Below are 222,590 nucleotides of genomic sequence, written 5' to 3'. Positions count from 1 at the left end.
AGGCTTCACCCTGGCTGCGCTACTCGAAGCGTGTGGCGGCGATCTTCAGGGGTTACGGGACGCGGCGTTGCTTTCGCTCGGCTATGACGCAGGGCTCCGGGTCAGCGAGCTCACTAGGGTTGAAGCCACGCATATCGATGCGCAGGACGACGGCTCGGCGACCTTGTTCATCCCCTTCTCCAAAACCGACCAGGAGCAGGAAGGCGCGTGGGCGTGGCTGTCGGCCGAGACGATGCGCAGGGTCGCCTTGTGGCAGGCCGAAAGCGCGATCGAGGACGGGCTGCTGTTTCGCAGGGTTGGTGTCTATCGCCGGCGCGCGCGCGGCTCCGATCCGGAAACGGCACTGGCCCGAACGACCTACACCATCGGCAAGGAGGCCCTCAGTCGGCAGGGGGTCAATGGGATCTACAGGCGCGTGGCGAGTGCCGCCTACGAAATGGGGCTGGTCAACCTGAGCGCCAGCAAGCTGGCCGATGCGGTTCAGGCGCTGTCCACACATTCGCTGCGCGTTGGCCTGACCCAGGACCTCTTCGCCGCCGGAGAGGACGGAGCCGGCATTGCGCAGGCGCTGCGATGGAGTTCACCGACAACCGCGCTACGTTACGGTAGAAAGCTCGCGGTGCGAAGCAATGTCGCCGCACGGGTTCTTTCAAGAGTACGTAGCTGACCTTGACGCCTCGCCGCTCGTGGTTCGGCAGCAGAAGGAGGCATGATCTCTCCCAAATATGGAAGATAGCCTAAATATGGACTGCGCGCCCGAAGGCAGCAAGCACGCTTTCATGCATCGTTTCGGAAATGGTCGGATGCGGAAAAACCGTTTCCATCAGCTCCGCCTCGGTTGTTTCCAGTGTACGACCGATGGTGAAGCCGTGGATCATTTCGGTCACCTCCGGGCCGACCATGTGTGCGCCCAGCAGCTCGCCAGTTTGGGCATCAAATACCGTCTTGACGAAGCCTTCTGGCTCGCCGAGCGCGATAGCCTTGCCATTGCCGATGAAGGGAAAGGTGCCAATCCTCACTTCGTGACCTGCTTCCCTCGCATTTGTTTCGGTGAGGCCGACACTAGCGATCTGCGGGTGGCAATAGGTGCAGCCGGGAATGTTCCTGGGGTCCATTGCGTGCGGATGCTGACCCGCTATGGTTTCTGCCGCGATAACACCTTCATGGCTGGCCTTGTGCGCTAGCCAAGGCGGCGCCGTGGCGTCTCCGATCGCCCAGATTCCCTCGACATTGGTGCGGCATGCGCCATCGGTAACAATGTGGCCACGCTCCGTTTTCACACCCAGTGCCTCAAGCCCAACGGTTTCGGTGTTTGGGACGATCCCGATTGCCACGATGACATGGCTGTATTCGTCCGAAACAAGTTTGCCATCCCGGGCTTTGATCGCGACTGTTACGCCGGTGGCACCGATATCGAGCTTTTGGACACCTGCACCCGTCAAGATCTTCATGCCCTGCTTCACCAACGCTTTTTCCAGGAAGGTCGAGACATCTGCATCCTCGACCGGAACGATCCTGTCCAGCATCTCGACGACTGTCACTTCCGCGCCCATGTCGTTGTAAAAGCTGGCGAACTCGATGCCGATCGCGCCCGAGCCGATAACAAGCAGCTTGTTCGGCATTTCCGGCGGGTTCATCGCGTGGCGATAGGTCCAGACGCGCTTTCCATCGGCTTTCGGGAACGGCAGATCGCGAGCACGCGCGCCCGTGGCGATGATAATATTCTTCGCGGTCAACTCACTGGTCTTACCATCCGGCGCTGTGACAGAAAGCCTCCCTTTGCCGGTGAGCTTCCCCTCACCCATATAAACGGCGATCCCGTTCTTCTTCATCAGGTGCGAGACACCCTGATTAAGCTGCCTGGCAACGCCGCGTGAGCGCTTCACCACTGCATCCAGATCGGCGGTTATCTTCTCCGCGACCAGGCCATAATCCTTGGCATGCCGCATGTAGCGAAAAACCTCCGCCGAGCGCAGCAACGCCTTGGTGGGTATGCAACCCCAGTTGAGGCAGACACCGCCTAGATTCTCGCGCTCGACAATCGCCGTGTTCAACTTGAGCTGAGCGGCGCGGATCGCGGCGACATAGCCGCCGGGGCCTGAGCCAAGGACAATCACGTCGTAACTATCAGCCATGTTCGGAAATTCCTTGAGATTCAGGCCAACAGTGTCAGCGGCTTCTCAACGATGCGCTTGAAAGCGGCCATCAGTTGCGCACCGTCCGCCCCATCGATCGCGCGGTGATCGAAGCTGCCGGTTACCGACATCACCGTGGCAACGGTCAGCGCATTGTTCACTACATAAGGCCGCTTTTCGCCCGCGCCGATCGCCATGATCATGGCCTGGGGCGGGTTAATGACAGCCTCGAACTGCTTGATGCCGAACATGCCCATGTTCGACAGGCTGGCGGTGCCGCCCTGATATTCATGCGGCTGCAATTTACCGTTGCGCGCGCGCTCCGCCCTATCCTTCATCTCGCTGGAGATTGCGGCAACGCCCTTGGCGTTCGCGCCCGCGATGATCGGCGTGATCAGGCCGCCGGGGATCGATACCGCCACCGAAATATCGACGCGGCTGAACCGCAGCAGATTGTCGCCGGCAAACTGCACATTGCAGCTGGGCACTTCGATAAGGGCGGCCGCCAAGGCCTTGACCAGCAGATCGTTGACCGAGAGCTTGACACCGCGTTCGGCAAGCCCGTCGTTGAGATCGGCCCGAAGCTTCAGCAATGGATCGAGGTGGATATCGGCCGTGAGGTAGATGTGCGGAACCTGCTGCTTCGATTCGGTGAGCCGTCGGGCAATGACTTTCCGCATGTTTGACAGCTTGACGACTTCGTGTGGAATGTCGGGTTCGATCGACGGTACTGCGGCGGCAAACGCCGCGGGGACCCCCGGAGCGACGGCCGGCATCGAGGCAGGCGTCGCGCCATCAATGTCAACCTTGACGATGCGGCCATTAGGCCCGGAGCCTCTTATCGTAGAAAGATCGATGGCGCTTGCCTCCGCCAGACGACGGGCAAGCGGGCTGGCCTTGATACGGCTGGCACCAATTGCGGGTGCGGCTGACGACGCGACAGGAACAGCGGCGGGAATGGATGTAGCGACCTTGTCGGCAATCTCGGGGGCCGGCAGAAGCGCGGGAACAGCCCCTTCCCCGATAGCGGTGATATCCTCGCCTTCGGCGGCAAGCATGGCGACGACGGTCCCGACCTTCACGCCTTCTGTACCTTCGGGGATGAGGATTTTCGCGATAATGCCTTCGTCCACCGCCTCGAATTCCATCGTCGCCTTGTCGGTTTCGATTTCGGCCAGCAGGTCGCCAGACTTCACCACATCGCCCTCCTTCACCAGCCATTTGGCGAGCGAACCCTCCTCCATCGTGGGAGACAACGCGGGCATCTTGAGTTCAATCGGCATTTTCGAAACTCCGCAGGCGTCAGCGATAACGGACGCGCTTGACCGCCGCGACCACGTCATCCGCCTTGATGAGCGCGGCCTTTTCCAGATTCGCGGCATACGGCAGCGGCACGTCCTTGTTGGTGACGCGGAGCACCGGGGCGTCGAGGTCGTCGAAGCCTTCCTGCATGGCGATGGCGATGATCTCCGAGGAGATGGAGCAGACCGGCCAGCCTTCCTCCACCACCACCATCCTGTTGGTCTTGGCGAGCGACTTCAGCACGGTTTCCTTATCGAGCGGGCGGAGCGTGCGCAGGTCGATCACCTCCGCGTCAACACCTTCATCTGCCAGCTTGTCGGCGGCTTCCAGCGCGACACCGACACCAATGGAGTAGCTCACCAGGGTCACGTCACGCCCCGCGCGGGCGATGCGGGCCTTGCCAATCGGCAGGACATGATCGTCCAGCTTCGGCACGTCGAAGCTCTGGCCGTAGAGCAACTCGTTTTCCAGGAACACGACCGGATCGGGCGAGCGGATCGCGGCCTTCAGCAGCCCCTTGGCGTCGGCGGCCGAGTAAGGCGCGATCACGATCAGGCCAGGAACGGCAGCATACCAGGGCCCGTAATTCTGGCTGTGCTGGGCGCCGACGCGGCTGGCGGCGCCGTTGGGGCCGCGGAACACCACCGGGCAGCGCATCTGGCCGCCGGACATATAGTTGGTCTTGGCCGCCGAGTTGATGATGTGGTCGATCGCCTGCATGGCGAAGTTGAAGGTCATAAACTCGACGATCGGCTTCAAGCCGCCCATCGCCGCGCCTGTGCCTATGCCGGCAAAACCATACTCGGTGATCGGGGTGTCGATGACGCGGCGATCGCCGAACTCTTCCAGCAGGCCCTGCGTCACCTTGTAGGCGCCCTGATATTGCGCCACTTCCTCGCCCATCACGAAGACGCGGTCGTCGGCGCGCATCTCCTCGGCCATGGCGTCGCGCAACGCCTCGCGCACCGTGGTCTTCACGATCTCGGTGCCGGCGGGAATATCGGGATCGGCAACCGCCGCGCGGGGCGCAGGCGCCGCAACCGGCTGCGGGGCCGGCTCCGCCGCCTTGGGCGCGGGTGCCTCGACCTTGGGAGCGGGGGCGGCGGCTTGGACCGTCACGGCGCTTTCACCCTCGCCAGCGATCAGCGCGATCACCGCGCCCACTTTCACGCCGTCGGTGCCTTCAGGAATGACGATCTTGGCGATGATGCCCTCGTCCACTGCCTCGAATTCCATCGTCGCCTTGTCGGTCTCGATCTCCGCGAGGATGTCGCCGGATTTCACCGCATCGCCTTCCTTGACGAGCCACTTTGCGAGCGTACCCTCCTCCATGGTGGGAGAAAGCGCCGGCATCTTCAGTTCAATCGCCATCAATATTGCCCCACCAGCACATCGGTATAGAGTTCGGCAAGCTCGGGCTCCGGGGCCTGCTCGGCGAAGTCGGCGGCTTCCTGAACGATCTGGCGGATCTCCTTCTCCAGCGCCTTCAACTCATCCTCGGTGACGCCGGCCGCCTCCAACTCCTGCTTGAGATGCTCGATGGCATCGGACTTGTCGCGGACCGCCTGCACTTCCTCGCGCGAGCGGTACTTGGCCGGATCGGACATGGAATGGCCCCGATAGCGGTAGGTCTTCAATTCCAGGAGGATCGGCCCCTTGCCGGACAGCACCCACTGCCGGGCTTCCTCAGCAGCGCCACGGACAGCGAGCACGTCCATGCCGTCCACCTGGATGCCGGGGATGCGGAAGCTCTCGCCGCGCCGATAGAGTTGGTCCTCGGCCGACGCGCGGTTGACGCTGGTTCCCATGGCGTACTGGTTGTTCTCGATCACGAAAATCACCGGCAGCTTCCACAGCTCCGCCATGTTGAAGCTTTCGTAGACCTGTCCCTGATTGGCCGCGCCGTCGCCGAAATAGGTGAGGCAGACGCCGCCATCATCCGCATATTTATGCTTGAAGGCTAGGCCCGTGCCCAGCCCCACCTGCGCGCCGACGATGCCGTGGCCGCCATAGAAGCCATGATCGACCGAGAACATGTGCATCGACCCGCCCTTGCCGCGTGAAATGCCCGCAGCGCGGCCGGTCAGCTCTGCCATGATGACCTTGGGATCGATCCCGTAGGCCAGCATGTGGCCGTGGTCGCGATAGCCGGTGATGACGCTGTCCTTGCCCACCCTCATAGCCGATTGCAGGCCGACGGCGACGGCCTCCTGCCCGATATAAAGATGGCAGAAGCCGCCGATCATGCCGAAGCCGTAAAGCTGGCCGGCCTTTTCCTCGAAACGGCGGATCAGCAGCATCTGGCGGTAGAGTTCCAGCATCTCCGCATTGGTCGCCTGATAGCGGACGGGCTCGGCCGGACGTTCGCGATTGGAGGCGGATCCAGATGAAACCGAAGCCCGCCTTGCCGGCCCGGCTCGGCTCTCTGCCTTCACATGCTGCTCTTTGGCCACGAACCCTTCCCTTCCCCTGCCTGCTGCGCTTTCGGGGTCTGGCCATGAGATAAATGTCACATCAGTTCAAATCATAGTTCATTCGATGTATGTATAACCAATGGTGATGAATCGGATCGCGCTCTACCATCTGGAAACCCTGCTTTGGATCAACCGCCTTGGCTCGTTCAGCGCGGCAGCGAATCGCCTCAACACCACGCAACCGGGCATTTCCGCGCGAATACGCGAACTTGAGAATCACCTGGGAATTCCGTTGTTCGCGCGACAAGGGCGTAACATGATCCTGTCTGTCCAGGGCCGTGAACTGGTGCGCCGATGCGAGCAGGTGTGGCCGTCGCTTCAACAGGCCCTGCTCAATCCGGTGGACCTCAGCAGCGTGGCCGGCATCGTCCGTATCGGATCGGGTGAAATTGCGGCCGCCAGTTGCCTGTCCGCTTTCGTGAATGCGATCCGTCAGGAGATGCCAGGGCTTTCACTGGAGATCGAAATCGACCTGACATCGAAACTGATCGATGGACTTCTAAGTGGCGCGGCCGATCTGGTTTTCGCGATCGGTCCCGTTGAAATGCCCGGCATCAAGACGCGGCGGATCGGCGAGGTCGAGTTGATATGGCTCGCGTCTCCCAGCCTCGCGAACATGCTGGAGCAGCGACTCGTGCCCCCAAAAGACCTGCTGTTCTGGTCATTGGCACGAAGCTCCCCCATGCATGCGATCATGCATGATGCCTTGGGTGGACTGGGATATCATGACGGGAAGATAAACACCTGCAACGACCTGCATTCTCTGATCGATATCATCGTGTCCAGCGGCGGCGTAAGCTTGTTTCCTCTCAACATGGTGGGAGAGAAGATATCTAGTGGCGAGATCGTTCGCGTTTTCGATCAGTCACCGCCTCCTATTCTGTTGCAGGCAGCGATCCGATCTGCTGAGAAGGACCCGATCATTCTTCATATCTTCGAAATTGCCCATGCGCTGAAAACCGAAGAGGTATCGGCGCCCGCCGCTCGATAGGACCGGGTCTTCGGCCGCGCTTCCGCATGATCGTTCGTTACAGGGGCGCTGGACCGCGCCAGTTGGGCCGTGTCGGCAATGTGCCGTTCGGACGCCTGTGCAGGTCGATGCCATTGCCCCGTTGTCTGGTGAACACCATCAGCGGCACGACGGCGTCATAGGTCGTTGACGAACCGAAAAAGTCCACCGGGCCGTGCCAACGCTGCCCTTCCGCCACTTTCATCCGATAGGTTCCAGGTGGAACCGCGATTATCGCCCGATCGTTCTTGCGGACATAGACCGAGATCACATGCCGCCCGCTTTGAGGGTCGAAGAGCTGAACGACGGCGTTCGCATCGGAGGTCGTGACTGCCATCCGCGATGTCGCCCCGGCCGGATCCAATGCGGGGTTGACCGTCACGCTGCCCGTTTCGGGGAAGGGTAATCCGGGTTCACTATCCGCCAGCCAGCCTTCCCGCTTCAGCGAATGCCACACCGGGATAGCGATGAGAAACAGGCTCAACGCGAGCGACATCCAGCGCAGCATCCCGCCGGCATTACCGCGCGATCCCCTCAACCGGCCGCGCTGATAATCGAAACCGCGGTTGACGGGATCGAACCAGGCGCCCTCGACGCGCCCGGCCCGATCGTTCCATCGGGTTCCCTTCGCGCGCGCGCGATAGCGCTCGCGCATATAGTCGCGATCTTTGAGCCCCATGCCGGTTATCCCTGATATGCGGCGCTCGCCGCACCGTCGCGAAGGTCACCCACGAAACCGAGCACCGTCTGTACCGTGGGGCTTGCACCAGCGGGGATCCGCAATGTGTGATAGCCGGCCCGGGCGGTCATCGCGTCACGCTCCCGATCCTTGCCGGGATCGTGCGAACGATCGTCGATCTCGATCAAGGCGACCACCCTTCCCGTCGTGGGATCCTCGACCACAAAGTCGATGATCTTTCGCTGGAAGCGATTCCAGTCCGCTGGGGTCGGCCGCCGGCCCGGCACCGATGGAACCTTGAGGAGGGCTCCCATCGAGACCTGGGCATGGAGGCGGTACATGGGCAGGATGTGCTCGAGCGCGGCCAGCATGGCTTGCTCGCGCTGCGTCATGAATGGCCGCGCCACTGGGTCGAGCGGTTTCTGTGGAGTGAAGCCTCGGGACATTTTCGACCAGCCAAGCGCGACGATGACGCCCACCAGCAGAAGCGAGGCGAGAAATTCAAATGTGCTCATTGTAGCCCTCCGTTCAGCCCCAGCCGTCCCGGCGACCTTCGCCATTGTCGCGCAGCTTACGGCCATCGAGGGCCGACCGGCGGATGTTGAGTTCGACCTCCTCACCCTTGCGGGTCAGCTGGACATCACGCGGATCGATGTTGTTGCGCTTCGCATAGTCTTCGGCTGCCCGTTCGCTCCCGAACTTGCCAGCCTCATCGAATTCCCAACCCATCGTTCGTCTCCTTCTCTTCGCCGCAGGCACCACGCCGGCGACTTCTCCATTCACAAGTCGAGCCCGAGGCTGCGCTCGGGCAGCGGTGGCAGCGGATCGCCGCGATCGGGTTTCAGATCGGGCGGCGCTTGTGGGGCCTTCGCGGCCGGCGCAGATGCCGCGCCATCGGGCAGAGGCGGCAGATCGCTTGGAACGGGAGCAAGATCGGACAGGTTGACGCCGTCGATCGGACCGGGATCGAACTTCTCGCGGGGTTGCGCGCCCGGCCCCTTCCTGCCGTCGATATCGAGGCGGCCGAGCGTCTCGAGCGAGGAGGTCTTGTTGCCGGGATTCATGTCGAGCTGCCGCGCGAGCTTCTCCTTGTCGTCCACGACCATTGTCAGCTCGTCGCGCACGCGCGTGACCCCGACGTTGAAGAGGCGCTGGTTCGAGAGGTTGCGCTCATGCGACGACATGACGGTGATCGCCTTGTCGGTGGTGATCCCCTGGGCCATGTGCATATTAAGGCTATAAGCAAGGTCGAGCCGAGATAGCATCGGGTCACCGAGGCTGAGCGTGAGGAGCACCTTGTCCGCAGTCTCAACCTTCACGCCATCGGCATCGACGCCCACAACGCGCGCAAGCGCGGCATTGTGCAGGCCGCGCTGCTTGTCGTTGGCCGTCCAGCGGATGCGGTCCCCTTCGCGCAGCTGAAGGTCCTTCTTTTCAGAAAGCTGCAGGCGATCGCGCTGCTCGGTCGGCGACAGCTTCTGGGGATCGAAGCGTATCCTGCGCCGACCGTCCGACAGTTCGACCTTCCCGTTGGCGTGGACCTTGAGGACGTCGTAGCGTCCCGCCTTGATCCCGACGTCCTGCGCGCCGCCGCGGCCGACCTCGAGCGTCTGGCCCTGACGGTAGGTCGAGGCATAGCGCAGCTCCTCGCGCGTGGTGTTGACCCGCTCAAAGACAGTGAGATGGATCGCCTGGCCCTTGACGCTCCCTTCCGCGATCAGGCCATCTTGGATGCGCTGGTTGATGACGGCGCGCGCGTCGCGGCCCGAAGCGAAGACAGCGGTCGCCTCCCGTTCGCCAGGGGAGAGCTCGAGCCACATGTCGGCCGCAGCGGCGGCCGGCTCCCCCGCCTCGACGACACGGTCCCCCAGCACTTTCAGCGCCGCGCCGGCCTTGCCGATATTGGCGAGCGCCGCGACGGTGCGCAGTTGGTCGGTGCGTTGGCGGATATTCTGATCCATCCGCGCCATCGTGCCGCCGCCCGCCTGGATCATGGCGAAGGCCTTGCCCGCGTCGATCGAAGAGAGCTGCTGCCGGTCACCGACCAGAACGAGCTTGTCGACGCCCAAGGCTGCTGTGATCTGGTGGAGCTTGAGCATTTCGTTCGACGACACCATCGAGGTTTCGTCGACGAGAAGCATGGTACCGGCGAGCTTCTCGCGCGCAGCCTCATATCCCAGCGTGTCACGCTCGGTCACGAACCGCTCGTTGGCGAGCACGAAGGAAGCGATCGTCTGGGCCTTGATGCCCGCCCCTTCGGCGAGGTCCGCGACCATCTTGTTCTGGAAGGCAAGTCCGGTGATCCGGGCGCCCTCCTCCTCGGCGACCCGCGCGACCGCCTGGAGCATGGTGGACTTGCCCGTGCCGGCGGCGCCCTGCACCGAGACGGTACGATCGGCGGATGACAGGATCATCGTCGCGGCGGCGAGCTGCCCAGGATTGAGCGGCCGTTCGGCGGCATCCTGCAATCGCTGCGGCGCATCGGCGGCCGCCACAATTGGCTCGGACTTCCCTTTCCCCTCCTCGACGGCGGCAAGAATCTTCTCTTCGGTCCGCAGCGCCTCCTGCGTGGTCACCATGCGGCCAGTCCGGTCCGCGGCTGTCGCGACGCCCGGGATGAGCTGACGGTTCTGCACGAGCCGGTCGATCCGCCTCTCGATCAGGTCGACGGTGACGCCCTTGAGACCGAGATCGAGCGCGGTCTTGCCGAGCAGATTGACGGGCCATGCGGCCTCACGTTCGGAGAGGATCCGGACGGCGGACGCGACCGCGAGCTGCGCGCGCGCTTCCGCTGGCGACTTGACCGCGCGGGCGAGCGCATTGTCCACTAAAGGGTCCTGGGGGCGGAGCAGCGCACCCAGCGTCTGGCGGGCACCAGTTACGGCATCGACAATGGCGCGGTAGCCGCGCTCGAGAGCATTTTCCGAAGACGCCATCCCGGCGCGCGCCTCGGCTGCTGCCCGCAGGTCCTTGCCGTCGAAGCCGTGGGCAGCGGCCTGGTCGATCCAGCCCTGCTTCAGCGCGGCGCGGTCCTCGACGTCGAGCTTGGGATCGCGCGAGCGTTTGGTGATTTCGCGCAGGCCCTCCGGCGACTTGATGCCGAGCCGCGTTGCGTGATCGAGGATCTCCTCGCGGCGCTGGCTGAATTCGCCGATGACCGCCTTGGGAACGCCGGCAATCTCAAAGGTGCCATGCTTGCCCTTGAGGTCCACCTGATAGCCGATCCGCTCGAGCCCGGCGCGCAGGAAAGCATGGTAGATCGAGCCGATGATGCTGTTGTGGCTCCAGAGTTTGTCGGCGTGGAGTGCCTGCCATTTGCCATCGGGCATGCGGGTGAGGTTGGCGATGACGGCGTGGATGTGGGCCTGCGGATCGAGCGCCCGGCTCGTGTCGTGCTGGAAGAGCGCGTAGACGAGATTGCCCGTCTGGACCGGGACCTTGCGCCCCTCGATGTCGCGACGCCCTTCCGCGAGGTTCTTCTCGACCCAGGCCATGGTCGCCTTGACCGCGGCCATATTGGCGTCAAGCACGCGCTTGTCGCCGGCGACATAGGCCATGACCGAAGCCGACTTCGGCATGGAGAAGGTGAGGTCGTAGCCGGCGCGCCGGTTCTCGACCTGGGCGACCGCTTCGCCGCTTGGGAGGATACCGTTCAGCACGCCCTCGAAGGCGTCCTTCGAGACTTCTCCGGACAGGCCGATCGCCTCGGCGCCCTCCCCTCCCCAGGCGCTGATCTCGGACGAGCCCTCGACCGTGTAATAGTCGTCCTTCGCGAAATAGTTCGCGGCACCGGAAGCGGAGCGGACGCCGGCGACCGAGAGCATCAGATGCCCATGTCCATGCCGTCATCCTCGCGGCCGGTGGAGAAGTCGTGGCGCAGCTCGATCAGGGTCTGGTCCTCGACCTGTGGGCTCGTCTCCCCGTGCCGGTGGCCATCACGACGATCGTCCCGGTCGCGCGCGGAAACCGGCTGTTCCTCGCCGCTGGCGCGCGCCGCCTGCGCCCTGTCCGCGCTATGCGTGCCAGGCGTCGCCTGTTCGTCCCGGTCGTCCGCCCGCTGCGCCGCGCGGCGGGCGGCATCGTCCTCCTCCTCGACCTCGGCCGACAGGATCCGTGCGGCGAGATCGCGGGCGAGATTGGTGATCTCGGCCACTTCCTCCACGACCTGCAACGAGCCGTCGCGCCCGCCCGCCTCCCCTGCCCCGTCTTCCTCGAACACCTCCTCTCCGCGCCTTGAGCGTACCGGCCCGACATCGGGCCGTTGGACGAAGCCCTGGGCGACCTGGGGATAGTCCTTCCACTCGAGCAGGATGCGCGCGGCGGGGAAGCCGTCGGGGAATTTCACGAAGCCGTGCATCGAGGGCAGGTTGGTGATGTCATCGGCGATGACGAGTGGTTCGACCTGCTTGCGCGGGGTCAGGGTCGAAGCGTCGCGGGTGTTATTGTAGCCGTAGCTATAGGCCTCATCCATCTGGCGAACCTCGCGGTTGCCGATGTAGCGCGCGCACTGCTCGGCCGTGTCGAGATCGGCCGTCGCGAGGATGAGCTTGGAGCGGGCGAGCGAGGCGAGATTGCGTGCCCCTTGCTCGCCATAGACTTCGACCAGCTTCTCGAAGCTGTGGATGCCCAGGATCATCGCGCCGCCAAACGCGCGCGCCGTCTGGAGACCATTCTCGATCGCCGGAAGGCGATGCAGTGCGCCAAGCTCGTCGAACATGAACCAGGTGCGCAAGCTGCGGGTGCGCGGCAGCGTCATCAGCCGGTTGATCGCGAGATCCATCCACAGCGTGAGCAGCGCCCGGTTCATCGGCAGATCGACATAGTTCGACGTCACGAACAGGATCGATCCGGGCTTCTTGTCCCGCGTGATCCAGTCGCGGATCGAGAAGGATTCGCCCTCGTCGGGAAGGAAGCGAAGGACCTGCGCATTGGTGTTGAAGACGGCGCGGATCGATTCCGCCATGCGGGCCGCTTCGGGGGCAGTGAGCGGGTCGGCGATGGTGTTGGCGAGGAAGCGGTGGACGCGCTTCAGGTCGGCCGTCATCAGGTTCTCGGACAGCGCCAGATTGCTGGTCTGCCCCCGCTCCATCAGGCGAATGCACATCTCGATGAAGAGGGTGCGCGCTGCGAGCGCCCAGAAGGGTTCGGACGAACCGCCATCCGAAGGGATTAGCGCCGCCGCGGCGGCCGTGAATTCGCTGTGGGTGCGGCAATCGTTGAAGATCGACCAGGCCGGGCAGCGCGCGTCCATGGGATTGAGGATCGTGTCGCGTGTGGGATCGTAGAAGGCTTCGACATAGGCGCCGGTGAGATCGAAGATGACGGCCGTGTCCTGGCGCTCGCGCATCTGGGTGACGAGGCTTCTGAGCTCGGTCGTCTTGCCTGATCCGGTGGTGCCGATGAGCATCGCATGGGATTGTTCGGTGCGGTGCGGAAAGGGGATGCCCGCGAGCGTGTAGGGATGATGGATGCCGGCTTCCTTGCGCGCTCGGAACGGGAGCGCGAGAACCTGCCGCGAGGACAGGCCGGGGAAGAGGTCGGCCGCCTCCTCTTCGAACTTCACCCGGTTATGCTCGTTGATCTCCACCAGAAGCACGCTGCGATCAACCAGCATGGCGCCGCGTTCATGCCGTTCCTGAAGGATCGAACGGCCGCGCCGATGCGAGATGTCGACGAACCAGATGGCGGCCGGAATGGTGATGAAGACCGAGATCAGGAAAGCGCCGATGAGGCCCCGCATCGCGACGGCCCAGGCTGTGATGACCTCGGGAATATAGGGCACCGCTTTCATCACGGTGCGCATGAGGTCGCCGTTCGGCAGCGTGACGTTGACGCGCTTGTTCGGATTGAGGTCGATCCAGTTCCAGAGGGTCGCATAGACCTTCATGCAGACGAGCTGGAAACCATGCTCGTCGAGCTTGAGCGACATGATGATGAACCAGGCGGCGAGAAAGGCGAAGAACCAGAGGATGAAGGGCAGCTTGGCGCCCGAGAACCACATCAGCATCTCATGGGTGAGTAGCTGGCTGCCGCGGGTGAAATTGCCGGCATTGCGCTGCACGCGGCCGCGCGCCGAATGATGGGTGAGCGGGACGGGACGCCCGTCCGTGCGGATGTCCTCACGCGCCATGATATTGCTCCAGACGTTTGTCGGTTTCCGCGATGATGCGGTCGCGATATTCGGGGAATTGTTCGCGGATGATGATGTCGAGCGCGAGATGCTGGAACTCGCTGATGCGGGCGATCCGACGGTGGCTTGAGGTCAAGAGCTGGCCGGATCCCAGGAAGGCATCGACGGCCGCGCGCAGCAGGTCGGACGGCGTGCATCCGCGCTCCGCGGCGAGCGCTACGAGGCGATCATATTTGCTCCGGTCGAGCCGGACCGAGCAATGCTTGTAGGGAATGGTCAAACCGAGCCTCCTAGCAGGGAGGCTGGTGGGGTCTCAGAAACCGATCCGACTTATAGCGCAATCGTGTCGGTGGAGCAAGAAAATCGCATGCGCGGCGCGGAGCGTGTTCTCGTGTAACACGCTGAAATGGCCGATTTTCGTGTGTTTTGTGGGCAGCGAAATCCTGTCCCACAGCCGCACACGCACCAAGACCGCCATAAGTCGCTGGAATTGTTCCAGAACCCAATGCACCGAGGTGCGTTCGGTGTGCTTCTCTGCACCAGGGCTGATCCACTCCCCGGGGCGTCTTGTGACGCGATCAAATGGCATGGGGAAGCGCCTCCGGCGGGACGCCAGGCCGTCCGGTGGACGGAAGGAAAGCCATGGTTGCGGCAGTTGACCAACCGCTTGGCGGGCGCGCATTCCGTGCTTCCGGCATGGCCGGTGAGCGCTTATAGTGGGCCTGTTCATAGCCCGATCAGCGTGAACCGAGAGGCCCTTCATGGCACGCACATTGGAACAGGAAAGAGCAGCGATAGAAGAGGAAGGCCGCAAGCTCGAGGAGCGACGGCAACGGCTGGAAGAGAAGGAACGCGAGGCCGCGATCCAGGCTCTTGAGAAGACCGGCCTGCTGAAGCTCGACGGCAAGCGATTGGGTGGGCTCGTTGCCCGTATCCGGTCGCTCGGCATCGACGAAGTGGAAAAGCGCCTCACGGCCTGAACAGCCCCCGCCGCGACCCTTGTCGCGGCACGGGCATGGGGGGTTCGATGCCCCCCATGCCCGTAACATCGCCACACAAAAAAAGGGAGAGGCGCGTGCGCGCCCCTCCCCGTCTTGCCTCAATATTCGTCGAGCAGTCCGCCCGGCACGCTGTGGACGATCCGGTCGATGATCGTCATCGGCAGCGCGCCGTAATCGCCCTCGTCGATGGTGATGTAGCCCGCCTCGTCGTCCGCCACGACGTGCTGGTCGAAGTAGCTGTGAAGCGCGCGGCGTTCGGCGTTCGCGATGGCTGCGAAGAAGGCGGCGTTGTCGGCGGCGGCGCTGGTCGAGATCATCTGCATGGATTCGCTCCTGTCTGTCTTGAATGACAGGAGCGGCGCGTCAGGCGGCCGAGGCCGGGTCAAGGACCCGCGAAGCGGGCCGCGAAGCGGCGGTGGGGGTCACGATTTTCTTCGGCGGCCACCACGCCGAAGGACGAGCGCCTCCCCTCGATCCGCCGAAGAAAATCGTGGGGCCCCGCCGTCCTTGAGGCGGCCTCGGACGTCTGACAGAATGGGAAGACTGTGAGAGATGTTCCCTCTCGTCGGGAGACCTCGGCCGAGGCGTAGCGACGTGCGGACCGAAGGGTCCGCATGGCACGCGAGCGAGCCGGGGCATCGAGCCATCTCGTCGAAAGAACGGGACCGAGCGCGTGGCCCGGTCCCGGCTGCCGTCAGGGGTGACGGCCGCAATGGCAATAGTGTTCGTCGATGCCGGTCAGGGAGCATAGGCCGGGTCCGAAGTCGGCATATCGCTCGTCCTCGCCCGCGATGTAGCCGTGGTCATTGGCGATCTTGACGGCGTAGCGGCGCAGGTCCGGATCAAGCTTGTTGATGGCGCGTGCACAGGCCGTGGAGAACTGGCGGGCGTAGAGTTCGTACGTCGCGCCGGCGGTGGCCCGCATCTCCGCTTCGGCGAGCCGTTCCGCGTCGGCACGCAACTGTTCGAGGGTCAGAAACTGCGGCGTCTCCTTGATGCACGAACCCCCGGATAGAGCGATAGGCTGGTTCTGGATCACCACGCGATAGGCCGGGCTATCGTCCGAGAGTGCTCGAAGGATCGCGTAGCCGTTCGATCGGGCGACCTGGCGTGCGATGCGGCAAGTTAGGCGGTAGAGCCGGTCATGCTCGGCCCTGAAGAAATCCCGTTCGGTGGAGGTTTGGGCAACGCTGACTAAGCGCCCGCAGGTCTGGGTAAGTGCGAGATATCTTTCGAGCAGGCGAATGAGCCGGAAGCCAGTCGCTTGCGCTGGCCAGTAGCCCGGCTCGTGCGGTTGGACAATATGGGCGGTATCCGGCCGGACGTCGTCGATGTCGTCATCCGGATTGTCCGGCACATGGTCGTCGGGGATCCGATAGACGGTTCCGCAGTGCGAGCAGCGCGCGCGTTCGTCGACATGATCATATTGCTCGGCGTCGAAGAGGGTCGTGCAGTTTGGACAGAATGGGGTGCTGAACAGCGTGCGCAGGGAGTGGTGAAGATTGTCCATCGAAGCCTCCGTTGATGATGGTGCGCTCCCCATCTCGCATCGATGAGGATGGGCTCATCTGGACGCGGTGTTGAGGCGGTCAGGGACGGCATGGCCGCCGCGTGAGCGGGCAGCGGGGGGAGCCGATTTTGTCGCCGGGAAGCGCAGCGCGCCGGCCGGCAAAATTGGGGGGACCGCTGATCCTTGACGGCCGATCGACACCCAGCGTCATGCTTTGGCGATGAAGCCTCGTCTGATGCCGAGATGTGAGAGAGCTTGGGTCCCGTCTCCCATCTTAGGCACGTGTCCGTGCCTGCCGGCAAGGCACTGTGGCTCGCTGTTCAGACGACCCACCTTGGTGTCTTCCCATGTCTGTGATAGGTGGCTGTTTGCGCCGCGAAGGCCGTGGCGCCGGGACTGGTAATCCCGTCGAGAAAGGCAGCTCGGTGTGATCTCACGCCGGGGTGCCTGCGCATATGTCCAGGTGCCTTGGTGCTAAAAGCGTAGGCGCATGTCTCGACGTGTTACCAGCCCCGGCTCCCGCGCCTCGTGCGCGGGAGTTTTGAGCAAGGGTTCGACCTTTGCGCATTGCGGGGAGCCTGGGGATGACCAATTCGGGACGAGAGATTGTTCCCCGCCGCGCGAAAGCCGCACCGCGCACGCCGGAATCAATCGACATATATGATCCGCAGGGAATCGATTCAAACGTCCGCCGGGCCCTCGCAGTCGTGCTGATGCGTGAGGCGATGGCGGCGCTCGAGCAAGCTGGCGAGCAGATGGCGACCTGTCATTTACAGGCGGCGATCGACAGCCTCATGCGTCGAAGGACCGACAGGATCCCGCCGGAGAAGAATTGCCGGGACTAACGCATGTCAGGCCCATGCGAAGCGGGCAGCCTCGCGCTCCTGCGCGCTCGCGACGAGACGCTCTAGTCGGGGCAGGTAATGACCGACACCGCGCAGCGCCGCGCGGCTCGGCGTGGCCGGATCGGACAGCCGGGCGCGTAGGAGATCGATGGGGATGTCACCGACGCTGTCAGGCTCGATCGCGAGCGCTTCGAGCAGCGCGTAGGCATTGCCGTAGGCGAGATCGAGTTCGACGCCCTGATCGGACGTGAGGGCGACGCGCAGGATGATCTCGGCGCTGCTCGGGCAGTGATGGATCGCGATGCGCTTGCCTCTGAACTGGGCCTCCTCGACGACTGCGATGACAGTGGCCTCGTGGTCGAAAATGCCCGTGATCGCGGCGAGCGCGAGTGGACAGACGCGCGCCTCGAAGCTGTCGCCAAGATATTCGTCGGGTTCGAGCAGCGCGATGCCGATACGATCTCCTTCGGAACGGAGGAACCGGCGGAAAGCCGCAAGCTTGCGGGCTGTGATGATGGCGCTGGGCGAGGCTGTATCGTCGGCCGGCTCGGTGATGCGGAACAGGATGGACACGGGCTTGGTCTCCTCGGCTGAAAGCGCCTCGCCTCTCCCCTCTTTCCTTGGCCCTTTCGGGTATTGTCCGTGCGGCGCGCGCCAGCGCCCGGCGGTGCGCGGGGGTTCGATGCCCCCGCGCACCGCATCCTCGCAGCGAAAAAGCAGGAGAGGCCCCGGCGATTGCCGGAGCCTCTCCCGGACGCGTCACCGACGACGGCGACCACCGCCGTTCACCATGGCGGCGTAATAGTCGTCCTGGGTCCAGGGATCGAATTCGTCCCGCGACTTTGCGGTTCTGCCGGTGGGCTGGGCGGGCTGCGGCTTGGCTGACGGTTCGAGCTTCACGATGTGGAGGGGAACGCCTGCCTGCCGCAGCTTCTGGGCGAGGTTCATCTGGATGCCGGAGCCTTCGCAGACGACAGCTTCGACCGGCTTGAGGGCGAGCAGCCGATCGTTGCGGACGAAGGCGGCCTTGGCCCCCAGCCGGCGGTCGAGGCGGAACATGATGACCTTCACGCCGCGTGCTGCTGCCCATGCCTGCGCGATGGCATCGCAGCCCTTGGTCTGTGCTGTCGTGGCGAGGATCATCTCCGGGATGCGGGCCAGGATCGAGTCCAGACCCTTCCAGAGCATGTCATGATCCTCCCAGACCTGACCGCCCGAGAAGGCAACGACCGGACCTTCCGGAGCGAACTGCTCACGGCGTTCCCGCATCCGGGCGGCGAGATAGTCTCGGGCGTCGATCATCGAGGCGGTGACGCCCTTCGAGACCCGGCTGCCGCGCGTCGGCGAATAGGGCCGTCCGGTCTCGACCCGGTAGACGTCGGCGGCGTGGTCGCGCATGCATTCCATGGCATCCCGGCACCCCTGCAGCGTCTGGCAGAGCAGCTGCGCCTCCTCGATCTGCGATGCGTAGATTTCGCTGGGATCGAAGCTGCGCGCGAGTTCGCCAAGCTCCTTGGCCGCATCGTCCTCGCGGTCGCTGATGCGCTTCGCCACCACATGGAAGCTGTTGACGAAGCCCCAGGCGAGATCGCTCGCGAAGGGTTCGAGGCGGGTGTCGCGGAACACATCGAAGAGCGTCGCCATCACCATTTCGACGGCGGCTCGGCTCTGTTCCGGATCGGGCATTTCCAGTTGCTCGCTCTCGTCGACAGGCGAAAGCTTGGCGCGCTCGTCATGCTCGATGAAGGCGGCTTCGTAGAGCGGGCTACGCTGGTCGGTTCCCGTCTCGCTGGCGATGAAGCTGGCGAAATCGGCGAAGTTCGAGAAGGACTTGGACATGTTGGCCTCCGTGGCTTTTGGATGTCTCATCCACGCGATGAGGCCTTGTTCAGGACATGCGGCGGTCAGGGAGGTCGGGGACGTTAACCGGGAAGCCGGCCGCGGCCGGACCCCGGTTGACGCCGCACCAGCGGGGAGCGGGGGAACCGATTTTTTTCGGGTGGGCGCGGCAGCGGCCGCACGAAAAAATTGGGGGGACCGCTCATCCTCGACGGACTGCCAACCCCGCATGCCAAACTAGGCAGACACAAGAGAGGAATAGGGATTTCAAACCTCACCGGGGGAATCCCGCAAGCGGGTTCGTCACCCGAATGGGCGGAGACGGGCCGAAGGCCTGGCTCCGTGAGCTTGGCCGGGGCACGTGCGGTACGCGCGGGCGGCGGCTTAGCGAATAGAGCCCCGGTCCCGCCCGGCGCGAAGCGTTGGGCGGGATGCGCCGAAACCCTCTTCTCTTCTTCTTGTCCGGGCAAAACCTCGCCGGCCCGCCCGGCACTGGATGGTCACCGCAAACCTCCCCGGTGCCTGACGTCCTGGGGCGTCACGGTATCGATCACCTGGATTGAGGAGCTGGCTGCGAGGCAGTTCGATCGCCGGCTGACACGCTCGCGCCCGCATGTCCGAACGGGGCTGAGCGATAGGGCCCGGGCGCAGTGAACGCGGCTCGCGGCAGGGCGATGAACCTCACGCGGCACAAGGCGCGGCACAACCTGCGGCACGCATGAGAGCCGGGTCACGACAGGAGCCGCCGGCGTCCGGATTTCACCGGGAGGTGGGCACGGCAAGTGGAAAACGCCACCAGCGGTGGTGGCGCCCGGCTGTGCGCTCGCGCGGGCAGATGATAGTCAGGCTCGAGCGAAAGGCAGGGCGAAGCCAACGACACTCGCCGGCTTCGCCGCACGGATCAGATAGGCCTGATCCAGTCGGCCGCCGGCTGCCAGCCGATGATGTCGCTGCCGCTATCGCTGACCGCATCGGCCGAGATGTCGCGCCAGGGCGACCGCGGCCGATAGGTCGGCATATGCCGGGCGGTGAGCAGTTCGAAGGTCGAACAGGTGTAGCCGCTCAACCTGATCGCGAGCACGGGCTGGTTCTCCGGCGGTAGGCCCGTGAAGACTGAGATGAAGCCCGCGGGAACCGGATGCAGTGTCGCATCGATCATCGTGCGCGCGAGCCGGGTCTCGAGTTCACCGGCTTCGCTGCCCCAGGGATGGGCATCGATGTCGATCTGGTCGGCGGCGCCGGCCGCGGGGAGGTAGGAGAATTCGCCGGACCAGCACCGGCTCTGGGGATGGAGCGCAGCGACGTCGGCCGCGAGACCGGCATCGCCGGTCTCGGAGCGGAGCCAGTCGGCCATGCCCGGCGTGAGCTTGCCCGAAAGCTTGCGCGCGGCGGTCGGCGCCGCGTCGAGTTCGGGAAATTCGACCAGCCACCAGGCGAGCCGATGGTGAAGGACGATGCCGTAGCAATGGGCGGCGGCGGTGTTCGAAGGGGCAGGTTTGATCATGACGGTACTCCGTTCGAAAGGCGTGTGACGGGTCAGTGGACCGACCCGTCGTGCGCGAAGATGGAATGGGGAATGGTCAGCTGATGCTCGCTGGCGATCAGCGACCAGGCTGCGGCGAGATCTTCGTAATATTCGCAATCGACGATCGCATCGGCGCTCGCCTCGCCGAACTGCACTTCCTCGAAGTCGCGGACATGCGCGGCGTCGGTCGCCTCGGTGATCGCCTGGCCGAGGTGCGCGGCGATCTCGTGGCGGTTAAGGCTGTCTGCCGCGCGGCGGATGCGCTCGACCATGTTGGGGTTGGTGATCTCGACGCCCTGGGCGATTCCGGCGATGTCGTCGAAGCTGGTGAGAGTGAACATCTTGCTCTCCATCTGAAGGAAGGTGGAGGGCGGCCGCGAGCGACCGCCCGGGAGACGGTCAGAGGAACTCGATTTCCTCGGCGACGATGTCGGTGTTGTAGTAGGTGCGCCCGTCGCGCTCGTTGCGGCTGTAGCGGATCTCGCCGACCACCAGGAGCTTGTCGCCCTTCTTCTTGTTGTTGGCGACCGACTTGCCGAGGCCGTTGAAGGCCTTGACCTGATGGAACTCGTCGTAGGTTTCGGTGTAGCCGTTGTCGTCCTTCTGGACCTGGCCGTCCTTGATCACCGGCTTCGAGGTGACGAGGCTGAAGCTGACGCCGCCCTTGCTGTCCGTGCCGAAGCGGGTGATGTCCGAGGTGATGCGGCCCGAGAGAAAAACCTTGTTCATGGCCTGATGCCTTTCGCGTTTCACGCCAGCGGGCCGATCCCGCTGGGATGAACAATCGCGAAGGCCCGTGATCGAGGGGGCACCGCACCTGCGCTTCAGCGCGGGGAAACCCCCATTTTTCGAGTGGTGCGGGCAGAGGCCGTCAGGCCTCAACACGGTCGGAAAATGGCGGGTTGCGGGGATCCCGCACGGGCGTAGCGTTCATCCAGACAAGCGGATGGCCCCGCGGTGATATCGGCAAGGCGCGCGGCATGGACGGTCTTCACACGGACCCGCCACGGCGAGACACGCCGGCAGCACGACTGCAGCGCGCGTCAGACATTCATCGGTGCCCAAATGGTCGGGGACGGCCTGCGTCGCAGCTTGACATCGGCGCGCCTTCCACGGCGGCGTTACGCCGTCAGGTCATGCCGGGCGGCGCTCGGCTAGCGCCAGACACGAGAAGGGCGCGGCGCCAAGTGGTCGGGCATGATCACCGGCCGCGTGGACGGCGATGGGCGCAGGTTCTGACGCCGTCCACGCAACTCGGTCAGGCTCCATGACCATCGGGCCGCGGGGCACCGGCCTGCTTCGTCCTTGGAGCGGTCGGCGAAGCCTCGCCAGCCATGTCAGTGCTTGCGGACGAATTCCGCGCGCAGGACCAAGCCCTTGATGCCTTCGTAGCGGCAGTCGATTTCCTGAGCGTCGCCGGTCAGCCTTATCGCCTTGATCACGGTACCCTTGCGCAGGGTCTGCCCCGCCCCCTTCACTTTGAGGTCCTTGATCGTGATGATGCTGTCGCCATCGGCGAGGACGTTGCCAACGGCATCGCGGACCTCGATCGTCTCGGCGGTCCGGGCATTCACGGCTGCCTCGGCAGCGGTGATCCAGTCGCCAGAGGCTTCGTCATAGACATAGTCGTCGTTTGCGTCGGTCACGATCGATGGCGCCCTTCACGCCAGACGGGCTTCGAGCGCGCCGAGTTCGGCGGTCAAGGCGGCGGGCAGGCGGTCGCCGAAGCGCGCATAGTCACGGCGGATGCGCTCGGCCTCGGCGCGCCATTCATCGTCATCGACGGCGAGCAAGGCGGTGACCGCGTCATCCGACAGATCGAGCCCCTGCAGATCGAGGTCGTGCCTATTGGGAAGGCGGCCGATGGCCTTGTCTTCCGCCTCGACGCACCCGTCGAGCCGGTCCGCGATCCATTTGAGGACGCGGGCGTTGTCGCCGAAGCCGGGCCAGAGAAAGCGGCCATGGGCATCCTTGCGGAACCAGTTGACGTAGAAGATGCGTGGCAGCTTGGCTGGATCCGCTGCTTCTGCTCCCAGCTTGAGCCAATGCGCGAAGTAGTCGCCCATATTGTAGCCGCAGAAGGGCAGCATCGCGAAGGGGTCGCGGCGGACATCCCCGATCTTGGTCTCGGCCGCAGCCGTACCTTCGGAGGCGACATTCGAGGCCAGGAACACACCGTGCTGCCAGTCGAAGGCCTCGGTGACGAGCGGAGCGGTCGTCGCGCGCCGGCCGCCGAACAGGATCGCCGAGATCGGGACGCCCTTGGGATCCTCCCATTCGGGTGCGATGGCCGGGCACTGGCCGGCGGGACAGGCGAAGCGCGCGTTGGGATGGGCGGCCGGCGTCCCGAGATCGGGAGACCAGGCCTGGCCGCGCCAGTCCGTAAGCCCGTCGGGCGGCTCCTTCGTCAGGCCCTCCCACCAGACATCACCGTCGGCGGTGAGCGCGGTGTTGGTGAAGATCGTGTTGGCGTTGAGGCTGGCCAGGGCATTGGCGTTGGTCGTTGCGCTTGTCCCGGGTGCGACGCCGAAGAATCCGGCCTCGGGATTGATGGCATAGAGCCGGCCATCGTCGCCAAAGCGCATCCAGGCGATGTCGTCGCCGATCGTTTCGGCCTTCCAGCCTGGAATGGTTGGCTGCAGCATGGCGAGGTTGGTCTTGCCGCAGGCCGAGGGAAAAGCGGCGGCGACATAATGCACGCCGCCTTCGGGCGAGGTCAGCTTGAGGATCAGCATATGCTCAGCAAGCCAGCCGTCGTCGCGGGCCATGACCGAGGCGATGCGCAGCGCATAGCATTTCTTGCCTAGCAGGGCGTTGCCGCCATAGCCCGATCCATAGGACCAGATCTCGCGCGTTTCAGGGAAATGGACGATATATTTGGTCTCGTTGCAGGGCCAGGCGACGTCGGCCTGGCCGGGCGCCAGCGGAGCGCCGACCGAGTGGACCGCGGGAACGAATTCGCCGTCATCGCCCAGGGCTGCCAGCGCCGGTGCGCCCATCCTCGTCATCACGCGCATCGAGAGCACCACATAGGTACTGTCGGTGATCTCCACGCCGAGCGCGCTGATGGGCGAGCCGATCGGCCCCATGGAGAAGGGCACGACATACATGGTGCGTCCGCGCATGCAGCCGTCGAATAGGCCGTGGAGCGTATCGCGCATCTCATGCGGTGCGCGCCAATTGTTGGTAGGGCCGGCGTCGGCCTCGTCCTCGGCGCAGATGAAGGTGCGGCTTTCGACGCGCGCGACGTCGCGTGGATCGGATGCGGCCCAGAAGGAGTTGGGACGCTTCGCGGGATCGAGGCGGCGCAGGGTTCCGGCGGCGACGAGCTGCGCGGTAAGCGCGTCCCACTCGGCCTCGGAGCCATCGCACCAGTGGACCCGGTCCGGTTTGGTAAGGGCGGCGATCTCGTCCACCCAGGCGGCGAGGCGACGATGGCGAGTCGGGGCGGCCAGCGTTTCAGCGATAAGGGCGTCCGACATCGAAACTCTCCGAATACCTGGGCGTCGCGTCGAGCGCGCGCGGTTAAAAAGGTGGTTTGGGTGCCTGAGCGTTAGCAGTTTGATGGCGCTGAAAGCAAGTTTAGGATAGCATGATAGATACTCTACAACGCTTTTAAGCGATCCTTGACGTCATTTCTGATGTATTTTACATCATGCCGATGCTCACTCCGGCCCAGCTTCGCGCGGCGCGCGCGCTTCTCGGAATCGACCAGCGCACGCTCGCCGAGCGCGCCGGCGTATCGCTTCCCACGATCCAGCGGATGGAAGCGGCGAGCGATGGCTATGTCCGGGGCGTCGTCGACACCTTGACCAAGGTGGTCGACGCGCTCGAACGCGAGGGCATCGAACTCATCCGGGAAAACAGCGTTAGCACGAGTGGCGGGCGTGGCGTCCGGCTGCGCGATCCCACCAGCCCGACCCTGCGCGAGCCCGTGCGGCGCACGCCGGACAATGCGTCGGCGTCATAGCGATGCCTGACGGAACGGCGACATCGCATCTCTTCCGGCCGAAGCTGCTCACGGTCCTGAGCGAGGGCTACTCCTTCTCGTCGTTTCGCAAGGACGTGCTGGCCGCCGTGACGGTCGCGATCGTCGCTCTGCCGCTGTCGATGGCGATCGCCGTGGCTTCGGGGGTGTCGCCCGAGCGAGGGCTCTATACCGCGATCATCGGCGGATTCCTCGTTTCGGCCTTGGGCGGTAGCCGCTATCAGATTGGGGGTCCCGCCGGGGCTTTCATTGTTCTGGTCGCGGCGACCACGACGAAATTCGGTCTGAACGGCCTCCTCGTCACCGTGATGCTGTCCGGGGCCCTGCTGACGCTGATTGGACTTTCGCGGCTGGGCTCATTGATCCGCCATATTCCCCATCCGGTGACGGTGGGCTTCACCTGCGGCATTGCGGTGACGATCTTCTCCGGAGAAATCCGGGACCTCTTCGGTCTTCATCTCGACGGAGCGGAACCTGGCCCCCTCATCCCCAAGCTGGTGGGGCTGGGCAACGCGGCTTCGACGGTGACGCCCGCGGCCGCGGTGCTCGGCCTGGGATGCGCCGCGCTGATTTTCGTGGTGCGCCGGTTCCGGCCGAACTGGCCCGGTATGCTGATCGCGGTCGTCCTGGCCTCGATAGCTGCCGCCTGGCTGCAGCTTCCGGCAGAGACGATCGGCAGCCGTTTCGGAGAGATCCCGCGTGGGCTTCCGACGCCGCAGGCGCCGCAGCTGTCGTGGGCGCTGGTTCTCCAGCTGCTGCCGTCGGCCCTGTCGTTTACGCTGCTCGGCGGCGTCGAAAGTCTGCTGTCAGCGAAGGTCGCCGACAGCATGTCCGGGCGCAAGCATCGCTCCAACATGGAGCTTGTTGCGCAGGGGCTTGCCAATATCGTGTCCGCCTTGTTCGGAGGGATCAGCGTCACCGGCACGATCGCACGCACAGCAACCAACATTCGGGCCGGCGCGATCAGTCCGCTGTCGGGCATGATGCACGCGCTGTTCGTCCTGCTCTTCATGCTCGTCGCGGCACCGCTCGCACGGTACGTTCCGCTCTCCGCGCTCGCCGGCGTCCTTCTGGTGGTGTGCTGGAACATGGCCGAGAAGGCGGAGTTTCTGCGCCTGATCCGCAGCTGGCCCACGGCCTTGGTGCTCCTGGCGACCTTTGGGCTGACCCTGGTCAAGGACCTGACCTTCGGGATCGTCGCGGGATGCGTCGTCGCTGCGCTGCTGGCCATGGCACGACGACGGGTTCCGCAAGAGGGAGACTGAAGCCGGAATGCAGACGTGCGGGCTGCCGGGTAAATGAAAACAGGGCCCGCTTCGCGAGAAGCGAAGCGAGCCCAGCGGGAGGGTGTGCCCGGCCTGGAGGTGTGGGACCGGGCACGGGGAGGTTCAGACGGTTTCGGGCTCCTCCGCCTGCTCCGGCGCGCGCTGACGACGCTGCCGGCGTCCGCCTTCCTGCTGCTGTTCCTGCTGCGGCTCGCAGCCGAAGGCATGGCTTGCGGAGGACTGTCCGAGGCCGGCTTCGGTGCCCTGTGTGGCGGGGCCGGCGGTCTCGTCGGCGCCGGGCAGCGGCGGCAGGCCCTCGTCGGCCTTGGGCGCCATCTCCGAGGCGAGGTCGCGGCGGCGCGTCGGGCGCGACCACACGACGTTGTAGCTGCCGTCCTCCTGACGGAACGCCGACACGTAGAGCGGCGCGGCCAGGCTCGGATCCTCGATCTTGCCGTTGAGGAACGCCTCGCCCGTGCCGTTAGAGAAAAGCTCGAACAGCGCACCCACCTGCACCCACGCCCGCGATGCCGACAGCGCCAGCACCTCGTACTTCGGCGCCTTCGGATTGGCCGAGTGCACCTCGCGCAGCGCGATCGTCATGGCAATCGTCAGCGTCGCGATCTTGCCGACGAAAATGCCGGCGTCATTCTGCTTGATCGAACCGATATTCATGGGAAAGTCTCCTGAAAGCCGGTCTCGAACACTGTGTCCGAGCCAACTTCCTCCTTCCCCACTCCCCTCCTCGGCCGTTCGGCCGAGCAGGCGCGCAAGCGCCACATCCGAGGCCCGCTTCCGCGGCCTCGGGGCGAAAATGGATCTGTGAGGGGATGCCGCTGATCGCCTTAAAGCGGTCAGGCCGCCCCGGGCCGCCGGTACTGGCTGGGCGATGACAGCTACAAGGAAGCAGGCCGCTCGCTCGCGGTCCTGCTGCGGTCGAAGGCCTCGACATGGCGACGGGCGAGGTCGCGCTTTGCGATGCCGTGCCAGTAATGGTCGTCATGGCCGTCATAGTCGCCGCGACCATTGAGCCGGATCGTGTCGCCATATTGCTCGATCCGCTGGCCGTTATAGGTCAGCAGCACTTCGCCTTGGGTGACGCTGAAACGCTTGCGCTCGATGACCAGCTTGTCGGAATCATAAGGCGGCGGCTGACGCAGATAGTCGGCGCGCTGCCTGTTGGCCGCGATCGCCGTGCAGAGCCGGTCGACATGATCCGGATCGTTCGAGACGATGCTGAAGATATGAGAGCGATCGAAGAAGTTGCCGAAGAAGCTGACGGCATTCTCGACGCCTTCCAGCCATTCGCCGCGCAGATTGCGGGCGTCGCGTTCGACAAAGTCGCCATATTTTTCGAACAGACGGTTGAGCGGATGATCGCGCAGGATCTCGATCAGCGCGTCGATCGCCGCGTCGGCGGTCTCTGTGCGCAAATGGCCGTTGCTCAGGACGATGGTGGTCATGGTCGTTCCCCTTGGGACTGAACGTGGTCGGACGAGGGAGAGCCGACCGGCTTGGCCAGCTCGGCCGCGCGGCGCTCGAAGATGTCGGCGAGCTGCGCGGGATCGCTGCCGGGCCGGGCTTCGATGATGTTGTCGCGGAAGCTGACGTCGATGCCGACCCTCAAGGCGTTGCAGTGTTCGACGGCCTCGCGGCATACATCTGCCGGGTCGCAGCAGGCTGGGGCGCTGGCTGCCAGGACCTTCCATCGCAGGCCTGAAATTACGATCATGTGATCCTCCATGTCGGAAGCGGTAGGTCAGCGGGCCGCGACCGATGGCATGCGGTCACAGCAACGATCGCGGTAGCGCGTGGGCGAGTGCTACGTGCGTGACCCCGGTCAGACTTCAAGATAGCAATCATGGGCGAGGCAGAAGGCCTCGGCGACGGATTCGCCCTCGCACAGCAGCCGCGGTTTCCGCGAACCGCCCCAGACAGGGCGCGGTAGGTCGTCGCCCATGGCGAAGCGCCAGCGGGTCGGACCGTTGGCGGCCTCGAGGATGAAGCCGGTCTCGCTCGCGTCGAACCGCAGGATTGTGGGCCTTTCGGCTCCGAAGTCAGGCATGTCGAGGATCTGATGTTGACCGGCATAGCGATGCTCCCAGGGCGGGAAGTCCGCGAGCTGATCGGGATGCACACCGAGGATTCGCTGATCGACAGCGATCGCAAGTGACCGATGGTCCGGCGCTGGCCGTATCTCCTCGCGCGTGAGCCAGATCCATCCGTCGGAGTAGGTCAGCGGCAGCACCATCCATGATCCCCCGTTGCATTGCCAGCCCGCGAGGCCGACCCCGCCTTGTCCATAGCTCCCCAGATGGCTCGAAAAGGCGGTCAGCGTCCGGTCGATGGGCCACTGCGGCGGCATCGGTCCAATCAGCGAACTGCCGCGCACGGCGCGAAACGAGCCGCGGTCCAGAACGTCCCAGCGGTCGGCCTTGCGGCACAGCGAGTCACGGCGGCGGGACAGATCGAGCACGCGGCGCGCTTTGTGGATCGGATCCTCGCCATGGCGAACGCCTACCTTGACGGTGAACGCGAACGAGGCGGCGCTGGGCCTGTCGGTTTCGGGACAATCGAGATCGAGAATGACCTCATGGCGTATCGGGGAGTGGGCCTTGTCCGGTTCCACCGTAAGCGTGGCGTTCCATTCGAGCCTGCGGCGCTCATACCAGCCTTGCAAGAGGATCCAGCTGCGCGCACGGTCCGTGTTCCCGGCCTCGGCGTGCTCGAGAATCCAGTGAGGGACACGCGCCGTGAAGGCGACATGATAGGTCGACATGGAGAATCCTCCTTGGGATGGTCGGTCTGGGGGGTCAGGAGGGAGCAGGCGCGGACCGGTTGCCTGCGCGTGCGTGGTCAGGCGTATTGCGGCCGGACTTCGGGAAATGCCGGCGGCGCCGTCCATTCGAAGACGATGGCGGCATAGCGCCCACCGTCGTAGAGGACGGAATCGACGCGGCGGCGGTGGCGCTGTAACCGCTCGAGCAGGCGATTGGCGCGATCGGCAAGCTGGACGGCGCGGGTCTCGGTGGGCGCGAGCGCCAGCAATCGAGCCAGTTCGCCGGTATCGTACCACCAGGCACCTTCTTCAGGCCCACCATAGGCGCGGTCGATCTCGTAGAGAGCGATGATGAAGCGCATGGGCGGGCTCCTTCAGGAGATCGGCGCCGGCATGGCCAGCCATTCCGGCTGATCATGGGCGATGGGAACGTCGAAACGGCCGGCCTCGGCTTCGGAGAACACGGTTGCGGTGCTTAGCTCGCCAAAGCCCGTGTCATTGTTCCAGAACAGCAGACCCTCTTCAGCATCTCGCGTGGTGAGGACGTAGCCGTCGGCGCCTTCACGGTGCTCGCGCGAAAGCGCCCGCTCGAGGAGCTGGGCCGATGAGGCGAATTCGAAGCGATCCTCGCGGATCACGACATAGCCGCCGCCGAATTCGCCAGGGCGCAGGCGGTCGCAATCGAGGCAATATTCGAAGCCGGCCGGCAGCGCGGATTTCGCGACCTTCTGGATCAGTTGCGCGGCGGTTTCTACGTCGAACTGATCGCCATGGAGCCAGACCTTGCACCGCCCTGTCCCATCCGACGGATCGACCTGGACGGAGAAGCCGAGCCGTGGATAATCGGGATCGCTCAAGATCGCGAGGAAGCCGCCGAAGGGATCGGAGTCGATCGGGGGAAAACAGGCGGCGAAGCCCGCGCCAAGGTCGGCATAGGCTGCAGCGCGCTGATCGGGTGCGAGGCGGGAATCGCCAACGATCTCGGCAGCCTCGCCGACATGCCGGAAGATTTCGGCCTCGGCATCGGTGACAGCGAAGGTGAAGCTCGCCTTGGTAAAATGGTTGGCCATAATGGCTCCTCAGGAAGGGCGTGCGGCGCAAGGCCGGTCCCCGGCCTCGGAGACAGGCCCGGCCGCCATCCTCTTCCCCCCTTCCCTCCCCGTGCGCGGAGCGCGGACGGCAGAAGACGTGCGGAGAAGCTTCTCGGCCTCGGTCAGCGATGGTCGGAAGGCCCGGCCGGCGTCACCGCCGGGTTGGCGCGTTCAGCTCGTACGCTTGCGCCGGCGGGGAGGCCCGACATGGTCGGCCGACACTTCGAGATCCACCGCGAGCTGGGTGAGCGTACGGTGCGCACCCAACCGCTGGAGCCCGTCCATGCGCCCGTCGAGCTTTATGGTCTCGATCCGCGAGCGAACGAGCGAAGCGGCGACGCGCAGCGTGTGGGGATCAAGCTCGGCCATGGGACTCGACAATAGCGCCGATAGCGTCCCGATGCGAGCGCTCAGCCATCCTCGTCGGCGAAGTCGCGCCAGCGCCCGACCAGTTCGATCATCTCGGCCTTGCGACCGAAGGCATCGGGGTAGATCGCACCTTCATGCTGGCCAAGAAATCCAATGATGGTCGTGATATGGGTCGCGATCGTCGCATCGACACCGAAGAGATCGGCGATGGGAAAATGACCGCAATCCTCGCCATTCCACCAGGCGAGCAGGAAGTTGGCGGCGCGGCGCGCCTGGCCCGTGTCGGACCGGGCAAGATCGATCAGGCGATCGAGAGCTTTTCCCGCAGCGGCCTTGCCGAAGGGTGCCGCGGTCACGCCGGCCGCGTTTCTTCATTGAAAGCGTCCGCTGCTACCGGAGGACGAGCAGCTGCAACATTTTTGCGATCATCTGCATTGAAGTCGGGGAGGCGCAGCACTTCCCGCCTGGATGTGTCGCCTGCTTTCGGATCTTTGTGCCGAGACTTCATGGTCTGTCACCTCAAATCAACTTCGGCTCAGCGCCAGTTCAATGCCAGGGATTTAGGAGGTTGGCCGGCGTGCGCTCGAAATCCGCAACGTTGCGGGTAACAAGCGTCATCGAATGCACAACCGCCGTCGCGGCGATCAGACCATCCCGCTCCGGTTGGGGATCCGGCACATGCAATGCGGCGCACCGCATCGCGACTTCGGTGTCGATCGGGATGATGCGATCATCGAACGCCGCCAGCACGTCGGTTTGAAACCATGTCCGCAAAATGCGGCCGGTAGAAGCATCGACGCGCTCCTTGGCTAAAATGCCTAGTTCAATTTCGAGGACCGATATGACCGAAATGTAGCACTGGTCGACATCGGCTTCGTCCGCCCAGGATGTCACCTCGGGAGGCAGCCGTTCAGGTCTGCGAAGCGCGGAGATGACGTTCGTATCTAGGAGAAACATCAATCCAGATCCGCCGGTCGGACGATATGATCCAGCTTGCTGGGTTCGAAGTCAAAGTCAGCATCGTCGCCGGCTTGCGCCAAGGTCGCGAGCAAGCTGCGGGGCTTCTTGCCCTGCCGTCGATGATAATCCTCGATCGTCATGAGCACATGGGTGGGCCTGCCCCGTTCGGTGATATAGACAGGGCCCTTGCGGGCAGCTTTCTTTGCCCGGCTCGCACCTTGGTTGAAGTCACGACTTGAAATGGTTGTCATGTTCATAAGAGCCTCGCACTTGGGCATGTAGCCATGTTACTACAATTGCGTCGCTGGAGCAACCCGGCACATGTTTTCAACATCTGGATCCAATCCCGGTGACCCGGCCGGGTTGCCCCGAAGAATCCACGGCATCGGCTGGATGAGCCGCGCCCAGTCAGCGAAGGAGGGAATACGGCCAAGATCCTCTTGGACGTGCTGTTCCCCGATCAACCGCACCGGGATATCCCGTCCATCAGCGTTTCGGATCGTCACGCCGAAGACCGTCTCGAGCATGAATATGCCCTCTGCATGGTGGCGCAAGGAACGGTGGCGGGGGTCCGCGACGATCTTCTTCGACTCGTCGAACCATTGGTGGAGGGGCAGATAGTCCTCGGCCTCGCCGCCCCAGCGCTTCACGGAGCTGAGCGCGTGATAATAGCAGTGCGACATCGCCTATAGCTCCGCCTCGGTCGTGTCATAGTCGATGAACCGGCTGTTGTGCGTGAGGGTCACCGCGCCGCTGGCGACGTCTATGGCGATGGTGCCATAAGCGCCCTCCCCGTCCTCCCAGCCGGCGTGCCGCGCGCAGATGGCGTTGTCGACGAAGGCGCTCAGAGCATCCTCGAGGTCGATCGTGCGGGTCGACACTTCGCCGCTATAGGCGAGGCTATGGTGATCGCAGAGGATGCGCGGCAGCGCGATCTCGCCTTCCAGCGTGTAGGCATTGACATCACCGACGCTGCCTTGGTCGCCGCCGCCATCGTAGTGGATTTCGACACGGACAATGCCATGATCGAGCAGATGCGGGAGGAAGGCATCCTTGCAGCGCGCCTCGACTGTCCGCACGGCGGACAGGGCCGCCTGCAACTCGGCCTCGATCGGATCGGTGATGGCGGCATCGGCAGATTGATCTGTCGCGGTCATGGTCAAATCTCCTCGGGGAGGCGCTGTGCGGCCTCGGCGCTGCGGGGATAGCCTGCAGCCAGATTGCGGTGGAGTATCGCGAAGTCGGCGACCGGGAAGTGTCCGTCGGGGCCGGGCCGCGTGGCGAGGAGCGCCCCCATGACGATGTCGTCGATCGAGCTTCGCTCGACCTTGGGGGCCTCCCCGTCCTCATAGCAGACCGGCGCGGCGAAGCCGGCCTCGATCCAGCTGCCAAGGCCGTTCTCGACGGTCTCCGCATAGGTGGCGACGGTGGAATCGCGCCGCGTGGCGCTTGCATCGACCTTGAGACCGAGCGTGTAATAGACGCCGAAATCGTGCCGGTTGGTCAATGTGAGCAGCGCGCAGCCGTCAGGCGGCGGACCGAAACGGGCGATGATTGCCGCGCGGTAGGTGGCGACCTCAAGGCGGTTCAATCGCTCGAAGTCGGATGTGTGCCCGAGCTGGGCGCAATCCTCGTTCGCTGGCGCGCCGCCCAGATCGATGATGTCGGACATGGCCTTCTCCAATTCGGTGAGCAACCAGCCCAAGCCCCCTCTCCTCTGCGGCCGCACGGCCGGGGAAATTGCGAAAAGCCCCCGCTCCGCGAAGAGCGAGGGCCTTTCGTGACTTGGCGTGTGCGATCAGCCAGCGAAGGCATGGCTTGCGGAGGACTGTCCGAGGCCGGCTTCGGTGCCCTGTGTGGCGGGGCCGGCGGTCTCGTCGGCACCGGGCAGCGGCGGCAGGCCCTCGTCGGCCTTGGGCGCCATCTCCGAGGCGAGGTCGCGGCGGCGCGTCGGGCGCGACCACACGACGTTGTAGCTGCCGTCCTCCTGACGGAACGCCGACACGTAGAGCGGCGCGGCCAGGCTCGGATCCTCGATCTTGCCGTTGAGGAACGCCTCGCCGGTGCTGTTGGAGGCAAGCTCGAACAGAGCACCCACCTGCACCCACGCCCGCGATGCCGACAGCGCCAGCACCTCGTACTTCGGCGCCTTCGGATTGGCCGAGTGCACCTCGCGCAGCGCAATCGTCATCGCGATCGCCAGCGTCGCGATCTTGCCGACGAAAATGCCGGCGTCATTCTGCTTGATCGAACCGATATTCATGGGAAAGTCTCCTGAAAGCCGGTCTCGAACACTGTGTCCGAGCCAACTTCCTCCTTCCCCACTCCCCTCCTCGGCCGTTCGGCCGAGCAGGCGCGCAAGCGCCATTTCCGAGGCCCGCTTCAGCGGCCTCGGGGGGTTTAGGAGCGAGTGCCGAAGAGACTCAATTTGGCTCGCGTCTGGTGGACGCCGTCCACCATCCCGATGGTCGCGTGCCGGTCGGCGGCGAGGGACGCCGCCAGCGTTTCGGGAATGTCCGCATAGGCTTCGACGACGCGGATCGCGGCCTCGGGGGTCGGCAGTTCCCCCGGCTCCGTGCCGAGCCAGATCGTTGCTTCGCCCTCGTCGGGCTCGTCTTCGGTGGGCGTGAAGACTTGCGCGAAGAAGCTCTGCAGCGGGCGATCCCATCCGATCACCGCCTTGATGACACCGTTTCCGGGCCTCGGCTTCAGTTCGTAGCGGCTCATGTCTGGCTCCTGCGGATACGATGGTTGACGTGCCGGGCCGCGCCTTCGGCGCTGCGCAGTGCCTTGCGAACGGCCCTGGCGGCACGCGGGGCGCCGCTCCTGGCGAGAAGGTTACGCGCGGCGCGCAGATGGTCAATCGCCTCCGCCACGGCGGCGCGATCGGCCGGCGCCGCTCGTTTGATGGATCGCATGGCTTGGTCCTCCAATTATGCCGTCAGGATGCCGCCACCTGGTTGGTGGGCTGGAGCTCGATGGCGATCGCGTCGCGGCCGATCACCGCCGAGAACTGCCGGCCTTCGGGCACGAACCATTGGGCGCGATAAGCGATGATCGCCCGCAGGCGCTCGACGAGCGCGGCATCGTCGCCGAGCAGAAGGCGGGTAGCCATTTCCCTGGCGTCGAGAAGGAAGCGGTCGTTTTGGGTCTCCCAGCTATCAGCGTCGCGATCGTCGCTCGCGCAGAAGCAAGCGGCTTCCAGCAGATCAACCAGCTCCTCGGGCGAGACGGCGTCGCGAGAGCCCAGCAGGATATTCGCATCTTCGAAGGTCCAGAACAGGCCATCGTCATATTCGATGACGACAGGTGCCGGGACGGTAATCGTTTCGGGCTGCGGACCTGTGATTTCAAGCACGAGGTCGAGCCGTTCGACCGGGCCGCTTTCGAGACCGGGTAGCTCGGTGCAGTCGAAGACATGGGCGCGGCCATCGCGCTCGATCTCGAAGCGGAGCGCGGCGATGCGCTGCAGTGCGTCGTACCAGCTATATCCGGCCATGGCAGTGTCGGGGTCAGCCAAGCGTCCTCTCAGACGGCCATCGCGGGCAAGCGCGAACGCCGCGCATTGTTCGAGTGGCGGACCGAAGTCATCGACGAGCATCAGGTTATCGGCGGGGATGAGCCCCTGACTCTCGCGCCCGCTGTTCTGGTCGGCAGTCGCCGGGATCCATGCCCGCAAGAGCGGCGTCGCCTCGGGCAGATCGACGCCAAGCTGGGCGGCCTCGGTCCACTGCGCATGAGACAGTCGATGGCTGCCGAGCGAGGCGATGTGCCGGTAGATCGTCTTGAGCACCCTATTGCGAAGCGCTTCGAGGGCGGCGTTTTCGACCATCTCCTTGCGGGCCGGCAGGACGAGCTGCAGGGCCGGCGCATCGACGATATCGACCCGGGCCCACCAATGGCGATCCTTCTCGTCGACTGACGGCAGGACGCAAGGAACCGTGAGGCCGTGAAAATTGATGCGCGGTTGATGGGGCGTCGTGCGCCCGTCGGTGAACAGGCCGATCCGCACGCCATCGACCTCCTCGACCACATCGGCCCCGGCGAGCCAGTCGGCTTGCGTAAGGGGTACGCCGTTGAAACGGATCGGTGTGGGACAATAGCGCGCCGCGCCGCTGGCCACTGCTTCGAGATTCCTAGTGCAATCGTCGTCGAGCAGAAGACGGATTGCAGTTCCGAAGCCATGATCGCAGGGGGCGACAGCTATCGGTGCGCCCGATTCCCAATGGTCTGGTCCGATGGTGATAGCCCAGCCCTCGCCCGGACCGCGCGGGCAGGAGCGGATTTCGACATGGCGACCGGCAAGGCTGAAGACGCCCATGCCGGCAGGGTCTTCGCGCCGCGCGATGTTGTCGTCCCAGCCCGAGCGCCCGAGCGCCAGGATCACGGCGGGATCGGCGATACCCGCGCCGTCATCCGCGATGACAAGCCAGCTCTGCCCGTCGGCCTCGGCAACATCGAGATCGATGACCGTCGCGCCGGCTCTGCGCGAATTCTGGATGAGCTCAGCCAGGGTGTCGACCAGCGTGTTGTTGAAGAGGCGCGTCACCTTGGTGATCGCGGCGGGATCGACCTGGCTGTGGATGACGGTGGGAAGGGGCATCGGGGTCTCCTGGACAAGAGCGGACCTGCTCCCCCGGCCCTCCCCTTCTCCCCTTTCGCAACCGATCAGGCACAGCGGCGCTGGTCTCGGCCTCGGTCTCGATGTGGACGTAGCGCTCGCCGTTCGGACGCCGCTTGCGGATATGGAGTTTCCTCGGGACGGCGATTTCGGATGGGAGGACCAGAGCGCGCGGTCAGGTGCCGGACGCGATCTGGTTATCGTACAGTGGCCGGTCGTCCGGACGCCACTCGCCTGGAAGCCAGATACGGCCGTTGTAGCTGATGCGGCCGACAGGCATGTGTTCGAGGAGCAGGGTGGCTTCAGGGAACATACTTGCGCCCAGGCCGTTCATGTCCCGCCGATCGCAGTAAAGGCGCGAGGCGTCAGCCCAGTCAGCCGCCCAGATGTCGGGATAGCCCTTCTGCACGATACGGAATGGTCGGCGCCGACGCGGAGGGCTCTGGCAGACGGCGCCGCCCTTGACGATGAGGGCCATGTCTCACGCGGCCTTTTGCACTATCCACTCGTACAGCAGATGGGCGTCCGGCTCATATTCCGATCCGATCGAGATGCGAACGAACTTGCCATCGCACGCGAAAGCCGACGCCCGCGGGAAACCGAGATAGGATTTGCCTTCGAGGATCAGATCGCCCGAGCGCACCTTGGTGATCGTCCGCGTGGTCCCAATTGCGCGATGCCCTGCCGGCGCATCGACCAGTTTGAGGGCGTCGCCCGCTTTTACGCGCTTCTTGAAGGCGGCCAGCGATACGATCGCGTCGACCGGATTCTTCAGTCCGTTGCGTTTCGCGAGCGCCGACCAATAAACCTGTCCAATGCGCGCTTCGCAGTAGAAGGAGCAGGACCAGAAGTCCTGTAGAGGGTTGGTGCGGGTAGTTCCGAACCGCTCCATCTGGTCGCGGATCGCGACCTGCGCGGCCTCCTGAGCGTCACGCCCGGTCAGATCCTCGGGCCAGTCGAGGATCTCAGCGGTGATCTTGCGTCCTCCCGCGAATTTCTGGGTCTGGATCGCAAAGGACGCGTTCGGAAAGCACCGCGCCAGATGCGGTTCGATGCGGCCAGCGAGGGTCGCAAGATTATCACTGGGACGATAGAGATCGCCCTGATAATGGAAGTTGCCTCGATCGTCATATGGGGTCTGGCTATAGAGGCGCGCGGGCGCGCCCGACGAAGTGGTGTCGGTCATTACATATTTCCTCGGATGATTGGTTTTCCGCCGTTCGCGGGCGGAGAATGTCAGGCGCCCGGAAGAGACGCCTCGATTTCGTTGGTGAGAGGCTCTTCACTCAATGCAGCTTCATTTGCTTGAGCAGGTGAAGGAGAAAGAGCCCCTCAACGAAGCTGTCCGCCATAAATTTTCTCGATGAGACAGTTGCGCGGCCCAATCGCCACGCCATCCATGAGTTTCTTTCTCCCTCCCTTTGACTTGCACGCCGAATGACGGCACGTATCTGTTTACGCTTGCGCAATCACGCATGGGTCAAGACCAGTCTATCCAAACAAAAGAAGGAACCTGCATGGCCGAGGCCGAACAGTCGGACGTGATGTCTCTGACCGTGGCGCTGCTCAGCGCCTATTTTGCGAACAACACCGTGCCGAGCAGCGAACTGCCCGCGCTGGTCGAGGGAACTCGAAAAGCCTTGTTGGGCGATGCACCAGTGGTGTCGCCAGCCCCTGAAGAGACAGTGTCCGCGCCGGTGTCAGTTGAACCAGCGGCTGTGCCGCCGACACCAGCCCCCGAGTTCAAGCCAGCGGTGACGGTAGATGCAAGCCTTGCGTCGCCCGATCAGATACTGAGCCTGATCGACGGCAAGCCTTATAAGTCCCTGAAACGCCATCTCTCGACTCACGGCCTGACGCCCGCAGAATATCGCGCGCGCTATGATCTGCCCGCGGACTATCCCATGGTCGCACCCGGTTATTCCGCCGCGCGCCGGGAGGCCGCCCTGAAACTTGGTCTTGGCGGCAAGCGGAAGGACGTCGCCGCTAATCCGGCGCTAGCCGAGGCGGGCAGCGAAGCCCCGGCAGCCGAAGTGGCGCCTGCGGAAGTGGTCGCGGAAGTGCCCGCGCCGGTGCGCAAGGCTCGAGTGAATGCCTCTGCCCCGGCAACTAAGGCGAAGCCCAATGCCGTAGCCGGGAAGGGCAAGCCCAGCGCTGTCGCCGAGACCGTTGCGGCGCCGGCAGGCGAGCCGGCCCCAACGCCCGAAGCGACTGCCAGCGAAGCTGCGCAAGTGAAGGCGACGCCCGCTCGCGGGCCGCGCGCGAAGGCAGCCCCTGCAAAGGCCTCGCCAAAAACGTCGAACGCCAAGGCCGCCATCGGCAAAGGGAAACCGGCAGCGGCTGTCGAGCCTGCAAAGCCAAAGCGCAGCCGTGCGACGAAAGCTGACACCCCGCCGACAGCACCGGTCGAAATCGCTCCTGCTGAAACGGCCTCGGCAGAATAATGCTATGGTCCGAGCGCGGTGACGCAACCGGACCATCACCGTTCACAGGGGTGGCGAGCCACCTGCTTTAGCACAGGGAAACGACCTTCATAGGTAGCGGGATCGGAACGCTGTACCCGGTGGCAAGATTCACGAAGGCGCCGGCGTGGCCAATCGACCCGCGTCCGAGCAGATCGAACAGGAGCGCCAGCGCGTGGCTCGCAAGCACCCGGTTGACGAAGAGCGACTGGCGCTCGAGCGCCTCGGCGACCGAACAGGAGGGCGCATCGTCTTCGGCCAGGCCCTCGTCGGCGAGTTCGGGAAAAGCCTCGAGCACCGTTGGAAGGCGATTATCGTCGCGGCCGGTTCCACGGCCCGGGCATCCGATCAGATATTGGCCGTCGCTGGCGCGGTTGCCGAGGTCCAACCAATAGATGGGCGGGTTCCGCGCATCCTGCAGCGCCGCGCCCAGCGCGCGGCGGGCCGAGGCCGTGTCGACGCAGCTGATGAGCACATGGCTGTTGTCGACGCCGATCGCTCCGGGTGCGCGGCCGTGGACCGCCTTCCAGGCCAGACCATGGGCAAGGTTGATCCGTTCGGTCAGCGTCCTCGCCTTCGAATTGCCGAGATCGCAGCGGTAGAAGGGCTGGCGGCCGAGATTCGCCTCGGTGACGATGTCTTCGTCGACCACGGTGACCTCGAGCGAGCGTGAGGAAATTGCGCGCAATGCGGTATCGAGCGAGGCGAGCCCCATCAGCATTTGCGCTCCGTTTCCACCGCATCCCACGAGCAGGATTCGGACAGCGCTGTTGTCGAAGGCGGCGGGAAGATAGTGGCGCTTGGGGCTCTCAGGCTGCATGGATTGTCTCCGGAAAATGGACTGCGCGGTACGGCCAGGAACATGCCGCCCGCGCAGAGCCGCGCTGCCATGACCGGGCCAGCGGGATCGTGGAGCCGGCCGATGACGAGCGAAATTTTCGTAGCGTGGGCGTCGTCCGCATCGTCGGTCGCGCTGAAATAGGCGGGCCCCCGCCCGTGGCTGTGGATGTCGCAGACCATGTGCCAGCCCGGCTCGCAGACCGGGGGGCGATAGACGAGGCGTGTCGGCGTGGCGTCGTCGATTGCCGGAAAATCGACCGCGAACGTGTTGGTCGTCTCGTTCCAGAGGATGAAGGCCGCAGCCTCGTTGGGCAGAGCCGCCCGGAAGTGATCGAGGATCGCAGCCAGATGCTCGCCAGGGATCAGTCCGCAGCGCAGGTCGGCCTTGGGTGACCCGATGCTGCCATAAGGAAGATAGGCGGCGATCGGCGGCGTCACCGGCGCATCGAGAGCAAGCCATGGCCGGCGCAGGATGAGCATTACGCCATCCTTGCCCACCGCAAGGCCGTGGCCGGCACGGCTGCCGCGAAGCGCGTCGAGTGCCGGCGAGCCACCGCTCGATGGCACCGGATAGCAGGGCACGACAGCGAGCAGTGCCGCCGCGGTCGGATCTTCGGCGATCATGATCATCTCCCTGCCGCTGCGGCAACGAGCATACCGACCGTGACCGCATCAGCGGCGGGACGGACTTGCCGCTGGCCGGCGGCAGGATGGAAGGATCGGAGCCGCTTCACCGGAAAACGACGCGCGCCGCGCGCGGCAAGATCGTCCCAGAGCCTGACCAGGCCGCCCTTCCCCGTGACCGTCCGCTCCTGGCCGGGGTTGGGGTGAGTTGACCAGCTGTCGAACACCGCGCGCTCGAATTCCGAGATGGCGGCAACGCCCAGTGTTTTCGGCCTCGGGATGTTGCCCCAGCACAGCCGGCCTTGGATGAAGACGTTGAGGATCGGCGAATGGAGCACCGGCGTGTCGGCGGCAGGGCGCTCGCTTGCGGCAAGCGCGTAAACGCCGAGGCCGGAGCGCGTGGCGACGAACAGATGGGCCGGGTATGGCACCGCGACGGTAGTGCGCCGTGCGAGCGCCCGAAGGCCATCGGGGGGCGACGACAGCGCAAAATAGGCTTGGCGCACCTGCTCCGGCACCCACCAGGCGAGGACGTCCGGGTGGGAGACAAGCACATTGGCCGGCAGGATCTCTGGAACCGCGGTCCGGCCCAGCGCCTCTGTCCATTGGCGCAGCTGTGCCCGCGACAGGGGCACGCCGGCGGCGATCGTCGGACGCCCGTCCGCATCGTGCTCGACGGCATGCATGCTGGCGAAGGCCGCCGCATCCGGCCTTGGAGCGCCATAAGGGCTGGGCGTGCGGGGCGTTCCCGCCTGATAGAGCAGAACGGCGTTGGTCAGGACGAGACCGCCGCCAGTGGTTTCGAAGTGGCTGCTGTGATCGGACATGACGGCCTCACGGATTGGGTGGGTCGAAGCGGACGAGGTCCTGGGCGGCGAGCAGGAACTGGACGCCGAGGCGCAGGCTTGCGAACCAGTCGTCGATCCGGCTGACATCGGGCAGCGGGCAGATGCCGCAGACGTCCATGAAGCCCATTTCCATGCCGTGGCGGGCGACATCGTCGAGCTCGCGCGCGAACTCATCGAAAGGCACGAGCGTCAACGGCGGCAGGGACGAGCATTCCTCGATCCCCGGCACATATTCGTAGAGAATGTCGGTATCGAAGTGCCAGGCGTTGCGGTCCGATGGCAGCCGCTTGAGCGCCTTGTGCGCGTCGCGAAGCTGGCAGAGCGCCTCGCGCAGGCCCTTCGGAAGGGCGGCCGGTTTCGCCGCGTTCGCGCCGATCATCCAGTCAGGCCGGCGCGCGTTCATCTCCGAAGGCATGGTCTGCTCTTCGAGTTCCTCGGCGCTGAGGCCGTGATAGGCGATCAGGCTCTGGCGCGCGCCCTCGTCGTCGATCTCCCCGTCCCAGTAATACATGGAGATTTCGTCGAAGAGGTCCTGGTAGCCGAAGATCGGGAGCGCGGTGCCGAGGGTTTCGCCGAGCGCCGCATAGGCCGCGGCACGCCAGGGGGTGGGCGCCTCGCCGGTTTCGATCCAGCCGAGATCCAGCTGTCCGAGGCTGTCACACGCGACCGCGATCGCCGGCGGGTTGGCGTCTTCGCCGGTGAGGACCGCGATCCGCAGGTCGACGATTTCGATCGGGTCCAGGATCTCGAGCACGGCAGCGTTGAAAACCTGCTCGATGCGGCGGCGGGCACTCACACGGGTGTATTGCTTGGCGCTCGGCTCTCGCCCCGCGACCCAGCGGCCGATCAGCTTGTGGTGATTGCTGAGGGGCTGGTCGAAGGTCGCGGGAATGTCGGCCGATAACGCGACCGTTCGCCCCGCGAGGTCAACCGAGGGGCGCGAGCCTGAGACCGGGAGGAGGCTGGAGCGGCTCCGGCGCTTCGCCTTTGCCGTTGTCGGGATCGGGGAGGATCCGCGCGTGAAGCGCCTTGGCCTGGGCGCTGCAGGAAGGCTGGGGGAACTCGCTCGTGTTGCCATCGTCGTGCTCGATCCATTCGAGGAGCGTCTTGCGCGGTGCGGCGGGGATCGGCGCGTCGTTGCCGCAGGGCACGATCAGCCCTTGGTGCCGACGGCGCGGCGATATTCGGTGACGTGGGCGGTGCCCGACACGCCGGCGTCCACCGCCTCGGCAGTGAGAATCGCCGGGTAGAGGGTAGCATGATAGGCGCGCAGAGCTTGGCGGTCGTCCGCAAGGTGCGGCGGCACGGGCAGGTCGATGCCGTCGTAGCGATAGGCGCGGGTGAGCTGGTTGATCTGCATGGCTGGCCTTCCGGGCTGGTGGTGATCGGGAAGTTCAAGGGCGGCGCGTCACCAGAGGCTGGCGGGCTCCTCGGCCTTGGCATCGACCGGCGGGCTGCTGGGAGCCGGCGTCTTCGGTGAGGCTGCAGGCGCGGGCGTCTTGGGCGCAGCCGCCTTGGCTTTGGCTGCCTCGGCGGCGGCCGCCCGTGCGGCTTCGGCAGCCTGTCGCTGCTCCGCGATCTGATCGGCAAGGGTGCGGCGCGAGGCGATGAGCTGGCCGAGCGCGCCGTCAGGGCCCCGGGCGAGCTCCGCATCGATTTCTGCGGCGGTCGCCGTGATCGAGATCGGCCGGGTTTCGCTGGCCTCGAGATTGTCCTTTGCGCCTTCGGCCTTGCGCGGAAGGATGGTCAGGGTGACCGTGTCGTTGGCGCCGGCGACAAGATCGAAGCCGAGCGAGTAGCGGGCGAGCATAGGAAGAAGGCTGGAGATCAGCATGGCGTTCGGTCCTTGTGTGAGATTGGAGAAGCGGGTCAGGCGGCTTGTCGGGAGAGCGGCTCTTCGGCTTGGGCCGGCACGGGGGGCGGGCCATATTGGCCGTCGAGCGTCATCGAGCTCGGCAGGCGGCCGGCCCAGTCGAAGCCGGTGGCGTTGAGCATGCCAGCGATCAGGTCGGCCTTCTTCGCACTGAGCAGCTTGGCGAACGCTTTTTCGCTTACATGCGCGACGAGGCCGCACTCCTGGGCGATGAACCTGAGTTCGTCCTTGGTGTAGCGCTCGAGGAATGTCTTATCGACCTGCCAGACATCGCGCAGGTCGACGTCGAAGGTCCGGGCGAGGTCGGCGACATGGCCGAAGGTGAGCACATCCTTGGCATAAGCGGCGCCGATCGCGGAAAGCACCTTCTCGGCCTGAGCCTCGGGCAACGCGCGGATCTCCGCGATCTTGGCGCTGTAGGCGAGCTCCGGGAACGAGGCGCCCACCAGCAGGCCGGCGCGGGCCTTCAGCGTCTCCGGTTTGATCTGCGAGAGCGTGCCCGACATCGCGGCGACCAGGATCGCGGTCTGGGCGTGCGCGGCATTGCCGGCGAGCGCACGGGCGAGCGCGGTGCGCCACGTCGCCTCGCGCAGGTCGCTGGTGCGGCCGGCGATCGACTTGACGGTGACCGTTGGCTTGTGCGCCTGGACTATACTGCCCTTGGATTGAACGACAGTGGGCGGCGTGGATGCGGGCGTGGCTGCCGTGCCCGAAGGCGAGGCGCGGTCGCCTGCCTCTTCCTGATCGTCCGCTTCCGGCGGGCTCTGGTCGATGGCGTCGTCTTCGTCGTCATCCTGTTCCTCGTCCTCGATGTCGTCTGCGGGCGGCGGCGCCGCTGCCTTGGCCGCGGCAGCGGCGCGCTCCTGCTCCTCGCGTTGGGCGGTTTCCCACGCCTCGGTCTTGAGCTGGAAGCAGCCCGGATTGGTGCAATGGCCGTCATCGACATGGGTTTCGAACAGGGTTCGCTGTGCGGCCGAGTTGAACGGACAGGTGGTGCAGTCGGTCTTGTCGAAGCACGCCGCGCCGAGATTCTGGGTGACGCGCATGAGGAGGTCGCGGGTCTTGCTGACATCGAGACCGGAGCCCAGGATGGTCTCGAGGGCCTTGTCCTGCTTGTCGGCGGGGATCGCGGCGAGGAGTTCAGCATGGCCGACCTTGATCCGCCGTTCGTCGAGCGCAAGTTTGACCGCCTCGGAGAGTTCGGCGAGCGCCAGGCGGCGATCGAGCTTGGCCCGCGACCAGCCCAGACGCCGCGCGGCCTCGGCGCGATCGTTACGGCATGCGGCGAGCACGCGAACGGCCGCGTCCGCTTGTTCCGTCTCCGAGGCGTCGTCGCGATTGTCGTTCTCGTCGATTGCCGCCTCGAGGGCCTCCTGGTCGGTCATCTCGCGGATGATCGCGGGCACCTCGCCGTCGGAACCGAACGCTTCCAGCGCCGCCCTGTACCGGCGCTCGCCGGCGACGATGGCGTAGCTATCGTCCGAGCTGGGTGCCGGACGAACCAGGATCGGCTGCAGGATGCCACGAATGCGGATCGAAGCGACGAGATCGTCGTGCTTTTTCCGGTCGAAATAGCGACGCGGATTGTCGCCCTTGACGATGCGCGAGAGCGGCAGCGTGGCGCAGCTCGGTTCTGGAGTGCTCAAGACGGATCTCCTCGTGGAATGGGAAGGCCGGGTCGGCCGGGGTCGCGTGCCTTCGGTTCTGCGAGCCTCACGCTCGCCTTCCCCCTCCCCTCGCGCGGCCCGGAGGGCTGGAAGAGCGCGCAGTCGATTTCGAAAGGTTGGATTTGCCCGCGGACGCGGTCAGTAATCGTCGGCGAGCATGACGGTGAGGACGCGCCGAGTGATCGAGGCATCTGCCGGGTCTTCGGAGCCGCACTCGAGCGCCATGTCGTAATAATCGATCTTGAAGAGGACTCGCTGCCCCTGCAGGTCGAAGGCGCCGAAGTCGCGTTCGGGGCCATCACCCGGCTGGAACGCGTAACGGCGCACGGCCGCAAGCAACGCGGCCTGGGCGAGTACCTCAGCGATCCCCTCGCCGTCGCCTGAAAGCCGGGCGAGACAGTTGCGCGTGACCATGATCCGCGCGTTGGGGTCGAGGCCGTGCCGGCAGCGATCGTTGAGCTGGGTGATGCGTTCGGTGACGGGGACTGTCATGCTGCCTCCAACAGGCCGGCGTTGAACATGTCGAGCCACTCCGCCATTGTCGGTCGTTCGGGGAGCGGGACGTGCCCTGCCACGTCCTGGAAGCGGATGAGATCGGCCGGCGCATCGCGGATGATCGCGTCGATGTCGGCCGCAGGGAGCAGTTCTTCGGCGCGGATGAAGTCGGTCATTCGGCCCGGGCGGGTCGCAGTCGAACGGCGCCAGAGGCCTTCGACCGTGCGCAGGCGTGGAGCTGCGCGCGCTTCGACAAGGACGATGAGCCTGAGGCACCAGGAAGGCAGCGCTCGGACCTCGTCGGGCTTCATCGCCCCGCAGATGAAACAGCTCGATTTTGGTGGCACCGGCAGACCTGCGGCCTCTATGCGCGCGATGCAGGCGGCGCGGTTCCAGCCCCATTCGCGCAAGGGGTAGCGGCATTCGAACAGATCGTTCGCGATGGCGGACGCATGGTTATAGCGGCGCGTGTCGGCGGGCGAGGCATCATACCCGATGAGGCGTATGACCTTCTGGCCTCTGGCCCAGGCGGCCTTTGCCGGCTCCCATTGCTTCAGGAAAGCGTCCTGCGGAGCCACTTTCCACTTAAGACTGCAGCTGTGGCGCCCGAGGCTGATGCTGGGGAGTGTGGCATTGGTGAGGACATTGGCCAGCAGGTCGTAATAGGGCGGCCAGTGCTTGAAGCGCTTTGGCGTGTAGCGGACGGTCTCGTAGCGGATGCCGCGCGCGGCCATCCACGCCGCCATCATCTCCTGATAGACATAGGTCTCCGGCTTCTCGATGCCCGGGTCACCGGTGATCACGAGATCAGGCGGCGTGCCGCGGCTTTCGAGCTCGACGAGGAGCGCCGTGCTGTCGACGCCGATGCCATAGGCAAGCACGACGGGAGCCGGCTCGGCGACGCGGATATAGTCGATGTCACGGGGCCGCGCGGACGGCGCGGGGCGATCGCTGGCCAGCATGGGAGTCGCTCCGGTCTCGCGCAGCCATTCTGCGCGCCCGGCTCCCTTCCCCTCACCTCTCTGCCGTAGTCGCCGCCCGCTTTAGTCGCTGTCCTGCAGGCAAGATGTGCGATCGTAGAGGTCGAGATGACCCCCGAACTCGGCCGTTTGCGCCGTTGTCAGGTCGCGGTGGTCGTCGGCCTCTGCGGTGCTGGCCATCTCGATCATTGGATGGACGGACACGGGCGATGGCTCGTTTCGGGACGGCAATTTTACGTCGGGCTGCCCTAAGATAATGCATGTATCAAATGATGCCGGAATCGATGGATGACCGGCCTTCGCTGTCCTATAGAACTTTGTGCGAAGCGCCGAGTGCGTAGTTTGTGTGTCGGTTTGAACAAGTCCGCCGAGATGAGCATAGATGGCTGAACGTAGAATGAGCTAAGCGGCTCGATAGCGTTGCGTCAACCTGGGGCGCTTGACGTCTCGATTGTCGCAGAAGCGGTCGTTCAAGGGCTAGGATAGACCGGTAGAGAGGACCCGGCTCTTTGGACAACTCTATTATTGCAGTCCGAACCTCTAACCACGACTTGTCTGGCTAACTCGCCTGTGCCCATCAACCGGAAGTCGAAATCGAGGAGATGCTCATTGCCGCTTTTGAGCCTTTCAGGCTGCGTTGTCTCGAAAATCAGCGTTTCCGAGACCAAGCGATATATCAACGATTTTCGCCCTCGCCCGTAAACTGATCTGCTCGTCCAACCGGCATCAGGTTTTGATAGGATGAGGCATGGCTAACGAACATGAGTTGGTTGCCGATTCAAGAGTTGTGGCGACTTGGATCGAAGGATGGACCATTGCCCGCGAAACGCCGCCTCCGGTCGAAGATCACGGTGGTTTCAGAGTCGATGTGGGATGGCCGCAACAACGGACGCGCTATGTCTTTACCGATATCTCGCCGGCCCTGCACGAATTGGCCACCACGATCGAGGAGCCGTGGGTTTTTTTGAAAGCTTGTGTCTCGGCGACAGCAATGCGCGTCGCCTTACCAGAACACTGGGTAATACAGCCACCGGGCTTCATGATGAAATATCGGCGCATCATGCCCGGCGATTCCGCGCCTCCTGACGGCTATCTGCTCGATGCGGCTGAACCTCGCCCCATTGTAATCGTGCGGGCGCTTACTCCGAGCGGCGCGCTGGTCGCAATCGGACGTGTCGTTCGCGTCGGTGAGTTTGCCATATACGATCGGATCGAAACCAACGCCGCTCATAGACGGCGCGGCCTCGCGCGAACCGTCATGAAGAAACTTGAATCCATCGCGCGCATCATGGTGCGACGCGGGAGGTGTTGGTCGCCACTGCAGAGGGTCGCGGTCTCTATGCATCCTTAGGATGGGAATTGCATTCCCTCTACACCACAGCAGTCATTTTACGGGCTGACTGATATCCACAAATCGGCACGTAGGTGTTAGTCAAACGCTCTGTTCGTTCGCCTTTGCAGTAGAGGCGGGTACTTCCGGTATGGGCCGAAGCCATTGCAGCGCGACAAACGCCGTCAGCAGCAGCGCGCCAGCGGCAAATACCACATCGCCGGGGGTGCGCATCCACACGAGGAAATGGATCAGCGGCCGATCCATAAACGCGGCCGACCGCGCATAGGCGTAGCCATGATCGAGCGCCGCCTGAAGTTGCAGCACGCCCATCGGCAGCAGCGTGAGCAGGGCCATCAGGGCAAGCCCGATGTTGAAGCACCAGAAGCTCGCGCGTAGCCAGCCTTCGTTCCAATGGATATGATCGCGCAGGCCGCGCAGGCAGAAGAGCATCAGGCCGATGCCGAGCATCCCATAGACGCCGAAGAGCGCGGTATGGCCGTGCAGCGGGGTCAGGTTGAGTCCCTGGACGTAATAGAGCGCGATCGGCGTGTTGATGAGGAAGCCGAACAGGCCGGCGCCGACCAGATTCCAGAAGCTCACCGCGAGGAAAAACATGATCGGCCATTTGTAGCGCGCCATCCACGGCGTCGCGCGACTGTGCGACCAGGTGTCCATCGCCTCGAGGCCGATTAACGCGAGCGGGACCACCTCAAGCGCGGAGAAACTGGCGCCGAGCGCCACGCCCGCCATCGACGTGCCGACGAAATAGAGATGGTGGAACATGCCAAGCACGCCGCCCGACAGGAAGACGATCGTCGCGAACAGCACATTGACCGTGGCCGTGCGGCCGCGCACCAGCCCCAGCTTTACGAACAGGAAGCTGATGACGGCGACCGCGAAAATCTCGAAGAAGCCCTCGACCCAGAGATGGACCACCCACCAACGCCAATACTCAACCTCGGACAGGTGGCTGCGCGCGCCATACATGAGCCCCGCGCCATAGAAGAGACCGATCGCCACCGTGGAGAGGAACAGCAGGCCGACGATCGAGGACATCTCATCCCGGCGCCGGATCGCGGGCCAGAGCGCGCGACCCACGAGGAAGAGCCACAGCAGCAGGCCGATGAAGAGGTATATCTGCCAGAACCGGCCAAGATCGACATATTCCCAGCCTTGATGCCCGAACCAGAAGTTTTCGGTGAGGCCCATCTTCTGCATCACCGCCAGCCATTGTCCGGCGAACGCGCCGACGACGATGACGATCAGGCTGACGAACAGGAAGTTGACACCGGCGCGCTGCCACGGCGGCTCATGGCCGGAGATGGCGGGCGCGATATAGAGGCCGGTGCCGAGCCAGGCCGTCGCGATCCACAGCACCGCGAGCTGGGTGTGCCAGCTTCGAGTCAGGCTGTAGGGTAGCCAGTCGGCGAGGTTGATGCCGTAGAAATGCTGGCCCTCGACCTGATAATGCGCGGTCGCCGCCCCCAGGCCGATCTGCGCGAGCAGGAGCGCGATGACGATCCAGAAATATTTGGCGCTGGCACGCATCGAGGGTGTCAGAACGATCCCCTTGAGCGGATCGGCCGCGGGCGGGGTGAGCGGCGGTTCCTTGCCGTGCCAGACCGCATAGTGCCACGCGAGAAGGCCGATGCCGGCGAGCATGAAGAGGATGCTGAAAAGCGACCACATGAAGGTGCCGGACGTGGGCACGTTGCCGACCAGCGGTTCGGAGGGCCAGTTGTTGGTAAAGCTCACCATATCGCCGGGCCGATCGGTCACGGTCGCCCAGGCTGTCCAGAAGAAGAAGGCCGCGAGTTCCCTGCGCCGCGCCGGATCGGGAAGTGTGTTCTCCTTCATGGCGTAGGCGACGCGCAAATCGCGCGTTGCCGGGTCAGCGGAGAACAGGCTGTCATAATGCCTTGCCACGCCGGCGATCGCTGCAGCGCGCGCGTCGCTGATCGTCAGCGTGCCGGTCGCAGCGTCATAGGTGTTGGCACGGAAGCCGGGACGTAGCTCGGCCTGCAAAGCCGCCTTATCTGCCAGCGACAGCATGTCGAAGCTGGCCGCGCCCTTCGTGCGGGCAACGGCGTCGAGCTGGGCCAGCGCCTCCCGGTGCAGCCAGTCGGCGGACCAGTCGGGCGCGATCAATGCGCCGTGACCCCACACGCTGCCGAGCTGCTGGCCGCCCATCGACTGCCAAACCTGTTGGCCGGTCTCGATATCGTCGCGTGTGAAGACGGTGCGCCCGGAAGCGGTCACGACCCGTTCGGGGATCGGCGGCGCGGTACGCATAAGGTCCGACCCGAGCCACAGCATCACCGCGAATCCTGCGAAGATGACGGCAGCCAGGCCGATCCACAGCCGTTTCGTCGTCGACATCGTTCCCCGTCCCTCTTCCTTTAGAAAAGCCCGTGACTGCCGCCGACGGCGCCGATCAGCGCGATGACCGATGCCGCCAGCAGCAGACGGTGCATACGCTCCATGCGTGCGAAGTCGGCCGCCGGATCGGGGGAAGCGGCCATGCGGCGGTGCAGATAAAGCGGCTCGATGACGAACAGCATGGCGACGAACACCAGCCAGATCGCCACCATCGCTTGCATCCACCAGAGGCGGGGATCGGCGAAACGCTCCCACAGGTCCGCCCGCCAGGTCATCCAGAAGCCGCTAGCGCCGGCAAGGAGAACCCACAGCCGAGCCTGCGGCGCGAAGCGGCCTTCGATCCGGTGAAATGCCGCCAGCCTCTCAGCGGGCGGATTGCCGGCACGCACGGCCGGCATCAGCACCAGCGTCACGAAGGCGACGCCGCCGATCCAGAACAGGACGGCGACGACATGGATCACGCGCGCAAGAGTGAAATCGTCCGCGATCATCAGCTCTTCGGGGGCGGCTCATGGTAAAATTCGACCTGCATCCGCATCGGACCCAGCGGGGTCACGAAATGCGGCTGCTGCGGTTCGATCAGACCGGGATGACCGGGCTTCAGGATGACTTCCGACGCCGGCTCGAGATAGGTGAGCTTCAGTTCACCTTCGAGGACGCGGATCAGTCCCCACACCCCCGCCTTGGTGTCATGGCGCGCGCGCAGCGCCGCCGGCAATGTGTCCTGATCGAACACCGGCGACGAGCTGTAGGGCGCCGGCCCCGTCATGCGGCCTGGGCCTCGTCATAAAGCTCGGCCTCGCGCGCGATCAGAATGTCGGCGAGGAACCAATAGGCTTCGCCCCATGCCGCCAGGATTTCGTCCGTCGCGGCCTCGCCCAGGATGTCGCGAATGGCCGGCAGCAAGGCATTGGCGACCGCAGGATAATGCTCTGGTTTGATATGGGTATCGACGTGCCGCCCGGCGATCCGCTCGATCGCCGGTTTCAGGACGTCGAGCTTGTCCACATTCTGGGCGAACGCCAGGATCGCCGCCGCAAGGCGCTTGGGTTGCGCGCCCGACTCCTGCGCGGCCATGTCGAACAGCGCCTTGATCTCGGGATCGACAAATAGCCGCTGATACATGCGCGTGGTGATGTCCACGCCATGCTGTTGAAGGGCTGGCGCCGTCGCTTTGACCAACGTCATGGTTTGGGGAGACAATGCTTTGGTCACGACGATCCTCTTCATGATAACAGTTTGCTTGTAGAGGCTGTCGGTGCGAGCCGGTTTGCGCTGGCGCAAACTCGGCTCTGTTATTTCGACTAGATCGACCCGAACGAGAGAAGGCAGGAGGCAAATCATCGTTCAGACCCGAGGCCTTGCTTCACACCTGAAGATTATCGGCGCGGTGGAGCTATTTCGCGATCTGCCTCACGAAGCGCTGGTGCATGCCCATGCCTGCGCACGCATCGAACGATTGCCAAAACATGCGAGGATTTTCGAGCAAGGAGCCCGTGCCGAGCGGGCCTATGCGGTGGCGAAGGGCAGCGTGAGAATCATCCAGACCGGCAGTGATGGCGGGCAGGCGATCATTCGCTTTATCGGCTCCGGCGAAATGTTCGGAACAGTGCCTCTCTTCACTGACCACCTTCTTCCGGCGGACGCGATCACAGCGGAGGCGTCGGTCGTCCTCAGTTGGAGCGAGGCGGATATAGTAGTGCTGATCGGCATATATCCGCAGGTGTCGCTGAACGTCATTCGAGTGATCGGGACGCGGCTTATCGAACTTCAGGATCGGGTCCGCGAGTTGGCCACCCAGCGCGCCGATCAGCGTCTCGCCCGTGCGCTCCTGCGCCTGATCCGTAACGATGGTGGCGACGAGGTAGCGTTCCCGCTACGTCGTAAGGACCTGGCGGAGTTCTCGGGAACGACCCTTCACACTGCGAGCCGAATGCTCTCCGCCTGGGCCAGGGCCGGCCTGCTCACAAGTATCGGACGACGCATCCTAATCCATGATCGTACTGCTCTGGACTCCCTCGCAGAGGGCAGGCCACTCCTCTAGCAATTGGGGCGTTAACTTGATGAAAACCGCACCCCGGCCAATTTGCCTCACTGTGGCCCGCATAGAATTATTGGCTTTGGCGGCGACAGCCGCGCTCACGATCGGCGCGACTGCGCCGATAGCCGCGCAGTCCTCTGACCAGAAGCCGGCAGCCCCGCAACCGCGCATGTTATATCTGCCAGGCCGCGGCACTGTTCTTGTTCAGCCCGCGCCGACAGACGATCCTCGCGCGGTTGCGCGCACGGTCATCGTGCCGGGCTACGGCGAGGTCTATACCGTGCCTGTGCGGCCGAAAGACACTCGAAGCCCGAGGCAGCGTTGCGTTGACGAGGAGATAGCGCGCGAGGGAGGTTCTCCCTCCGCGTTGGCGATGGGCGCAATCGACCTGAAATACAGCCAGCGGTAACGGCCTAACCTGGGGAGCGGATAGCTCATGTAGGCCGCATGCGTCTCGAAATTCGAGCGTTTTAGAGACGGGTTGGTTTAATTGTGCAGCCTCAGAGTCACCCCGATCAGCCGGGGTTCGCTCGGAGTGCCGACGATCAGGCCGCTATTGCCCGCCTGAACTGTCAGGTTCTGCATGTAGACCTTGTGGAACAGGTTGCGCGCAGAGCACGAGCCCGCTCCGCGGGAGGGTCGCTTGGGGTGACGTAGCCATCGGGTCAGCGATTTCGTGGCGCATCAGTTTGGCGCCGACCGCGAGAAAGTAATGCCCAACGCCCATTTCATTGATGATCTCGGGGCAGACAGCCTGGATGTCGTCGAGCTGGTCATGGCGATCGAGGAAGAAATTCGGAATCGCGATCCCCGATGCCGACGCGGAGAAGAACCAGACGGTCGGTGAGGCGATCACCTATGTCGAAGGCGTCAAGGCCTGAGAGCGATCACGGCCCCGGCAATAGTTTAGGATAGGGCAACCGCGGGAGTGCGCGGCCCTGTCGGCGCGCGTTGCGGGTGAGCTCGAAGCAGTAGGTGAAGAGTCCGGATTGGCGGTGGCGGGTCAGGAGCTGCTCGGCCTGAAGGCGGGCGAGCCATGCGGCTGGGCTCTCGCGCAGGCCGGGCGCCGGTAGACCGAGGCGGACGATCTGGTCGATGGCGCCATCCATCCCGCGTTCGCGGAGCCGGATCTTCGAAAGCGTCCGATCGGAGATCGTCTGGCCTGCGGCGCGAAGGACTGTACGCGGGCGCGTGGTGCCCCGGTGCGCCCCGGAAAGAGCGGCGTAAACCCGGCCGGTATGCCCGAATTCGGGGTCGCTGTAGGAAACGACGGCTTCGATCGCTGGCCGCGCCTGGCGAAGCAGTCGGAAGGCCCGTGCGCAAAAGAAGCTTTCCCCGTTCTGCGGGACCCGGTCGAGAAGAATCAGGCGTGCGAGAACGCATCCCTTTGCCGGATCGGTGAAGCCCGTGTGCCGGGTGATGACGGCGTCGGTCGCGGGAACCGCGAAGACGGCCACGCCTGCCAGGACCGCGCGGAGTCCAAAGAGGCCGACTGCGACCTGGGCTGCCGGATAGCTCGGCAGATAATGATGCTCGGCGATGAACGTACGCGCTACGGCGTGATCGATGATGTCGACCGAATAGGCCTTCGGATTGATGATGAGAGAGTCCGTCGCCCATAAGGCGCGGCGTTCCCGCCATCGCTGGCTTCGTGAGGTCTCCATGTCCTGGCTCCCGGGTGGAAGGGGTCGAAGGCGCTTGGCCTCCGACCGGTCTCCCCGGCCCATTCCCCTCTTCTTTGGACATGAATCGACATGAAGGGATTTACGGAATGTTCGGGTTTGGACGCGATCAGATATCGTACGTCCCTGTTTGGCGCGGGTGAATAGGTGCTCCTGTGAGCCTTTGGGAACTTCACAGGGCGCCATGTTCCCGGTAGCGAATAGTCTTCCGGGTTCTTCAACCAGAGAAGGCAAGATCATCATGAGCGACGTATCGGAAAACGATAGCACGCTGATTACCCTGACCGCTGATATCGTCGCGGCGCATGTGACGAACAACAGCGTGGCGGTGGCGGATTTGCCGTCCCTGATCCAGAATGTTCACGGAGCGTTGAGCAATCTCGGCAAAAGTGAAACGGCGCCCGAGACAAAGCAGGAGCCGGCGGTATCCGTGCGTGCCTCGGTGAAACCTGACTACATCGTCTGCCTGGAAGACGGCAAAAAGCTCAAGATGCTCAAGCGTCATCTCATGACGCACTATCAGATGACGCCGGCGGACTATCGTTCGAAGTGGAATCTTCCGGCCGACTATCCGATGGTCGCGCCCAATTACGCCGAGCAGCGTCGCACGCTCGCCAAGAGCATCGGACTTGGCCGCAAGCCCAAGGGGTCCAGCGCTGCCGCATCGGCAAAGGCGACGAAATCTGCGCCGGTTCGTCGCGGAAGTCCGAAATCCACCGAAGGGCAGCCCGCCTAATAGGACTTCCTCTGGGGAGACGGCCGGTTTGGAAAAGGGACCATCGGATCAAGATATTTCGACGCGGCGCTCGACAACACCTCCGGGGCTGATCGAGACTCGCACCCCGTCCTATCCCGGCACGGAGGCGTCGGTTGGTACGGTCATGACCTTGGCCGACGCCTACTGGGATGCCGCGCACAGGCTGCTGCCGCAGATCGAGAAAGGCCGGAGTGTCTCGTCCACCCCGGCTAGGCTGTGCGCCATTCAGTCGATCGAGACTTACCTCAATGCGTTTCTGCTCTTTCATTCGGTCGATCGAAAGCAGGTCCGGGGATTGCAGCATGATCTCGCCGAACGGACGCGGTTGGCTGTCGAGAAGGGATTGTCTCTCCGGCGCCGTACCGCGGAGCATCTGGTCCGATTGAGCGATCAGCGCGATTATCTCATGGTGAGATATGGGCCGGAACAGCTCAGCGATCTGTCCGAAATCAATCGGATGTTCGCCACGCTCAAAGAGATCGCGGAGAAGGTGCGGGCAGCGATTTTCGAACAGCCCTATGATCGCTCTGACCGGAGGTTCCGGGTATATTGGTGATCCAGAGCCCGCCTCAGAGTGTGATGTCCAGAGCCGAGGCGCGCTGGCGGGATTGCAATTCAGAATAGGGTCAACTGCTCGCCGACCGTTCTGGTCCTTGGCTCTTGGGCTTGCTTATCGTGGGTTGTGCGTTCCGGTGTCGTTTCAGTAAAAAATCGCGGGGGTTGTTCGACCAAGCGTTCCTGGCTGGCAAGCCTGGCGCCCCAGCCGCCGAGGATGTGGGCCGGCGTGAACCAGTGTTCGCGGACCTCGTTGCTGAGAGAGTTACCAACGATCACGTGGGCCGGAATGTGGAGCAGCGAGAACTGGATATAGCCCATGTGTACGGCGCGTTGGTCGATATCGATCGCCGTCACGTGGAGATGGCGCTGATAGTTGATCCCGGCGGCGCGCATCGCTTCGGCGAGAGCAATGACCATGGCGCCGGCACCGCAGGCGGGTTCCATCGCGCTGACGAAACCCTTGTCGTCGATCAGCGCCAGGGCGTCCTTGGCATCGCCAAGCGTGACCTGTGCCATCATCTGGCAAACCGGATAGGGCGTGAAGAATTGCCCACGGTTCTTGTTGTGGATCTCGAGCGCGGTGAAGATGCTCCCGAGGACGTCCCCTGGCGCTTCCTCCAGTGCCATTGTGATCTCTCCGAAGACGCGAGGGAACATCTCGATGGTGTGCTGCTCATATCGTCCCACGATCTCGAGATAGCGCGCCTCGCGCGTTTCCCGGGATCGGCTGTCGACGCTGTTCGAGATGCTGATCGCTATGAGCTCCATGCAGTCGGAGAAGAGCGTGTAGCGGTCGTGACGATAGCAATGCGCATCGAAGAGTTTCAGGACGTTCCTGATGTGTCGATCCTGCGGCGGCATGAGAGATCCCCGGTCACGGGGCCGCTTCGCGCGGCATCGCGACGTTCTGATTGGCGGGCGTGGAAGGGCTCGGGCGAATGGCTCGGCGCCCGAGCCCGGGTCAGTTCGTGGCCAAGAGCGCTTCGAGCGTCACGGCGCGGCGCGGCCGGCGGCCGAACTGATAGCCATGGTTGGTCGCGTATTTGCTGAGCGACATGGCCTTGCGGTTGAGCGCCACCGCGAGATCGGCGAGCGACACACCGGTGTTGAAGGCGACGTCGAGCGCGCGCGTTTCATCGTCGCTGAAAGGCCGAATGTAGCCGTGGACAAGGCCGAGGCTATTCGCGCGCGAGGTGAGCGCAGCTTTGGTCCGTCCCAGGCTTGCCGCCAGGACCTTGGTCGGGACACGGCCATAGTCCGCACGAAGGCGCGCCTCGTCGGCCTCGGTCCAGTCCGGACCAAGCCGCCAGCCATTGCGGTTGGCATGAAGCCCGCGCAGGCCCAGATATTCGGCGCGGTGGCGCAGCGATCCAGCGGTGCGGCCAAGCTGGCGGCGCAGCGGGGTGAGACTCGTACCGTCGATGTAGGCCTTGCGCAGCAGGGCGTCTTCTTCCGGCGTCCAGGCCCTGCCCCAGCCGCGGCCATAGCCCAGCTTGCGGATGGCGAGGCCGAAGCCGCGGACCGTGCGTTGGGGAAAGCCTTCCTGGCCGAGCATCCCGACGATCGCCGTGTAGCGATGACCCGCTTCGGCCAGGTCGAGAGCCCTCGCCGTTTCCGCCTCCGACCAGTCCGGCGGATGGTTCGCATGCACGATGCCGAGAGCTCCGGCCCGGCTGGATAGGCCGCCGAACGGCCGGCCGATAAGGGTGGCGATCTGCGCCAACGGCACGCCGCGGCGATAGCCTTCGACGAGCTGGGCGTCCTCCCAGGGCGTCCATTCCGCCGGATTACCCTCGGTTAGGTCGAGGATCCTGGCGCGGGCATAGACCGCCGAGCAGGATCGACCGAGGTCGGAAGCTATGGCCGCCGTGGGTTCGCCGCCGTAGCGCCGCGACAGTTCCGCATCATCGAGTTCGGTCCATGTCCGCGTGGAATTGCGGCGGAGCCCGAGCAGCGCAATACGTTCGGCGACCGCTGCCCTGCCCCGGCCGATTGCCAGCGCGATGTCGGCGATCGCGGTGTCCTCGAGGAAGAGCGCGCGCAGCCGTTCGCTCTCCTGCGGTGTCCATGCATCGGCCCGATAGGCCATCTCGCGCAGCGGCGTGGCAGGCAATACCAGCCTTGGCGCGGGTACCAGCTCGACGATGTCGGCATCCAGATCGAGCGGTTTCATGCCAGCGCCACCACGGGGATGTCGCTGATCTTGGCGCGGAGGCGGGCATGAAGCCGGGCGATGCGATCCTCGCCTCGAGGCATCGTGTCCACCGCGGAGATGGCGGCGAGCATGTCGAGGGCGTTGTCGACGGCTTCGCGCGGGGCACCGATATGGCCCGCAAGATCGTTGGCGGTCGTGGCGTTCGGCGCGATGCTCTTGAGCGCGCCGATGATCGAGGCCGCGTGCGGCGCGGAAGGATCGAGGAGGAAGGCATCGAGCGCCCGGGTGCCCTTGAGCGTCAGAGCCGCATCGCGCGAGCCGTTCGAGACCTCGCGGAGAGCCGACAGGTCGAGCAGCTTCTCCGCTTCTTCACTGTCGACCGCAGCGGCCGCGGTGAGCCTTGGCGTCGCGCCGAGATGCTCGGTGATCGTCTCTTCCATATGGGCGAGGACAGGCAGCGGCGACATCGCTGGGCCCATCGCGAAGAACTCACCGGGCGCGAGCTTTCGCAGGGCATCGGCCTCCTTCGCCGAGAAACCGAGGAGATCGGCCGCGCGCGCGATGTCGCGATCGAACACGTTGAGGCCAACGAGGAAGTTCTGCAGCTCCGAGATCACCGAGGATGAGAGCTTGGCGAGGCGCTGCGTGGCGATGACCGGGGCGATGCCGCGCTTGCGGCCGCGGGCACAGAGGTCGGTCAGCGTGGCAACGCCAAGGCGCCGGGTCTCGGCATCGCGGGCCGATCCGGCATGATGTGGCGCGAGCAGATGGCCCTCGTCGATGCAGACCAGGACGGTATGCGCCCAGTACTCGCGCGGCGCGCCGATCAGTCCGGCGAAGAGCGCCGCCGCCTTGATGATCCGCTGGTCGGGATCGAGATCGGTGAGGTCGACGTGAAGCGACAGGCGGTGCTGCCTGGCGCGGGCCGCGGCTGCCGTCAGGCCATCGGAGGTCAGCTCGCAGCCCTTTAGGGAGGTTGCGCCGATGTGGGCGGCGAGATTGCCGAATTCGCCTTCGGGATCGACGAGCACGATTGTCGTGAAATCGAAGGCCTCCTCGATAATCTTGCGCAGGGTTCTGCTCTTGCCCGCGCCGCTGCTGCCCTGGATGAGCAGCCGCCCGGCGAGCAGGCGTTCGAGGTTCAGCATGAGCGAGCCACGGCTGTGCCTGCCGATCGGCACGGACCATTGGTCGGCGGAGGGGTCGATCTGTACGACTGTTGCCATGGTGGGATCTCCTGGGGCTTGGCCTGTCTGGCCACCACCCAATCGCTCCCCCTTCCCTTTGCCTGCTGGTGCTACGAGCTGGCAATCGGCGCAGCGTTGTCGCCGCGGCCGCGCAGGCCCCAGTCAGGCTCGTAGTCCGGTCCGTAGTTAGCGCTCCGCATGAATTCCGGGTCACCCGCTTCATCGACGAGATAGCCGGTCACTTCCCCGGCATAGTCCGCATCGAGCGCGCCTTCTGCGGTCGGGATAAGCCGCACACCGAAGCCCCTGGCGAAGAGTGCGGCATCTGCTGCGAGCATCGCTTCGTGATGATCGTCGGCGGAAACGGCCATCTTGACCCTGACGGTCGCATAGACGTGGACGAAGTGGGTCGGCTCGGACATCATCTGTCTCCGGTCTTGGAATGTGGGGGGCCGCCGCCGCGATCAGGCAAGCGGCACGTCGTATCCGGGCTCGCAGCCCGGCTCGCCGGGATAGGTGCCGCCCGGATCGCAGAGCAGGATCTGCAGCACGTCGTATTCCTCGTGGCGGAAGTAACGTCCTGCCTGGAGCGTATAGGCCTGCCGGGCCCCTGCGGAGGCTCGGCGCACGCGAACCGGGAAGCGGCCGCCCACGTCGATGTCCCCTTCGAGCGGCCTGCCTGCCTCGCGCATGCGCTGGCCGAGCTCGTTCACGATGCCGCCGGCAACGCGCGGGGGGAAATTGCCAATGAGAAGCAGCTCCGGCGGTCCCCGCAGCGCGTTGCCGATGGTGTAGGCGAACGCCGGCGTTTCCCCATCGGCGAAGATCAGGAAGAGATGCTGGCCGCTTTGCGCGATATTGCGCTCGATCGCAGCGTAGAACTCTCGGTTGTCGGGGATATTGGGTTGATGAGTGCGTCGCACTGATACCTCCTCACGACAGGATATCGGGTTGATTTTGCTCGAGGCATGCCCTGATCAGCGGGAGGTGGACCCAGTAACGCTGGGCGCCAGCCAGGCTGTCGACCTTAGGATCATTCGTGCCTCGCGCCTGGTAGCCCCACTTCGTGCGGTAAGCCGCGCTCTCACGATCATAGCGCTTGTAGGCGGCGTCGCTGCGCTTGGCCCATTCGGGCCATCTCCGGGCGATCTGCTCGGTAGTCATGGAGGAGCCGGACGCAATGAATGCCAAAAGGTCGAGAGGGTCGATCTTGGCCATTACAGGTCTTCCGGCTTGAACCCGTGGTGCTCGACGAGCGAATGCATCACCGCATCCCACAGCAGCTCCTTGAAGGCTGCGCGGTTTTCCAGGTCGGTGTCGTAGACGTAGAGGTCGGCCAGCTCCTGGGCCGCCTTGCCGATTCCCTGATAAAACCGGCTCCGCATCGTGTACGTTTTTGGCGAAGGTTTTAGGCATGTACGCCTCCATATCGGTTGGAGCGGTTCAAATGGCAGAGGCCGGAGCCAGAACTTCGAGATAGGCCGCTTCGACCAGTTCGGTCTTCTGACTGCGTTCGCGGGGCGTCATGTCGAGCTTCACATAAAAGCCCGCGAAATGCGTCTTCACGATCACGCCCTCGCGGCCCGCAAATCGGTCCCCGCCAACGCGCGGACGTACCCGGATGCGCACGCGGTCGCGGATCCCCGGTTCACGCACCGCGTCAATCGGCGTGGATCGCTCGGCGAGGAACAGCGCGAGCCGCGCTGTGTCGTCCAATCGGTCGGATGCGGGAGCACAGGCCCGGGCAAGGATCCGCCAGGCCCGCAGGCTCATCGCGTCGCCGGCGAGGTGACGGTCACGTGGCTCGCCTTGGCCATGATCGAGGTGCCCGGCGGAGACGTGAGCGTCGGGATCGAAGGCGAGGATCGTCGCGGCGTGATATTCGGTCTCGGTCAGTGCCACGGTTAGCCGGTCGAGCTGATCAATGAGATCGGAATCGGCGGCAACGGGGACGCGAGAGGGGGCAAGCGTATCGGACATGGTGAGTTCCCGTGTTTGAGGGGGCGAAGATCCGGTCTGTCAGCCTGCCGGCTCTTCTCTCGCGCTCCCCCTTCCCTCACCCCAGCGCCGGCTCAGGCGGCGAGCGCATCGAGAAGATCGGAAATTGGAGCGGCGGACAGGCGCGTGGCGCCGCCGAAGGCCCGCAACCGCGCGGCCATTTCCTTGCGGAGATGCGATCGATTGCCGATCACGGTTTCGGGTGAGAGCGGTTCGCCCTGCGGCGTCACATAGCGATGGGCGGGCTCGCCATCCTCAGTCTCGACCACGATACGATGGCCGCCGGCGGGCGACTTGCCGGCATAGCGGGCGGTGAATTCGCCGAGCTTGCCGGTCAGACCCTTGGCCGCCTTGCCCCACCGAATGTGACCGGCGCCGACGCTCTCGCCCGCCGACAGGCCGCGATCGAGCCATATCCGGAAATGGGCGCGCTGCTGGAGGACGGTGTTGCGCGTGCGTTCCATGGTCCGGCAGAGCGGCAGCGCACTCGCATGGGCGTCAAGGAGCGCGAGATAGCCTTCCTGGGCGGCAATCAGGACATCATCGAAGTCGCGGCCGGCAAGCAGTGCGCGGAGCTGGCGATCCAGTCGCGGATCGGATCCCGACACAACGCCGGAAGCGGCTTCCAACGGTCGAGCGTCCGGCGGCTGATTGCCGAACGCATGGAAACCGGCGCCGGAAATGATGATGACGAAGAGTTCGCCATAGCCCTGACAGGCCTGCAATGTCGGGAGGAGCACGGCGACGTCGGGCTTCGCGTCACCGCTCGGCGGGACCAGGCCTGCCTCGGGCGCGCCGAGCAGGAGCAGCCGCCGGCTCCAGCGGGCGGGCAAAGGCTCGTCGGTCGGTTTCGGCCACTCACTCGGGCGCGGCCGGCCGGTGGCAAGCAAGGGCGGCTCGATCTGGGGCGCGGCCGCTTCGAAGGCGCGCCGGGCGGTATCGAAAAGATCGTCGCGGTTGCCGCCGCCCTCAGCAAAGCCCTGATCGTAGGCGATCGTCGCGGCCGTCGAACATCCCGGCCGGCGCACCCGCGGTTCCCATCCAGCGATCGCAGCATACCAGCCATAAGCGTACTGCACCGCCCGATCCCAATCGTAGCCGTGGAGGCTGCGCGCAGACAGGATCGCGCGATCGCGATCGTCGCCCTCCCCTTTGGCGATGCGGGCTTCGGTGAAGGCGAAGTTCCGCGCCTGGCGCTCTTCCTCGGCGGCGCGCGACATAGATTCCATCACGGGCCGCAGCGCCAACGCGCGCTGTCGCATGCGCGCGAGGCGATCTTCCGGTGCCGCCGCCGCTGGCAGATCCGGAAAGTGGCGCCAGGCCTCGGCGATGACGGCGGCATGCTCCGGCCTGCGTCCTCGGGCGATCCAGGTGCCAGCATCGGCCGGGTCGAACGGCTCCGAGATCATCGGTCGGTCTCCAACCGGAAGCCGAGGCTCGCGGCGGTGAGGCTATCGCGCGCCTGGACGAGCATCTCGTAGCGTCCTGCGAGGTTTTCGCTTCGCCCGAACCGCCGCGCGTTGGGCGGCACGGACGCGACATCCAGGCGGAACGGAAGGATCCGTTCCGTCATCTCGGGAAAGGCTGCACCGAGGAGGACGGCAGCGAGACGATCGGCAACGCCATCGATGGCCTTCGCGACGTTGTGCTTGTCGAGACCGGACGCGGCCTCGAGGTGCGCCATTGGCGCGATAACATCGGGCAGACGAGCGAGGAGCCCGGCGCCGTGGCCATAGTCCGAGTGCATCGAGATCAAGGCCTGACGTTCGAGCGAGATCTCGGTGAAGGGGACATAGGTGCGGTAAGAATAGCTCGGCACGTCCACGCCGATCCTGATGCGGGTGAGAAGGATGCGCATGATTTGCCCCCTTCAGGCGACGAGCCGCGGCGCGGTGGGCGCCGCCGCGGGGAGCTTGAGTTCGCGGCGAACACGCGCGGCGAAACGATCCGGCTCGACCAGCTCGCGAACCGATGCCCAGTGGTTGCGCTCGCCGATATGATCCTGCCGGCCCTGCACCTTGCGAAAGCAGACCTCGCGGTCGGGTCCGAACGGCCCGATCGAGAGCTGCACCCACAGCGTTTCGCCGTGCAGGGTGATCTCGCCGGATACGGCCGGCCCGGCCTTGTTGGAGCGGATATCGAAGCTGCCCTCTTCAAGGCCGAGCGCCTCGGCGAGTCGTCGCAGCGCGGCGCGGCCCTCGGAGTGGAAGAGACGCTTTGCCGGTTCGTCATAGGCGACACCGCGCAAGGCGAGGGTCTTGAGCATGGGACGGTTCCGCAAATCGGCGATACGCGCCATGCAGTCCCGGCGGAGATCGGCGTCTGTGCCGCGATCGGCGCAGACCTGCGACAGATGCCGCACCAGCAGGATGACGGCGGGGTCGGTTTCGACATCGATGCCGGCGTTGCGGCAATCCGTGATCGCCGCCTGCACGGCGTGCAAGGTGGTACCGATGGTGATCAGCGCGCTGGGGTCGAGCGCTTGGCTATAGCGAAACGCCACGTCGTAGCTCATGGGGTCCTCCGGAAATCTCGAGCGGTCTTTCCACTCGCGACCCCGGCCCCCCTTCCCTTTTCAGCCTTGCCGCATGGCTTCGCGATTGGTCCGTCGCCGGAGCGCACAGATCAAGCTTGTGATGACGATAGCGACGCGCACTGCGGCAAAGCCCAGTCCCTCGCCGCCATGATCACGGCAATGATTACTGCAGCAAATCTCGGCGCGAAGGCAAAGAGATCGGGTCAAACATGCTGCACTTCATAGCGAGGGTCACAGTTCTCCTCGCCAGGGTAGCGGCCGAGCGGATCGGCAAACAGGAGCTGCACAACCGCATAGTCGGCGTGACCAAGATATTTACCCGCGCTGTCGGTATAAAACGTCATTGCCGCCGGCCCTGCGATACGTGTTTTGATCGGATAGGTACGACCCAGATCGATGTACATTCCCGGCGGCTTTCCCGCCTTGCGCATTTCGTGACCGATCTGGGCAAGGATTGTGAAAATGCGCTGTGGCATGAAGGCGCCAAGCCCGAGAAGCTCGGGGAGGCCGCGATTGGCGTTGCCGATAGTGTGGGCCTGAGAAGGTGTTCCTTCACCGTTTACGACCGCGACGACGCCTTGGCCGCAACGATCGACGCTCTCTCTGACCGCGCGGAGCAACGGTGTATCATGATGATCAATCATACGATTTTCTCCGGGAAATAGTGCTAGAAGCTGCTGCAATCAGGTGAGCGGAAGGTCACAGCGGGCGTCACAGTCGGTCTTGCCTGGACAGCTACCACGCGCTTCATGAGGAATAACCGGACAGCTCCTAAGGGGCTTTGGACAACTTACGCTCGCTTTCCGCGCCGGCGGCCGACGCCCGCCCCGATGGCGCGAGCGATGTGGCCTGCATAGACGCCGCAGGCTGCCCAATATGCTGCGACCGGCGGCTTGCGCCGCCGCCAGCTCGTCTCCGCGCGCGCCCTAGCGTCCTGCTGCAGATCCAGCAGCAGTTCCTGCAGGGCGACACGGACTTCAGGATCGAGTTCCCGTAGTCGCGCAATGGCGGGGAGCGCGAGGATGGGGTTGCGGATTTCTGCGCGGTTCGAGCGTTCGGTTGCCCGGTGCGTGACGATCGTTCCGAAGTGCATGAGGGTTCCCCAAGGCTGCAGGAGCCTTCAGGCCCCAGTTTCGTCGTCCCCGCCTTCCCGCTCTCCTTTCATGCGCGCTTCCAGGTTCTGGCGATTGAGGATGACGGGACCATTCAGCGCGTCATGCGTTCGCGATAAATGTCAGCCGCCCATTGCTCGATCCAAGGAGCGGTGGTTTCGTCATGATCGAGATCACCAAATTCGATCAGTTCGCGGATTTGCTGCCGCGCTTCCGCGATGGCCGCCTCCCATGGGTCGTCGGGTCGCGCGGGTTCAGCTACAGGCACCTGCATCGGAAGCTGGCGCTGCGCTTGGCGCATGCGCGCATGCTGGGAGCAGACCCAGAGTTCCATATGGTCCGCCACGATGGCGTCGCTCTTCGCAATGCCGCCGCGTCGCGCCGCATTCCTGGCCGCTACGCCGTAGGCTTGGCTGTCGATCGAGGCGATCCGATGCGCGAAGACCGTAAGATAAGGGATGGCCTCGCCCTTCACGCCGAAGAGGTGGAGCCGGATGCCCGGCGGTAGCACGCGATCGAGATGATCGACGACCGCCATCAGGCCTTCGGGCCCGTGGATCGGGCGCCGGCACATCGACCCGACACCGACCAGTCCGGCCCGTTCGATCGTGCCTGAAAGCGCGTCGGCGCAGCGCTCGTAGTCGAACGGCAGTCGTCCCTGGATCACCGGCATGAAATTGGTCAGGATGCCTTGATCTTCAGCGCGCAGGCGACACTCGACATTGGCGCGAATGGTGCGCGAGATCCGGTCGAGCACCTCGTCGCGGTCGCCCGCGACCTGATGCTCGACGCAGTAGTCCAGACTCGCCCACCACTGGAAGGGAAAGGCCGCGGCGAGGCGAATGTAATCGTCGATTGTCCACGGATAGCCGCCATAGGTCACCATGGCGCTGAAGCCGGCGCTGTCGAGGCTAAGGCTCTTGAGGCCGGTGGCGTTGGCGAGCGCGCTGATCCGCCAACCCGCCCACTTGCGCCAGCCGCGCTCCTTCGTCCAGCGCGAGAGCGCGTTCGCCGAGATGAGGACCGGCTGCTGCAACCGCCTGGCACGCTCGAGCAGCTTGCCGTCGGCGAGGTGTGGCAGACCCACCATGACCGTGATTGATCTTTTCTTTGGGAGCGGATCGTTCATATAATGTTCCTCATGAAGGAGAATCACCGTGTCCGCTTCGACCGCCCGCTATCTTGACCATTTCGATCTGGACGTGACGCTGCGCGATGCGGCGATCGACGAGCAGAACCGCCCGACGCGCCGGATGATCGCCAATGCGGCCATCGGCATGCATATCGAGGACGCTTTCTATTCGGTCCGCGAGCTCCGCGAGGCGGTGAGCTGGATTCACGAGGGCGAGCCGGGCGGCAAGCGCAAGCTGGCCTCGATCCTCAGCAATCCGGTGGGCGACGACTTCCAGCGCTGCATTTATTATTGCCTCGCGGGCCGCGGTGTCGTCGAGATGATCGACGATCTCATGTGGCTCGAGGAGCTGCTGGAGGCGCGCGGCCGGATCGCCGGCGACATCCATCGGCGCCGCATTAAGGCGCGGCCGCTCGTCTCGCCCTATGTCGCGGACGAGCCCGATGGGCCGATGGTGTCGGCAGCGGACGATTTCCGGCAGGGGCGTTCGTGGTGGGCGGATCCGGAGCTCGGTGTCTGAACCCGGGCTTGCCTCGCTAGATCGAGGCTTGGCTTGACCCATCGGACCGGGTCGGGTGGATAATGAGCTACGTCAGTCGAATCGAGGTTGGCCCATGGCCGGTGATTGCTGCGGAGGCGGATGCGGCGAGGAGCGTTCGCGGGACGAGAGGTGAGAACGCGTCCTGCTGATCGCCCTCGGGCTCAATGCCGGCATGTTCGCGGTCGAGATGATCGCGGGCGTCTCGGCGCAGGCGGCTTCCCTGATGGCCGACGCGCTCGATTTCCTCGTCGCTATCGCTCGCAGGTGAGACGACGCCCACGTCGCCACTGGGTGGGTTCGATCCATTCGCCCCCGAAGGCTCCGGCGCCGCGGCGCTTGGCATCCGCGAAGACTGCCGCATAGCGCGCGGCACGATCGGGATCGGCCTTGAGGAACTGGGGCTGGGGAATGGCGAGTCCCGAGCCGATCATGACTTCGCCGAGATCGCGACCGTTGACCGTGACGACGGCCACCGGCCGTCCGTAGCTTGATGGCGAGGACAGGCGGATATTGGCATCGCCGCCATGCAAGGTGCGGGCGGCAAGATCCTGCGCCGCCTTCCCGCACTCCCAGCACGCGCCCGCCTTCTGGCAAAGTTGCCGTCGCTCGAAGGCGTCAACGCCGAGAAGCCGGAAATCGGCCGCGACCGTATCGCCATCAAGCGCCCGCGCGGTAGCATTGAAGGAGGTGTCCTCGGCGGCATCGCTCGGCGTGCAGGCGGCGATAAGCAGGAGAGCCAGGGTCGGAACGCGCGTCATGCGACCATTTCAAGGACGACGAAACCCGGCGCCGACGGATCGGTGGATACGCGAAAGGGCTGGAGCGGGTCCGCCGTGCGCAAAATGCTCACTTTCCTTGGGTAATGATCGAAGATGCGCCCAGCGACGCGCATGGCGTTCTCGCGGCTGCAGAGCAGCGCGCGTTTGGGAGAGAGGCCGTCCCTGTCGATGCTGATGGTCATAAAATGATCCCCTTCGTCACGAGGATATATCGATTGAGGTTCAGGCGAACACCGTCTTGTGGACCTTGGTGACGGGCACGACCGACCAGGCGCGCTCCATGAGGCGGCTGATCCGGTAGAAACTACCGTTGGTGGGATCGCGAAGGAGGAGCTTTCGCCTGCGCTTGGACACCACGAACTCCTGCCCGACGTGACCGTCCGAGAAAGTCACCGGCGCCTCGAGCCGGATGCGATCACCGTCCGACAGTTTGCGTCCACGCCTCGCGAGATTGGCCCGGCAACGCTCCCGCCAGTCGAGAGCGTATTTGTTGTCGGTCGCCGTCAGGAGATCCAGGATATGCGCGGGACATCCATCCTCACAGGGACCCATGGATTCCTCCATATCCTTGTATCCGAGGATCATTCCCTCCTTGTCGCGAGGGTTCCATCGGACGAGGCAGACGATCGCGAAGATTTCGCCGCCGACACCGTTCGTCATCACCTGGGTCGCGGCGTAATAGACCCGGTTTCCGGGGCAGGCCGAAGCCAGGACCTTGAGCCCGCGCGAGCCGCCCTCCTCCTGCGGGCGTTCATGGGTGAACTGAGCGTCGAGATAGGATTTCGCGGATGCGTGTCCGCCGAGCGATTGGCGAGGCATGTAGAGCCAGCCCATGGTGGTGCTCCTTCGCGATATGAGTGGAATGGAAAATCGATCGGACGTGGCGATCAGGCGGCGAGAGCTGCCGCCGCCGTTGGCTCGTCCCGAACGCTGTCGTCGGCTGCGCCACCAAAGCTCTTCAGGTAAGCAAAGGCCTGCTCGGCCTTGGCGGCCGCGTGGATGATGGCGGTCTTGTCCCCGCGAAGGATGCCGAGCCAGTGTCCGACATAGCTTGCGTGGCTGTCGTGTAGGATATTCGGGAGATCCAGATCGGCGCAGCACAGCCCTGCCCCGATTTCAGCGCAATATCCTGACAGTCCAGCGAAAAACGGCGGTTGGGGGATCAAAATCATCGGTAGCCTCCAGCCCCACCCAAAACCCCAAGGCTCCCCCGAGGCGGGGGTGGGCGGCGAGAACGACCGGAGAGGCCCGCTGAAGCGGCGGGCCGCACCCGGAGGGGCGAAATGCAATGGAGCAGCGCGGCGCAGCCGGGCTTGCGGCGCGTCGTGGCGGGCCTAGTAGGGAGCGCCGACCAGACCCGCATCGAGGGAGGCCCCACAACAGCGTCGCCGCGTCAGCGGCGTCCGCTGTGCGCGGGCGTCAGCCCGCGCCTGTCGCAAGGGCGCAAATGATGGTTTGTCGGCTAATCTGGGGCGATCAGTCGCGGTGTCGCGCGCCAATGCCGCTCAGTCGTTGGCCAGTCTCAAAGCACTTCGCATCGCTTCGAAGAGCGCGCGGCCTACCTCGAGCGCCTCCGAGAGGTTGAGGGGCACGCCTTCGTCATCCTGGCGGGATTTGTCCGCACGCCAACGTTCCATGTGTTCGGAAGTACAGAAGAAGCCTTGCTGGGTGCAGAGCGAGGTGGCTGCGCAGTCGTCGGCATAAAGCTGACCCGACCATATGACGATGCCGGCGGGTTTAGCGAAGTCGAGGGTCTGGCCATTGTCGCGCGTACGAATAGAAAGTGTCTGTCCGCACGAGCGGCAGACCGAACGAATGACGCTAGCCTGGCCGAGCATTGCGCCGATCCCGAGCGCATCGATGGCGCACATGGCGCTCACCGTGATGCCGGCGACGGTCACGTGATGCTCGCTCGGACGTTCGGTGAATGGATATGCGCCGACTATACGACCGGCATCATCGAGTACGACCAGATCGCGCCCGGCAAGACGCCGTAGCGCAGCGGTGACCTCGTCGAATGAAGGGCCGACCGCACCAGCAATCTGTGCCCCTGCCGGCGCGCGGCCCGTGGCTGCATAGCCCTGCAGCACGTAGCGATGGACGCGGTTCTCGGCTTCATCCATCCCGCGCCATCTGGTGCCGATGAACGATCCGCACAGCCCACGCAGGGCCGCTTGCGCCATAGGCGTCGTGACCACGGTCCAGTCCGCAACGATATCAACGCCGGAGCGGACGCTCATACGCCGTGCTTAGCCGCAGCACGCGCCGTCCTTGCCGTCGACCTGGATCGGCGGACACGGCACGGTTCCATAAGAGCAGAAGACGCAACAGTCGCCGGACCTGGGCCTGAGCACCGTCCCGCACCCGATACAATCATAGAAGAACTGGCAGGCATTGGTTGGCATGGTCTCGGTCGCCTGATGGCCGCAATGCGGGCAAGTCAGCGTGGAGCGCAGCTCGATGACGGGATCAGACATAGCGATAGCCGAGATAGAGCAGAACGAGGCCGATGAGCAGCCCGACGAGCGTGACGATCCGCACCGCCGGGGGTGTGCAGACGCCGTCCGGTCCGCAGCGGGAGGCGGTGATCTGCTGGCGCGCCAGCGACACCGCCCCGGCGGCGAGGCACAATGCGCCGATGAGGAGTAGCGGCGTGCGATAGGGCGCTGCCGCAAGACCGATGCCGCCAAGCCATGCGCTGCCGATACCGATCGACGCCAGCAGGAATGGGAGAGCGCAGCATGAAGCGACACCGAATGCCGCGGCGATGCCTCCCAGCGTCAGCGACGCGGCGCCAACCCCCTTCGATGGGCGCGATTGCTGCGTCACGGGCGAATCCTTGTTCTGGTCATGCGCTCGTCCTAGCGTCTGTAGTTGCTACAGACTCAAGAGGTATTTTTACGATGGCTGGAACCGGCGCGATCCAGATCGGTGAGCTCTCCCGCCGCACCGGCTGCAATATCGAGACGATCCGCTATTACGAGCGGATCGGGCTGCTGCCGATCCCGCCGCGGCGTGGCCGCTATCGCAATTACGGCGCTGAGGATGTGGCGCGTCTCGGCTTCGTGCGCCGCGCCCGGGAACTGGGGTTCACGCTCGACGAGGTGCGCGCGCTGTTGGGGCTGGCGGCGGGTGGACAGGCCTCCTGTGCCGACGTGCGTGAACTGGCGGCCTCGCACCTTGAGGACGTGCGCACGCGGATCGCCGACCTCAGACGAATGGAACGGGTTCTGGCTGCGTCGGTGCGCGCCTGCGATGCGGGCCAGGATCCGGGCTGTCCGCTGTTGCAGGCGCTCCACGCAGAGATATCAGATGCCTGATCATGGCTGCTGGGCGTGCATCCAGTCGGCCGCTGCCTGCGCCTTGCTCGCCGCGGTGAAGATCGCCCGGGGCTCGTCCTTGAGCAGTTGCAGCCAGGAGGCGATATAGGCCGCGTGATCGGGTCGCGGTTCGTGCGCGATCCCGAGATCGGCGAGCAGGAACGATGCGGTCAGTTCGGCGGTCGCTTCCTCCATGGCAAGCGCGTGCCTGGTCCACTTGGCGCTGAAATCCCGGTCGAGCCGGTGGGCTGCGCCACTGGCATGAGCCGCCTCGTGAATATGGGTGGCGTAGAAGCCGTGGGCATCGTGGAAGGCTCTGAAATCCGGCATGTGAATGCGGTCTTCGGCGATATGATAATAGGCGCTGGCCGAGCCGTAGACAGTCTCGATGCCGAGCGCGGCGATAAAGGCTTCGGCGGCGGCGAGGCGTTCGCTCTCGGGCAGGTCCGGCCCCGGTTCGGGCGCGTAGCCATCGACCTGATCGGCGTTGAACAGGCTGAACGCCTTGGCGAAAAGCCGGCGGTGGTCGTCATCGTCGCCGGCGTCGTCATCCTTCGCGCGAAACTCCTTCCAGAGGATGCCGAGGCTGGAGTGCTCACCCTTGCGGACCTGCGCGCCGAGCGCCTGCCACTGGCGATAGGTGCCCCAGACCCCGCTCGTATAGCCGCTGCCATAGGCGGCCGCCCAGAGCGAGACCGTATTTATGCCGCGATAGGGCCTGCCGCTGGCGACGTTGGTCGGGCGGGTGACGTCGGCGCCGGAATGATGCCATGGCATGCGCCAGGTGGCGGTGCCGGCTTCGATGGCGTCGACGATCGCTTGCGTGACGCGAGCATAGACGTCTGAGCGTTGTGAGGCTGACATGATCTGTTCTTTCGTTCTCGCGCCGGGGACCATCCCCGACGGCGGAGGCCCGTTCGCGCCGGGCACAGGGGGGCTCGCGCACCCGTCAGGGCCGCAGCGAAGCGAAGGACGGCAGAGCCGTTGCGCGGGCGCGCCGACCGGCGCAGGACTCCGCCAACAGCCGGGGTGGTCTACGGCGCGGGAGGATCGATCCCGGCAATCACCGCGGTCAGGCGATCAAGCTCGCGCTGGAGAGCCTGACGCTGAAGATCGGAGATGCGCCGTTCGCGTAAATGCGCCCTGGCATCGGCCGCCGCGCGTTCCCAGGCCGGCCTATGGCGAGCGGTGATGCAGGCGTTGGGACAGCGGGTCGGCTCGCACAGGGCGGTGAGCGGCTGTGCCGGATCGGGGGTCGTCACGCGCTTGAGGCAGAGCGCGGTCGCGGGATCGAAGAAGCAATCCGCGAGCGGGCCGACATGGAAGGTGCGCGCGACGCTGGCGAGCATGACGCGCAGGCGGGCGCGATCGGCGATCATGGCGGGCAATGGCCCGAGCTTGACGGCGGCATCGTCGAGCGTCCGTGCGATACGCGGTCCCGCCGGACCGCCGAGCGATGCGCCGCCCTGACGCCGGTCGAAATAGTCCAGCAGGTCGTCAATCTGACCGAGCCGGCGCTGCGCCTCGACCTCAGCGCGAAACCCCGATGCGCTGGTCCCGGCATAGCCTTCGAACGCGGCGACCGAGGCGTGCTTGTACTGGATCATGCCGGCGATGGTGCCGAACGGACGGTTGGCGATGTGCCACGCGATGGTGCGCCGGAACTGCCTCGTCGTGATGCGCCATGGGTTGCCATCGGGACCGGGCGGGATGACCGGCTCATCGGGGCTGCCGAAGGCGGTGTTGAGGTGATCGCGGAAGGTGTTGAGCTGGCGCACCACCTCACTCGACAGATGCGTCTTGCTGACAGCGCGGGGACGAAGCACCGGCCAGAGCGTATCGCTGCCGCTGGCGCGTGCCGCGCCTGCCGACAGACGTTCGAGCACCGCGATCGCGTCTGCGACCGGTTCGATCGTCACCCAGCTCGCCGCCTCGCCCGCGGCGGCGCGGCGCTTGTAGATGGTCGATCGGATGCGATGCCGTTCGATCAGGCCGTCCTCGCTGCGCGCGATCGAGAGACACCCGCGCCGCATCGCCTGCACCTCGCAGTCGCGCATGCCGGTCAGGTAGGCGCACACGATATAGGCGGCGGCCTGGAGCATCCGTTCCTCGTGTGCGAGAGTCTTCGCGTCGAAGCGCTCGCGCCATGGCCGACCGCTCTCGGGATCGATGGTGATCGGCGTGTCCATGCCGCCGACCTCGACCCCCAGCTCGGCCGCCACTGCGTCGATCAACCTCGCTTCACCGCCAGTCAGCATGAAATGCGCGCCAGGCTCGGCCTGCACGTCTATCCCGGCATGGAGATGCAGGAGATGGGCGTTGATCGGTGGGGTCACGGCGCCGGTGCCCGGATCGATGCGCAGCTTGCCGTTATGAGCGGTGCCCCAGATCGGTACGCCGCGCCCCTCGCGGCGGCGGCGATCGAAATAGGCGTTCAGGCGGGCGCGGCGACGCTGCCGGCGATCCGCGTCCGGAAGGCCCGCGTCGTCGGCGGCAAGGCGATCCCGGCGCGCTTCGAGCCGATCAAGCTCGTGGCGGGCGGCGAGAATATCGTCAGCGAACATGGTGACGTAGCGCAACGACCAGGCGAGCAGCGCGGCGATAACCACTTCCGGGAAGCGCGGCGTGCAGTTCTCCCGGACATGGCGGTAGCCCGCAACGCGGGCGGGCGCCTGTCCGGCCCAGGGCTCGAATGCAAGGCCTCCGCCAGCGAGGTGGTCACGATAGTAATAGAGATCGGAGACCACTTCGAGGAGGTGACCGACGATGACGGGTCGTCGGGCAGGATCGTCGCGGAGATGACGGACATAGGCATCGACCAACGGCGGATCGATACGGGAAACGTCGAGCCGTCCGAGCCGCTCACGGGCGAAGGCGAAGAACCGGCGAGCACGGTTGAATACCTGGCGTATGCAGGCGGGTGGTAACTTCGTTCGATAGCCGGGAAGATCGACGTTGAGGCGCGCGTAGAGATAGGCACGCATCGCTGCCTGGACATCGGCATGTTCGAGCACGTCGAAATGCACGGTAACGTGGCAGCGCCGGGCGTTCTCGCGGAAGACGGCGGGACCGAGATCCCAACTCGGGTCGCCGACGCGCGATAGCTCCTCACGGATATGGCCTTCCTTGAGCGGCGCACTCGCCAGCACGGGGCGATCGTCGAAGGCGGGCGCCTGGGCATGGGCGGGCATGGTCATGTGCGGACCTCTGGCGGCAGATAAAGCCGCTCGCTCTCCATCTGCCGGCGCGCATCGGCGATGACGGCATCGGAGAAGGCCGGCAGGACCTGGGCGGTGATGCGGGCATGGACGCGGCCGAAATTGGCCGCCCAGTCGGTCGCGGGCAGGCTCAGCCTCTGCTCTTCGACGAATGCGAGGAAAGCGAGGATCGCGGGGAGCTTGCGCGCGGTGATGACGGCGTTGGGACAATCGAGACAGCCCCAGAAGGGCTGCGCGCAGGGTGATCCGGCCTCGGCGAAGGGGCTGCTATGGAAGCCCGCGCAGGCGGCGAGCCAGACATCCAGTTCGCCGTCGAGCAACGGCCCCACGTTAGCCAGCGGGATCAGCGGCGCAGCTTGATCGGGCGCTTCGCGCAACGTCTGTTCGGCGGTGGGCGGAAGCACGGTCGGCATCGCGGCAGCGACCGCCGCGCGGAAGGCGTCGGCGATGGCCGTCTCGTGCAGGGGCCGGAGCGACGGCAGATCGGCATAGTGGCGCGCCGCCACCTCGCGCGAGTGGCCGACCGCGAAGCGGGTCATGTGCCCCTCGGTCTTGGTGTACCATAGCGCCTTGTGGGTCTTGCGTAGCCGGGAGAGCAGCAGGTGGAGCGGCTTGCCGTCATCATCGCTGATGCCATGGCGCAGAGCCCAGGCTGCAAGTTGGTGCTTGAGATCGAAAATGCCACCGCGAAGGCCGCCGACGTTGTGATAGGCCCAGAGGCAATCGTCAGGCAGGTGCTCGCGGGCGGCGGCGGTGACGTCGATCAGGCGACGGATCAGGCCGCCCGGTGTGCCGCCACCGCCATCGCGCACCCGCATGCTCTTGTGCTCGGCGCCGCGGGCGCGGCGCTTCAGATAGCGCAGCTCCACCGTGCCGGCATGGGGGTTGGTGAGACAATCTGTGGTCAGCGCCTTCAGGCACTCGGGCTCGAGGCCGGTATCGAGCGTGAGCAGCACGAGCAGCGCCGGCAGATCGCGCGCAAGCAGGTGATGGCGGCCATGCAGATCGTCGATGAGCGTGCTGATCGGCAATCCGCGCCGCATGCGCATGAAATAGAGGCTCTTCAGCGCCGGATGGTCTGCAACGATAAAGCCCTGCCGCGCGATGATGGCTTCGACGTCGGCCCGCGCTCTGGCGATGACCGGGTCGCCCTCATCGATGCGGTCGTCGGCACCGAGACGGCGGAACATCGCTTCGACGTCGGTCCTCGCGGCGTCGCGCAACACGCGGGCGACGAAGGGGCTATAAGCATCGCGCGGGGTCGAGCGGCCCGCCGACGTGGCCAGTGTGTAGCGCAGCCGCTCATGCAGGTCAGGCGCAATCCGATCGGGCCAGTCTGCCTCGATCGCGCGCAATGTGTTGACGATCTTGCCGACCGTTATGTGCCGGTGGATCGCGCCCATCCCGCGGCGGTCGAGCGCGGAGGCGAACCCATCGATATGGGCTGCGCGCAGGTCGCCGACGCCAGCCACGTTCAGCGCTTCGTCGCCACGCCAGGCGAAGAACAGGCGGTAGGCATTTAAATACTGCTTGATGACGCTCGCCGCACCGATCGGTCCTCCGAGTGCGGCCGACCGACGCAGCGCGCCGGCGAAGGCGATGGCGAGCGGACGAGGATCGAGTGCGGCCATATCGATCAGGACCGTCCCGCCATGCCGCGCCTCGATGGTGAACTTGAGGCCGAGCACGGGATCAGGCTGCACGGGCTCGGGCGTGATCGGCGAGAAGACGACGGGCCGACCCTTGCGGGCACGCCCGCTCATGCGCCCTGCGGTCCCGGCAGCAGCGCGAGCAGCTCCTCGACCGCCGCATCCACCGTATCGGCGCGGGTCGCAATATGGTCGAGGTAGATATAGGTGGTGGTGAGGCTCGCGTGGCCGAGCAGGCGTTGCACCTGTTGCAGCGGGTCGCCCAGGATCAAACGATAGCTCTCCACCGGCCCCGCCGGCAATGCCGCTTCGCGCAGCCGCTGCTGGATCAGCAAGGCGAGCATATGGACCGCGAATGTGTGGCGAAGCTGGTGCGGGCTGATCGACAGCGGGAAGCCGTTCTCCGCGCACCTCTTGCAGGCGCGGGTGAAGATCACCTCCCACGAGTTGGGGCGGACAGGCTGCCCGACCTCGGTCAGCCATAGCGCCGCCGGCTCGCGGGGCGATCCATCCTCGTCGCACAGGATCAGGCGGCATCGTTCCTCCGGGGTGCAGACATCGCGCATGCGGTCGAGACCGGCGCGGGTGACAGGGATCGGTCGCTCGAAGCGGGCCGCGCCATCGCGTGCGGCGAACTTGGCCACGCCCGCTGCGCGCTCGACGGCAACATAGGCGGCGATCTGACGAAGCAGCCGGCGTGGGACCAGAACGCTGCGTCCCCGGTCGCCCTTGGTGAGCGGCGGCGGGAGAGGCAGCCAAAGTTGCCCAGCATCGCCGTCCGCGCGGTCGATCGCCGCGAGCTCGGTGGTGAGCAAGCCCGACGCCTCTTCGAGGCGCAGGCCAGTGGTGACGAGAAGATCGGCGAACAGCGCGTTGCGTAGCCCATTACGGTCGCGAGCGCCGGGGCGCTCCGTGCCGTCAGGGGTGAGCCCGCGCAGGCCGACCTCGCCGAAAATGCGGTAGTCGTCCATCGTGACGAACCGGACATCCGATCGCCTGGCGACACGTTCATAGGCGTCGTTGCGCGCCGCGATCATGCCGCGACGGCCACCATGCGCCGGTCGCCACACGGCGCGGCGGCTGAACGGCGCGTCGGTGATCAGCCCTTGCTGTTCACCCCAACGGTAAAGGCGATCGAGACTGGCGACGGCGCGGTTCCAGCTTGCGGCCGTTATCCGGTGATCGGCCTCGTCGCGGCGTCGCTCACGATGATAGGCATCGACGTCGTCGCGGGTCGCAGCCCACACGGTCTTGCCGCAGGCATCGAGAAAGCGAAGCCAGACAACGACATCATAGGCATAGGCGCGAAGCGAGTGCCGCGAGCGGACGTCCGACAGCGGCAGGTCGAGAAAGAAGCGATCCAGATCGGGATCATAAAGCGCGTCGCCGCGCTGGATCAGCGGCACATGCGCATCGAGGCCCTTGGCCTCGCGGCGCTCGTAAACAGAAATGATCGACACCGGCGCGAAGCCCTCCCCCCGGACCCCCCACCCGGAAGCTGACCTTCACACCGATGCGCGCTATGGCCCGGCAGCAATCAGGCTGGCCTCCGCCAGCTCTTGGGTCAGCGCTACGGCCAGCCTGATTACTGCCTACCGTGGGCGTCCATCGCCGACCTTACTGCAATGTTGCGGGCGGCGCAGACTGTCCAGATAAGGCGACAAGCTCTTCAAATGCATAGGCTTTGTCGCCGAAGCGCTTGCCGAAGGTGCGAGCGAGTCTGTCGGCATGGCCCGACCAGTGGACTGTCTCATGGCACCTTGTCGATGCGTACAGATCCATGCTGCGGAACGATGTCCGATTTGGCATCTGGATATAATCAAAGGTCGGCGTGAAGTAGGCTTGGTTGCCGCCATGGCGCACATCGGCGGGGATGCCGGCGAAGAAAGCATCGATTGCCGCCTGGCGGAGGGAGGGCGCCACCGGCATCTGCGGCTCGTCTGGCGCATAGAAATAGGCGGGCAGCGCATCGATCTGGTCGGCGTTGAAGACGATGTAATGGCGAAGGAAGCGGATGTTGCGCTCCACCTCCTTGCCCGTTTCGGGATGCTCCTCCAGCTTCTTGAACGAGGAATAGTAGACCGAGATTGCGCCGGTTTCGCCGCGCCGAACATTGGCCCCGAGCGCCTCGGCCTGGCGATAGGTCATCCAGAACCGGGAACGATATCCCATCGCGTCTCCGAGCGCCCATAAATAGAGCGTGTTGATCCCCGTGTACGGAGTCCCGCAATGACGGAGCGGCCGACCGCCGCCGCCGCTTATGCGCCACGGCCTCGACCACGGTGGGACGCCTTCCTCGAGCTTGCGGATGATGAGGTCCGTGATTTCCGCGGCAACATCGCGGCTGGATCGCCGAGAGACTGGCATGGCGGGGACTCCCGAGTGGAGAGGAAAAGGAACCGCCGACGCGGGAAAGCACGCCGGCGGTCAGGACATCCAGAAGGCGAGGCTTCAGGCCGCGAGCGCGCCTTGTTCGTCAGCGTGCGGTTCGAGCCCCGTTTCGCTCGCTTCAACCGCGTCGACGGTCTCGGCATCGTCCGGCTGTTCGCCGGCACCCTCCTCGAGGTCGAGATCGTCGACGTCCACCTGGTCGCGGAACCTCATCGCGTTCGGTACCCAAGCGAGCGCCGTATCCCGAACTTCCGGCTCGACGATCGCCTCACCTGCGAAGAGCTTCGCGCAGGACTGCGAGATCTCCGTCTTCTTCATGGTGGCGTGACGGGCGGTCAGCGCGGCGCCGCCGACTTCGGCGAGCAAGGTCAGGATCGAGCCCTTGCTGACGCGGTCGAAGAAGTTCTCCGAGGTCGGCCGCCACCAGCTTGCGACGTCGACTCCCATGATCGTCGCGAGACGGTTCTGAAGCGGGCACTGATCGGCACGGTAGCTCGGCGCTTCGAGCGACATCGCGACGATATAGGCGAGCCAAGCCGCCTTGCCGTCGTCGTCAAGCGCCCGGAACGCCTCGAACCGCTCGACTTCGCTGCTGTGCTCCGTCCAGACCGCGTCGAGCCCGTCATGGGCTTCGGCCAAATAGGCTCGGGCCCGCGTCGACGGCAGCTCGCCCGATACCGGATCCTGAGGGGAGCGGGCGCGAATGGTCGAGCCGTAGGCGGCGGAGCTGCTCATGCGGTCGTCGATCATGACGAACAGCGCATAGTCGAGCGCGAGCGCCGGATGGCTGAGCAGCGTCGCGGCCAAGACGTCGCGGCGCTGCATGGCGAGCTCATCGTAGAGGCGCGCGCTGAGCGGCTTGCCTCCGGGGGCCACGGCCTCGGGACGAGGGACTGGAGCGGCGCCTTCCCGGCCTCCCCCGGTGGGACGACCGATCGTGACGCTATCCTCGCCTTCCTTCGCCTCGTCCTCGGTGCCGCCGACCCGCACCGGCTCCTCGCTATAATATTCCGTGTCGAGTACCATTGCGCCCTTGGGCGTGAGCTTGAGGAAAGCGCCGACTTGCGGCCGCAGCTCATCGGGCAACGTGGGCGCCACGTTCCGGATCGCATAATCCTCGTCGGTGAGCGCGTCATATTCCTGGTCGAGGGCCTTGCAGGCATCCTCACCGATGGAATCGTCGGCCATCTCCTCGGAAATGGCCTGTTGCCGCGCCGAGATTTCTTCGAGCCGGGTCTCCTGCTCCTCGGTGAGTTCGGGTGCAGGCAGGATGACGCGATAAAGACCAGCGGCGGCGCTGTGCGTGAAGTTGGACGCGATCGGGCGGATCCATCCAAGGCCGAGTTCCTCGCCGACGCGCTTGGCTTCCGCCTCCATGATGTCCGCGGCGAGCCGCTGCGCGATCTCGGGATTGACCCACTTGTCGCCGCTGTCGCTGAAGAGATCGCGATCGACCTTGCCGCCGGCTTCCGCGTAGCGGTCTTCGCCCACCAGGATGGCGACGGGATCGGTCGAATTCATCGTCTCGTTGGCGATGACGCGGCGGATGGTGTCCGCGTTCGAATAGCTGCTGCCGTAGCTGCTCCAGACGAGGAGCTGTTTCTCCTGGTTCTCGGTCGATGCATAGGCCTTGGCGACGTCGAGCGTGATTGAGCCCTCGCTCAGCGCTTCGAAGATCGGCTCGGCCAGGGTCGCGAGGCGCAGGCGACCTTCGACGAACCGGCGGGTCAGGCCGAAGCGCTTGGCAACGCCGTCGATGTCGCCCTTGAGGCCGATGAAATACTGGAACGCGCGGCATTCCTCGGCCGGCGTCATCTTCAGCTGATGAAAGTTCGCCGCGGTCGAGGTCTCCGACAGCGTGGCTTCGTCGCCGACCAGGACCTTGACGGGAACATCGTAAGTCTCGGGGTCGATGACGCCGCGCTCGACGAGCATCCGCAGACCGCGCAAGCGGCGCCCGCCGTCGAACACCTCGAAGGTACCGCGCGGCTTCTTCAGCGGCGTGACCAGCAGGTTCTGCAGGACACCCCGCGCCTCGATATCGGCCGCCATCTGGGGGATTTCGAGCAGGTCGTCGGGCCGCTTGCGGACATTGATGGGCGAGAGCGTGAGCTTCGCGAGCTTAACGGAAGTGGTCATGGGAAGAGCTCCATCTGGCGTCCGGATCAGCCCGAACACCAGCTTCGCTTCCCCCTTCCCTCTCTCGAGCTTCAGGACTCCAACGACCCGGACACGGCCGGGAGCCGAGCGTCCGTTTGACGCTGATGCCAGGTACGACCAGACAAGGGCATCCCCCTAGCCAACTCGGATCGGCTCGACACCGTTCGTCGAGGATTCAAAGGGCGCGTAGTAGTCATCCGGGCTCGGCGAAAATCTGGGCCAGAAGCGTCTCAGCCGAGGCCATCGGCACGAAGATGCGGGTGCGGTACTGGATCACTTCGGTGAAGCAACCGATGGATTTGAGCCAGGCCAAGCGGTCATATGGGCAACCGACGAGCTCAATTCGCGGTGAACCGTTGACGACCGACCGCTTGATCGTGAGCGGAAACGGATGGGAGACGTCGATGCTGCGCCCGGCCGTCACCGCCCTGACCACGGCATCGGCCGGCAGTGTTTCGGACCGATCGATGCCCAGCTTGGTGAAAAGCTGGGGCACATGATCGTCGAACACCAGGCGCCCGAGCCAGGACCGCCCTTCCCCGTCGACGATGCGGTTGACTGCCATGTGATCGCTCGGCAGCGCCGACCAGATCGGCAGGAGCAGGCCCGTTGCGAGGCGGATGGTCTCACTGTCGACGGTCTCGCGTGCGATCTCGACTTCCGCTGACCATTCGGTGCAAAAGGCTTCGCGGTCGACCTCCTCCCAGGAGGATTCGTAGAGATCATCCTCGCGCATATATTCGTTGCGCGTCGGCCGCATCATCTCGACGCGCGGGATCGGCGTGCCCTCCTTCTCCTCCATGAGCGATCGCGCCCGCATCCGCAGCGCCGCCTTGCCCGACTTGCGGTTGATCATGAAGCCGGCGCTTCCGTCGCCATCGGCGATCCGCAGGATGCGCTCGAGCGAGACGGGATTTCGGCGCCGCGCGATCTCGATGGTGAGCAGATGCGAGGTGGCGCCGGTGCGCGCGTCTGTGCGCAACACCACGTCATCGATCAGCGTCGCCTTGTCGACCAGGATCGTTTCGACGCCGACATCGAGGCGCCCCGCTTCGCGCGCGGCAGACACGCGCGTTTCAATCAGGGAAAGGAACTCGTCGAAGATGCTGTTCTGGAGCGCGATCGGCAGCGCGAGGATGCGATTGAGCCAGCGCTGGATCGGTGGCATCTCGTCCTTGAGGACACCGTCCTCGTTGGCCAGTTCAAGGCCGGTGCGATGCTGGAAATCGTCGAGTGTGGTGCTGGAGAGCTTGCCCGCAGCCAGCAGGTCGAACCAGGAGAGAAGCGCGGCGCAGGCATATTCGCTTTCGAGGTTGTCGGCGGGATCGAACAGGCCCTGCCCGCCGGTCTGGCGCTGGCCGCGCGTGAGCGCCCCGAGGCTGTCGAGACGCCGTGCGATCGTACTGGTGAAGCGCAGCTCGCCCTTGCAGTCGGTGGTCACCGGGCGAAACAGCGGCGTGGTGGCCTGATGCGTGCGATGGGTCCGGCCTAGCCCCTGGATCGCGCGGTCGGCGCGCCAGCCCGGCTCCAGCAGCAGATGCACGCGCTGCTCCTGGTTCGCCACGTCGAGCGAGGCATGGTAGCTGCGCCCGGTGCCGCCGGCGTCGGAAAAGACGAGCATCCGCTTCTTGCCCGCCATGAACGCCGCGGCTTCGGCTTGGCTCGTGCGGGCCGACCGGTTCTCCAGTTTCTGCCGTCCATCGCTCGCGGTGATGAGCCTTTTGGTTCGGCCAGTGACCTCCGCGACATTGTCGTGCCCGAAATGCTCGAGCAGCGCGTCGAGCGCCGACTTGATTGGCGGCATCGCGCAGAGCTTCTCGATAAGCGCGTCGCGCGCTGCCTGCGCCTCGGGATTGTAGACCGGATGGCCGTCCTCACTCACCATCGGCAGCGATCGCGGCGTGCCGGTGTCGTCCTTGAAAACGCGCATCTGGCGGGTCGGAAAGGCGCGTTCGAGGTAGTCGATTATGTATTCTTTGCAGTCGAGATTTATGTCGAGCGGTTCGCGCGCAGGCGCGGATTTGCGGGATGAGGGCATCGATTCTACTCCAGATAATTAAAATGACCCCAGCCCCAACAAGCTGGAGGAACTGCTATGTTGCTTGGAGCGATCATTCGACGGGATGACAAATGCGCTCCTTGTTTTGTGACCCGACATGGGCTAGATATGCCTGAGCGCTTGCTGGCACAGCGCGGCTACGGCAGGCTCAGTGATGGGCTTCGAAGGGGTGATCCCAGCCAGAATTCATCGCAACGATCGATCCGTCGATATGCGGGAGTGAAGAGCCGTACGTGACTCCTGCATTGTACGACTGGAGGATTGTACGATGTCGCGTTCCAAGCGCCCCAAAACGTATGCCCAGGGAATTTTTTCGGAGCGTGCAGCGCAACTGGAGAAGGCTGTCTCCGAAGTTTTATCCCGTCCCGAATACCAAGACCTGTCGGCCCCTAAGTACACGTGGTATCGGAAGGCTATCGCGCAGGCTGCCGGTTATCGCAGCCTAGCGGCGGCAGAACGATCATTGAAAGAATCCACCGATAATGCGGGTGTTTTCTCGGGATTAAAGTGCGGGGATTTAAATTACGAGTCTCGTTTGAGCACTGTACTCTATGAATTGTACGGCGCGTCCTTTTCGGCGGCTGTTGCTACAGTACTCGACATGGGCAGCAGACTCGAAAGTGGTGGAAGGATATTGCCGACGATCACTGTGACAAGCCGCAACCCTAAAGGACTTTTCGGACCGGTGAGTTCAGCCAACTTTTCGCCATTTTCCCGGAACGAGAAAGCGACCACGGCGGGAGAGAGCCCGGAAGTGAGAGCGGACTTGGACGACTTCTTCATCAGGGTCGAAGGTAATCTCGAACCGAGAGAAACGGATTTATCAGCCAGTTGGACACCTCGAAAAACTCTGGCGTTTGATCGGCGGATTTGATTCACTTCGTCGGCGATGCGTAGGAGGCGATGATGGCAAGTCAGCCTGGTTTCTTCGATCTTTCGGACCGGTACGATGCGCTGAGCGCGGCGGGCGATCCGCTGGAGCGATTAGCGGCAGTTGTGGATTTCGAGGTTTTCCGTGGTCCGCTGGTGGCAGCGCTTCGTCGCTGCGTTCGCGGCAAGGGTGGGCGACCGCCCTTTGATCCGGTGCTGATGTTCAAGATTCTGGTTCTACAGGCGCTCTATTCGCTGTCGGACGAGGCCGCCGAGTTTCAGATCAAAGACCGGTTGTCATTCCAACGGTTCCTGGGCCTTGGGCTCGATGGCACCGTGCCGGATGCGACCACGGTGTGGCTGTTTCGGGAACGCCTGGTAAATGCCAAGGCCATAGACAAACTTTTCGCTCGCTTCGACGCTGCCCTCAAGGATCGGGGCTATCTCGCCATGGGCGGGCAAATCATCGACGCTACGGTCGTGCAGGCACCCAAACAGCGCAATACCGAAGCGGAGAAAGCAGCGATCAAGGAAGGCGGCGTGCCCGAGGGCTGGAAGCCGGCCAAGACCCGGCAAAAGGACCGTGATGCGCGCTGGTCGATCAAGTACAGCAAGGCCAAGATCAAAGAGGGCGCCGATCCCAAGGCGGCTAGGCCGGTCGATCTGGCCATCCCGATGTTCGGGTACAAGAATCATATCGGCATCGACAAAACCCATGGGCTGATCCGCACCTGGGATGCCAGCGCCGCCAATGCCCATGACGGCGCACGGCTGCCGGTTCTGATCAGTAAGGACAACACTGCCTCCGGCGTCTGGGCTGATACCGCCTATCGATCCAAGAAGAACGAGGCGTTCCTGGCCAGTGGCATGTTCACCAGCCACATTCACCAGCGGCGTAAACCGCGGCGAGCGTTGCCTGAGCGGATCGCCAAGGCCAATACCCGGCGTTCCAAGATCCGCGCCCAGGTCGAGCATGTGTTCGCCGGGCAAAAGAACCGCATGGGGCTGGTCGTGCGCACCATCGGCATCGCCCGCGCTACCATCAAGATCGGCATGGCCAACTTGGCCTATAACTTCCAGCGCTTGGCCTGGCTCGAAGGGCGAACTGCGCCTGCTTGATATGAACCAAGCGCCACCGACGGTAAATCCGGCCACTGCGGCACCGGCAATATCGAAATCACCGACAAATACGCTGCAACATCACTCCTTCCACGCCGCCTCAATCCGCACCGTCGACCCTACACGCAAATCCAGCGGTTCTTCGAGGTGTCCAGTTGGCGAGCGCCGTTTATGAAATCAAAGAAATATTAGGCAAGTTTTCTGCCTCATCAATGAATTGATAGATCGCCGAGTAGATGTGACAAATACAACTACTCGGCGATGGGTTTCTTGCTGAAATCGGAGTGCGATCATCAGCACCGTTTCCTGATATCGTTTAGCATCATGATCAGCGGATCAGCTGGGGGCCTGAACCGGCCTGGCTTGACCATCGGCGACCCGTGCGCGGCGAGAATCTGCAGCTTCTCTTCAGGATCGGCACGCAGATAGGCTTCCGTGCTCTGGATGCTGGCGTGGCCGAGCCAGAGCGCGACTTTGCGGATGTCGCCAGTCGCGGCGAGCGTGTGCATTGCGCAGGAATGCCTCAGCACATGGGGCGTGACCCGCTTGCGTAACAGCGATGGCTGCTTCTTCGCCGCCGTGGCGACATGCGTGGCCAGCCTGAACGCAAATCCATCGCGCGTCATTGGTTTACCCCCGGCGTTGAGGAATATCTCCATCGCTTGACATGCCGGCCTGACGGCGAGCCAAGCCCGCAATACTGCCTGCGTCTCGCGCCACAGGGGCAGGACACGCTCGCGTCGGCCCTTGCCAATGATGTGGACCGTTGCGAGCGAGCGTTCCGGAAAGTCCTGCATCTGTAGCGACAGCAACTCGGCGACCCGCAGACCGCCGGCGTAGGCGAGGTGCAACATGGCGCGATCCCGGGTGCCCAGGCGAGACCGGGGATCGGGTGCATCGAGCACCGCGGTGATCTCGTCCCGTGTCAGATAATCGATCAGGGTCGTGTCGGTTCGCTTTGTCGGCACGGCGCGAACACGCAGCGCGAGATCAAGGCAGGCTGGGACGCGATACTCGATGTAACGGAAGAACGCCCGGATCGCCGCAAGCCGAGCGTTGCGGGTTCTGGGGCTGTTTTTACGTGCATCCTCTGCGTGGTCGAGGAACGCCATGATAAGCTCGGGATCGAAATCCTCGATCGCCAGGTCGGTAGGTCGCCGCTTAAGGTGGTCGGCTGCGAACCGGACCAGAAGCGCGAAGCAGTTGGCATAGGTCGTAACCGTATGCCGGCTGACATTGCGCTCCTTGGGAAGATGATCACGCAGGAACGCGGCGAGATGGGGGGCGAGCGCGGTCATGCTGCATCTCCCAGGAAAAGCTGCTCACCTGCGACGGCGATGTCGCGAAGGAGGACAGGCGTTGCTTCGAGATACCAGTATGTGTTGGCCACATCGGTATGGCCCAAGTAGGTGCTGAGCGCCGCCATATGATGCCGGATCGCCTCCCGATCGCGCGGGCAGGACTCCAGTGACCTAACGGCGAAGGTGTGCCTCAGGTCGTGGACGCGAATGCCCGGCGTTCCGGTCGGCCCGCGGAAACCCAGCTCGCGAGCCAATCTGACGAAGACGATGTGAACGACGGTCTGGCGCGGCGCGCAGCCTCTCGTGGTAACGAACAGATCATCGCCACGGGCGTTCAGCCTTCCGCGGATGTCCAGATACGTGTCCAGAGCCTCCCGGGTCGATGACTGGATCGGCAAGAGGCGTTGCTTGCCGAACTTGCCGTTGCGGATGATGAGGCCATCGCTGACCACATCGTCGCGTTGGAGTGCGAGCGCCTCGGATATCCGCAGACCCGTCGTCGCCAGCAGGCCGAACAGGTAGTGGTAGGTATGCGGGCTGATCTTGCCTTTGGGCGGAAGATCAAGGGCAGCCTGCATGATCGCTCTGAGTTGCTCGGCCTCGATGATATGTGGCGTCGGACGGCGTCGCTTCCCTCTCCCGAAGACGCCTGCTGGCGGCACTTGGTGCTGCCGATCCTCGGCATGGGCATAGAGACAGAAGCGGCGCAGATGATCGAACCTGTCCCTCGCCACGTTCTGGGAGCTGGCTGACCGGCACCAATCGTAGAGCCGCTCGACTGTGACGTGCCGATCGCCAAAACCGTGAGCATAGTTGGCGAAGAGTCGGAGGAACCGCTCCTGGACGTCAAACTTGCGGCCGAAACTGCGATGCAATGCGACATACCGCTCGATCTGCGTGTTCATCATGCCGCGTCTCCCGGCCAATCCTGGGCGACCTTGAGCAGCATCGGGACGTCGACCTTGGCGTAGATGGCGGTGGTCGCCGGGGAACGGTGGCGCAGGATCGTGCCGACCGACTCAAGGCCGGCGCCGGCGCGCAGCATCCGTGTTGCCAGCGAATGCCGGAAGGCGTGGGCGCCCGTCGGCACGCCCTCGATGGCGCCCCGATCGAATACACGCGATACGATGCCGGCGATCTCGGCCGACGAACTGAACGGCCGGAAAGGAGGTTGCACCCGAATGAACAACCGCTCCTCGTCGATCGGCGGACGAGCCCGCTCAAGATAGTCGAGGATCGCATCCCCGGCATCCTGTGGCAGCGGTAGGCGGTCGGGCCGTCTGCTCTTCCCACTCACCCGAAGATATCCGTCGTTCCAGTCGATATCGGTCAAGCGCAACTGGCAGATATCGCCAGCCCGCAATCCGAGCCTGGCCAGCAGCAAGATGATGGCCTTGTCGCGGATCTCCACCGCGGTATCGGTCTGGCAGGACGCAATGATCTTCTCGACCGTCGCATCATCCATGTAGCGTGGCAGGGTGCCGAGCCGATAGCGCCTGATGGGCGGAAAGGCATGCTGGAGCGCCGGCTCGCACTCGCCGCGCGAAATGAGGAAACGCACGTAGCTCCGCATGATGCCTGCAATGGTCGAGGCGGAACCCGGCGCCTCGGCAATGCGATGGCTGACGATCCGTCTGATGATGCCCGCGTCCAGTTCCGAAGGCCTGGTCAGTTCCGGAAGCCAGTGCTTCACCTCTCCGCAGTAGCGCCGGATCGTCTCGGCAGAGCTGCCGCAATGGGCCTTCAGCCATGTCTTGTAGGCGGCCAGATTATCATCCTGGTGATCCCGGTAATCGAGTTGCGAGAGAATGTTCCGATCGCGAAGAAACCCAAGGAAGCGCCGGGCTCCTTTGCTGCGGCGAAGCGGCCCATGGTGACCGACGAGCGTCCCGCGCTTGCGGTAAACCGGGCATCGACAATCGTGGCCGGCATACTGGGCAACATGTTCGTCTCTGACATCTTCCCAGCGCAGGCGGATGACCCGGACCCAGGCGGCAAAGTGCGCCGCCTCCGATCGATAACTCTTGATGCTCGCAGCGCTGTAATGCTCCTGCACGAGGAATGTCGCGAAATCCGCCAACAACGTGTCCAGATGATCGATATCATCGGGCACGGCGACGATGCCCTGATCCTCCAGGAAGCGAACGAAGCGGCGGACCTTGCTGGTGAAGGTCGGCCGGTTGGGCTTGTGACGGGAAAACCCCTGACAGCGACAGCGATGCTTCTCGAAACGTCGGACGACAGCGTCATCGACCGTGGTCACCGCGATGCCCTGCTGCTCGATCCAGAACAGGAAATGGCGAGCGGCCGCTTTGTAAAGCGCTGCTGATCCCGCCGCACTCCCCAGAAGAGAAGAGTGGAAGGCGGTGGATAGAGCATCTGAGGTGGGAGCGTCCCCCGTCCAGGGTTTGGGCCGTCCGTATGAAACGACCGTCTTTGGCAACGTCATAGTTCCTCCAGCTTGTTGGGGCTGGGGTCATTTTAATTATCTGGAGTAGAATCGATGCCCTCATCCCGCAAATCCGCGCCTGCGCGCGAACCGCTCGACATAAATCTCGACTGCAAAGAATTCCTCTTATCTGGATCTCCGGATAACACGATCTCCCGAGGACTCAGATCAATTTCCAAGTTCGCGCGCTCATCCGGCGAGAGCTCGCCCAGCCGCCGGTCGAGGATCGATTCCGCGGTCGTCACCAGCTGGAGAACGACCGATTGTCCACCGGCCAGGTGCGCCTTCACCGCAGCGATCACGGTCGGAAGCTTCATGCTGAGGAGAAGCTGGCCGAAGAAGCGCTGCTTGGTGGATTCGAAGCGAGATCGCGCCGACGCCTTGGCCCCGCTGTTGAGGGTCGCATTTTCGATCCCGTCGACCACGGCCGTCAGTTCGAGCGCATGTTCCATGTTGCGGTGAATGATGCCCCAGGCGTCGGCATAGGCATCGTAGATCGCGATCTGCTCGGAACTGAGCTCGTGGCGCAGAATCTCATATTCGACGCCGGCGAAGCTGAGCGCCCTCGCCGTGTAGAGTCCGAGCGCCTTGAGGTCGCGCGCGACCAGCTCCATCGCCGCAATGCCACCCTTGCGGATGCCCGAGATGAACTGCTCGCGATTGCTGAAGGCCGTTTCCGGGCCCCAGAGGCCCAGCCGCACCGCATAGGCGAGATTGTTGACGTCGGACGCCCCCGTCGCCGACGCATAGAGGACGCGCGCGCCGGGAAGATGGTTCTGGAGCAGCACGCCGCAGATTCCCTGCTGCGAGCCTTCCTTCTTGCCCAGCGCGCCCTCGCCACCGGCGACCCCGCCCATCTCATGGGCTTCGTCGAAGCCGATCACGCCCTCGAAGTCCTCTCCCGCCCAGTCGATGATCTGCTGCAGCCGGCTATGATCGCCACGCGCCGAGCGGAGCGTCGGGTAGGTGACGAAGAGCACGCCCTGTTCGAGCGGGATCGCCTGATCGATCTTCCAGTTGGCGAGAGGCTGGATGTCGGCGGCGAGGCCGCCCAGCGCGGTCCAGTCGCGGCGCGCGTCTTCGAGCAGCGCCTCGTTCTTCGAGATCCAGATGTTGCGCCGGCGTCCGGCGAGCCAGCTGTCGAGAATACAGGCCGCGACCTGCCGCCCCTTCCCCGCCCCGGTGCCATCACCCAGGAAATAACCTTTGCGATAGGCGCGGCCGTCCTCGGCATCTTCGAGCCCGACGCCCTCTTTGGCGGGCCTGAACTTGCCCGGCAGGAACTGATCCCAGGCGTGGCCGGCATAGACCACGGTCTCAAGCTGCGAGGCTGAGAGCAGGCGCTCCGATACGGTTCGTTCGGGAAGATTGGGGACATAGGCCGGGATAGGTGCCGCGATCGAGCCCATCGCGACGGATTCGACCAGCGCGGTCGGATGCTCGCCGGCGGCATCGAAAGCGATGCGGCTCGGACGATAGGGAAGATAGACGCCCACCTGTTCGAGCAGCGGCGCAGGCGTGTCGAGCGGCATATAGTCGACCGGCAGCACGTTGTTGCGCACGGGAGCATGATACGGACGGGGCTGAGCGCGGCCGCTTTTCATCGCTCGGAACAGCGAAGGACTGCTCGACCGCTTTGGTGCCGGTGCCGAGGGTGCGCCAAGGGGCCCGCGTTCGTGGATGGTGAGAGCGCTGATGAGCTCGCGGATGGAGCTGCGCTGGATCGTTGCGGGGATGGCTGTGCCGGGCATCTTGTCGATGACAAAGAGCCTGACGGCGATCGACGTGCCATGCTTGAGATAGCATTTCTCGAGACGCACGGATGTCCGGACGCTGACGTCGCGCAATGTCGTCTCGAAGAGATCGCGCATCCGCGCATTGGGCCCGAACCAGTCGGGCATGATCGCGACCAGCCGTCCGCCGATCTGCAGCCGCCGCAGCGCCGCCTGGAGATGGCGCACCGCGGCGTGGGCGTCCGCGCCCAGTCCTACCGAGCGGGAAAAGGGCGGGTTCATCAGGATGAGGTTGGGGCGCGGCGCATCGGCGAGGGTCGAGTTGATCGTGGCGCCGTCATGTCCGGTGACGACCGCGTCGGGAAAGACGTCGGCGAGCCGCGCGCGGCGGGCGGGCGCATATTCGTTGAGCTGGAGCGCGGAGAAGTCGCGGCAGTGTGCTACGAGGAGACCGTTGCCGGCGCTGGGTTCGAGAATGACATCGCCGGTCTGGACATTGGCGAGCAGGACCGCGACCGCGGCGAGATCGACGGGCGTCGAGAATTGCTGCCATTCGATCTGGTCCTCGCTGCGCACGGTCTGGGTGGGCAACCGGTCGAGCAGGTCGCACGCCGCCGCGACATCGCTCAGCGAGCCGAGCGGATAGGGCCTGAATTGGAGGTAATGCGCGAGAACGTGCTCCAGGATTTCGAAGCTGTCGCGCTGGGTCCAGAGGCCATCGGCATCCGTTCCGCCATAGCCCTCGACCATCGCGGCGTTGAGGTCGGCGCGGGTGATCGGCTCGGTCGAACGCAGACGATCGACGAGAATCGTGGCCGCGCGGCGCTCGGCCGCGGTGGTGGTATCGAAGAGATCGGACATGGTGGGGTCTCCGGACTGGCTGCCCCATCGGCAGCATCAATCCTTCGCTCCCCCTTCCCTTTGACTTCTCCGCCGCGGTGCCCGACCGCGCCGGCTGCACCCATAGGGTGGCAGACGCCCTGCCGAACAGCGCGCCGCGTCAAGGTTATTGATGTTTCAAACATCAAAACTCGCATCTTAACGATGCAGGCAAGCGTTTCGTATAAGGATAGGGCCAAACGATGGATCATGCCGATCGGACGGCAGTCCTGTGGGAGTTCGCCTTGCCTGGCCGGTTCGCGTCACCGTTCGATCCCCAATCTCTCGATAAAGAGGAGCGGAGCAGCGATGACACCGACACGCGCGCTCCGCGTGCTGGTGTCGGGATCCTACGCCGGCTGCGCTGGCCACGTCGATCGGGCGGGCGCCGCGCGGCCTGATGAGCACACCATCACACGCCTGCATTCCCACGCGTTCCGCAAGAAGGTAATCATGGTCATTTTCGCGATCATCGTCGTCTCGATCCTGCTGCTGATCCTGTGTTTCGCGGTCACTGTCGCTGGGGGACGCGCGCATGACCGGCAAAACGCGCGCCGGAAAAACGATGACAGATAGCGGCAGCCTGCTTGCCAACCGGGCATTCGTTCAGAGCGCGTTAGAGGGATGTGCTCAGCTCGAGTACGCGTGCCCAATCCTTGATGCGGGGCGGCGGCGGCATCCGCTCGATCACGAGACCGGCCCTTGCATAGGCGTCTTCGGCAAGATCGGCGGCTCGGCGACCCTCAGCATCATTGTCCTGCGCAAGAACGAGCGTGGTGACGTGCTCCGGTAGCAGGATCTGGTTGAGGCGCCGCGCGCCAAGGCTCGCCCAGCAGGGAATCGCATTGAGCAGCGTGAATGCGCGTGCGGTCTCGAACCCTTCGGCGAGCGCAAGCCTGCCCTCCTGGGTCCCGCCGCATTGCCATGCCCCCCGCAGCGGCCTGCCGAGCATCAACTTCATGCGGTAGCGCGCCGTTTCCGGAACGAGGAAGATCCGCTGCACCGCCGTAAGCGTCCGACCTTCCCGCACGGCCACGAGTAGGGCTGGATGATAGGTGGTCCAGGGACGCGGTCGATAAGGGCAGCGCGGATGGAAACGCAGGTCGCCAGGGATCGGCAGCAAGATACGGCCGCTCAGATAGCGCTCGGCCAGGGTTCCTTCGACCGGCAAGGCTTCGTCCCAGAGACGTAGCGCATTGCCCGCGACCGTGGTCGGCGTGTCGGTGTAGGCGAAACGGCGGCTGATCGGTATCCGGCGCAGCTCGCGAAGCACGTCCTCCCGGCTGCAGCCAGCAAAGCAGGTCACCAGGATTCCCCGATCCCCCTGCCTGATCGACAGGCTTGGTTCCCGGTCGGCATGGGCGGGGCAAAGGCACATGGCAGTACGACCGTGCCAGCTGCCTCCGAGGCTGCCGACGAGATCGATGAGGTCTTGGGTTGGTCGTATCGCGGTGAGAGCCATTGATCAGCTCCTTTCACCAGCGGGTCTCCCCCTCCCCTTTTTCAGAGCGCCAAAGATCGCACATGGGCAGCATTGAGGATGGTGGAATGTCGGAACGCCAGGCTCTTGGGCGAAAAAGGCGCTCAACCATCGAACCACGCTCCTCAATTCATGTCGTGCGTGCAAGGATCAGGCGTTTCCCCACGGTGAGTCGCAAGACATCGATTTGCGCGTCTTGGGCCTGCGCGATTCGGACGAGGTTCGTGATTGGGATCGCTGGTGGCTGCGGTCTTCTTTGGATAGGGGCTCGCGGAAATCTATACGCCGCGCCGCATGGCATTTGTGAGTATTGCCTGCCGTGTGTAGATTTTTGGGGTTATTTCGGCTGCTGGACGCGTCCTGAAAGACTCAGCCGTTCTCGGGTCTGTACCGGCTCGTTGACCCGCAATGGCACCAATTTGACTAACCACCCTCAATTTGGCATAGTTGTCCCGAATTATGGTCATTTCAGGGTCCGTTTTCACGAACCCCTGCCAAATATTGCTGAGAAGGGGGACATCACGATGCTTTCGGGTCAGATTCTCGACGCGATGATCACCTCGTGCGAGAATGCCAAAAGCGTGCTTCGCCAGGCGGCGATCGACCCCTCCGACCGGAAGACCTTGAACATCTCCATGGGCGCTACGGTCGCCGCGGAATTTCTCGGCCGCACGCCTGAGGCGTTGTCCAAAGCGGAAGCGCGCGGGCGGCTTCCCGCGCCCAAGACGGCGGCCAATGGACGCCGTTTCTATACCGTTGAGGACCTGATCGCGATTCGCGAGGCCCTGGGTATCAAAATGGGCAAATTGCCCGAGGAACGGGCGGTCGTGCTCGCCACGCAGAACTTCAAGGGCGGGGTCAGCAAGACCACGACCGCCAAGCATCTTGCGGATTATCTCGGTCTGCGCGGATACCGCGTCCTAGTGGTCGACTGCGATCCGCAGGCCTCCATGAGCGTGATGTTCGACGTCAATCTCGAAGCGCTGGTCGACGAAACGCACACGCTATCAAACTTCCTGTCGCCGCGCATCGACGAGGCCGATTCGCTCCGCAAGACGATCCAGAGGACCTGCTGGCCGAATATCGACATCTGCCCGGCGAACCTCGGATTGCAGGATACCGAGTGGGAGTTGACGGCGACGATCGAGGAGGGTCCGACGGCCATCGCCGGGGCTTTCCGGATGCTGCGGATCGGGCTGGAAGAGGTTCGCTACGACTATGACGTCGTCATTCTCGATCCGCCCCCGGCAATGGGGTTCCTCGGCGTCAACACGCTGACCGCGGCTGATGGCTTGTTGATTCCCGTTCCCGCGAGGCAGCTCGACTATCTGTCGACCATTCATTTCATGCAGACCTGCCGTGAGGCCATGGAACTGGTGTCGAAGTTCGATTCTTCGATCGACTACGGGTTCATCCGGATCGTCTGCACCATGTTCCAGCCCAGTCGCACCAATGAAGCGCAGATGTTGCAGGTCATGGAAAAGACCTATGCCGGGCAGATGCTCTCGACACCGATCCTCCTCTCCGAAGAGGTCAAGAACGCCGGGCTCTCAATGTCGTCGATCTACGAGATAAACAAGCCCTATGGCTCGCACCAGACCTACACGCGTTGTCGGGACAACCTGAACATGGTGTTCCGGGAGATTGAGAAGGATATCTGCAAGCAGTGGCCGTCCCGGATGGCGCAGCTTGGCACCGATCGGCTGACGGAGGCGGCATGAGCAGCGCGGGCGGCAAGCGACGGAGTCTCCTGACAAACGCCATCGAGAGCATCGGCACGACGCCGGTGCCAACCCCGATTGCGAAAGACGATGGCCAGGACCTCGCGGTCCAGGAATTGCCGGGCGAGGAGCCCGCTGCCCCGTCCTTCTTGGAGCGGCGCGGCATCGCGTTCGATGAGATCGCCCGCACCGTCAAACGGCCCACGATTCGCCTGAAGCCCTCGGAATGCTCGATCTGGCGCGGCAACGCGCGCGATTACGCGGCGCTCAGCTACGATCGTTGTTCCTCGTTGATCGAATCCATTCGGGAAGAAGGCACGAACCGCGAGCCGGTGGTCGTTCGCCGGACTCCCAATAGCGATCGGCCCTACGAGCTCATCGTCGGAACGAGGCGCCATTTCTGCGTGTCCTGGCTCCACGCCAACAACCACTCGGAAATCGAGTTGGTGGCGCGGATCGAAACGCTCGACGACGAAGGTGCCTTCCGGCTAGCGGACCTTGAAAACCGCGAACGGGAGGATGTCACCGATCTCGAACGCGCGCGCAACTACCGTCATGCCGTCGATGCCTATTATGGCGGTGTCCGGACGCAGATGGCTGACCGGCTCGCGATCCCCAAGCAGAACCTTCACAACCTCCTGCAGCTCTCGGAGCTCCCGGACGAAGTCGTTTCCGCCTTTGCTGATCCAGGCGATATCAAGGTTCGTCACGGCATGCGCCTGGCGCCTCTGCTGAAGGACGAGCGGCATCGCGATGGCATCGTTGCAGCGGCGATCGAGATCGCGGCTGAGCAGGCCGCCTTGCGTAATGCCGGTGCCGACCGGATCGAAGGCAGCAAAGTGTGCGAACGCCTTGCCGGCGCAGCGCAGCCGACCAAGGCGCAACCGGCTCGCAGGGCAAAGGCGGCTCTGACGATGGCCGGCGGTGCGCAGATCGGGCAGATCCTCGTCGACACCAGGGCCAAGGGGATTACGGTCAATATCAATCCGCGCGGCGCGGCCTCGATCGATGAGATCCTCGAGACCCTGCGGCCGGTTTTGGAAGCTGCGAAATTCACTCGGTGACGACGGACGGATTTAGGGATTATATTTGTAAAACAATCAGTTAGATGAGAGTAAAACGTGTTTTACTCCGCCCAGGACATGCGATGCCAAAGAACGCCCGCGAAGACGGTCAGGTCGACCTCTTTCTTCCTCAGCTCACGACGCTGCCCCTCCGGGACCAGCGCGAGACGATGGAGCGGCCGTTCTTCTCTCTGTCCAAGCGCAAGCGCCTGAAGCCGATCGATTATGTAAGCCCCGACCGGAAGATCACCGTGCATGTCACGGCGAACTCGGAGTATGGGCTGGCGACGATCTACGATCTCGACATTCTCATCTACTGCGCGTCGGTGCTCATCGAACACAAGCGCCGCGGAACGAACGACATTCCCCAGACCCTGCATGTCGTGCCCTATGACATGCTCCGGACGCTTAAGCGCGAAGTTGGCGGGCGCGCCTATGATCTCCTCGGCAATGCGCTCGACAGGCTGCAGTCGACGACCGTCAAGACGAACATCCGCTCGGGAGACTCGGTCGAAACGACATTCTCCTGGATCGATAGCTATAGCCAGCTGAAGGATCGCACGGGCAATATCCGCGGCATGCGGATCACCCTCGCCAAATGGTTCTATGACGGCGTGCTCATGGAGGGCGGCGTCCTCGCGATCGATCCTGCGTATTTCTCGCTAACGGGCGGACGCGAGCGGTGGCTCTATCGGGTTGCCAGGAAGCATGCCGGCGGCGCTGGTTCCGATGGATTTGCCATTTCCATGCCCACCTTGTTCGAGAAATCCGGCGCTGAAGGCGACTACCGTCGGTTCAAGTTCGAGATGACCAAGATCGTGAAAGAGGATTCCCTACCCGGTTATTCGCTCGAGCTGGAATCGCGGGATGACGCTGAACCCTTCCTGCGCATGGTCCGCCGAGACCTGTCCCAGGAGGCAGTAGGAACCCCCTCCCCTGCCCCGGTCCCCGCGCCAGCTTCCAAAACCGTGTTGAGCAAAGCTTCGGCCGACGAACGGGAGATCGTCTTCCCTGACGGTCATATTGCGCACACACCGTTCGGCGCGATCGCTCGCGCCAACCTACCGAGCCCGCAGCGAGACTACGGCCTGGTGGCCAGCGACTTTCGTGCGTTCCTGCGTCAACGCGAGATCGCCTACAACGCCAAGAACATCACCCAGATATTCGCGACGTTCTGCTCCAAGCAGCGCCCTGCCCTCTAGGTCAACAGCCGCAGACCGTGGAACTGCCCGACCGACCGTTCCTGTAGTACCGCGTCAAACCCGCCGGCATCGCGGCTGACCAATCACCCTGCCCGGCGGCCCACCCTCACCTGCGGATTCTCCGCCCGATCCGTACGCCGTGATCGCAATAGGGTCCTCGCAATGGCGACGGTCAGTGAGACGTCCAGCGCCCGGCACTCAGAAATCTGAAAGCAGAACAGCACAACAGAGCGCGACCGCAAGATATCGGTATATTGGGAACGCGCGCCAGACGCCTGCAAGACGCGCCGAGGCCGGATCAGGCTGCACGACGTCAATGTTCAGGCTCGCCCGACGGTCACGGGAGCCACGCCGAGCGGGCGGGTAGGGGGCCTCTCCATGTTGACCAACAGATGCGCAAGGCCCTGAGCGCAAGGCCGTTCCTGAAATACCGTGAGAATGCCCCACACTGGCGGAGCCGGCGCCCAACTCCGTTGCGGGGCCACTGGAATAGCCGTTCCCCAAGTACCGTGTACGGCCCGATGAATTCGGTCCAAAGGCCAGGAGGGCGCCCGAACGGCCGGACGAAGTCGCTGCCGGCACGCACCTATGAGCCAGTCTCGCGCCATCGATTTAACCAAACGGCGATGTCCTACAGCGGCGAAGCACCCCAGAGGGCACCTCGGCGTTCCTGAAATACCGTGGCGAGTCGCTATTGCGAATCTGGGGTCGCCGAATCGATCCGTAAGCCGCTAACCCGCGGACGCAACCGCCCGCCAAATGAGGCAATCTGAAATAGCCTGAACGCTGGAAAAGACCCTGTTTTCCGGTATATAGGTCCCGGTAAAACGCATTTTACTCACAGGACAGCACGAGCCGAGGCACGGTATTTCAGGAACGCAGCACGGTACTTTGGGAACCGAATCACGGTTCAATGGGAACGGATAGCTAGGTACTTCGGGAACGGCCGAACGGTATTTTAGGAACGGGGCAATGCGCGCGACTCGTGATGAATCCGTGAGTCGCAGGCAAGCCGTCCACAGGCTAACTTTTGAACCTTAGAGTCTAAACGAAGTAACGCCGCCTGCGGCGCTTCCTCTCTTTGAAAGAGATTCAAGAGGGAAGGGGAAACGAACTCGGAAGGCTGCAACACAAGCGAGAGCATCATAGCAAGGCCGGTGGTGACGAATTCCAACGATGGTAGCGCCAGCCTGAAGAGTGTTTCGATTCGTGGCTTGACCGGATCGCGCGGCGCCACGACACCTCGCGCAGAACCTTGTTCCGCTATTTCGATTTCGATACCGATCCGGAAGATTATGATCCGGCGCGCGGCAAGCTCGACCTGCCGACGTGGCATCATGCGGCCATCGACGAACTCGTTACCGGGCTGGGATGGGCAGTGAATATCGGCAGCGCTGCGGTGATGGACGGTTTTTCCGCGTGGCCCGCGCATTGGTTGTTGCCACCCGCCCTGCGCCACTATGGGTGCGCATGCTGCTGGTCCGGCATGCTAGCCGAAGGGCGGTCGCTTCATATCGCAAGGAATGAATATCGAGCGCCAACTTGTGGTGTCACGAGCATCAATTGCCCTTGTCGGTGATGCCGGCATCCGATGGGTCTCGCCGCGATGACAGGCTTGCGACGTCGCTGGCACGCCTCGATAAGGCCGCGCGCGACTTGGCGCGTGCGGTGCGCCCGACGGGGCGGTCCGATCGGTCGCCATGCGGCGCGCGATTACGGACATGGCTTGTTCGGCTTCATAGGCAGCTCATTGGTGCAAAATTGGGTGGATGACGGTCGGCGTGGCGCGCTCGGCATGTAAATTTGCCCTGAGAAGCCCGTACAGCGCGATTTGAGGCCCTTGCTATAGTCGTGCCTGGCTCAGTGTCGTTTTGGCGCTGTAAGGGGCATTTGCGGGGACGCGATTTTCGCCGGATTTCAGCTTTCGCCGTCCGATCGATCGTCTCGATCGTCGTAGCGCGCCAGCAGGGCGTCGATCTGCGCGAGCGCGGCATCATAGTCCTCGAGCGCCTCACTCGAAAAGTGGCCCGGTTCATCGGTCAGCGCGGATGGCGCAAGGGGCGCCCGAGTGTGCGTAACCGAATAGAGCTTGACCCCCGACAGGGTTTCGATGGTCAGGTCGCCTGCCTGCGACAGGGCGGCAAGCATGGTCCGCACCCCGAGGCGGGTGGCGCCCAGCACGGCTTCGATCTGGGACGAACGCAGCGGGCCAAAGCCGGAGAGGAGGCCGTAGAGTTGCGGGGCACGTGAACTCGCGCGCTTCCCGCTATAACGATCGGCGAGGTCTCTGCATATGTCGCGGGCCTCAACCAGAAGGCTGTTGAGGTGATTCAGGGCATCGCGCAGCGCTTCGGACTGAACGATGGCGGCATGTGCCGGTTTTTCGTCGACGTCGGCCGCGCGCACCGTATCGAGCCGGATCAGGCCGTTCAGCGGCAGTACCGCACTCAATGCGCCGGTGGCTCGCAGATGGGCGGCAAAGGCGTATTCGACCGCCCAGCGCGGCGAGGGCGGCCGCGCCCGCTCAATCGCCACTTGTCGCCCACCGAGCGTGATCGGCTCGATTGCACGCTCGGCGGGGGCAAAGCGCGGACTTTGGCCGATGGCGCGGTGGAGGGCGGCCAGGGCCGCAAAGGGGAGGGGGGCCGGCTCCAGATCTGCCACCAGCGTCGCGGCCTCGTCGATGGCGGCCAGCGCGGCTTCGACGGCCGGATGGTTGTCGAGGTCCCGCAGGGCCAGACAGGCTTTTTCAAATCCACGTGCCGCGTCCGCCAGCGGCGCCCAGCTGCTGCGGGTCATCTCGGCGAGCAGGGTGGTCACCAGAGCGCGGGGGGCGAGGGCGAACTGGAGCGGTTCGTCGGAAAGTGGTACAAGCCCCGCGAACCAGGCATGGAAGCGAGCGTCGGTGAACGCATGCCCTTCCTGCCGCAGCGCCGAGATCAGCGTCTCGCGAATGAGACGCGCAGCGAGGATGGGATATATGTCGGGCGGACACCACGTGAGGGCGGCATCAAGCTGACCGAGGGCGCGGGCCGCGTGCACCTGGGTTGCGCACAGCGCCTCGATATCCGCGGGGGAGGGCGGTTCATCGGGTCCGTAACACGGAAAGGCCAGCGGTGAGGTCATAAAACCCCGTCAAATCAATGCGCTCTCAGATATGTATAGCAAGCAAGCAATAACTATACAACCAGTCGGATGCTTTCGGATATTAACCCTTGATAATTGCAGTTATCACATAAGCAGATTTGACCGTTCTTTATAAGGTGGGCTACAAGCGCGGCTGAGGAGCGAGGCGCGTCGTGAGCACCGAAACCGCCCGGGAAGGGCCAGAAATCCCCGTAGCGCCGCCTGAGGCTGTCCTGCCGGCCGTCAGGGCGCCGGCCGACCTTGCGTGGACGATCGTGCAGATGCGCGCCGGCGAGCGCATCACCGTCAACGAGGGCCTGATCGCCGCCTATCAGGCCGCTTCATCGCCCCATAGCATCCGTGCGCTCAAGTCCGACGTCGAGGCGTTCGATGCGTGGTGTAGGCGCAACAACCGGATCGCGCTGCCGGCCACGCCCGAGACCGTGGCCGATTATCTCGACGCGCGGGCCGGGAAGGGGAGCCGGCCGGCCTCGCTATCCCGCTACAAGGCGTCGATCGCCAAGATCCACCAGCTGCTCGAGCTCAAGGATCCGACGCCGGCGCCGCTGGTGAAGCTGCGGCTCCAGACGGTGCGCCGCGAGAAGGGGGCTGCGCAGAAGCAGGCGCGGCCGCTGCGGTTCAAGGGCCCGGTGCGCGACGTCGAGCGCGACAAGGCGCGGGGGCTCAACATCCGCGCGCTGCTCGAGAGTTGTGGCGAGGATCTGCCGGGGCTGCGTGATCGGGCGCTGCTATCGGCCGCTTATGACACCGGGCTGCGCGCCTCCGAACTGGTGGCGGTCGCCATTGAGCATATTGAGGAGGCGATCGATCCCGAAGCGCGGCTGCTGCAGATTCTGCGTCATAAGGGCGATCAAGACGGGGAGGGGGCGACCGCCTACCTCAGCCCGCGCACCGTCGCGGCGATCGCGGCGTGGACCGAAGCGGCGGGGATCACGACAGGGCCGCTGTTCCGGCGGGTGCAGGTGCGGCGCTACAAGGCGCGGGCAGCCGTGCGCGGTCGGCCGATCGACAGCATCTCGGGCCGGGAGACGTGGGATCTGCGCAAGACGCTGTCCAAGCCGGCGGTGAAGGCGCGCGTCGAATATGACATCGGCACCGTGGCGCTGCACCCGGGCTCGATCGGACCAATCTTTCGGTCGATCATCGGCCGCGCGTTCGACCGTGGCGCGCTGCCCGATTTGACGGCGGACGATCTGGCGCGGTTGCTGAAGGGGATCAGTGCGCACTCGACGCGGATCGGGCTCAATCAGGACCTGTTCGCCAGCGGGGAGGATTTGGCCGGCATCATGGACGCGCTGCGGTGGAAGTCGCCGCGGATGCCGCTCGCTTATAATCGCAATCTCGCGGCAGAGCAGGGGGCGGCGGGGCGCCTTATGGCGAAGATTGGCTAGTCATGACGGCCTAAATAGGTCTTTGGATGATGCCGTGCGACCACACGACGGCGGCAGGTAGATCGAGGGATTTGCGCAGCGGCAAGAACCGGAGAAGGGAGGCTGAGCCCCCGGGGTCTTGAGCTACAACGTTAAGCCTAAGAAACGGGCAGGGGCCTGGTAGCGCGTAGTGTATGAGCGAAGCCACCATCGCTCAAACTCATCAGCACAGTCCAATTTCGAAGAGGAAACAAGAAAGTGGTTCCGGAAACGGTATGGATCTTATCCTGTGTAAACGCTCGCGCTAAATGGCGGCGTTCTGATCGCGCTATTTGTCAGTTGCCGGGTCCGATGACGAGGCAATCGCGCGCGGCCTGAACGATGTCAGCGGTGACCTCCTCGACGCGGTTGAGGGTCATGATCCGCCGCATCTGCGCGAACAGGCGCTCCATGAGCCGGAAGTTGCCGCGCGTGATGCGGATCACGGCTGCCTGCGCTTCGATCGCGTCGAGTTGGGCCGGGTCGAAGCTGATCCCGAAATCGCCGGCGTGGGTCGCGAGCAGCAGCCGCATTTCGGTCTCGGTAAGCGGTTTGAACTCGTGGACGAAGCCGATCCGCGAGTAGAGCTGGGCATAGCGGGCGAGGCGCTTCTCCAAGCCCGGCATACCCATCAGGATCAGCCCGAAGCCGTGGCGATCGGCCATGTCGCGGAGATGTTCGAGCGACTTTATGGTCAGGCGGTCGGCCTCGTCGACGATGACGAGGGGGCAGGCGATGCGGGCGGCGTCATGGGTGATTTCGTCCTGCGAGCCGCCCGCGACCGTCAGCCGGGCATAGCCCAGCTTAATGAGGTTGAGGCCCAACACCGCGTCGATCGTCTTGGGCGTGTTGCTGACCGACACGGTGTAGAAGACGGCGCGGCAGCGAGCGACCTTTTCGCCAAGGAGCGCGGCAATGGGACGGAGCGCGGCATATTCCCCCAGGTCGGGGAAGCTGGAAAACTCGCGCGCCGATCGCGTCTTTCCGACGCCCGGCCGGCCATGACACACGCCGATATAGCGGTAGTGCGCGCAGGCTTCGGCAAACTCGACGAACCGGGCATGTTCGCGGGTCGCCAGGAACGGCTGCTCGACCAGGAACTCAATCGTCAGCGGCGTAGAGCCGGAGCCCTCGGTAGGTGGTGGGCCGGGAAGCCGTATCCTCTTGGTCGCCATCGAAGGTCTCTGTGGGGGCAGGCACCTGCTTGTCGCGCTCCTTCGCGCCGCGCCGGGCGCGCTGGATCGCGCGCAACGACGGGTGCCCAGCGTGCTCGGAGCTGAGCGCACGGCAGACGAACCGGCCCTGGTGGTAGACGTGGATCTCGGTCAGGTCGCGGGGGTCATAGACCGCCTCGACCTGCTCGCCGACGAAGGCCGCGAGCGTGGGTTCGACATAGCGCCTGCCCATCAGACGGATGCCGTCGCGCAGCACTTTACGGGGCTTGGGCACGTGCACGAGCAGCATGTCGAGCTGTTCAAGGCTGTCGGGCATTGCGGGCAGGAACCCGCCCTTCTGCCAGCGCGTGATCGGCGGTTCGCCGGTGCTGCCATGCGGGCGACGATGATAGACGCCGCACACGAACGCCTCGAAGCGGGCGCGCAGCTCGTCGAGCGTGAGCACTGGCGCCGACAGCGGCTTGCCCGCGATCAGGTGGCCGGGCAGGTCGGGCAGGAACATGTCGTTGATGGTGCGGAACAGCCGCTCGATCTTGCCGCGCCCGCGAGGACGCCCCGGCAGCGAATGGATGAGGCGGATTTTGAGGGCGATGCACGCCTGCTCGATATGCTCGGAGATGAAATCCGAGCCGTTGTCGACGTAAAGCTGTTCGGGAATGCCGCTGACGATCCATTCGGGATTGGGCTTGCGCCAGATCGCCTGCCGCAAGGCGAGCGCCGTGTTGAGGGCACTGGGGGCATCGAGGCTGAGGAAGTAACCGGCGATGGCTCGGCTGTGATCGTCAACGATGACGGTCAGCCAAGGACGCACCGGGGTTCCGGCATCATCGAGCACGAGAATGTCGAGAACGGTATGATCGGCCTGCCACATCTCGTTCGAGGTCGCGGCTTCGCGCCGATGCACTAGCTCGTGCTGGTCGCGGTAGACGGCCGGATCGGAGGCTGCGGCGATCTGGCTTGCCGGTATCGCCCTGACGACACGCGCGACGGCCGCATAGCTGGGGGTTCGGTGTCCATGCGCGATGGCGAGTTCCTGCACCTTTCGGTGAATGGCGGCGACCGGGGGTCGCGGGCGCTTGGTGGCGAGAGTGCGGGTCAGTTCGACCAGATGTTCCGGCAGGTGCAGCCTGCCCCGATCGTTGCGCGGCAGACGCGCGAGACCGGCAAGTCCTTCGGCACGGTAGCGCCCGAGCCAGCGCTGCAACGTCCGCTCGCTCAGCGTGCCGGTGCGGGCGAGGTCCGCGAGCGGGATGCCATCGGCGAGGTGCGGTTCAAGGACGCGGTAGCGCTCGATCGCCAGCGGCGGGACAAGCGCCGGATGCGTCACCGCCGACGGTCCGTGTCGCAGGTAAGGAAAACGGAGATTTGCCTGCCCATCGCCATGCGAGTCCGCTCGCGTTGCCAAACCGGCCTGTTCGACGTAAATCTACCCGGTAAAGAAAACTAGGGCAACATAGACCTGCCGATGACGACTTTCTTCCCAAACCGCGCCCGATCGGGGCGCCACCGGCCCTACGCATGAAAATCGGTTACGCCCGCGTATCGACCGCCGAGCAGAACCTGGACCTCCAGCGTGATGCGCTGAAGGCTGCCGGCTGCGAGAAGGTCATCACCGACAAGGCCTCCGGGGCGACTGCCGCTCGCCCTGGATTGGAAAAGGTGAAGGAGCTGCTTCGCGCCGGCGACACACTGGTGGTCTGGCGCCTCGACAGGCTCGGCCGCTCGCTCCGTGATCTGATCGGATGGATGACCTACCTCGACGAGGAAAAGGTCGGGCTGCTGAGCCTGCACGAGGCGATCGACACGACCACCACGTCGGGCAAGCTTACCTTCCACCTGTTCGGGGCATTGGCGGAGTTCGAGCGCAACCTGATCCGCGAGCGGACCCAGGCCGGTCTCACCGCAGCCCGCGCTCGCGGCAAGAAGGGTGGCCGGCCGGCCGCACTCGGCAAGGACAAGCGCGACCTGCCCGTCAGGCTCTACCACGAGAACACGATGCCGATCGCCAAGATTTGCTCGATGCTCGGCATCTCCAAGCCAAAACTCTACGCCTATGTGCGATCGGCCGAGACCAAGCCGGTAGCCGCGTAGCGACGCTCGCCGACAAATAGCGCGATCAGAATGCCGCCACTTAGCGCGAGCGTTTACACCGTTCGCGGTCCCGATCGGCCCAGCGTCCCCCGGAACCGTTCGTTATCGGGAAGGCATCTAAGCGGTCTGCACCATCCTTCATCTAAAGTTCTCCAAGCGCTTCTGAGGATTTTCGGGCGCACCAAAAGCACTTGCTCCTCCAGTGGCTGGAGCATGTAACCGCAATTTGCTCTCCTGCGGACGGGGGGCTGGAGGTGGCTTTTTGACGGCCCGTGTTGAAGCAATCGGTATGTCTCGACGCTCATTAGTGGCGCGGCTGGTGGCCTGTGGAACCGGCTTGGTGCTCGGTTCTCCAACGCTCGCGCGACAGACTTCCCGGTCTGCGGGCTCGTGGAACTTCGGTGCGGCTCACCTCGAATGGGAGCCGCTGGAAGTCGGCACGGGTGATACCCTCCTTGTTTCGGCACAAGTGCGCGGAGTGCCGGTGCGGGCGGTGCTCGACAGTGGCAGCGGCGCGTCGATCATGAGCACGGCGCTCGCGGCGAAGCTCGGCTTGAACGATGGTGAGCGGCGCATGATTAGCGGGCTGAGCGCCAAGGCCCCGGTGCTGCTGGTCCGCGACATCGACGTACAGCTCGCCCGCGAAACCCGTCGCTTACCCTTTGCCGTCGTTGGTGATCTGAGTTCAGTGTCGGCGGCCTTCGGACGACCGATCGATATCCTCCTCGGTGCCGATATGTTCACGGGTAGCTGCATCGCGCTCGATTTCGCGAAAAGGCGTATGGCGGTCGTCAAGTCAGGCACGTTTCTCGCCGGTCCCGACTGGCGCGCTGTCGCGCTCGGGCGCGGTGCCAAGCAGGAGCTGTTCATTCGAGCTTCCGTCTCGGGTTTGCCTCCCGTGCCCTTGATGATCGATCTTGGCAGCTCGGCCGCGCTGATGCTCTCGTCGGCCTATGCCCGCGATCAAGGGCTGTTGAACGGGAAGCTCGTCTCGACCGCGGCGATCGGCGGCGTCGATGGTGTGCGTATCAACGATGCTTTCACGATCCAGAACATCAACATCGAAGGGCTTGGCGTCTCGAACGTCCCCACACTCGGGATGAGAGCTTGGCTCTCCACCAGCACGGTTGGCAATGTCGGCCTACCGCTGATCGCTCAATTCGACGTGGTGTTCGACGTGACCGCCGGATTCGTGTGGCTCCGGCCACTCGGTCCTCGTCGTCGCCTGCCGATGCTGAAGGACCGTAGCGGCCTTGGCCTCGCAGCCTCACCAACGGCGCTCACCGTTGTTCATGTGGCGGCGAACAGTCCCGCGGAAAAGGCTGGCTGGGCGGTCGGCGACCGGATCGTGGCGGTGAACGGCCATTCGATCGATGCGAACTATACGCGTGGGGAGCTCTGGCAAGTGCGCTCCCGGCCTGCTGGCACCCTCGTAAAGCTGACGATGGCCTCGGGTGATGTGCGCGAGCTCAGGCTGGCCGATTATTATTGATCGGCTTGAGGGTGGCCTTTGCCGATCGCCTTCATGATCCGACAATCGGCCATGCGCGCCTTGGTGCAGCTCTGGCTGAGCATTGCCAACTCATCCCGCAACACCGCGAGTTGCGCCAGTCTCTCCTCCACATCCTTGAGGTGCTGAGCAGCGATAGCTGAGGCGGCACCACAATCCTGGTCCGGGTTCTGCGCCAGCCCCATCAACGAACGGATCTCGTCGACGGAGAAGCCAAGCCGGCGACCGTTGCGGATGAAGTGCAAACGCTCAATGTCACTGGCATCGTAGGTTCTGCGACCCGACGCCGTGCGAGGGGCGGATCGGAGCAACCCGATCGACTCATAAAAGCGGATCGTCGTCACCTTCGTCGAGGTCTCGCTGGCGAGCTGCCCAATCATCACCGGCTTCATCATGCCATCCTTGCTTATGCGAACGTGTCGCACATTTCGCTTGCTTCTACAGCGACTGGAGGTGGTAAGGAAGGCCGCATGAATGCTTCTACCGAAAGCTGCGGGTGCCACGGGGAGCCCGCGCGCGCGCAAACCGATCCGGCCTATCGCCGTGCGCTGCTGACCGTCGTGGTGCTCAACCTCGGCTTCGGAGTCGCCGAGCTGTTCGGCGGGTTCATCGCCGATAGCCAAGCGCTGAAAGCGGATTCCCTCGATTTTCTCGGGGACGGGTCGATCAGCCTTATCGGTCTTCTCGCGCTTGCCTGGTCCGCACGGGCGAGGGCAAAGGTCGCGCTGACGCAGGGGTTGTTTCTCGGTGCGCTTGGCGTGGGCGTAATCGGTTTCGCGATTTGGCGCGCCCTGAACGCAACCGCGCCCGATGCCGAACTGATGGGCACAATCGGCGTTGTCGCGCTCGCGATCAATGTCGTGTCCGCCTTGGTGCTTGCGCGTTTCCGGGAAGGGGACGCCAATGTTCGCGCGATCTGGCTGTTCAGCCGCAACGACGCGCTCGCCAACGTGGCGGTGATCGCCGCGGCCGGTCTGGTGGCGTGGACAGGAAGCGCCTGGCCGGACCTCGCCGTCGCCGGCCTCATCGCCCTCCTGTTCCTCCACTCCGCTTATGAAATCGTCACTGGCGCTCGGCGCGAATTGGGAGAGCGGTAGTGCGTCTGCTCGCGTTGATCCGGGCAATGCTCTCGTTGCGGCTGCTCTCCGCGCTCGCGGCGCTGCTGATCCCTGCTGCGGCAATCGCCGAACCCGGCGACGTGCAAACCGCATGGCGGCTGCTCGACTATATGGCCGTCGATTATGGCGGCGCGGTCGCCAACGGTCGGATCAAGAGCACGTCGGAATATGCCGAGATGACGGAGTTCGCCGCGTCGGTCTCGACACGGCTTCAGGGCCTGCCAGCGAAGCCGGAGCGTCAAGCCCTCATCCAGCGGGCTGCCAACCTCCAGGCGGTGATCGCGGAAAAGGGACCGACTGAACCGGTGGCAACATTGGCGCACGGGCTCGCGGCCGATCTGTTGCGCGCCTACCCGGTGCCGCTCGCGCCCGATAAGGCTCCGAACCTCGTCTCCAGCGATGCACTGTTCCGACAATCCTGCGCGTCCTGCCACGGGATGACGGGCAACGGCCGTGGCCCTGACGCCGCCAAGCTCGCTACGCCCCCGATTGCTTTCACCGATGCCGAGCGCGCGCGCCAGCGCAGCGTGTTCGCGCTCTATCAGGTGGTGACGCAAGGCATCGACGGGACCGCGATGCAGAGCTTCGCCGATCTGCCCAACGATCAGCGCTGGGCGTTAGCATTCCGAGCCGGGAGCTTCGCCTTCACGGATGCGCAGGCGCGCGAAGGCGAGCGGCTTTGGAAATCCGACCCGACCCTTCGCCGGCGCATTCCGGACCTGAAAACCCTGGTCGCGCTCACCCCGGCCGCGCTCGGCGCGGCGATCGGCGACGCCAAGGCTGACCCAGTGCTCGCGTTCCTGCGTCGTCATCCCGAACAGGTGATACAACAGGCTCCCGGCTCGCTCGCGGTCGCCCGCGCCAAACTCGCCGAAAGCGTGGCGGCTGCGCGGCGCGGCGATGCGCGCATGGCGAAAGAGCTGGCGCTGTCGGCCTATCTCGATGGGTTCGAGCCGATCGAGCCAACACTCACCGCGCGCGACGCGACGCTGATGGGTCGAATCGAGGGCGCGATGGGGGAGTTCCGCGCCTCGATCGACCGGGGCGCGTCGCCCGATGATCTCGCGGAGAAGGTCGCAGTACTGGGCGGCCTTTTCGACGATGCGGAAGCGGCGCTCGCGCCTGATGCCGCCACCGAAGCGTCCACGTTCCTGGGCGCGTTCACGATCCTGCTGCGTGAAGGGCTCGAAGCCCTGCTCATCGTTGTCGCCATGATCGCGTTCCTGCGTAAAGCCGAGCGCGGCGAGGCGCTGCGGTACGTGCATGGCGGCTGGGTCAGCGCGATCATCGCGGGCGGGATCACCTGGGCGGTCGCCACCTATGCGATCGGGATCAGCGGTGCGAGCCGGGAGCTGACGGAAGGGTTTGGCTCGCTGTTCGCCGCGGTCGTGCTGCTCTCGGTCGGGATTTGGATGCACGGCAAGGCGCAGGCCGATCAGTGGCAGCGCTATATTCGCGAGAAGATGTCGCGGGCGCTCTCGGGCGGGTCGGGCTGGTTCCTGTTCGGGCTGGCGTTCGTCGTAGTTTATCGCGAGGTCTTCGAGACGATCCTGTTCTATGCCGCGCTTTCGGCGCAAGGTGACAACGGGATGCTTCTCGCGGGGGCCGGGTCGGCGATTGGACTGCTCAGCCTGATCGCTTGGGCCATGCTTCGCTACAGTCGCAAGCTGCCGATCGCGCAGTTCTTCCGCTATAGCTCCTGGCTCATGGCGGTCCTGACCGTCGTGCTGGCGGGTAAAGGCGTCGCCGCGCTCCAGGAAGCCGGCCTTATCAACATCGCACCGCTCGCGGACGTGCCACGGCTGTCGATGCTCGGCGTGTTTCCCACTTGGCAATCGGTGCTGGCGCAACTCCTGATGGCGGTCGCCATTGCGGTCGGGTTCGCCTGGAACGGGCGCGACCGATCCCGCTCGGGTTCCGGCTCAGTGACCCTTGGTTCGAATTAGTGCAATGACATGAAAACCCTTCCGTGATAGAGGCAAGCTAGTGCGAGCCTTTTTGCCTTTCCTGACATGCCTGATGCTGGTCCTGACCAGCTTCTCCGGCATGGCCCATGCCGCCGATCTGGCGGGGGGAAGCATCGCGGGCGTTGAGTTCACGGTCCATACCGCCGGTGACATCGATCAGGTGCCATCGGACTCGGACAAGAATGTCCCGCATCATCACAATTATTGTCACGGACACGACGTCGGCGCGCCTGCGCGCACGACGATGGAATATACCCCCGTCCTCACAGTGCCCAAGCCGACAATCTCCGCCTCTGCGTCGCTCGACGGCCGCACCGGCATGGTCCATTTGAGGCCCCCCCAAGCCTGACGTCCGATTTGGGCGTGCGTTGGCGCGCCCCTGTCGATCATCGTCAGGAGTCCTATTTTCATGAATCGTATCCTCGCGGCCATGCTGGCCGCAGCGTCTTGCGCCACGATGGCGCAGGCGCAGGTCGGACCGTCCGCGCCTGTTGCGCAGGATGCGCCGGTCTACACGCTTGACCAAGCGGTCAGTGCAGCGGGCGGTTCGGCCCCTGCTGCGGAAGCGGCGACAGCTGGAATCGACGCGGCCCGTGCAGGTCGCACAGTCGCCGGCTTGCGGCCCAATCCGGTGGTTCAAGGCCAAGTCGAGAATGTCATCGGCTCCGGGCCGTATCGGGGGGTCCGCAGCGCGGAAACCACGGTCGGCTTTGCGATCCCGATCGAGCTAGGCGGCAAGCGCGGCGCCCGCGTCGCGGTCGCCAATGCGCAATTGTCCCGGGCCGAGATCCAGGCCGCGATCATCGCGGCGGATGTCCGGCTTCAGGTAACGCAGCTCTATGTCGAAGCGGTCGCGGCCGATCGCCGGGTAATGACAGCCCGCGATCAGGCCCGGATCGCCAGCGATGCGCTGCGGGCCGCGAGCGTTCGCGTGCAGGCAGGGCGGGCATCGCCACTCGAGCAACAGCGCGCGGATGTCGCGCGTATCAATGCCGACGCCAATGTGGAGCGGCAGCTTCGCTTGGCCGAGGCGGCCCGCGCCAATCTGGCGCGTCGGATCGGACGGCCGATCGACGGCCTGCTCGATGACACGCTGCTCGATCGCCTTCCCGATGTGAACGTCTATGGGCCGTTGGCACCGGTCAACACGACCGGCACACTCGCGCTGGCGGCAGCCAACGCGGATTTCTCCATTGCCGAAGCCGGCGTGCGGCTCGCGCGCGCCAATCGCGTGCCTGACCTGAACGTCGGGCCGTCGATCCGCCGCCTGGAAGCGACCAACGACATGGCGGCGGTGTTCAGCGTGTCGATCCCGATCCCGGTGTTCAACAATGGTCGCGCCGCGATTGCGCAGGCGACCGCGCAGCGGACCCAGGCGGATGCGCAGCGCCGCGTGACCGCGCTCGACATCGAACAGGCGATCACGGACGCGCAGGCGCAGGCGGCCAATGCCGCAACGACGGCTCGTGCGGCGTCGGGGCCGGCGCTGGCGGCTGCACAGGAGGCCGCCCGCATCGCGCGGATCGGCTATCGCGAGGGCAAGTTCGGCCAGCTCGAATTGCTCGATGCTGAACGCACGCTCGCCGAAACGCGGGTCGCCGCGATCGACGCGCTTGCCAATTACCAGAATGCCCGCGCGCAAGTGGAGCGACTGACCGCTCGTGCGCCCAATGGGGGGAATCAGTGATGAAGAGCTTTTATCTCGCGGGCGCGGCGTCGCTCGCCCTGCTCTTGGCTGCCTGCGGCGGCAAGGATGGCGGAAACGAGGCAACTGCCGAAGGCGCAGCTGCCAATGAGACGGCAGCGGGCACGGAAAAGGGCGGTGCTGAAGGCGGTCATGCCGGTGAAGGCGTCGTCACATTGGGTGCCGACCAGATCGCCACAGCGGGCGTCCAGGTCGGACGGCCGATCATCGGCGGGGCCGGGACGATCGAGCTGCCCGCGATCATCGAGGGCGACCCACAGGGAACGCAGGTCGTCTCGGCCGCAATTGCGGGACGCGTGGTCGCGCTCACCCGTAACCTCGGCCAATCGGTCGGACGCGGCCAGACCATTGCGGTCATCGAAAGCCGCGAGGCGGCGCAGATCAAGGGCGAGGTCGAGGCGGCGCGGGCGCGGCTTCAGCTCGCTAATTCGAACCTCGCGCGCGAACAGCGGCTGTTCGCGCAGAGAGTCTCCCCTGAACAGGATCTGATCGCCGCCCGCACAGCGGCGACGGAGGCGCGGATCGCCCTGACGCAGGCGCAGAGCATGGTTTCGGCGGCGGGTGTCGGCGGCGGCGGGCTCAACCGGCTCGGCATTGCCGCGCCGATCTCGGGCCAGATCATTGCGCGCCCCGTGACGCTGGGACAAACGGTCGCGGCGGATGCCGAACTCTATCGCATCGCCAACCTGAGCCAGGTGTCGATCGCGCTTAATCTCAAGCCCGAGGATGCGGGCCGGGTGCGTCCCGGCAATACGGTGCTGGTGAAGGCGGCAGGCCGTCAGGCGACCGCCCGCGTGACCTTCGTGTCGCCGGCGCTTGATCCGCAGACGCGGCTCGTGCCTGCGCTCGCCACCCTCGACAATCGCGGTGGCGAATGGCGGGTCGGCGAGCCTGTGACGGCAGCCGTGCAGCTCACGGGCAGCGGCGGGAGCGGGGCGGTCCGCGTGCCGACGACGGCGGTCCAGAGTTTCGAGGGCAAGTCGGTCGTGTTCGTGCGCACGCCCACCGGCTTCAAGGCGACCCCGGTCCAGCTCGGCGATGCGTCGGGCGACACGGTGATCGTCCGGTCGGGCCTGACCGGCAACGAACAGATCGCCACCACCGGAAGTTTCACGCTCAAGGCCGAGATCGGCAAGGGCGAAGCGAGCCACGAGGATTAAGCCATGATCGCCCGTATCGTAACCTGGGCGGTCGAGAAGCGCTGGCTAGTCCTGCTCCTCACCGTCATCGTCGCCGCCATCGGCGCCTTTTCCCTCTACCGGCTACCGATCGACGCGGTGCCGGACATCACCAACAATCAGGTCCAGATCAACGTCCGCGCGCCTGCCCTCTCGCCCGAGCTGGTCGAGAAGCAGGTGTCGTTTCCAATCGAAACCGCGCTCGCCGGCACCCCCGGCCTGGAATATACGCGCTCGTTGAGCCGCAACGGCTTCGCGCAGATCACGGCGGTCTTTTCGGACGCGACGGACATCTATTTCGCCCGCCAGCAGGTGGGCGAGCGTCTGCGGGGCGTGCAAGAGAATCTGCCCGACGGCGTGAACCCTGAAATGGGTCCGATCGCGACAGGCCTGGGCGAGGTGTACATGTACACCGTTCGTCTCGATCATCGCGAGGACGACAAGCACAAGCCCGGTGAACCGGGCCAACAGCCCGATGGCAGCTACATCACGCCAGAGGGCGAGCGACTGACGACCGAAGAGGACAAGGCGACCTACCTGCGCACCGCGCAGGACTGGATCGTGACGCCGCTTCTGAAGACCACACCGGGCCTCGCCGGTGTCGACTCGATTGGCGGTTACGCCAAGCAGTTCCTCGTCGTGCCCGACGTGCAGAAGCTGGCCTCGCTCGGCATCACGCTGACGGACCTGGGAAATGCGCTGGAGCGCAATAACACCAGCGTCGGCGGTGGCTTCGTCAATCGCAATGGCGAAGGTCTGGCTGTTCGCTCGGATGCGCTCGTTCGCAATGCCAGCGAGTTGGCCAGGACCGTGATCGCGACACGTAACGGCGTGCCGATCACGGTCGAACAAGTTGCGACTGTGAAGACGGGTCAGGCGATCCGCATGGGTTCGGCATCGGAGAACGGTACCGAAGTCGTCGTCGGCACGGCGATCATGCGGATCGGCGAGAACAGCCGCATCGTGTCGACCGCGGTCGCTGAGAAACTGAAGACGATCAACGCTTCGCTGCCTCCTGACGTCGTAATTCAGCCGGTGCTGAACCGCACCGAGCTGGTCAATTCGACGATCAAGACGGTCGCGAAAAACCTGTCCGAAGGCGCGGTGCTGGTCATCGTCGTGCTCTTCCTGCTGCTCGGCAACTTCCGTGCGGCCCTGATCGCGGCGTTGGTCATCCCGATCACCATGATGCTGACAGGCTTTGGTATGCTGCGCGCTGGGGTCTCGGCCAATCTGATGAGCCTTGGGGCTTTGGACTTCGGTCTGATCGTCGACGGCGCCGTCATCATTGTCGAAAACGCGCTGCGCCGGCTTGCCGAGCAACAGCATCATGAAGGCCGATTGCTCAGCGTCAAGGAACGGCTCGCGACCGTGGCAGCCGCTGCGCGTGAGATGATCCGTCCCTCTGTGTACGGGCAGGCAATCATCATCCTCGTCTATGTACCGCTGCTCACGCTGACCGGCGTGGAGGGTAAAACGTTCGGACCGATGGCGCTGACCGTCATCATCGCGCTCGCCTTCGCCTTCATCCTCTCTCTCACCTTCGTGCCGGCGATGATTGCGATCTGGCTGTCGAAGAAGGTCGAGGAGAAGGACGGCCGCATCATCACGTGGCTGAAGAAGCGCTACGAACCCGGTCTCGACCGGGCCATGAAGCGCCCGACGCTGACGATCGGTGCGGGTGTGGGAAGCCTTGTGGTGGCGGCGCTTGCTTTCACTACGCTCGGCTCGGTGTTCCTGCCGCAGCTCGACGAAGGCGATTTGCTGATCCAGTCGCTCCGCATTCCGGCAACGTCGGTCCAGCAGAGCCAGGCGATGCAGGTGCCGATCGAGCGGATGATGTCGAAGCAGCCGGAGGTGCAATTCGTCTATTCCAAGACGGGCACCGCCGAGCTGGCGGCCGACCCGATGCCGCCGAACGCGACCGACATGTTCGTCATCCTGAAGCCGCGCAAGGATTGGCCGGATCCTGAGCTTCCCAAGGAGGAGCTGGTCAGCCGGATCGAGGGTAATCTCGCGAAGATTCCGGGAAATGCCTACGAGATCACCCAGCCCATCCAGATGCGCTTCAACGAGCTGATCGCCGGCGTGCGCGGCGACATCGCGGTGAAGGTGTTCGGGGACGACTTCAACCAGATGAACCGGACGGCCGAGCAAATCGCGGCGGTGCTGCGCAGAACGCAAGGCGCAGCGGACGTGAAGGTGGAGCAGACGACCGGTCTTCCCATGCTCGACATTCGCGTCAACCGCGACGCGATGGCGCGGTTGGGCGTTACGGCTCAGGATGTGCAGGACACCGTGACTGCGACGATCGGCGGGCGAACATCGGGCCAGATCTTCGAGGGCGACCGTCGCTTCCCCGTGGTGATCCGCCTGTCGGAGGCGCAGCGTGCCGACATCGGCCTGCTCCAACAGGTGCAGGTGCCGGTGGCAGGCGGCGGCTATGTACCGCTGTCCAGCGTCGCCGAGATCAAGGTGGTCGATGGTCCGAACCAGATCAGCCGCGAGAACGGCAAGCGGCGCGTGGTGGTGCAAGCCAACGTGCGTGGCCGCGACGTCGGATCCGTCGTGGCGGATGCGCAGGCGGCGATCGGCAGCCAACTCCGGCTGCCTGCCGGCACCTATCTCGAATGGGGCGGCCAGTTCGAGAACCTCCAATCGGCAAGCGAACGGCTGAAGCTGGTCATTCCGGCTTGCTTCATCTTGATCCTGCTGCTCCTCTACGGGGCGTTGGGATCGGTCCGCGACGCCGCGATCGTGTTCACCGGCGTGCCTTTCGCGCTGGTGGGCGGCGTCCTGTTGCTGTTCCTGCGGGGCATGGACTTCTCGATCTCGGCGGCAGTGGGCTTCATCGCCCTCTCGGGCATCGCGGTCCTCAACGGCCTCGTCATGGTCAGCTCGATCCAAGATCTGATCCGATCAGGGATGAGCCGCGAGGAAGCCGCGCATGTTGGCGCGATGCAGCGTCTGCGACCCGTCATCATGACCGCGCTAGTCGCCAGCCTCGGCTTCGTGCCGATGGCGCTGGGCGAAGGCGCCGGCGCAGAGGTTCAAAAGCCTTTGGCGACGGTCGTCATCGGCGGTCTGATCTCGGCGACGCTTCTTACGCTGTTCGTGCTGCCGACACTCTATGCCCGGTTCGGGCAGAAAGTGATCGAGAAACCCGAGCACTACAATGAGGAGCATGAAGGGGACGACCACGGTCAGACCTTCGTGAACAACTTGGCCTGATGGATGGGCGGGGCGATCCGCGATCGCCCCGCCCATCTCTGGGAGATGGGGATATGCCTCGCACCATAACCAGCTCGATGCTTCACGGCGGGCCACTGCGCATCTGGTCGGCACTCACCGATCCGGATCATCGCCGGGCGTGGAGTCCGCTCGTATTTCTCGATGATCCGTCCCGGCTCGGCGACACAGAATGCACCTTTGCGATCCAGGGCATCACCCGGCCAATTCGGACGCCAGCACGGATTGATCGATTCGATAAACCGCACGCCTTCGCTTGGTCCTGCGGCATCCCCTATCTGTTCACGCTCGAAGAGCGGTACGAGCTGGCGGGGGACGATGGCGGCACCAGGCTAACGCATAGCTGCACGCTGCGCGGGGCGCTCTCCCTGCCGTTCGCGGCGATGATGTTGCGCCGCCTGCGATCCCTGATGGTCGAATCTGACGATCGCCTCGCAACCTATCTCCGCTGGCGGGTAGGTCAGCCTGCCCGGGCTATCAATCGTCAGCGCGTCCCCTTCCGCTACAGGAGGAAGGCGCGATGATGATGCACTGTAAGCGGGTGCTGCCCGCCGTCATCCTCGTTGTCGGGCTCGCGGCGTGCTCGGAAAGAAAGCCGCCAGCCCCGCCAACGGAGCAGCAGATCCATTCGTCCGACAGCGCCGTGGCGACCGGGGAAATGGGGCGGCATAGATATCGCTGTTCCGACGGGGAACCGCTGTTCGTCGATTACAAGGACAACGGCCTGCAGATCGATTTGCGGCGCTCCAACGGGGGACCGCCGATGATGCTGACCGCGCCAGCGCAGGGCCTGCAATATGTCGGCGAAACAGCCACCGCGACCTTCAAGGGGTCGCAGCTCACCATCGTGGAAGGCGATGGCCGTACCCGGATCTGCGAGCAGGAAGGCACGCGATGAACTGCCCTGCCTTCGAACGCCACAGGGCGCTTCGTCGGAAGAGACCGATGTCTGACACGTCGATTTCAAATGTGACAACCTTGTGCGGCCTGAATCGGGCCGGTCTGGCGATCGCGCGCCTCGGCGTCGTTCTCGTCTCCGGGGCGGTTATAGGGGCGTGTAATCCAGCGCCGACCCAGCCTACCGAGCCGGCGCATGAAAAGCATCTGACGTCGAAACTAATCGCGCAGCGCATCATGTACTGCGACGACGGCACACGCGCCGATGTCGACTTCATCGATGACGGCTTGAAAATGGCCGTCACCTGGCTGCCGAAGGGCAGGACCGAGATCCTGCGCGCGCAGCGAACCGGTGACGAGTTTCGCGGCGACCATTCGCGGGCTGTCGTGGCGGGCGGATCGATCGCGTTCACGCGACGCGGGAAGATCCGCGTCTGCCACCGAACCCCGGAGGAGTCCTAGGAAATGCAGGCACTGCTCTATACGCTTGCGCCTGTGCTGGCGGTCGTGCTCGGCGCGATTGTCGCGAGCCGCACCAAGTTGAAACCTGGCCTCGTGGCGGGCCTACAGCATCTCGCTGCCGGCGTCGTGTTCGCGGCGGCAGCGACCGAAATCCTGCCGCAGGTCAAGCATGAGGCATCGCCCAGCGCGACGTTGATCGGCGGGGCGGCGGGCGTCGCGACCATGCTGGGGCTCAAGGCTCTTGAGGCCCGCTTCAAGGGGCCGATGGCGCTACTCGCCGCGATCGGCATCGACATTCTGGTCGACGGCCTGGTGCTCGGCCTCGCTTTCGTGGCGGGCGAGAAGGCAGGTCTCCTGCTGACGATCGCGCTCACTCTGGAAGTGTTATTTCTGGGACTGACGCTGACCGACGAGCTGGCGGAAACCTATCGCTCGCGCTTGCGCATCATCGTGATCGTCTCGGCATTGGCCCTGCTGCTGCCGATCGGCGCGCTCGCTGCCGTGCCGGTCGCCGCGCTGTCGCCGGTGATGATCGCCGGCTTCCTCAGCTTCGGGCTGATGGCGCTGCTCTACCTCGTCACGGAGGAGTTGCTGGTCGAGGCGCACGAGAAACCCGACACCCCGCTCATCAGCTCGATGTTTTTCGTCGGCTTCCTGGCCCTGCTGACACTTGAGGAGATGATGGGATGATCCCGGGCAACGACAACAATGGCGGGCAGGAGCGCCGCACACTGTGGATCGTCCTGCTGCTGAACGCGGCGATCGCTGCGGGCTTCTTCGTTTCCGGCTTCTTCGCGGACTCGAGCGCGCTGATCGCCAACGGCGTCGACAACCTGTCCGATACGGCTGTGTATGCGCTGAGCCTTGTGGCGCTCACCCGGGGCCAGACATGGAAGACACGCGCCGCGGTCGCTTCGGGCGTCATGCTGCTGATCTTCGCGGGCGGCATCTTGATCGATGTCGGACGGCGCTACGTGCAGGGCAGCGAGCCCATCGGACCTACCATGATGGTCATGTCCGCGATCGCCGGCGTCGTGAATTACCTCTGCCTGCGGCTGCTCCAGCGCCTCAAGGATCCGGACGTCAATCTCCGGGCCGCAACCACCTTCAGCTTCAACGACTTCATTTCCAACGGCGGCATCCTGATCGCCGGCGTGCTGGTGCTGTGGTTGGGTACCAATTGGCCGGACCTGCTGGTCGGCTTCGCCACCGCCATCATCGCCATCAAGGGCGGTGTCGAAATCCTGCGCGACGCGCGCGCCGAAACCAAGAAAAGCGAAAGGAGGTCGTCATGAACGACAAGCTCGAACTCGACATTCCAGTGTTGTTGCCGGACCTTCCTGACGCGGCCGATGCCTGCCTGGACCGTCTCGTATCAACCCTGTCAAAGCGCGAAGGTGTCGAGCGGGCGCATGTGATCTGTCTCGACGGCAACACGCCAGCGGCGCTGTGCATCCATTTCGATGCCGCCAAGCTGCCGCTGCCACGGTTGCGCGAAATGGTGCGCGCCGCAGGTGCCGAAATCACCGAGCGCTACGGCCATGCGATCTGGCAGGTGACGGGGATCAACCACGAACGTCGGGCGCGCACGGTCAGCGATGCGCTGTGCGCCTTGCCCGGCGTGGTCCAGGCAAGCGCCAGCACCAGCGGGTCTGTCCGGGTCGAATATGATCGCCGCGAAACCACCGAAGAGGAGGTGCGCGCTGCGCTTCGCAAGCTGAAGGTGAGGGTGGGCAAGCGGGTCGCTGCCGATGAACATGCCGGCCACGACCACGGCCCCGGGGGCCACGGCGCGGGCGAAGAGAAGCACGGCCCCGGCGATGGCCACGACCATAGCCACGCCGAATTTCTCGGCCCCAATACCGAGCTGATCTTCGCGCTCGCCTGTGGCGCGCTGCTGGGGATCGGCTACGCGATCGAGAGGCTGGTCGCTGGCGCGCCCGAATGGCTGCCGACCGCCTGCTATATCGCAGCCTATTTCTTCGGCGGATTCTTCACGCTGCGCGAGGCGATCGACAACCTCCGGATGAAGAAGTTCGAGATCGACACGCTGATGTTGGTCGCTGCGGCCGGCGCCGCTGCGCTGGGCGCATGGGCCGAAGGTGCGCTGCTGCTGTTCCTGTTCAGCCTCGGCCATGCGCTTGAGCATTATGCAATGGGCCGCGCCAAGAAGGCGATCGAGGCGCTGGCGAAGCTCGCGCCCGAAACCGCGACCGTGCGACGCGGCGGGCAGACCAGCGAAATCCCGGTCGAGCAGATGGTCGTCGGGGACATTGCCATCGTCCGCCCGAACGAGCGCCTGCCTGCCGACGGCTTCGTCATCAAGGGCACCAGCGCGATCAACCAGGCCCCGGTCACGGGTGAAAGCATCCCGGTCGACAAGGTGCCGGTCGCAGATGCCGCAGCGGCACGCGCCAAGCCCGATGCAGTCGACGCGGAAAGCCGGGTTTTTGCTGGTACGATCAACGGCGGCGGCGCGATCGAGATCGAGGTGACACGCCGTTCCAATGAAAGCGCGCTTGCCAAGGTCGTGAAGATGGTGAGCGAAGCGGAGACGCAGAAGTCGCCGACGCAGCGCTTCACCGACCGGTTCGAACGGATCTTCGTGCCCGCCGTCCTGGTCCTGTCAGTGCTCCTGCTGTTCGCATGGGTGGTCGTCGACGAGCCGTTCCGCGACAGCTTCTATCGCGCGATGGCGGTGCTGGTGGCGGCAAGCCCGTGCGCGCTCGCGATCGCAACGCCGAGCGCGGTCCTGTCGGGCGTTGCCCGTGCAGCGCGGGGCGGCGTGCTCGTGAAGGGCGGTGCACCGCTCGAAAACCTCGGGTCGCTCAAAGCGATCGCTTTCGACAAGACGGGCACGCTGACCGAAGGTCGTCCGCGCATCACTGATGTCGTGCCCGTCGATGGCGCCGATGAAGGCGAGTTGCTGGCGCTGGCTGTCGCCGTCGAAGTGTTGAGCGACCATCCCCTGGCCCAAGCGATCGTCAAGGACGGCCGCGAACGTCTGAACGATCGTGCCGTGCCGACTGCCGGCGACCTCAAGAGCCTGACCGGTCGGGGCGTCACCGCGAGCGTGGATGGCGAGACGGTGTGGATCGGCAAGGCCGAGATGTTCGGAAGTGAGGGCATTCCGGCGCTGGGGCAGGGCGCGCAGGACGCAATCGCGAAGCTGCGCGAGAACGGCCGCACGACAATGGTGGTCCGCAAGGGGGACCGCGACCTGGGCGCGATCGGCCTGATGGACACGCCTCGCGAAGCTGCCAAGACCGCGTTGCGTCGGCTGCACGAGATGGGCGTGTCGCGGATGATAATGATCTCCGGCGATCACCAGAAAGTCGCCGAAGCGATCGCCGACGAAGTCGGGATCGACGAAGCATGGGGCGACCTCATGCCCGAAGACAAGGTTGCCGCGATCAAGAAGCTCGCCGGCGAAGACAAGGTCGCGATGGTGGGCGACGGCGTGAACGATGCGCCGGCGATGGCAAGCGCCACGGTCGGCATCGCGATGGGCGCGGCGGGGTCGGACGTTGCGCTGGAGACAGCCGACGTGGCGCTGATGGCCGACGATCTGGCGCACCTGCCATTCGCAGTCGGTCTTAGCCGCCATACCCGTGGAATCATCCGGCAGAACGTCTTCGTCAGCCTGGGTGTCGTCGCCTTCCTGGTGCCTGCTACCATCCTCGGCCTCGGCATTGGGCCAGCGGTGGCGGTTCATGAGGGATCGACGCTGCTCGTCGTCATCAATGCGCTCAGGCTGCTCGCCTACCGCGATCCGGCAGGGAAGGCGGCATGAAGTGGCTGATCGCCTTCGACCTCGACGGCACGCTTGCCGAGAGCAAGCGGCCGTTATCGGAGGATATGGCCGCAATCCTCGCCCGATTGCTCGCCATCACGGATGTGGCGGTGATCTCGGGCGGGGACTGGCCGCAGTTCGAAAAGCAGATCGCCTCGCGCCTTCCTGCCGGCGTCGCGCTCGACCGTCTCTGGTTGATGCCGACCACAGGCACGAAACTCTATCGGTTCATCAATGGCGCTTGGCGCGCGGTCTATGCCGAACTGTTCGACGACGCGGAGAAGGCGAAGATCCGCACGGCCTTCGATCAGGCGCTGACCGATGCCGGTCTCGCCGACGAACGTATCTGGGGCGAACGGATCGAGGACCGGGGCAGCCAGATCACCTTTTCGGGCCTGGGGCAGGCAGCGCCGCTGAAGGAAAAGGAAGCGTGGGATCCTGACCGAAAGAAGAGGACCGCGTTGCAGGCCACGTTGCGCGCGAAGCTGCCGGAGCTCTCGATCAATCTCGGTGGCACGACATCGATCGACGTGACCAGAGCAGGGATCGACAAGGGCTATGGCCTGAAGCGCCTGAGTGCCGAGAGCGGTGTCCCGCTCGACGGGATGCTGTTCATTGGGGATGCGATATTCCCCGGTGGGAATGACTATCCCGCTGCTGAAATCGGCCTCGACACAGTGAGGGTGCGCGACGTCGCGGAAACCACCGCCGTCGTGACCGCCATCATCGCGTGTCTGCACCGATAGGATCAAGATACATGGTCGGCTCCATCGCGGAATGCCGCATTGTCAAAGCTCTGGCTTCTGTCGCTTAGGGCAGCGCTTCCTAAAACGAAAAGAAGGCAATGTGCGCGTCTCCGCGAACAAAGCCTCCAGCGATCAATCTAAGAGATTCCGCCGCGCTTCTCAATCGTAGGGGGCGTTTGCGGGAGGGGGCGGAATCCTACGCTAAGGATTTGGGCCAGCGATATTCCCCGGTTAGATTGATGTGTTCCCATCCCAACGGCGAGACGTGGGCGAGTAGATCAGGCGCGATATGGGTACCGCTGGCGGCCCGGGTATTGACGACCTCGCCGAGCTTCATGGTGTTCCAGAATATGATGATGGCGGCGAGCAGGTTCATTCCGGCGATGCGATAGTGCTGGCCTTCGCCGGATCGATCCCGGATTTCACCTCGGCGGTGGAAGCTGATGGCGCGCTTTAGGGCGTGGTGGGCCTCACCCTTGTTGAGGCCGATCTGAGCCTGGCGCTGGAGGCCGGCATCAAGAATCCAGTCGATCATGAACAGGGTTCGCTCGATGCGGCCCACCTCTCGCAATGCGAGGGCCAGCTCATTCTGGCGCGGGTAAGAGGCGAGCTTGCGAAGAATCTGGCTGGGGGCGACGATCCCCGCTGCGATCGTCGCCATGATGCGCAGGATGTCGGGCCAGTTGCGCTCGATGAGCGGTTCATTGATCTTACCTCCGACCAGCGCTCGCACATTGGCCGGCGTCGCGTTGGGCGTGAAGGCATAGAGTCTTTTCTGAGGGAGATCGCGGATACGGGGGGCGAACCTGTAGCCGAGCAAGGCGCAGGCGGCGAACACATGATCGGTGAAGCCGCCCGTGTCGGCAAAATGCTGGCGAACGCGGCGGCCCGCGTCATTCATGAGCAGCCCGTCCAGGATATAGGGAGCCTCGCTGACCGTTGCCGGGATCACCTGGGTTGCGAACGGCGCATATTGATCGGACACATGGCTGTATCCCTTGAGGCCCGGGACGTTGCCATATTTCGCGTTGATCAGATTCATCGCCTCGCCCTGCTCGTTAGCAAGGAAGAACTGCCCGTCGCTGGATGCCGATTGCCCTTGTCCCCAGAAGGCGGCCATGGGCAGGGCGGCGTGGGCCTCCACGATCATGGCGAGCGCCCGATCATAGGCGCTGCCTTCGACATGCCAGCGCGCGATCCGCAGCAATTCCCAGAAGCTGTGCGTGTTGGTCGCCGCCGCCATTTGCGCAAACCGAGATTGACGCCTTCCGCCAGCAACACGTTCATCAGGCCGATCCGGTCGCTGCAGGGCGCGCCGGTGCGCAGATGCGTGAACGCCTCGGAAAATCCGGTTCGCTCATCGACTTCCAGCAACAGATCGGTGATCCTCGCGGGCGGGAGCTGTTGATAGAGATCGAGCACGAGATCCTCGGCCCCTTCGGGCGTGTCGGCCCTCAGCTTGTCGATGTGCAGCTTGCCGTTCTCGATGATGCCGCCTGGGATCGTGCCGGTTCGCGCCGCGCGGCCAAACTCCTTCAGCCGTGTATCCAGTCGAGCCCTGCGCTCGGCCAGCCATTCGCCGGGTCGCAGCGGCACGGCGAGCCGCGCGGTCTGCTCTATCGCCTGTGGCGGGACCAGAAGCTGCTTGAGGTCGCCATAGCGGCGCGATCCCGCCAACCATATGTCACCGGACCGGAAGGCGTCGCGGATGTGGAACAGCACCGCGATTTCCCAAAGCCGGTGGTCGCCGCTGGGCTCAGCGCGAAGATGACGATGCCATTTCGAGTTGGGACGTAGAAAATCCACCGGCGGATCGACCTTGATCCCGTTACGCAGCATCGCAACGGCCGCCAGAAGAGGCGTGGCGATCGGCGCCGCCTGCATGTCGAGCAGGCGCAGCATCCTGGGCGCGTAGAGGCGGAAACGGTGATAGCCGTCCAGCACACGGCTGAGCGGGTCGGCCGCGAGCACGTTGGTCAGCGCGGAGGCCGTGGCGACAAGGGTTCTGAACCGTTCCCAGCCAGGCCCGGTGGCGATTATCCCGTCCAGGGCCGTGCCATCGTCCTGCGCTCCAAGCAAAGCACCACCGATTTCGGCAAAGGACTTCAGCGTGTCCCGAACGGCCGCCTTTTCGTCGGCGATCCTGGTGTTGCAAAGGCGTTCGGAGGCCCGATAGAGACGGCCTACGATGCGATCGTGGGTCTCCACGATGACATCGGCCAGCGATGACCGCCATTCCAGGGTGCAGACAGCGAGGATCGCAAGCCGCCTGTCTTCGGGCAGATCACGCATGCCGTCGGCGTAATAGCGCTCGCCCTGCCGGCGAAGCCGGGTCACACGATGCGCCGGCACGCCGTCCAGCAAATCCGCCGGAAGATCGAACCTTTGAAGATATTCCAGTCGATCCATCAGCCGGTTAGCGGCTGCTGAATTTGCGCCAACCTCGAACTGTCGCAGCCATACGAAGCGCGTGACGCGACCATCCACCGTATCCTCCAACAGGTGAGCCAAATTCTCGCTCAGGGTTGGCGTGATGCGATGGGCGATAAGATCCTCGATCCGGCGCTCGGCCTCAACCAGCGCATCGGCGCAAAGGCGCTCGATCGTCGAGGAGCCGGGAAGGATCGTGCGGGTGCGGCGACACTCCGCAACGAAGCGACGGGCAAGATCCTCATTCGATGTCGCCGCCTCGGCTTCCCGAGCGATCCATTCGCGCAAATCCCGTGCGCCCCGCCCCGAAAAGGAGCGATAGCCGTAGATTCGGCGAAGGTCCGCCAGATGCTCGTGCCGGGTCTCCTCGCGCGCGGCATAGAGGAGTAGATCGTCGCTGGTCAGGCCGAGCTGGGCCGCGACGAAATCCGATACCTGCGCCGGGATCAACTCGCCAGGAGCGAGCACCCGGCCCGGGTAGCGCAGGACGCACAGTTGCAGCGCGAAGCCAAAACGATTGTGGGCGCGCCGGCGCTGGCGGATATGCCCGAGATCCTCATCGCTGAGGGTATAGTGCCGCAGCAGCTCACCTTGATCGACCGGCAAGTGAAGCAGCGCCTCGCGCTGTCGATCGGTCAGGGTCACGCGACGCGGCATACATGCTCCTTATTCTTTCCGAGCTACGGTTTGAGATAGCTTGATTGAGATGCTGGTTAAGATACACAATAGCCCAATCTTATGTGCTCATGTTCGTCACCGCCTCAAACCTTCGTTTGTGATCCATGCTGATCGGCTACGCCCGCGTGTCCAAAGCCGACGGCTCGCAGTCGCTCGACCTGCAGCACGATGCCCTTCGCGCTGCAGGTGTCGAGCCAGGCAATATCTATGATGATCGTGCATCCGGTAGCCGTGATGATCGCCCCGGTCTTGCCGCCTGCCTGAAATCGTTGCGCGACGGCGATGTCCTCATCGTTTGGAAGCTCGACCGGCTCGGCCGAACGCTCACCCACCTGGTCAGCACGGTGCAGAATCTGTCGGATCGCGGTATCGGTCTGCGGGTGCTCACCGGCAAGGGCGCGCAGATCGACACCACGACGCCATCGGGCCGGATGGTGTTCGGCATTTTTGCCACACTGGCGGAGTTTGAGCGGGATATGATCCGCGAGCGCACCATGGCTGGCCTGGCCGCTGCCCGCGCGCGGGGACGCAAGGGTGGCCGCAAGTTCGCCCTCTCCAAGGCCCAGGTGCGGCTCGCTCAGGCTGCTATGGCCCAACGCGACACGTCCGTTTCCGACCTCTGCAAGGAACTCGGGATCGAGCGCGTCACTCTCTACCGCTATGTCGGTCCCAACGGGGAACTCCGGGATTACGGTCAGCGCGTGCTTGCTGCCAAAACGCGATGATGATGACGGGAGCCCCGATCAAACTTACCCAAGCGGACGCCGCAGACGTTGCAGACCTGTACAACCGTTGCAGCGACTATTTCCTGTTGCAGGACGGGGCCGCGCCCACGCTGGACGATGCTCGCGAGCTTTTCTCCGATGTGCCGCCCGAAAAGAGCGCCCACAATCAAGCTGTCCTGGGATGGAAGGGGCCTGGCGGCCTATATGCAATCGCGGCCATCCTCCGCGATTATCCGCGTGATGGCACATGGTATCTCGGCTTCATGATCGTAGATGCCGCACAGCGTGGTCGTGGCGTCGGACGCTCAATTTACTCGACGGTCGAAAGCTGGGCCGCTGCGAGAGGTGCCACAGAGATTCGGTTGGCCGTGCTGGAAGCGAATGAAGCGGCAGAGCGATTTTGGCGTTCTCTCGGCTTCATTGAGTATCGGCGCGTTGGGCCAGACACCTTCAAAATGCGTAGCCATCGCCGGATAGAACTGAGCCGTCGCCTTTCTGGCGCGACCGTAGAAGGCAGCAACAAGTAAGATCTCGCGCCGGCTATCTGGGCGAGCTTGGCGTAGGATTCCGCCCCCTCCCGCAAACGCCCCCTTTCAGGGAAGGGGGCTTGAGATCGCCTTGATGGCCTTCAATCCCGTTCCAAAACGAGCGATCGCGTCCCTGTTTCTCTCCAGCTCGCCATAGGGCAGATAGGCGAAGTCGAGATCGGCAATACGGCTGAAAGCCGGGCGACGGAGTTGCGCGCGAACGTCCTGCTCGCGCGCATTCGGTGCGACCAGGAATAGCCCGGCGGCAGCGTGCAGATCGCTCCCCGACAGCGCCAGATCGAGCATGCGCACGATCCCCGAGTAGATCGAGGTCGAATGTTCAACCTCGAACGCGGCGGCGACGCCGTCGCCACCCTTCGCCAGCCACAACACGTCGATGAGGCGGATCGAGTCCGCTCCGGGAGAGGTCGCAATGGCGTCTGGAAGGCGCTCGAGGCATCCCTGTCCAAGCGGGCAGCCAGCGTGAAGTCGACCGCGGTCATTGGCGGCGATCCACACATCGTAACCGAGGGCATGGCCGAGGTCGCGCAGCCAGGCCTGGATTTCGGCGTGCGTGCGATCGGTTTCGCCCTGCGCGGCGGCTGTCTTGTCGAGCCGGCTTGCCTCCGCTCTGGCATGTTCCAATCTGCCGAGCCAGTCGTCGGCCGCCGTTGCGTCATCCTCCAGCGGTGGCGCGGGATAGCGGCCCGAGCCAATGTCGAACAACAGTCCGCCGATCGCGCCGAGATCGTTGGAGAGCAACTCGCGGTAACGGTCGTTGAGGTCGAGGATGCCGGCGCGCATGGCGAGAAAATGATCCCATGACCCGAGCTTCACCTTGGCGCCGGTGACGGCATTGTAGCCCTTGACGATCGCGGTATTGAAGGGCGGCACCAGCGTCGGGTGAAGGAAATAGAGCAGGTTGGCCGCCGCCGGCCCCAGCCCCTTGATCTTGAGCGCGTCTATGCTGCGGATGTGGCTGATGATCTCCTCGGCGGTATCGCAGCACGAGCAATTGTCGAGCAGGCGACCGAACGCCCGCTGGTTGTCCGGGCTTTCGTAGATGTCTGGAATGCGCAGCTTGGGCTTCCACAGCCAGGCATGGTCGGCGCCCTTGAAGATCTGCCGCTGTTCGGCGATCGAGTGGACAACCGTTTCCAGTGACGAGCCGCGATAGGCGACGCCGAACCGCCCACTTTCGATTTCTGCGACCACCTGCTGCAGCCCGCGACGGATGGAGCGGAAGTTTTTCAGCCGTTCGTCCCACAGAAACCAGGAGCGATAGGTGGCGCCGGGATCGTCTCGCCAACGACGGACAAGCTCGCTCACGAGATCATGATGTGTCGCGGGTAACAAGGTCATACTGGCTGGGTCATCTAAACTGGGCTCCTTGCCGTTCAGGCTATCGCGAGCAAGGGCGGCTTGCACGTTCAATGTGCGATCCGCGAAGCGTGCTCAAATTGTCGGTGATCGCGCAGGGAAACGCCGCTGGCATTGGGCGTTGCCGGTCGCAACCGTCGACCGGGCGCACAGCCAGGCAGACGGCCGGCACGGGCGTCGCCGCCCGGGAGCGGCGACGCAACCAGCTTTTTCCGGTCGAACTTAGCGGATCACTGCTTTGCGATCGCGGTGACCTCGCCATCGCTGCCCTTGAGCGAGAGGTCGAAATCGACCTTGTCGCCGACCTTGACCGCATCGGTGATCGACGGCGCGGCCTTGAACGCCATCGTCATCGCGGGCCACTTGGCCTCCGGGATCGGACCATGATCGAGCGTGATCGTGCCTGCCGCCTTGTCGATCGCGGTGACGGTGCCATGGCCCTTGGCCTTGATCGCGGCGTTCGCGTCAGGCGCCATCGACATGTTGCCCATGTCGCCGCTCATGGTCGCGGCGGGCGCCGCCTCGTTGGTCTCAGTCGCAACGGGGGCCTCCGCCTTCTTGCCGCACGCGGCAGTCAGGGCGGCGAGGCCGAGGGCAATGGTCAGTCGTGCATGGTTCATCGTCTTCTCCTTCATGATGAAACGGGTTGAGGGATGGGATCGGTCTTGGGCCGGCGCAACAGCAGATAGGCGGCGGGCAGGACGAACATTGAGAGCAAGGGCGCGGTCAGCATGCCGCCGATCATCGGCGCGGCAATCCGGCTCATGACCTCCGAACCCGCGCCTGATCCCAGCAGGATCGGCAGCAGGCCGGCCAGGATCACCGCCACCGTCATCGCCTTGGGACGGACGCGCAGCAGCGCGCCTTCGCGCACGGCGGCCTCGACTTCGGCGGCGTCCGGATTTGCGGTGTGCTCCGCCAGCGCGTTCTTGAGATAGATCAGCATCACCACCCCGAACTCGGCGGAGATGCCGGCGAGCGCGATGAACCCGACCCCGGTGGCAACCGACTGGTTGAACCCCAGCAGATAGAGCGTCCAGATGCCGCCGGTCAGCGCGAACGGCAGCGTGCCCATGATCAGCGCAGCCTCGTCGAAGCGGCCGAAGATCAGGTAGAGCAGCACGAAGATGATCAGCAGCGTCGCGGGCACGACCAGCTTCAACCGGTCGACTGCGCGCTCGAGATATTCGAACTGGCCCGAATAGGCGATGCTGACCCCCGGCGAGAGCCGAACCTGTCTCGCCACCGCGCGTTGCAGATCGCCAACCACCGAGGCGAGATCGCGCCCGCGCACATCGACATAGACCCAGGTCGAGGGCCGGGCATTCTCGGTCTTGAGCATCGGCGGCCCTTCGGCGATCGTGACATTGGCGACCGTGCCGAGGGTGATCTGCTGGCCCGCGGGCGTCAGGATCGGTAGCCCCCGCAGCCCGTCGAGGCTGTCGCGCAATTCGCGCGGATAGCGCACGCTGATCGGGTAGCGGGCGAGGCCCTCGACCGTCTCGCCGATCGTCTCGCCGCCGATCGCGCCGGAGACGATGGCCTGGACGTCGGCGATGTTGAGCCCGAACCGCGCGGCGGCGGCGCGGTCTATGTCGACATCGACATAGCGTCCGCCGGTCAGCCGCTCGGCGAGCGCCGAGCTGACGCCGGGCACGCTCCTGGCCACGGTCTCGACATCATGCGCGATGCGGTCGAGCTCGGCGAGGTCACTGCCCGACACCTTGACCCCGATCGGGCTCTTGATGCCCGTCGCGAGCATGTCGATGCGGTTGCGGATCGGCGGCACCCAGATATTGGCGAGACCCGGAAGCTTCACCCGGCGATCGAGCTCGTCGACAAGGCGTTCGGGCGTCATGCCCGACCGCCACTGGTCGCGGGGCTTGAATTGGATCGTCGTCTCGAACATTTCGAGCGGCGCGGGATCGGTCGCGGTCTCGGCGCGGCCGGCCTTGCCGAACACGCTTTCGACTTCGGGCACGGTCTTGATCAGGCGGTCGGTCTGCTGGAGCAGCTCACTCGCCTTGGCGGCCGAGAGGCCCGGCAGCGCCGAGGGCATGTAGAGCAGGTCGCCCTCGTCGAGATTGGGCATGAACTCGCCGCCGAGCCGGCTGAGCGGCCAGGCCGTGGTGGCGAACACCAGAGCCGCGATCAGCAGCACTGCCTTGGGCCGCTTCATCGTCCAGTCGATCGCGGGCCGGTAGATATTGGTGAGCCAGCGATTGACCGGATTGGCCTGCTCGGCCGGAATGCGGCCCCGGATCAGCCAGCCCATCAGGATCGGCACCAGGGTCACCGACAGGATCGCGGCCGCGCCCATCGCATAGGTCTTGGTGAAGGCGAGCGGCGCGAACAGCCGGCCTTCCTGCGCCTCCAGGGTGAAGACCGGAATGAACGACAGCGTGATGATCAGCAGGCTGAAGAACAGCGCCGGCCCGACCTCGGCCGCCGCCTCGGTGACGACGATCCAGCGCATCTCGCCATCGAGATGTCTGTCCGGGTGATCCTGCTCCCAGCGTTCGATCCTCTTGTGGGCGTTCTCGATCATGACGACCGCCGCATCCACCATCGCGCCGATGGCGATGGCGATGCCGCCCAGCGACATGATGTTGGCGTTCACCCCCTGGAACCGCATTACGACGAACGCGGCCAGCACACCGAGCGGCAAGGTCAGGATCGCGACCAGCGCCGAGCGGACGTGCCAGAGGAACAGGGCGCAGACCAATGCGACGACGATGAACTCCTCGACCAGCTTGCGGGTGAGGTTCTCGACCGCGCGATCGATCAGCTGCGAGCGGTCATAGACCGTGACCACCTCGACGCCCGGCGGCAGGCTTTTCCTGAGATCGGCGAGCTTGTCCTTGACCGCCGCGATGGTCTCACGGGCGTTCTTGCCTGACCGAAGAATAACGACGCCGCCGGCGACCTCGCCTTCGCCGTTCAGTTCGGCGATGCCGCGCCGCATCTCGGGGCCGACCTGGATCGTGGCGACATCGCCGAGCCGGACGGGCACGCCGCCCGCCGCAGTCTTGAGCGGGATTGCTCGGAAATCGTCGAGCGTTTTCAGATAGCCCGAGGCGCGGACCATATATTCGGCCTCGGCCATTTCCAGCACCGAGCCGCCGGCTTCCTGATTGGCTTGGCTGATCGCCTGCACTGCCTGGGCGTGGGTTACGCCGTAGGCCGCGAGCTTCACCGGATCGAGCAGCACCTGGTACTGCTTGACCATGCCGCCGATGCTGGCGACTTCGGCCACGCCGGTCACGGTCTTCAGCTCGTAGCGCAGGAACCAGTCCTGCAACCCGCGAAGCTGCGAGAGATCGTGCCGGCCGGTGCGGTCGACCAGCGCATATTCATAGACCCAGCCGACCCCGGTCGCGTCCGGCCCGAGCGCGCTGCGGGCGCTGGCCGGCAACCGACCCTGGACCTGGTTGAGATATTCGAGCACGCGGCTGCGCGCCCAGTAGAGATCGGTGCCGTCCTCGAAGATCACATAGACGAAGCTGTCGCCGAAGAAGCTATAGCCGCGCACCGTCTTGGCGCCGGGCACCGACAGCATGGTGGTGGTGAGCGGATAGGTGATCTGGTTCTCGACGATCTGCGGCGCCTGACCCGGATAGGAAGTGCGGATCACGACCTGCACGTCGGAAAGATCGGGCAGCGCGTCGATCGGGGTCGAGCGCACCGCCCACAGGCCCGCGCCGACCAGCGCGAGCATGCCGAGCACGACGAAGAAGCGGTTCCTCACCGACCAGCGGATGAGATGGGCGATCACTGGCCCGCCACCTTCGCCATATGCCGCAGCGTCGGTCCCGCCGGGGGCCGGTCGAACCCGAACCGGACCCGGTCACCCGCCTTGAAGCCGCGCGCGATGCCCGGATTGGCGAGCGCGAAGGTCATCGTCATCGCCGGCCAGTCGAGCGCGGGAACGGGCTCGTGGCTGAGCGTCACCGAATTGGCCGTGATCCGCTCGATCTTGCCCGTCGTCTCGTACAGCGTGGCTTTCGACGCCGGCGCGGCGATGGTCGCCGATGCCGCACCGCCGCCGATCGGCCGCGCCTCGATTCCCGACAGGCTCGCCTCGGAATCGATCAGGAACTGCCCCGAGACGACGACGTTCTCGCCGGGCGACAGGCCGGCAAGGATCTCGGTCTCGCCGCCTGCCTCGCGGCCGATGCGGACCTCGGCGGGATGATAGCGCCCGTCGCCTGCGGCCAGCATGACGAGCGTGCGCCTGCCCGTGCGGATCACCGCTTCGCTCGGCACCAGCAGCGCCGGCTTGGCATCGCCGCCAAGCGCGACGCTGGCGAACATGCCCGGCCGCAACCGGCCGTCCCGGTTGGGCAGCTCGATCCGCACGGTGAGCGTGCGGCTGTCGGCCTGCGTGGTCGGCAGGATCGCGATCACCCGGCCGGCGAAGCGCTCGCCGGGGAAGCCCGCCAGCGTGGTGCTGGCATTCTGGCCGACCCGGACATCGCCCGCGCGCGCTTCGGGCACCGCGGCATTGAGCCAGACGGTGCCGAGCCCGCTTACCTGGGCGAGCGTCTGGCCCATGGCGAGCGTCACGCCGGCACGGGCGTCGAGCGTCTGGATCGTGCCCGAGATCGGCGTCGTGATCGTCACCACGCCGTTCGGGCGTCCGCTCCGCTCGACGCTGGCGATGAGGCCGTCGGACATGCCCATCAGCCGCAGTCGCTGGCGCGCGGCCGCGGTGAGGTCGGGCTTGCCGAGCCGCCTGACGCTCAGATATTCGGTCTGCGCGCCGCCCCATTCGGGCAGGAGCAGGTCCGCGATCGGCGCGCCGGCGCGGACCACGTCCCCGGGCGCTCGCGCATAGACGCGGCTCACGAACCCGCCCGAACGCGCCTGGATGACGGCGACGTCGCGCTGGTTGAAGTCGATCGTGCCGGTGACCTCGAGGGCCGAGGCAAGGCTGCCCATCTTCGCCGCGACGACCCGCAATCCCAGGCTCTGCCGCGCGGCGGGATCGACGGCGACCGTGGGGGCCGCGCCGGCGCTTCCTCCGTCCGCGTATCGCGGCACGAGCTGCATATCCATGAAGGGCGACTTGCCGGGCTTGTCGAACTTCTGGTTGGGGAACATCGGATCGTACCAGTAAAGGACTTTGCCTGCCCCGGCGGGCGTGGTCGCCTCCGATTGCGGTGCCTGGCGATGGCCAGCCCAATAGCCTGTGCCGCCGGCCAGCAGCGCGACAGCCAGGATCGATGCGCCCCAGCGCAGCGCGGATTTATCGAGCGTCATGGCCGCTCCTCCCCATAGGTGATAGTGATGCGGACCGCGTCGCGCGCGACGTCGGCTTCGCGGTTGAGCGCCTCGACCTCGGCCTCCGCGAGCCCGAGCGTCGTGAGCAGCGCGGCGCCAAGGTCGAGCTTGCCGGCGCCATAGCTGTCGCGGTCGAGCTCGGCGCGGTGCCTGCCGAGTGGCACCAGCGTCTCGCGGGCATTGCGCAACCGGGAGAGATGCATGGCATGGTCTGCGAGATCGGCGTCGAGCTGCGCCACCAGCTCGCGGCGGATCGCCTCGCGGTCGAACCGACCCCCTTGCGCAAGGCTCTCGCTTGCAGCGATCCTGGGGTTCTGGCGCTTGCCGGCGAACAGCGGCAGGTCGATCGACACGCCGACCGAGGCCATGTCGCCGTACATGGGATCGCGCCGGCCATAGGTGACGCCGACCTTCCAGTCGGGGCGCTTGTCGGCGCGCGCGAGACGCACGTCCGCTTCGGCGACTGCGATCCGCGCGTCCTGCGCGCGCAGGGCGGGAAGCGCATCGATTTCGGCCCGCAGCCGGATCGGATCGACATCGAGCATCGGCGGGTCGCCCGTCGCCTGCGGGTCGGGGTCGCCGGTATAGCGCGCGAGCCGGGCCCGCGCCTGCGCCACCACCGCAGCCATCTCGGCGCGGCGATCGGCGATGGCGGCGCGGAGCTGGTCGGGCTCGAGCGCCTGGCTCGGGCGCGCGCTGCCCGACGCCAGGCGTGCGGTCACGGTCTTCTGCAGGTCGTCGAGGCTGGCATCGAGCAGGTCGAGCTGCCGGAGCCGGCGTTCTCCATAATAGAGATCGACCCAGGCGAGGGCGGTCTCGAGCCGCACGTTGCGGCCTTCGACCAGCTCGCCCGCCTCGGCGATACCGATATCGGCCGCGGCGCGCGCGGCGCGTGCATGGCGCTTGGCGAGATTGGGGAAGGTCTGGCTGAACCCGATCGTCGCCATAGTGAAATCGTCGCGCGTGAAGCTGCCGGCATTGGGGCCGCTCACCGGGAAGTTCTGCAGGCCCAGGTCGAGCGTCGGATCGGGCAGGCGATCGGCCGCGACCGCCGAAGAGCGGGCGCCGGCTGTCGCCGCCGCGCGCGCCTTGAGGCTTGGCGCGTTGGCGGCAGCGAGCCTCACTGCCTGCTCGTAGGTGAGCGGGCCGGCCGACACCGGCACGGCCCAGGCGCTCGCAAGCGTCGCACCGATAGAGAGCAACAGGCGTCGCACAGCGCGCCTCGGCATCATGATCATGGATATCATCCCCTCATGACAGAGGCGGCGCGCCAAGATGTGACGCGCCGCTCCGGAGCGGGTTTAGCCCTTGTCCGACCTGACTGCGCCGCGCATGCAGTCGGCGGCGCTTGCCTGCATCATCGCGCAATCGCAGCTGGCCATGTCCCGGCTGTCGGGCACCCATATGCGGACACGCGCAGGGCCAGTCGCCCGCGGACCATATTGCGGCGCCGACCGCCATTCCCAATGGCCTTGCGGCGTGCGGCTCGCGTCGGTTGCAAGCGCAGGCGCGGCGAGACTGAGGGCCGCCACAAGGGCGGCCGGAAGCAGTTTGATCATCACGAAAACCTTTGACTGAAAAGAAGGAAACCGGGCGCGCACGCATCGATCGATGCGCGCAGCCCGTGCTCGTTCAATCAGGCAAGGCTGGTGGGAGGATCCGGCTCGGGCGCAACCGCCTTGCCGGTCAATATCGTGTCGGTCGTCCAGAAGCTGGGCGCGTCGTAGAGACGCGCAGGCGCAACGCCGCCTGCCAGGTCCGCTGCGACCAGCGGGATCACGCACCCCATCGCGGCGATGCAATCGAGCGTCAGGCCCTTGCAGGGCTTTTCGCTGGGCGCAGGCTGCTGCTTGGCCATCATCGCCATGCAGTCCGCATCCATGCCCTTGGCCAGCGGCGCGCCTGCCGCCTGCGGCACGCTGTGCGCGGCCGCCATCTGGGCTCCGAAGAGACCGGACAGCGCTCCGATGACGAGCAGGAGGGCGAGCAGGCGTTTCACGGGCCTCGATATCTAGCGGGTTTCGCGGGCGCAGCCAACCAAAGTCTCGCGCCGCGCGGATTTTGAAGTGCTGACGGCTGATTCCGTCAACTCCGCGTCAATAAAGATCCGGCCCGGGGAAGAAGATCGGCTGCGGCCTCTACGTATATCGAGGCTGGACCCGGGACCGTAGTCCCAAGCCTGAAGAGACGCTCTTCCCCTCGGCAAAGTCCGGGCGGTGGCTTACCATCCAAGGAGGTGAATATGGTCAGAAAAACTCTCATGGTCGCGCTTGCCGGCATTTCGATGCTTGCTGCCGTCCCCGCTATGGCCCAGGGCATCGGGCACAGCCTGTTCATGCGCGGCTCGATCGTCGACACGGGCAGCAACGGCACGGTCGTCTGCATCGGCAAGGCCGATGGCGCCGAGGTCGGCCAGAAGCTCGAGGTCTATCGCGTCGTGACCCATCCGGGTCCGTCCAAGGGCGTGGCGCCGACCTATCACCGCCAGCTCGTCGGCCATGTGACGATCGACCATATCTTTGACGATCACTTCGCGCACGTGTCCGTCGCCGACGGCACGCCTGCCAGGCACGACATCGTCGAGCTTCGCAAGAACTGACAAGCCGGTGGCCCGGCGGCACGGGCTGCCCTGCGACGCGTCGGGGCAGCGGGCCGCCGGCGACGAGGAGACCGTTCGGGGTCAAAGCGAAACCGCTTGACCCTGGACCATGGTCCAACCGGCATGATCGAGCGGATGACATGGGCAATTTCAAGATCGGCGAACTGGCCGCGGCCGCAGGCGTGGGGCGGGATACGATCCGCTATTATGAGCGGATGGGCCTGCTGCGCGAGCCCGCGCGCACGGCAGCGGGCTACAGGCTCTACGACGCGACCGACCTCGAGCGCGTCAATTTCATCCGCTCGGCGCAGGAGCTTGGTTTCACACTCGAACAGGCCCGGCAGCTGCTGGCGCTCAGGGCGTCGGACACCGCGCATGCCCAGGCCGTGCTCGATATCACGCTTGCCAAGATCGCGGACGCCGAAGCCCGGCTCGAGCGCCTGTCGGATATCCGCGACATGCTGCGGATGCTCGCCGACGAATGCCCGGGCGAAGTGCCGGTCTCCGATTGCCCGATCCTCGCCTTCCTGACGGCGCGGCGGAAAGACCAGCAGCATAACAAGAAACATCAGGCAGCGCAGGACGAACGATCACCACGAGCGAAAGGGGTTTTGTCATGAAGAAAATGCGTTTGATCGCCGTCCTCACGCCGGCGCTGCTTCTAGGCGCCTGTGTGACCACGCGGCCGACCTCGGCGCAGGTCGAGAGTTGCCGGGCGATGGAGGGCAATATGGGTCTCCAGACGCCGCATGATCATGGCGAGATGAAGGGGCAGGGGCGCAACCCGATGAACCTCTCGCACGACCGGTGTCTCCGGATTCTGCGCAGCGCGCAATGAGCCGGTCCGGACGCCAGGGATGGCGCCCGGACACAGTTTTCAAGCCAAGGAGCAAAGCCATGATCGACCATGCGAAGAAAGCCCTTCCACTTGTCGGCGGAAGCCTGTTGCTGGCGCTCGCGCTTTCGGGCTGCGACCGCCAGGCCGACCAGACGGTGCCGCCCGCGGCGAACAGCGTCGCCGCCACCCCGGTCCTGACCGACAGCGGCAACGCTGCAGACGCGGCGCCGATGGACGCGATGAGCAACCAGGCCGAGATGGAGCGGCATCACCGTCAGGCGATGGACCATGACGCGATGCGCGCCGGGGCCGGCAACCAGACCGCGCCGGCACCCGATCCCGCGCCGGGCAATGCGGCGATGCCGATGAAGGATATGTAGGCTCGCACACTAAGGGGATGAGGATGTCCAGGCGGATCAGCCTTCGACGCTTGAGCCTCGGCTGCGCAATCGCTCTCAGCCTGTCCGCGAGCGCGGGCGCGCAGGAGGGCGAGGATCATGCCGCGCATCATGGCGCAGGCATGCCGGCCGGCGGGGGCATGTCCGCACCGGCAGAGCCGGGGTCGTCGGACATGGCGAAGATGATGAACCCCATGATGGATCGCATGATCAATGGGGAAGGGGAGAATGAGCACGGCCACGAATCGCGCCGGACCGGCTTCATCTCGCAGCTGCTCGCCTTTCCCGCGCTTGACGAAGCGGCAAGGCAGCGGGTCGCTGCGCAGGCCGGCGAACGGGTAAGCACGGGTCTGGCGATGATCAACGCCGCCTCGGCCGACGGCGCGCGTGCGACCACGGTCTCGGCCCGGCTCGATGCGGCGCGGCGCCTGCGCGAGGGAACCGACCTGTTCCGCTCCGGCACCGCCGCGCAGGGCGCGATCGGGGGCTTGCAGCCGCCCCGGGAGGTCGGGCTTGCCTGGCTGCGCGATCAGCTCGACATCGACCAGGCCGCGCCCGGCCATGCCGATCACTGGTTCGGCATTTCGCCCTCGCACCTCCTTCTCATGCTGTTCCTGGGGCTGGTGAGCGCCACGCTTATCGCGCTGCAGATCTTCCGCCTGCGGCGGATCGGGGCGATCGCCGGCGGTGTCGCCACCGCCAAGGTTCCAGCAAAGCCGGAGCCGAAGGCTGCCCCTCCCGCTACCAGGGTTGCGCCCGCGCCTGCACCCGTTGCCGACAGCGCCGGGCTCGCGCCGAGCAATGCGGCCGCACCCGCTGGGGCGTCGCTGCGCAAGCCCAAAAGCTGGGCGGGGCAGCTGCGCGTGGTCCAGATCGTGCGAGAGACGCCGAGCGTGCTGACCTTCCGGCTCGCGGACCCGACCGCCGACCGGCTGCCGTTCGACTTCCTGCCGGGCCAGTTCCTGCAGGTCGAGGTAGAGCCCGAAGCGGGCAAGACCGCGCGCCGTTCCTACACGATCGCCTCTTCGCCGACCCAGCGGGCCTATGTCGAACTGACGGTCAAGCGCGAGGAGCAGGGCGTGGTCTCGCGATACCTGCACGACAAGGTCGTCGCCGACGATCTGCTGAAGGTCAGCGGACCGTTCGGCGCCTTCACCTTCACGGGAACGGATGCCCAGAGCATCGTGCTGATCGCGGGCGGGGTCGGCATCACCCCGATGATGTCGGTGCTGCGCTATCTCACCGACACCGCGTGGAAGGGTGATATCTTCTTCTTCTACGGCGCACGGTCGACCGAGGAATTCGTGTTCCGCGACGAGCTCGAGCGGCTCGAACGCCGTTTTCCCAACCTCCATGTCGTCGCCGCGATGCAGCGCGCGCCCGGCACCGTCTGGATGGGCCCCGAAGGGCCGATCACGCGCGAGATGATCCTGGCCGCGGTGCCGGAGATCGCGAGCCGGCGCATCCATATGTGCGGCCCGCCGGCGATGATGGGCGCGATGCGCGGCGTGCTGGCGGAACTCGGCGTCCCCGAAGCGCAGCTGCACACCGAGGCGTTCGGTCCGGCCTCGCTGCCGGCCGACCACGAGGATCTCGAGGTCAAGCCCGCGCCCCCGCCAGCGGATAAGCCGGCCCCGAGCGCCGAGGTGGCGCCGAGCACGGTGACCTTCTCCGTGTCGGGGGTGTCGGCGGCCTTGCCCGCGGACGAGACCGTGCTGGAGGCGGCCGAGGGCGCGGGCGTCGAGATCCCCTATGCATGCCGTGCGGGCACATGCGGCGCCTGCGTGGTCAAGCTGCTGCAGGGCGAAGTGACGATGGAGGTCGAATCCGGCCTTGCGCCCGCCGACAAGGCGCAAGGCTATGTGCTCGCGTGCCAGGCGAAGGGGACGGGCACGCCGCTCGTGGTCGAAGCCTGATGCGCGAACGCAGCGACATTGCCGTGGGCCTGCTGGTCGCGTTCCTGCTGCTGTTCCCGTTCGGCTATCTCGTGCATGTGTCGCCCCGCTTTCCGGGTAGCCTGGCCGGCGGGATCATCGGGATCGCAGCGCTCGTGCTGATGCTGCTGACGCTTCCTTATGTCGCGGCCAAGCACATCGCCTGGGTCGACAAGGCGCTCTCCCGGGTCGTCAGCAAGCCAACCCTGCTCGCCATCCACATCTATGCCGGCGTGCTGGCGCCGATCCTGGGTCTGGTCCACGCCGCGCACAAGCTCGAAAGCCCGGTCGGCCTGCTTCTGACCGTCCTCCTGCTGATGACGGTCATCACCGGCTTCATCGGCCGCTACCTGCTTGCCCAGCTTGGTCGGGCGCTGCGCGGACGCAGGTCAGAACTGGCCTCGCTTCGCGCCGCCTTCCTCGAGGAGCCGGCGGCGCCGACGCAGGCCGATACCGCAGCCCCGCCGCTGTCGGGCTGGAAGCGCTATCTGTTCGTCGCCGGGGATGCGTCCGCGGGCCAGCGCCCCCAGGACAAGGCGGGGATCGCCGCAGCGCTGGCCGATACCGAATTCGCGATCCGTGCCGAAGAGGCAACCAACACCCTGTTCGCGCGGTGGCGGTTCCTGCACATCCTGCTGGGCTGTCTCATCTTCGCGCTGCTCGCGCTCCACGTCGGCGCGGCGATCTATTACGGGCTGCGCTGGCTATGAGCTGGCAGCGTCTTTCCTACGCCGTCTTCATCGCAGCCCTGCTGGTGATGGTCGCCGCGGTCGCGATCCGGATGCGATCGGACGCGCCGAGGGATGCCGGCCTGGTGGCGCAGCTCGTCTCGCCCGGCCCGCTCTCGAGCGCGCACCAGTCCTTTGCCGGCCAATGCACGGCCTGCCACACGCCGGGCAAGGGCGTCGAAACCCGGACCTGTCTCACCTGCCATGCGGGCACCGATTTCGGGACGAAGCAGTCGACGCAGTTCCACGCGAAAGCGACGCAGTGCACCTCCTGCCACGTCGAACATGAGGGAGAGCGCGGCATCGTCCGCATGGATCACGCCGCGTTGCTCGACATGGCGAAGTGGCGGCAGCCTTTGGCGGGCATGTCGACAAACACTCGAAGCCTGACCCCCGAGACCGCGCTCAATTGCGCGAGCTGCCATGCGTTCCGCGATCCGCACCAGGGCCTGTTCGGCACCGACTGCGCGAGCTGCCACAAGACCGACAGCTGGAAGATCGCCAATTACCGCCATCCATCGGTCAATTCGACGCAGTGCGCCGAGTGCCACAAGGCGCCGCCGAGTCACTTCATGGAGCATTTCAGCATGGTCTCGCAGCGCGCAGCCGGATCGAAGGCGCGCGTCGACCAATGCTATGCCTGTCACGCCACCGACAGCTTCAACAATATCCGCAAGCGAGGCTGGTATGATCACCATTGAGGCCGACTGGCTGAGCGCCTTCTTCCGGCTCGCGGTGATCGGCCTGGAACTGGCGGGCACGCTGACCATCCTGGTCGGCGCGGGGCTCGCAACCTTTCTGTTTGCGCGGCGGGCGAGGGCGGGCGACCGAACCGAGGCCTATAGCGCGTTCCGCTCGGCGCTCGGCCGCAGCATCCTGCTCGGCCTGGAATTTCTGGTCGCCGGCGACATCGTCAAGTCGCTGGTGATCAACCCAACGCTCGACGATCTCATCGTTCTGGCCGGGCTGGTGCTGGTGCGGACCTTCCTGAGCATCTCGCTCGGGGTCGAGATCAACGGCCACTGGCCCTGGGAGGAAACCCGGATGGCGCGGGAGAAGGCGCGTGCGGCGTCGGATGGGTCGCCTGCGACGGCTGAGGCCGCCGGATGCGGCACAGCGCTCAAGGGATAGCAGATGGGAGGTGCATGATGATCGAGAGACGCGAATTGCTGATGGCCGGCGCCGGCCTTGCCGCCGCCGGAACGCTGGCTGTGCCGGCGGCGGCGCAGCAGCATCGAATGGAAGGGATGGCGATGTCGATGACGGACTGCATCGACGATTGCGTGGCTTCGCACCGCATGTGCCTGGAAACCGCCGCTTGGCTGACGAAGCAAGGCGGCGCGTCAGCTACGGCGTCGCTGATCGCCATGCTGAACGACTGTGCGGAACTGTGCCAGGCGACCGCCAACTCGATGCTGCGGGAATCTGCCCTGCACCGCATCGTCTGCCGCGCCTGCGCCGACGCTTGCGAGCGCTGCGCCGAGGAATGCGGACGCCATAGCGCGGACCAGCGGATCGCGCGTTGCTCGGCCACCTGCAAGAAATGCGCGGCGAGCTGCCGAACGATGGCGGACATGTCGAGCTGAGCGGCGCGCTTCGCACGTGCCCCACATAGTCACGTTCAGGCCAGAGCCCCCGGTCACAGCTTGTGTGTCCGACAACTACGCCAGGACAGCGATCATGGCACGTGGCACAAAGTCCGAGTATCCGGCAACGGCGGAAATCATCGCACCCGCCATCGCCGGAGCCTTCCGTGCCGCCACCCGATAGTCGGGTAATGCCGAGCACCATCTTTACGATTGCGTGAACGCTCCACGGTCGATCTGTATTGGAGAAGTCAGTGTCAACCGCCGAATTTGTCAACCGGCTACCCGAATTGCTCCGCCCCAATCCAGCAAGGGTAGTGATCAGACCCTATATGCCGTCGACGGAAACCTATAAATATGCGGTACCGGATCAGCCACGTGCGCAGCGCATCGCCGACCGCGTCCTGGCGCTCGACCCAGCATCGCTCCACGATGAGTTGCAACGCATTCTTGATGATTTCTCGGGAAGGCATCGTGAGGTTCCGTCCCTGTTTTTGCGGCGGTTCCACGAGGTTGATGGCATCATCGTCTGTGATTGCGAGGTCACCCATGAACAGGCGCTCTTGATCGGTGCCCATTTTTGCAACGAATATTCCTATGAGGCAGCAGCGCTTTTCAATCCGAGCATCGTCCTGCATCCTGATCAGTCTGCTGTACCTGAAAACTCTCTCCGATTCATTCTTTCCCTGCGAGGCGTGGGCGAGGGGCATATCTCCTCCGTCACCTTTCGCACCGGGTTTTGCGCCGCGGACGGAACCATAGCAATCAATCCTCCGAGCCCCATGCCGCTCGTGCTGGAGACTGAAAACATCTCCGGCGAGGACGGGCCGGACGCGGGCATTCGGATCAAGTGCGATGGCAGCCACGATCTCTCGGAGATCGTGATCTTTCCGACAACCCCCAGCCAGCGTGGTGGCATCGAAGACCTTCGCTTGGTCCGCTTCCTGGACGACGATGGCCGAGCCACCTATTTCGGTACATATACGGCATTTAGCGGCCAGTCCGTCCGGCAGGAGTTGTTGTCCACGCCGGACTTCCGGACATTCGAACTCAGACCGCTGCGTGGGGATGCCACCGGTAGCAAGGGCATGGCGCTTTTCCCCCGACGCATTGCCGGGCACTTTGCCATGCTTGGGCGCGAGGATAACGAAAATATCTGGTTCCTGACGTCCGCGGACATTCACGACTGGAGTGGCGGAGCGAAAGCCATCGAACCTCGCTGGCCTTGGGAGTTTGTCCAGATCGGTAATTGCGGATCGCCGATCGAGATCGACGAAGGCTGGCTGGTCGTAACTCATGGAGTCGGCGCCGTTCGGAACTATTGCATCGGGGCGTGCCTGCTGGACCGTGACGATCCCTCGAAGCTGCTGGCGCGGACGAAGCTACCGCTTTTGCGGTCGGACATGGATGAGCGCGAAGGTTATGTGCCAAACGTAGCCTACAGCTGCGGCGCGATGGTACATAATCGGGTGCTGGTACTGCCTTATGCCATTGCTGACAGCTTCACCACTTTTGCCACTATTCCTCTCGAGCGTCTGCTGGCCGCCATGGATTAGTCACTGTTGCCGACCTGTCCTGCTCTCGAGTCCGAACCATAGTTACACATCGGCACAACAACGATGCCAGTGCGATAATTTATGGCCATCTCAGAGACGGACTTCGCACATTACGTATACAGCAAGGCGGAAGGTGACACCATTTCACGGGCAAGCTCCGGAAGGGGCGACAATCGACCGGGCATATGCTCGATCGAACGGGAAACCCAGACTTGAAGGAATGGATACTTGCGCAAGAAGACGGCAATGATCGCTTCGCTCGCAGCTCTCGGCTTCCTCGCCGTCAGTGCCGGACCGGTGCTGGCGGACGGGATGCCGCCGGGCATGCCCGATCTTGAGGAGACCCTCAAGGCCAGGCCGGCGCCTGCCCAGCCCGATCCTGCCCACATGCAGGGCATGGCTCACGGTAAGGAGCAGATGCACGGCCAGATGATGCAGGGCCATCGAATGGCGATGCGGGATTCGCAGGACCAGGACGGCGCCTCCGGCATGTCACACAGGTCGGACGGTGGTTGCTGACCCTGCCATCATTCCATCAGACGACAAGGTTGACGGACAAGATCATGGCCGCTTTCAACCGAAGCCTTGGTCCGCCGTTCCCACGGCGGGCCAATCGCTTTTCTGGCCGGTCTCAGGACGAGAAAACCAGGCCGGGTCACATTTTTGATCGATCCCGGATCATCATTTTACGCGCCTGCTCCAGCAGGCACACGGCCGATCGGATTTCGATTCGTAACTTACGTATACAGACAGCGTCTCGCTAGCAGCATTGAAGCTTCGGAATTGCCGGGATCGGAACGTCGATCGGGCAACAGGAAGAACACTCGGAGACCCTCAATGCGACAGACGACATTTCTCGCGGCGCCCGTCAGCCTCTTCGCGACGCTAACCTTCGCCGCCGGCACCGCTCTCGCCCAGTCGACGCCCGCGCCCGCGCAGGCTGCGCCGGCCCATGCCCACCAGCAGGGCATGGATCATGGCGGGCAGCAGATGCACGATCAGATGATGAAGGATCATCAGGCCGGCGCGCAGAAGCAGCAGGGGCAACCGGCCCAGCAGGATCAACAGGGCATGTCGGGGATGGCCGGCATGTCCGGCGGCTCGCCTGCATCGAACGGCTCGGGCATGGCCGGTAAGGCGAAGAGTGGCTGCTGCAAGATGCCGATGAAGAAGGCCAAGCCGGCGGCGAAGAAGAAGACCGCCAAGCCCATGGCCGACAAGCCGATGAGCGACATGTGAGGTTTCCAGCCCCGAGAACAGACCCCAGGGGCTGAGGGCCCGCCGTTCCCCCGCGGCGGGCCAGTTCTTTGACGATGCCCAGCGTCGCCCCGTGCTCCCAGCTTTCAAAACCGGGTCCGAGCGTCTGACTTGACAGAGGAAACAGCGATGCGAAAACATCTTGGCGTCGGTGCTGCTGTTGGCTTTCTGCTCTTTGGCAGCACGCCGCTCCTCGCACAGGGTATCGGCCATAGCTTGTTCATGCGCGGCAAGATCGTCCGTATGGATGCGGGCGGCACAGTGGCCTGCCTGGGTAAGGCCGATGGCGCGCACATCGGGCAGATACTCGAAGTCTATCACGCAACGCCGCGCCACCGCCGTCTTGTCGGTCATGTCGAAGTCGACCAGATTTTCGACGACCATTATGCTCATTTCCGCGTGAGGGACGGGACGCTTCAGAAAGGCGATTGGGTGAGCCTAAAGCGCGTCCGGGCGTAACGCCAGAATTGGAATGCCAAGCGCCGCCCTCGCCAAAAGAAGACTCGGCCGAGTAACGCCTGTCTCGGCATAATTCCGATCAGGCGTGCGCGAATACGTTCAGGAGTCGATGAATAGTCATCGGCTCTGTTGGCGTGTCTGACCCTCAAGCCCGCGACCCCGATACCAGACTACCTTCTGCGGAACTTACTTATAGGCCACCCGGGCAAAGAGATTACTCCGTCAGGCCATCGATAGAGATGGAGTCAGGTTATGTTCGAGAAGGCGATCGGGACCATTAACGCGGCGGCCTCCTTCCGACACCGCTATGATAATTTCATCGGAGGCCGCTGGAGCGCTCCTGCGGGCGGCGAGTATTTCGCCGACACGAGCCCGATCAATGGCGCCCAGATCGCAGAGTTCGCGCTGTCGACGCCGGAAGATGTCGAGCGCGCGCTCGATGCGGCGCACGCCGCCAAGGATCAATGGGCAAGGATCGCGCCCGCCGAACGCGCCAGGATTCTCAATCGCGTCGCCGACCGGCTCGAAGACAATCTGGAGTTGCTGGCACTTGCCGAGACGATCGACAATGGCAAGCCGATCCGCGAGACGCGCGCTGCCGACGTGCCGCTCGCGATCGACCATTTCCGCTACTTCGCCGGCTGCATCCGGGCGGAGGAAGGCGGCATCTCGACGATCGATGCGGACACCATCGCCTATCATTTCCGCGAGCCGCTCGGCGTCGTCGGCCAGATCTTCCCGTGGAACTTCCCGCTGCTGATGGCGGCGTGGAAGATCGCCCCGGCGCTGGCGGCGGGCAACTGCACCGTCATCAAACCCGCATCCCAGACGCCGCTCACCTTGCTGATGTTCGCCGAGCTCACCGCCGACATCCTGCCGCCCGGCGTGCTCAATGTCGTTACCGGCCCGGGACGGACCGTTGGCCAGGCGATCGCCGCCAATCCGCGCATCGCCAAGGTCTCGTTCACCGGCGAGACCGTCACCGGCAAGCAGATCATGCACGCCGCGGCGGACCATCTGATCCCCCAGACGATGGAGCTTGGCGGCAAGTCGCCCAACATCTTCATGGCGGACGTGCTCGACGAGGACGATGCCTTCTTCGACAAGGCGCTCGAAGGCTTTACTTTGTTCGCCTTCAACAAGGGCGAGGTCTGTACCTGCCCGTCGCGCGCCCTGATCCATGAGTCGATCTTCGACCGCTTCATCGAGCGCGCCGTGGCGCGCGTCGCCGCGATCCGCCAGGGCGATCCGCTCGACCCGTCGGTCCAGGTCGGCGCGCAGGCGTCGGAGGACCAGCTCCACAAGATCCTGGGCTATATCGATATCGGCAAGGCCGAGGGCGCGCAGTGTCTGGTCGGTGGCGCCAGGGCGCTGCCGGGCGGTGCGCTCGACCAGGGCTATTTCGTGCAGCCGACCGTGTTCGTGGGTCAGAACCACATGCGCATCTTCCAGGAGGAGATCTTCGGTCCCGTCCTGTCGGTCACCACGTTCAAGACGGTCGAGGAGGCGATCGCACTTGCCAATGACACCGCCTACGGTCTTGGCGCGGGCGTCTGGACCCGGAGCGGCAACACCGCCTACCGGCTCGGCCGCGCGATCGAGGCCGGGCGGGTCTGGACCAACTGCTATCATCAGTACCCCGCCCATGCCGCCTTCGGCGGATACAAGGCATCGGGCTTCGGGCGTGAAAACCACCGGATGATGCTCGATCATTATCAGCAGACCAAGAATCTGCTCGTCTCCTATGACGAGCACGCGCTCGGCCTATTCTGACCCCCCGCTTAAAAGGAGAAACGGACATGGCGAAAACCATGAAGGCGGCGGTCGTCCGCGAATTTGGCAAGCCCCTGGTCATCGAGGACGCGCCGATCCCGACGGTCGGCCCCGGGCAGGTCCTGGTCAAGATTGCGGCAACCGGCGTGTGCCATACCGACCTGCACGCGGCAGAAGGGGACTGGCCGGTCAAGCCCAACCCGCCCTTCATTCCTGGCCATGAGGGCGTTGGGCATGTCGCCGCCGTTGGTGCCGGCGTCACCCATGTGAAGGAAGGCGACCGGGTCGGTGTGCCCTGGCTCTACACCGCCTGCGGGCACTGCGTGCATTGCCTGGGTGGCTGGGAGACGCTTTGCCACGAACAGCAGAACACCGGCTATTCGGTCAATGGCAGCTTTGCCGAATATGTCCTCGCCGATCCCAACTATGTTGGTCACCTTCCCGACAATGTCGACTTCCTCGACATTGCGCCGATCCTCTGCGCGGGCGTCACCGTCTACAAGGGATTGAAGGCCACCGAGGCCCGACCCGGCGAGTGGGTGGTCGTCTCCGGCATTGGCGGGCTCGGCCACATGGCGGTGCAATATGCCCGAGCCATGGGTCTCAATGTGGCCGCGGTCGACATCGACGATAGCAAGCTCGACCTCGCTACACGCCTTGGCGCCACACTGACGGTCAACGCGCGCAACGAGGACCCTTCGGCAGCGCTCAAGAAAGCCATTGGCGGCGCGCACGGGGCGCTGGTGACCGCCGTTTCGCCCAAGGCGTTCCAGCAGGCGCTCGGCATGGTCCGGCGCGGCGGCACGGTCGCGCTCAACGGCCTGCCGCCGGGCGACTTCCCGTTGTCGATCTTCGACACCGTGCTGAACGGCATTACCGTGCGCGGCTCGATCGTCGGCACGCGGCTCGATCTGCTCGAGGCACTGGCGTTCGCCGGCGAGGGCAAGGTCAAGGCCACGGTCCATGCAGACAAGCTGGAGAACATCAACGACGTCTTCTCCCGCATGCATCATGGCGACATCGAGGGCCGGATCGTCCTCGACCTCGCCTGAAGCCGACTTCGCGAAAGTACAGTTCATGTCTCCCTTACATATCCGGCCGATCGCGCGGCGCCGTTTCGTCCAGGGGCTGGCGATCGGCGGCGCGGTCGCCGGTTTCGCCCCGGCGCTTCTCGCGCGATCCGCACCAACCTTGCCCGCTGAGCTGAGCGGGACCGAGTTCGACCTCGAGATCGCCGAGCTGCCGGTCAACTTCACCGGCAAACGCCGTATCGCGACCGCCGTGAACGGCAGCGTGCCCGCGCCGGTCCTGCGCCTGCGCGAAGGCGACACGGTCACGCTGCGCGTACGCAACGGCCTCAAGGAGATGTCGAGCATCCATTGGCACGGCATCATCGTGCCGGCGGAGATGGACGGCGTGCCCGGCATCAGCTTTGCCGGCATCGCGCCGGGCGAGACCTTCACCTATCGCTTCGAGGTCCGCCAGAGCGGAACCTACTGGTATCACGCTCACACGCTCGCCGAGCAGACGGGACTCTATGGAGCGATCATCGTGGAGCCAAAACAGGTGCCGACGGCGCGGGCGCCCGATCGCGACTATTGCATCGTGCTCAGCGACTGGTCGGACGAGCCGCCGCTGCAGATCTTCCTCAATCTCAAGAAGCAGAGCAGCTACTATAATTTTGCGCAGCCGACCGCCGGCGATTTCCTCAAGGATGTCGGCACCATGGGCTTGGGCAAGGCGCTCGAGCGGCGGCGGATGTGGAACAGCTCGCGGATGAACCCGACCGACTACAGCGATGTCTCTGCCGCGACCTACACCTATCTGATGAACGGCGCGCCGCCCGCCGGCAACTGGACCGGTATCGCCGCGCCCGGCGAGCGCGTGCGCCTGCGCTTCGTCGGCGCGGGGACGGCGACGTTCTTCGACGTGCGGATCCCCGGGGTCGAGCTGACGGTCGTATCGACCGACGGGCAGCCGGTCGAGCCGGTCACGGTCGAGGAATTCCGGATCGGCCCGGGCGAGACCTACGACGTCGAGTTCACCATGCCCGAGGGCGGCGCCCGCACCATCTTCGCGCAGGCGATCGATCGGAGCGGCTATGCGCGTGGCACGATCGCACCGGCCCCGGGCATGGCGGCAGCCGTGCCGCCGCTCGATGCCCGGACCTGGCTCGAGCCGGTCGACATGATGGGCGCGATGGCGACGATGGGCGCAATGGGAGGCGACGCGCATGCCGGGCACGGCATGACCGAGATGCCGGCCAGGGCACGGCACGCCCGCACCGAATATGGCGCCAATACCGACATGCGCGTCGACTATCCGCGCACCAATCTCGACGATCCCGGCGCCGGGCTGCGCGGGCGCGGCTGGCGCGTGCTGACGCTGGCCGATCTGCGCACGCCGGGCGGCGATCCCGACCCGCGCGAGCCCGAGCGCGACATCGAGCTGCATCTGACGGGCAATATGGAACGGTTCATCTGGTCGCTCGACGGCATCAAGCTCAACGATTCCAGGCCGCTTCATTTCAAGCCAAACGAGCGGCTGCGCGTCACCTTCGTCAACGACACGATGATGGCGCATCCGATGCATCTGCACGGCATGTGGAGCGATGTCGAAGGCCCGGACGGCGCCTTCCAGGTCCGCAAGCATACGGTCGTGGTCCAGCCCGCCCAGCGGGTGAGCTTCCGCGTCACCGCCGACGCCATGGGCCGATGGGCCTTCCACTGCCATCTGCTCTATCACATGGCGGCCGGCATGTTCCGGGAGGTGATGGTCGCATGATCCGGATTTTCCCCTCGCGCGGCATCGCTCTTGGCGCTGCCCTCTTCCTGGCGCCGGCGATCACGGCTCCCGCCCTCGCGCAGGATGCCTCGCCCCCGTCGCCCGCCGCCACCCCTGCCCAAACGGCCACTCCCGCTCAGCACACCCCTTCCGCGCAAGGCTCTCAGGACCATGCGGGCATGGACATGCCGGGCATGGATATGACCGACACGAAGGCGTCCGGTAACGGCGCCACGATGGACATGGGCTCGATGCAGGGCGGCCAGGCCCCGCCGGACGCGCGCAACTCGGACGATTATGCCGACGGCTACCGCAACTCGACGCTGCCGGGCTATGAGATGGCCGACAAGCTCTCAATCCCCAAAATACTTGTCGATGAGCTTGAGTTCACCAGCGGCAACGAGGGTCAGGGCGTGGGCTGGACCGTGCTCGTCACCAAGGGTCAGGACAATGACAAGCTCTGGCTGCGCAGCCAGGGGCTCAAGAACTCCCGCGACCAACGTCTCGATCCGGAGAGCAGCGTCGAGGCGCTGTGGTGGCACAGCAAGAACCCGTTCTGGGGCACGCTGCTCGGGGTCAGGCAGGATCTCGGCAAGGGTGCGACCACCTGGCTGGCCGCCGGCGTCGAGGGACTGGCGCCCTATTGGTTCGACGTCCAGCTCACCGGCTATGTAGGAACCGATGGGCGTCTCGCGGCGCGCGCCAAGGCGTCCTATGAGGTCTTGTTCACCAATCGGTTGATCCTTACGCCGCAGGTGGAGACCAATATCTATTCGAAGCGGTCGAGCGATCGGCAGCTCGGCAGCGGCTTCAGCAATGTCGAGCTGAGCGGACGGTTGCGCTACGAGGTGTCGCGCAAGTTCGCGCCCTATATCGGCTTCGTCTGGGAGCGCGCATTTGACGGCACGGCCGATTTCCGTCGCCTGCGCGGGGAAGGGCCTTCCGAACACAGGCTGGTGATCGGCTTGCGCGCCTGGTGGTGATCCGCGGATGGCCACTCGAGGGGTCGACCGCGAACGCGCCGCGTGACAAGGCTGGATCGCAAGCCAACGGTCGCTGGCCGGCCTCCTTTTTCGTCTTGTTGCTCGCGGCGGCTGCGGCGTCGGCGGGACAGACGGCCATTCTCGCCTTCCTTCCGGCACTGGTCGACCCGGCTCGTGGCGCGCTATCGTCAAGCGCTCATGATTTTCATGTCGCGAGCCTGACCGCGGTCCATCCCCTGGCAGCCTTGCTGGCGGCGCCGCTCTGGGGCTGGATCGCGGACCGGGTCGACTATCGGGCGATGTTGCGCGCAGCGCTGGTCATCCTCGCCCTGGTGACCGCGCCGATCGGCCTCGTCGGGCTGCCTGAGCTTTATGCATTGCGCCTGGTGGCGGGGATGGCGTCGGCCGCCATCATACCGTTGGGCTTGCTCTGCGCGAGCTTTGCCGCAAACGAGCGCGCGGACCAGGCGCGGCGCTTCACCTGGCTGACCGCCTTCTTGTTTCTGGGCGATCTCGCCGGTCCGCTGGTGGCGGAGGTCTCGGCCGCGATCCTGCCCCGCGCTCCCCTCATGATCCTCGCTTTCGGCATCGGTGCCGTCGGGGCGGCGCTTTGCGCCGTGCGTCTGCCGCGCTGGTGTGCACCTTGCATCGATGGCGGAGACCTGCCCGCGCCGACGCTCGGCGCGACGCTGATCCTGCTTTTCGTCACGATCGTCGCGGGCGGCGGGCTGGCGGCGATGCATGTCAATCTCCTGGTGACGCGGAGCGTCATTTCGCTGAGCCGCGAAGAGATCGCCTGGATGCTCAGTCTCTGCGGATTGGGCATGCTGGCAGCACAGATCTTCCATGCGAGGCTCGATTGGCTGGTGACCATGCCGAGGCGGCTTGCGGGGCTGACGCTCGGCCTGCTGGCTGCGGCGCTCTTCCTGTTCCCTGTCGCCGCGAGCATGGCCGAACTCAGTGGGATCATCGTTGCTGCCGGCTGGAGCTCGGCAACCCTTCGATTGGTCACCAGCTTCTGGATCAGCGGTGCGGCAGCCCCTTCGGGTCTGAAGCTCGGTCTCCAGCATTCCGCCGCCAGCATCGGGCAGGCGCTCGCGCCGCTGGCGATCGCCGTCGTCGCTCCCGGGGCGCAGCACTTAGTCTTGTGGGGGATTGGTGGTCTGTCGCTGGCGCTGCTTGTGTCCTTGCCGCTCGCCTGGAGGCCGCGCGCCATCGTGAAATCTTCAGCGTGATGAGGGGTAGGGGGCATCAATGCGTATAGATCATTAGGAACCCTATCGCATGCTTCCGGGAGCCGTTCATGAAGACCCGTCTTTCTGCCGCCTTGCTGTTCCTCGCCCTGCCCGGCGCAGCGCTTGCGGCGAATGATGTCGTCGTCCACCGGGACCCGGGTTGTGGATGCTGTGAGAAGTGGGCCCAGGCGCTTCGCGCGAAGCTGGGCCGCACGGTCGTCATGCGCGACGATGCGTCGCGCGGGGCGCTTCAGCGGAGGGCCGGCATGCCGGGCACGCTGGCATCCTGCCACAGCGCGATGGTTGATGGCTATCTGATCGAGGGCCATGTCCCGGTCGCCGATATCAAGCGCCTGCTGGCAACCCGTCCCGTAGGCGTCAGAGGCATTGCGGTGGCGGGGATGCCGATCGGCTCGGAGGGCATGGAAGTGGCAGGCGCCGCCCGCCAACCCTATGCGGTGGTGTCGTTCGGCAGTTCGGGCCAGAAGGTCTTCGCGCGGCATTGATCACGCACGCCTCGGCTCTCGCTGGTGATTTCCTGTTTGAATGACTGGGACTTGCTCGCCCCCACCTGTATAGTCATTTGATGCATGCTCCCGCTCGCCCCCATAGCCGCGCATCCGCTCCCCGGACGAAAGCTGCTTCTGTGGGCGAACCCGCGGTCGACGCTGCCGGTGCGGAGAAGCAACCTCGCTATGTGGCGATCAAAGACAGCATTTTCGAGGACATCCGGGAAGGTCGCCTGAAGCCCGGCGACCAGACGCCGTCAGAGGCCGAGCTCGTCGAGACGTTCAAAGTCTCGCGCATGACCGCAAACCGGGCGTTGCGGGAACTGCAATCGGCCGGTGTCGTGGTACGGCGGGCGGGGCGGGGCAGCTTTGTCGCCGAGCCCCGGCCGATCGGGCAGCTGATCGAGATCCGCAACATCGCGGAGGAGGTGCGCGGCAGGGGCCACGCCTATCGCGCGCGCGTCATTTATAATATCGAGATACGGGCTGATGCGGAAAGGGCAGCTCTGCTGGAAGTCGGCTTGGGCACGCGCCTCTTCCATTCGCTTATCGTCCATCACGAGACCGAATTCCCAATTCAGGTCGAGGAGCGCTTTGTGCTGGCATCTGCTGCGCCACGCTACGGAGAGAGGGATTTCAGCGCCTCGACGCCGAATGAATATCTGACACGTGTTGCCCCGCTCGAGCGAGTAGAGCACCGGGTGTGCGCGGCGATGCCGGATACAGCCATGCGAACAATGCTGGGCCTCGCTGAAGGAGAACCAGTGCTAATGATGACGCGCAGAACCTGGAGTCGCGGACGTCTCGTATCGCACGCTTGGCTCACGCACCCGGGCAATCGGTTCGAGCTATCGGCGGCTTTTTCTGTTGGGACCTAGCGATCAGCCCGCGCCCAACTTGACGGCCGATTTGCGCCTGCGCCGCAACCATCGCACGTCGGCGCGACTGAAGCTCTTAAACAGCAGGTAGAAGCCCGTCCCCGACAGCCACAAAGTACCGAACGCAACGAAGACGATCAGCGGGTGATTGAAGCTGGTGCGGTTCACATAGTCCATATTGTGGAGCATCCAGAAGAAATCCCAGGTGCGCCATGTGTCGCCGCGCATGACCAGGAATCGGCCGGTGTCGGCGGAGATGTAGGCGCTGCTGTTCTCTGCGTCCGCGAAATCCAGTCGCCACATGGTGCCTTCGTGCTCGCGCGCTTCCACATTCGGTTCGGCGAGCAACGTTGCCTTGCGGATCGGTGCTTCATTCACCATCGTCGCGACGTCGCGCGCGACCTGCTCGTCGACCCGAACCGGGGCGCCGCTCGTCGCGTCGATTAGCCGCGTGCCCGTGGTGGATCGAAGCTCGTAGACGGGGCGTGTGGCAAGGGACCGCAAGGCGATGCCGAGCACGGGACCATCAAGAGCGAGCTTTGCCGGCGCAATATAGTCACCGGCAGGTAGGGCGTGCTGATGGCTGGCCTGCGCACTGTGTCCGCCGACCTTCTCCTGATCGAGCAAGGCCATCATCGAGCCGCTCAGAGCCCAAAGGAGAAACTGCACGCCCAGGATCAGGCCGACCCATTTGTGGATGCGCCGAAAAAAGAGCGGGGTGAACCGGATTTTCTTCATGCCTTCTTCTTCCTGCGCCGCGGGAACGACCAAAGCAGCAGCCAAGCCCCGGCCAGCGCCATGGCAAGGGCACTCCAGGTCGCCACGCGCAGCAGCGGATTGTTGACGTCGGAGCGATCGTCATAGTCCATGATGTGCAGCATCCACGCGAAATCGAACACGCGCCACAGCGCATGGCGGCGCGAGATCAGCTCACCGGTCTGCGGAGAGAGATACAGGGTTGGCCGGTTCCAGGCATCGAATTCGACCTGCCAATAGGGAGGCTTGCGCGCCTGCATTTCCAGTGGCGCCGTCGTCAGCAGCCGGGCTGCGACGATGTCCCCGGTGCCGCTGTAGATGCGCCGAGCGGCGGCGCGGATTTGTGCCTCGCTCAAATCGGGGATGGGCTGTCCCGAACCTGCATCGAAGAGTCTTGGACCACCCGAGGTTTGCGCGCGCCAGACGGGCTGATCCATGAACCGTTGCAGGCGGATCTCGGACGCGTCGGGAGCCGATTGAACAATCCGCGCCGGCGGGACGAAGCTCGCAAGGTCGATGGGGGCGACGACCGGTGGGCGGACCAGATCGTCGCCATGGATGATGTCGATATGGACGGCCACCATATAGAAGCCGGTCAGCGTCCAGAGCAGAACCTGGACGCCGACGATCAGGGCCAGCCACTTGTGCGTCCGGCGGATGACCAAAGGCCAGCGAATTGCCATGTGCTGCCCTTCAGAACGCGGTTCGGAAGCCGGCGTAGAAGCGCCGTCCGAGCAGATCATAGGTCATCGTGTCGGTGTTGGCATCGGTGAAGCTCTGGATATAGGGCGCCTTGCGGTCGAACAGATTATCGGCCCCGATCTGGAAACGTGTCTTCTCGTCGATCGCGAAGGCAAGCTGAAGATTGTGGTAGAAGACGTTCGGCGTGCGGTAGCCGATGTCGCCGGCCGATGCGTTGAAGTCGGTCGCCTTGCCGATCCATTGTGTCGACCAGGTCGCGCTGATGCCGTCCTTTTCCGCCGTCAGCACGCCATAACCACGCCATTTCGGATAGCCGCCATTGCCGCCCCCGATAAACCCGTCGAAATAGATCGGCGCGCCGCCGGGGAAGGGGTTTACGACATATTTGTTGAGATAGGTCATGTTGAGATCCAAGGAGATCTTCACCTCGCCCACCGCACCACTGTACACCAGACCCAGATCGAGACCATTCATCTCCTCGCGGCCGGTGTTGATGGGCTGGGCGGAGAGGTAAGTGACCTCGCCGGTCAGCGCGCTGCGCGTAAAGTCGCTGCAGAACGGGTGCGACAGGTTCTGGCTCGCATAGCAGACTGCGAGCTTGGTCGAGCCGGGAATGGCCCGGATCGCGTCCTTGATCTTGATGTCGAACCAGTCTGCCGTCAGCGACAACCCTGGGATGATGCCGCGCGGCGATATCACCGTACCAACGGTCCAGGTCGTGGAGCTTTCGGGCCGAAGGCTCTGGTTACCGCCCACTGTGGTGAGGATCGTGGTGCCGAGCTGCGTATAGTTGGCCGGCACACCGGACGCCTGACAATTGGCGATCAAGGTCACGTTGCCGCTGGAGGTGTAGCGCGAGCAGGGATCGGTCGTGGTCAGATTGCCTTCCGAGACGCCGCCGAAAAGCTCCGGCACGTTGGGAAGGCGAAAGCCCGTCCCATAAGTGCCGCGCAGACGGATGCTGTCATTGACTACCCAGTCGGCACTGAGCTTGTAATTCCAGTCGCTCCCGAAGAGATTATAGTCTGAGTAGCGGACTGCGCCATCGAGCGTGAGCGCCTTGGCGAAAGCTGTGTTGGCAAGCACCGGCACCGATAGCTCGAGATAGGCTTCCTTGGCGGTGCTCGAGCCCGAAATAGGATCCTGCTGATTGACGTTCGCCACGCCGAGCACCGTCAACGGGTCGGGATCGCGCCAGCCTTTTTCGCGCCGATAGACCACGCCGGTGGCGAAGGACACCGCGCCGGCTGGAAGGGAGAAGAGATCGCCGTTGAGGTCAGCCGTGACCGTGCCGAGTTCGTTGCCTCCGCGATCGCGCGAGGTGAACAGAATATAATCCAGAACCTGAGGTGTCAGGTCTCCGAACCCAAGATAGTCACCGCAGGGGATGGCCGCGCCCGCCGTGCTGGAGCATTTGCTCCTGTCGAGCGTGTTCGCGACGCGCTCGAGATTGGCGATGTTGGTCGAGCCGTCGACGGCCGTGTTACGCCCGAAGCTGCCCGCGACTTCCCAGGCCCAGTCGTTCGCCAGCTTGCCGCGCAGCCCGAAGGTGCCTTGCCAGGTATCGGTCTCCTGGAAGAAGTGGCGCGCGCCGGGTTCGGCGAGGCGGCGCTGGGCCAGGACCAGGTTCTGGCCGGTCGGATTGGTCGGATTGCTGGCTGGTATCGAGAGATTGCGCAGCGTGCCGGGTGTCGCGATCTGATTCGACTTGCGGAACGTATAGAGGAACTCGCCGAACGCCTGGATACCGTCGGTCAGCGCATAGTCCGCGAAGAAGGCCGTGCTGACGCGCTCGACTGGGCTGACCGCATTGAGAAACGGGTTCGAGTTGAAGTTGTGCTTGGCGGGACTGTAAGGCTCGTAGAAGTTCCCGTTCCCTCCGGGTACCTGGTTGAAGTTGATCTGTTGGCCGTTGGGCAGCACCGCGCGTCCGCCGATCGTCGAGGCGCTGTTGACGCAGCTCAGCGAGCCCGGCGTCGTTTCAGCGAGCGAGCAGGGCGCACGCGAGGCCATGTTGACGGCGCTGGTCTTCTGGTAGGTGACTGCTGCCATGAACCCGCCACGATCGTTGCGAATGCCCCAAAGTAGGTCCGCGGTGAGATCGGAGCCGTCGCCGCGCTCGGTAATGCCTTGTCGGACGCTGAGACCCAGGCCTTCATAATCGGTGCGCGTGACAAGGTTGACCACGCCGGCCATGGCATCGGCCCCGTAGATAGCGGACGCGCCATCCTTGAGGACATCGGTGCGTGCCAGCGCCACGACCGGGATCATGTTGAGATCGGGTGAGGAATTGGCGCCGGTGCCGCCCGCGACGAGGCGTCGGCCGTTGAGGAGCACGAGTGTGCGCTTGATGCCGAGGCCGCGCAGATTGACCTGAGCAGTGCCATAACCGTTGTTGGTCCAGTAGGCCGATGTCTGGTTGCCCGCGAAGCCGGCATTGGCCGGCAAACGCTGCAAGGCGGTTTCGATATTGACGATGCCGGTATTTTGGATCTGCTCGGCGGTGACCACGGTGGCCGGTCCAACCCCGGCCAGATCCTGCCGACGGATTCGTGAGCCGGTAACGACGATGTCGCTGTCATCCCCCAGGACTTGTGCTTTTGGCTGCGGTGTCGGATCGGCCTGAGCGAGAGCCGGCGCGGCGTAGCCCGCGACGATGGCGGCGCTGCCGAGCAGGGCCATCCTGATGGTCATGTGCAATCCCCCTGACGTTTTAGAACAGCCACAGACAAAATCAGTTGTATATACAGGTCAACAGTATTTTTCCTGTTTTTCCAATACCTTATTCTCGTGAAATTTAGATATAGATATAGCTATAATACGCACGCCAGACGTCGAACCCTCATGACTGAAGAGATATTTTTGCGAGCGCTCATTTGCAAAGCTGCTGAGATAGGAGATAGAATATCATATCGTAATACAGCCTCGCACGCTTCGATTTGATGATCGGGACATTTGGCCGGCAAGAATGCGAAGCGGCATGATCACATGTTATTGGTGTCGGCGTGATATACCTAGGTATAGCGCTAGAGATGCTCCGGGAACATTAGTCCTTTGCTGAGCTTGCACGCGCCAGGGAAAGTAATACCGATGCGGACCGCATTTGATCCTCGTTTCCTGGATGTGTCGCGCCTTCTTCCGGATTGAGCCGCAGGTTCGCCTTTTGAGGCAGATGAAACGACTCCTGACGAAACGTCGTGCGACGAGTCCGGCGACCTGAGATCGTCGCGCAGCCACTGGGTCACTTGGCGATGATCCAATCCGGTTCGGCAGTGGCGGCGCAGTCCTCGAACGTCGATCGCATCCGCGGAGCCGACGGGCCGGCTTGTGCATGAGCCGCCCTGATTTTGCCGCTGGGCAGTACGGCAGGTTGCGAAAAATGCTTGCTGTGTCCCGGTCGGCGCGCGGGCGTGCAGCTCGCGCCTCGCACGATCACACGCGCAGCAGTCGCCCCACCGCCCGCATGATCGTCGCCCGGCGCGCCGCGTGCTCGGCAGCGTCGCGTGCAGCTCCGGTCATGCACCAGAGCTGGGTGAGGGCGGCGACAAGCCGGACGACATCCAGGGGCGTGAAGTCGGCGACGATCCGCCCCTCGGCCTGCGCCGCTGCGATCCCGTCCAGCTTCTCCCCGAGAAGGACCTCGCCGGCCGGGAGCATCAGAACATCCTGGCCACGCTCCAAATGATGCCAGGTCAGCAGCCTCCACAGGCGCGGGCGTTCGACCAGCAAGTCATAGGTGCGCCCCGCATAACCCTCAAGATCATTGGGATCGAAGCGATCGGCCTGCGCCGCGTCCATCACTTCCTGCGTCAGCGCGGCATCGAAGAGCGCCTCCTTGTCCCCGAAATAGGTGTAGAGCATCGGCTTGCTGATACCCGCCGCCTGCGCAATCCGGTCGATCCGCGCGCCCGCCAGCCCATGGGACGCGAACTCCTCGGTCGCTGCAGCCAGGAGCGTCTCGCGGCTCTGTGCGGCATTCCGCCGGGTTCGTTGCTTCATCACACCTCCAAGCATTGACGCATTCCAGGTTTCAAGTTACCTACCAGTTGGTAATATATGGAGTAACATATGTCCAATCACTGGTTTCTCACGGGCGCGTCCAGCGGCATCGGCCGCCATCTGGCCGAACTGATCCTGGCCGCTGGCGACGACCTTACCGCGACGGCCCGCAAGCCCGAAAGCCTCGATGATCTCGCGGCGAAATATCCGAGCCAGCTGCGCGTCGAAGCGCTCGACGTCACGGTCAAGGACGATATTGCTGCGGTCGTGGCCCGGGCGCAGGCGCGTCGACCCGTCGATATTCTGGTCAACAACGCCGGCGGCGGCGTGATCGGCGCCACCGAAGAGATGTCGGACGCCGAGGTCGAAGGCCAGATCGCGCTCAATCTCATGGCGCCCATCCACATCACCCGCGCCTTTGTCCCCGCCATGCGGCTGCGCGGGAGCGGCCGGATCATCCAGATCTCCAGCGCTAGTGGTCAGGGCTCGCTTCCGACGAGCAGTCTCTATCATGTGGCCAAATGGGGCCTGGAGGGCTTCAGCGAATGCCTCCGCCAGGAGCTTGAACCCTTCAACCTGTTCGTGACGCTGATCGAGCCGGGCGGGGCGCGCACCAGCTTCAGCCACAATCTGCAATTCGCCAGCGAGATCGCCGCGTATCGCGATACGCCCGCCGGCCATATCCGCAAGATGTTCGAGACCGCCGGAAACGAGCTCTACACGCTCGACCCGCAAAAGATCGCGCAAGCGATCGTTGATGTCGCAACCAGCGACCATCCGCCGCTGCGCGTGACTCTGGGGGGTGACGCTTTCGGCGTTGTCCAGGCGGCGCTGCAATCGCGGCTCGCCTTTCTGCAGTCCCAGGAAGCGCTCGCGCGCTCGGTCGCTTTCGACAGTTGAGCTTTTCCGTCTTCCAGCTTTCGTCTCCGCGCGGTGCGACGCGCCTCACCGGGGCCCGGCAACCCTGTCGTCAGCGCCGTTATCCGATACTTAGGTATAGTCATCCGACACGATTGCAGAGGCGCCACACGGGCAATCGCTTGGTACCATCGCAAGAGAGGAAAACCCTCGCGGTCGCCAATCAAGGGTGCGCAGACCTTCGCAGTCTGCGTGCCCTTGATGTGGCAGCGCGCCGCCCAGCCACGCGCGTCATGAACGGGAGCGGCCTTCTGCGAAACCCAACGCTCCGCCGCATTTTCTATAAGCTCTCGCTCGAATTGCTGCGCGCCGCCTTCTTCTTCCTGCGATTGGGCTTGAAGAATGACGAGTGTTTGTGCGCGCGTCTCAATAGGCGAGGCACACGGCTTCCGGTCGCCGCCGCCGTTCTTTGTCACAATGGCAAACGGCTACGGCCGGCGACCCTGATCGATCCGGCGTGCGAGCACGTCGGCAAGGATGACTTCGTGTGGATCAAAATGTCCCAGCCCAGCGAAACAGAACTTGCCGACATCGCCGGGAATTACGGCCTTCACCCGCTTGCCATGGAAGGTGCCGACAACGGCCACCAGATTTCGAAGCTCGACGATCACATGCTCAGGGTTGAGAGCGCCATCACCGGCATCCGCGACATCCTGATCTCGGTGTTCGAGGCGAGTCACCTGCTCGAACAGCAGCGCCAAGGTGCGATCACCCGTTAGCTTGCCGCCCGGGCTGCGATCCTCGCGGTGCCTACCGCGATTGCCGGAATCTACGGCATGAATTTCGAGAATATGCCCGAACTGAAGACGCAATGGGGATATTTCGTCATCCTCGGCGTCATCGCTGCGGTCTGCATTGGGCTCTACATCCGGTTCAAACGTAGCCACTGGCTTTGACGGCGCAGATCGGCTTTCCACATCGCGCCGGGCTGAGGCTGCCGGGGGCCGGCCGCCACAATTCAATGCTTTCGAAGCGTCTCGATGCGGTGCCGGTCCAACGCTTCGAGCAAAGCCCTGCCGATCAGCGGCTTTGCGAGAACATGATCGAAGCCCGCCTCAGCGGCCCGCGAGGCCAGCAGCGTGTCATGAAAGCCTGAGATCATGATCGCGCGTCCCGACCATCCGATCTCGCGAAGGTGACGCAGCATCGCGAATCCGTCGATGTCGGGCATGCGATAGTCGAGGATGACGCAGTCTGCCTCCTTCGCGCGGGGGTCGGCCAACAGCGCGTGGCCGGTCGTATATCCCCACACGGCATAGCCGCGCGATCTCAGCAGCAGCTGGAGGCCACGCCGCACGCCGGGATCGTCGTCGGAGACGAGGATGGTGTATCTGCCATCATGCTGAGTGGAACGGACCGATGGCATTGCGAGAAGCGGACACCCGTGTGACGATTGCACCATCGATCGCATATCGCGCCTCGTCCCGTCGCTACGTAGAGGTCGCAGTCACTTCGGCTTGCGGCCCATGCCCGCGGCAAAGGCGATCCGCAGGGCTTCGGACAAATTGCGGACCTCGAGCTTGGCCATCAGGCTCGCGCGATGGACCTCGACCGTTCGCGATGAACAGCCCAGGTCATAGGCGATCGTCTTATTGGGCAGGCCGTTCGCCAGCCCTTCCAGCACTTCACGCTCCCGGGGCGTCAGTGCAGCGACCCGCACGCCGGCTTCAGAGGTTTCCAGAGTGCGAAGGTCGACATCGTCGAGACGCGCGAACGCGCGGCTGACGGCGCCGAGCAGGGCGGCTTTCTCGAAGGGCTTCTCGAGAAAGTCGACCGCGCCGCCTTTCATGGCCTGCACCGCAACCGACACGTCGCCATGGCCGGTCAGGACGATGACCGGCATATTGACCCCGCGTGCTGCCATGGCGGCCTGAATCTCGAGACCGTCCATCTCGGGCATGCGCACGTCGAGGATGACGCAGCCGACGGCCGCCGACTTCGCCTCCTTGAGAAACTCCACGCCCGAGGCATAGGTCACGACGTCGTAGCCCGCGGTCTTGAGCGCAAAGCTCGCCGCCTTGCGGATGCTCTCCTCGTCGTCGACCAGATGGATGACGCGTCTATCCCCCATGTTCCTCCTCCGCCCGCGCATGGATCAAGGTAAAATGAAAGCGCGCGCCGCCGCGGTCGGGGCGCTCCATCCAGATACGGCCCCCATGCGCTTCGATGATGGTCCGGCAGATCGAAAGGCCGAGGCCCATGCCGTCGGCCTTTGTCGACTTGAACGCCGTGAAGAGCTGCTCCCGGACCTCGTCGGCGATGCCGGGGCCGGTATCCTCCACGGTCACCTCGATCAGCCCGTCAGGGCGCAACCTGGTCGCTACCTTGAGGTCGCGAACAGGACACGCCGCCATCGCCTCGATGGCGTTGCGCATCAGGTTGACCAGCACCTGCTGGATCTGCACCCTGTCGACGAGAACCGGCGTCGCGGCGGGATCGACCGCGAAGAAGCTGCGGATGCCGCGCTCGCGTGCACCGACCAGCGCGAGCTCGCTCGCCTCGGCGACAACCTGCGGCAGATCGTGGAGGCTCTTGTCGACCTCGCCGCGGGCGACGAAATCGCGCAGGCGCCGGACGATATGGCCGGCCCGCAGCGTTTCCTGTGCCGCATCATCCATCACCGACCGTAGCGACACGAAGGGTTCGTCGTCCCGCTCGTCGAGCATGTCGCGGATCGTCTCGAGATAGAGCGCGACCGCGGCAAGCGGCTGGTTGAGCTCATGCGCGAGGGTCGAGGCCATCGTGCCCATCGCGCTCAGCCGGGAGACATGGACCAGCTCTGCCTGCAGTTCCTTGAGCCTGAGCTCATCCTGCTCCTTGGCGGTGAGATCCCGGATGAAGCCGGTGAACAACCGCTGCCCGTCTTCACCGGCCTCGCCAACCGACAGCTGCATCGGGAAGGTCGAGCCGTCGCGGCGCTGGCCGACCACGACGCGGCCGAGGCCGATGATCCGGCGCTCGCCGGTCTGGAGATAATGCGCGATATATTCGTCATGCCGGTCGCGATCGGGCTGGGGCATCAGGCAGGAGACGTTGCGGCCGACGAGCTCGGTTTCCGAATAGCCGAACAGGCGTTGGGCGGCCGCGCTGAACGACGTGATGTCGCCGGTCTCGTCGATGATGATCATCGCATCGGGGACGGTCGCCAGGATCGACTGGAGATGCTGCTCGCGGGTCTCGATTGACGCCCGGACCGCCGCCTCGTCGGTGACATCGCGACTGATGCAGGCAAAGCCTCGATGTGCGTCGCCTTCGAACAGGGCGCTGATCGTCAGGCGCGCGAGATACTCCGCTCCGTTCTCGCAGACCCGCCACGCTTCGCGCTCCAGCGTGCCTTCGTGAAGGGCGGCCGCCAGGTCTGCGCACGGGCGGCCGGCCGCAATCTCGTCGGGCGGGTAGAACAGGTCATGGGGCTGTCCCAGGACGCGATCGAGGGGCCAGCATTCGGCACGCTCGCCTTCTTCATTATAGCTCAGCACGATCCCGGCAGGATCGAGCAGCGTCAGGACATGGCCGCCAGCCTGTCGCAGGAACAACGGCGCAAGCCGCACCACCTCCCTGGCAATCTCGTCCGCCCCGCGCCTCGTGTCGACCATCGGCCGGCTCACATACCTGGCCGGGCGCACGTATCCGGGCGTAGCCCGACCGTGCCACTCAGCGCCGCGCGAGTATGGCCTTCATCTCGTCGATTTCCTGCCGCTGCGAGCGCTTGATCGCTTCGCAAAGCCGGATGACTTCCGGATCGCTGAGCTTTGCTTCCTGGCACATCAGGATCGCCCCGGAATGATGCGGGATCATCGAGCGCAGAAAGGCCGTGTCGCCGATCGTGGTCTGGGTGCGGATGAGTGCAAAGCTGCCGAAGAAGGCGACCAGCGACGCGGCGATCAGCGCGATGTTGGCGGCCTTCGACACGAACATGTGTCGCATGGCGAGGATCATCAGCACCACCATCGGTGCGACCATCATCAGCGTCATGTAGAGCATGTTGAGGTTGTTGTAGAAGCTGTCGAGCCCGTCGATCATGACGAACATCACCAGATACATGATGACGCCGCTGATGACGGTCTGAACGGCAAGGCTCCAATAGGCACCCATCTTCCGGGTGTTCATGTGGGACGAATGGTCCATGGCGTATCTCCTTCGCTCGGCGCCGGCCGACCTGGGTATGAGTGTAACGCCCCGCTCTCTTGTTCGCCCCCGCCATCAGCCGTCCTGATGCTAAAACCAGAAGCGAACGCCGGCGACGAAGCTGGTGGCATGGACGTCCTCGCCCGCAAGCCTCGACAGCCGCGCCGTGTCTCCGGCTTTGCGCAGATAGGAAACGCCGATGTAAGGTGCGAACTGGCGGCTGAATTCGTAGCGCAGGCGCGCGCCGAGCTCTATGTTGACCAGCCCCGAACCGATGTCGTTCTCCGGAATATCCTGCGCGGCGAAATTGACCTCGGCGCGCGGCTGCAAGATCAGGCGCTGGGTGATGCGCTGGTCGTAATAGCCCTCGACCCGGCCCAGAACATCGCCCTTGGTCGAGAGGAACAGCGCGCCTTCGACCTCGAACATGCCAGGAGCCAGGCCCTCGACGCCGATCGTCGCGTAGGTGCGGTCGGGCCCGCGGCCGAAGTCCTGGCGGATACCGCCCTGAAGATTGAAATAGGGGTCGATGGCCCGGCTGTAGAGCACCTGCACCTCGGCGCTGTCGATGCCGCGGCCGAACTCGCCTTCGCCCTCGCTCTTGAGCCAGAGGCGGTTGATGTCGCCGCCGTAAAAGCCTTCGCCATCCCAGCGATAGCCATCGCGGCCGCTATGCGCCTGATACTCGAACAGGTTGAGCAGCACCTGCCCGAAATTGTTGCCGCCGCTGTCCTTCATCATGATGTCGCGCGAGCGCGCCATCTCGCCGCCGGGAAAATCCCGATCGGCGAAGTGGTCGCCTGGGGGCGGCGGCGGGGGCGCATTGCCGGCCGGAAGTGCGGTGCCGGTCATTTGCATGCCGGGCATGGCGGGCGTTCCCGGCGTCGCTGTCTGGCCATGCTGCGCATGGTCCATCCCGGGCATGTCGGGCATCGCGCCGTCCTGATGCTGGGAGTGGTCCATGCCCGGCATCTCCGGCATTGCGGGAGACGTGGATTGCGGCTGACCGGCCGCATTTGCTTGCGCCGCGGGAGTGGTCTGGTGCTGCGAATGGTCCATTGCCGGCATGGTGTCCGGCGCTGGCTTCTGAGCGCGCGGCCTGGCAGTGGGCTTGGGGCGCGGCGCGGCGGCCTTGTCCTTCTTTTTCTCCTGCGCCGGCCGCGCCCCGCCCGGCGGCGCCATGCCGGGCATGTCGTGCATCGAATGATCCTGGGCAAAGGCGGGTGCGGCGGCGAGAAGGGCGATCGCGCTCACCAGCGGCGTGAGGATGCGGGTCATTGCGCGTCTCCCTTCGGACGCACGCTCACGACCCGCATCATCCCTGCATGCATGTGGTAGAGGAGATGGCAGTGGAAGGCCCAGTCCCCGACCGCGTCGGCGGTGAAGTCCCAGCTCACCTTGCCGCCGGGCTGGACGATGACGGTGTGCTTGCGCGGCGCATGGTCGCCATGCCCGGTCACCAGCTCGAAGAAATGGCCGTGGATGTGGATCGGATGCCCCATCATCGTGTCGTTGATGAGATTGACGCGCACCCGCTCGCCTTCGATGAACGGGATCGGCTCGTGATGGTCCGACATTTTCTCGCCGTCGAACGACCACATGAACCGCTCCATGTTGCCGGTGAGGTGGATGTCGATGCTGCGGCTCGGCGCGCGCACGTCTGGATTGCGCTCGAGCGCCATCAGATCCTTGTAGACGAGCACCTTGTGGCCGACGTCGGTGAGGCCCTGGCCGGGCTCGCCGGTGCGGTCGACGGGCATCGGCGAGATGGTCTGGACGCTCGGATCGCGCTTCACCTGCGGCGCGTTCGAGAAGTCGCGCATCTTCATCGAACCCATCGCGTGCCCGCCATGATCCATGCCCGCCATCTGGCCATCGGCGCCCATCGCGCCGTGGTCCATGCCGGCCATCGATCCATGATCCATCCCGCTCATCGCGGAATGATCCATCCCCGAATGGTCCATGCCCGCCATGGCGCTGTTGTCCATGGTCGCCATCGCTGCCGCCGCGCCGGTCGCGAGGCGCGCGGACGCGTTCTTCTCGGCCGTCGGATCGACGCCCCGCATAGCGCCGCCCGACATGTCCATGCCTTCCATGCCCGGCATCGAGGACATGTCCATGCCCATGTCCTTCATGTCGGCGAGCGGCCGTTTGCGTAAGGGAGGCACCTCGCCAGCCATGCCGGCGCGCGGCGCGAGCGTGGCACGCGCCATACCCGAGCGGTCGATGGCCTCGCCGACAAGAGTATAGGCCTTGTCCTCGCCTGGGCTGACAACGACGTCGTAGGTCTCGGCGACACCGATCTGGAACTCGTCGACGGTGACGGGCACCACATTCTGCCCGTCGGCCTGGACGATGCTGAGCGGCAGGCCGGGTACGCGGACGTTGAAGGTGGTCATCGCCGACGCATTGATGACGCGCAGCCGCACCCGCTCGCCCGGGGTGAAGAGCGCGGTCCAGTTGTCCATCGGACCATGGCCATTGACGAGATAGGTGTAGGTCGATCCGGTGACATCGGAGATGTCGGCGGGGTCCATCCGCATCTGGCCCCAGTCGAGCCGGTCCTTGAGTGGCTGGTCCTTGCCCGAGAGCAGCCCGGCCAGCGTCTGGCGCTGGAAGTTGAAATGGCCGGGGTTGACCTTGAGACGCCGGAAGATCGCCTGCGGCGAGAGTGCGCTGTGATCGGCGAGCACGATGACATGCTCGCGGTCATAGGCGACCGGATCGGCACCGGCGGGGTCGATGATGATCGGGCCGTAATGGCCTTCCTGCTCCTGCAGGCCCGAATGGCTGTGATACCAGTAGGTGCCGCTTTGCACGACGGGGAACTGGTAGAGGTAGTTCGATCCCGGCTTGATGCCCGGAAAAGACACGCCCGGCACGCCGTCCATATTGGCCGGCAGGATCAGCCCGTGCCAGTGGATCGAGCTGTCCTCCTCGAGTTGATTGACGACGTTGAGCCGCACGCGCTGGCCTTCGCGCAGCCGGATCAGCGGGGCGGGGACCGTGCCGTTGAGACCGATTGCGCGGAACTGGCGCCCGTCGATGCTCATCGACTGCCGGGCGATGGTCAGCGTGATGTCTTCGCCCGACACGGTCGGTAGCGTCGGTCGCATCCCCGGCGAGATGGTCTGCGCCCAGGCAGGCAGCCAGGCTGATAATGCGGCGCCACCACCGGCGAGGGCCGCGCCGCGAAGGAACTGGCGGCGGTCGAGGGCAGAAATCATTCGGTTTGTCTCAGCTTGCGGAAAGAGGGCGGACCTATTGGAAATACGCAGCCCACCCGCCTGCCCCTCAAACTTTCTTCAAACTTTCCGCGAGGCGCGCCCGGGCGCGGTAGAGGCGGGTCTCGACGGCCTTCTGGGAGATGCCGAGGATCTCGGCGGTTTCGGCTTCCGATTTCTCGTCGATCGTCCGCAGGATGAGCGTGTCCTTGAGCGAGGCGGGCAGGGCGGCGATCGCCGTCATCGCCTCGGCGAGTTGCTGTTCGGCATCCAGGGCGCGGTCGGCCGAGGGGGCGTCGTCGACGATATGTTCGGCTTCGCCCAGAGGAAGGGCGAAGGAAAAGAAATTGCGGACCGCACGGCGACGGCGCCAGTCGTGGCATTTGTTGATGACGATCCGCGACATCCAGACCGGGAAGGGCCGCGTCCCATCATAGCGGCTGAGCGCGGAAAAGGCGGCCACGAAGCTCGCCTGAGTGACGTCGAGCGCCTCGTCGGGGCTACCGACATGGCTGCGCACGAGACGGTGTACCCAGCCCTGATGCCGGCGGACCAGCTCGCCATAGGCCGCTTGCCGGCCCCCCAGCGCCAGAGCCGCAAGCTCCCCGTCCGAGCAGTCGGGGAGGTGGAGCGTCATTTTTTCTCGGCCGTCAGCGCTTTCACGACGGCGTCGTCGAACTTCACCGTCTGGTCGGGGCGGAGCACCGCACGCATCGCGAAGATATGCTCGAGCGTTTCCTTCTGCAGCGCGCCCATCGCCTGGTGTGACCGGTCGACGGCGGCGGAGACCTGAGGCCCATAGCCATGTTCCGACCTGATGGCCTGCGCGAGCCATGCATTGTCGGCGCGCAGTTCCGCTTCCAGGGCCTGTCGGCGGATGGCGTAGCGGGCTTCGATAGCCTCGAGCCGTGCATGTTGCGCGCTATCCAGCTTGAGATCGCGATGGAGCAGGTCGTGCAGCTCATTCTCGACAGGGGGCGCCGGCACGACATAGAGCCGGCCGATCACGACCCCCGCTACTGCCGCAACAAACGTCAGCAGCACGAGAAGGAGAAGGCCGCGGCGATCGCGCATCATTGCGCGCTCAGCAGCGTCGAAGGAGCGAGCGCGAGCCGCGCGTCGAAGGGCGATGCCGCAGCATCTGCCGAACGCACTGGCACCGCGGAACCGGCGATGCCGATGAAGAGCGCGACCGCGGCTGCGACACCGAAGGTCGTGGCGCTCAGGCGCGGCATGGCCTGGAGCCGGGCGATCTCGGCCATGACGCGGCTGTCCAGCCCGGCAAGCCGGGGATCGAGGGGGGCTTCCCGCAACCGGCTGAGCATGTCGTCGAGGTGGTCCATGATGTTTCTCCGTCTTCTCTTCTCAATACGCAGGGTGGTCTTCTAACCCTTGTCCGGGAACAAAAAGAAAATTGCGAGGGGTGCAGGTCGCGGCTGCGTATTCTCTCATGTCACTGACAGGAGAATGTCCAAATGCGCTTCTTTTCGCCGCTCGCAGCCATCGCCGCCGTCGGCCTGAGTGTTTCTGCTCCGGCCTACGCCCATCCCAAGCTCGTGTCCTCGACGCCCGCCGCCAACGCCAGCGTCCCGGCGCCGTCGCGTATAACGCTCACCTTCAGTGAAGGTCTGATGCCGAAGCTGTCGGGCGCCGAGATCGTGATGACCGGCATGCCCGGCATGCCCAACCACCGCATGGCGGTAACCGGCTTCAAGACGTCCGTCGAAGGCGACAAGACGCTCGTGCTGACGCTCGCCAAGCCGCTCATGGCGGGCAGCTATCAGGTCGCCTGGCACGTTGTCTCGACCGACACGCACCGCATCCAGGGCAATCTCGCCTTTACCGTCAAGTGACGCCATGAACGACGTGGCACTCGTCGCCGTCCGCTGGGCGCTCTACGTCGATCTCGGCCTGCTGTTCGGCCTGCCGCTGTTCGCGCTCTATGCGCCCGGCGGCGGCCGGATGGTGCAGCGGCATCTGCCGATGGCGGCAATGGTGGCCGGTCTCGCCTGTCTCGCCCTCCTGCTGTCGGCGCTGGGGTTCGCGTTGCAGGCTGCGGCGATGACCGGGCTGCCACTCGCCCAGCCTGATCTTTCCATGGTCGCAGAGCTGTTCAACGGCACTTCCATGGGAACGGCGCTGAAGGCGCGCCTCGTCGCGCTCCTCGTTCTTCTGCTCTGCATCCCCTTCTATCGCCGGCAATCCCGTCCTGCCTTCATCGCCTCCACTCTGGCGGGCGCGGTCGCGCTCGCGACCCTCGCCTGGAGCGGGCATGGCGCGGCCGGCGAAGGCGAGGCGGGCTGGCTGCAACTGCTGGCCGATCTCATCCATCTGCTCGCCGCCGGCGCCTGGGTCGGCGCGCTTGCCGCCTTCCTCGCGCTGGTTCTTCCCAGGCTCGCAACCGATGATGTCGCCGCTGAAGACATGGACCAGGTCACACTGGCCGAGGAAGCCCTGCGGGGTTTCTCCCTCGTCGGCACGATCATCGTCGCCCTGCTGATCCTGACCGGGACGGTGAACGGCTGGTTTCTGGTCGGCCCGGGCAACATCGCCTCGCTCGGTCAGTCGAGCTACGGCCTGCTGCTCATCGCCAAGCTGGTGCTGTTTGGGGGCATGCTGGGCCTTGCCGCGCTCAACCGCTACCGCCTGACCCCGGCACTGGCACAGGCGATCGAGGAAGAGGACGCGCCACGGGCGCAGGCGCTGTTGCGCGCGAGCCTCTTCGTCGAAGGCGGGCTTGCGATCGTCATTCTCGGGCTCGTCGCCTGGCTGGGGACACTATCGCCGCCCATGTCGATGTAGCTTATCGTTTCGGACGCCTCGCGTTGGGAGAAGCCAATGCAATCCTACACCCCGCCGCTCGGGACCGGATCGACGAAAGACTATGATCGCGCGATCCGCCTGTGGACGCGGGAGAAGCGGTGGCGTGCCGCCATGCTCGCCGCCCTGGCGCCCAAAGCCGGTGAGACGGTCGTCGACGTCGGCTGTGGCACCGGCAGCTTCGCGCTGATGCTCAAGCAAGCCGAGCCCAGGACGCAGGTGATCGGTCTCGATCCCGATGCCGAGGCGCTCGACATCGCGCGGCACAAGGCCGCTGCGCGGCAGGCCGATATCGACTGGCGTCAGGGATTTGCCAGGGACGTGGCCCCGGGCACCGCCGACGCTGTCGTATCGAGTCTCGTGCTGCATCAGATGCCGGTCAGGGAGAAGGCGGCAACCCTGCGCGCCATGTTCGCCATGCTGCGCCCGGGTGGCCGCCTGGTGATCGCAGATTATGGCCGCCAGCACGGTCTCATGCGGCTCGCCTTTCGCCTGACCGTGCAGCGACTCGATGGCATCGATGATACCCGACCCAACGCCGACGGCGTGCTCCCCGGCCTGATCGCGGCGGCCGGCTTCAGGCATGTGGCCGAGACGTTTCGGCTCTTGACCATCACCGGCGCGATCGAATTGCTTACCGCGCATCGACCGGCGCAGGCCCAGGGCCTTACGGTTGCGAACGACCTTGGCTGATCCCGGCCGAGCGACCGGGTACGCCGATTTGGCCGCTTAGGCGATTACGTATTGACCCTGACACGGTGTCAGACCCTAGATCGTCAGGCGTCGAAAGGAGCAAGGCGATGAACGAGACACATGGAGCGGCGCATGGCGGCGGTTGCTGCGGCGGCCACGGCGGCGCGAAAGCGGCGACCGGCATCAAGGACCCGGTCTGTGGCATGACCGTCGATCCGGCGACCACCGCGCACCATGCCGATCATGGCGGTGAACGCTATCATTTCTGCAGCGCGGGCTGCCGGGCAAAGTTCATCGCCGATCCCGAGCGCTATCTCGGCCCGCCGGCACCGCCGTTCGCAGCGCCCGTGGGCACGATCTGGACCTGCCCTATGCATCCCGAGATCCGGCAGGACCATCCCGGGTCCTGTCCGATCTGCGGCATGGCGCTCGAACCCGCGACCGTGACCGCCGACAGCGGTCCCAGCCACGAGCTGGTCGATTTCACGCGGCGTTTCTGGGTTGGCCTGGTGCTGGCCCTGCCGGTGCTGATCCTCGAGATGGGGGCGCACCTGTTTCCTGTGATCCATCGCCTCGTGCCGATGTCGACCTCGGTATGGATCCAGTTCGTGCTGGCGACGCCTGTCGTGCTCTGGGCGGGCTGGCCGTTCTTCGAGCGTGGCTGGGCCTCGCTCAAGACCCGCAACCTCAACATGTTCACCCTGATCGCGATGGGGACGGGGGTCGCCTGGATCTACAGCGTCGTCGCGACGCTCGCGCCTCAGCTGTTCCCGCCTGCCTTCCGCGGCGAGGACGGCATGGTTGCCGTCTATTTCGAGGCCGCCGCGGTGATCACCGTTCTCGTGCTGCTCGGCCAGGTGCTCGAACTGCGCGCGCGTGAGCGGACCTCGGGCGCGATCAAGGCGCTGCTCAACCTCGCGCCCAAGACCGCGCGCCGGATCGCCGCCGACGGGAGCGAAGAGGAGATCAGTCTCGATCTGGTCGCGGTCGGCGACCGCCTGCGCGTGCGGCCGGGCGAGAAGGTGCCGGTCGACGGCGTAGTCGAGGACGGCCGCTCCTCGCTCGACGAGTCGATGGTCACCGGTGAATCCATGCCCGTCACCAAGGCCAAGGCCGACACGGTGATCGGCGGCACGCTCAACCAGACCGGTGCGCTGGTGATCGTCGCCGACAAGGTCGGACGCGACACCATGCTTGCGCGGATTGTCCAGATGGTCGCCGAGGCGCAGCGCTCGCGCGCGCCGATCCAGCGCATGGCCGATCAGGTGTCGGGCTGGTTCGTGCCCGTGGTCATCGCGGTTGCGGTGGTCGCGTTTATCGCCTGGGGTATCTGGGGCCCCGAGCCGCGCTTCGCCTATGGGCTGGTGGCGGCGGTCGCCGTGCTGATCATCGCCTGTCCCTGTGCACTGGGTCTCGCCACGCCGATGTCGATCATGGTGGGCGTCGGCCGCGGCGCCGGACTCGGCGTCCTTATCAAGAATGCCGAAGCGCTCGAGCATATGGAGAAGGTCGACACGCTCGTCGTCGACAAGACAGGCACGCTGACCGAAGGCCGCCCTGCCGTCACCCAGGTCGTGCCGGCGCCCGGCTTCGACGAAGCCGAGTTGCTGCGGCTTGCCGCCTCGGTCGAACGGGCTTCCGAACATCCGCTCGCGCTGGCGATCGTCGAGGCTGCGAAGGATCGCGCCATCGCCACGAGCGACGTCACCGACTTCGACTCGCCGACCGGGCGCGGCGCGCTCGGTACGGTCGAAGGGCGGCGCATCGTCCTCGGCAATGCGCGGTTCCTCGCCGACGAGGGCGTCGCCACCGAGGCGCTCGCCGGCCAGGCCGACGCACTGCGACGCGATGGCGCCACCGCAATCTTCATCGGAATCGACGGCACCGTCGGCGGTGCCTTCGCCATCGCCGATCCGGTGAAGGCCACGACGCCAGAAGCGCTCGCCGCGCTCAAGGCGGAGGGTATTCGCGTGGTCATGCTGACCGGCGACAACCGCACGACAGCGGAAGCGGTCGCCCGGCGCCTGGGCATCGACGAGGTCGAAGCCGAGGTGCTGCCCGATCAGAAAAGCGCCGTGGTCGCCAAGTTCAAGCGCGAGGGGCGGGTGGTCGCCATGGCCGGCGACGGTGTCAACGACGCCCCCGCGCTGGCCGCCGCCGATGTCGGCATCGCCATGGGCTCGGGCACCGACGTCGCCATCGAGAGCGCGGGCGTGACCCTGCTCAAGGGCGACCTCACCGGCATCGTCCGGGCGCGTAAGCTCAGCCAGGCGACCATGTCGAACATCCGCCAGAACCTCGTCTTCGCCTTCATCTACAATGTCGCGGGCGTGCCGGTGGCGGCGGGCGCGCTCTATCCGCTGTTCGGCATCCTGCTCTCGCCGATCATCGCGGCCGCCGCCATGGCGCTCTCCTCGGTCAGCGTGGTCACCAACGCGCTGCGACTCAACCGGAAGGCGCTGTGAACATCGGCGAGACGTCTCGGCGGAGCGGCGTCTCGGAGCGGATGATCCGCCATTATGAGAAGATAGGCCTCATCCCGGCGCCGCCGCGCCGGGGTGCGGGCTATCGCGACTATGACGAGCGCGATCTTCATCGCCTGGGGTTCATCGCCAATGCGCGCGATCTGGGGTTTCCGATCGAGGAGATCCGCACTTTGCTCGGCCTTTGGGCGGATACGGGTCGCGCGAGTGGCGAGGTGAAGCGGCTTGCGCTGGCCCGTGCCGAGGAATTCGAGCGCAAGGCGGCAGCGCTGACGGCGCTGCGCGACACGCTGGTCGATCTCGCCGAACGCTGCCACGGCGACGCGCGGCCGGATTGTCCGATCATTGCCGAACTCGCCACGGGCCGATCCGCATAACGTCCGATGTCGCAGGATGGTGAAGCCTAATGGCGATCGTCCTCAGGCGATCCGTTCAGGTCCACAGCAAACGCGATCCGTAGCAAGTCGGGCAAACTTTGGGCTCCCAGTTTGACCATCAGGCTGGCTCGATCCAGCTCGACCGTGCGCGGCGTGGTACCGAGTTCATCTGCGATAAAGCTATTGGGATAGCCTCGCGCAATCCCTCTAAGAACGGCCCGTTCGCGCTGCGTCAGTCTCGCGGCTTTCGACAGCGCGTCGGCCTGTTCTGCGGCACGCCCGGTTATATTCTCCAGCGAGCTGAAGGCGCGGTCGATCGCGCCAAGCAATGCGGCCTTTTCGACCGGTTTGGCGAGAAAGTCGGCAGCGCCCGCCTGCATTGCCTGCACGGCGAGCGTGGGATCGCCATTGCCGGTGAGCATGACGACAGGCATATCAATCCCGCGTCGCGTCAGCTCCACCTGGACCTGAAGGCCGTCCATGTCCGGCATGTGCATGTCGAGGATCACGCAGCCTTTCTTAGCGTCACCCGCGGCCGACAGAAACTCCGGCCCCGAAGCGTAGGCCTCGACGGCGAAGCCGGCGGTACGCAACGTGAATCGCAGTGCCTTTCGGATTGTCTCTTCGTCATCGACGATGTGAACGACGCGCTTGTTCCCCATACTCCTCGGATCGATCTGGAGTGCCGCGCCGCAAAGGCACCGCTATTGGGGAGGCCTCTTACGGGCAGGACCATGGTCCAAGGTCAAGGCCGAAATATTGCCGCAGCAGTTCCAACGGCGCAGGTGCTCGACATCGCCCCGATACGGCGGCTCTTACCACTGGAGTTCGGGCACCTCCGTCTGGTCTCCTGGAAGGGGGGCGCCCCAAAACGCGGCGGCCGAAAACGTACACGCCCTCAACGGGGCTGAACGCGCTACCTGCAAAAAGGGGCGTGAGGCCCAAAAGTGCGTCTGTCGGGCTCGACTTCAGAGCCGCAAAGCTCGGGCACCTGCTGGGGACATAGGAGCCGTTCTAGGCCGAGAATCTGACGTCGCTGACCAATCCTCAGGTCCGGACAAAAATTGGAAACAGTACACATGCGAGAAAATTGTGAGCGGCCAGTCATTCGCTATCCCAAGGACGTACCGGACGCACCCTTTGACGTTTCCCGAGACCGTCGTGCCGGACGTGTGCGACAGTGAACATAGGCGCCGCACCCCATCGACCCCCCTTCTTTTAAACGGCAGTCTATCGCACCCAATGCGTAATCCGACGAGTTTCATTCTCTCGGAAGGTGCATAGCGATAGGTTTGCGCTTATGACGCGCTGCGGCCCTCCAGCGTGTGCGGCTGACCACTCCCGGCGGCAACCTGTTTGTCGCCGGGAGACCAATTGACCTATCGGCGCGGCTCCGGCGCATCGGGATACCGCGCGTCATAGGCGGCCGCATGAGATCCGACGCCAAAGCGCTGGATCGCTGCTTGTTCGGCCGCGATGGCGTGCGCCAGCGTGACGGGCTTGTCGAGTGCATCCGCCTGCGCATGCGCTAGCTCGGCTGCGTGCCATGCCTCAAGAATATCGCCATCCGAAAGAATCGGAACGCCATGCTCCTCCATCAGCACGTCAAGCTGGTGTAGCAACTCGGCGGCGCGATAGGGCTTGGCGATAAAGCCCGCACGGTCGGGTAATGCTTCCGGTTCAGGTCGGACGCGGCCTGAATTTACGAGAACGACCGTTTCGGGCCAGCGCTCCCGGATCGTGCTGGCGAGCGCCAGGCCATCCATGTCGCCGGGCATTTCAATATCGGTCATGACGATCCGAATGTCTTGGCGCTCTTCAAGAATTGTGAGCGCGTCTTGTGCGTCGCACGCCTCGAACACGCGGTATCCCGCATCCTGAGAATTTTGGTCGCGAAGACGCGCACGAGCGGTTCATCCTCGACAACCAGAGCAACACTATAGTCCAGCGCCGGACCTTGCGGTTTCTCCATCAGACTGGTTCCTCTACACCCCCCTTGGCGTCCTAAGTCTCCCCGCGCTGTGCCTCCGCGACGTCGCGGAGGATAGCGCTCCAACACGCGATAAGCAGCCCCTCATCGTCCGATCTCTCGTTGGTCGCGGCCGCGTAGATACCAAGGAGGCGGGCAACTTCATCGACCGGAGCGCCGCCCTGGCGCGCCATCAGCGTGGCGAACATCGCCAGCGCGCCGCCGATCGCGCGTACCAACGCAGGATCGGCGGCAAGCTGCGACGTGGATTCTGGCGTGTCGATGCTGTCGTCCGGCAGCGTGTCACCCGGCTTCATCGGGGAAACCCTTTCAGCGGCATCGATCGCCGCCTGCAAATGGTTCGCCGCGCGATGCTCTCTCGCCTCGTCGAGCATCGCGATAGCTTCGCGCATGAGGGCGATGGCACGCCGGCGAAGCGAAGCCAGATCTTTCATGTCCTGCCCTTGCGGAGGCAGGCCGTGGCCAACACCGGCCTGAGCGCTGGCGGATCGCCGGCCCTGGCGATCTCGACGGCATTCTTACCCGTCTGCCTGGCGCGATACGTTGCCTGACCGGCAAGGTGCATCAATTCGTCAGCGTTGCGCGGGGCATCGGAAGGGATCAGCACCGCCCCCATGCTGCACGTCACCGGATAAGGCGGGCCTGCCAGAACAGTCCTCAGGCGGGCGTGGATGTCCTGTGCGAAGCTCTGGCCTTCGGCGATAGGGCCAAAAATGCTCGGGCCTGTCGGAGGCCCTACCTGCAGGCCAGGCATGACGGCCAGGATCGCTGCAAACACTGCGACGGAATAGCCCTCGCGCGCGCCAAGGCCCCATGCGGATCCACAGATGATCGGCATATAGAGGCGCGCGAACCCGACGGTGGGCACGGCGTGGTCGAGCGCTGCGAGGGCCCCGGTGGCGGCGACGATCGCGAGCCAGATTTTCTCTCGCGAAAGAGCTTCAAGATACCCGGCCAATCGGCCGACAGGCAAATGGCTGTTCATGCGCGTTTTCCAAACTCGGCGAATCTTTCAACTTAGCAGCGGTCCGAAAAATGATACTTAAAACCCGTCGCCTTATAACCATCTTGCAGGCGATTCATGAAGGGTGAAACGCGCCGATCCTGGATGTTTACGTGCTACCGTTGCAGCGAATATCCGCCGATACCGGAAAGCCCTTGGTGTCAGCCAACAGGTCTTCGCCTATGATATCGAGATGGATCGCACCTATTTCGGCGGGATTGAGCGCGGCGAGCGCAATGTTTCGATCGACAATATCGAGCGCATCGCCACGGGATTGAAGATCAGCGCGCATCTTTTGCTGATGCAGCCCGAAATTCTGGCTGTGGAAGCCGATAGCTAGGCGAAATGTGGCCGGGCACGGCCTTTTACTGGCAACGCATGCGTAGCCATATTTCGAAGCTGTGCGGGCCTTGCGCGATGCGCCGGATCGCCGCCAGCATCCTGCGGCGGACAACCCACTGGAAACCTGCCCACGCTGCGCGCAATCTCGGCGTAGCTTTGGCCGCTGACTTTATTCAGCACGAATGTCTCGCGCGCTGCCGGCGTCAATGTGTCGAGAGTGGCCCTCACCACGGTTTCGGTGTCGTCGGCGCTGCCAAGCGCCCATTCGATCGTGATCGCAGCGACTGCTTCGGGGCGGCCCAGTTGACGGGCAGGGCGCGTTGTCGTGCGATATGGTCCGTGATCGTCATCGTCGCGCGTCTCGCCTTGCGGTTGGTTGGGGCACTGCCCGGTTGAGAAACCGACATTGAAATCCCGTTCACGGGCGCTGTCAGCCCGACTTGGTAGGGGCGCATCTCGTGCGCTAGGGGATGCGCCATCCATGCCTATCGACAGTCCTTCTTGAAACCGCGTGGCGCTTTACTAATTAAAGTTGCCGGGCGCCGTGTTCGGGTCCGGTGGACATGGAGGGCGCCGGCTCTTCCCGGCGCATCTCATGCCCAGATCGCTTCCCTAGGAGGATTTGGAAATGAGAAGGGCGTCACCTCAAGGTTTGTTCGCCAGACAACGATTTCTCGGACATAAGCGGAACATGGGCTACGCTACACGCTTCAACCGCGCCATTGGCTCGTTGAGTGGGTGGAATTCACCTGCTGGAAGTCGCCTGGCCTGCTCCCAGAGGTAATCGCCGGTCAGACTGATGTGCGCCCAGCCCATCGGAGAAAGGTGCGCAAGCAGTGCCGCATCGAACGTCGTGCCGACAGCGTTGAGGTGCTGGGCGGCCCGGTCGAGATAGACCGTGTTCCAGTAGGAAATCGCCGCAATCAGCAGGTTCAGCCCAGATGCGCGAAATTCCTGATTTTCCAGCGAGCGATCGGTGAACCGACCCTGCCGGTTGGTATAGATGGCGGCGGCAAGCGTGTGCCTCGCCTCGCCTTTGTTGAGACCGGCCTGACAGGCACGTCGCAGTTCCGGTTGTTCAAGCCAATCGAGCGTGAACAAAGTGCGCTCGATACGGCCCAGTTCAGCCAATGCAAAATCCAGCCTGTTCTGGCGTTTGTAGGCGGCAAGTTTTCGCAAGATTACTGACGGCGCCACCGTGCCATCCTTGATTGAGGCGACAATCCTGACGATGTCATCCCAATCGGCCTCGATCGCTGCCGTTTTGATGGTGCGGCCCATCAGATTTTCGATGCCCTTGTATGTCGATGGCGCAGCGATCGAACCCAGCTTGCGGTCGCCAATATCGCGCAGCCGGGGCGCGAAGCGGAACCCGAGTAGGTGGCAGAGTGCGAAAACATGATCGGTGGCGCCGCCGGTATCGGTATAGTGCTCATGCAACGGAAGGTTGCCGGCGCCCAGGACAAGCCCGTCGAGCACGTAAGGCGCTTCACCTGCCGTCGCGGACATGATCCGTGATCCGAATGATGCGAAGTGATCGGAAAGGTGAGAATAGATTTTCACGCCAGGTTCGGCGCCATATTTGGCATTGACGTCCGCCGCCCCTGAACGGCTCCGCCCCGACCGGAAGAACTGGCCATCGGACGACGAACTGGTGCCAGCGCCCCAATGCCGCGCGAAGGGTAATTCGTGATGGGCTGAGATGATCATGGCCAGCGCGGCCTGATAGTTCTCGGGTGAAAGATACCAGTTGTGGGTCCATGCGAGTTGGGCATAGCTGACGCCTTCGCTGGCATTGGCCATCCGCTCCAGCCCGAGGTTGGTGCCATCAGCCAGAATTGCGGCGAGTACCGTGCTGGGGTTGTCGTGCTCCTTGCCTGAGCGCAGGTCACGGAATGCGTTCAAAAAACCAGTGCGTTCGGCGACTTCAAGCAGCAGCTCGGTGATGCGCACGCGGGGAAGCAGGGTATCGAGCTTGCGATCGAGGGCTTCAGCTTCCGGTGGGGTGACAGGCGGCATTTGCTGAAGCTTGAGCCGGTCTCGTTCGAGCGACACTCCCTCAAGCTTGTTTGTTTTCAACTGCTTGGCAAATCGGCGCAGCCGCCAGTCAAGATTTCGTGCCCGGTCAGCGAGGTAGGATGCAGCATTTGAATCGAACGGAAGCACATCCGCCACTTTGGCGGCGTCGCGCCGACCCAGCAAATAGGCATCGAAGCGCTGATAGTTGCGGGTTCCCTCGATCCATACATCACCGGCGCGCAAACGATCACGCAAGGTTGCCATGATCGCAATTTCATAACGTCGGCGGTCGATACGGCCGCTTTCGGTGATGAGACGCTTCCACTGCCGATTGGGGAATGGCAGTGGAACGCCATCGGGAAGGTCGCGCGACTTTCGTGTGTTCGCATCGCGAATGACATCGATGGCTTTGATCAGTGCCGTCCCTGTTCCAGACGCCTTGAAGGTGAAGGCGTCCAGAAATGCCGGGCTGAAACGCCGTAGCGTGGCGTAACGCTCGGTTGCCGTTACCAGTGCGTCCTCGCCGGCAAGATCAGCAAGGGCATCTACTTGGGCCTTTGCCGCAACAAGCCGGTGCCAGCCCACCGCTTCGTCAATCAATTCGAGCGGATCGCCGCCATTCTGGACAGCCTCATCAAGTGCTGTAATCGTGGCGCCAAACAGCCGCATGAGTTGCCCCACCGACTGAATACTATCTTGGTAGCGACGCTCGCGCCCACGCCGCGCGCGCGTGAACATGCCGCCGATAAGTCGGTCAAACATTTGGATCGCGGCATCGGCAAGTCTGGCCTCAAGGTCGATCACTGCGGCCGTCAACGTCGCCCGCCTGCGATTGACGCTGTAATCCGAAAGCAGGAATGCCGGTGCCACGCCGCCCTCGCGGACAAATTGGGCAAAGCGGAATTCCGGAATGGCGCCCCCAACTACCGGGTGGATACCTATGCCGCGAACATAGCGCAGGCGCTCAAGCAAGCCATTGATATTGGCCGCAGTCGGGGCTTCTTCGAAATTACGCAACCACGCCAGCGGTGTCATGCCGAAATCCGGGTTGTTGATTACGAGTTCGTCTAGCCGTGTCAGTTCAGCAGAGCTGAGGCCTTCGACGATTGCGGCTGCGGCAGCTTTGCGTGCGCGTGCCCGGCCAGCAAGACCGGCGCGTTCCAGTGTGTCGCCTGACGGAAGAATGAACCGCTCACCCTTCAGGCCAACCATGAGGGCGCGAACAATCGGTTCACCTCTGTCTGTATACTCGGCGGCTTGCGCGGCAAGATTCAGGGCAAGTGCCAGGTCGCCGCGTCGAAACGGGCGTATGCCAAGATAACGCGCCACGAGATCGGCATGATCGGTACGGGTTTGCGCGCGCTGACCATATGCAGAGAAGGAGGAAGGATCGACGAATAACTGTGCCGCGAGGTACTGAAGAATGACGTCGGGAAGCCCGATCTCGGGTTGCAGACCAAAGCCGGGATGTCGCATCAAAGCGATTTGTGCAGCCAGACCGAGGCGATTTGCTGGACCATAGCGGCGCCCAACCAATTCAACATCTTCCGCAGAAAGGGTATAATGCCCAATGATCGCGGTTTCTTGGACAGGAGGATCGAACAGGCGCCGGCGCTCGTCTCCGGTCAGAAGTCGGCGTCGTGCCATTTTGCTCTCCCGCTGAGGCGAATAACAAAATTGACACCAAAGCGGCTTGCACTGGAGGGAGGCCATTCGTTGCCGGTTGATCCCCGAGCAATCACCCGGCGCAGCAAGACAGTTTGGCGACATCCTTATCAAACGTTTGGGCCGCCAGTTTGAGGCCTTCCACAGTGGTCAGGTAAGGAAATATCGTTGCACCCAATTCCAGGGTGGTCATGCCGTGTTTGATCGCCAGCACCAGTGTCTGGATCGAATCCGCGCCTTCGGGTGCCATGATCTGGCCGCCCAGCAAACGGTCGTTCGCCTTGTCGGCAATCAGTTTGATGAGACCCCGCGTATCGCGTGCTGCCAGTGCCCTTGGCACAGCATCGAGCGGGAGCAGCGAAACCTTGATGTCCAGGCCTTGCGCCCGTGCTGTCGTTTCAGTGAGGCCGGCGCTGGCGACTTGCGGGTCGGTGAAGACGACGGATGGCATGGAGGAATTGTCGTAGCGGTATTGGTTGCCCGTCACCGCGTTGCGCGCGGCCAGTTTTGCGCCATAGGCGGCCATGTAGACGAACTGGTCCCGTCCCGTTACATCGCCCGCCGCGTAAATGCCTGGAACCGACGTTTCGAGGTGGTCATCGACGACGATTCCACCATTACGGGCAAGCACTATGCCGCGCTCCTCCAGCCCAAGCCCGTCGCTATTGGGTCGGCGTCCGGTGGCGATGAGCACCTGTTCCGCCGCGACGGTGTCACAATGCCCCTCGCAGGTCAATTCGACCCCGCTCTGTGTTTGGGCGATACGCTGATAGCCGACACCTGCGCAAACCCGCACGCCCTCGGCTTCCAAATAGTTTTTCAGCGCGGCACTCACTTCCGGGTCCATTTCGGGGAGCAGGCGGCTTCGGCAGCAGATGGTGACATCAACGCCCAGACGCGAAAACATCTGTCCCAGTTCTACCCCGATCACCCCGCCACCGATCACCAGCAGCGATTTGGGCAAGCGATCCAGCGCCAGCGCCGATGTGCTGGTTAGGTAGGGCACGCTGTCCATCCCCGGAATCGGCGGCACGGCGGCGTGCGCACCCATCGCCAATATGACCTTGCCGACCTTCATGGGCGCATCGCCGACAATCAGCGCACCATCGGCAAAGCGTGCCTTGCCCTCGATATAGCTCACACCGTCATAGGCGGGCAGCAGATCGACATATTTTTTTTGGCGCAGCGTCGTGACAAGATCGTCCTTCGACGCCGCCAATACGGACCAGTCATCCATCTGGACAGCGCCCCCAAGGCCGGGAAAGCGCGCGGCGGCAAGCCCACCATGCACCGCTTCGGCGGCGCGGATCAGCGTCTTGGAAGGAACGCAGCCAACATTGACACAGGTGCCGCCAATCGTGCCGTGACCGACGAGCGCCACTTTCGCGCCCAGATCGGCAGCGGCGATCGCGGCGGAGAACCCGGCAGAACCCGCGCCGATGACGGCCACGTCAAATCCTTCCTGCCCGGGGCGGTTGCAACAGTCGTTCATTGCTTATCGCTTTCTTGAGGCGCTGGCGGCGCCCCGCTCAGTTTTGAATAGCGCGCGCCGGATAACCCGCGTTGGTTGATGCAGCGGCAATCGCAGCAGCATTGGTGCGGCGCGGGTTATAGGTTGCGCGCGCGGTCTTGGCTGCGAAATCGACCGTGACCGCCGTTACCCCGGCGACGCCTTCCATCGCCTTCTTCACGGTGATCGGGCAGGTGGCGCAGGTCATGTTCTCTATGGCAAAGGTGGTTTGCTTCTGAGCGGTTGCGGTAGCCGCGGGGCGATCTTGCGCCGTGCCACTAACTGCATAGGCGACCCCGCCGCCAGCCATAGCCAGCACGGCCATAGCGATACATACTGTCTTTTTCATGGGTATTTCCTTTCAATAGAACCAGGGTGCCCACCAGTCGATGGTGAGCGCCAGGATGGCGACGGCAAGGCCCAGCCACAGCACCGCCTTGGTGGTCCAAGCCGATTGTGGACGAGCGCAGTAGGAACCGTCTTCACAGGGCGGTTTCGGCTTGAAATAGACATGCCAGAAGCCGTAGCCGAGCAGCGCGAGCGTTACGCCTGCGACATAGGGCTTGTAAGGTTCGAGCGCCGTCAGGTTGGCGATCCACGCGCCGGAAATTCCGAGCATAACCAACAGTAGCGGGACGACGCAGCAAGCCGAGGCGAGCCCCGCGCCGATCAATGCGCCCGCCGCAACCCAGTTTGCCTGCTTCGGCTCGTGGTTTTCGGTGAGGGCTGGCTGTCCCGCTTCCGGCGTTGAGACCATGGCTTGAATCCCTTGTTCCAACTGAGTGATTCGCAGTGTAGGCTCTGTAGCCACTACAGACTCAAGAGGTATTTTCATGGAGCAACAGGTCGGCATCTTGCGTGCCCAGCTTGCCCGGAAAACAGGCTGCAATCTCGAAACCATCCGCTATTACGAGAAGGTGGGATTGCTGCCGGGGCCGCCTCGCAGTTCCAACGGCTACCGCGTCTATTCGCCGGAACTGGTGCAAAGGTTGCAGTTCATCCTGCGCGCGCGCGACCTTGGCTATGCAATGGATGAGATACGGTCATTGTTGTCGCTCACCGATACCGGTGCACAAACCTGCGCGGAGGTTATGGCGAGAACCGAACTCCACCTTGAAGATGTCCGCCGCCGCATTGCAGATTTGCAGAAGATAGAGGTGACGCTGGCGACCACGTTAGCCAGATGCACTGGAGATGACGTTGCCGAATGTCCCATCCTGGAAGCACTCCAGTTTTTACCCCATCAAGGCAATTGACGCCATCTTTGAGGGATTTGATTTTGTGATGTCAGCTTGGAGTATAGCCTAACCGGACGTCAGGGCGCTACCGCGGTTTCTGTCAGATTAGGGTACTAAACGGAATTTGTTGACGAATGTCGTTGCGTATCATAGATTTCAACCTGACATTTTGATGGAGAGAGTGCGCAGTGAAGGGGCAACGGATCGGCTATGTCCGGGTCAGCACGTTCGATCAGAATGTGGATCGCCAATTGGAAGGTCAGTCGCTCGATCGGACCTTCACCGACAAGGCATCGGGCAAGGACGTCAACCGCCCCCAGCTTGAGGCTCTGCTCACTTTCGCCCGCGAAGGCGATACCGTCGTCGTCCACAGCATGGATCGGTTGGCCCGCAATCTGGATGACCTGCGCAAGCTGGTCCAGGGCCTCACCAAGCGAGGTATCCGGATCGAGTTTGAGAAGGAAAGCCTGTCCTTCTCGGGGGAGGACTCCCCGATGGCCAATCTGATGCTCTCGGTCATGGGTGCGTTTGCTGAGTTCGAGCGCGCCCTGATCCGCGAACGGCAACGCGAAGGCATTGCGATCGCTCGGCAGCGCGGCGCCTATCGGGGGCGGAAACGGTCGCTCTCGGATGAGATGATTGCCGATCTGCACCGCCGCGTTGCCGCCGGTGAACGCAAGGCGACCATCGCGCGCGACATGGGCATCAGCCGCGAAACCCTCTACCAGTACCTTCGCGCCGCTGCCTGACACCAATGTTCACATTATGTCCGGAAAATCGTTGTTCAGCGTACAAAGCTTGAGGTGACGCCTACTCGCCGGCCCCCGCTCGTGCGGGGTGGGGTCGCCACAATGCCGACGCGCTCGAAATAGCGGATCGTCTCGATGTTCACGCCGGTTCGGCGCGACAACTCGCCGATAGCTAGGCCTTTCTCATCCCTCATAATTCGCTTGCTCCTGTAGCCGCTACAGGAGGCATTAGGGGGTTATTCCGCCGGAGACGACTGATGAATAAAAGGATTTTGCCGCACGAAACCCTGGCCGCTTCCGCATCGCCACGCCGCGCCGACGCGGGGCTATCCGCCCTGGGTGCGCTGGCGAGCTTCGGCGCGGTCCTAGCCGCCGCATCCTGCTGCGTCTTGCCGCTCGCGCTGGCGGCGCTGGGCGTGGGGGCGGGCCTGTCGAGCACCTTCGCCGCGCTGATGCCTCTGCGCTGGGCCCTGACGGCGCTTTCCCTCGTCGGCCTGGCTGCCGGGTGGTGGGCGTATGTGCGGCGTCGGAGGACCTGCGCTGCGGATCGGTCCTGCACCGTGACCCTACCGTCCCGCGCAACTCCGATCATGCTCACGATCGGCACGACCCTGACGCTGACCGCGCTGATATGGGATCGCATTGAAGCGCCGCTTATAAAGGCGCTTTCCTGATGCAGCTCACCTCCACGCTGACCTGTCCCGAGTGCGGCGGTGTCGCGACCGAGACGATGCCCACCAACGCCTGCCAGTTCTTCTATGATTGCCGACATTGCGCGGCGGTGCTGCGGCCCCTGGCCGGCGACTGCTGCGTGTTCTGCTCGTTCGGCGATGTCCCATGTCCTCCGATTCAGGAGGCGAAGGCGAACGGGACCGTGGCGGGCTGCTGCGGGTGAGGGGGTATCGCACCTTTCAATCCGGGATGAGCGCGTAACCCCGGATTTGTAGATTCGCCAAGGTTGTAAGCGCCGAATCATCGATCTCAACGCCCGAAGCCACTTGGTTCGGCATGATCTCATTTCCGACCATGGCCTGACTGCAAACGCGGATTGAAACACCGGCTTTCTGGAGAGCGGCAATCAGCGCAGCGTTCGGGTTGGCCGCTACCTTCATACGCGCCGCATATGGCGCGTTCTGCAGGACGAGCGGGGTCGCGGGACCATGAATGATGACGGCGATGTCACCAGCCGGATGGACCTTGTCCGCGCCTAGCAGGTTCACGAAGCGCGCGACCTTCTCAAGGCTGGGATTCACTTTGTCGGGAGAGCTTGCGGCCTTGGTGACATTGAACAAGACGCGGTAGCGAAGCTTGGGATCGGGCCGCTCGGCAGCACTGGGCACGGCCACGATCCCGCCAAATCCCGGTATTACGGGATAAACCAGATTATCCTGTGCAGCTAGCGAGGTGCCGCCGGTCAGCATCGTTGCCGCGAGCAGAAATGTGGCGAAAGCTCTTTTTGGCAACCTTGCTCTCCTGTTGGACGGTAGGCGCTGCATAAACTCTCCAGAAGTGGGAGCCTACGCCTACGCAACACTGAACTGGCCCATCATTCCATTATCCTCATGTTCAAGGATATGGCAGTGATACATGAAGGGAGCGCTCTTGGCCGGCTGATCAAATCGGATGAGAAGCTCCACCGGTTCCTTGACGAGGACCGTGTCGCGCGGCCCCTGGTCGAGAACATCGGGCTGCCCGCCACCGCGGGTGAGAACATCAAAGTGGACGCCGTGAATATGGATCGGGTGGCGCATCATTTCGCCAGACACCTCCCATATTTCGGTGGAGCCTAGCTTCACCGTCTCATCGATGCGATTCATGTCGAATGGCTTGCCATTGATCGTAAGGCCGCCACCGCCGCTTCCTGAGCCCATCATGCCGCCCATGCCCATGTTGAGGCTCAGACGGCGACGGCGCACCGCCTTGCTGGCGTCGGGCCCAGTTCGTGATGCCAGAAGGGTCGGCACGACGCCGCTGGCACGAGCCTGTCCCAACGGCCGTGGTTCAAACCGCAGCACGGTCGCTGGTGCCGCGGCATCGGTCCTTCGGGCGCCACGCCCCATCATACCCATGCCGCCCATCATCGAGCTGTTGGTATCAGCCGCCGTCACCAGCGAGGCGGACCTACCGTCCGTGAAGTCCACGAGAAGCTCGGCACGTTGGCCCGGCGCCAAGGTTATGGCTTCCAATGCCACTGCGTGTTCGAGCAGCCCCCCTTCGGTTCCGATCCAGTGAAAGCTCCGCCGATCGGAAAACGACAGCTCATAAATCCGCGCGTTCGATGCGTTGACGAGCCGCAGGCGAACCAACCGATTTGGCACCGCCGCCAGCGGATTCACCGCGCCGTTCACAAGGATCGTGTCGCCGCGCCGGCCCTGCATGGCGACCATCATGCCGCCTGGCATGACAAGGCGACCATTTTCGAACTGGCGATCCTGGATGAGCAGGGGCAGATCGTCCACGCCATATTCTGACGGGAGCCCCAGGCCCTGCTCTTCGTCGTCGGTTACCAGCAACGCCCCAGCCAGGCCCGAATAGACTTGCTCGGCCGTCAACCCATGGACGTGTGAGTGATAAAGGAGGGTCGCTGCGGGCTGCCGGATCGGGAGCGTGGGCCGCCAGGTCGCGCCCGGCGCGATGATCTGATGGGGGCCGCCATCCAGCTCTCCGGGGATCAGAAGCCCGTGCCAATGCACAGTCGTGTCCGCGTTGAGCCCGTTGGTCACGACAGCCGCCACGTCGTCGCCACGGCGCACCCTGATCGTCGGTCCGAGATAGCTGCCATTATACCCGAGCGTGTCACTCGGCCGGCCTGGATAAAATGAAGTCGTTCCGGACTGGACCCGTAGCGCGAATGAGCGGCCAGGCCGTGCGTCCAACAGCGGCGGCATCGGAAGCGGGTTTGCACCTCCCCCGCCGAGGCCCGGCGTGGAGCGCGAGCAAGCGGTGGTTGTGGACCTATCGGCGTTCTCGAAAATCGGCATACTAATCAATATGTTGCAACAAGACACGGTGGGAGTGGAGCCGTTAATAGGGGTATGTAATTCGCCTCGACTAGTCGAAAATTCGGTGTGCCCGTGCCGATCCCGCAAGGGACCGGACCTACACGCTGATGCATGACTTTCATGACTCATCGCCACTGCAACAACAAGGGCTGACCTCCGATGAGCCTGCGGACCGCAGTCGTCAGGTTTCTGAGGCCAGCCCCCATCTCAATTAGTGTCGGCCTCAGATTGATCTGTGGCGGCAGACGCGAACGATACAGGCCGATAGCGCAGACCCGGATGCGATCACGCGCGCCGTGAGCGAGGCCGTCTCGGCGCTCGGTGGTCTTGATATTCTCGTCAATAGCGCGGCGATCGGCCATTCCGGTCTGATCGCCGACCTCGATGTGGCCGAGTATCAGAAGCTGATGGACGTCAACGTGCGAGCACCAGTGCTATTCGCGAAGGCCGCCATTCCGCATCTCTCCGCTGGGGGGCGCATAATCTCGATTGGGTCGGGGCTCGGCGAACGCGTCCCATTTCCGGGCGTAACGGCCTATGCGATGTCCAAGGCCGCGCTTACGTCCTTCACTCGCGGGTTGTCACGTGAACTCGGGCCGCAGGGCATCACCGTGAACCTCGTGCAGCCCGGATCTGTGGATACTGACGCGAACCCCGCAGACGGCCCGGCGGCAGATTTCCAACGGAGTTTGACGTCTCTGGGCCGCTTCGCCAAGCCGAGTGAAATCGCGAATGCGGTCGTGTTTCTATCAAGTCCCGCGGCGAGTGTAATTACAGGCGCCACCTTGACCGCCGACGCGGGCGCGATCGCCTGACAGCGGGCGCTCGGTAGCGGTTGGGCGCGAAATCGGCGTCAGGGGATCAGCACGATACGGCCGAGGACCTTGTTGTCCTCGGCATACCGATGGGCGGCCCCTGCCTCGGCGAGCGGAAACCTTCTGTCGATTGGCACGGTGAGACTGCCTTTCGCAACGTCGGCGAGCATCATGTCGATGGTTTGGCGCACCGCTGCACGTGACAGGACGGTTCCCATGAATACGCCGATGACCGTTTGATTTCGCTGCACCGCTGGCCAAAAATCCACTGTCAGAGCCCCGCCGCCGGCATTGCCCACGGACACCAAGACTCCTTCGTCGCGGAGCGCGGCGAGGGATGTCGCCAAGGTGGAACCTACCGGATCGACGATGAGGTCAACGCCTCGGCCGCCGGTGAGGTCACGGACCACGTCCACGACCGATTCGACGTTATGGTCGATTACACGCGATGCACCGAGCTCGATGACGCTGCGGACGCGATCCTCACCGCTAGCGACGGCGATTACGGTCGCGCCGGCCTGGCGGGCGAGCTGTACTGCCGCGACCCCGACACCCCCCGCTGCACCTTGGATGAGGACGGAGCTTCCGCTTGAGAGCCGCCCTCTCGCGAACAGGCAATGATGGGCAGTTCCGAAGCCGATCGGGATCGCCGCGGCTTCTGCTACGCCTGCGCCTGCGGGCAGCAGCCAAGTCTGATCTGTCGGAACTGCGCGGAGTTGGGCGTGGGATCCATCCAAGCCCCATGAGGTAACTCGGTCGCCGGGCTTGCGGTCCGTGACCGCGTCACCGATCGCCACCACCGTGCCCGCTGCGGCATAGCCGACGACATATGCGGGGTGCCCCGGCGGCGAACTGCGACGGTTGATCAGGTCTCCGCCCTCAACGGATATCGCCTCGACCTGGATCAGGACATCCCGCGAACGAATTTTGGGGTCGGGCACGTCCGTGTAGCGAAGGACTTCCGGTGGACCGTTATGATCGTAGACAGCCGCTTTCATCGTCGTTCCTTTCGATGCGCGACGGACCGAGGCGGTTGCGTAGGAATTGCTGGGACCGGAACGCAAATTTATCTGCATGTGGCACTGCCGATCACGATCCGGTAGCATCGGCGAACGTGCATCTGTGTTGCATAATCAGGAGCGCTGCCGCCGACATCAATCGCCATCGGTGGAGTTAGGTGCTTCCTCAGCGTGCGCAGCTGCTGTCATCAGTGTTCCCCTATCGGCGACGGAGTTTTCAGGACGCGGGACTACCGAGACGGTGTTGGCAACGCCAAACTCCGGCACAAAACGCGGCCGTCCGAAGCGGATATTGGCATGGGGGAGTGATGTTTGCCGAATATGATCTTGGATCTGCGAAATCTGCGCTGCGCGATCGCGGCGGCGGAAACTGGCAGTTTCGATGAGCGAGAGAGATGCTGGCATTGTCCCAATCGTCACTCAGCCGACGCATTCAGCATCTTGAGCACCGATTAGGCGTTCCCCTGTTCAAGCGAAGTCGAATTGGTGTTTCGCCCACAACGGCAGGCGCTGCCTTCTTGGAACGGGCAATGGCCGGCGCCCAGCAATTAGATCTCGCCGCTCGTTACGCAGTTGCTGTCGACAGTGGGGAGGCGGGGCAAGTCCGCATCGGAGTTACATCATCGCGCACCGGCGGGTTGTTTGGTGATGTGCTGCGTCAGTTTAAAGCTCTATTTCCATCGGTGAACATCACCCTCACGGAAGATACGACGAGTAGGACAAGCCATAACGTGGCCATGGGAACGCTCGACGTCGCCTTCGCTGATGATGCCGAACGAAAAGGTATCGATAATCACGTCCGTGGGTCCAGGTCCATCACGAGCGCAATGGTCCGCGCATTTTGCTGATCCATAGGTCCGTTCCTCGACCTGCGGCAAGGGGTCGAGAAACGGCCTACGCGTGGGTGGTCGTGATCTCCATTGCGAAAGCCTCTGGCCGAACAACAAGATTTGCTCACGCCAGTCCGAAATTGCCTTGGCTCGCGTCCGACGTGCTGCTTGTCGGGCGGAATATCGGCGGATGGCTCCTCGCAAATATGACAGGAGAGATAGCAATCCTGTTTTGATCGGCCTGGATGCCGAAGCTCTCGGTTTGATCCATCTGCCAAGGTGAAACCTGACGATACGGGTGTCCGAATACACCTGTTCTATTTCGTTACAGTTAGCTGAGACGCGTTCCCCCAACCGTGGTCATTTTCCAGCAGATTGGACAATCTCCGATTTGGCACGCTTTGTGCTTAGGGGTTACCAACTATGATATAATGGAGGGAGAGGATAATGGGTAATCTCAATAAAGGTTCGCTTTTGAAGGCGGCCCTGTGGGGAGGCGTTGCGTTGTGTACGCCGATGGCCAGCACGGCGGCATGGGCGACCGACGTTGATGCCGGCGACTATGTCGCACTGCCGCCGGGATCCAATCTGGCCATTGTCTATGCGCAATTTGCCGAGCGCGACGCCATTGAAGGCGGCCCTGTGGGGAGGCGTTGCGTTGTGTACGCCGATGGCCAGCACGGCGGCATGGGCGACCGACGTTGATGCCGGCGACTATGTCGCACTGCCGCCGGGATCCAATCTGGCCATTGTCTATGCGCAATTTGCCGAGCGCGACGCCATCTATGCCAAGGCAGCCGGGTGATCCCGGATTGGACTCGACCGTATTCATTCTGCGCGGCGTTCACTATATGGACATTGCCGGCCTGACGGTCGACCCGCAGTTTCTGCTTCCGCTCGGTCAGCTGGAAGGGAAGGGCGATACGCACGCTTTGGGTAAAAGCGGCGGCGCGGCCGGCGATCTTATCCTCGCAGCCACCGTTTGGCTGGTGAACAAGCCCAAGAGCAATACCTATTTCGGTATCACGCCATTCGTCTATGTGCCGACAGGATCATATGATCGCACCCGCCCCCTGAACCTGGGCGAGAACCGTTGGAAGTTCGTGCTCCAGGGCGGCTTCGTTAAGGGGGTCACGCCCAAGATCTCGATCGACCTCGTCGGCGACGTGACCTTCTATGGCAAGAATAACGACTTCGGCTCGTCTTCCGCGCGTCTGACGCAATCCGCAAGCGGGCAGTTCCAGGCTTTCGCCCGTTATCAGCTCAAGCCGAACCTCGATTTCCGCGTCGGCGGCTCGTTCGTCACGGGTGGCGAGACGAGGATCGATGGCATCAGGCAGCAGGATCAAGCGAGCAATTGGAAGGGCAATGTCGGAATGGCCTGGTTTCCGGCGAAGACCGTGCAATTGCTCGCCACCTACGGCCGCGACATTTCGGTGAGGAGCGGATTTCGGGAATCGAACCGCCTCAATTTGCGTCTTCTGAAGGTCTTCTAAGTATTTGAGAGAAAGAACAAAGACATGTCGATCATCTTTTTCGGGCGGGGAAAGCCGGGGCGAATGGCCCTTGTGGGGGCGGGCTTCCTCTTGCTGGGTACGACACTGAGTGGTTGCTCGCGGTCGAACGAAGCGAGCAACCGGGCACCCGTCGATACCTCGAAAATCGCCGGGAAAATTAACGGTGACTTTATTGTCAAGAACGCTGCGACTTCCGAGGAATGGCCCAGCTACGGCCTCGACTATTCGGAAACGCGCTTCAGCAAGCTGTCCCAGATATCCACTGACAATGTCGCCCGACTGGGTTTGGCCTGGACCTATGATCTGGGCTCGACCCGCGGCGTAGAGGCAACGCCGCTTGTTGTGGACGGGATCATGTACGTGACAGCATCCTGGAGCGTCGTGCATGCAATCAATGTACGGACGGGGAAGCAGTTGTGGACGTTCGATCCGCAAGTGCCGCGCAGCGCGGGCGGCAAGGGGTGCTGTGACGTCGTGAACCGGGGCGTGGCCGTCTATGAGGGAAAAGTCTTCGTCGGAGCCTTCGATGGTCGTCTCATCGCGCTTGATGCGGCGTCCGGCGCCAAATTGTGGGAAGAGGACACCAGACTATCGCCGGACTCGCCAGCCACCATCACCGGCGCGCCGCGTGTGTACAAGGGCAAGGTCATCATTGGTAACGGTGGCGCGGAGCTGGGGTTGCGTGGCTATATCACCGCCTATGATGCGTCGTCGGGCAAGAAGCTCTGGCGCTGGTTCACGGTCCCGGGAGATCCATCGAAGCCGTTTGAGAACAAGGCGATGGAAGCCGCCGCCAAGACCTGGGACCCCAGCGGACGCTATTGGGAGGCGGGCGGTGGCGGCACCGTCTGGAACAGCATGGCGTTCGATCCGCAGCTCAATCTCATGTATATCGGCGTCGGAAACGGGGCGCCTTGGTCGCGCAATCGCCGCAGTCCCAAGGGCGGCGACAATCTCTATCTCGGATCGATCGTCGCGCTCAATCCTGATACCGGCGAATATGTCTGGCACTATCAGGAGACGCCGGGGGACAACTGGGATTACACGTCGACGCAGGATATGATCCTGGCCGACATGACGGTCGACGGCGCGCCGCGCAAAGTGATCCTGCATGCGCCCAAGAACGGCTTCTTCTTCGTCATCGATCGGACAAACGGCAAATTCATCTCCGCGAAGAATTTCGTGCCGGTGAACTGGGCCTCGGGCTATGACAAGGCGGGCAGGCCTATCGAATTGCCCGGCGTCCGCTCGGCCACGCCCTATGAGATCATTCCCGGTCCTTTTGGCGGGCACAACTGGCATTCCATGTCGTTCAATCCGGCTTTGGGGCTGGCGTTCATTCCCGCGCAGCATGTGCCGCTTTCGCTGGCGGACGATCCGAAATGGAAATATCGCTCCAACATTCCAGGCCAGCCCATGAGCGGCATCGGTTGGAACACAGGCAGTTTGCTGGGAGGCGCGGCGACGAAGGCCAAACCCTTCGGTCGCCTGATCGCATGGGACCCGGTGCGCCAGAAGCAAGTCTGGAGTCAGGAACAAGTTTCGCCGTGGAATGGTGGCACGCTGACCACAGCGGGGAATCTGGTGTTCCAAGGAACCGCAGATGGGCATTTCGTAGCCTATGATGCGCGCAACGGCCATAAAATGTGGGAGTCGCCGGTAGGCAGTGGCGTCATCGCGGCTCCGATCACCTACCAGATCGATGGCAAGCAGTATGTCTCGATTGCGGTGGGTTGGGGCGGTGTTTTCGGTGAGTCCCAGCGCGCTACCGACCGCAGTTCGCCTGGTACGGTCTACACCTTCGTCATCGGCGGCAAGGCGCCGTTGCCGCAGTTCGGAAAATATGAGCAGGGGGAACTGCTCTCGGGCGTGCCCTATGACAAGAAGGACGTCGCTCCTGGAGGCGCACTCTACGTCAGCAACTGTCTGTTCTGCCATGGCGTTCCTGGCGTCGACAAGGGAGGCAATTTGCCCAACCTGGGTTATGCGCCCCGCGAGGCGATCGCCAATCTTGAAGCGTTCGTTTTCGAAGGTGCGATGGCCGAGCAGGGTATGCCCGATTTCAAGGGCAAGCTTACCGCAGAGGACGTCAAGAAGCTCAAGGCGTTCATTCAAGGCACTGCAGATTCTGTGCGCGGACAACCTGCCGCGAGCGCAAAACCGAAAAAATAGGCTCGCTTAGAGAGGATGACCGGCGGTTTCGGCGCCCGCCGCCGGTCATCCGATCCTTTGTGAAAAGGCGGCGACAAACGCTTGCGCCGGTCAGGACTGAAGACCGGCGACCATGGGGCGCTCTGGATGCCCTGCATATTCGATTTTCCCACGTATGTGGCTGGAGACAAGCATGTCTGATTATAAGTTGCTGATTGGGGGCCAACTCGTGGAGGGCGATGGCACGCTCGAGGTCATCAACCCCGCACTCGGCGAAGCGTTCGTGACCGTGCCGCGCGCTTCAGCGGCTCAGGCCGACGAAGCCATCAAAGCCGCCAAGGCAGCCTATCCCGGCTGGGCCGAGACGCCCTTCGCGCAGCGCCAGGCCAAGCTCATCGAGCTTGCCGATGCCATCGCGGCCGATGGCGACAATCTCGCGCGCCTGCTGGTGCAAGAACAGGGCAAGCCCTTTGCCGAGGCCCAGGGGGAAGTTGCGTGGACGGAAGGATATCTCCGGCACTACGCCACTCTCGAGCTTCCCGACCGGGTCATACAGGACGATGAGCAGGCCCATATCGTCGTCAAGCATCGGCCGCTAGGCGTGGTCGTCGGGATCATCGCATGGAACTTCCCGCTGCTCGTCGCCTGCTGGAAGATCGGTCCCGCCGTGCTGGCGGGAAACAGCATCATCTTGAAGCCGGCCCCTACCACGCCCGTCACCGCCCTTGCATTAGGCGCGCTGTGCCGAGACATCTTCCCGGCGGGCGTGGTCAACATCATCACCGACGATAATGACCTGGGGCCGCATCTCACCGCCCATCCGGATGTCGCCAAAATTGGCTTCACGGGTTCGACCGCCACCGGCAAGCGGATCGCGGCGAGCAGCGCTGATACGCTCAAGCGCGTCACGCTCGAGCTGGGCGGCAACGATCCGGCCATCGTGCTGGAGGATGTCGATGTGCGTGAGACGGCGCTGGCGATCTTCAACGGCGCGTTCCTCAACTGCGGACAGGTCTGCCTGGCGGTGAAGCGGGCCTATGTGCATGAATCGATCTACGAGGCGATGTGCGACGAATTGGCAAGGCTGGCGCAGGAAGCCGTCGTCGATGACGGACTGAAGCAGGGAACGAATATCGGTCCGATCCAGAACCGCGCGCAATTTGAAAAGGTGAAGGGATTCCTGGAGGCGGCCCGGCGCGACGGCAAGATCATCGCCGGTGGCGAAGCCATGGAGCGAGCCGGCTATTTCATCCAACCGACCATCGTCCGGGATATCAGCGACGGCCATACGATCGTGGATGAAGAGCAATTCGGACCCATATTGCCGGTCATCGCCTTCTCGGATGTGGACGACGTGGTACGCTGCGTCAATTCCTCCGAATACGGCCTGGGTGGATCCATCTGGTCGAAAGATGTCGAGCGCGCCGCGGCGATCGCCGAGCGTATCGAAAGCGGTCAGATGTGGGTCAACCAGCATATCGCGATCGGCCCGCACATCCCCATGGCCGGCTTCAAAAATTCCGGCCTGGGTGTCGAGCAGTCCGTCGAGGGCCTCGCCGAATATACGCAGCTCCAAGTGATCAACATCAAGAGGTGACCGTGCTCTCAATTGCGAAAGGCGCGGCTGATGTTCCGCTGCTGGAGATGACGCTGGGAGAAGCCCTATCGGTGGCTGCCCGGCGCTGGGGGAGTGAACTGGCATTGGTTTCCCGGCATCAGAATATATGCTGGAGCTGGCAGGAACTGAACCGCGAAGCGGAACGGGTCGCGTGCGGACTGCTCGATCATGGGGTGCGTCGCGGCGATCGGGTCGGCATCTGGGCGCCCAATTGCGCCGAATGGACCGTGATTCAATTCGCGACCGCCAAGATCGGCGCGATCCTGGTAAACATCAATCCTGCCTATCGTGTCAGCGAAATCGAGTATGCGCTCGCAAAGGTCGGCTGCAGCGTGCTGGTGACGGCATCTGCCTTCAAAAGCAGTAACTACATCGCCATGCTACGCGAGATCGGGACGCGTAGTTTACCTGACCTTCGCCTGGTGATTTCGCTTGGTGAGCAGGCACATGACGGTTTCATTCCTTGGGAGCAACTGCGCGTGTCGGCGGATCCCCTGCTGCTGGGCGCGGCATCGGAAAGTCTGCGACCGGACGATGCCATCAACATACAATTCACCAGCGGCACGACGGGTTTTCCAAAGGGGGCAACGCTTACGCATCGCAACATTCTCAACAATGGTTATTTTTCGGGACAAACCATCAATCTCACCGTCAAGGACCGCATCTGCATTCCGGTTCCGCTCTATCATTGCTTCGGCATGGTCCTGGGTAATCTTGCATCCGTGACGAGCGGGGCTGCGATGATCTACCCCGGAGAGGCTTATGATGCGCGGATGACACTTGAGGCGGTGCGAGATGAACGTTGTACGGCGCTTTACGGAGTGCCGACCATGCTGATCACGATCCTCAACCATCCGGACCTCGATCAGTTCGACGTCTCGTCCTTGCGCACCGGGATCATGGCGGGCGCCCCTTGCCCGGCGGCCATGATGGAGCAGATCATGGATCGGTTGAACATGCGCGAGGTGACTATCGGCTATGGCATGACCGAAACCAGTCCCCTGACGACGCAGACGTCGATAGACGATCCCGTCGCAGAGCGAGTGGCGACGGTGGGCCGCGTCCACCCTCATGCCGAAGCAAAGATCGTAGGGTTGAACGGCGAGACATTGCAGGTGAACCAACAGGGCGAATATTGCTCGCGCGGATATGCGGTGATGCAGGGATATTGGAACGATCCGGAAAAGACCGACGATGCCATCGACGCGGAAGGATGGATGCACTCGGGCGATCTCGCGGTGATGGATGAGCGGGGCTATGTTCGCATTACCGGCCGCATCAAGGACATGATCATCCGGGGCGGCGAGAATATCTATCCGCGCGAGCTCGAGGAATTCCTGCTTGGCCACCCGTTGATCGTCGATGTGCAGGTCTTTGGCGTCAGCGACGCTAAATTTGGTGAGGAAGTCTGCGCATGGGTCATAGCGCGAGCCGGCCATCGGCTGAGCGCCGACGATGTGATTGCCCACTGCCGGGGTAAGATCGCCCACTACAAGGTTCCCCGCTATGTCCGCATCGTCGAGGGCTTCGCTATGACGGTCACGGGCAAGGCGCAGAAGTTCGAGATGCGCAAGACGATGGAAGCTGAACTGGGCTTGGTGGCTTGAGTATTCCTCTCCCCTTGAGCCACTATGGTCGGCCAGGCGCATGTGTCGCCTGGCCGACCATTTTTGTGATCGCCAGGCATCGATCTGTTTCGGCACGATCGGATCTTCCAGAGAAGGAGAGATGGTTGTTCGCGTCCGTCGAACAAGCTAGCATGACGGGCGATAAAGATGTTCGAATGGAGAGAGGGATCAGCGCCGTCCGGTCCAGGCGCCGGGCACCCCACCGTTCGGAAAGACAACGGTACGAGAGGCAATCCATGAATCTGGAACAGGTCCGCCAGACAAGGAGGGCACGAGATCTTTTCTTCTCGGGCGAGAGTATCGTGTCGCAGTGGGTGCCCGAGCCGATCACGCGTTCCTGGGAGCGATCAAGACGCCTGGGTTTGAGCGCGTCCGACAAGAGGTTGTTCGACATGGCGGCGCCTGGCGAACGCCGGATCGCCACAGAAAGGGGTGAACGGCTCATTCGCTATGCGATGCCGGAGATGACACGGCTTTACAAAGCGTTTCACACGCAGGATTGGGTGCTGGCCTGCCTTGACGTCAGCGGATTTGTCATTTGCTCGATCGGCGACGCCGAAGGGCCGTGCCGCGAACTGGAGAGTCTTTTCCGGAACGGGGTTTCCCTCAGCGAAAGTGCGATCGGCACCGGAGCGCCGGGATGCGCGCTCGTGGAACAGAAACCCTTTATTGTCCACGCCAACGAGCATTTCCTTGACGAGATTCATGGCTATTCTTGCGCGGCCGTTCCTCTGTTCGACGTTAACGGGGACCTGATCGGCGTCTTGAATGCCACCTGCCGCAGCGGCAGGGATCTGTCATCAGTTTGCGAGGCGTTGCGGGTTGCCGCCCGAGCCATAGAAAATCATATGCTGCTTGACCTTCCGGGCGCTCTGCACGTCTCGTTACATTATCACCCTGACCTGCTTCGCACGCCCTTGGCTGCCGTTCTCGCTTTCTCGGAACATGGGCAATTGCTCGGTGGGAACCAGATCGCGCGCAAGCTGCTTGGGCATACGCGTTCGGCGACAGAGTTCGATCACATGTTCGACCTGCCTTTTGCGCGTGCGGTTGACGAGCTTAGCGGCCGCAATGCCGAACCGATCGTGACAGACACGCCGGCCGGCATCCGCGTCCACCTCAGTCTCGCCCGCCATGCAGATGACGTTATGCGGGTTGGTAAGGCGCTCTTGCCGCCGCCCTCGGGCAAGCGTTCGTCTCATGCCTCTTCTGACATGTTCTGTTCCGATCCCGCCCTGCTGGACACCATTGGCGACGCGAAGCTGGCGTTCGCTCGTGATATTCCTGTTCTCCTAACCGGCGAGACGGGAACTGGAAAGGAGGTTCTTGCGCGGGAGCTGCACGCCTCAGGGCCGCGGCGAAACGGGCCGTTCGTGCCGGTAAATTGTGCGTCCATTCCCGACGGACTGATCGAGGCCGAATTGTTCGGATATGTGGAAGGGGCGTTTACCGGCGCTCGCCGGGGAGGCGCTCCGGGTAAATTTGAGCAGGCCCATGGTGGAACACTCTTCCTGGATGAGATCGGGGACATGCCGCTCTCGCTACAGGCTCGTCTTCTGCGGGTTCTGCAGGAGCGGGCCGTCATGCCGGTGGGCGGATCGAAGGACAGGCCGATCGATATCTCTCTGGTCTGTGCGACCCATCGTGACCTCAAGGCGCTCGTCGCCACGGGCGAATTTCGGGAAGACCTTTACTACCGCATTGATGGACTCTGCGTCACCTTGCCCCCCTTACGCGAGCGAGCGGATTTGTCGGAACTCATAGGACAAATCGTCGATCGCGAAATCGGCGATCGTTTGACACTTTCCCTCTCGGATGACGCACTGGAATGTCTGCGGTCCTTCGCATGGCCCGGGAACATCCGCCAACTGAGCCTCATTCTTCGTCGGGCCATCGCGCTCGCTGCCGGGAGCGCGCTGATCGCGCCAAGGCATCTTCCAGAGGAGATGAGGCAAACTCGTTCGAATGTGGGGCGCGAGGTGGCTTCGCTCGAACGAACGGAGCGGGATGCGGTATTAATGGCGCTCCATCAATGTGCGGGAAATATTGCCGCTACGGCTCGTCAATTGGGGGTCGGCCGGCCGACGCTTTATCGTAAGATGCGTAAGTATAATATCGAAGTGCAGGGCGTTAAGACCATATTTTAACTCTCCATGACGTGTTAGTTGGTTGCGCATTAGCCTTACCGCAAGGTTTTTCGGTTATTTGCGCGAAACAGATAAATGAGAATCATTACGTAGATTTGATCTGCATCTGCGACTTGCTCGGGCAATGTTGAGTGATATCCTGCTCATCTCATGCCGGCGCATGCTGTGATCTAACTCAGCTCTGTTAAGCCCGGGTTTCCGCGGCGTCGGCACATGCGTGCGACGCGCGATGGCCCAATCAACGAAAGCTCCAAACTCCAGAGGGCGTGGACGCATCATGAAAGACTATCTGCTGCTGATACTTCTGCTGGTGCCATCCGGAGTGCTGGCGCAGCCCCCCGATGATGCAGGCGCCGATGCACCTTCGATCATCGTAACGGGACAGGGGCTGGGCCTGCCACCCGGTACGCCCGCCTATGGATCGGTGGCGATCGACCGGCAACGGCTGCTCGACAATGCGTCGGGCCGGCTGGAGAATGTGCTGGCCAACGTCGCCGGCTCCCAGCAGTTTCGTCGGTCGGACAGCCGGGCGTCGAACCCGTCCAACCAGGGCGCGACCCTGCGGGCGCTGGGTGGCAATGCATCCAGCCGGACGCTGGTGTTGCTGGACGGCGTGCCCGTGGCCGATCCCTTCTTTGGCTATATTCCTTTCTCCGCGCTGGTTCCGGACCGTCTGTCCGTTGTGCGGGTGACGCGCGGCGGCGGGTCGGGTGCGTTCGGCGCGGGCGCTGTCGCCGGCACGATCGAGCTGGCCAGCGCCACGCGCGACCAGTTGCCGGATTTCGCTGCCAGCGCCTTCTATGGCAGCCATGACGCCGCCGAGATGTCGGCCAGCGTCACGCCGGACCTAGGCGGCGGCTATGTTTCGCTGTCGGGGCGCTGGGACCGGGGGAACGGCTTCCAGACCACGCCAAAGTCGCAGCGCGTCGCGGCGACCGTGCCCGCCGCCTATGATAGCTGGTCCACCAATTTACGCGCGGTCGCGCCGCTCTCCGTGACGTCCGAATTGCAGTTCCGCGCCACGATCTTTCAGGACGACAGGACGCTGCGGTTCAAGGGCGCGGACTCCGCGAACGAAGGGCAGGACGCCAGTGTTCGCTTCATCTCGCGCGGCGATTGGCAGGTTGATGCGCTCGCCTATATCCAGGCGCGCAACTTTTCCAATATCGTGATCTCCGCCTCCACCTTCCGCAAGTCGCTCGACCAGCGCAACACGCCGTCCATGGGGCTTGGCGGCAAGATCGAGATCCGCCCGCCGGTCGGGTCGGATCATGTACTGCGGCTGGGCGCGGATACGCGCTTCGCGCTGGGCGACATGTATGAGGACGCCTATGACGCCAATATCGCCAGCAATCCCGTCACCTTCCGCCGCCATGCCGGTGGGCAGCAGGTGACGACCGGCCTGTTCGCCGAGGACGACTGGACGCTAGAAGGCCTGGTGTTGACCGGCGGCGTGCGGGCGGATCACTGGACGATCAGCGACGGCTTCTATCATCAGGCCAACGCCAGCACCGGTGCAGTGACAGCGACCGATTACGCCAACCGGTCCGACTGGCAGTTTTCGGGGCGGGCGGGCGCGATCCTGCGCCTGAGCGGCGCGCTCGCGCTGCGCGGGGCGGGCTATACCGGCTTTCGCCTGCCGACGCTGAACGAGCTGTACCGGCCATTCGTGGTCTTCCCGATCACGACGCAGGCGAACGCGGCGCTGAAGCCCGAGCGCCTGAAGGGCGTGGAGGCGGGCTTCGACCTGACCCCGCTGCCCGGCGTGACCCTGGGCGCGACCGCCTTCTACAACCGGCTGGACGATGCGATCGCCAATGTCACCATCGGCACCAACACCCGCCAGCGCCAGAATGTTAACCGCATCGTCGCCAAGGGGATCGAACTTACGGCCAGCGCGCGTCTGGGCGATTTCGGCCTGTCGGCCTCCTATGCCTACAGCCACAGCGAGGTCGATGCGCCAGGCAAGGCGTTCGACGGCTTCGCGCCCGCGCAGACGCCGCGCAACAGCGCCAGCGCGACGCTGGCCTGGACGCCGGCGCAGGGGCCGACGCTCTCCGCGTCGGTCCATTATGTGTCGAGCCAATATGAGGATGATCTTCAGATCGACACACTGCCCAGGGCGCTGACCGTGGATGCGCTCGCGCGCTTGCCGCTGGGCCATGGCGTCGCGCTGACGGCGCGGGGCGAAAATCTGTTCGACGAGAAGGTGGTGACGCCAGATTCTTCGCAAGCTCGCCTCTTACCCGCGCCAGAATGAGCTGGCCCTCGCATTGCGAGAGGTGGGCCGCATCGAGCGAACCCTGTTCATGATCGACTGGATTCTTGATGCCGGCCTCCAGCGCCAGGCTCAGATCGGCCTCAACAAGGGTGAGGCCCACCACGCCCTAAAGCGCGCCATCAGCTTCCACCGCCGAGGTGAAATCCGGGATCGATCCGGCGAAGGCCAGCACTATCGCATCGCCGGAATGAACCTGCTCGCCGCCATCATCATATTCTGGAACACCATGAAGCTCGGCGAGGTCGTCAATACCCGGGCCGCCAGCGGTACCCATATCGCGCCTGATCTACTCGCCCACGTCTCGCCGTTGGGATGGGAACACATCAATCTAACCGGGGAATATCGCTGGCCCAAATCCTTAGCGTAGGATTCCGCCCCCTCCCGCAAACGCCCCCTCATGAGGCACGATGAAGAAATCTGACAGGGCAAAGAAACATACCGGCAAGGTAATCGAGGCGGCTGCACGCGCTCATGAAGCTCTCGACTATTTCAACGGCAACGTCACAAATCCGTTCGATGAGCTAACATGGCCCAGCATTGCCGAAGGTTATCTTCTAGTCGCACAGAAGGCGGTATCAGACGCATTGGTCGCTTTGGAACGTGCAAACAGCGTTGGTTGGACCAAGCACGGCCAATAACTATCGTCCTGGCCCTTCCCGCGAACGATCGCGGTTCCTAGATCGTTCGCTCTGCCGCTTCCGCTCCATCGCGGCTACCGATCGCTCATGAATTGTAGGCGTTCGCCCTGCCCCCACAAATTGCCGCACCTGGTCGGCAAGCTGGCGGTCAGCTGGATCGCTGCTTGTCTCAAGCCGCTTGGCGGCAGCTAGATAGCGGTGTTGCGTCTCATTCCATGCCTGCCGCCCGCGCACCACGAAATCGGGTCGTGCGGCTGAGCGGAACAGGAAAGTGTCGTAAGGGGCATTATTTCCTTTCAAAAGTCCCATTCGGAATTAGGTTGGCGTAGCGGTCTGAGGCCGCCGTTTGCGACGGCGTCAGGCACGGAGAAGTCGTAGCGGCCGAGGAAATTGATGTGACGCCAAGATATCGGCGAGAGCCGAGCGATATCGGCGGGCAGCGGCGGCGTCCCGGCCTCGCTGAGTTGGCGCACGGTTTCCTGCATGTAGACAGCGTTCCAGTGGACGATGGAGTTGAGGGCCAGACCGAGGACCCCAAGCTGCTCCTCTTGGCCCTGACGCAGAGGGCTTCTGATTTCGCCCCGATCGCCGTGATGGACGCGCCGACCGAGCTTGTGGCGCAATTCCTGCCGGTTGAGCTGAAACAATATTCGTCGCCGGAACGGCCGGTCATCGATGTATCGCAGGATATGCAGCGTCTTGATGATGCGGCCGAGTTCAGACAGGGCCTTGGCCAGCGTTGTTGGGCGGTCTTTGACCTGCAGCATTCGCATGACGCCTGCGGCCTTGAGGTGGCCGAGCTTGAGCGATCCGGCCAAGCGGATAAGGTCGGACCAGTTTTCCCGGATCAGATTGATTTTAACCCTGCCCCAGGCGGTCTGATCGAACGGCCCATAGCTCGCCTGGCGGTCGATACGCCAGAGTTTGGCGTCGCCGATGTCCGCCAGACGGGGGCTGAACCGGTAGCCCAAGAGCCAGAACAGACCGAAAATGGCGTCGGAATAGGCGGCGGTGTCGGTCATGATCTCCAGAGGATCGAGCTCGGTTTCCTGCTCCAGCAGGAGAGCCAGGACGACCAGGCTGTCGCGCAACGTGCCGGGGATGACCGCTCCGGTCAGACCGCTGAACTGATTGGAAATCATGTTGTACCAAGTGACGCCGCGCTCCTGGCCGTAATATTTGGGGTTGGGCCCGGCGTGTATGGCGCTCGACGGAGCGACAAAACGCATGCCGTCGGCGCTGGCCACCTCGCCTGCGCCCCAATGTTGGACGATATCCAGACGACTGTGAGCGGAAACGATCGCGGCGTTGGCCGCGGCGATGGTCTCGGGCCGAATGAAATTCTGACCGACCCAAGAAAGACGGTCGCGACGCAGAGCCGCAAATTCCGGGCGCACGATCGGCTCAAGACCGATGTTGCAGGCGCCGCCGACCAGGGTCGCGCACAGGCTTATCTCGAAGTGCTCGACGGTGGCCTGACGCTCGCTCAGATGCGTAAAGGACTTGGCAAATCCGGTTCGCGCCATGACTTCAAGAAAGATGTCGGGCATTCCGGCCTTCGGCATGCGCGTTTGGACGGCGGCGCGAAGTGCTCGAAGGCTCTCGGGTTCATCAAGCTTGTCGAGGGGCGTGACCACAATCCCCATCTTGTCGGCGACCGTCTCAAAACGCAGGTCCGGATTGTCGCCGGCGCGCGCAACGACATGTCGATATGCCTCGTCGAGAAGGCGGGAGAGACCGTCAATCTCAATGTCGGCTTCCAGAGATCGGCCCAGGGCGCGTGCTACCATCAACCTGGAATTGTGCCAGGACTCGCCCTCGAGCATCCCGCGCCGGGGATCCCCGTATCGGATGCCGGGCTTGGCGAACACATCGCGACGCTTGATCGCCAGACGCCACGCATCGATGATCGCGAAGACATAGGCCTTCGGGTCGCGCATCCTGCCATCGTCATCCAGGACATGTTGCCTCCACGCCTTCGAGACCGCAGCGATCGGTGCGCCGCGCATCTTGACGAGAGAGGACCAGTCGTCCACGCCCTTGAGGTAGCTGATCGCGGCCTTGACGTTTTTGCCACCTGGGGCAGCGTCGGTCTCGATGCGGGTAGCGATTTCAAAGAACAATCGCCGGGCGCTCCGCCATTTTGTTCGCAGTTGATCATAGGGCTTGGTCTCCGCGGGCTTGGCGATCGCCTCCACCTTGGACATGGCGGCCTCGATGTCGGGACGGGGCAACCGCTCGAAGAGCACATCTCGCCATTCATTGAGGGGCAGGGCGTCGTCGGTCAAAACCAACAGACCCATTGCGTGGAGCAGCATCGCGGCGCCATCGAGATCGCGCAGACTGCGCAGGCGGGCCTGTTTGTCGGCGGCTTCAGCCCCTTTCATCAAGTCGGCGAGCAGAGCCTCGGCCAGCTCGGCGGCGTCGTCCTGGGCCGCCGCTTCGAGCGTATGGAAGAGCGCGGCTACGGTCGCGGTTCGACGAGGCTCCTGAAGGGCGGCGATGGCCGAGGGCTTGCCGACGCGCGCTACCCGCGCGAGCCGCTCAAGGGTTGTGGCGGGAACGCCCCGCGGTGGCGCCGGCCGCAGATTGAACGCCCGGACCGCATCGAGCCGATCAAGGTGTCGGAAGAGTTCGGTCGGCATGCGCTTGGAGGGAACGGTCCGGAGCGCGTCCAGGGCGGCGAACGTGGATGTGTCGCCATCGTCAAACAGCGCGGCGATGCGCACGCGCTGGTCATCGCTCAAGCTGGCGACCAGATGGCGCCAAAGCCTGGTCCGCGCACGATCGCGGATCCTGCCAACCAGGCGCTCGACGACCGTGACGCCCGGCAGCAGCACCTTGTTGGCGATCAGCCAGGCCGCAGCTCGATCAATCAGGGGGCCGGGCCGATCGTCGCCGCTCCAGCAAAGGGCGTAGAGCCATCGGGTCAGCCGGAAACGTGCCACCGCGTTGTCGCCAAAGTCCGTGAAGCCGCAGTGCGTCCGGATGAGCGCGAGGTGCCGGATGCGTCGGCTTCCCGCAAAATAGGCGTCCACGTCCGTGCCGGGTTCAAGAGCGAGTTGTTCGATCACGGCCGCCAGGACCGACGCTGGGATCTCGGCGGGCGAGACTGGAAATGCGCCCAGAAACCGGGCGCTCGTCAGCATCACGGCAAAGCCGAGCCGATTGTGGTCGCCGCGCAGAGTTCCAATGAGGTCGCGATCAGTTTGGTCCAGATGGAAATATCGCGCGAGTTGATCGGCCGACGGTTCGCCATCAAAGCGGGCAAAGCCCTGACGCTGGGCGTCAGTGAGGTGACGGGTGGGCATACCGTGCGAAACTTTCAACTTTTGCGAAGGGGACGGCCCATGCCGATAAACAAGGCGAATTTCTTCGCAAAACATATGTGCGAAACAAAATTGTTTTGCAGTAACTTTCGCACAATATCTGGAGCAGTCGCATGAAGCTCGGCTACGCGCGCGTTTCCACCGAGGATCAGAACTTGGAAATCCAGCGCGGTCGGCTCTCGGAGGCGGGCTGTGAAATGATGTTCGAAGAGAAAATATCGGGGGCCGCTCGTGGCCGGCCCGAGCTTGAAAAGCTGATGGGTCACCTGCGCAAAGACGATGTTCTCGTCGTCGCCCGCCTCGATCGTTTGGCGCGATCCACCATCGAACTCCTGCACATCGCGGAACGCATCAAGGAAAAGCAGGCAGGATTACAATCGCTTGATGAACCTTGGGCCGATACCACGTCCCCGTCTGGCGTGATGATCATGACCGTATTCGCTGGGATCGCCCAGTTCGAGCGGACTCTCATATTGAGCCGAACCGAGGAGGGGCGAAAGGCGGCGATGGCGCGCGGTGTGAGCTTCGGACGCCCAAAGAAAATGCGCCCAGATCAGGCGGAGCTCGCTCGCCAACTCGTTCTCGAGGGTAAGTCCATTAGCGCCGTCGCAAGGACCTTCAACGTTCACCCGGCCACCATCTATCGCTGTATCGAGCCAAACAGTGCCTTATGACACTTTCCTGTTCCGCTCAGCCGCACGACCCATAGCCTGCTCGACATCGAGCGCGGTTACGCGCCGCACCGCGTCCGCCCGCGTCCGCTCAGCGGTCGCCTGCGCGATGGCGGCCCGGCCATTGTTGAACACCGGGATCGGGATCGAGATCGCGAACACCGCGGCGGTGTCGTTGGTCGCTTCCAGTCGCCGCAGCGCCGGTCCGACGTTGATGTCGGGCACCCGATTGGCCCGAGCAAGCCGGATGCCGGCGTCGGCGATGGCCAGATCGGCATCGGCCGCCGCCAGCGCCAGCGTGCCTTGCGCACTTGGCGGGGCGACCGGCCCGAAGGTCGCGGCAGGGAGGCGATCGAGCAGTGTTACGTCCAGCGCGCCATCTATCGGACGACCGATCCGGCGCGCGAGATTGGTCCTGGCCGCCTCCGCAAGCCGCGTCAGCCGCTCGACGTTGGCATCCGCGTTGATCCGCGCCACGTCGGCGCGCTGCTGTTCGAGCGGCGATGCCCGGCCCGCCTGAACGCGGACCCCGGCGCCGCGCAGGACTTCCGCCGCGATCCGGGCTTGGTCGCGTGCCGTCGCCAAGCGGCGTTCGGCCGCGACCGCCTCGACATAGAGCTGCGTCACCTGCACGCGGATATCGGCCTCTGCGATCGCGGCTTGGAGCTGCGCCCGAGATAGCTGCGCGCCGGCGACGGCGACACGCGCGCTTCGCTTGCCGCCCAGCTCGATCGGGATCGCAACCCCGACCGTCGTTTCAGCGCTCCGCAGCCCCCGATAAGGCCCGGAACCCACGACATTCTCGACCTGACCCTGAAAGGTCGGATTGGGGCGGAGGCCCGCGACGGAGCGTCCAGCCTGTGCGGCTTCGATGCCCGCTGCTGCCGCCGCGTTGGCCGGTGCCGACCCACCTGCCGCCAACACGGCCTGATCGAGCGTGAAAGCCGGCATGGGCTGTGCCGATGTTGGCGCAGCCGGGACCGGCGCTTGTTGCGCCTGTGCTTGCGCCTGCGCGATCGATGCGCAGGACGCCGCAGCCAATACGGCCGCGATCAACTTTTTCATTATCTGGTGATCCTGACAAATTGCGTCGAGCCGGCTGATGCCGGCCAGCGGAAGATGTCAGGCGGTGGGCGGCCTCAGCCCAGGATCGACCAAGCGCGATGCGATGGCCGCGTCGGAACCGGCAAATGGGCGCATACCGCCGGCACGGGCCATCGCCGCCAGCTCATCGGTTGCGGGAAGGTTCAGCGACGGCCCATGGCATGTGCCGTGGTGGTGCGGAACGGCCTTATCAGAATCGCCCTGCGACTGATCGGCATCGCCTTCGCTATGCACGGCGCCGCTGCACTCGATCGTGATAGCGCCCGGTCTCTCCTGCGCGTGCACGGTTCCCGTCACCACCAGGGATGACGCGATCATGACAAGCAAAAGGGACCACAACTTACGCAGCATTGAGATTCGTTTAAGTGAAATGGCGCGCAAAGTCATCGTAGAACTTCCGGAGGAACCGATCGCGCCTCGCGCCACGCCGGGATGGCCTCCGTGATTTCGTCGCTGATGGTGGAGAGCGTCAGCGCAGCCAGCAGCAGCCATCCCCATCCCCGTCGAAATCTGAATGTCATCATGGAGCTTTCATGGCGGCTCAGCGCCAGAGGCGAAACCGCAATCGTGCCGCGCGGGATTCACGCCACATTCTATGTATGATAAAGGACATTATCACACATTCAGGGGACCATGATCGCCATGCCCGAGACGGCCTCGACACCGCCGCAGCGCCGCCCTGTCATCCGGACCGTAAGCTTCGATGAGGCCGGCGCGGCGATCGGCCGCTTGCTGCCGATCGCGCTGCCGCCCACGCGCGCGGCCGAGACCGGCGCGTCGGCCAAGGTCGCGGATTTTCTGTTGGCCTGGTGGAATGGCGACGAGTGCGGGCATTTCCCGATCCTGCATCTTTGCAACGTCGATGCCGTCATTGCCGAGGATATGCTGACGGTCATGGCCTATCTGGCGCAGGAGTCGACCACCTATGCCGATGCCTGGGGTTACCGCGACGCGATGCACGACCTTTGGGTGCGCTATCGCGGCGACCCCGCCGAGAGCGTTTAAACGTCTCCGAAGATCCACCGTAAAAAGGGATGCCGGCATGATCGAAAATGACGACGAGGCTTTTGCCGACAACTGCGCCGAGCGCGACCAGGCCAAGGCGCTGCGCGAGCAGGCGCGCGGGGGCGGGCTGCGTTTCGAGGTGTATCTACCCGGCGACATGGCCGATTGGCTGTTGGCGCAGGTCGAGCGGGGCCATTTCGTTGATCCGTCCGAGGCGGTGTTCGCGATCGTCCAGAACTTCATCGAGATGGAGCCGCACCGCGATTTGCGCGACGAGCTGTTGCGCCGGATATTGGACGAGTCGGTTGGACGCGGGCTTGAGGACGTGAAGGCGGGCCGCGTTCGTCCCGCCGATGAGGTGTTTGACGAATTGCGCCGGGAGCTGGCGAAGCCCCGCCGCGAGCCGGCCCGCTGGCAGAAGATCGCACGATGAACCAGCTCGCCCTCCTACCCTCGCCCGCGCTGGCGTTGCCGGCCTTGATCGCGGCGGCCGACGACGCCACGCGGCTGCGCTTCCTTGAGTTCTTCGCCGTCACCATCCGCAATCCGCATACGCGCCGTGCCTATGCGCGCGCGGCGGGCGACTTCCTGGCCTGGTGCGAGGCGCGCGGCGTTGCCTCTCTCGCTGGCGTGCAACCGCTCCACGTCGCGGCCTGGGTCGAGGCGCTGGGGCGCGAGCTGGCCGCGCCCAGCGTCAAGCAGCAGCTCGCCGGCGTGCGCCACCTGTTCGACTGGCTGGTAACGGGCCATATCGTGCCGGTGAATCCTGCCGGATCGGTGCGCGGGCCGGCGCATAGCCAGCGGCGCGGCAAGACGCCGGTGCTCGCCCCCGACGAGGCGCGGCGGCTGCTCGATACCATCGACGTGACGACGCCGGCGGGCCTGCGCGACCGCGCCCTGATTGGATTGATGGTCTATTCATTCGCACGGATCGGCGCGGCGCTCGCGATGCGGGTGGAGGACGTGTTCGTGCAGAATCGCAGGCTTTGGGTGCGCCTGCACGAGAAGGGCGGCAAGCGCCATGAAATGCCCTGCCACCACAACCTTGAGCATTATCTCGCTGAATATCTCGACGGGTGCGAGTTGCGCGAAGACCGCAAAGGGCCGCTGTTCCGCACGATCGCGCGCGGCACTAAGCGCCTCAGCGATACCCCCCTGCCCCAAGCCAATGCGTTCGCGATGGTGCGCCGGCGCGCGGGCGCGGCCGAGATCGGGACGGCGATCGGCAACCATTCGTTCCGCGCGACCGGGATCACCACCTATCTGAAAAACGGCGGCACGTTGGAGACGGCCGCGACGATGGCAAACCACAGCTCGACGCGCACCACCCAGCTTTACGACCGGAGACCCGATGACGTGACGCTGGACGAGGTGGAGCGGGTGTTGATCTAGGCGGCGATCGCCGGCGCACACGCCCAGCGGTCGCCATCCCAATGAAACCCTAGCCGCTGCGCGTTGCTGATCGCGGGCGGCTCGCCCTTGCGCCAGAAGGCGCGCATCTTGGCGCGCTCGTCCAGATCGGCGTCGGCGACGATCGCGCGCGCGGCCTGGATGAACTGCCCATGTCCGAACACATAGACGAGCGAAGCGGGCGGCATGGCCGCGAGGCGGGCCAGCGCCGCCTCGCAGCGCCCGAGCAAGGCGCGGAAACTCTCCGCCCCTTCCCCGTCGCAATAGTCCGGATCGGCCGCGCTCCAATAGCGTTCGAGGTGCGGCATCCGTTCGGCGCTGCGCGTGCCGTTCCAGCGCGCCGGTTGCAGATAGGTAAATTCTTCGATCGGCCACACTTCGACCGGCACGCCAGGAAAGCGCGCTATCGTCGGCGCGGCCGTCTGCCGGGTGCGGGTATAGGGCGACGTGACGATGAGCGCGGGCGCTTGCGTCCAGCTCGCCGCGACCTGGCGCGCTTGTTCGTGGCCGCGCTCCGTCAGCTCGATCGCCGCGAGATCATGGCACGGCACGCCGGCGTTGCCGGTGGATTCGCCGTGGCGGATGAAGATCGCCCGCATGTGCGTCATCTATCCGAATACCTCGCTATGCGAGCCAAGGCGCGCGAGGCGCAGCGTTTCGTCGTCGGGCTTGGCGTAGATCAGCACCAGATCGGGCTTGACGTGGCAATCGCGGTAGCCCGCCCAATCGCCGCTCAGATCATGGTCGCGGTATTTGGGATCAAGCGGCGTGTCGGTCGCGAGCGCGGCCAGGACAGGCAGAAGATCGGCATCGAGGGTCGCTCGATGCCGGCCCTTTGATTCCCGCTTGTAGTCGCGCTTGAACCGGGTCGAACGATCAATCGTCCGCACGGAGGTCCGCCATCAGCGCATCGACGCTGGCGAACTTGGTCCCCTTCCCCGCCGCCAGCTCTGCCATTGCCTCGCGTGTCGCGGCGTTCGGAACCTTGACCTCGAAAGGCAAGCGCCGTTCGTCGGCGATACGCAGCATCAACAGTCGGATAGCGTCGGAGATCGAAAGGCCCATCGCGCCCAGCGCGGCGGTGGCGCGTTCCTTCGTCGTATTGTCGATCCTGGCGCGGACATAGGTGTCGGAAACAGCCATTGGGATTTCCTTCTGAAAACGTAGTCCCAACGTAGTCACAAAATCTGATTTTGGCAATGGGTGCGGTGATTATGCGCCTGCCGCTGACGCGGCATCGTGGCTCTAGTCGCTCACGCTCCCCAAGCCCGCAAGCGGTCTTGGCCCAAGGTGACGATCCACATGGCGGAAGCGAGATCGCTGCGCGGATCTCGCGCAGCAATGCCGGCGTGCGCCGGCGCCGATCCTGTTTGAAGGGGGAAAGGCGGTCCCGGCCGCCTCTCCCCCGCAACGGGATAGACGGGCCGTGCCTCGCTACGCTGCGGCCGCTCCACCCCGTCGATTCCCGCTGCCCCCCTCTCCCGCCGGCGTTCTTGGGCGTCCGTGTTCCGGCCGATGGCATGGCCATCGCCGGACAGGCGATTTGAAGGGAGTAAAGACGATGACCCACGAAACCCGCGAAAGCTGGCTCAATGCCGTGGCGCAGGGCATGGCTCCGCTGTTCGAGGCGCTGGACGCCCCCCTGCCCGACCGCGTGCGCGTGGCGATCGGCTTCACCAGTAGAGGCGCGAAGGGCAAGGCGATCGGTGAGTGCTGGGACAACCGGCTCAGCGCGGACGGGCATTTTGAAATCTTCATCCGCCCGGACCTAGCGCATGCGCCTGACGCCATGCCCGCGCAGATCGCCGCCATCCTCGCCCACGAGCTGGTCCATGCCGCTGTCGGCATCCCGGCAGGGCATGGGAAGGCGTTTAAACGGGTCGCGCTTGGGCTGGGCCTTGTCGGGCCGATGCGCGCCACCACTCCCGGCGACGCCTTACTTGCGGCCATCGCACCGATCCTTGAGGCCGCTGGCTCCCTCCCCCATGCCCATCTCGACACCGGCGGGGAGTCGACCGCGCCCAAGAAGCAGAAAACCCGGATGCTGAAATGCGAGTGCGCGACGTGCGGCTATACTGTGAGGACCGCGCGCAAGTGGCTGGAATTGGCCGGAGCGCCGCTTTGCCCGATTGAAGGGCACGGGATCATGCAGCATGAGCCGCTGGACGCCGACGATGACGAGGGTGGTTAAGCGTCCTCCCCCTGCCCCTTTCATTCAGGCACGGCTTGCACTATGCCCACATGCAAACATGCGGTCATGTAAGGATATTCACATGCCAACAATCGCCATTATCAGCCAGAAGGGTGGTGCGGGGAAAACCACCCTCGCCCTGCATCTGGCCGCCGCCGCCGAGGATGCTGGCCATACCGCGCTGGTGATCGACCTCGACCCGCAGGCGACAGCGAGCCAGTGGGCGGCGTGGCGCAAGGATGCGCCCCCGGTCGTGATCGACAGCGCCCCCCCTCGCCTTGCCGCCAAGATCGAGCAGGCGAGGGCGCAAGGCGCAGCGTTCATCGTGATCGACACCCCGCCCCATGCCGACAGCGCCGCCAGCGCCGCCGTCGAGGCGGCCGACCTGGTGCTGATCCCATGTCGGCCGAGCGCGTTCGACCTGGCCGCGATCAAGACGACCGCCAGCCTTGTGAAGATGCGCGGCAAGCCCGCTTTCGTGATCTTCACGGCGGGAAGCCCGACCGCGCCGCGCATGTATGAGGAAGCGACGCAGCTTGTGCAGGATTATGGGCTGGACGCCTGCCCGCACCGTGTTGCGGATCGTGCCGCGTTCCGTCACGCGGCGGCCGAGGGGAAAACCGCGATGGAGATCGAGCCGGACGGCAAGGCGGCAGACGAGGTGCGCCAGCTTTACAAGTGGACATGCGAGCATGTAAACATGCAAGCATCAACGAAGCGGAGGGCCAGCGCATGAGCCGGAAGGGATCATTGCTTGCATTGCGGGATCGCGATCCCGCACCAACGCCGGCGTCGACCGAGCCGGAGGGAAGGGCGGCCGCGCTGACCGCCCGCAGCACTGGCGTAGGCACCGGCAGCAGTTCGAGCAGCAGCCCGGTTGCGCCGAGCCGTCAGGGCAAGAAGGCGATGACGGGCTATTTCAGCCCGGAAATGTCGTTCGCCATGCACATGACCGCCCGCAAGCACGGCATGAGCTTGCAGGACGCGATGGCCGAGGCGTTCAACGACTGGCTCCGAAAGATGGGGGAAAGTCCTGTAGGCAAGTGAGCATGTTCACATGCAAACATATAGCTTAGGGGAAAACTCATGCCGTGCTAATCGTGTCCGCCATCTTCGCACTGGTGATGATCGGATTGTCCATCCGGGCAAACGCCCGTTTCCGGCAGGAAAGGAACTGCCGATGCAATAGCGGCTTTCACGATCAGAGCCGCTTTCCAATTTGGTGAATTGGTCCGCACCTCGCGTTCTAGCTCTCAGCTTCACGCCCTTCCTTGCGATCTGTGTGCTGGGGCTGTTCAATGTTGCAGCGATGACCCTAACGCCGAGGCCGGGGCAGGAGGGGATGCTGTTACCGTCCCTGATCTTTATTGGAGGCGCGTTCGTGGCGGCCCATGTTTTCCACCTTTGGTTGATCGGAAGGAGCCTGGGCCGAAGTTAAACTCAATGTCGTCATGTTCACATGCAAACATGGCAGTTAACGCCACGACACTGTCCTATTGCCGCCACGATTTTCGGCGAAGCAATCACGCCATGGTAGTTATTAGGCCCAGTCGGCCCGAAGCTGCGATTTTGGCCAGGTTGAAGAACGAACACTGAACGCTTGATTGATTCTACCAGGACCGTTGCTGACCACCGACCTCGTAGATATCGGCTTCCATGGAGCAATTGTAGCTCTCTGCGATGTTGAACATCTCGGAGAGGAGGCTTTGGATTTCCTCATCAAGGGAAATGCCATCCGGATCGGGGTCATAGGCGACGGTCAGTTTGTAATCACAATTGCCGTTTTTTACCATGGCGTAGTCGCGTTCCAGCATCGCCTCAATCCGCTCCCGAGCGGGTTTTCTACCTCTTCCACGCTTGTTGAAGTTCTCGATAATCAGATGCAGGGCGATGCTGGCAGTGGGCGGCTTTTCCGGCAGTTTGGTCTGTGACGGAATAATGTCGAGCGCCCGATAGACGGTCATTCGTGAGACCTTCAGGTCGCGGGCAACGCGGGCCTTGCTGGCGCCGGCGGCAAGGCGACGGCGGATTTCATCGTCATCGACGTTCTTCTTCCGGCCTTTGTAAACGCCTTCGGCGCGCGCCGCTTCGATCCCGGCGCGCTGACGATCCTTGATGAACTTCAGCTCCATATCGGCGACCATGCCGAGTATGGTGATGACCATTCGCCCCATGTCGCCCGCCGTCGTCACCTCTGGCTCAAGGATGCGCAGCGAAGCTCCCTTTTCATCAAGCTCATGCACCAGGTTCAGGACATCGCGCGTGGAGCGGCCGAGCCGGTCGAGCCGCAGCACGACCAGCTCGTCGCCGGTGTGCATAAACTGCATGATCGTTTCCAGTTCCGTGCGCCCGCTCCGCGAGGCCCCCGATCCGGTCTCGGAACGGATAATTTCGCAACCTGCATTCTTGAGGCGGCCAATCTGGATATCCAGATCCTGGTCCGTGGTGCTGACGCGGGCATATCCGATACGAGCCAAGTGCAAAATCCGTCACATTAGGGTGGCTCTTGCAGTGTATCGTCACATTGAGCGCAAACCCACCCTTTTGTGACAGACGAATGGTGTCACTCGGCCCTATCACTCTGGGGTGTACCCAAATGTTATAGGCCGATCAGCCGCCTCACGCTGCAAGCCGTCCAAAATCAATCCGGTCGTTCAGGTCGAGGTCGAAGCGGCCATAAGGGTTCACATGACTGTAGATCAACGGCGTGAGACCACGATAATCTTCCGGCGTCATCCGCCCCGCCCACTTCGGCTCAACCAGTACGGTCTGAAGCATGCGGGTGTTCACATACACCAGCGACGCTTGCAGGAGGTGTAGCGCCAGAACGGAGATTTCCTGCTCATGGATGCGGTTGGTGGCGATCTCGCCGCCCTTGCCGAAGAACACGAAACCATTAGCGCCGTTCCAGTTCTCAACCACATTCAGCCCTTCGTGGATCTCGCGGCGGAATGCCTCCTGACGCAAATACCGGCATAGGAAGATTGTTTTGACCGCGCGGCCGAGTTCACTCAGCGCCTTGTAGGTCGGGTGCATCACTTCGGCTCTGGCAAACCGGAGCAGGATCGCTTCCGGATCGGCGGTGCGCGATTGCATGGCAGCGGCATATTTGACCATTTCGTCATATTGTTGCTCGATCTCGTCCCAGTCGATCGGGCTGGAGAGGATCGGCAGTAAATTGGAAAGCCGCGTGCGCATGCCGGCTTGGGGAAGGGCCAGTTTCTGGCGTGCCACTGCTTTCAGCCGCGGGGCAAGCTCAAATCCAAGGAGTCGGCAGAACGCAAAGCCGACTGCGCTCTGGCCGTGGCTATCGACGTACTGGCGCTGGATTTCCATGTCGGTGCAATGGCGTAGCACGCCTTCGATCATGGAGGCGACCTCCGAGGAAGAGCACCGCTTGAGCTGGGAATAAACGCAGGTCGCGCGCTTCTCCACATGCCAGTAGATCATGACGCCACGGCCGCCATAGCGGGCGTGCCATTCCGTCATCAGGTTGCGGTCCCACGCGCCGAACTTCGTTGAATCGGACGCGCATGCCGTGCCCGCATCTCCCCATACTGCGGCATTGCGGATTGCCAGTGTCGCGTTTGCTACCCGCGCGCACGCCTCCCTCAGCGCTGGCGCGTGGATGAAACGGCGATGGACATGCAGCAATTCCTCGTAACTGACATCGGGTGTTGCGCCAGCGACCCGCTTGAGCCCGGCGTTCGTGCCCAAGCCATAGAGACACAGCAAAAGACGCTGAGCCAAGGCTGCTTTCGACAGGGTAACCCGCGAGGCCGACGTTTCGAAAGCATCCATCAATCCCGTGTCCAGAGCAGCCTCTTTCAACACGTCCAGCAGTCCGGTCATCGGCCAGCGCTGACCGATCTCGCTTTTGATCGAAGCGAGACCCTTCGGTTCGGGCAAGGGCTTGAACGGTGTAATCGATATCCGGTTGTCGCCGCGCCACAGGAGCCGGACCTTGTCGTTTTGTGGAATATTGGCATTGAGGAGCAACAGTTCCCGTTCAAGCTCCTCCCGGATCGAGGCGCAAAACGCCTGCGCATCTGGCGTCAGGCTGAGGCCGGAATAGTACGCATCTCGCCTGATCTCGAAGTCCTTGGGAAGATCGTCATCGGGATTGCGATAGCGATCCGCCCCGACCACCCAGATTTCTTTGGAGCGGATGCGGTCGCGCAGTTGCGTCAGGACGCAAAGCTCATAGCTGATCCGGTTTACCCGCCCATCGTCATCAATGACGGAACTGCGCCATCGCGCTGGAATCACCTCATCGATCGGAACATCCTGCAATGGCACGAAGCGGCATCCGCCATCCACCTTGCTCCTGATCCAGTCGAGGGCCGCCAGGACCGGCCGCCACACCGCGTTGTTCGACCGGAACTCAAGTACGGAAAGCAGGCTTGGCAGCATGCGCCGGTAATGATTGGCCCAGGAACCACGCATCACCTTGTAGATGCGCCGGTCCAGAGCGCCCTTCGCATGGCTCTCCTTGACGATCGCCGCCAGCTTGGCCTTACCGGCGATCGGGAAAATGACATCGCAGATGCGCCCCGATGGTTCATTGATCGAAGCGCTGGCGATCTCGACCAGCAGGCGCTCCTTTCCATAGACCCGCTCGATGTCTTTCGCGATATCGCCCACCACCTTGCGTTTCGAGCGCGTTCCGATCTTGTGAACGGTTTCGATCAGCAGGTCGATCATCGCGTCAGTGAGTTGCGCCTCCCGCGACATTAGATAAATCGCATAAAGGCCGAGCTGTCGCGCCGGCGCATGCCGGCGCATCTCCGAGGCCTTTTCACCGGCAACGCGGCGAACAATCTGATCGACCCATGGCTTGCCCGTAGCCGTCAGGAGATCATGGGGAAGATCAAGTCTCTGGATAAAGGCGAGTTTCTCGGTCACGTCGAGAATGTTGTCGAGCGTTGCCTGTCCGGCGTCACCCTTCATCCTGTTGAATCCGGTCGAGCTGTCCGGATCGGCAAGCGAGGCTTCCAATAACGCCACCGCATCTGACGAAAGCCGATCACTGGTTCCGATCAGCCAGGTGTCCAGATAATCTTGCCGTTGTGAGCGAACGACACGTTCAAGCTCCTTGCGCGACGGCCCATAAATACGCCGGTCCCGGCACCACAGGAAAACATGCTCAAGCATGGCATTGATCGACTGGCCGCCCGGGCACAGCTCGCCAGCAATCCATTCCGTCAATTGCGCGCGATCCACCCGCTTCATGCGGTGATATCCAAGATGGATCAGGATCTCCGCACAATGCCGTCGTGCTGTCCGACTGGAAAAGTCATAACCGGCTATCTCGCCAGCCTCGACACCGAGTTGCTCGGCCAGATACGAGAGGCCATCGGTAGGGATTGAGCCGGGATCGATCGCGAAAAACCCCAGGGAAGCGAAGAATTTCAGCTGCGCGGCGAGGCCAAGGCGCGTCAGGGCCGGCTTCGAATTTACAAAATCAATATCGGCAAAGCTCAGGCTCCATCGTCCGATCAAATCCCCGCCCGGAATACTCCGATCCATCAACCCACTCCCTATGATGGAGCGAACTGTCCTCTTCTATGATTTCCATCGTCAATACCGAATGCCACGTTCCCAAAACGTTCTCCGACTTGGCCAAAATCGCAGCTTGGGGCCGACTGGGCCAACTTGCTGTCAGCCAAGCTGGTGAAGAAACCCACGCTGAGGCTCTACAGGGGCTATTCGCATGGCATGGCGCTCAACCATGCTGACGTGATCAATGCCGATCTACTTCCTTCATCCGAGGGTGGGCAGGGGCCGGCCTCTACTGTCGGCTATTTCGAGCAACAAACTGCTCCAATTGCGAGCTGAGACCGCAACGATCGCGAGCCCTTACAAGTAGGGTCCGGCCGCACTGGCGCCGCTTGTGGACGGCCGCCAGTGTCGCGCCGAGTAACTTGGCCACGTCGATGCGGGCGAACATGCCAGCAGCCTTCTCGGCAAGCTCCGCTCCGAAGTCTCCCTCATCGAGGACTCAAAGATTCCGGCATCTCCGGGGGTTTTCCCGGTCCCGTCCGCAACCCCGCAACCCCGCAACCCCGCAATCACGTGGATCCGTTATCCCAGTACCACTGGAACTCGATATCAGGCGATCAGCTCCTTCAGCGGGATGGAGGGGTCGGTCAGCCTGTCGGGTTTGGGTGAAAGCCCGTCGATCACAAGCTTCCGGCCCTGGACAAAATCTTTGGCGGCATTGACACAGTCGAGCGCAATCACTCGGCCTTGCTTGAGGTAGATCAGCGAAAAACTGCGCGTTGCGGGATTGCCTCGCAACAGCGCGGTGTCGTGACCGATCGACAGGCCGATGGTCTGCAGGCGAAGATCATATTGGTTCGACCAGAACCAGGGCACCGAATCATAATGCGCGGCATCGCCAGTGATCGTCCGGGCAACGACACTAGCCTGATCATTGGCGTTCTGAACCGATTCAAGCCGGATCGTCGCGCCATCGGCAAAACGGTTAGCGTGGGCCGCACAATCGCCGAGCGCGAAAATATCGGGCAGACTCGTGCGCCCCTGTGCGTCTACCAGCACACCATTGCCGCCCTCGGCACCCGCCGCAATTAGCGGCTCGACCGCTGGAATAATCCCGATGCCGACGATCACCATCTCGACGGCGAGGACCGATCCATCGGCAAGGCGGACACCCGTCGCCCTGCCGCCCTCACCCAGGATACAGTCGATCGCGACGCCGGTACGCAAGTCGACACCGTGCGCGCGATGTTCGGCTTCATAGAAACGTGACAGTGGTTCACCGGCGACGCGGGCAAGCACGCGGTCCAACGCTTCGAGCACGGTGACGTGCTTGCCGAACTTGCTCAGCACCGCCGCCGCTTCGAGCCCGATATAGCCGCCGCCGATGACCACGACGCGGCGAACGTCCGGCAGTTCGGCGATCATCCGGTCGACATCGGCACGCGACCGCACGGAATGGACACCGGCAAGGTCATTCCCTGCGCAGGTTAGCTTACGCGGGCTGCCTCCGGTCGCCCACACCAGCGTGCCATAACCGAGCGAGCCACCATCGGCGAAGGCCACGGTTTTATCCGTCGGATCGACCATGACCACGCGGCGGCCGGTCAGCATTGTTATCTCGCGTTCCGACCAGAAGGCGGCCGGCCGGATCATGATGCGTTCGAAGCTTTTGTCGCCGGCAAGATAGTCCTTGGACAACGGCGGCCGTTCATAGGGCAGTTCTGGCTCGTCGCCGACCAGCGCAATCGTCCCCGCAAACTTCGCTTGCCGCAGGGCGATCGCCGTCTGTCCACCACCATGCCCGGCGCCCACAATGACTACATCCGCGCGCTCGGTCATCGGTTCGACCTCACCGCCGGAAACATGGCGACTAGATAGTCTGCAAGCACTCGACATACCCCCTTGGTTGAGAAAAAGTGGTGCCTTGAACTCGTGCTTGGTCCCGGGTTTGCGCCCCGCAGCCGAAATTGCGGGTGCCGCCGCGGTCATTGTGACGCTTGGGTAGGCAATATCGCCTATATCGGCTCCTTCCAGACCAAGGTGAATAATGCACCGCCAGGAGCCTACACCAAACCTCTAGCAGCATAGTCGCCATCATCCGCAGACGCCATTGGGATCAATTGAAGATCGATCACAATCTAAGAGATATGGATCCTGAAAAAGTTCTTGGCGCAAGAACTGAATTGAACACCGATCCAGTTATAGTCTCAGAAGGAACACCGGAATTATAGATAAGTGCATTCGTCAAATTTCGGATGTTGAAAGCAAATGAGACGCGATCAAGCTCGTATCCGAGCCTGAAATCCACTTTGTTGTAGGCAGGTGTATTTTCGATCGCGTAATCAACCGCCGAGGTACTCCGCCGGCCAACCCTCGCGTAGCTTCCGAAAATCGAAGCCTTGCCCGGGCCGAGGTCGAACTCGTAGCGGGCCGAGACGTTCGAGCTGAATTTCGGCGCGTTCGGGAGCACAAAGTCGGCAAACCCCGCACCAACCGGAACATTTTTGGCCTTTGAATCGAGATAACTGGCGGATGCGGAAAAATTAAGTCCGCGCATCGGGCGGATAACCATGTCGAACTCGGCACCCCTTACCCATGCGTCGACGTTAAAGACGTAGAGCGCCAAGTTTTGGGTCGAGAAGGTTTGTAGATTCTTGTAATCGTAATAGAAAATCGAACCGTTGAAATCGAGCACTCCGTTGAGCATTCTCGATTTAACACCGGCCTCATAGTTCACAAGCGTCTCAGGTTTGAACTCGGCTACGGAAACGGGATAAAGCTCGTTTGCACCGGTATTGAACCCACCTGCCTTTGTGCCCCTGTTTACGCCAGCGTAGACATTGACATTTTCATCGAGTTTATATTGAGCAACGATGCGTCCTGACCAGGATGTCGTTGATATTGACTTGTCGAATCCGACGAACTGCACGAGCGGAACCGGCGACGCCCCTGCGATCACTGCGCAAATATTGACCGGGATCGTAGGATTGGTCGTGCAGGAGGACTGATTGACACCACGCTTCTGGTCACTGGTTACGCGGCCGCCGACAATAACACTGAACTTGGGGCTAAAGTGGTAGGTGGCTTCCGCAAATCCAGCGTAAGACGTGGTTCTCAGATGCAGGGCCGCATTGAGATTGATTCCATAGAACGGTATATCGTTTAGATTAACATTTGCGCCGGTATGGTTGTTGATCCACAACCCATAAAGACCGGCGACCCAGTCAACATTACTTACCTTTCCGGAGAGTCTGATCTCTTCGGAATATTGGCGGCTCCCAGAATCGCTTGCATTAACAATAGCTGTCGGGAATCCGCTCGCAAGCTGGGTGTTGTAGAGTTGATCGGAGTACTGATAGTTTGAGATCGACGTCAGCTTGATTCCGGACCCAATCGTCCAATCGATTGTCGCGGTGGCGTTAAGATATTTTCCGTTGACTTTTAGGTAGTTGGCGGTTGGCACATTGTAAGGGCTCTTCAGTGATGCCGCGCAGTCACCGAGTGGAGAATAAGTGGTCGGAACTGTCCCAACTGTCGTGCGGCAGAAATTCTGATACGCGGCAAAATTGCCGGGCGTGACGCCGACCGGCTTACCGTTCGCCCCGATAAACGCGCGCGTCGTGCTCGCGACAGGGCCGGGTTGGTCCGGAAAACGGTCTGCATATACGCTGAGCAGGGCCCGGAAATCGCTACTGGGCTTATACTGGAGTTGCGCACGGACAGCTTGAACATCTGTGCCGTTATGGTCTGGCCCGATCGGATTGCGGATGTATGCGCCACCCTTTTCGGCATGATATGCGATACGGCCTGACCAGTCACCGCCAAGGCTGCCGCCGACGGCCCCTTCCGTCATGAACTTGTCGTAGCTCCCATATTCGGTCGTGACATAAGCCTCGAACTCTTGGCTGGGTGCTCGGGTAATATATTGGACAAGGCCACCCGTCGCATTGCGCCCGAACAGTGTTCCTTGCGGCCCCTTGAGAACCTCGACACGGTCGACGTCGAAAACCGGCTGAGTCAGCGCGGACGTGAGGCCGACATACGCTCCGTCCACATAGGTGGCGACCGGTGCTTCCTGGTGACGCGCGATATCTTGCTGGCCGACCCCACGGATGATCGTCGTGACATAAGCACCGCCACCCGGGGTAGTTGAGCGCACACCTGGAACAAGATCTGGAAGATCCATCGACGTTGTGAAGCCGCGGGCGGTGAGATCCTGTCCCTTGATCGCGCTGATCGCGATCGGGACGTCGCGAAGATTTTCCGACTTCTTCTGCGCCGTCACGATGATGTCGCCCTCAGCGTTTGGGTCTTGCGCCGCGGGGGCGTCAGAAGGCGGCGTCGGAGCTGGTTGGGCGGTCTGTGATTGAGCGTATGCGCCTTGGGACAAGGTCAGCAGTGTCGCAAGCGTGACCGGCGCGAGAGCAGTTAGTCTCATATTTTCATCCCTCTCCTTCCGGGCGGCCGCCTTCTGTGGACGTGCTCGCAAGCCGGCTTTTCAAAAATGATTAGAGACCTAAGTAATATATGAAAGGAAACGCGACGCAAGCCATATTCAGGGCACCCGGCCAGCAGCGTCGCTCCGGCCCATAGCGACGGTCCCGTCGGAGGTGCTCTATAGGCTGTACCGCCCTAAAAACGTACCTATCGTGACCGAGGACAACGGAAAACCGCTACCTATTTGGGCAAACAGGGGAGGGGATGGTTGCTCAGTGCGCGCCCCTTCGCATGGGAAGCCCTTCCCTTGACTGGAGTACGGTAATACGCAATTATAGTTGGATAACTAAGGATATGGCCATGGAGAGAGGATTGCCGACAAAGGCGCTATGGGATCGCCTTCCCGAAATCGTTCGCTTCCGCGATCAACCGGGGATGACGGAGACCTACAGTTTTGCGGGCGCCGAGGGCACGACCGAGCTGGAAGGCCAGCTGTTCCGGCAGAGAGCGCGGCCATCTAAGGCGGTCTATTTGTTCATGCACCCCACAGCCACGGTCCAGCTGCTCCCAATGCCTGAGGCGCTTGCCGATGCGGGGTTGCACGTACTTTGCGCGTCGAGTCGCTACCCGAGAAACGATAGTGCGCTGATTATGGAAAAGGTCGCCTACGACATGGGCCAGTGGGTGCGCCACGCGCGCGAGTCGCTGGGTTATGAAAAGGTGATCCTGGTGGGATGGTCGGGCGGCGGCTCGCTATCGCTGTTTTATGCGGCCCAGTCTGAACATCCGACAATCACCCACACGCCCGCCGGCGACCTTTATGACCTGACAGCAGCGCGGCTGCAGCGGGTTGACGGAATAGTCCTCATCGCCGCCCACCTCAGCCGGGCGGAAGTGCTGACCGAATGGCTTGACCCCTCCGTCATCGACGAATTCGACCCGGACACGCGCGATCTCGAATTCGATATCTATAGTCCGGACTGCCCGAACAAACCACCATTCACCGCTGACTTCATCGCCGCCTTCCGCGAGAGGCAGCGGGCCCGCAATCGCAGAATTACCGCCTGGGCCGAGGAAATGCTTGCCACGCTCCGTCGTCGCAACGACGGCGAAACCGAACGCGCCTTCGTCACGCACCGCACGATGTGCGACGTGCGCTGGATTGATCCGACGATCGACCCCAATGGACGCGCGCCGGGGGCATCCTATCTTGGCAATCCACGCACGGTGAACGTGGGACCCGCTGGTTTGGCGCGATTCTCAACCCTGCGCTCGTGGCTGTCGCAATGGTCCTACGACCTATCCAACTCCAAGGCTGCCGTTAACGCGACAAAGATCCATCGGACCCCTGTGCTGCAGATCGAGAATGAAGCGGACGACGCGGTTCCCGCGAGCCATAATCCGATCATTCACAACGCGCTCACCGTTGCGAACAAGGAATTTGTGAGCATCAAGGGCGCGACCCATTTCTACCAGGGCCAGCCCGAACATATCAGCGCTTGTATCGACGGGATCATCGACTGGAGCCACCGCAACGATTTGTGATCTGGCCGCCGCGATCGACGCGGCGCCTCCGCATTTTCGCTGCGGCGCGGCCGGCTTACGCCGGCCGGTCGCGGATTCCTTGCGGGGATCAGTTGTAGACGGCGTCCCGGATGTCGGACACGAACTTCCCCGACATACCCTCAAAGGCCGTGTTGGTCATGGCCACGACCGTCAGCGCGTTTGCACGATCGATGAACCAGCTATTGCCGTATCCGCCGGTCCAGTGAAGCGTTCCGGGAGACTGCGGCGACGGGACGGCGTGCGGATCTGCAAGCACTGCCCAGCCGAAGCCGAAGCCCCAACCCGGCCCCCAGGCCGCAGCCTGAGGTCCGAGCTGATCGGTCGCCATCATCTCGACTGTTTCAGGCTTCAGGATCGGACCACCCCCGAGCCGGATGGTTTCCAGAAAGTGCAGGACGTCGCCCGCAGTCCCCACCATCCCACCCCCGCCTGACGGATAGGAGTTTGGATCCAGGATACGGCTCGGCGCGAACGTTAGCGACCCGTTGAAGGCATCCAGAGGCACTACCATGCCGTCCGTGATGCGGACGGGAACGGATTCGCTGTTGAAGTAATTCGTCGCGAGCCGCTCAACATCCGCAACGGCAAAGCCGGTATCGACGATACCCAGCGGATCCGTGACCAGTTTGCGCACAGCATCGCGTAGCGAACCACCGGTAACGCTCTCAACCACCCCTCCCATCACATCCATGCCAAGGGAATAGCGAAAACCCGACCCCGGTGCGGCGGTAAGCGGGGCGGCAGCCAGGCGCCGAAGATTCTCGGATAGCGACAATCCCGGTTGATCCAACCCGTCGGAGACGTCGAGGCGACGATAATGGCCATCGCTCCCTTCCTGAAACGGATAGCCGAGCCCCGATGTGTGCGTGAGCAGATGGCGGATCGAGATGACCGGAACCGATCCATCGGACAGGCGCGGCTGAAAGTCGGGCAGGAAGCGCGTCACTGGATCGTCCAGCCTCACAACACCATCCTCGATCAGGCGCATCACGGCGGCGGTGACAAAGGGTTTGGTCACCGATGCAAATCGGAAAATGCTATCCGTTTGCATCGGCTTTTGCGATTCACGGTCTGCAAATCCCGCCGCGCGGCGATAGGCGATCTTGCCGCCCCGGGCGACGATCACGACCGTTCCCACCAAACGATTGTCGGCGAGAGCATTGTCTATCGCGCGATCCAGGCGATCGGACACATCCGCGCCTTTAAAGGCTGATGAACTCATAAGTTCAAACTCTCCCGATACTCTCGCAGACCGGACGCGGCCCGCACCTAAGCGATTGCAGTCATCAACCGCGCGGTGGAGAGCGACGACGATTCGGTCGGAGGCAAGGCCTGACCATCAGCACACCTCTCCACGCAACCTTCACGTCGCAGACCGCCACCGTGCAGTTCCTTAGTTATCTAACCATTAGTGATGTAAGTATCGGCGCGCAACATTGATGTGGGGCATCCATGGTGGCGAGGACACCCACTATCGCATCAGTCGCCTGCCTCATGAGTGATGCCGGCGACCCCTCGGTCCTCTCGGCGCCGCCGACCCGGCTTCGCGTCGGGCTCCTCGGGGGAGAGGCTCCGAATCGCAGCTTCTAGATTGGTCTGCAGCTCGCCCAATAGGGCGATCTGGAGATCCGCTTCGCGGCGCGAAATGCCGGTCTTAGCGATATCCCCAACTTCGATGCCAATGGGCAGAAGCTTCCTTTTCAGCTCGTGACCGTAAGGGGTGAGGAAGATGTTGATCTTCCGCTTGTCCGCCGCGTTGCGGACCCGGGCAACGATTCCCCGTTGCTCCATGGAAGCGATCGCCGAAAGCGTGGTCGGCTCCATCGTTCCAACAAGGTCGGACAGTTCCTTCTGGGTTAAGCCGTCCTGGTCCCACAGGACGCGCAAGAAGTACCACATGCCCAGGGTGACGCCGAACTGCTCGATCTTCAGCTGTAGCAGCTTTTGCATAAGTCGATGCGTGAGTCGGATTTGATATCCGATACTCAGGTCGAACGGCAGGTTGATTTCCCCGCTATCTCCGCTCATCGAAATCGGCCCTGCATGACCCGAACCATCGGGCCTGTTGAATGTCGAAACCAGCGTGCATTCCTTCTTGGCAACCGCCCCAGCCGCGTGGGTCGGTTGACTTGTTAATGGATTATGACTTGACGGTCCCGCGGTTTCTCATCCGGGTCGAGGGCGAGATTCCGGCGTTCGTTCGGCGGCCTTGATGGTCGTGACTGCCATATATTCAACCGACGTAAGGGCACGAGGGCCACCCTAGTTCGGGCGGGATTCAAAGGGCCGGAGAACCCACGCTCAATCCGCGTGGAATAGATAGGGTGTCACCGAAGCACGATTCAGACCCGTTCGACCGCGAGCGCAAGGCCCATGCCGACGCCGATGCAGAGCGTGGCAAGGCCCAGTCTGCCGTCAGTATCCAACTGGACGTTGGCGGGCAGGTGCACCATCAAAGCCGTTGCCCCTGCCTCATTGGGAGGGCGAACATGGCGACACGCCCCAGGGAGAGTGCATTTGTCCAACAGGCCCGCCCAGCTCAATCCGGAATGGAGCCTTGGTTATCAGGTCCGGCGCTGCCATCGGCGGTTCGATCGCCTGCTCAATGCGATGCTGGCGAAGCACGATCTAAAGACGGGCTTCTGGTATTACCTTCGTGTGCTGTGGATCCGCGACGGCGTCACCCAGAAATATCTGAGCGACATGACCAACGTCACAGAAAACACGACTGTGTCGATAATCAACAACATGATGCAGCACGGGCTTGTAGAGCGCACCCGCGACAAGGTTGATCGCCGCAAGTTGAGCGTTACGCTGACCCAACGAGGCAAAGCCCTGGAAGCGGAGCTCATGCAATATGCGATCGACATTAACCGCATCGCCGTCGCCGGGATCGATCCGGCCGAGGTTGCGACGTGCGTCGACGTGCTTTCGCGCATGTCAGCCAATCTCGCCGCCGAATTCGATTCTATCCCGAACACCCCCGCCGAGGACTGACAGGGCGCAACCGGTCAGCGGCCGCTCGCCGGGTATCCTGCGGCAGCCCGGCAAAGACGGAGCATCGACAACCACGCTGCTCCCGCACCGCTTATGCTCCGCCCCGTCATTTCCCGGATTGCATCACGTCAGATCTTGAACTCCGCGAACGTCTCCGGCGCGAACATGTCCTCGATCGTCAGCTGGCGCGGCGACAGACCCTGCTCATGATGATAGCGCGTGAAGGTCTCGAGTACGTGGCGGTTCTTCTCGATTCCGTAAGGCCACCACTGATCGCCCAACGTCGCGATCGTTTCCTCGACCGCGGCAATTTGCCAGGGCAGCATCGTCTTGAGCGAGGCTGAGACGCGCAGCTGTTCGTAGGTTAGCTGCTGCGCCTGGACGAACGCCTTGTAGAGCGCCTGTGCGATCCAGCGGTTCTTCTCGTAAATGTCGCGGCGAATGGCAACGACGTGCATGATCGGGAAGATATTCGTCTTGCCGAAATAGGCTTTCTCGACCTGGACGAAGTCCGGGAACAGGCGCCGCACATTGTGCGGTTCCGAATAGAAGGTCGATGGAGCACGCGCGGTGTGCAGCGCGTCGATCTCGCCATCAGCCAACATCCGGGTCAGCGTCTGGTTTGGCCCGATCGGCTCAACCTTGAACTTGTCCGGCAGATTGAGTTTGAGCTTTTCCTCACGGCCCGGCTCTTCCTCGCCGCCCGTGACATAAGTGACCGACGCCGGGTCGATGCCATATTCGTCCTGCAGGATACCGCGGATCCAGACCGGCGCGGTCATCTGATATTCCGGGACGCCGATGCGCTTGCCGACAAGGTCGGACGGTTTTTCGATGCCGCTCTTGGCCGACACGAAGATGCAGGAATGACGGAAGAAACGTGACGGGAACACCGGGATGGCGATAAAGTCTGGATTGTCCCGGCCCAGAGTCACGCAATACGATGACATCGAAAGCTCGGCGGCATCGAACTCGCGATTGCGCAGCATCCGGAAGAACGTTTCCTTGATACG

224 protein-coding genes and 8 pseudogenes (1 of these 232 running past the window's edge) are annotated in these 222,590 nt (G+C 63.9%); 94 read left to right on the top strand and 138 right to left on the bottom strand.

Features of this window, described 5'->3' with window-relative positions; genetic code table 11:
- A protein-coding gene (locus ACNHGR_RS01160) for a tyrosine-type recombinase/integrase (protein ID WP_011950420.1) crosses the window boundary here: on the top strand, positions 1-667 show its 3' portion. 533 nt of this gene lie to the left of the window's left edge; the window shows 667 of its 1,200 coding nt (coding positions 534-1,200); its start codon lies beyond the left edge, outside the window; it ends in the stop codon at positions 665-667.
- A 70-nt stretch (positions 668-737) separates the two neighbouring features.
- Here ACNHGR_RS01160 and lpdA read toward each other — a convergent pair whose 3' ends face one another.
- From lpdA to pdhA, 4 genes are read right to left on the bottom strand one after another with little or no spacing between them, the layout of a single operon-like run.
- The gene (gene lpdA / locus ACNHGR_RS01155; RefSeq protein WP_011950421.1) at positions 738-2,135 is read right to left on the bottom strand and encodes a dihydrolipoyl dehydrogenase; all 1,398 of its coding nucleotides are present in this window, start codon (positions 2,133-2,135) and stop codon (positions 738-740) included.
- Positions 2,136-2,155: 20 nt separating this feature from the next.
- Positions 2,156-3,418, bottom strand: coding sequence for a pyruvate dehydrogenase complex dihydrolipoamide acetyltransferase (locus ACNHGR_RS01150; RefSeq protein ID WP_011950422.1), 1,263 nt, complete (start codon positions 3,416-3,418; stop codon positions 2,156-2,158).
- Between the two features lie 19 nt (positions 3,419-3,437).
- Positions 3,438-4,808, bottom strand: coding sequence for a pyruvate dehydrogenase complex E1 component subunit beta (locus ACNHGR_RS01145; protein WP_011950423.1), 1,371 nt, complete (start codon positions 4,806-4,808; stop codon positions 3,438-3,440).
- Complete coding sequence (pdhA, locus tag ACNHGR_RS01140; RefSeq protein ID WP_011950424.1) at positions 4,808-5,890, bottom strand: pyruvate dehydrogenase (acetyl-transferring) E1 component subunit alpha; 1,083 nt, start codon at positions 5,888-5,890, stop codon at positions 4,808-4,810. The genes ACNHGR_RS01145 and pdhA overlap by 1 nt, the downstream gene beginning before the upstream one ends.
- Before the next feature lie 100 nt (positions 5,891-5,990).
- Here pdhA and ACNHGR_RS01135 point away from each other — a divergent pair, with 100 nt between their 5' ends.
- Positions 5,991-6,902 carry a LysR family transcriptional regulator gene (locus ACNHGR_RS01135; RefSeq protein ID WP_011950425.1) on the top strand — a complete coding sequence of 304 codons (912 nt, stop codon included), beginning with the start codon at positions 5,991-5,993 and terminating at the stop codon, positions 6,900-6,902.
- Positions 6,903-6,939: 37 nt separating this feature from the next.
- Here ACNHGR_RS01135 and ACNHGR_RS01130 read toward each other — a convergent pair whose 3' ends face one another.
- Genes ACNHGR_RS01130 through ACNHGR_RS01105 form a run of 6 tightly spaced genes read right to left on the bottom strand, consistent with a single transcriptional unit; the run spans position 6,940 to position 14,009 of the window.
- Positions 6,940-7,575, bottom strand: a complete 636-nt coding sequence (locus ACNHGR_RS01130) for a hypothetical protein (RefSeq protein WP_232332932.1) — start codon at positions 7,573-7,575, stop codon at positions 6,940-6,942.
- A 29-nt stretch (positions 7,576-7,604) separates the two neighbouring features.
- Entirely contained in the window at positions 7,605-8,114 is a 510-nt protein-coding gene (locus ACNHGR_RS01125) for a DUF2726 domain-containing protein (RefSeq protein WP_011950427.1), read from the bottom strand.
- 13 nt (positions 8,115-8,127) lie between these two features.
- Entirely contained in the window at positions 8,128-8,328 is a 201-nt protein-coding gene (locus ACNHGR_RS01120) for a hypothetical protein (RefSeq protein WP_011950428.1), read from the bottom strand.
- A 50-nt stretch (positions 8,329-8,378) separates the two neighbouring features.
- On the bottom strand, positions 8,379-11,423 hold the full coding sequence (mobF, locus tag ACNHGR_RS01115) for a MobF family relaxase (RefSeq protein ID WP_011950429.1): 3,045 nt from the start codon (positions 11,421-11,423) through the stop codon (positions 8,379-8,381).
- Positions 11,423-13,729 (bottom strand): type IV secretion system DNA-binding domain-containing protein, encoded by a 2,307-nt coding sequence (locus ACNHGR_RS01110; RefSeq protein WP_011950430.1) that lies wholly within the window; start codon positions 13,727-13,729, stop codon positions 11,423-11,425. The genes mobF and ACNHGR_RS01110 overlap by 1 nt, the downstream gene beginning before the upstream one ends.
- Positions 13,719-14,009: a hypothetical protein gene (locus tag ACNHGR_RS01105; RefSeq protein ID WP_011950431.1), complete on the bottom strand. Its 291-nt coding sequence runs from the start codon at positions 14,007-14,009 to the stop codon at positions 13,719-13,721. Before ACNHGR_RS01105 ends, ACNHGR_RS01110 begins: the two co-directional genes overlap by 11 nt.
- A 481-nt stretch (positions 14,010-14,490) precedes the next feature.
- Here ACNHGR_RS01105 and ACNHGR_RS01100 point away from each other — a divergent pair, with 481 nt between their 5' ends.
- On the top strand, positions 14,491-14,709 hold the full coding sequence (locus tag ACNHGR_RS01100; RefSeq protein WP_026002696.1) for a hypothetical protein: 219 nt from the start codon (positions 14,491-14,493) through the stop codon (positions 14,707-14,709).
- 119 nt (positions 14,710-14,828) lie between these two features.
- Here the strand turns inward: ACNHGR_RS01100 and ACNHGR_RS01095 are convergent, their stop codons facing one another.
- Positions 14,829-15,053 carry a hypothetical protein gene (locus tag ACNHGR_RS01095; protein ID WP_011950432.1) on the bottom strand — a complete coding sequence of 75 codons (225 nt, stop codon included), beginning with the start codon at positions 15,051-15,053 and terminating at the stop codon, positions 14,829-14,831.
- Positions 15,054-15,424: 371 nt separating this feature from the next.
- Positions 15,425-16,240 carry a hypothetical protein gene (locus tag ACNHGR_RS01090; RefSeq protein ID WP_011950433.1) on the bottom strand — a complete coding sequence of 272 codons (816 nt, stop codon included), beginning with the start codon at positions 16,238-16,240 and terminating at the stop codon, positions 15,425-15,427.
- A 584-nt stretch (positions 16,241-16,824) separates the two neighbouring features.
- Here ACNHGR_RS01090 and ACNHGR_RS01085 point away from each other — a divergent pair.
- Positions 16,825-17,085, top strand: coding sequence for a hypothetical protein (locus ACNHGR_RS01085; RefSeq protein WP_017184751.1), 261 nt, complete (start codon positions 16,825-16,827; stop codon positions 17,083-17,085).
- 6 nt (positions 17,086-17,091) lie between these two features.
- Here the strand turns inward: ACNHGR_RS01085 and ACNHGR_RS01080 are convergent, their stop codons facing one another.
- The 7 genes from ACNHGR_RS01080 to ACNHGR_RS01050 all read right to left on the bottom strand — a co-directional run bounded on the left by ACNHGR_RS01080 (position 17,092) and on the right by ACNHGR_RS01050 (position 23,931).
- A complete protein-coding gene (locus ACNHGR_RS01080) occupies positions 17,092-17,658 on the bottom strand; it encodes a hypothetical protein (protein ID WP_017184750.1) in 567 nt (188 codons plus the stop codon).
- Positions 17,659-17,844: 186 nt separating this feature from the next.
- Positions 17,845-18,924, bottom strand: a complete 1,080-nt coding sequence (locus ACNHGR_RS01075; RefSeq protein ID WP_011950436.1) for a DUF2493 domain-containing protein — start codon at positions 18,922-18,924, stop codon at positions 17,845-17,847.
- Positions 18,925-19,825: 901 nt separating this feature from the next.
- Positions 19,826-20,428, bottom strand: a complete 603-nt coding sequence (locus ACNHGR_RS01070; protein WP_011950437.1) for a hypothetical protein — start codon at positions 20,426-20,428, stop codon at positions 19,826-19,828.
- 32 nt (positions 20,429-20,460) lie between these two features.
- Entirely contained in the window at positions 20,461-20,790 is a 330-nt protein-coding gene (locus ACNHGR_RS01065) for a hypothetical protein (RefSeq protein ID WP_011950438.1), read from the bottom strand.
- A 58-nt stretch (positions 20,791-20,848) separates the two neighbouring features.
- Positions 20,849-21,178 carry a single-stranded DNA-binding protein gene (locus tag ACNHGR_RS01060; RefSeq protein ID WP_011950439.1) on the bottom strand — a complete coding sequence of 110 codons (330 nt, stop codon included), beginning with the start codon at positions 21,176-21,178 and terminating at the stop codon, positions 20,849-20,851.
- A 608-nt stretch (positions 21,179-21,786) separates the two neighbouring features.
- Positions 21,787-22,095, bottom strand: coding sequence for an alkylphosphonate utilization protein (locus ACNHGR_RS01055; protein ID WP_011950440.1), 309 nt, complete (start codon positions 22,093-22,095; stop codon positions 21,787-21,789).
- 15 nt (positions 22,096-22,110) lie between these two features.
- The gene (locus ACNHGR_RS01050; RefSeq protein WP_011950441.1) at positions 22,111-23,931 is read right to left on the bottom strand and encodes a phosphoenolpyruvate carboxykinase (GTP); all 1,821 of its coding nucleotides are present in this window, start codon (positions 23,929-23,931) and stop codon (positions 22,111-22,113) included.
- A 173-nt stretch (positions 23,932-24,104) separates the two neighbouring features.
- Between ACNHGR_RS01050 and ACNHGR_RS01045 the strand changes: the two genes are divergently transcribed.
- Both ACNHGR_RS01045 and ACNHGR_RS01040 read left to right on the top strand, forming a co-directional pair.
- Positions 24,105-24,419: a helix-turn-helix domain-containing protein gene (locus ACNHGR_RS01045; RefSeq protein ID WP_011950442.1), complete on the top strand. Its 315-nt coding sequence runs from the start codon at positions 24,105-24,107 to the stop codon at positions 24,417-24,419.
- Between the two features lie 2 nt (positions 24,420-24,421).
- Positions 24,422-25,702, top strand: coding sequence for a SulP family inorganic anion transporter (locus tag ACNHGR_RS01040; protein ID WP_011950443.1), 1,281 nt, complete (start codon positions 24,422-24,424; stop codon positions 25,700-25,702).
- Between the two features lie 123 nt (positions 25,703-25,825).
- Here ACNHGR_RS01040 and ACNHGR_RS01035 read toward each other — a convergent pair whose 3' ends face one another.
- The 19 genes from ACNHGR_RS01035 to ACNHGR_RS00945 form a co-directional block, all read right to left on the bottom strand.
- Positions 25,826-26,377 (bottom strand): DUF736 domain-containing protein, encoded by a 552-nt coding sequence (locus ACNHGR_RS01035; protein ID WP_011950444.1) that lies wholly within the window; start codon positions 26,375-26,377, stop codon positions 25,826-25,828.
- Positions 26,378-26,598: 221 nt separating this feature from the next.
- Positions 26,599-27,165, bottom strand: a complete 567-nt coding sequence (locus ACNHGR_RS01030; protein ID WP_011950445.1) for a hypothetical protein — start codon at positions 27,163-27,165, stop codon at positions 26,599-26,601.
- The gene (locus ACNHGR_RS01025; protein ID WP_011950446.1) at positions 27,162-27,434 is read right to left on the bottom strand and encodes a hypothetical protein; all 273 of its coding nucleotides are present in this window, start codon (positions 27,432-27,434) and stop codon (positions 27,162-27,164) included. The genes ACNHGR_RS01030 and ACNHGR_RS01025 overlap by 4 nt, the downstream gene beginning before the upstream one ends.
- 108 nt (positions 27,435-27,542) lie before the next feature.
- On the bottom strand, positions 27,543-28,481 hold the full coding sequence (locus ACNHGR_RS01020) for a hypothetical protein (RefSeq protein WP_011950447.1): 939 nt from the start codon (positions 28,479-28,481) through the stop codon (positions 27,543-27,545).
- 77 nt (positions 28,482-28,558) lie between these two features.
- Positions 28,559-28,843: a hypothetical protein gene (locus tag ACNHGR_RS01015; protein WP_011950448.1), complete on the bottom strand. Its 285-nt coding sequence runs from the start codon at positions 28,841-28,843 to the stop codon at positions 28,559-28,561.
- Positions 28,844-28,855: 12 nt separating this feature from the next.
- Positions 28,856-29,551 (bottom strand): hypothetical protein, encoded by a 696-nt coding sequence (locus ACNHGR_RS01010; RefSeq protein ID WP_011950449.1) that lies wholly within the window; start codon positions 29,549-29,551, stop codon positions 28,856-28,858.
- A gap of 192 nt (positions 29,552-29,743) precedes the next feature.
- Entirely contained in the window at positions 29,744-29,941 is a 198-nt protein-coding gene (locus tag ACNHGR_RS01005) for a hypothetical protein (RefSeq protein WP_017183644.1), read from the bottom strand.
- A gap of 41 nt (positions 29,942-29,982) precedes the next feature.
- Positions 29,983-30,297 carry a DUF7673 family protein gene (locus ACNHGR_RS01000; protein ID WP_011950450.1) on the bottom strand — a complete coding sequence of 105 codons (315 nt, stop codon included), beginning with the start codon at positions 30,295-30,297 and terminating at the stop codon, positions 29,983-29,985.
- Positions 30,298-30,487: 190 nt separating this feature from the next.
- Positions 30,488-30,898, bottom strand: coding sequence for a type II toxin-antitoxin system VapC family toxin (locus ACNHGR_RS00995; protein WP_011950451.1), 411 nt, complete (start codon positions 30,896-30,898; stop codon positions 30,488-30,490).
- A complete protein-coding gene (locus ACNHGR_RS00990) occupies positions 30,898-31,158 on the bottom strand; it encodes a type II toxin-antitoxin system Phd/YefM family antitoxin (RefSeq protein WP_017183643.1) in 261 nt (86 codons plus the stop codon). The genes ACNHGR_RS00995 and ACNHGR_RS00990 overlap by 1 nt, the downstream gene beginning before the upstream one ends.
- 33 nt (positions 31,159-31,191) lie before the next feature.
- Positions 31,192-31,584 carry a DUF6915 family protein gene (locus tag ACNHGR_RS00985; RefSeq protein WP_017183642.1) on the bottom strand — a complete coding sequence of 131 codons (393 nt, stop codon included), beginning with the start codon at positions 31,582-31,584 and terminating at the stop codon, positions 31,192-31,194.
- A gap of 3 nt (positions 31,585-31,587) precedes the next feature.
- Positions 31,588-32,058: a DUF6878 family protein gene (locus tag ACNHGR_RS00980; protein WP_011950454.1), complete on the bottom strand. Its 471-nt coding sequence runs from the start codon at positions 32,056-32,058 to the stop codon at positions 31,588-31,590.
- A 2-nt stretch (positions 32,059-32,060) separates the two neighbouring features.
- Positions 32,061-32,573 carry a hypothetical protein gene (locus ACNHGR_RS00975; protein ID WP_026002487.1) on the bottom strand — a complete coding sequence of 171 codons (513 nt, stop codon included), beginning with the start codon at positions 32,571-32,573 and terminating at the stop codon, positions 32,061-32,063.
- 126 nt (positions 32,574-32,699) lie between these two features.
- Entirely contained in the window at positions 32,700-33,164 is a 465-nt protein-coding gene (locus ACNHGR_RS00970; RefSeq protein ID WP_011950456.1) for a DUF736 domain-containing protein, read from the bottom strand.
- A 137-nt stretch (positions 33,165-33,301) separates the two neighbouring features.
- The gene (locus ACNHGR_RS00965; RefSeq protein ID WP_011950457.1) at positions 33,302-33,628 is read right to left on the bottom strand and encodes a hypothetical protein; all 327 of its coding nucleotides are present in this window, start codon (positions 33,626-33,628) and stop codon (positions 33,302-33,304) included.
- Positions 33,625-33,819, bottom strand: coding sequence for a hypothetical protein (locus ACNHGR_RS00960; RefSeq protein WP_017183246.1), 195 nt, complete (start codon positions 33,817-33,819; stop codon positions 33,625-33,627). Before ACNHGR_RS00960 ends, ACNHGR_RS00965 begins: the two co-directional genes overlap by 4 nt.
- A gap of 23 nt (positions 33,820-33,842) precedes the next feature.
- Positions 33,843-35,504 carry an ATP-binding protein gene (locus ACNHGR_RS00955; protein WP_011950458.1) on the bottom strand — a complete coding sequence of 554 codons (1,662 nt, stop codon included), beginning with the start codon at positions 35,502-35,504 and terminating at the stop codon, positions 33,843-33,845.
- A 193-nt stretch (positions 35,505-35,697) separates the two neighbouring features.
- Entirely contained in the window at positions 35,698-36,000 is a 303-nt protein-coding gene (locus tag ACNHGR_RS00950; protein WP_017183247.1) for a hypothetical protein, read from the bottom strand.
- Positions 36,001-36,003: 3 nt separating this feature from the next.
- Positions 36,004-36,708: a hypothetical protein gene (locus ACNHGR_RS00945; RefSeq protein ID WP_011950459.1), complete on the bottom strand. Its 705-nt coding sequence runs from the start codon at positions 36,706-36,708 to the stop codon at positions 36,004-36,006.
- A gap of 331 nt (positions 36,709-37,039) precedes the next feature.
- Here ACNHGR_RS00945 and ACNHGR_RS00940 point away from each other — a divergent pair, with 331 nt between their 5' ends.
- Positions 37,040-37,966, top strand: coding sequence for a Ros/MucR family transcriptional regulator (locus ACNHGR_RS00940; RefSeq protein WP_011950460.1), 927 nt, complete (start codon positions 37,040-37,042; stop codon positions 37,964-37,966).
- A gap of 67 nt (positions 37,967-38,033) precedes the next feature.
- On the opposite strand, the gene ACNHGR_RS00935 is transcribed toward ACNHGR_RS00940, so the two are convergent.
- The 10 genes from ACNHGR_RS00935 to ACNHGR_RS00890 form a co-directional block, all read right to left on the bottom strand.
- Entirely contained in the window at positions 38,034-38,804 is a 771-nt protein-coding gene (locus tag ACNHGR_RS00935) for a PRTRC system ThiF family protein (RefSeq protein WP_011950461.1), read from the bottom strand.
- Positions 38,699-39,454 (bottom strand): PRTRC system protein A, encoded by a 756-nt coding sequence (locus ACNHGR_RS00930; RefSeq protein WP_017183250.1) that lies wholly within the window; start codon positions 39,452-39,454, stop codon positions 38,699-38,701. Before ACNHGR_RS00930 ends, ACNHGR_RS00935 begins: the two co-directional genes overlap by 106 nt.
- Positions 39,451-40,275 carry a PRTRC system protein B gene (locus ACNHGR_RS00925; protein WP_011950463.1) on the bottom strand — a complete coding sequence of 275 codons (825 nt, stop codon included), beginning with the start codon at positions 40,273-40,275 and terminating at the stop codon, positions 39,451-39,453. Before ACNHGR_RS00925 ends, ACNHGR_RS00930 begins: the two co-directional genes overlap by 4 nt.
- 7 nt (positions 40,276-40,282) lie before the next feature.
- Positions 40,283-41,092 (bottom strand): hypothetical protein, encoded by an 810-nt coding sequence (locus tag ACNHGR_RS00920; RefSeq protein WP_230461523.1) that lies wholly within the window; start codon positions 41,090-41,092, stop codon positions 40,283-40,285.
- 130 nt (positions 41,093-41,222) lie between these two features.
- Positions 41,223-41,447, bottom strand: coding sequence for a hypothetical protein (locus ACNHGR_RS00915; protein ID WP_129927365.1), 225 nt, complete (start codon positions 41,445-41,447; stop codon positions 41,223-41,225).
- Between the two features lie 2 nt (positions 41,448-41,449).
- A complete protein-coding gene (locus ACNHGR_RS00910) occupies positions 41,450-41,656 on the bottom strand; it encodes a PRTRC system protein C (RefSeq protein ID WP_041380136.1) in 207 nt (68 codons plus the stop codon).
- Between the two features lie 48 nt (positions 41,657-41,704).
- Positions 41,705-42,130 carry a PRTRC system protein E gene (locus ACNHGR_RS00905; RefSeq protein ID WP_011950465.1) on the bottom strand — a complete coding sequence of 142 codons (426 nt, stop codon included), beginning with the start codon at positions 42,128-42,130 and terminating at the stop codon, positions 41,705-41,707.
- A 35-nt stretch (positions 42,131-42,165) separates the two neighbouring features.
- Complete coding sequence (locus ACNHGR_RS00900; RefSeq protein ID WP_011950466.1) at positions 42,166-43,815, bottom strand: PRTRC system ParB family protein; 1,650 nt, start codon at positions 43,813-43,815, stop codon at positions 42,166-42,168.
- A 159-nt stretch (positions 43,816-43,974) separates the two neighbouring features.
- The gene (locus ACNHGR_RS00895; protein WP_017183254.1) at positions 43,975-44,328 is read right to left on the bottom strand and encodes a DUF3768 domain-containing protein; all 354 of its coding nucleotides are present in this window, start codon (positions 44,326-44,328) and stop codon (positions 43,975-43,977) included.
- The gene (locus ACNHGR_RS00890) at positions 44,325-45,293 is read right to left on the bottom strand and encodes a hypothetical protein (protein ID WP_011950468.1); all 969 of its coding nucleotides are present in this window, start codon (positions 45,291-45,293) and stop codon (positions 44,325-44,327) included. Before ACNHGR_RS00890 ends, ACNHGR_RS00895 begins: the two co-directional genes overlap by 4 nt.
- A 766-nt stretch (positions 45,294-46,059) precedes the next feature.
- Between ACNHGR_RS00890 and ACNHGR_RS00885 the strand changes: the two genes are divergently transcribed.
- A complete protein-coding gene (locus ACNHGR_RS00885) occupies positions 46,060-46,662 on the top strand; it encodes a GNAT family N-acetyltransferase (RefSeq protein ID WP_011950469.1) in 603 nt (200 codons plus the stop codon).
- Between the two features lie 81 nt (positions 46,663-46,743).
- On the opposite strand, the gene ACNHGR_RS00880 is transcribed toward ACNHGR_RS00885, so the two are convergent.
- Genes ACNHGR_RS00880 through ACNHGR_RS00865 form a run of 4 tightly spaced genes read right to left on the bottom strand, consistent with a single transcriptional unit; the run spans position 46,744 to position 50,211 of the window.
- Entirely contained in the window at positions 46,744-49,023 is a 2,280-nt protein-coding gene (locus tag ACNHGR_RS00880; RefSeq protein WP_011950470.1) for a nitric-oxide reductase large subunit, read from the bottom strand.
- 20 nt (positions 49,024-49,043) lie between these two features.
- The gene (locus ACNHGR_RS00875; RefSeq protein WP_011950471.1) at positions 49,044-49,514 is read right to left on the bottom strand and encodes a membrane protein; all 471 of its coding nucleotides are present in this window, start codon (positions 49,512-49,514) and stop codon (positions 49,044-49,046) included.
- On the bottom strand, positions 49,514-49,792 hold the full coding sequence (locus tag ACNHGR_RS00870) for a TehB family protein (RefSeq protein WP_011950472.1): 279 nt from the start codon (positions 49,790-49,792) through the stop codon (positions 49,514-49,516). The genes ACNHGR_RS00875 and ACNHGR_RS00870 overlap by 1 nt, the downstream gene beginning before the upstream one ends.
- The gene (locus tag ACNHGR_RS00865) at positions 49,789-50,211 is read right to left on the bottom strand and encodes a globin domain-containing protein (RefSeq protein WP_017183257.1); all 423 of its coding nucleotides are present in this window, start codon (positions 50,209-50,211) and stop codon (positions 49,789-49,791) included. The genes ACNHGR_RS00870 and ACNHGR_RS00865 overlap by 4 nt, the downstream gene beginning before the upstream one ends.
- A gap of 202 nt (positions 50,212-50,413) precedes the next feature.
- Between ACNHGR_RS00865 and ACNHGR_RS00860 the strand changes: the two genes are divergently transcribed.
- The 3 genes and pseudogenes from ACNHGR_RS00860 to acpP all read left to right on the top strand — a co-directional run bounded on the left by ACNHGR_RS00860 (position 50,414) and on the right by acpP (position 51,945).
- Positions 50,414-51,067, top strand: a complete 654-nt coding sequence (locus tag ACNHGR_RS00860) for a Crp/Fnr family transcriptional regulator (RefSeq protein ID WP_129927364.1) — start codon at positions 50,414-50,416, stop codon at positions 51,065-51,067.
- Positions 51,068-51,086: 19 nt separating this feature from the next.
- A complete protein-coding gene (locus tag ACNHGR_RS00855; RefSeq protein ID WP_230461522.1) occupies positions 51,087-51,473 on the top strand; it encodes a hypothetical protein in 387 nt (128 codons plus the stop codon).
- Positions 51,474-51,740: 267 nt separating this feature from the next.
- Positions 51,741-51,945 (top strand): annotated as a pseudogene (gene acpP, locus ACNHGR_RS00850) (acyl carrier protein).
- A 6-nt stretch (positions 51,946-51,951) separates the two neighbouring features.
- Here the strand turns inward: acpP and ACNHGR_RS00845 are convergent.
- On the bottom strand, positions 51,952-52,728 hold the full coding sequence (locus ACNHGR_RS00845) for a Mom family adenine methylcarbamoylation protein (RefSeq protein WP_011950475.1): 777 nt from the start codon (positions 52,726-52,728) through the stop codon (positions 51,952-51,954).
- A 259-nt stretch (positions 52,729-52,987) separates the two neighbouring features.
- Here ACNHGR_RS00845 and ACNHGR_RS00840 point away from each other — a divergent pair, with 259 nt between their 5' ends.
- Complete coding sequence (locus tag ACNHGR_RS00840; protein ID WP_017183261.1) at positions 52,988-53,482, top strand: Ros/MucR family transcriptional regulator; 495 nt, start codon at positions 52,988-52,990, stop codon at positions 53,480-53,482.
- Between the two features lie 145 nt (positions 53,483-53,627).
- Positions 53,628-54,059, top strand: a complete 432-nt coding sequence (locus tag ACNHGR_RS00835) for a hypothetical protein (protein ID WP_017183262.1) — start codon at positions 53,628-53,630, stop codon at positions 54,057-54,059.
- Positions 54,060-54,118: 59 nt separating this feature from the next.
- On the opposite strand, the gene ACNHGR_RS00830 is transcribed toward ACNHGR_RS00835, so the two are convergent.
- The 14 genes from ACNHGR_RS00830 to ACNHGR_RS00765 all read right to left on the bottom strand — a co-directional run bounded on the left by ACNHGR_RS00830 (position 54,119) and on the right by ACNHGR_RS00765 (position 64,178).
- Positions 54,119-54,922 carry an N-6 DNA methylase gene (locus ACNHGR_RS00830; protein WP_011950478.1) on the bottom strand — a complete coding sequence of 268 codons (804 nt, stop codon included), beginning with the start codon at positions 54,920-54,922 and terminating at the stop codon, positions 54,119-54,121.
- Positions 54,923-55,022: 100 nt separating this feature from the next.
- Entirely contained in the window at positions 55,023-56,234 is a 1,212-nt protein-coding gene (locus ACNHGR_RS00825) for a hypothetical protein (RefSeq protein WP_017183263.1), read from the bottom strand.
- Positions 56,231-57,442: a helicase HerA domain-containing protein gene (locus tag ACNHGR_RS00820; protein ID WP_017183264.1), complete on the bottom strand. Its 1,212-nt coding sequence runs from the start codon at positions 57,440-57,442 to the stop codon at positions 56,231-56,233. The genes ACNHGR_RS00825 and ACNHGR_RS00820 overlap by 4 nt, the downstream gene beginning before the upstream one ends.
- 71 nt (positions 57,443-57,513) lie before the next feature.
- Positions 57,514-57,828, bottom strand: coding sequence for a hypothetical protein (locus ACNHGR_RS00815; RefSeq protein WP_017183265.1), 315 nt, complete (start codon positions 57,826-57,828; stop codon positions 57,514-57,516).
- 39 nt (positions 57,829-57,867) lie between these two features.
- Entirely contained in the window at positions 57,868-58,326 is a 459-nt protein-coding gene (locus ACNHGR_RS00810) for a DUF4262 domain-containing protein (RefSeq protein WP_017183266.1), read from the bottom strand.
- A 10-nt stretch (positions 58,327-58,336) separates the two neighbouring features.
- A complete protein-coding gene (locus ACNHGR_RS00805; RefSeq protein WP_017183267.1) occupies positions 58,337-58,621 on the bottom strand; it encodes a hypothetical protein in 285 nt (94 codons plus the stop codon).
- Entirely contained in the window at positions 58,621-58,788 is a 168-nt protein-coding gene (locus tag ACNHGR_RS00800) for a hypothetical protein (protein ID WP_017183268.1), read from the bottom strand. The genes ACNHGR_RS00805 and ACNHGR_RS00800 overlap by 1 nt, the downstream gene beginning before the upstream one ends.
- A 58-nt stretch (positions 58,789-58,846) precedes the next feature.
- Complete coding sequence (locus tag ACNHGR_RS00795) at positions 58,847-59,383, bottom strand: hypothetical protein (protein WP_017183269.1); 537 nt, start codon at positions 59,381-59,383, stop codon at positions 58,847-58,849.
- 92 nt (positions 59,384-59,475) lie between these two features.
- Positions 59,476-60,810, bottom strand: a complete 1,335-nt coding sequence (locus ACNHGR_RS00790) for a hypothetical protein (protein WP_017183270.1) — start codon at positions 60,808-60,810, stop codon at positions 59,476-59,478.
- Positions 60,807-61,259 carry a hypothetical protein gene (locus ACNHGR_RS00785; RefSeq protein ID WP_017183271.1) on the bottom strand — a complete coding sequence of 151 codons (453 nt, stop codon included), beginning with the start codon at positions 61,257-61,259 and terminating at the stop codon, positions 60,807-60,809. Before ACNHGR_RS00785 ends, ACNHGR_RS00790 begins: the two co-directional genes overlap by 4 nt.
- Positions 61,260-61,271: 12 nt before the next feature.
- Entirely contained in the window at positions 61,272-61,916 is a 645-nt protein-coding gene (locus ACNHGR_RS00780; protein ID WP_017183272.1) for a hypothetical protein, read from the bottom strand.
- Between the two features lie 224 nt (positions 61,917-62,140).
- On the bottom strand, positions 62,141-62,581 hold the full coding sequence (locus ACNHGR_RS00775) for a DUF4262 domain-containing protein (RefSeq protein WP_081490916.1): 441 nt from the start codon (positions 62,579-62,581) through the stop codon (positions 62,141-62,143).
- Between the two features lie 146 nt (positions 62,582-62,727).
- A complete protein-coding gene (locus tag ACNHGR_RS00770; RefSeq protein WP_017183274.1) occupies positions 62,728-63,030 on the bottom strand; it encodes a hypothetical protein in 303 nt (100 codons plus the stop codon).
- A 113-nt stretch (positions 63,031-63,143) separates the two neighbouring features.
- A complete protein-coding gene (locus ACNHGR_RS00765; RefSeq protein WP_017183275.1) occupies positions 63,144-64,178 on the bottom strand; it encodes a deazapurine DNA modification protein DpdA family protein in 1,035 nt (344 codons plus the stop codon).
- Positions 64,179-64,206: 28 nt separating this feature from the next.
- Between ACNHGR_RS00765 and ACNHGR_RS00760 the strand changes: the two genes are divergently transcribed.
- Positions 64,207-64,701 (top strand): hypothetical protein, encoded by a 495-nt coding sequence (locus ACNHGR_RS00760; RefSeq protein ID WP_017183276.1) that lies wholly within the window; start codon positions 64,207-64,209, stop codon positions 64,699-64,701.
- Between the two features lie 272 nt (positions 64,702-64,973).
- Here the strand turns inward: ACNHGR_RS00760 and ACNHGR_RS00755 are convergent, their stop codons facing one another.
- The 7 genes from ACNHGR_RS00755 to ACNHGR_RS00725 all read right to left on the bottom strand — a co-directional run bounded on the left by ACNHGR_RS00755 (position 64,974) and on the right by ACNHGR_RS00725 (position 68,330).
- Positions 64,974-65,480, bottom strand: coding sequence for a thermonuclease family protein (locus ACNHGR_RS00755; protein WP_017183278.1), 507 nt, complete (start codon positions 65,478-65,480; stop codon positions 64,974-64,976).
- A complete protein-coding gene (locus ACNHGR_RS00750) occupies positions 65,477-65,683 on the bottom strand; it encodes a hypothetical protein (RefSeq protein WP_017183279.1) in 207 nt (68 codons plus the stop codon). The genes ACNHGR_RS00755 and ACNHGR_RS00750 overlap by 4 nt, the downstream gene beginning before the upstream one ends.
- Positions 65,684-65,723: 40 nt before the next feature.
- Entirely contained in the window at positions 65,724-66,335 is a 612-nt protein-coding gene (locus tag ACNHGR_RS00745) for a DUF6927 domain-containing protein (RefSeq protein WP_017183280.1), read from the bottom strand.
- Between the two features lie 53 nt (positions 66,336-66,388).
- Positions 66,389-66,673, bottom strand: coding sequence for a zincin-like metallopeptidase domain-containing protein (locus tag ACNHGR_RS00740; protein ID WP_475283831.1), 285 nt, complete (start codon positions 66,671-66,673; stop codon positions 66,389-66,391).
- A gap of 333 nt (positions 66,674-67,006) precedes the next feature.
- Positions 67,007-67,741, bottom strand: coding sequence for an alkylmercury lyase family protein (locus tag ACNHGR_RS00735; RefSeq protein ID WP_475283830.1), 735 nt, complete (start codon positions 67,739-67,741; stop codon positions 67,007-67,009).
- 9 nt (positions 67,742-67,750) lie between these two features.
- Positions 67,751-67,978, bottom strand: a complete 228-nt coding sequence (locus ACNHGR_RS00730; RefSeq protein WP_081458651.1) for a GDCCVxC domain-containing (seleno)protein — start codon at positions 67,976-67,978, stop codon at positions 67,751-67,753.
- On the bottom strand, positions 67,971-68,330 hold the full coding sequence (locus tag ACNHGR_RS00725) for a mercuric transporter MerT family protein (protein WP_008068557.1): 360 nt from the start codon (positions 68,328-68,330) through the stop codon (positions 67,971-67,973). Before ACNHGR_RS00725 ends, ACNHGR_RS00730 begins: the two co-directional genes overlap by 8 nt.
- Before the next feature lie 74 nt (positions 68,331-68,404).
- Here ACNHGR_RS00725 and ACNHGR_RS00720 point away from each other — a divergent pair, with 74 nt between their 5' ends.
- Positions 68,405-68,821 (top strand): MerR family transcriptional regulator, encoded by a 417-nt coding sequence (locus ACNHGR_RS00720; protein WP_008068555.1) that lies wholly within the window; start codon positions 68,405-68,407, stop codon positions 68,819-68,821.
- Here ACNHGR_RS00720 and ACNHGR_RS00715 read toward each other — a convergent pair whose 3' ends face one another.
- From ACNHGR_RS00715 to ACNHGR_RS00685, 7 genes and pseudogenes are all read right to left on the bottom strand, one after another.
- Positions 68,822-69,685, bottom strand: coding sequence for an ArdC family protein (locus ACNHGR_RS00715; RefSeq protein WP_018076189.1), 864 nt, complete (start codon positions 69,683-69,685; stop codon positions 68,822-68,824).
- Between the two features lie 170 nt (positions 69,686-69,855).
- Positions 69,856-72,018, bottom strand: a complete 2,163-nt coding sequence (locus ACNHGR_RS00710; RefSeq protein ID WP_008068559.1) for a hypothetical protein — start codon at positions 72,016-72,018, stop codon at positions 69,856-69,858.
- The gene (locus ACNHGR_RS00705) at positions 72,015-73,802 is read right to left on the bottom strand and encodes a hypothetical protein (RefSeq protein ID WP_170171450.1); all 1,788 of its coding nucleotides are present in this window, start codon (positions 73,800-73,802) and stop codon (positions 72,015-72,017) included. The genes ACNHGR_RS00710 and ACNHGR_RS00705 overlap by 4 nt, the downstream gene beginning before the upstream one ends.
- Positions 73,799-75,148, bottom strand: coding sequence for a tyrosine-type recombinase/integrase (locus ACNHGR_RS00700; protein ID WP_170172298.1), 1,350 nt, complete (start codon positions 75,146-75,148; stop codon positions 73,799-73,801). The genes ACNHGR_RS00705 and ACNHGR_RS00700 overlap by 4 nt, the downstream gene beginning before the upstream one ends.
- A gap of 187 nt (positions 75,149-75,335) precedes the next feature.
- A pseudogene (locus ACNHGR_RS00695) lies at positions 75,336-76,055 on the bottom strand (ArdC family protein); the annotation flags it as partial.
- Positions 76,056-76,139: 84 nt separating this feature from the next.
- Positions 76,140-78,218, bottom strand: a complete 2,079-nt coding sequence (locus tag ACNHGR_RS00690; protein WP_017183287.1) for a ParB/RepB/Spo0J family partition protein — start codon at positions 78,216-78,218, stop codon at positions 76,140-76,142.
- Positions 78,219-78,432: 214 nt separating this feature from the next.
- The gene (locus ACNHGR_RS00685; RefSeq protein WP_349304025.1) at positions 78,433-80,124 is read right to left on the bottom strand and encodes a strawberry notch C-terminal domain-containing protein; all 1,692 of its coding nucleotides are present in this window, start codon (positions 80,122-80,124) and stop codon (positions 78,433-78,435) included.
- Between the two features lie 442 nt (positions 80,125-80,566).
- On the opposite strand from ACNHGR_RS00685, the gene ACNHGR_RS00680 reads away from it, so the two are divergent.
- Complete coding sequence (locus ACNHGR_RS00680) at positions 80,567-81,172, top strand: hypothetical protein (RefSeq protein ID WP_475283829.1); 606 nt, start codon at positions 80,567-80,569, stop codon at positions 81,170-81,172.
- Between the two features lie 32 nt (positions 81,173-81,204).
- Positions 81,205-82,287: an IS5 family transposase gene (locus ACNHGR_RS00675; RefSeq protein WP_031309815.1), complete on the top strand. Its 1,083-nt coding sequence runs from the start codon at positions 81,205-81,207 to the stop codon at positions 82,285-82,287.
- Positions 82,288-82,580: 293 nt separating this feature from the next.
- Here ACNHGR_RS00675 and ACNHGR_RS00670 read toward each other — a convergent pair whose 3' ends face one another.
- From ACNHGR_RS00670 to ACNHGR_RS00660, 3 genes are read right to left on the bottom strand one after another with little or no spacing between them, the layout of a single operon-like run.
- Positions 82,581-83,585, bottom strand: coding sequence for a tyrosine-type recombinase/integrase (locus tag ACNHGR_RS00670; protein ID WP_475283828.1), 1,005 nt, complete (start codon positions 83,583-83,585; stop codon positions 82,581-82,583).
- The gene (locus ACNHGR_RS00665; protein ID WP_475283827.1) at positions 83,582-84,496 is read right to left on the bottom strand and encodes a tyrosine-type recombinase/integrase; all 915 of its coding nucleotides are present in this window, start codon (positions 84,494-84,496) and stop codon (positions 83,582-83,584) included. The genes ACNHGR_RS00670 and ACNHGR_RS00665 overlap by 4 nt, the downstream gene beginning before the upstream one ends.
- Positions 84,493-85,701 (bottom strand): tyrosine-type recombinase/integrase, encoded by a 1,209-nt coding sequence (locus tag ACNHGR_RS00660; RefSeq protein ID WP_475283826.1) that lies wholly within the window; start codon positions 85,699-85,701, stop codon positions 84,493-84,495. Before ACNHGR_RS00660 ends, ACNHGR_RS00665 begins: the two co-directional genes overlap by 4 nt.
- Here ACNHGR_RS00660 and ACNHGR_RS00655 point away from each other — a divergent pair.
- The gene (locus tag ACNHGR_RS00655) at positions 85,681-85,917 is read left to right on the top strand and encodes a hypothetical protein (protein ID WP_475283825.1); all 237 of its coding nucleotides are present in this window, start codon (positions 85,681-85,683) and stop codon (positions 85,915-85,917) included. The two genes, ACNHGR_RS00660 and ACNHGR_RS00655, sit on opposite strands and share 21 nt — an antisense overlap.
- A 263-nt stretch (positions 85,918-86,180) precedes the next feature.
- Here ACNHGR_RS00655 and ACNHGR_RS00650 read toward each other — a convergent pair.
- A pseudogene (locus tag ACNHGR_RS00650) lies at positions 86,181-88,631 on the bottom strand (strawberry notch-like NTP hydrolase domain-containing protein); the annotation flags it as partial.
- A gap of 327 nt (positions 88,632-88,958) precedes the next feature.
- Between ACNHGR_RS00650 and ACNHGR_RS00645 the strand changes: the two are divergent.
- Positions 88,959-89,225, top strand: coding sequence for a hypothetical protein (locus ACNHGR_RS00645; protein WP_017183335.1), 267 nt, complete (start codon positions 88,959-88,961; stop codon positions 89,223-89,225).
- Positions 89,226-89,265: 40 nt separating this feature from the next.
- On the opposite strand, the gene ACNHGR_RS00640 is transcribed toward ACNHGR_RS00645, so the two are convergent.
- Positions 89,266-90,111 carry a DUF7146 domain-containing protein gene (locus ACNHGR_RS00640; protein WP_026002420.1) on the bottom strand — a complete coding sequence of 282 codons (846 nt, stop codon included), beginning with the start codon at positions 90,109-90,111 and terminating at the stop codon, positions 89,266-89,268.
- A gap of 542 nt (positions 90,112-90,653) precedes the next feature.
- Between ACNHGR_RS00640 and ACNHGR_RS00635 the strand changes: the two genes are divergently transcribed.
- The 3 genes from ACNHGR_RS00635 to ACNHGR_RS00625 all read left to right on the top strand — a co-directional run bounded on the left by ACNHGR_RS00635 (position 90,654) and on the right by ACNHGR_RS00625 (position 94,116).
- Entirely contained in the window at positions 90,654-91,850 is a 1,197-nt protein-coding gene (locus ACNHGR_RS00635; protein WP_017183333.1) for an AAA family ATPase, read from the top strand.
- The gene (locus ACNHGR_RS00630; RefSeq protein ID WP_017183332.1) at positions 91,847-92,914 is read left to right on the top strand and encodes a ParB/RepB/Spo0J family partition protein; all 1,068 of its coding nucleotides are present in this window, start codon (positions 91,847-91,849) and stop codon (positions 92,912-92,914) included. Before ACNHGR_RS00635 ends, ACNHGR_RS00630 begins: the two co-directional genes overlap by 4 nt.
- A gap of 83 nt (positions 92,915-92,997) precedes the next feature.
- Positions 92,998-94,116, top strand: a complete 1,119-nt coding sequence (locus ACNHGR_RS00625) for a replication initiator protein A (RefSeq protein WP_017183331.1) — start codon at positions 92,998-93,000, stop codon at positions 94,114-94,116.
- 958 nt (positions 94,117-95,074) lie between these two features.
- Here ACNHGR_RS00625 and ACNHGR_RS00620 read toward each other — a convergent pair.
- Positions 95,075-95,548: a hypothetical protein gene (locus tag ACNHGR_RS00620; RefSeq protein ID WP_137903204.1), complete on the bottom strand. Its 474-nt coding sequence runs from the start codon at positions 95,546-95,548 to the stop codon at positions 95,075-95,077.
- 485 nt (positions 95,549-96,033) lie between these two features.
- Positions 96,034-97,242 (bottom strand): hypothetical protein, encoded by a 1,209-nt coding sequence (locus ACNHGR_RS00615; protein WP_475283824.1) that lies wholly within the window; start codon positions 97,240-97,242, stop codon positions 96,034-96,036.
- Positions 97,243-97,415: 173 nt separating this feature from the next.
- On the opposite strand from ACNHGR_RS00615, the gene ACNHGR_RS00610 reads away from it, so the two are divergent.
- Positions 97,416-98,654 carry a site-specific integrase gene (locus tag ACNHGR_RS00610; RefSeq protein WP_013039113.1) on the top strand — a complete coding sequence of 413 codons (1,239 nt, stop codon included), beginning with the start codon at positions 97,416-97,418 and terminating at the stop codon, positions 98,652-98,654.
- 314 nt (positions 98,655-98,968) lie between these two features.
- Here the strand turns inward: ACNHGR_RS00610 and ACNHGR_RS00605 are convergent, their stop codons facing one another.
- Both ACNHGR_RS00605 and ACNHGR_RS00600 read right to left on the bottom strand, forming a co-directional pair.
- The gene (locus tag ACNHGR_RS00605; protein ID WP_009824028.1) at positions 98,969-99,847 is read right to left on the bottom strand and encodes an AAA family ATPase; all 879 of its coding nucleotides are present in this window, start codon (positions 99,845-99,847) and stop codon (positions 98,969-98,971) included.
- Positions 99,774-101,174, bottom strand: coding sequence for a Mu transposase C-terminal domain-containing protein (locus ACNHGR_RS00600; protein WP_004212864.1), 1,401 nt, complete (start codon positions 101,172-101,174; stop codon positions 99,774-99,776). Before ACNHGR_RS00600 ends, ACNHGR_RS00605 begins: the two co-directional genes overlap by 74 nt.
- Positions 101,175-101,365: 191 nt before the next feature.
- Between ACNHGR_RS00600 and ACNHGR_RS00595 the strand changes: the two genes are divergently transcribed.
- A complete protein-coding gene (locus tag ACNHGR_RS00595) occupies positions 101,366-101,938 on the top strand; it encodes a recombinase family protein (RefSeq protein ID WP_009824027.1) in 573 nt (190 codons plus the stop codon).
- Between the two features lie 289 nt (positions 101,939-102,227).
- Positions 102,228-103,430, top strand: a complete 1,203-nt coding sequence (locus ACNHGR_RS00590; protein WP_013039112.1) for an aspartyl protease family protein — start codon at positions 102,228-102,230, stop codon at positions 103,428-103,430.
- Here the strand turns inward: ACNHGR_RS00590 and ACNHGR_RS00585 are convergent.
- Positions 103,424-103,840, bottom strand: coding sequence for a MerR family transcriptional regulator (locus ACNHGR_RS00585; protein WP_004212867.1), 417 nt, complete (start codon positions 103,838-103,840; stop codon positions 103,424-103,426). The two genes, ACNHGR_RS00590 and ACNHGR_RS00585, sit on opposite strands and share 7 nt — an antisense overlap.
- Positions 103,841-103,918: 78 nt before the next feature.
- On the opposite strand from ACNHGR_RS00585, the gene ACNHGR_RS00580 reads away from it, so the two are divergent.
- The 13 genes from ACNHGR_RS00580 to ACNHGR_RS00520 all read left to right on the top strand — a co-directional run bounded on the left by ACNHGR_RS00580 (position 103,919) and on the right by ACNHGR_RS00520 (position 118,563).
- On the top strand, positions 103,919-104,545 hold the full coding sequence (locus ACNHGR_RS00580) for a cation efflux transmembrane domain-containing protein (RefSeq protein ID WP_004212870.1): 627 nt from the start codon (positions 103,919-103,921) through the stop codon (positions 104,543-104,545).
- Positions 104,545-106,512 carry a cytochrome c/FTR1 family iron permease gene (locus ACNHGR_RS00575; protein WP_278373609.1) on the top strand — a complete coding sequence of 656 codons (1,968 nt, stop codon included), beginning with the start codon at positions 104,545-104,547 and terminating at the stop codon, positions 106,510-106,512. Before ACNHGR_RS00580 ends, ACNHGR_RS00575 begins: the two co-directional genes overlap by 1 nt.
- 73 nt (positions 106,513-106,585) lie before the next feature.
- The gene (locus tag ACNHGR_RS00570) at positions 106,586-106,882 is read left to right on the top strand and encodes a hypothetical protein (protein WP_007406840.1); all 297 of its coding nucleotides are present in this window, start codon (positions 106,586-106,588) and stop codon (positions 106,880-106,882) included.
- A gap of 60 nt (positions 106,883-106,942) precedes the next feature.
- The gene (locus ACNHGR_RS00565; RefSeq protein WP_013039111.1) at positions 106,943-108,220 is read left to right on the top strand and encodes a TolC family protein; all 1,278 of its coding nucleotides are present in this window, start codon (positions 106,943-106,945) and stop codon (positions 108,218-108,220) included.
- Complete coding sequence (locus tag ACNHGR_RS00560; RefSeq protein WP_004212877.1) at positions 108,220-109,398, top strand: efflux RND transporter periplasmic adaptor subunit; 1,179 nt, start codon at positions 108,220-108,222, stop codon at positions 109,396-109,398. The genes ACNHGR_RS00565 and ACNHGR_RS00560 overlap by 1 nt, the downstream gene beginning before the upstream one ends.
- A gap of 3 nt (positions 109,399-109,401) precedes the next feature.
- Positions 109,402-112,647: an efflux RND transporter permease subunit gene (locus ACNHGR_RS00555; RefSeq protein ID WP_004212878.1), complete on the top strand. Its 3,246-nt coding sequence runs from the start codon at positions 109,402-109,404 to the stop codon at positions 112,645-112,647.
- Between the two features lie 53 nt (positions 112,648-112,700).
- A complete protein-coding gene (locus ACNHGR_RS00550; protein WP_004212879.1) occupies positions 112,701-113,189 on the top strand; it encodes an SRPBCC domain-containing protein in 489 nt (162 codons plus the stop codon).
- Positions 113,186-113,563, top strand: coding sequence for a hypothetical protein (locus ACNHGR_RS00545; RefSeq protein ID WP_009824022.1), 378 nt, complete (start codon positions 113,186-113,188; stop codon positions 113,561-113,563). The genes ACNHGR_RS00550 and ACNHGR_RS00545 overlap by 4 nt, the downstream gene beginning before the upstream one ends.
- 47 nt (positions 113,564-113,610) lie before the next feature.
- Complete coding sequence (locus ACNHGR_RS00540; RefSeq protein ID WP_004212881.1) at positions 113,611-114,024, top strand: hypothetical protein; 414 nt, start codon at positions 113,611-113,613, stop codon at positions 114,022-114,024.
- A 3-nt stretch (positions 114,025-114,027) separates the two neighbouring features.
- Entirely contained in the window at positions 114,028-114,714 is a 687-nt protein-coding gene (locus tag ACNHGR_RS00535) for a ZIP family metal transporter (RefSeq protein WP_004212882.1), read from the top strand.
- Positions 114,711-115,319: a cation efflux transmembrane domain-containing protein gene (locus ACNHGR_RS00530; protein ID WP_004212885.1), complete on the top strand. Its 609-nt coding sequence runs from the start codon at positions 114,711-114,713 to the stop codon at positions 115,317-115,319. Before ACNHGR_RS00535 ends, ACNHGR_RS00530 begins: the two co-directional genes overlap by 4 nt.
- Positions 115,316-117,817 carry a heavy metal translocating P-type ATPase gene (locus tag ACNHGR_RS00525; protein WP_278373611.1) on the top strand — a complete coding sequence of 834 codons (2,502 nt, stop codon included), beginning with the start codon at positions 115,316-115,318 and terminating at the stop codon, positions 117,815-117,817. The genes ACNHGR_RS00530 and ACNHGR_RS00525 overlap by 4 nt, the downstream gene beginning before the upstream one ends.
- Positions 117,814-118,563 (top strand): HAD-IIB family hydrolase, encoded by a 750-nt coding sequence (locus ACNHGR_RS00520; protein WP_004212890.1) that lies wholly within the window; start codon positions 117,814-117,816, stop codon positions 118,561-118,563. Before ACNHGR_RS00525 ends, ACNHGR_RS00520 begins: the two co-directional genes overlap by 4 nt.
- A 196-nt stretch (positions 118,564-118,759) precedes the next feature.
- On the opposite strand, the pseudogene ACNHGR_RS00515 reads toward ACNHGR_RS00520, so the two are convergent.
- Positions 118,760-121,650: pseudogene (locus ACNHGR_RS00515) on the bottom strand (Tn3 family transposase).
- A gap of 125 nt (positions 121,651-121,775) precedes the next feature.
- On the opposite strand from ACNHGR_RS00515, the gene ACNHGR_RS00510 reads away from it, so the two are divergent.
- Both ACNHGR_RS00510 and ACNHGR_RS00505 read left to right on the top strand, forming a co-directional pair.
- Entirely contained in the window at positions 121,776-122,396 is a 621-nt protein-coding gene (locus ACNHGR_RS00510) for a recombinase family protein (protein WP_008832583.1), read from the top strand.
- Positions 122,397-122,398: 2 nt separating this feature from the next.
- Positions 122,399-122,923 (top strand): GNAT family N-acetyltransferase, encoded by a 525-nt coding sequence (locus tag ACNHGR_RS00505; protein WP_011607966.1) that lies wholly within the window; start codon positions 122,399-122,401, stop codon positions 122,921-122,923.
- A 66-nt stretch (positions 122,924-122,989) separates the two neighbouring features.
- Here ACNHGR_RS00505 and ACNHGR_RS00500 read toward each other — a convergent pair whose 3' ends face one another.
- From ACNHGR_RS00500 to ACNHGR_RS00470, 7 genes are all read right to left on the bottom strand, one after another.
- A complete protein-coding gene (locus ACNHGR_RS00500; protein WP_007683327.1) occupies positions 122,990-124,252 on the bottom strand; it encodes a hypothetical protein in 1,263 nt (420 codons plus the stop codon).
- A 281-nt stretch (positions 124,253-124,533) separates the two neighbouring features.
- A complete protein-coding gene (locus ACNHGR_RS00495; RefSeq protein WP_007406376.1) occupies positions 124,534-124,938 on the bottom strand; it encodes a copper-binding protein in 405 nt (134 codons plus the stop codon).
- The gene (locus ACNHGR_RS00490; protein ID WP_016746446.1) at positions 124,935-128,078 is read right to left on the bottom strand and encodes an efflux RND transporter permease subunit; all 3,144 of its coding nucleotides are present in this window, start codon (positions 128,076-128,078) and stop codon (positions 124,935-124,937) included. The genes ACNHGR_RS00495 and ACNHGR_RS00490 overlap by 4 nt, the downstream gene beginning before the upstream one ends.
- On the bottom strand, positions 128,075-129,565 hold the full coding sequence (locus ACNHGR_RS00485) for an efflux RND transporter periplasmic adaptor subunit (protein ID WP_007406384.1): 1,491 nt from the start codon (positions 129,563-129,565) through the stop codon (positions 128,075-128,077). The genes ACNHGR_RS00490 and ACNHGR_RS00485 overlap by 4 nt, the downstream gene beginning before the upstream one ends.
- A complete protein-coding gene (locus ACNHGR_RS00480; RefSeq protein WP_278374496.1) occupies positions 129,562-130,824 on the bottom strand; it encodes a TolC family protein in 1,263 nt (420 codons plus the stop codon). Before ACNHGR_RS00480 ends, ACNHGR_RS00485 begins: the two co-directional genes overlap by 4 nt.
- A 63-nt stretch (positions 130,825-130,887) precedes the next feature.
- The gene (locus ACNHGR_RS00475; RefSeq protein ID WP_007683334.1) at positions 130,888-131,145 is read right to left on the bottom strand and encodes a hypothetical protein; all 258 of its coding nucleotides are present in this window, start codon (positions 131,143-131,145) and stop codon (positions 130,888-130,890) included.
- 77 nt (positions 131,146-131,222) lie between these two features.
- Entirely contained in the window at positions 131,223-131,585 is a 363-nt protein-coding gene (locus ACNHGR_RS00470) for a hypothetical protein (protein ID WP_007406428.1), read from the bottom strand.
- Between the two features lie 261 nt (positions 131,586-131,846).
- Here ACNHGR_RS00470 and ACNHGR_RS00465 point away from each other — a divergent pair, with 261 nt between their 5' ends.
- The 20 genes from ACNHGR_RS00465 to hutC all read left to right on the top strand — a co-directional run bounded on the left by ACNHGR_RS00465 (position 131,847) and on the right by hutC (position 149,103).
- The gene (locus ACNHGR_RS00465) at positions 131,847-132,185 is read left to right on the top strand and encodes a hypothetical protein (protein WP_007406371.1); all 339 of its coding nucleotides are present in this window, start codon (positions 131,847-131,849) and stop codon (positions 132,183-132,185) included.
- A 140-nt stretch (positions 132,186-132,325) separates the two neighbouring features.
- A complete protein-coding gene (locus ACNHGR_RS00460; protein WP_007406417.1) occupies positions 132,326-132,805 on the top strand; it encodes a heavy metal-responsive transcriptional regulator in 480 nt (159 codons plus the stop codon).
- Positions 132,802-133,023, top strand: coding sequence for a hypothetical protein (locus ACNHGR_RS00455; protein ID WP_007406426.1), 222 nt, complete (start codon positions 132,802-132,804; stop codon positions 133,021-133,023). The genes ACNHGR_RS00460 and ACNHGR_RS00455 overlap by 4 nt, the downstream gene beginning before the upstream one ends.
- A 59-nt stretch (positions 133,024-133,082) precedes the next feature.
- Positions 133,083-133,403, top strand: coding sequence for a hypothetical protein (locus ACNHGR_RS00450; protein WP_007406382.1), 321 nt, complete (start codon positions 133,083-133,085; stop codon positions 133,401-133,403).
- 23 nt (positions 133,404-133,426) lie between these two features.
- Entirely contained in the window at positions 133,427-135,337 is a 1,911-nt protein-coding gene (locus tag ACNHGR_RS00445) for a 2Fe-2S iron-sulfur cluster-binding protein (RefSeq protein WP_030089529.1), read from the top strand.
- Positions 135,337-136,065: a hypothetical protein gene (locus ACNHGR_RS00440; RefSeq protein ID WP_007406424.1), complete on the top strand. Its 729-nt coding sequence runs from the start codon at positions 135,337-135,339 to the stop codon at positions 136,063-136,065. The genes ACNHGR_RS00445 and ACNHGR_RS00440 overlap by 1 nt, the downstream gene beginning before the upstream one ends.
- Entirely contained in the window at positions 136,062-136,784 is a 723-nt protein-coding gene (locus ACNHGR_RS00435) for a cytochrome C (RefSeq protein ID WP_278374497.1), read from the top strand. Before ACNHGR_RS00440 ends, ACNHGR_RS00435 begins: the two co-directional genes overlap by 4 nt.
- Positions 136,771-137,214 carry a DUF1622 domain-containing protein gene (locus tag ACNHGR_RS00430; RefSeq protein ID WP_007406411.1) on the top strand — a complete coding sequence of 148 codons (444 nt, stop codon included), beginning with the start codon at positions 136,771-136,773 and terminating at the stop codon, positions 137,212-137,214. Before ACNHGR_RS00435 ends, ACNHGR_RS00430 begins: the two co-directional genes overlap by 14 nt.
- Before the next feature lie 14 nt (positions 137,215-137,228).
- Positions 137,229-137,669: a four-helix bundle copper-binding protein gene (locus ACNHGR_RS00425; RefSeq protein WP_015449267.1), complete on the top strand. Its 441-nt coding sequence runs from the start codon at positions 137,229-137,231 to the stop codon at positions 137,667-137,669.
- Between the two features lie 254 nt (positions 137,670-137,923).
- Complete coding sequence (locus tag ACNHGR_RS00420) at positions 137,924-139,225, top strand: glycoside hydrolase family 130 protein (RefSeq protein ID WP_438830636.1); 1,302 nt, start codon at positions 137,924-137,926, stop codon at positions 139,223-139,225.
- 228 nt (positions 139,226-139,453) lie between these two features.
- Positions 139,454-139,744, top strand: coding sequence for a hypothetical protein (locus tag ACNHGR_RS00415; RefSeq protein ID WP_007406388.1), 291 nt, complete (start codon positions 139,454-139,456; stop codon positions 139,742-139,744).
- A gap of 318 nt (positions 139,745-140,062) precedes the next feature.
- Positions 140,063-140,464 (top strand): hypothetical protein, encoded by a 402-nt coding sequence (locus tag ACNHGR_RS00410; protein WP_015449265.1) that lies wholly within the window; start codon positions 140,063-140,065, stop codon positions 140,462-140,464.
- Positions 140,465-140,611: 147 nt separating this feature from the next.
- Positions 140,612-140,941 (top strand): hypothetical protein, encoded by a 330-nt coding sequence (locus tag ACNHGR_RS00405; protein WP_004212674.1) that lies wholly within the window; start codon positions 140,612-140,614, stop codon positions 140,939-140,941.
- Positions 140,942-141,193: 252 nt separating this feature from the next.
- Complete coding sequence (locus tag ACNHGR_RS00400; protein ID WP_278374498.1) at positions 141,194-142,714, top strand: aldehyde dehydrogenase family protein; 1,521 nt, start codon at positions 141,194-141,196, stop codon at positions 142,712-142,714.
- Between the two features lie 26 nt (positions 142,715-142,740).
- Entirely contained in the window at positions 142,741-143,766 is a 1,026-nt protein-coding gene (adhP, locus tag ACNHGR_RS00395) for an alcohol dehydrogenase AdhP (RefSeq protein WP_004212676.1), read from the top strand.
- 25 nt (positions 143,767-143,791) lie between these two features.
- Entirely contained in the window at positions 143,792-145,498 is a 1,707-nt protein-coding gene (locus tag ACNHGR_RS00390; protein WP_475283837.1) for a copper resistance system multicopper oxidase, read from the top strand.
- Positions 145,495-146,481, top strand: coding sequence for a copper resistance protein B (locus ACNHGR_RS00385; protein WP_015449262.1), 987 nt, complete (start codon positions 145,495-145,497; stop codon positions 146,479-146,481). Before ACNHGR_RS00390 ends, ACNHGR_RS00385 begins: the two co-directional genes overlap by 4 nt.
- Positions 146,475-147,716 carry an MFS transporter gene (locus ACNHGR_RS00380; protein ID WP_015449261.1) on the top strand — a complete coding sequence of 414 codons (1,242 nt, stop codon included), beginning with the start codon at positions 146,475-146,477 and terminating at the stop codon, positions 147,714-147,716. Before ACNHGR_RS00385 ends, ACNHGR_RS00380 begins: the two co-directional genes overlap by 7 nt.
- A 68-nt stretch (positions 147,717-147,784) precedes the next feature.
- A complete protein-coding gene (locus ACNHGR_RS00375; RefSeq protein WP_004213035.1) occupies positions 147,785-148,222 on the top strand; it encodes a DUF411 domain-containing protein in 438 nt (145 codons plus the stop codon).
- Between the two features lie 191 nt (positions 148,223-148,413).
- Positions 148,414-149,103 (top strand): histidine utilization repressor, encoded by a 690-nt coding sequence (gene hutC, locus ACNHGR_RS00370; RefSeq protein WP_230588639.1) that lies wholly within the window; start codon positions 148,414-148,416, stop codon positions 149,101-149,103.
- Between the two features lie 3 nt (positions 149,104-149,106).
- Here the strand turns inward: hutC and ACNHGR_RS00365 are convergent, their stop codons facing one another.
- From ACNHGR_RS00365 to ACNHGR_RS00350, 4 genes are all read right to left on the bottom strand, one after another.
- Positions 149,107-149,841 carry a PepSY domain-containing protein gene (locus ACNHGR_RS00365; RefSeq protein WP_004213137.1) on the bottom strand — a complete coding sequence of 245 codons (735 nt, stop codon included), beginning with the start codon at positions 149,839-149,841 and terminating at the stop codon, positions 149,107-149,109.
- The gene (locus ACNHGR_RS00360) at positions 149,838-150,542 is read right to left on the bottom strand and encodes a PepSY domain-containing protein (protein WP_015449260.1); all 705 of its coding nucleotides are present in this window, start codon (positions 150,540-150,542) and stop codon (positions 149,838-149,840) included. The genes ACNHGR_RS00365 and ACNHGR_RS00360 overlap by 4 nt, the downstream gene beginning before the upstream one ends.
- Positions 150,543-150,552: 10 nt before the next feature.
- Positions 150,553-153,255, bottom strand: a complete 2,703-nt coding sequence (locus ACNHGR_RS00355) for a TonB-dependent receptor domain-containing protein (protein WP_278374499.1) — start codon at positions 153,253-153,255, stop codon at positions 150,553-150,555.
- A gap of 738 nt (positions 153,256-153,993) precedes the next feature.
- On the bottom strand, positions 153,994-154,560 hold the full coding sequence (locus ACNHGR_RS00350) for a TetR/AcrR family transcriptional regulator (RefSeq protein ID WP_015449258.1): 567 nt from the start codon (positions 154,558-154,560) through the stop codon (positions 153,994-153,996).
- A 69-nt stretch (positions 154,561-154,629) separates the two neighbouring features.
- On the opposite strand from ACNHGR_RS00350, the gene ACNHGR_RS00345 reads away from it, so the two are divergent.
- Together ACNHGR_RS00345 and ACNHGR_RS00340 are read left to right on the top strand one after the other, a co-directional pair.
- Positions 154,630-155,460: an SDR family oxidoreductase gene (locus tag ACNHGR_RS00345; RefSeq protein ID WP_037479754.1), complete on the top strand. Its 831-nt coding sequence runs from the start codon at positions 154,630-154,632 to the stop codon at positions 155,458-155,460.
- Positions 155,461-156,071: 611 nt separating this feature from the next.
- A pseudogene (locus tag ACNHGR_RS00340) lies at positions 156,072-156,374 on the top strand (CorA family divalent cation transporter); the annotation flags it as partial.
- Positions 156,375-156,436: 62 nt separating this feature from the next.
- On the opposite strand, the gene ACNHGR_RS00335 reads toward ACNHGR_RS00340, so the two are convergent.
- From ACNHGR_RS00335 to ACNHGR_RS00295, 9 genes are all read right to left on the bottom strand, one after another.
- The gene (locus tag ACNHGR_RS00335; protein ID WP_016743851.1) at positions 156,437-156,844 is read right to left on the bottom strand and encodes a response regulator; all 408 of its coding nucleotides are present in this window, start codon (positions 156,842-156,844) and stop codon (positions 156,437-156,439) included.
- A gap of 81 nt (positions 156,845-156,925) precedes the next feature.
- Positions 156,926-157,549, bottom strand: a complete 624-nt coding sequence (locus ACNHGR_RS00330) for a response regulator transcription factor (RefSeq protein ID WP_015449255.1) — start codon at positions 157,547-157,549, stop codon at positions 156,926-156,928.
- On the bottom strand, positions 157,539-159,074 hold the full coding sequence (locus ACNHGR_RS00325) for a PAS domain-containing sensor histidine kinase (RefSeq protein WP_030089528.1): 1,536 nt from the start codon (positions 159,072-159,074) through the stop codon (positions 157,539-157,541). The genes ACNHGR_RS00330 and ACNHGR_RS00325 overlap by 11 nt, the downstream gene beginning before the upstream one ends.
- Before the next feature lie 58 nt (positions 159,075-159,132).
- Positions 159,133-159,606, bottom strand: coding sequence for a DUF305 domain-containing protein (locus ACNHGR_RS00320; RefSeq protein ID WP_015449253.1), 474 nt, complete (start codon positions 159,604-159,606; stop codon positions 159,133-159,135).
- A gap of 90 nt (positions 159,607-159,696) precedes the next feature.
- A complete protein-coding gene (locus tag ACNHGR_RS00315) occupies positions 159,697-160,884 on the bottom strand; it encodes a copper resistance protein B (RefSeq protein WP_015449252.1) in 1,188 nt (395 codons plus the stop codon).
- Positions 160,881-162,833, bottom strand: coding sequence for a copper resistance system multicopper oxidase (locus ACNHGR_RS00310; RefSeq protein WP_015449251.1), 1,953 nt, complete (start codon positions 162,831-162,833; stop codon positions 160,881-160,883). Before ACNHGR_RS00310 ends, ACNHGR_RS00315 begins: the two co-directional genes overlap by 4 nt.
- Before the next feature lie 67 nt (positions 162,834-162,900).
- Positions 162,901-163,467, bottom strand: coding sequence for an RNA polymerase sigma factor (locus tag ACNHGR_RS00305; protein ID WP_017501305.1), 567 nt, complete (start codon positions 163,465-163,467; stop codon positions 162,901-162,903).
- Positions 163,464-163,904 (bottom strand): periplasmic heavy metal sensor, encoded by a 441-nt coding sequence (locus ACNHGR_RS00300; protein ID WP_026109207.1) that lies wholly within the window; start codon positions 163,902-163,904, stop codon positions 163,464-163,466. The genes ACNHGR_RS00305 and ACNHGR_RS00300 overlap by 4 nt, the downstream gene beginning before the upstream one ends.
- The gene (locus ACNHGR_RS00295) at positions 163,904-164,173 is read right to left on the bottom strand and encodes a hypothetical protein (RefSeq protein WP_037447996.1); all 270 of its coding nucleotides are present in this window, start codon (positions 164,171-164,173) and stop codon (positions 163,904-163,906) included. Before ACNHGR_RS00295 ends, ACNHGR_RS00300 begins: the two co-directional genes overlap by 1 nt.
- A gap of 132 nt (positions 164,174-164,305) precedes the next feature.
- Between ACNHGR_RS00295 and copC the strand changes: the two genes are divergently transcribed.
- The 5 genes from copC (at position 164,306) to cueR (ending at position 169,203) form a co-directional block, all read left to right on the top strand.
- Positions 164,306-164,683, top strand: coding sequence for a copper homeostasis periplasmic binding protein CopC (gene copC / locus ACNHGR_RS00290; protein ID WP_007406420.1), 378 nt, complete (start codon positions 164,306-164,308; stop codon positions 164,681-164,683).
- 4 nt (positions 164,684-164,687) lie between these two features.
- Positions 164,688-165,632: a copper homeostasis membrane protein CopD gene (gene copD, locus ACNHGR_RS00285; protein WP_037448002.1), complete on the top strand. Its 945-nt coding sequence runs from the start codon at positions 164,688-164,690 to the stop codon at positions 165,630-165,632.
- 36 nt (positions 165,633-165,668) lie between these two features.
- On the top strand, positions 165,669-166,343 hold the full coding sequence (locus ACNHGR_RS00280; protein ID WP_020820524.1) for a class I SAM-dependent methyltransferase: 675 nt from the start codon (positions 165,669-165,671) through the stop codon (positions 166,341-166,343).
- Between the two features lie 107 nt (positions 166,344-166,450).
- Positions 166,451-168,808, top strand: coding sequence for a heavy metal translocating P-type ATPase (locus ACNHGR_RS00275; protein WP_020820525.1), 2,358 nt, complete (start codon positions 166,451-166,453; stop codon positions 168,806-168,808).
- Positions 168,805-169,203, top strand: coding sequence for a Cu(I)-responsive transcriptional regulator (cueR, locus tag ACNHGR_RS00270; RefSeq protein ID WP_475283822.1), 399 nt, complete (start codon positions 168,805-168,807; stop codon positions 169,201-169,203). The genes ACNHGR_RS00275 and cueR overlap by 4 nt, the downstream gene beginning before the upstream one ends.
- A gap of 26 nt (positions 169,204-169,229) precedes the next feature.
- Here cueR and ACNHGR_RS00265 read toward each other — a convergent pair whose 3' ends face one another.
- The 4 genes from ACNHGR_RS00265 to ACNHGR_RS00250 form a co-directional block, all read right to left on the bottom strand.
- A complete protein-coding gene (locus ACNHGR_RS00265) occupies positions 169,230-169,865 on the bottom strand; it encodes a response regulator transcription factor (protein ID WP_021235673.1) in 636 nt (211 codons plus the stop codon).
- A gap of 717 nt (positions 169,866-170,582) precedes the next feature.
- The gene (locus ACNHGR_RS00260; RefSeq protein ID WP_076605464.1) at positions 170,583-171,065 is read right to left on the bottom strand and encodes a response regulator; all 483 of its coding nucleotides are present in this window, start codon (positions 171,063-171,065) and stop codon (positions 170,583-170,585) included.
- 142 nt (positions 171,066-171,207) lie between these two features.
- The gene (locus ACNHGR_RS00255; protein WP_037474043.1) at positions 171,208-171,627 is read right to left on the bottom strand and encodes a hypothetical protein; all 420 of its coding nucleotides are present in this window, start codon (positions 171,625-171,627) and stop codon (positions 171,208-171,210) included.
- A complete protein-coding gene (locus ACNHGR_RS00250) occupies positions 171,624-172,178 on the bottom strand; it encodes a diguanylate cyclase domain-containing protein (RefSeq protein ID WP_037474040.1) in 555 nt (184 codons plus the stop codon). Before ACNHGR_RS00250 ends, ACNHGR_RS00255 begins: the two co-directional genes overlap by 4 nt.
- A gap of 103 nt (positions 172,179-172,281) precedes the next feature.
- Here ACNHGR_RS00250 and ACNHGR_RS00245 point away from each other — a divergent pair, with 103 nt between their 5' ends.
- The gene (locus tag ACNHGR_RS00245; RefSeq protein WP_037474038.1) at positions 172,282-172,536 is read left to right on the top strand and encodes a helix-turn-helix domain-containing protein; all 255 of its coding nucleotides are present in this window, start codon (positions 172,282-172,284) and stop codon (positions 172,534-172,536) included.
- A 698-nt stretch (positions 172,537-173,234) separates the two neighbouring features.
- Here the strand turns inward: ACNHGR_RS00245 and ACNHGR_RS00240 are convergent.
- The 4 genes from ACNHGR_RS00240 to ACNHGR_RS00225 all read right to left on the bottom strand — a co-directional run bounded on the left by ACNHGR_RS00240 (position 173,235) and on the right by ACNHGR_RS00225 (position 178,489).
- On the bottom strand, positions 173,235-176,204 hold the full coding sequence (locus ACNHGR_RS00240; RefSeq protein WP_014072601.1) for a Tn3 family transposase: 2,970 nt from the start codon (positions 176,202-176,204) through the stop codon (positions 173,235-173,237).
- 91 nt (positions 176,205-176,295) lie between these two features.
- Positions 176,296-177,672, bottom strand: coding sequence for a mercury(II) reductase (gene merA / locus ACNHGR_RS00235; protein WP_021222959.1), 1,377 nt, complete (start codon positions 177,670-177,672; stop codon positions 176,296-176,298).
- A 79-nt stretch (positions 177,673-177,751) separates the two neighbouring features.
- Complete coding sequence (locus ACNHGR_RS00230; RefSeq protein WP_004213249.1) at positions 177,752-178,081, bottom strand: heavy-metal-associated domain-containing protein; 330 nt, start codon at positions 178,079-178,081, stop codon at positions 177,752-177,754.
- 12 nt (positions 178,082-178,093) lie between these two features.
- On the bottom strand, positions 178,094-178,489 hold the full coding sequence (locus tag ACNHGR_RS00225; RefSeq protein WP_014072602.1) for a mercuric transporter MerT family protein: 396 nt from the start codon (positions 178,487-178,489) through the stop codon (positions 178,094-178,096).
- Between the two features lie 76 nt (positions 178,490-178,565).
- On the opposite strand from ACNHGR_RS00225, the gene ACNHGR_RS00220 reads away from it, so the two are divergent.
- Positions 178,566-178,988 carry a MerR family transcriptional regulator gene (locus ACNHGR_RS00220; RefSeq protein WP_014072603.1) on the top strand — a complete coding sequence of 141 codons (423 nt, stop codon included), beginning with the start codon at positions 178,566-178,568 and terminating at the stop codon, positions 178,986-178,988.
- Positions 178,989-179,158: 170 nt separating this feature from the next.
- Positions 179,159-179,719 carry a recombinase family protein gene (locus ACNHGR_RS00215; RefSeq protein ID WP_004213255.1) on the top strand — a complete coding sequence of 187 codons (561 nt, stop codon included), beginning with the start codon at positions 179,159-179,161 and terminating at the stop codon, positions 179,717-179,719.
- A 35-nt stretch (positions 179,720-179,754) separates the two neighbouring features.
- On the opposite strand, the gene ACNHGR_RS00210 is transcribed toward ACNHGR_RS00215, so the two are convergent.
- Positions 179,755-179,913: a MerR family DNA-binding transcriptional regulator gene (locus ACNHGR_RS00210; RefSeq protein ID WP_004213256.1), complete on the bottom strand. Its 159-nt coding sequence runs from the start codon at positions 179,911-179,913 to the stop codon at positions 179,755-179,757.
- A gap of 63 nt (positions 179,914-179,976) precedes the next feature.
- On the opposite strand from ACNHGR_RS00210, the gene ACNHGR_RS00205 reads away from it, so the two are divergent.
- Complete coding sequence (locus tag ACNHGR_RS00205) at positions 179,977-180,393, top strand: mercuric transporter MerT family protein (RefSeq protein WP_004213257.1); 417 nt, start codon at positions 179,977-179,979, stop codon at positions 180,391-180,393.
- A complete protein-coding gene (locus ACNHGR_RS00200) occupies positions 180,393-180,614 on the top strand; it encodes a GDCCVxC domain-containing (seleno)protein (protein WP_004213258.1) in 222 nt (73 codons plus the stop codon). Before ACNHGR_RS00205 ends, ACNHGR_RS00200 begins: the two co-directional genes overlap by 1 nt.
- 16 nt (positions 180,615-180,630) lie before the next feature.
- Here the strand turns inward: ACNHGR_RS00200 and ACNHGR_RS00195 are convergent, their stop codons facing one another.
- Positions 180,631-181,215, bottom strand: coding sequence for a DsrE family protein (locus tag ACNHGR_RS00195; RefSeq protein WP_004213260.1), 585 nt, complete (start codon positions 181,213-181,215; stop codon positions 180,631-180,633).
- Positions 181,216-181,242: 27 nt separating this feature from the next.
- Positions 181,243-182,700, bottom strand: coding sequence for a multicopper oxidase family protein (locus ACNHGR_RS00190; RefSeq protein ID WP_037555777.1), 1,458 nt, complete (start codon positions 182,698-182,700; stop codon positions 181,243-181,245).
- Between the two features lie 248 nt (positions 182,701-182,948).
- Between ACNHGR_RS00190 and ACNHGR_RS00185 the strand changes: the two genes are divergently transcribed.
- Positions 182,949-183,536: an SDR family NAD(P)-dependent oxidoreductase gene (locus ACNHGR_RS00185; RefSeq protein ID WP_082734528.1), complete on the top strand. Its 588-nt coding sequence runs from the start codon at positions 182,949-182,951 to the stop codon at positions 183,534-183,536.
- A 38-nt stretch (positions 183,537-183,574) separates the two neighbouring features.
- On the opposite strand, the gene ACNHGR_RS00180 is transcribed toward ACNHGR_RS00185, so the two are convergent.
- Together ACNHGR_RS00180 and ACNHGR_RS00175 are read right to left on the bottom strand one after the other, a co-directional pair.
- Complete coding sequence (locus tag ACNHGR_RS00180; protein WP_030540911.1) at positions 183,575-184,534, bottom strand: quinone oxidoreductase family protein; 960 nt, start codon at positions 184,532-184,534, stop codon at positions 183,575-183,577.
- A 156-nt stretch (positions 184,535-184,690) separates the two neighbouring features.
- Positions 184,691-184,960, bottom strand: coding sequence for a hypothetical protein (locus ACNHGR_RS00175; protein WP_125723807.1), 270 nt, complete (start codon positions 184,958-184,960; stop codon positions 184,691-184,693).
- On the opposite strand from ACNHGR_RS00175, the pseudogene ACNHGR_RS00170 reads away from it, so the two are divergent.
- The 12 genes and pseudogenes from ACNHGR_RS00170 to ACNHGR_RS00115 all read left to right on the top strand — a co-directional run.
- A pseudogene (locus ACNHGR_RS00170) lies at positions 184,951-185,010 on the top strand (hypothetical protein); the annotation flags it as partial. The gene ACNHGR_RS00175 and the pseudogene ACNHGR_RS00170 overlap by 10 nt on opposite strands.
- Before the next feature lie 75 nt (positions 185,011-185,085).
- Positions 185,086-185,403: a LysR family transcriptional regulator substrate-binding protein gene (locus ACNHGR_RS00165; protein WP_048939645.1), complete on the top strand. Its 318-nt coding sequence runs from the start codon at positions 185,086-185,088 to the stop codon at positions 185,401-185,403.
- Between the two features lie 429 nt (positions 185,404-185,832).
- A complete protein-coding gene (locus tag ACNHGR_RS00160) occupies positions 185,833-186,090 on the top strand; it encodes a hypothetical protein (protein ID WP_139797613.1) in 258 nt (85 codons plus the stop codon).
- Positions 186,056-186,190: a hypothetical protein gene (locus ACNHGR_RS00155; RefSeq protein ID WP_475283821.1), complete on the top strand. Its 135-nt coding sequence runs from the start codon at positions 186,056-186,058 to the stop codon at positions 186,188-186,190. The genes ACNHGR_RS00160 and ACNHGR_RS00155 overlap by 35 nt, the downstream gene beginning before the upstream one ends.
- Before the next feature lie 46 nt (positions 186,191-186,236).
- A complete protein-coding gene (locus ACNHGR_RS00150; RefSeq protein WP_234780563.1) occupies positions 186,237-186,881 on the top strand; it encodes a transporter in 645 nt (214 codons plus the stop codon).
- A gap of 24 nt (positions 186,882-186,905) precedes the next feature.
- Positions 186,906-189,074, top strand: coding sequence for a PQQ-dependent dehydrogenase, methanol/ethanol family (locus ACNHGR_RS00145; RefSeq protein WP_107917704.1), 2,169 nt, complete (start codon positions 186,906-186,908; stop codon positions 189,072-189,074).
- Between the two features lie 172 nt (positions 189,075-189,246).
- The gene (locus ACNHGR_RS00140; RefSeq protein ID WP_011950407.1) at positions 189,247-190,650 is read left to right on the top strand and encodes an aldehyde dehydrogenase family protein; all 1,404 of its coding nucleotides are present in this window, start codon (positions 189,247-189,249) and stop codon (positions 190,648-190,650) included.
- A gap of 47 nt (positions 190,651-190,697) precedes the next feature.
- Complete coding sequence (locus ACNHGR_RS00135; protein ID WP_049771327.1) at positions 190,698-192,278, top strand: AMP-binding protein; 1,581 nt, start codon at positions 190,698-190,700, stop codon at positions 192,276-192,278.
- Positions 192,279-192,535: 257 nt separating this feature from the next.
- The gene (locus ACNHGR_RS00130; RefSeq protein ID WP_030540404.1) at positions 192,536-194,446 is read left to right on the top strand and encodes a sigma-54-dependent Fis family transcriptional regulator; all 1,911 of its coding nucleotides are present in this window, start codon (positions 192,536-192,538) and stop codon (positions 194,444-194,446) included.
- A gap of 277 nt (positions 194,447-194,723) precedes the next feature.
- Entirely contained in the window at positions 194,724-196,706 is a 1,983-nt protein-coding gene (locus tag ACNHGR_RS00125; RefSeq protein ID WP_475283820.1) for a TonB-dependent receptor, read from the top strand.
- Positions 196,666-197,094: pseudogene (locus ACNHGR_RS00120) on the top strand (Tn3 family transposase); the annotation flags it as partial. The gene ACNHGR_RS00125 and the pseudogene ACNHGR_RS00120, both read left to right, overlap by 41 nt.
- A gap of 40 nt (positions 197,095-197,134) precedes the next feature.
- Positions 197,135-197,365: a hypothetical protein gene (locus tag ACNHGR_RS00115; RefSeq protein WP_006953926.1), complete on the top strand. Its 231-nt coding sequence runs from the start codon at positions 197,135-197,137 to the stop codon at positions 197,363-197,365.
- A gap of 296 nt (positions 197,366-197,661) precedes the next feature.
- Here ACNHGR_RS00115 and ACNHGR_RS00110 read toward each other — a convergent pair whose 3' ends face one another.
- Positions 197,662-200,676: a Tn3 family transposase gene (locus ACNHGR_RS00110; RefSeq protein ID WP_475283819.1), complete on the bottom strand. Its 3,015-nt coding sequence runs from the start codon at positions 200,674-200,676 to the stop codon at positions 197,662-197,664.
- 131 nt (positions 200,677-200,807) lie between these two features.
- Here ACNHGR_RS00110 and ACNHGR_RS00105 point away from each other — a divergent pair, with 131 nt between their 5' ends.
- Positions 200,808-201,368, top strand: a complete 561-nt coding sequence (locus tag ACNHGR_RS00105) for a recombinase family protein (RefSeq protein WP_011950653.1) — start codon at positions 200,808-200,810, stop codon at positions 201,366-201,368.
- Between the two features lie 30 nt (positions 201,369-201,398).
- Here the strand turns inward: ACNHGR_RS00105 and ACNHGR_RS00100 are convergent.
- Together ACNHGR_RS00100 and ACNHGR_RS00095 are read right to left on the bottom strand one after the other, a co-directional pair.
- Positions 201,399-202,430: pseudogene (locus tag ACNHGR_RS00100) on the bottom strand (TolC family protein); the annotation flags it as partial.
- A gap of 57 nt (positions 202,431-202,487) precedes the next feature.
- Positions 202,488-202,856: a hypothetical protein gene (locus tag ACNHGR_RS00095; RefSeq protein WP_158305177.1), complete on the bottom strand. Its 369-nt coding sequence runs from the start codon at positions 202,854-202,856 to the stop codon at positions 202,488-202,490.
- Between the two features lie 255 nt (positions 202,857-203,111).
- Between ACNHGR_RS00095 and ACNHGR_RS00090 the strand changes: the two genes are divergently transcribed.
- The 3 genes from ACNHGR_RS00090 to ACNHGR_RS00080 are packed head-to-tail and all read left to right on the top strand — an operon-like array spanning position 203,112 to position 204,866.
- Complete coding sequence (locus tag ACNHGR_RS00090) at positions 203,112-203,474, top strand: DUF7673 family protein (RefSeq protein WP_041380198.1); 363 nt, start codon at positions 203,112-203,114, stop codon at positions 203,472-203,474.
- A 37-nt stretch (positions 203,475-203,511) separates the two neighbouring features.
- Positions 203,512-203,907, top strand: a complete 396-nt coding sequence (locus ACNHGR_RS00085) for a CopG family transcriptional regulator (RefSeq protein WP_041380118.1) — start codon at positions 203,512-203,514, stop codon at positions 203,905-203,907.
- Positions 203,904-204,866: a tyrosine-type recombinase/integrase gene (locus tag ACNHGR_RS00080; protein ID WP_041380120.1), complete on the top strand. Its 963-nt coding sequence runs from the start codon at positions 203,904-203,906 to the stop codon at positions 204,864-204,866. Before ACNHGR_RS00085 ends, ACNHGR_RS00080 begins: the two co-directional genes overlap by 4 nt.
- Here ACNHGR_RS00080 and ACNHGR_RS00075 read toward each other — a convergent pair.
- Genes ACNHGR_RS00075 through ACNHGR_RS00065 form a run of 3 tightly spaced genes read right to left on the bottom strand, consistent with a single transcriptional unit; the run spans position 204,863 to position 206,027 of the window.
- Complete coding sequence (locus tag ACNHGR_RS00075; protein WP_019086510.1) at positions 204,863-205,483, bottom strand: histidine phosphatase family protein; 621 nt, start codon at positions 205,481-205,483, stop codon at positions 204,863-204,865. The two genes, ACNHGR_RS00080 and ACNHGR_RS00075, sit on opposite strands and share 4 nt — an antisense overlap.
- A 9-nt stretch (positions 205,484-205,492) precedes the next feature.
- The gene (locus tag ACNHGR_RS00070; RefSeq protein WP_004212931.1) at positions 205,493-205,774 is read right to left on the bottom strand and encodes a type II toxin-antitoxin system YafQ family toxin; all 282 of its coding nucleotides are present in this window, start codon (positions 205,772-205,774) and stop codon (positions 205,493-205,495) included.
- Entirely contained in the window at positions 205,761-206,027 is a 267-nt protein-coding gene (locus ACNHGR_RS00065) for a type II toxin-antitoxin system RelB/DinJ family antitoxin (RefSeq protein ID WP_011950390.1), read from the bottom strand. Before ACNHGR_RS00065 ends, ACNHGR_RS00070 begins: the two co-directional genes overlap by 14 nt.
- A 418-nt stretch (positions 206,028-206,445) precedes the next feature.
- Between ACNHGR_RS00065 and ACNHGR_RS00060 the strand changes: the two genes are divergently transcribed.
- The 3 genes from ACNHGR_RS00060 (at position 206,446) to ACNHGR_RS00050 (ending at position 208,122) form a co-directional block, all read left to right on the top strand.
- A complete protein-coding gene (locus tag ACNHGR_RS00060; RefSeq protein ID WP_011950391.1) occupies positions 206,446-207,075 on the top strand; it encodes a transcription elongation protein SprT in 630 nt (209 codons plus the stop codon).
- Between the two features lie 82 nt (positions 207,076-207,157).
- Positions 207,158-207,811: a ParA family partition ATPase gene (gene parA, locus ACNHGR_RS00055; protein ID WP_011950392.1), complete on the top strand. Its 654-nt coding sequence runs from the start codon at positions 207,158-207,160 to the stop codon at positions 207,809-207,811.
- The gene (locus ACNHGR_RS00050) at positions 207,808-208,122 is read left to right on the top strand and encodes a ribbon-helix-helix domain-containing protein (RefSeq protein WP_011950393.1); all 315 of its coding nucleotides are present in this window, start codon (positions 207,808-207,810) and stop codon (positions 208,120-208,122) included. The genes parA and ACNHGR_RS00050 overlap by 4 nt, the downstream gene beginning before the upstream one ends.
- Positions 208,123-208,685: 563 nt before the next feature.
- Here ACNHGR_RS00050 and ACNHGR_RS00045 read toward each other — a convergent pair.
- The 4 genes from ACNHGR_RS00045 to ACNHGR_RS00030 form a co-directional block, all read right to left on the bottom strand.
- Positions 208,686-209,552 carry a recombinase family protein gene (locus ACNHGR_RS00045; protein WP_006953933.1) on the bottom strand — a complete coding sequence of 289 codons (867 nt, stop codon included), beginning with the start codon at positions 209,550-209,552 and terminating at the stop codon, positions 208,686-208,688.
- 142 nt (positions 209,553-209,694) lie between these two features.
- Positions 209,695-212,604, bottom strand: coding sequence for a Tn3 family transposase (locus tag ACNHGR_RS00040; protein ID WP_048938210.1), 2,910 nt, complete (start codon positions 212,602-212,604; stop codon positions 209,695-209,697).
- Positions 212,605-213,186: 582 nt separating this feature from the next.
- Positions 213,187-214,416 (bottom strand): NAD(P)/FAD-dependent oxidoreductase, encoded by a 1,230-nt coding sequence (locus ACNHGR_RS00035; RefSeq protein WP_069064527.1) that lies wholly within the window; start codon positions 214,414-214,416, stop codon positions 213,187-213,189.
- Between the two features lie 292 nt (positions 214,417-214,708).
- On the bottom strand, positions 214,709-217,015 hold the full coding sequence (locus ACNHGR_RS00030; RefSeq protein WP_458732837.1) for a TonB-dependent receptor: 2,307 nt from the start codon (positions 217,013-217,015) through the stop codon (positions 214,709-214,711).
- 359 nt (positions 217,016-217,374) lie between these two features.
- On the opposite strand from ACNHGR_RS00030, the gene ACNHGR_RS00025 reads away from it, so the two are divergent.
- Entirely contained in the window at positions 217,375-218,559 is a 1,185-nt protein-coding gene (locus tag ACNHGR_RS00025) for an alpha/beta fold hydrolase (RefSeq protein ID WP_475283818.1), read from the top strand.
- 88 nt (positions 218,560-218,647) lie between these two features.
- Here the strand turns inward: ACNHGR_RS00025 and ACNHGR_RS00020 are convergent, their stop codons facing one another.
- Both ACNHGR_RS00020 and ACNHGR_RS00015 read right to left on the bottom strand, forming a co-directional pair.
- Positions 218,648-219,802 carry a serine hydrolase domain-containing protein gene (locus tag ACNHGR_RS00020; protein WP_130754871.1) on the bottom strand — a complete coding sequence of 385 codons (1,155 nt, stop codon included), beginning with the start codon at positions 219,800-219,802 and terminating at the stop codon, positions 218,648-218,650.
- Positions 219,803-220,059: 257 nt separating this feature from the next.
- Positions 220,060-220,608, bottom strand: a complete 549-nt coding sequence (locus tag ACNHGR_RS00015; RefSeq protein WP_052182396.1) for a MarR family winged helix-turn-helix transcriptional regulator — start codon at positions 220,606-220,608, stop codon at positions 220,060-220,062.
- 489 nt (positions 220,609-221,097) lie between these two features.
- Between ACNHGR_RS00015 and ACNHGR_RS00010 the strand changes: the two genes are divergently transcribed.
- Positions 221,098-221,577: a MarR family winged helix-turn-helix transcriptional regulator gene (locus ACNHGR_RS00010; protein ID WP_062347432.1), complete on the top strand. Its 480-nt coding sequence runs from the start codon at positions 221,098-221,100 to the stop codon at positions 221,575-221,577.
- Positions 221,578-221,705: 128 nt separating this feature from the next.
- Here ACNHGR_RS00010 and ACNHGR_RS00005 read toward each other — a convergent pair whose 3' ends face one another.
- A complete protein-coding gene (locus tag ACNHGR_RS00005) occupies positions 221,706-222,566 on the bottom strand; it encodes an ABC transporter substrate-binding protein (protein ID WP_335681270.1) in 861 nt (286 codons plus the stop codon).
- Between the last annotated feature and the right edge of the window lie 24 nt (positions 222,567-222,590).

It is taken from the genome of Sphingobium sp. RS1 (assembly GCF_056156825.1).
This window is presented reverse-complemented; position numbering and strand designations above follow the sequence as displayed.

Bases quoted from the DNA above. Each gene is read 5' to 3' on its own strand.
- lpdA (WP_011950421.1), bottom strand. From the start codon at position 2,135: ATGGCTGATAGTTACGACGTGATTGTCCTTGGCTCAGGCCCCGGCGGC.
- ACNHGR_RS01150 (WP_011950422.1), bottom strand. From the start codon at position 3,418: ATGCCGATTGAACTCAAGATGCCCGCGTTGTCTCCCACGATGGAGGAG.
- ACNHGR_RS01145 (WP_011950423.1), bottom strand. From the start codon at position 4,808: ATGGCGATTGAACTGAAGATGCCGGCGCTTTCTCCCACCATGGAGGAG.
- ACNHGR_RS01135 (WP_011950425.1), top strand. From the start codon at position 5,991: ATGGTGATGAATCGGATCGCGCTCTACCATCTGGAAACCCTGCTTTGG.
- ACNHGR_RS01130 (WP_232332932.1), bottom strand. From the start codon at position 7,575: ATGCGCGAGCGCTATCGCGCGCGCGCGAAGGGAACCCGATGGAACGAT.
- ACNHGR_RS01125 (WP_011950427.1), bottom strand. From the start codon at position 8,114: ATGAGCACATTTGAATTTCTCGCCTCGCTTCTGCTGGTGGGCGTCATC.
- ACNHGR_RS01120 (WP_011950428.1), bottom strand. From the start codon at position 8,328: ATGGGTTGGGAATTCGATGAGGCTGGCAAGTTCGGGAGCGAACGGGCA.
- mobF (WP_011950429.1), bottom strand. From the start codon at position 11,423: ATGCTCTCGGTCGCCGGCGTCCGCTCCGCTTCCGGTGCCGCGAACTAT.
- ACNHGR_RS01110 (WP_011950430.1), bottom strand. From the start codon at position 13,729: ATGGCGCGTGAGGACATCCGCACGGACGGGCGTCCCGTCCCGCTCACC.
- ACNHGR_RS01100 (WP_026002696.1), top strand. From the start codon at position 14,491: ATGGCACGCACATTGGAACAGGAAAGAGCAGCGATAGAAGAGGAAGGC.
- ACNHGR_RS01095 (WP_011950432.1), bottom strand. From the start codon at position 15,053: ATGCAGATGATCTCGACCAGCGCCGCCGCCGACAACGCCGCCTTCTTC.
- ACNHGR_RS01090 (WP_011950433.1), bottom strand. From the start codon at position 16,240: ATGGACAATCTTCACCACTCCCTGCGCACGCTGTTCAGCACCCCATTC.
- ACNHGR_RS01085 (WP_017184751.1), top strand. From the start codon at position 16,825: ATGACCAATTCGGGACGAGAGATTGTTCCCCGCCGCGCGAAAGCCGCA.
- ACNHGR_RS01075 (WP_011950436.1), bottom strand. From the start codon at position 18,924: ATGTCCAAGTCCTTCTCGAACTTCGCCGATTTCGCCAGCTTCATCGCC.
- ACNHGR_RS01070 (WP_011950437.1), bottom strand. From the start codon at position 20,428: ATGATCAAACCTGCCCCTTCGAACACCGCCGCCGCCCATTGCTACGGC.
- ACNHGR_RS01065 (WP_011950438.1), bottom strand. From the start codon at position 20,790: ATGTTCACTCTCACCAGCTTCGACGACATCGCCGGAATCGCCCAGGGC.
- ACNHGR_RS01060 (WP_011950439.1), bottom strand. From the start codon at position 21,178: ATGAACAAGGTTTTTCTCTCGGGCCGCATCACCTCGGACATCACCCGC.
- ACNHGR_RS01050 (WP_011950441.1), bottom strand. From the start codon at position 23,931: ATGTCGGACGCCCTTATCGCTGAAACGCTGGCCGCCCCGACTCGCCAT.
- ACNHGR_RS01045 (WP_011950442.1), top strand. From the start codon at position 24,105: ATGCCGATGCTCACTCCGGCCCAGCTTCGCGCGGCGCGCGCGCTTCTC.
- ACNHGR_RS01040 (WP_011950443.1), top strand. From the start codon at position 24,422: ATGCCTGACGGAACGGCGACATCGCATCTCTTCCGGCCGAAGCTGCTC.
- ACNHGR_RS01035 (WP_011950444.1), bottom strand. From the start codon at position 26,377: ATGAATATCGGTTCGATCAAGCAGAATGACGCCGGCATTTTCGTCGGC.
- ACNHGR_RS01030 (WP_011950445.1), bottom strand. From the start codon at position 27,165: ATGACCACCATCGTCCTGAGCAACGGCCATTTGCGCACAGAGACCGCC.
- ACNHGR_RS01025 (WP_011950446.1), bottom strand. From the start codon at position 27,434: ATGATCGTAATTTCAGGCCTGCGATGGAAGGTCCTGGCAGCCAGCGCC.
- ACNHGR_RS01020 (WP_011950447.1), bottom strand. From the start codon at position 28,481: ATGTCGACCTATCATGTCGCCTTCACGGCGCGTGTCCCTCACTGGATT.
- ACNHGR_RS01015 (WP_011950448.1), bottom strand. From the start codon at position 28,843: ATGCGCTTCATCATCGCTCTCTACGAGATCGACCGCGCCTATGGTGGG.
- ACNHGR_RS01010 (WP_011950449.1), bottom strand. From the start codon at position 29,551: ATGGCCAACCATTTTACCAAGGCGAGCTTCACCTTCGCTGTCACCGAT.
- ACNHGR_RS01005 (WP_017183644.1), bottom strand. From the start codon at position 29,941: ATGGCCGAGCTTGATCCCCACACGCTGCGCGTCGCCGCTTCGCTCGTT.
- ACNHGR_RS00995 (WP_011950451.1), bottom strand. From the start codon at position 30,898: ATGTTTCTCCTAGATACGAACGTCATCTCCGCGCTTCGCAGACCTGAA.
- ACNHGR_RS00990 (WP_017183643.1), bottom strand. From the start codon at position 31,158: ATGAACATGACAACCATTTCAAGTCGTGACTTCAACCAAGGTGCGAGC.
- ACNHGR_RS00985 (WP_017183642.1), bottom strand. From the start codon at position 31,584: ATGTCGCACTGCTATTATCACGCGCTCAGCTCCGTGAAGCGCTGGGGC.
- ACNHGR_RS00980 (WP_011950454.1), bottom strand. From the start codon at position 32,058: ATGACCGCGACAGATCAATCTGCCGATGCCGCCATCACCGATCCGATC.
- ACNHGR_RS00975 (WP_026002487.1), bottom strand. From the start codon at position 32,573: ATGTCCGACATCATCGATCTGGGCGGCGCGCCAGCGAACGAGGATTGC.
- ACNHGR_RS00970 (WP_011950456.1), bottom strand. From the start codon at position 33,164: ATGAATATCGGTTCGATCAAGCAGAATGACGCCGGCATTTTCGTCGGC.
- ACNHGR_RS00965 (WP_011950457.1), bottom strand. From the start codon at position 33,628: ATGAGCCGCTACGAACTGAAGCCGAGGCCCGGAAACGGTGTCATCAAG.
- ACNHGR_RS00960 (WP_017183246.1), bottom strand. From the start codon at position 33,819: ATGCGATCCATCAAACGAGCGGCGCCGGCCGATCGCGCCGCCGTGGCG.
- ACNHGR_RS00955 (WP_011950458.1), bottom strand. From the start codon at position 35,504: ATGCCCCTTCCCACCGTCATCCACAGCCAGGTCGATCCCGCCGCGATC.
- ACNHGR_RS00950 (WP_017183247.1), bottom strand. From the start codon at position 36,000: ATGGCCCTCATCGTCAAGGGCGGCGCCGTCTGCCAGAGCCCTCCGCGT.
- ACNHGR_RS00945 (WP_011950459.1), bottom strand. From the start codon at position 36,708: ATGACCGACACCACTTCGTCGGGCGCGCCCGCGCGCCTCTATAGCCAG.
- ACNHGR_RS00940 (WP_011950460.1), top strand. From the start codon at position 37,040: ATGGCCGAGGCCGAACAGTCGGACGTGATGTCTCTGACCGTGGCGCTG.
- ACNHGR_RS00935 (WP_011950461.1), bottom strand. From the start codon at position 38,804: ATGCAGCCTGAGAGCCCCAAGCGCCACTATCTTCCCGCCGCCTTCGAC.
- ACNHGR_RS00930 (WP_017183250.1), bottom strand. From the start codon at position 39,454: ATGATCATGATCGCCGAAGATCCGACCGCGGCGGCACTGCTCGCTGTC.
- ACNHGR_RS00925 (WP_011950463.1), bottom strand. From the start codon at position 40,275: ATGTCCGATCACAGCAGCCACTTCGAAACCACTGGCGGCGGTCTCGTC.
- ACNHGR_RS00910 (WP_041380136.1), bottom strand. From the start codon at position 41,656: ATGCAGATCAACCAGCTCACCCGCGCCTATCGCTACGACGGCATCGAC.
- ACNHGR_RS00905 (WP_011950465.1), bottom strand. From the start codon at position 42,130: ATGCTGATCTCCAGCCTTCTTCCTATGCTCGCCCGCTACTCGCTCGGC.
- ACNHGR_RS00895 (WP_017183254.1), bottom strand. From the start codon at position 44,328: ATGACAGTCCCCGTCACCGAACGCATCACCCAGCTCAACGATCGCTGC.
- ACNHGR_RS00890 (WP_011950468.1), bottom strand. From the start codon at position 45,293: ATGCTGGCCAGCGATCGCCCCGCGCCGTCCGCGCGGCCCCGTGACATC.
- ACNHGR_RS00885 (WP_011950469.1), top strand. From the start codon at position 46,060: ATGGCTAACGAACATGAGTTGGTTGCCGATTCAAGAGTTGTGGCGACT.
- ACNHGR_RS00880 (WP_011950470.1), bottom strand. From the start codon at position 49,023: ATGTCGACGACGAAACGGCTGTGGATCGGCCTGGCTGCCGTCATCTTC.
- ACNHGR_RS00875 (WP_011950471.1), bottom strand. From the start codon at position 49,514: ATGATCGCGGACGATTTCACTCTTGCGCGCGTGATCCATGTCGTCGCC.
- ACNHGR_RS00870 (WP_011950472.1), bottom strand. From the start codon at position 49,792: ATGACGGGGCCGGCGCCCTACAGCTCGTCGCCGGTGTTCGATCAGGAC.
- ACNHGR_RS00865 (WP_017183257.1), bottom strand. From the start codon at position 50,211: ATGACGTTGGTCAAAGCGACGGCGCCAGCCCTTCAACAGCATGGCGTG.
- ACNHGR_RS00855 (WP_230461522.1), top strand. From the start codon at position 51,087: ATGAAAACCGCACCCCGGCCAATTTGCCTCACTGTGGCCCGCATAGAA.
- ACNHGR_RS00845 (WP_011950475.1), bottom strand. From the start codon at position 52,728: ATGGAGACCTCACGAAGCCAGCGATGGCGGGAACGCCGCGCCTTATGG.
- ACNHGR_RS00840 (WP_017183261.1), top strand. From the start codon at position 52,988: ATGAGCGACGTATCGGAAAACGATAGCACGCTGATTACCCTGACCGCT.
- ACNHGR_RS00835 (WP_017183262.1), top strand. From the start codon at position 53,628: ATGACCTTGGCCGACGCCTACTGGGATGCCGCGCACAGGCTGCTGCCG.
- ACNHGR_RS00830 (WP_011950478.1), bottom strand. From the start codon at position 54,922: ATGCCGCCGCAGGATCGACACATCAGGAACGTCCTGAAACTCTTCGAT.
- ACNHGR_RS00825 (WP_017183263.1), bottom strand. From the start codon at position 56,234: ATGAAACCGCTCGATCTGGATGCCGACATCGTCGAGCTGGTACCCGCG.
- ACNHGR_RS00820 (WP_017183264.1), bottom strand. From the start codon at position 57,442: ATGGCAACAGTCGTACAGATCGACCCCTCCGCCGACCAATGGTCCGTG.
- ACNHGR_RS00815 (WP_017183265.1), bottom strand. From the start codon at position 57,828: ATGATGTCCGAGCCGACCCACTTCGTCCACGTCTATGCGACCGTCAGG.
- ACNHGR_RS00805 (WP_017183267.1), bottom strand. From the start codon at position 58,621: ATGGCCAAGATCGACCCTCTCGACCTTTTGGCATTCATTGCGTCCGGC.
- ACNHGR_RS00800 (WP_017183268.1), bottom strand. From the start codon at position 58,788: ATGCGGAGCCGGTTTTATCAGGGAATCGGCAAGGCGGCCCAGGAGCTG.
- ACNHGR_RS00795 (WP_017183269.1), bottom strand. From the start codon at position 59,383: ATGTCCGATACGCTTGCCCCCTCTCGCGTCCCCGTTGCCGCCGATTCC.
- ACNHGR_RS00790 (WP_017183270.1), bottom strand. From the start codon at position 60,810: ATGATCTCGGAGCCGTTCGACCCGGCCGATGCTGGCACCTGGATCGCC.
- ACNHGR_RS00785 (WP_017183271.1), bottom strand. From the start codon at position 61,259: ATGCGCATCCTTCTCACCCGCATCAGGATCGGCGTGGACGTGCCGAGC.
- ACNHGR_RS00780 (WP_017183272.1), bottom strand. From the start codon at position 61,916: ATGAGCTACGACGTGGCGTTTCGCTATAGCCAAGCGCTCGACCCCAGC.
- ACNHGR_RS00775 (WP_081490916.1), bottom strand. From the start codon at position 62,581: ATGATTGATCATCATGATACACCGTTGCTCCGCGCGGTCAGAGAGAGC.
- ACNHGR_RS00770 (WP_017183274.1), bottom strand. From the start codon at position 63,030: ATGCACTTCGGAACGATCGTCACGCACCGGGCAACCGAACGCTCGAAC.
- ACNHGR_RS00765 (WP_017183275.1), bottom strand. From the start codon at position 64,178: ATGAACGATCCGCTCCCAAAGAAAAGATCAATCACGGTCATGGTGGGT.
- ACNHGR_RS00755 (WP_017183278.1), bottom strand. From the start codon at position 65,480: ATGACGCGCGTTCCGACCCTGGCTCTCCTGCTTATCGCCGCCTGCACG.
- ACNHGR_RS00750 (WP_017183279.1), bottom strand. From the start codon at position 65,683: ATGACCATCAGCATCGACAGGGACGGCCTCTCTCCCAAACGCGCGCTG.
- ACNHGR_RS00745 (WP_017183280.1), bottom strand. From the start codon at position 66,335: ATGGGCTGGCTCTACATGCCTCGCCAATCGCTCGGCGGACACGCATCC.
- ACNHGR_RS00740 (WP_475283831.1), bottom strand. From the start codon at position 66,673: ATGATTTTGATCCCCCAACCGCCGTTTTTCGCTGGACTGTCAGGATAT.
- ACNHGR_RS00735 (WP_475283830.1), bottom strand. From the start codon at position 67,741: ATGAGCGTCCGCTCCGGCGTTGATATCGTTGCGGACTGGACCGTGGTC.
- ACNHGR_RS00730 (WP_081458651.1), bottom strand. From the start codon at position 67,978: ATGTCTGATCCCGTCATCGAGCTGCGCTCCACGCTGACTTGCCCGCAT.
- ACNHGR_RS00720 (WP_008068555.1), top strand. From the start codon at position 68,405: ATGGCTGGAACCGGCGCGATCCAGATCGGTGAGCTCTCCCGCCGCACC.
- ACNHGR_RS00715 (WP_018076189.1), bottom strand. From the start codon at position 69,685: ATGTCAGCCTCACAACGCTCAGACGTCTATGCTCGCGTCACGCAAGCG.
- ACNHGR_RS00710 (WP_008068559.1), bottom strand. From the start codon at position 72,018: ATGACCATGCCCGCCCATGCCCAGGCGCCCGCCTTCGACGATCGCCCC.
- ACNHGR_RS00705 (WP_170171450.1), bottom strand. From the start codon at position 73,802: ATGAGCGGGCGTGCCCGCAAGGGTCGGCCCGTCGTCTTCTCGCCGATC.
- ACNHGR_RS00690 (WP_017183287.1), bottom strand. From the start codon at position 78,218: ATGACCACTTCCGTTAAGCTCGCGAAGCTCACGCTCTCGCCCATCAAT.
- ACNHGR_RS00685 (WP_349304025.1), bottom strand. From the start codon at position 80,124: ATGGTGAGTGAGGACGGCCATCCGGTCTACAATCCCGAGGCGCAGGCA.
- ACNHGR_RS00680 (WP_475283829.1), top strand. From the start codon at position 80,567: ATGTCGCGTTCCAAGCGCCCCAAAACGTATGCCCAGGGAATTTTTTCG.
- ACNHGR_RS00675 (WP_031309815.1), top strand. From the start codon at position 81,205: ATGGCAAGTCAGCCTGGTTTCTTCGATCTTTCGGACCGGTACGATGCG.
- ACNHGR_RS00670 (WP_475283828.1), bottom strand. From the start codon at position 83,585: ATGACCGCGCTCGCCCCCCATCTCGCCGCGTTCCTGCGTGATCATCTT.
- ACNHGR_RS00665 (WP_475283827.1), bottom strand. From the start codon at position 84,496: ATGATGAACACGCAGATCGAGCGGTATGTCGCATTGCATCGCAGTTTC.
- ACNHGR_RS00655 (WP_475283825.1), top strand. From the start codon at position 85,681: ATGATCGATATCATCGGGCACGGCGACGATGCCCTGATCCTCCAGGAA.
- ACNHGR_RS00645 (WP_017183335.1), top strand. From the start codon at position 88,959: ATGACACCGACACGCGCGCTCCGCGTGCTGGTGTCGGGATCCTACGCC.
- ACNHGR_RS00640 (WP_026002420.1), bottom strand. From the start codon at position 90,111: ATGGCTCTCACCGCGATACGACCAACCCAAGACCTCATCGATCTCGTC.
- ACNHGR_RS00635 (WP_017183333.1), top strand. From the start codon at position 90,654: ATGCTTTCGGGTCAGATTCTCGACGCGATGATCACCTCGTGCGAGAAT.
- ACNHGR_RS00630 (WP_017183332.1), top strand. From the start codon at position 91,847: ATGAGCAGCGCGGGCGGCAAGCGACGGAGTCTCCTGACAAACGCCATC.
- ACNHGR_RS00625 (WP_017183331.1), top strand. From the start codon at position 92,998: ATGCCAAAGAACGCCCGCGAAGACGGTCAGGTCGACCTCTTTCTTCCT.
- ACNHGR_RS00620 (WP_137903204.1), bottom strand. From the start codon at position 95,548: ATGCGCGGGCCACGCGGAAAAACCGTCCATCACCGCAGCGCTGCCGAT.
- ACNHGR_RS00615 (WP_475283824.1), bottom strand. From the start codon at position 97,242: ATGACCTCACCGCTGGCCTTTCCGTGTTACGGACCCGATGAACCGCCC.
- ACNHGR_RS00605 (WP_009824028.1), bottom strand. From the start codon at position 99,847: ATGGCGACCAAGAGGATACGGCTTCCCGGCCCACCACCTACCGAGGGC.
- ACNHGR_RS00595 (WP_009824027.1), top strand. From the start codon at position 101,366: ATGAAAATCGGTTACGCCCGCGTATCGACCGCCGAGCAGAACCTGGAC.
- ACNHGR_RS00590 (WP_013039112.1), top strand. From the start codon at position 102,228: ATGTCTCGACGCTCATTAGTGGCGCGGCTGGTGGCCTGTGGAACCGGC.
- ACNHGR_RS00585 (WP_004212867.1), bottom strand. From the start codon at position 103,840: ATGAAGCCGGTGATGATTGGGCAGCTCGCCAGCGAGACCTCGACGAAG.
- ACNHGR_RS00580 (WP_004212870.1), top strand. From the start codon at position 103,919: ATGAATGCTTCTACCGAAAGCTGCGGGTGCCACGGGGAGCCCGCGCGC.
- ACNHGR_RS00570 (WP_007406840.1), top strand. From the start codon at position 106,586: ATGCTGGTCCTGACCAGCTTCTCCGGCATGGCCCATGCCGCCGATCTG.
- ACNHGR_RS00565 (WP_013039111.1), top strand. From the start codon at position 106,943: ATGAATCGTATCCTCGCGGCCATGCTGGCCGCAGCGTCTTGCGCCACG.
- ACNHGR_RS00560 (WP_004212877.1), top strand. From the start codon at position 108,220: ATGAAGAGCTTTTATCTCGCGGGCGCGGCGTCGCTCGCCCTGCTCTTG.
- ACNHGR_RS00555 (WP_004212878.1), top strand. From the start codon at position 109,402: ATGATCGCCCGTATCGTAACCTGGGCGGTCGAGAAGCGCTGGCTAGTC.
- ACNHGR_RS00550 (WP_004212879.1), top strand. From the start codon at position 112,701: ATGCCTCGCACCATAACCAGCTCGATGCTTCACGGCGGGCCACTGCGC.
- ACNHGR_RS00545 (WP_009824022.1), top strand. From the start codon at position 113,186: ATGATGATGCACTGTAAGCGGGTGCTGCCCGCCGTCATCCTCGTTGTC.
- ACNHGR_RS00540 (WP_004212881.1), top strand. From the start codon at position 113,611: ATGTCTGACACGTCGATTTCAAATGTGACAACCTTGTGCGGCCTGAAT.
- ACNHGR_RS00535 (WP_004212882.1), top strand. From the start codon at position 114,028: ATGCAGGCACTGCTCTATACGCTTGCGCCTGTGCTGGCGGTCGTGCTC.
- ACNHGR_RS00530 (WP_004212885.1), top strand. From the start codon at position 114,711: ATGATCCCGGGCAACGACAACAATGGCGGGCAGGAGCGCCGCACACTG.
- ACNHGR_RS00525 (WP_278373611.1), top strand. From the start codon at position 115,316: ATGAACGACAAGCTCGAACTCGACATTCCAGTGTTGTTGCCGGACCTT.
- ACNHGR_RS00520 (WP_004212890.1), top strand. From the start codon at position 117,814: ATGAAGTGGCTGATCGCCTTCGACCTCGACGGCACGCTTGCCGAGAGC.
- ACNHGR_RS00510 (WP_008832583.1), top strand. From the start codon at position 121,776: ATGCTGATCGGCTACGCCCGCGTGTCCAAAGCCGACGGCTCGCAGTCG.
- ACNHGR_RS00505 (WP_011607966.1), top strand. From the start codon at position 122,399: ATGACGGGAGCCCCGATCAAACTTACCCAAGCGGACGCCGCAGACGTT.
- ACNHGR_RS00495 (WP_007406376.1), bottom strand. From the start codon at position 124,938: ATGAAGGAGAAGACGATGAACCATGCACGACTGACCATTGCCCTCGGC.
- ACNHGR_RS00485 (WP_007406384.1), bottom strand. From the start codon at position 129,565: ATGACGCTCGATAAATCCGCGCTGCGCTGGGGCGCATCGATCCTGGCT.
- ACNHGR_RS00480 (WP_278374496.1), bottom strand. From the start codon at position 130,824: ATGATCATGATGCCGAGGCGCGCTGTGCGACGCCTGTTGCTCTCTATC.
- ACNHGR_RS00475 (WP_007683334.1), bottom strand. From the start codon at position 131,145: ATGATCAAACTGCTTCCGGCCGCCCTTGTGGCGGCCCTCAGTCTCGCC.
- ACNHGR_RS00465 (WP_007406371.1), top strand. From the start codon at position 131,847: ATGGTCGCGCTTGCCGGCATTTCGATGCTTGCTGCCGTCCCCGCTATG.
- ACNHGR_RS00460 (WP_007406417.1), top strand. From the start codon at position 132,326: ATGGGCAATTTCAAGATCGGCGAACTGGCCGCGGCCGCAGGCGTGGGG.
- ACNHGR_RS00455 (WP_007406426.1), top strand. From the start codon at position 132,802: ATGAAGAAAATGCGTTTGATCGCCGTCCTCACGCCGGCGCTGCTTCTA.
- ACNHGR_RS00450 (WP_007406382.1), top strand. From the start codon at position 133,083: ATGATCGACCATGCGAAGAAAGCCCTTCCACTTGTCGGCGGAAGCCTG.
- ACNHGR_RS00445 (WP_030089529.1), top strand. From the start codon at position 133,427: ATGTCCAGGCGGATCAGCCTTCGACGCTTGAGCCTCGGCTGCGCAATC.
- ACNHGR_RS00440 (WP_007406424.1), top strand. From the start codon at position 135,337: ATGCGCGAACGCAGCGACATTGCCGTGGGCCTGCTGGTCGCGTTCCTG.
- ACNHGR_RS00435 (WP_278374497.1), top strand. From the start codon at position 136,062: ATGAGCTGGCAGCGTCTTTCCTACGCCGTCTTCATCGCAGCCCTGCTG.
- ACNHGR_RS00430 (WP_007406411.1), top strand. From the start codon at position 136,771: ATGATCACCATTGAGGCCGACTGGCTGAGCGCCTTCTTCCGGCTCGCG.
- ACNHGR_RS00425 (WP_015449267.1), top strand. From the start codon at position 137,229: ATGATGATCGAGAGACGCGAATTGCTGATGGCCGGCGCCGGCCTTGCC.
- ACNHGR_RS00410 (WP_015449265.1), top strand. From the start codon at position 140,063: ATGCGACAGACGACATTTCTCGCGGCGCCCGTCAGCCTCTTCGCGACG.
- ACNHGR_RS00405 (WP_004212674.1), top strand. From the start codon at position 140,612: ATGCGAAAACATCTTGGCGTCGGTGCTGCTGTTGGCTTTCTGCTCTTT.
- ACNHGR_RS00400 (WP_278374498.1), top strand. From the start codon at position 141,194: ATGTTCGAGAAGGCGATCGGGACCATTAACGCGGCGGCCTCCTTCCGA.
- adhP (WP_004212676.1), top strand. From the start codon at position 142,741: ATGGCGAAAACCATGAAGGCGGCGGTCGTCCGCGAATTTGGCAAGCCC.
- ACNHGR_RS00390 (WP_475283837.1), top strand. From the start codon at position 143,792: ATGTCTCCCTTACATATCCGGCCGATCGCGCGGCGCCGTTTCGTCCAG.
- ACNHGR_RS00385 (WP_015449262.1), top strand. From the start codon at position 145,495: ATGATCCGGATTTTCCCCTCGCGCGGCATCGCTCTTGGCGCTGCCCTC.
- ACNHGR_RS00375 (WP_004213035.1), top strand. From the start codon at position 147,785: ATGAAGACCCGTCTTTCTGCCGCCTTGCTGTTCCTCGCCCTGCCCGGC.
- ACNHGR_RS00365 (WP_004213137.1), bottom strand. From the start codon at position 149,841: ATGAAGAAAATCCGGTTCACCCCGCTCTTTTTTCGGCGCATCCACAAA.
- ACNHGR_RS00360 (WP_015449260.1), bottom strand. From the start codon at position 150,542: ATGGCAATTCGCTGGCCTTTGGTCATCCGCCGGACGCACAAGTGGCTG.
- ACNHGR_RS00355 (WP_278374499.1), bottom strand. From the start codon at position 153,255: ATGACCATCAGGATGGCCCTGCTCGGCAGCGCCGCCATCGTCGCGGGC.
- ACNHGR_RS00350 (WP_015449258.1), bottom strand. From the start codon at position 154,560: ATGAAGCAACGAACCCGGCGGAATGCCGCACAGAGCCGCGAGACGCTC.
- ACNHGR_RS00345 (WP_037479754.1), top strand. From the start codon at position 154,630: ATGTCCAATCACTGGTTTCTCACGGGCGCGTCCAGCGGCATCGGCCGC.
- ACNHGR_RS00335 (WP_016743851.1), bottom strand. From the start codon at position 156,844: ATGCCATCGGTCCGTTCCACTCAGCATGATGGCAGATACACCATCCTC.
- ACNHGR_RS00330 (WP_015449255.1), bottom strand. From the start codon at position 157,549: ATGGGGGATAGACGCGTCATCCATCTGGTCGACGACGAGGAGAGCATC.
- ACNHGR_RS00325 (WP_030089528.1), bottom strand. From the start codon at position 159,074: ATGGTCGACACGAGGCGCGGGGCGGACGAGATTGCCAGGGAGGTGGTG.
- ACNHGR_RS00320 (WP_015449253.1), bottom strand. From the start codon at position 159,606: ATGGACCATTCGTCCCACATGAACACCCGGAAGATGGGTGCCTATTGG.
- ACNHGR_RS00315 (WP_015449252.1), bottom strand. From the start codon at position 160,884: ATGACCCGCATCCTCACGCCGCTGGTGAGCGCGATCGCCCTTCTCGCC.
- ACNHGR_RS00310 (WP_015449251.1), bottom strand. From the start codon at position 162,833: ATGATTTCTGCCCTCGACCGCCGCCAGTTCCTTCGCGGCGCGGCCCTC.
- ACNHGR_RS00305 (WP_017501305.1), bottom strand. From the start codon at position 163,467: ATGACGCTCCACCTCCCCGACTGCTCGGACGGGGAGCTTGCGGCTCTG.
- ACNHGR_RS00300 (WP_026109207.1), bottom strand. From the start codon at position 163,904: ATGCGCGATCGCCGCGGCCTTCTCCTTCTCGTGCTGCTGACGTTTGTT.
- ACNHGR_RS00295 (WP_037447996.1), bottom strand. From the start codon at position 164,173: ATGGACCACCTCGACGACATGCTCAGCCGGTTGCGGGAAGCCCCCCTC.
- copC (WP_007406420.1), top strand. From the start codon at position 164,306: ATGCGCTTCTTTTCGCCGCTCGCAGCCATCGCCGCCGTCGGCCTGAGT.
- copD (WP_037448002.1), top strand. From the start codon at position 164,688: ATGAACGACGTGGCACTCGTCGCCGTCCGCTGGGCGCTCTACGTCGAT.
- ACNHGR_RS00280 (WP_020820524.1), top strand. From the start codon at position 165,669: ATGCAATCCTACACCCCGCCGCTCGGGACCGGATCGACGAAAGACTAT.
- ACNHGR_RS00275 (WP_020820525.1), top strand. From the start codon at position 166,451: ATGAACGAGACACATGGAGCGGCGCATGGCGGCGGTTGCTGCGGCGGC.
- ACNHGR_RS00265 (WP_021235673.1), bottom strand. From the start codon at position 169,865: ATGGGGAACAAGCGCGTCGTTCACATCGTCGATGACGAAGAGACAATC.
- ACNHGR_RS00255 (WP_037474043.1), bottom strand. From the start codon at position 171,627: ATGAAAGATCTGGCTTCGCTTCGCCGGCGTGCCATCGCCCTCATGCGC.
- ACNHGR_RS00250 (WP_037474040.1), bottom strand. From the start codon at position 172,178: ATGAACAGCCATTTGCCTGTCGGCCGATTGGCCGGGTATCTTGAAGCT.
- ACNHGR_RS00240 (WP_014072601.1), bottom strand. From the start codon at position 176,204: ATGGCACGACGCCGACTTCTGACCGGAGACGAGCGCCGGCGCCTGTTC.
- ACNHGR_RS00230 (WP_004213249.1), bottom strand. From the start codon at position 178,081: ATGAAAAAGACAGTATGTATCGCTATGGCCGTGCTGGCTATGGCTGGC.
- ACNHGR_RS00225 (WP_014072602.1), bottom strand. From the start codon at position 178,489: ATGGTCTCAACGCCGGAAGCGGGACAGCCAGCCCTCACCGAAAACCAC.
- ACNHGR_RS00220 (WP_014072603.1), top strand. From the start codon at position 178,566: ATGGAGCAACAGGTCGGCATCTTGCGTGCCCAGCTTGCCCGGAAAACA.
- ACNHGR_RS00210 (WP_004213256.1), bottom strand. From the start codon at position 179,913: ATGAGGGATGAGAAAGGCCTAGCTATCGGCGAGTTGTCGCGCCGAACC.
- ACNHGR_RS00205 (WP_004213257.1), top strand. From the start codon at position 179,977: ATGAATAAAAGGATTTTGCCGCACGAAACCCTGGCCGCTTCCGCATCG.
- ACNHGR_RS00200 (WP_004213258.1), top strand. From the start codon at position 180,393: ATGCAGCTCACCTCCACGCTGACCTGTCCCGAGTGCGGCGGTGTCGCG.
- ACNHGR_RS00195 (WP_004213260.1), bottom strand. From the start codon at position 181,215: ATGCAGCGCCTACCGTCCAACAGGAGAGCAAGGTTGCCAAAAAGAGCT.
- ACNHGR_RS00190 (WP_037555777.1), bottom strand. From the start codon at position 182,700: ATGCCGATTTTCGAGAACGCCGATAGGTCCACAACCACCGCTTGCTCG.
- ACNHGR_RS00180 (WP_030540911.1), bottom strand. From the start codon at position 184,534: ATGAAAGCGGCTGTCTACGATCATAACGGTCCACCGGAAGTCCTTCGC.
- ACNHGR_RS00175 (WP_125723807.1), bottom strand. From the start codon at position 184,960: ATGCCAGCATCTCTCTCGCTCATCGAAACTGCCAGTTTCCGCCGCCGC.
- ACNHGR_RS00165 (WP_048939645.1), top strand. From the start codon at position 185,086: ATGGCCGGCGCCCAGCAATTAGATCTCGCCGCTCGTTACGCAGTTGCT.
- ACNHGR_RS00160 (WP_139797613.1), top strand. From the start codon at position 185,833: ATGGGTAATCTCAATAAAGGTTCGCTTTTGAAGGCGGCCCTGTGGGGA.
- ACNHGR_RS00155 (WP_475283821.1), top strand. From the start codon at position 186,056: ATGGCCAGCACGGCGGCATGGGCGACCGACGTTGATGCCGGCGACTAT.
- ACNHGR_RS00150 (WP_234780563.1), top strand. From the start codon at position 186,237: ATGGACATTGCCGGCCTGACGGTCGACCCGCAGTTTCTGCTTCCGCTC.
- ACNHGR_RS00145 (WP_107917704.1), top strand. From the start codon at position 186,906: ATGTCGATCATCTTTTTCGGGCGGGGAAAGCCGGGGCGAATGGCCCTT.
- ACNHGR_RS00140 (WP_011950407.1), top strand. From the start codon at position 189,247: ATGTCTGATTATAAGTTGCTGATTGGGGGCCAACTCGTGGAGGGCGAT.
- ACNHGR_RS00135 (WP_049771327.1), top strand. From the start codon at position 190,698: ATGACGCTGGGAGAAGCCCTATCGGTGGCTGCCCGGCGCTGGGGGAGT.
- ACNHGR_RS00130 (WP_030540404.1), top strand. From the start codon at position 192,536: ATGAATCTGGAACAGGTCCGCCAGACAAGGAGGGCACGAGATCTTTTC.
- ACNHGR_RS00125 (WP_475283820.1), top strand. From the start codon at position 194,724: ATGAAAGACTATCTGCTGCTGATACTTCTGCTGGTGCCATCCGGAGTG.
- ACNHGR_RS00115 (WP_006953926.1), top strand. From the start codon at position 197,135: ATGAAGAAATCTGACAGGGCAAAGAAACATACCGGCAAGGTAATCGAG.
- ACNHGR_RS00110 (WP_475283819.1), bottom strand. From the start codon at position 200,676: ATGCCCACCCGTCACCTCACTGACGCCCAGCGTCAGGGCTTTGCCCGC.
- ACNHGR_RS00105 (WP_011950653.1), top strand. From the start codon at position 200,808: ATGAAGCTCGGCTACGCGCGCGTTTCCACCGAGGATCAGAACTTGGAA.
- ACNHGR_RS00095 (WP_158305177.1), bottom strand. From the start codon at position 202,856: ATGACTTTGCGCGCCATTTCACTTAAACGAATCTCAATGCTGCGTAAG.
- ACNHGR_RS00090 (WP_041380198.1), top strand. From the start codon at position 203,112: ATGCCCGAGACGGCCTCGACACCGCCGCAGCGCCGCCCTGTCATCCGG.
- ACNHGR_RS00085 (WP_041380118.1), top strand. From the start codon at position 203,512: ATGATCGAAAATGACGACGAGGCTTTTGCCGACAACTGCGCCGAGCGC.
- ACNHGR_RS00080 (WP_041380120.1), top strand. From the start codon at position 203,904: ATGAACCAGCTCGCCCTCCTACCCTCGCCCGCGCTGGCGTTGCCGGCC.
- ACNHGR_RS00075 (WP_019086510.1), bottom strand. From the start codon at position 205,483: ATGCGGGCGATCTTCATCCGCCACGGCGAATCCACCGGCAACGCCGGC.
- ACNHGR_RS00065 (WP_011950390.1), bottom strand. From the start codon at position 206,027: ATGGCTGTTTCCGACACCTATGTCCGCGCCAGGATCGACAATACGACG.
- ACNHGR_RS00060 (WP_011950391.1), top strand. From the start codon at position 206,446: ATGACCCACGAAACCCGCGAAAGCTGGCTCAATGCCGTGGCGCAGGGC.
- parA (WP_011950392.1), top strand. From the start codon at position 207,158: ATGCCAACAATCGCCATTATCAGCCAGAAGGGTGGTGCGGGGAAAACC.
- ACNHGR_RS00050 (WP_011950393.1), top strand. From the start codon at position 207,808: ATGAGCCGGAAGGGATCATTGCTTGCATTGCGGGATCGCGATCCCGCA.
- ACNHGR_RS00040 (WP_048938210.1), bottom strand. From the start codon at position 212,604: ATGGATCGGAGTATTCCGGGCGGGGATTTGATCGGACGATGGAGCCTG.
- ACNHGR_RS00035 (WP_069064527.1), bottom strand. From the start codon at position 214,416: ATGACCGAGCGCGCGGATGTAGTCATTGTGGGCGCCGGGCATGGTGGT.
- ACNHGR_RS00030 (WP_458732837.1), bottom strand. From the start codon at position 217,015: ATGAGACTAACTGCTCTCGCGCCGGTCACGCTTGCGACACTGCTGACC.
- ACNHGR_RS00025 (WP_475283818.1), top strand. From the start codon at position 217,375: ATGGAGAGAGGATTGCCGACAAAGGCGCTATGGGATCGCCTTCCCGAA.
- ACNHGR_RS00020 (WP_130754871.1), bottom strand. From the start codon at position 219,802: ATGAGTTCATCAGCCTTTAAAGGCGCGGATGTGTCCGATCGCCTGGAT.
- ACNHGR_RS00015 (WP_052182396.1), bottom strand. From the start codon at position 220,608: ATGAGCGGAGATAGCGGGGAAATCAACCTGCCGTTCGACCTGAGTATC.
- ACNHGR_RS00005 (WP_335681270.1), bottom strand. From the start codon at position 222,566: ATGCTGCGCAATCGCGAGTTCGATGCCGCCGAGCTTTCGATGTCATCG.